Here is a 228332-nt window from a genome sequence, read left to right as displayed (position 1 = left end):
CGACATCGCGCGGATGAACCACGACGCGGTGGTCTTCGCCCTGGCCAACCCCGATCCGGAGGTCGACCCGTCGGCCGCCCTCGAGCACGCCGCCGTCGTGGCCACCGGGCGCAGCGACTACCCCAACCAGATCAACAACGTCCTCGCGTTCCCCGGTGTGTTCCGGGGCCTGCTCGACGCGCACAGCCACAACGTCACCGAGAGCATGCTGCTGGCCGCCGCCCGCGCGATCGCGAGCGTGGTGGCCGACGAGGAGCTCAACCCCAACTACGTCATCCCCAGCGTCTTCCACCCCGAGGTCCACCAGGTGGTCGCCTCGGCCGTCCGGGAAGCAGTCGGGGAGCGGACGGTGTTGCCCTGACGGGTCCATGTTCTACGGCTGACGACGGTCTCGCGCGAATCAGGAGATTATTGGGGCATGAGTGGGGTCGACTACACGGGACGGCTGCTGGTGGCGACACCTTCGCTGCGCGACCCCAACTTCGTCCGCACCGTGGTCCTGATCCTCGACCACGACGGCGACGGCACGCTCGGTGTGGTGATCAACCGGCCCACCGAGATGCCGGTGACCTCGGTGCTCGCATCGTGGAACGACTTCGTGTGCGAGCCGGACGTGCTGTTCCAGGGTGGGCCGGTGTCGACCAACTCCGCGCTGGGGCTGGCCGAGGTCGCCGTGGGCGTACCCGGCGAGCCGGTGGGGTGGCGGCGGCTGTACGGCCGGATCGGGCTGGTCGACCTCGACGCGCCGCCGGAGCTGCTCGAAGGCGGCGTCGGCTCGATGCGAGTGTTCGCCGGCTACTCCGGGTGGTCACCGGGACAGTTGCAGCGCGAGATCGACGACGGAGGGTGGTATGTCGTCGACTCCGAGCCCGGTGACGCGTTCGACATCGATCCGAAGCAGCTGTGGCGGCGGATCCTGCGGCGGCAGACGGGGCGGCTCGCACTGGTCGCCACGTTCCCCGAGGACCCGGGAATGAACTGAGGCCCCGCCCGTAGACTGGGCTCATGGCCACTCAGCTGAGTCCCGGTGCGAAGACAGTCGAGGAAACCCGCACGCAGCCGTCGCACGACGACGGTGGCCACGAGCGGTTCTCGCACTTCGTACCCAAGGAGAAGCTCACCGACGCGATGATCAACGGCACGCCGGTCATCGCGCTGTGCGGCAAGGTCTGGGTGCCCAGCCGCGACCCTCAGAAGTACCCCGTCTGCCCTGAGTGCAAGGACATCTGGGAAGGCTTCGACAAGGGCGGCGACAAGGACGAGTAGATCCCTCAGCTCGCGGGGTCGTCGAGCCGATAGGACTGCTGCCACTCCTCCCTGCGGCGCTGCTCTTCGTGCATGGCTTCCCGGGCGTTGCGGGTGGCATCTCCAAGGTCCAGGCCGGGCAGATGACCGGCGATGCTCGCGATCAGATCGCGAGCTGCCGGGATCATGCCGGACACCGGCTCGGGGGCTCCGGCGGTCATGACGACCTCCCTTGCGTCACTTGTGGTCATCAGTCTGCGTGGCCTTCGTTGCCGCTACGTTACGACCCCATCACAGGTCGGCTCTGGCCGACCACGGTCCTAGGACATACGTCCGATGGCCTTCTGGACGTGATCCCCATAACGTCGGCAAAGTGACGACAAGCGCACCAGCCTCGCAGGCCAACGACATCGGAGGGCTGTTCGGCCCGTCCTACCGGCGACCTTCGATCGGGATCGTGGCGCTGGTGTTCCTGGTGGCGTTCGAGGCGATGGCGGTCGCGACGGCCATGCCGCTGGCGGTGCGGGCGCTTTCCGGGATCGAGTTGTACGCCTGGGCGTTCTCGGGGATCACTACTGCCAGCATGTTCGCGACGGTGGTCGCGGGCGTGCTGGCCGATCGGTTCGGCGCGCTGCCGCCGTTGCTCGCCGGCGTGGCGTCGTTCGCCGTCGGGCTGGTGGTGGCAGGCACAGCGGTGAACATGATCGTATTCATCGCCGGGCGGATGGTCCAGGGCCTCGGCGCGGGGGCGATCATCGTCTCGGTCTACGTCACGGTGGCGCAGGCCTACTCCGAACGGGTCCGGCCGCGGGCGTTCGCCGCGCTGGCCGGGGCGTGGGTGCTGCCGGCGCTGGTGGGGCCGTTCGCGGCGGGAGCGATCGCCGAGCACGTCGGGTGGCGGTGGGTGTTCCTGGGGCTGCTGCCGCTGGTCGTACTGCCGCTGGTGCTGGTGGTGCCGACCGTACGATCGCTGCCGCGGCCGGCTGCGGGGGCGGCTGCCGGCGCTCGGTCTCGGCGTGGCGTGGTGCTGTCGGCGCTGGCGGCGGCGGTGGGGATCGCGCTGCTGCAGTACGCCGGGCAGCACCTCTACTGGGCGGGGCTGCTTGCGCTGGTCCTCGGGCTGGCGTTGCTGGTGCCCAGCCTGCCGCGGCTGCTGCCGGCGGGGACGCTGCGGTTGAGGCGGGGGCTGCCGTCGATCGTCCTGATGCGCGGGGTGCTGGCGGGTGCGTTCATGGGGGCGGAGGCGTTCGTACCCCTGATGCTCGTGGAGTACCGCCACCTGTCGGCGACCCAGGCGGGCCTGGCGCTCACGCTGTCGGCGATCGGCTGGTTCGGCGGCTCGTGGTTGCAGGGCCGCCCTGGCCTGCGGGCGGACCGCCGGCGGCTGGTGCAGCTGGGCGCCATCAGCGTGGCGACGGGGATCACGGTGGTGCTGCTGGCGCTGTCACCGGCGGTGACCCCATGGGTGGCGACGCTGGCGTGGGCGGTGGCGGGGTTCGGCATGGGCTTGTCGCTGGCGAGCCTGTCGGTGCTGCTGTTCGAGCTGTCACCGAAGGAGGAGCAGGGCGCCAACTCCGCGGCCCTCCAGATGTCCGACGCGTTCGGAACGATCGTCATGCTCGGCCTGGCCGGCGCCTTCTTCGCCGCGATCCACGAACGCGCGACGCCGCCCTGGATCTTCGGCCCGATCTACGTCGTGATGGCCAGTGTGGCGCTGGCCGGCCTGGTCGTGGCCGCTCGGGTGAAGCCGCGTGGAGCAGACGGCTGAGGGCGGCCACCAGCCGATGAGTTTTCGGCGTCGTAGCGGTCTGTAGGGCGACCTGCTCGACCACGACGAAGGAGCACCAAGCATGTCACTCGCCCGAGTCCACAACTTCGCCATCTCGCTCGACGGCTTCGGCACCGGCGAAGGCCAAAGCGCGGACCTGCACTTCGGCCACGCAGGCGACCGGCTGCACCGGTGGATGTTCGCCACACAGTCCTGGGACCAGACCACCGGCAGCCGTGGCGTCGACAACGTCTACGCCAGGGAGCACGACTGGGGAATCGGCGCCGAGATCATGGGTGCCGGGAAATGGGGCCACCCGGGCTGGCACGAGGATCCGGACTGGAAGGGGGCCTGGGGCCCGAACCCGCCGTTCCACACGCCGGTCTTCGTCCTCACCCACCACCCGCGTCCCTCGATCGAGATGGAGGGCGGCACGACCTACCACTTCCTCGACACCTCGCCCGCCGAGGCACTCAAGATCGCCGGCGAGGCCGCCGGCGGCCGGGATGTGCGCATCGGCGGCGGCGCCACCATCATCCGCGAGTTCCTCGCTGCCCGGCTCATCGACCACATGCACGTCGTCGTGGTCCCGATCCTGCTCGGCCGTGGTGTACGGCTCTGGGACGGACTCGAAGGTGTCGAGCAGGACTACCAGGTGGAGGCCGTCTCCTCGCCCAGCGGAGTCACTCATCTGACCTTCACCCGGGCGAACACCTGAGCAGGACCGTTACGCGGGCAGCGTCTTCAGCGCACGCAGCGGCGACCACGCCGCCACTCCGACCGACGCCAGCATGCCGACGCTGCTGACCACGATCGCCGTGCGGAGGCCGGCGACGTCGGCGATCGTGCCGCCGAGGAGGGCCCCGATCGGTTGGGTGCCGAAGACCAGAAAGCGCCAGGTCGCGTTGATGCGTGCGAGCATCTCCGGCGCCGCGAGCGACTGGCGTACGGTCTGCTGGTTGATGCTGAAGATCGGCGGCCCGGCACCGGCCAGCAGCCCACTCGCGACGACCACCGCCATCACGACGAGCAGCGGACCGGCCGCGAGCACCAGGACCAGGCCGGCCAGTGCGGTGACCAGGCAGCCCACCATGTAGGTGGTCCCGTGGCCCAGGCGTTCGGTCAGCGGCGCCGCCAGCATCGCGGCCAGCACGGACGCCACGCCGCTGACCGCGATCGACACGCCGACCAGGGCTGGTGGCAGGCCGAGCTCGCGGGCAAGGAAGAGCACGACGATCGCGGCCTGGATCTGCCCGGACAGCGCGCCGATCGTCGCCGAGACGAACAGAGGGCGCAGGACTGGCTGCCGCGCGATCGCCCGGAAGCCTTCGGCCAGCGCCGAGCGCAGGGGCTGCCGCCTGGCAGGCTCGACGGTCGCAGGTCCTGGCGTACGGATAAAGAGCTTGCAGGCCGCGGACGCGACGTACGACACCGCGTCGACGACGATGGCGACTGGCGCGGTGAGCACCTGGACGAGCGCGCCGCCCAGCGCCTTTCCGGTCACACTCACGATCGCGTTGCTCTGGGCCAGTGCGCTGTTGGCCTGCAGCAGGTGCGCCCGCCCGACCAGGCTCGGCGTGAACGACATCGACGCCACCGAGTCGAACAGCGTGCCGACGCCGGTGAGCAGCGCGATGACGTACAGCTGCCACATCTCGAGCCAGCCGAGCAGGCCGAGCACGGGCACCAGTCCGAGCAGCAGCGCCCGCAAAACGTCGGCGACGACCAGCACCGTGCGATAGGGCATCCGGTCGACCCACACGCCGGCCGGCAGGCCGATCAGGAGGTACGGCAGGAAGCCGGCCGCGCCCAGCAGCCCCATCTCGAACGGCGACGCGGACAGCACGAAGACCGCTGTCAACGGCAGCGCGACGGCCGTGATGCTCGAGCCGAACAACGAGATCGTGCTGCCGGTGAACAGCTTGAGGAAGTCCGGATGGCGCGCGAGCACCGACCACTGACGCAGCATGAGCTCATCCCTACTGCGGCAGCCGGGGAATCGCCCTATTTTTCGCTTTCGGCGAAAGCGCGGGCGATCTCACCTGCGAGTGCTACGTTCCCGCGAACGGCGGCGAGGTTGGCCTCCAGCGCCATGCCGCCCGTCGCGCGGACCAGATAGTCAAGCAGGTAAGGCGTTACGGCCTGGCCGGTGATGTTCTCCCGGTCGGCCGCCTCCAGCGCGGCGGCCAGCACCTCGTCGTGCAGCGCGGGGTCCAGCTGTTCGGACTCGGCCACGGGGTTCGCGACGATCAGGGCCGACTCCGGCCCGCCGAGCTCGTCCTGCGCCCGCATCACGTCGACGACCGCGGACGGCGCGTGCAGGGTCCAGTCGACGGGCTCGCCGGAGCCGCGCAGATAGAAGCCGGGGAACTCCGCCGTCCGGTAGCCGACGACGGTCACGTTGAGTGTCTCCAGCCGCTGCAGCGTCGCGGGTACGTCGAGGATCGACTTGACGCCGGCGCAGACGACCGCGATCCGGGTACGTGCCAGCAGCCGCAGGTCGGCCGACTCGTCCTGCGCGGCGGTCCAGCCGCGGTGTACGCCGCCGAGCCCGCCGGTCGCGAACACGCGCAGGCCGGCGCGGGCAGCCAGGAACGCGGTGGCCGAGACCGTCGTCGCCCCGCAGACGCGCTCGGCGGCGGCCGGGGCCAGGTCGCGGTAGCCGAACTTGCGTACACCGTCGTCGAACGCGACCCGCTGCAGCTGGCCGGGGTCCAGCCCGATGTACGGCTCGCCGTCGAGCACGGCGATGGTCGCGGGTACGACACCCTGCGCACGCAAAATCTCTTCCAAGTCGCGGGCCACCTCGAGATTGCGCGGCCGTGGCAGTCCGTGAGCGATGATCGTCGATTCGAGCGCGACGACCGGGGCGCCGCGGTCCAGCGCTTCGCGTACCTGCGGTGACAGCTGCATGGCTGAGACCCTAGATCGTCGAGGTCGGTGATGGCGGGCACAGCGCCGGAACCGGGGAGTGGCGAGTCGTTCCGGACGGTTGGGGGCGGCTGCGGTTAGGCTCTCGTGCTGGCCCTAAATGTGCACCGCCGTACGACCTTGATGCCAGGGAGACAACGGGTTTGACCACGCCTGCCTTGCCCAGCACCGCCAGCTCCGCCAGCTCCGCCAGCACTGCCAACACCACGATCCGCCCGACCAAGACCCCATGGGGCACCCCGCGCCTGTGGCAGCAACAGGCCTACAACGACTACACCAAGCGATCGCCGCGCGACTTCCTCGCGGTCGCGACGCCTGGCGCCGGGAAGACCTCGTTCGCGCTCTGGGTCGCGCACGACCTGCTCAGCAAGCGGATCATCCAGCGGATCATCGTCGTCGCGCCCACCGAGCACCTGAAGAAGCAGTGGGCCGACGCGGCCGAGCGCGGCGGGATCGCGCTCGACCCCAACTTCGGTGGCAAGAAGGGCAAGACCAGCAAGGACTTCGACGGGGTCGTGGTCACCTACGCCGGTGTCGGTGCCGCGACGCTCGCGTTACGGGTGCGGTGTGAACGGTTCAAGACGCTGGTGATCCTCGACGAGCTCCACCACGCGGGCGACTCCAAGTCGTGGGGCGAGGCGGTGCGCGAGGCGTTCGAGCCGGCGACCCGGCGGCTGGCGCTGACCGGCACGCCGTTCCGCAGCGACACCAACCCCATCCCGTTCGTCACCTACGCGCCCGATGTCGACGGCGTGCTGCGTTCGGTGGCCGACTACACCTACGGCTACGGCCAAGCGCTGGCCGACGGCGTGGTGCGGCCGGTGCTGTTCATGGCCTACTCCGGCGACATGGCCTGGCGCACCAGCGCCGGCGACGAGGTGGCGGCGCGGCTCGGCGAGCCACTGACCAAGGACATGCAGGCGCAGGCCTGGCGTACCGCCCTCGACCCGGCCGGCGACTGGATCCACACGGTGCTGGTCGCGGCCGACCGGCGGCTGGGCGAGGTCCGCCGCGACGTGCCCGACGCCGGCGGCCTGGTGATCGCGACCGACCAGGATGTGGCGAGGGAGTACGCCAAGCTGCTGACGGCGATCTCAGGGGTCCGGCCCACCGTCGTCCTGTCTGATGATCCGAAGGCCAGCAAGAAGATCGCGGAGTTCGCCGAGAGCGACTCGCGCTGGATGGTCGCGGTGCGCATGGTGTCGGAAGGCGTCGACGTGCCACGGCTCGCGGTCGGCGTCTACGCCACGTCCACGCAGACGCCGCTGTTCTTCGCGCAGGCGGTCGGGCGCTTCGTCCGGGTCCGTAAGCGCGGCGAGACGGCCTCGGTGTTCCTGCCGACCGTGCCGGTGCTGCTCGAGTACGCCGCCGACATGGAAGTCGAACGCGACCACGCCCTGGCCAAGCCGATCCGCGACGAGGACGACATCTTCGGCCCCGAGGACGACCTGCTGGCGCTGGCCGAGCAGGAGCAGAACACCGGCGACGCGCTCGAGGACGGGCCGGGCTACGCCGCACTCAACTCCCAGGCCGACTTCCACAGCGTGCTCTACGACGGCAACGAGTTCGGTGGCGAGCTCGGCGCCGACGAGACGGAGTTCCTGGGGATTCCCGGGCTGCTGGAGCCCGACCAGGTGAAGGAGCTCCTGCGCCGCCGCAAGACGCAGAAGCCGACGGGCGCCGCCGCAGCCGATGCGGAAGAGCCCGAGCCGGCCGCCGCGGCGAGGCCCGACCGCGACGAGTCGACCTACCAGCGCCTGGCCGTGCTGCGACGCGAGCTCAACGGCCTGGTCGGCGCATGGAACCACCGCACCAACATCCCCCACGGCCAGATCCACGGCGAGCTCCGCCGCAAGTGCGGCGGCCCACCGGCCGCGGCGGCGTCGGAGGAACAACTTCAGCAACGCATCGACCTGATCCGCGAGTGGGCGACCCAGCGCAGCCGCTAGGCCTGCCTAGGGTTGTGGACCATGGACCCTGTCACGTTGATCGTGGCCGCACTGACCGCCGGCGTCGTCGCAGCAGAGCACCGCGAGCGAAGCGGTGAAGGACGCCTACACGGCCTTGAAGGACCTGGCACGGCGACGGCTGGCCGGGCACCGGTCCGGCGAGAAGGCGCTGGCCGAGCTCGAGGCAGATCCTGAGCGCGGGGGAAGCGTCCTGGAGGCGGAACTGATGGCGGTCGGCGCCAGGGATGACCAGGCGATGGTCGACTCAGCGCAGCGGCTGCTCGGATTGCTGGACGCGGCCGGGTCTCGCTCCGGGAAGTACGCGGTCGACGTTCGCGGGGCGCAGGGTGTCCAGGTCGGTGACCACAACATTCAGGCCAACACGTTCTCCACGCCACCACCGTCCTCAGACTGACCGATGAGCCAGGAGCCTGCAAGACGTAACCCTGGACTTGGATCTGTTGCCCGCAGAGCTCCGGCTCGTCGACCCACACAACTCCGCGGATCGCGTTGGTCAGTTCACCGGGCGTCGATGGCTCATCGAGGAGATCGACGATTTCATCGCTGCTTGTGTGAGAGACCGCGTCGGCGGCTACCTGTTCATCGAGGCCGAAGCCGGCATGGGAAAGACGGCGCTGGCCACCTATCTCGCGTTCACCCGGGACTACCCGACCCATGTGACCCGGCTGCCCGGCGGTGCCTCCCCGGAAACGGCGCGAACCAACCTGGTCGCGCAACTCATCGCCCGCTGGGAGCTCACGGAGGCGGCGCCCGGCGGCGTACTGCCAGACGGCCACGACTCCGCCGGCTGGCTGGCCAAACAGCTCCTGCACGCTTCGCGTCGCCGGGACCAGGTCGCCGAGGACACAGCCGTCGTGCTGCTCGTCGACGGGCTCGACGAAGCACCCACGCCCAGACCTGGCGAGCTCCCTCTCGGCCTACCCAGACAACTGCCCCCGGCGACAGTCCTGATCGCGACCACTTGCCCCGGAACACCGCGACCCGTCGGGCTGGGCCGGGTCCGCCGGATCGAGGTGGAGAGTCAGCCCAACCGCCGCGATCTCCTCGACTACCTCGAACGGGTCGCCCGGCAGGAGGCGCAGCTGGCGCAGGCGATCACCGCGGCGGGCATGACGAGTGTTCAGTTCCGTAACCTGCTGGCCGAACGCTCGGGTGGGGTTTGGATCTACGCCACCTCCGTCCTCGATCAGGTCCGCGACGGGCGCCCTGCCACCGAGATCGAGAGCCTGCCCGCCAGCTTGGCCGGCTACTACGCCGACAACATCGCCCGCTGGCGCTCGGATCCCAGCCTGGACTGGCGGACGACGTGCCTGCCCCTGCTCGCGATGCTCGCCGCGGCGCGGCGGCCGCTACCCGCGCGAGACCTCGCGGCCTGGGGCGGCCTCGACGTGGGCCGGGTGGCGGCCTTACTACGTGGGCCGGGTGGCGGCCTTACTACGTGGGCCGTTCCGGCCCTTCCTGGTTGCTCGCCCGGACGAGGAGGGCGATCCGGAAACCTACGCGCTGCGCCATCAGAGCCTGAAAGACCTCTGCACCGGTGTCCTCCCCAGGACCCCGCCGGACGAACACCTTCGCGAGCTCGTGCACGATCTCGCAGCCGCCACCCGCGACGCACACGGCCGGTTCGCCGACGCCCTCGCGCGACAGCTGCCGGGTGAGCCGGGTGCCCCGTCCGACCGGACGAGGGTGCCGCGTTATGCCCGGGAACACCTCGCCGAGCACGCAGCCCTCGCCGGCCGGCTCGACGGTCTGCTCGAGCGACCAGGATTCCTGCTGGTCACGTCCGTGTCCGCCGTGCTGCGCCAACGCCGGCAGGCGAAGAGCCCTGACTCGCAAGCAGTTCTCGCGGCGTTCGAACTGGCGGCCAGCGCCTGGCGATCCGATGGCGACCGGGAACTGTCTACCCACACGCCTTGGCAGTGGTGTCGATGCCCGACGGAACCACTTTGCTCGCCATCGCCGAGGCGGACTGTATCCGGTTGTGGGACCCCAGCACTGGCAGATCCCACAGTCAACTCGCCCACGCCCCCAACGTGCGCAATGTGCACCCGGTGTACGCGTTGGCGGCCGTGCCGACGCTCGACGGCGGCGTCCTGCTCGCCTGCGCCGGGCCTGACTATGTGGTCCGGCTCTGGGAGCCGGCCACCGGCGCACTCCGGGGCGAGCTCGAAGGCCACACCAACACGATCCGGGCGTTGGCGGTGGTGCCGCTGCCCGACGGCACCACCGCGCTGGCCAGCGGCGGGGACGACAGTGTGCGGCTGTGGAACCCCAGTACCGGATCGGCCTACAGCTACTTCACGATCCAGCTGCCGGGCTGGAGCCGCGCGTACGCGCTGGCGGCGGTGGCGATGCCGGACGGAACCACCCTGCTCGCCACCGCCGGCCAGGACGACAGCGACAACGTCATGGTCACCATGAGAGAGCCAGCCGCAGTGCGGCTGTGGGACGTCGCCGGCGGTGCCCTCCGGCACGAGCTCCACGATCACGTGGGCCCCGTCAACGCTCTGGCAGCAGTCCTGCCGCCCTCCGGGGCCGCGTTGCTGGCCAGCGGCGGAGAGGACGGGATCGTACGACTGTGGGACCCCACCACCGGTGCGATCCAAGGCCGGCTCGAAGGCAGTTCGGGCAGGCTGCACACGCTCGCGGCGGTACCGATGTCCGACGGAAGCACCGTGCTCGCCAGCGACGGCGAGGAAAGCAGCGTCCTACGCGGTGCGGTGCGGATCTGGGACCTGACGGCCGGCGCCACACGAGGCGATGCGGCGTGCCACGTCGGTGCGGTACACGCGCTGGCGGCGGTCCCGACACCGGCCGGCACTACGTTGCTCGCCAGCGCCGGAGCCGACCACGTGGTGCGGCTGTGGGATCCCGCCACGGGCGTACTACGCCGTGAGCTCCCCGGCCACAGCGATGCGGTCATCGACCTGGCCACCGTGCCGATGAGCGATGGCACGTTCCTCCTCGCCAGCTCCTGCGAGGAGACCTTGCGGCTGTGGAGTCCGGACGGGGCACCGGCCAAACTCTGGTGGGGGTCTACCGGAGGGATCGCGGCCCCACGGCAATGGCGGTCATCCCGCTGCCGGATGGCACCCATCTCCTGGCCCGTAGCGCATGCCAGGTCAGAGACGGTTATGACTACCACGACTCCGCGCCTCCGTACGAGAAGTACGAGAACTTCGTCGACCTTCTGAGCTTTGGCTCTCCGTTTCCGTATGACGAGCCCGCCCACGCTGTTCATGCTGACGAGTGCAACGGCCACAACGTCTGGACCATCGCCGCCCTGGCAACCGTGCCGATGCCGGAGGGGCCACCCTTGCTCGCCAGCACCGAGGACGACTGCGTACGACTGTGGAACCCCGTCACCGGCGCAGTCCAGATGCGACTCGGCGGCCCTGTGGCACACGCCCTGGCAACGGTGCCAACGCCCGACGGCACCATCCTGCTCGCCGGCGCCGGAACGGACCACACGGTGCGGATCTGGAACCCTGCGACCGGCGACGTTCTCCATGAGCTCGAAGGCCACACCGACAACATCCACGCGTTGGCCGCCCTGCCACCGTCGGACGGTGTGGCCCTGCTGGCAAGTGGTAGCGGCCACGGCGAGATCATCATCTGGGAACTGCCATCGCAGGCGCCGCCGGCCCGAGCCGGCTCGACCTCGCGCTAGCTCAGGACGCCCACGAGCTTGGCCCGGTCCTCCGGCCCGAGCTCGATGCCGAAGCTTTCGGCCAGCACCTGCGGAACGTCAGCAGGGTCGAGCTCACGCTGCTCCTGATTGCCGTCAGTGCGGAGGGTGGTCAGCGTGGTGTTGTTCAGCACGTGGTTGACGCCAGGCGCCATCTTCTGCGTGAACAGCCGCCCCACGAACGGCGAGCGCGGGTTGGTCGAGGTGTAGTAGTTGTTGACGGCGTAGTCCGGCGGGTAGCGCGGATCGGTCGTGAAGCTGTGCAGGTCGATCTCCCCGCCGTTCAACCGGTACGTCACCCACTCCGCCACCTCGCTCCCCGGCAGCGGCACCGGCCGCCGCTCGAGGCGGAACGACCAGCCGCCCGCCGACAGCACAGCACCGTCGGCCAGTTCGACCGGCTCCAACGGCCCGCTGCCGAACCCCGTGTCGCAGATCCACGTACGTGAGTCGTCCGCCGCCTGGACGAGCAGCAGCGCGTGCGTCGCCGGCCGGAGCGCATCGGCTCCCATCCGGATCCGCGCCGCCACGCCCGTCACCGACGCGAAGCCCAGGTGCGAGAGCACCGCCGCGAACAGCAACGTGTGCTCGAAGCAGTAACCACCGCGCGCCGAACGAACCAGCTTGTCCTGCACCGACTCCAGCTCCAGCAACACCGGCCGCCCGAGCACGATCTCCAGGTTCTCGAACGGAATCGACGACACGTGCGCCCACTGCAGCCCGCGCAACGTGGCCAGCGTAGGCGTGAGCGGTCCGTCGTACCCCGTCCGCGCGAGGTAGGCGTCGACGTCGACCTGCGAGCTGTTCCAACCGTTCACAAACGACCCCAAGTTTCTCGCTCAACCGATGACTCACCCGACGATATTCCAGCCCCGGCAAAGGATCCGTGGTCCGGCGTCGACGCCCAGATCGCCGCCACCTCCTTCCGGGCGATGGCCGAGCGCCTGCACGGCATCACCTACCCAGTGGCCGTCCACGGCCCGCCGCAACACCCTGCAGGCCGATGCCTACCAGTCCGCTCAGCCCAGCGAGCCGAAGACGTGGGCCGACCACAGGTCGCGTACGTCGGCGACCGGGTCGGCCGTGTCGCGGCTGGGTGCGTCGAACGCGTGGGCCTCCCGTCGACCGATGGTGTAGCGGGCCCAGCCCGGATCCCCCTTGCCGGCAAAGGCGATCCAGCGCGAACGGAGCTCCTCCGACAACGCGACCGCCGCGTCCGGCGCCGGCGCGCCGACCAGCAGCGGCACCAGCCCGGCGTCCAGCGTGCCGAACACCAGCGGCACGTCGAGCGCGTGGCAGGCGCCGAAGATCCCGTCGCCGCCGGGAGCGGGCCAGGTGAGCTCGTACGCGTAGGCCATCCCGCCGGCCGAGGCGTGCGCGTCGGCGAGGAGGGCGCTCGGCATCCGGAACAACCAGTCCGACATCAGGCGTACGTAGGCCGCGTCAGCGTCGTCGAGGTCGTAGCTGCCGGCCAGGTCCGGCAGCCCGAGCACCCGCGCCGTCAACGCCAGCTCATCCGCGTCGACCAGCCCGAGCCGCCCGCCGACGACGTGGAACAGGCGGTACTCGTCGTGGTTGAAGCCCGCGATCAGCTCGACGTCGCCCCCCGAGCCCGCGGCCAGCGCCTGCCACGGCGCGGACGGCAGCACCAGGCCATCGACGACAGGGGAGTACGGCGTCGTCGTGAGCGCGAGCTGTCCCCACGTGTCGAAGTCGCCTGTCATCCGCGCGGTGAACTCCCGTGCCGCCGACAGCAGCGTGACCGGATCGCTCTCGCGCAGGTCGTCGAGCGTCGCGGAATGCCCTGCCGTGTGGGCGATCGCGGCGCCGACCCGGCCGGCGAGCTCGGGGGAGAAGTACGTGCCCGGCACGCTCTGGGCGATCGCCCGGTGGAACAGCCCGCGTGCGTCCGGCATCACCAGCAATGCCGCGACCGAGCCCGCACCTGCCGACTCGCCGAACACCGTGACGTTGCCCGGGTCGCCGCCGAAGCCCGCGATGTTGTCCCGCACCCAGCGCAGTGCCGCCACCTGGTCGAGCAGGCCGCGGTTGTCGGGTGCGCCCTCGACATGGGCGAACCCCTCGAAACCCACGCGGTAGTTGACGGTCACGACGACCGCACCGCCGGCCGCCAGCCGCGCGCCGTCGTATTCCGGCAGGTCGGCCGAGCCCTCGCGGTAGGCGCCGCCGTAGATCCACACCAGCACAGGGAGTCCGGCCCCGGAGCCGGCATCCGGCGTCCAGACGTTGACGCTCAGGCAGTCGAGCCCTTCGTCGGTCGTCCAGTCGGACGTCCCGGAGATCGCCGTGGCCGGCTGCGGTGGCCGCGGGCCGAACTCGAAGGCGTCCCGCGTGCCGTCCCAGCCGGCCGGTACGCCGGGCTCTCGCAGCCGGTCGGCTCCGAACGGCGGGCGGGCGTACGGGATGCCCTTGAACACGGCCGGCCCGTCCGCCCGGGCCCGGCCACGGACCGCGCCTGTCGTCAGTCGCACCACAGGTTCGCTCGACGTCATGCGCCCAGTCTGCCAACTCCGGCGGCCCAACTCATCAGATGGCCAGCTCCTCCTTGAACACCTGCAGGCAGCCCGGGGCACAGAACCCGTACGTCATGCCGTCCCGCTCGTACGTGATCGCGGCCGGCCCGAGCTGGACGGTCATGCCGCAGACCGGATCGACGGCGGTTCCGGGTGCGGCCGCGGCGATCACGGCGTCCCGGTCCGGCGACTCGCGGAACGGCTTGGTGATCATCCGCACGACATCCGCCGACGTCAGGGCCCGGCCGAAGGAGCCGAGGCTGCCCTCGGGTACGCCCACCACGTGGATCCACGCGTCCGGCTGCTCGTACAGCCGCGTGGGGTCCAGGCCCAGCTCTGCGTCCAGGTCGGCCAGCACCTTGGTGATCCGCGCGATCGTGTGGCCGCTCATCTCCTTGCGCCAGGCGCTCGGCACGCTGACCCGCACGACATAACGCGGCGGCTCGCCGCCCTCGAGCGCACGTCTGCCGGCGATCCAGGCGTCCGGCTCGTACACCACGACCTGCTGGATCGCCTGGGCGCTGTCCAGCACGTCCGCCGGCGCACCGGCGGACTCCTCTACTGACACCAGCTCGCTGAGGATCCGCTCGCCCAGCCGCTTGCGCTGGTCCGCGCTCAACGCGCCCTTCGGCACGAACACCTCGAAGAACATCATGCTGTGGCCTCCGCGACACCCTTGACCAGCCAGACCGAGCCGGGCAGCCGTACGCCGGCCGGCGTCTCCCACTCGGCGAGCGCGGCGCGGATGTCGGCGCGCGTACGCTCCAGTGCGGCCGGACGGGCGGCGGCCAGGTCGAGCCGGAGCGCCGCGCTGGACAGGAAGAACTCCGTGGCCTCGGCGGCGTCCCGGCCCCAGCCGATCCGGCCCTCTCTCCGCTCGACCGACACCGAGCCGAAGCCGCCGGCTCCGAGCACCTCGCGGATCCGGTCCGGATCGGCGAACGACGTCATCGCCTGACCGGCGACCGCACCGGCCGACTCGGCTCGCGGCAGCGCGCCCAGCAACGCGTACAGCCGTGCACTCGGGCTCTGCGGATCGGGCGGCGTGGGCGCGACGAACGCCAGCCGGCCGCCGGGCCGCAGTGCGTGCCGGATGTTGGTGAACGCCTCCGTGTGGTCGGCGAAGAACATCACGCCGCCACGGCTGATCGCGACGTCGAACGCCGCCACGGAAAACGGATGCACCTGCGCGTCACCCTGGACGAAACGGACGTTGGTCGCGGCCTCCGCCACAGCGGCAGCCCGGGCGCACTCCAGCATCGGCCGGGACAGGTCGATGCCGAGGACCTGTCCCCAGCCGGCCTGCCGGGCGGCGTGCAGGGTGGTGCCGCCCGTGCCGCAGCCGATGTCGAGTACGTCGTCCTCGGGACCGATCGCGGCGGCCTCGAACAGCGCAGCGTCGAAGTCGCGGACCAGCCCGTCGTAGTTGCCGGCGTGGTCGGCCCAGTGCTGCCCGATCCGGCCGTTCCACGCCTGTTCCTGAACGATGTTGGCGATCGTTTGCATGCCTCGATGCTGGCCGCCGGACGGGGGCGCTGTCGTCGCACGTCAGGAGGCAGTTCGTGATACGCCGCCACCGGCAGCGCAGGCCCGGCGTACCCCGTAGGGAGTAGCCCGAAGCCGGTATCAGCGGAGGATGCCCGCAGCTGGCAGCCGGTTTAGGGTGCATCGCATGGGCAAGGAACTCGGGCCGCGCGGGACCATCCTGGAGGCGGCGTTCGCGACGGCGATCGCGGTGGTAGTCGTGACGTGGGCGACGCTGTCGGACGACCACCTGACGTGGCCCGACTACGGCCTGCTGGTCGTGGGCTCGCTGGTGCTGATCGGGTACCGCCGGGCGCTGTGGGCCGTCGTGTTGATCACTTCCGCCTGCGTTCTCGTCTACTTCGTCAGGAACGGGCCGGACCTCGTGATCGTCGGCCCGGTGCTGATCGGCGTCTACGCCGCGGTCGCGGGCAAGCAGCGCTTGCTCGGACTCCTCGCGGCGGCACCGTTCCTGATCCGCAGCTTCGTCTACAACCCAGTCCAGCAAGGGCTTCTGCAGATCGGCTGGTTCGTGGCCGCGGGCGTGATGGGCGAGATGGCCCAGGCCCGGCGGGCGTACCTCGACGAGGTGGAGCAGCGCGCGATCGAGGCCGAACGTACCCGGGAGGAGACCGCGCTACGCCGGGCAGCCGACGAACGGTTGCGGATCGCGCGGGAGCTGCACGACTCGCTGACGCACAGTATCTCGGTGATCAAGGTGCAGGCCGGGGTCGCGGTTCACCTGGCCCGCAAGCGCGGCGAGGAGGCGCCGGCCGCCTTGCTGGCGATCCAGGAGGCGAGCGCCGACGCGATGCGCGAGCTGCGGGCGACGCTGGAGGTGCTGCGGGCCGAGGACGCGCCTTCGGCCTCCGGGCTGGACCGGCTCGACGAGTTGGTGGCGCGGGCAGGTTCGACGGGCCTGCCGGTCTCGCTCGAGGTCGACGGCAGGCCGCCTGCCGCGGTGTCCGCCGACGTCGACCGGGCGGCGTACCGGATCGTGCAGGAGGCGCTCACCAACATCACTCGGCACGCGGGCCCGGCGACGGCGACCGTACGTCTTCGTTACGGCGAGGAGGACCTGCTCGTCCAGGTCGAGGACGACGGGCAGGCCGTGCCGGGGAGCGAGCCGGTGCCGGGCAGGGGCCTGCTCGGCATGCGCGAGCGGGCGGTGGCCCTGGGCGGCGCGCTGACCGCGGGGCCGCGAGCCGAGGGCGGGTTCCGGGTGCGGGCGGAGCTGCCGTTGGCGCGGGGATCGGAGGAGCCGGCATCGCTGGAACAGCCGTCGGAGCCGCTGGCCGGTGCGTCGTGATGCGCGTCCTGCTGGCCGACGACCAGGCGCTGATCCGGGCGGGGTTCCGTTCGCTGCTGACCGCGGAGGACGACATCTCGGTGGTCGGTGAGGCGGCCGACGGGGCGCAGTGCGTCGAGCTGGCGCGGCAGCATCGACCGGACGTCGCGCTGGTCGACGTACAGATGCCGGTGATGGACGGCATCGAGGCCACCCGCCGGATCGCCGCGGATCCGGAGCTGTCGGGCGTACGGGTGGTGATCCTGACGAACTACGGCCTGGACGAGTACGTCTTCAACGCGTTGCGGGCCGGTGCGAGTGGCTTCCTGCTGAAGGACACCGAGCCGTCCGACCTCCTGCAGGCGATCCGGGTCGCGGCGAGGGGCGACGCACTGCTGTCGCCGGCGGTGACGCGCAGGCTGATCAGCGAGTTCGTGTCGCGGCCGCCCGACAACTATCCCGACGGGGCGCTGCTGGACGTGCTGACCAACCGCGAGCGTGAGGTGGTGGGCCTGGTCGCGCGCGGGTTGTCCAACGACGAGATCGCCGCCCAGATGGTCATCAGCCCCGCGACCGCCAAGACCCACGTCAGCCGGGCGATGGTGAAGCTCGGAGCGCGGGACCGGGCGCAGGTCGTGGTGTTCGCGTACGAGTCAGGTCTGGTGACGCCGAAGCGCACCTGACTGGGCGCGGGGCCTGTCAGAAGACGCGCGTACCCGTTCGTCGGCTCAATGGAGGTCTTCGGCGGGCTCCGCGACGGCCTTCGCCAGCAACGGCAGGGCCCGCTGGTGCACCTGTGTCGCCAGCGCGATCACCGTCGACGTGCGCACGATGCCGTCGAACCTCAGCACCTCGTCGATCACGCGCTGCAGGTCGGCGTTCGAGCGGGCCACCAGGCGTACGTAGAGGTCCGACGGCCCGGTGATGGTGTAGGCCTCGAGCACCTCCGGGATCGCCGCGAGGTGGCGCGCGGCGGTCTCATGGCCCACGCCCTGCCGTAGCTCCAGCGTCGCGAACGCGGTGACGCCGAAGCCCAGGGCGGCCGCCGACAGGTCCGGCCCCCAGCCCTCGATCACGCCGGAACGCTCGAGCCGGTCGAGCCTGGCCTGCACCGTCCCGCGCGCGACGCCGAGGCGCCGCGACGCCTCCAGCACACCGACGCGCGGTTCCCGGGCGAACAGCTCGATGACGCGGGCATCCAGTTCGTCGACCATATGGGTCACAATGCGCTCCCGAAGTCAGCTCAACCCGGCATGGACTGGTCAATCTGCTCAGCAGATTACGCGACAGTTGCGCAACCTGGCCAGTCCGTTCGATGCTCGCGGACATGACGACCGACACGGAAATCACCCAGCTGAAGCAGTTGATCGGGCTCGTCGACTACGACGAGTCGCACGATCCGTTCCCCGTCAGCGCGCTGGACGCCGTGGTCTTCTGGGTCGGGAACGCCACCCAGACCGCGCAGTTCTACCAGCTCGCGTTCGGCATGGAGCTGGTCGCGTACGCGGGACCGGAGACCGGCCTGCGCGACCGCAAGTCGTACGTGCTGAAGTCCGGCAGCGCGCGGTTCGTGATCGAGGGTGGCGTGTCGCCGGACAGCCGGCTGTTCGACCACCACCGTAAGCATGGTGACGGTGTTGTCGACCTCGCGCTCGAGGTGACCGACGTCGACAAGTGCGTCGAGCACGCCCGCAGGCAGGGCGCGACCGTGCTGCTTGAGCCGTACGACGAGTCGGATGAGCACGGCGGCGTCCGCCGCGCCGCGATCGCGACGTACGGCGAGACCCGGCACAGCCTGATCGACCGCTCGAAGTACAGCGGGCCGTACCTCCCGGGCTACGTCGCCCGTACCACCTCCGTGATCCGGCCGGAGGGCCATCCCAGAAGGCTTTTCCAGGCGATCGACCACTGCGTCGGCAACGTCGAGCTCGGCCGGATGGACTACTGGGTCGACTTCTACAAGCGGGTCATGGGCTTCGCGAACATGGCCGAGTTCATCGGCGACGACATCGCGACGGAGTACTCCGCGTTGATGAGCAAGGTCGTCGCCAACGGCAACCACCGGGTGAAGTTCCCGTTGAACGAGCCGGCGGTTGCGGCGAAGAAGAGCCAGATCGACGAATATCTCGAGTTCTACGGCGGGCCGGGGTGCCAGCACATCGCGCTCGCGACCGGCGACATCCTGCGGACGGTGGATCGCCTGCGCGCGAACGGCGTGGAGTTCCTCGCCACGCCGGACTCTTACTACGAGGACCCGGAGCTGCGGGCCCGGATCGGCGTCGTACGCGTGCCGATCGACGAACTGCAGAAGCGCGGCGTCCTCGTCGACCGCGACGAGGACGGCTATCTCCTGCAGATCTTCACCAAACCGATCGGCGACCGGCCCACGGTTTTCTACGAGCTGATCGAACGGCACGGCTCGCTGGGCTTCGGCAAGGGCAACTTCAAGGCCCTGTTCGAAGCCATCGAACGCGAGCAGGAACGTCGCGGAAACCTCTGACGCTACGCTGGCTCGCATGCGAGCCGTACAAGTACGCGAGACCGGTGGACCCGAAGTGCTCCAGGTGGCCGACGTGCCGGAGCCGACCGCGGGCAAGGGCGAGGTCGTCGTCGATGTCGCGGCGGCGGGCGTCAACTACATCGACACCTATCACCGCGGTGGGATGTACCCCATGCAGCTGCCGTTCGTGCCCGGCATGGAAGGTGCGGGCCGGATCAGCGAGGTCGGCGAGGGCGTGACCGGCCTGGCGGTCGGCGACGCCGTGGGATGGAGCAGCACGCTCGGCTCGTACGCCGAGCGGGTCGCCGTGCCCGCGGCGAAACTCGTGCCGCTGCCTTCGGGTGTTGACCTCGAGGCCGGCGCGGCGGTGCTGTTACAGGGGCTGACCGCGCACTATCTCGCGACGTCCACCTACGCCGTCCAGCCAGGCGACTGGACGGTCGTGCACGCCGCGGCCGGTGGCGTCGGCCTGCTGCTGACCCAGATCGTGAAGCTGCGTGGCGGAAACGTCCTCGCGACGGTGTCGACGAAGGAGAAGGCGGCGCTCGCTCGCGAAGCCGGCGCCGACGAGATCGCCTCGTACGACGACTTCGCGGCCGTCGCGCGCTCGCTGACCGACGGCGTTGGCGTCCCGGTCGTCTACGACGGCGTGGGCGCGACGACGTTCGACCAGAGCCTGGACGCGCTGCGGCCGCGCGGTTTCATGGTGCTGTACGGCGCCTCCAGCGGCGCGGTCCCACCCGTCGACCCGCAGACGCTCAACAGCAAGGGCAGTCTCTACCTCACACGCCCGACGCTGGCGCACTACACCAGCGACCCGGCCGAGGTGCGGTCGCGCGTCGAGGAACTGTTCGGCTGGATCGGTTCCGGGCAGCTGTCCGTCCGCATCGGCGGCCGCTACTCCCTGGCCGATGCCGGTCGCGCACACGAGGACCTGCAGGCCAGGCGTACGACGGGGAAGCTCCTGCTGTTGCCGTCCTGAGCCGGGGCAGCCCCGGCCACGTACCGTTGAGGGCATGGCCGAGGCATTTCTCCAGGACCTCCAGAGCGGGCTTCCCGCCGACGCGATTGTCACCGACTCCGATCGGATGGCGACGTATCGGCACGACATGGCGACGTTCTGCCCGTCCGGCCTGCCGGCGGTCGTCGTGCTGGCGCAGGAGACCGCACACGTGCAGCACGTGCTCCGCGTCGCGTCGGAGCATCGGGTGCCCGTCGTGCCGCAGGGCGCGCGGACGGGCCTGTCCGGCGGCGCCAACGCCATCGAGGGCTGCATCGTGCTGTCGGTCGAGAAGATGGACCGCATCCTCGAGATCGACCCCGCCAACCGGATGGCCGTGGTCGAGCCCGGTGTCGTCAACGCCGTCTTGTCGCGGGCGGTCGCTGAGCAGGGGCTGTTCTATCCGCCCGACCCGTCCAGCTGGGAGATCTCCACGATCGGTGGCAACCTCGCCACCAACGCCGGCGGGTTGTGCTGCGTGAAGTACGGCGTCACCACCGACTTCGTACGCGGCCTGGAGGTCGTGCTCGCGAGCGGCGAGATCCTCAACACCGGACGCCGTACGGTCAAGGGCGTCGCCGGCTACGACCTGACACGGTTGTTCGTCGGCTCGGAGGGGACGCTCGGCGTCATCACCAAAGCCACGTTGGGATTGCGGCCGCCGGGGCAGGAGCCGCGTACGGTCGCGGCGCTGTTCCCGTCGCTCGTCGCAGCCGGTGAGGCGGTCGCGGCCGTGGTGGCCGCGGGGCACACGCCTAGCCTGCTGGAGTTCATGGACCAGCCGTCGTTGCGTGCCGCCAACGCCTACCGGCCGATGGGGCTGCCCGAGCACGCAGCCGCGATGCTCATCGCCCAGTCCGACGCGGCACCCGAGCAGGCCGAGGCCGATGTGCGTGCGTACGCCGAGATCTTCACCGGCGTTGGCGGTTTCGACGTCGTGGTGGCCGAGGACGTGGCCGAGGGCGACATGCTGCTGGACGCCCGGCGGCAGATCCACTTCGCGCTCGAGGCGCTGGGAAGCCGGCTGATCGACGACGTGTCGGTTCCGCTGACCAGGCTGGCGGAGTTCGTCGGCCGGGCGGAGAAGATCGCGGTGGCGTCCGGCCTGACCTGCACCGTGGTCGGCCACGCGGGCGACGGCAACCTCCACCCGAACGTCTTCTTCGACCCCGACGACGAGGATGAAGTACGCCGGGCGCAGGCCGTGTTCGACGACGTGATGGCCGTCGGGCTGGAGCTCGGCGGCACGATCACCGGCGAACACGGCGTGGGCTGGCTGAAGCGCGAGTGGCTGGCCCGCGAGCTGGGCGAGGTGTCCGAACGCATCCACCGCGACCTCAAGCGGATGCTCGACCCACGCGGAATCCTCAACCCCGGCAAGGTTCTGGCCTAGAGCGGGTATGAGGCGTGGACCTTCGGGCTTTTGGGCGGCTCGAGGTCCGCGACGACGCGGGCAGGCCTTGCCGGACAAGCAGCAGCGCATCCTCGCGGCGGATCCCGGGCCGGATGGCGATGCGCGGCTCGCTGCCGAGGGCTCCGAGGAGACAGGCGCGGCCGCGATTCGTGGGCGGCTGGCCGAAATTGGCCAGGATGCCTGATCTGCCTGGTTGAGTAGGGGGACGGTGACCACATGTTGCCGTTCCGCTTCCACCGTCCAGCCGAGCCTGGCAGAGTACGTGCTTGGCTCTGCGAACGAGCCCGTTTTGGCGTCAACCAGTAGGTCGAACAACGCATCGAATCGTAAATCTGCGTTCAGGTCTTGAAGGGTCTGAGCTTCACACGTTGAAGGCAACGCGGCATCGGAAGCGATACCGGTTACACTGAGATTGCATCCATGTACAAGATGAAGACAGACATCTCAGAATGTGATACCTGCTTATCTGATCCGAATGAAACGCTGATCTCGATTTGGTGAACCTCTAGTGTCGGCATCCCGCTGAGTCGTAGTCTGTCGCCAATCGTGCCGGCCGGGTGCGCGGTTCGCTGACAAGTCCAGCGCGGATCACCGTTGCTGTGGAGGGAAAGCGTAGAAAATGTCCGATTTCGCCAAGGCGGAGCAGCCTCGTAGGACACGCCGCCAGTTCCTCATCAATTCGTCGCTGCTTGGCGTCGCCGCCGGGCTCGGCAGCGCCGGACTCGCCGCCTGTGGCGGCGGCACCGGCACAACACCCAAGTCAGGGAGTAAGGGCGCCGGTCGGCAGGGTAAGTCCGGCGAGACGTTATTCATCGCAGGCTTCCAGTGGGGGCCCGTGACGACGTTCAACCCGTTCGCCCAGAGCCCTGGCTGGCCCAGCGGTGGCAACAACATGCAGCTGATCTACGAGACGCTGCTGCGCTACAACCTGCTCTCCGGCGAACTGGAGCCCGGGCTCGCCACCGAAGTGCAGACGCCCGACGAGACAACGTTCGTCCTGCCCATCCAGCCGGACGCCAAGTGGTCCGACGGCAAGCCGGTCACGGCCAAGGACGTCGCCTACTCGTTCGAGCTGCCCAAGCGGCATGCCGAGCTCGACAAGTCGATGTGGGACTACGTCGACAGCGTGACGGCCACCGACGAGAAGACCGTCACCGTGAAGCTCAAGGCCGCGAAGCTCAACCCGGGCATCGTCAAGAACAGCCTGGCGACCAGCTGGATCCTGCCGGAGCACATCTGGTCGAAGTACGAGGCGGACAAGTCCAAGAAGATCGCCGAGCACCCCAACAACGAGCCCGTGGGTTCCGGGTCGTTCAAGGTCGAGGCCTTCAACAACCAGCAGATCTCCCTGGTCCGGAACGACAGCTACTGGGGCAACACGGTGTTCGGCAAGCCGGCGCCGAAGTACATCGTCCACCCGATCTTCAAGGACAACGCTGCCGGCAACCTCGCGCTCGAGCAGGGCAAGATCGACGTGATGCAGCAGTTCACGTCCGAGATCTGGAAGATGTGGGAGGACAAGAAGCGCCCCGTCGCGACCTGGTTCGCCAAGGAGCCCTACTACGTTCCGGGCAGCATTCCGATGCTGGTCGTCAACTGCCAGGAGAAGGGCCTCAACGACCCGCGCGTGCGCCGGGCGATCGCGTTCGCCATCGACTACAAGGACATCGCCAGCAAGGCCATGTCGCGCTACTCGATCCCGGCCAACTCCAGCATCGTCATCCCTGGCGGTGGCGAGGACAAGTTCTTCGACCAGGCCAACGTCGACAAGAACGGCTGGAAGTACGACCCCGCCGAGTCCGAGCGGATCATGAAGGAGGAGGTCAAGGCCACCAAGGGCAAGGACGGCATCTGGGTGCTGCAGGACGGCACGCGGTGTGGCCCGTGGAAGGCACAGACACCGACCGGATGGTCCGACTGGCAGGCCGCGATCAACATCGTCGGCACCAACGCCAAGGCGGCCGGCTTCGACATCCAGCCGAACTTCCCCGACCAGGCGGCCGTCACCGACTCGGTCAACAGCGGCAACTTCCACTTCACGCTGTGGTACGTCACCGGTGTGGGTGCGGCGACGCCGTGGCAGCGGTTCCGTGACGTGCTCGAAGACCGCGGCGTGCCCAAGCGCGGTCAGCAGGCGTTCTGGAACTACGGCCGGTTCAAGGACGCGAAGGTCGGTCCGCTGATCGACAAGCTGGCGAACGCGAAGAGCGACGACGAGGCCAAGGGCTACATCACCGAGCTCGATACGATCTTCATGAAGAACGCGCCGATGATCCCGCTGATGTACCGTCCGCTGGAGTTCTACGAGTTCAACACCATGACCTGGACGAACTTCCCGACGGAGAAGAACGACTACGCGCCGCCGATGTTCCAAGGTGCCGGAGTCAACTGGCTCTCGAAGATTAAGAGGGCATAGCACAAATGGGTCTGGGCAAGTACATCACCCGCAAGGCGCTCTGGTACCTCGGCGCGATGGTCGTGGCCGTGATCCTCAACTTCCTGCTGCCGCGTCTGATGCCCGGCAACCCGGTCGACACGATCGTGTCGAACCTGGGCCGGGGCGGCACACAAGGTGAGGCGCTGACCAAGATTTACGAGGCTTACGTCCACGAGTTCGGTCTGGACAAGCCCATGTGGCAGCAGTTCTTCACGTACTTGGGGAACCTGTTCCAGGGCGACCTCGGGACGTCCTTCTCCCAGTACCCCGCTTCGGTGGAGGGCCTGATCTCTCAGGCCCTCCCGTGGAGCATCGCGCTGCAGTTGCCGGCCGTCCTCATCGGATGGCTGGTCGGCAACATCATCGGTGCGGTGGCCGCGTACAAGGGCGGCTTCTTCGACCGGGGCGCGTTCCTGGCCTCGCTGTTCTTCTCGCAGATGCCGCAGTTCTGCCTGGCGATCCTGCTGCTCTACCTGTTCGCGGTCTACATCCCGTACCTTCCGGCCAGCGGCGCCTACTCGTTCGGCGTCGCGCCGGAGTTGTCAGCCGCGTTCATGGTCGACGTGCTGCAGCATTACTGGCTGCCGTTCCTGTCACTGGTGATCATCTTCGTCGGCGGGCAGGCGGTCGGTATGCGATCGATGGCGATCTACGAGCTCGGCTCGGACTACGTCAACTACAGCCGAGGGCTCGGCCTGCCGGACTCCCGGATCGTCCGGTACATCTTCCGGAACGCTTCATTGCCGCAGGTCAGTGGCCTGGGCGTGGCGATCGGAGCGGTTGTCGGCGGCGCACTGATCACGGAGATCGTGTTCTCCTATCCGGGGATCGGCAGCCTGTTGTTCGGCGCGATCAGCCAGAAGGACTATCCGGTGGTTCAAGCCATCACGTTGCTGATCCTGGTCTTCGTGCTCGTGGCCAACTTCCTGATCGATGTGACATACGGATTCGTCGATCCCCGGATCCGGGCCGCACAGGAAGGTGAACGCTGATGAAGCAGCTCCACTTCACCCCGCGTTTCTATGTGGCCGGGGTGTTCACCATCGTGATCCTCGCGTTCGCGATCCTCGGGCCGTTCGTGTTCGGTGGCCAGCACGATGCCGTCGTCGGCGGGCTGTACGACAAGCCGTCCGGTGCGGCCTGGCTGGGCACGGACAACTTCGGGCACAGCGTCTTCACCAACCTGATGTTCGGCACGCGGACGTCGCTGTTCGTCGGGTTGATGGCGGGTACGTTCGCCACCATCGTCGGCAGCGTGATCGGCCTGGTCGCCGGCTACAAGGGCGGCTGGCTCGAGAACCTCCTGATGGGGCTCACGAACGTCGTCATCGCGATCCCGGCGATCGTCATCCTGATCCTGCTCTCGGTCGCGCTGAACTCCCGTTCGATCTTCGTGATGGCGATTGTCATCGCGGTCACGAGCTGGACCTGGGTGGCCCGGGCGGTCGCCGCGCAGGCGAGCAGCCTCCGAGCGCGAGAACACCTGGATGTGGCCAGGCTCTCGGGCGCGGGCACGTTCAGCATCGTGCTGGTCGACGTACTTCCGTACGTCTTCTCCTACATCGCGATGGCGTTCGTGCTGCAGGTTTCGGGTGCCATCCTGGCCGAGGCCGGGCTGGCGCTGATCGGTCTCGGGCCGAGCAACTCGGTGTCGCTGGGCATCATGCTCAACTGGGCGATCGTCGGCGAGTCGGTACGCACTGGCGCGTGGTGGGCGTTCGTTCCGCCGACGTTGCTGCTCACCTTCGTCGCGTTCTCCCTGCTGATGCTGCAGTCCAGCCTGGACGAGGTCTTCAACCCGCGGCTGCGCCGAGGCACGACCAAGGTGCGCCCGGCGGCCGCCATCACTCCGACCGGGGCGACCGTGGCTCCGACCGCGGAGGCCGAGGCAGGGCTCGAACAACCGGGCAATCTCCAAGGGCAAGGGGCTGACCGATGACCTGGACGGCAATCAGCACGCAGTCGTTGCTACGGGCGACGGGTCTGCGCGCGGCGTACAGCACGGGCGGTCCCAAGGACGTGGTCGCCGTCGACGACGTTTCGCTCAACATCCGTGACGGTGAAGTCCTCGGCATCGCGGGCGAGTCCGGCTGCGGGAAGACGACGCTCGGTTCCATCTTGTCGCTCAACGTCCGTTCGCCGCTGTACGTACAAAGCGGTGAGCTCGAGGTCGACGGCGACGTCATCGACCTCGGGCCGCAGAGCAGGCCGCCGCGGGCCTGGCGTGGCAAGGTCGTCTCGCTGCTGCCGCAGGGCGCGATGAACTCGCTGAATCCGACGCTGCGGATCCGCGACTTCGCCTACGACGTGATCCGCGCGCACGAGCCGGGCATCAAGCGGCTGGAGGCGGAGCAGCGCACTCGCGAACGGCTCGAACAGCTCGACCTGCCGTCGCGCGTGATGGATCAGTATCCGCACCAGTTGAGCGGTGGCATGAAGCAGCGCGTGGTCGCGGTGATCTCGACGCTGCTCGACCCGCGGCTGCTGATCGCCGACGAGCCCACGTCGGCGCTCGACGTCTCCTCGCAACGAGTGCTGATCGAGATGTTGCGCGAGATGCTGTCCCAGAAGATCATCTCGGGCATCATCTTCATCACGCACGACCTGCCGGTGCTCAACACGATCGCCGACCGCGTGGCGATCATGTACGCCGGAAAGATCGCCGAGGTGGGCGACACCAAGGACGTCATCAACAAGTCCCGGCACCCCTACAGCGCCTCGCTGCTGTCGGCCGTGCTGGTGCCTGAACGTCGCATGCGCGGCGTACGCGTGCAAGGGATTCCCGGCTCGCCGCCGAACCTGATGAATCCGCCGCAGGGTTGCCGGTTCCACCCGCGGTGCCCGTTGGTCATGGATGTCTGCCGTACGGAGGAGCCACCGCAGGTCGGCGACGACTACCGGTTCTCCGCCTGCTGGTGGGCCGACAAGCACCCGGATGAGCCGGTGGAGGTAAAGCAGTGAGCGAACAGGGCTGGGCGTTCCTCCAAGCCCGTAACGTGACTCGCGTCTTCGGGCACGGTGAGAACGCCGTCCGCGCTGTCGATGACGTCTCGTTCACCTTGCACCACAAGGAGATCGTGACGATCGTGGGTGAGAGCGGCAGCGGCAAGTCGACGCTGGCGCGGCTCGTGCTGCGGCTGCTGGACCCCACGTCCGGCAGCATCACGCTCGACGGCAAGGACGTCACGAAGCTCAAGGGCGGCGCGCTGCGGCCGTACTGGCGCGACGTGCAGGCGGTGTTCCAGGACCCGTTCAGCGCGTTCAACCAGTTCTTCACGGTCGAGCGGGTGCTGAGCCGTTCGTTGAAGCTGCTCTCGAACGGTATGGGGCAGCGGACGGACTCGTTGATGCGCGAGTCGCTGGAGCATGTCGGACTCACGCCGGACGAGGTGCTGTCGAAGTGGCCGCACCAGCTGTCGGGTGGTCAGCGGCAGCGCGTGATGATCGCGCGCGCGTTGATGATGCGGCCGCGCATCCTGGTCGCTGACGAGGCGACCTCGATGCTCGACGCGTCGTTGCGCGCCAACATCCTGAACGTGCTGGCCGACCTTCGCCGGGACATGGACATGACGATTCTGTTCATCACGCACGACATCGGGCAGGCGTGCTACATCAGCGACCGCGTGCTGGTGATGTCGCAGGGCGAGATGGTCGAGCAGGGTCCGACAGACGACGTGATCTTCAATCCGAAGCACGAGTACACCCAGCGCCTGCTGGCCGACGTGCCGAGGTTGCACGGCGTCTAGCGGGTTGGCTTTCTGACGGCCGGGGTCCGCGTTTCGCGGGCTCCGGCCGTCGCGTTTGTCGTGCAGAATGACCGGCGTGAACGCTACGAGTTGGGTGCCCGTCCCCGAGGGGTCGCCGTTTCCGCTGCAGAACCTGCCGTACGGCGTGTTCTCCCTGCCCGACGAGTCGCCGCGGGTGGGCGTGGCTCTCGGCGACTACGTCATCGACCTCGCCCCGCTCGCGGCGGGCGGTGAGTGGGCGCACTTCGCGAGCGTCTTCTCGGCGCCGACGCTGAACCCGTTCCTGGCGTACGGGCGGCCGGCCTGGACCGACACGCGGGCCTGGCTGATCGGACGGCTCACCGACGAGGGCGCTCGTTCACTGGTGGAGCCGTGGCTGATCCCGCGGTCCTCGGTGCGCATGCATCTGCCGTTCGATGTGGCGGACTTCGTCGACTTCTACGCCTCGGAGCAGCACGCGACCAACCTCGGCAGGATGTTCCGGCCTCACGAGGAGCCTTTGAATCCCAACTGGAAGCACCTGCCGGTCGGGTATCACGGCCGGGCCGGCACGGTGTCGGTGTCGGGCACGCCGGTCCACCGGCCCTGCGGCCAGCGGATCGCGCCCGGGGAGTCGCTGCCGTCGTACGGGCCGAGCCTGCGGCTGGACCTGGAGGCGGAGGTGGGGTTCGTCGTCGGCGCACCCTCGTCGCCGGGACGGCCGGTGAGCGTCTCGGCGTTCCGCGATCACGTCTTCGGCGTGGTGCTGGTCAACGACTGGACCGCCCGCGACATCCAGGGCTGGGAGTACCGGCCGCTCGGCCCGTTCCTCGGCAAGTCGTTCCTGACGTCGATCTCGCCGTGGGTCGTGCCGCTCGACGCCCTGTCGGCGGCGCTGCTGCCCGTCCCCGCGCAGGACCCGGAGCCGCTGCCGTACCTCCGCGGGGTCGGCAACTTCGGCCTGGACCTGTCGCTGGAGGTCTCGCTCAACGGCGAGGTGATCTCGCGGCCGCAGTACGGCGGCATGTACTGGACGCCGCCCCAGCTGCTCGCCCACCTCACGGCCAACGGCGCGGCCCTGCGCACCGGCGACCTGCTGGCCTCTGGCACCGTTTCGGGGGCTTCGCGGGAGGAGTACGGCAGCCTGATCGAGCTGTCGTGGAGCGGCAAGGACCCCCTGCCCCTGGCCGACGGCACCATGCGTTCATTTCTGGAAGACGGCGACGAGCTCGTGATCACCGCCACCGCCCCAGCCGACGCGGATGGCACCCGGCTGGGCTTCGGTGAGGTCGCCGGCAGCATCCGTCCCGCCTTCGACATCTAGCCGCCCTGCGAAGCGGGGTGTCGGCGTCCTCAGTACAGCGCCACCGCCGTAGCCACGAAGCCGACGGCCAGCGCACCGGCCACCACTCGCGAGCCGCGCGGGAGGCCGGTCCACGGGGCGTCGAAACGGCGGGTTGCCGCGATGATGCCGGCGAACACGACCGCCATGACCGGCAGCCAGACCAGGCGTTCCAGCACCCACCACGGGCCGGACGGGAGCTGGTTGAGGCCGGGCAGTCCACCCGCGACGCCGCCCACCATCGAGACCAGGACGAGGGGGATCTGGTGCCAGCAGAAGATCGTCATCGCCGACAGGTTGACGACGACCACGCCCGCCCACAGCCGGGGCCGGCGCAGCCACTGGTTGATCCGCCCGTGCAGGAGGATCGCCGCTCCTGACTGGGCGGCGGCCAGCGCGAGCACCAGGAGCGACGGCGGGTGCGAGTTGGTACGCCCCGCGCCCGGCACGCCCACCATGCTCGTCGGGTAGCCGAACTTCGTGATGAGCAACGCGAACAGCGCGACGCCGCCCACCAGCAGCACCCACCCGCCGGCCCGGCGCAGCCGCCCGGACGCCCACGAGACGCCAAGCTGGTAAGCGAACAACCAGCCCGGCAGCAGGTTGATCAGCCCGACCCACGACGGCATCGACGACTGCCAGGGCCCGTAGCGGAGTACGTCGACCACCGCCACGGTCGCGAGCAGCGGCGCCGCCGCCCACCCGCCCAGCTTGCGATCGGCGACGACGGCGTATTTCGTCAGCAGCGTGATCGCGCCATAGATGCCGATGAACCACAGCGGCTGAACGAGCAACACGATCCACGTACGCAGCGTTCCGGCAGGCACGCCCAGCACCCCGAGCGCCGCCAGCGCCGCGGCCGACAGCGCCACGACCGCGACGACCGGACGCCCGAGCCGGACGAACCGGCTGCGCAGCCAGTCGCCGTAAGGCACGCCCCGTTCCGACGAACGCCGCAGGCTGAGCGCCGCGGAGTATCCGCCGACCAGGAAGAACAATCCGAGCATCTGCAGGAACCAGCTCGCCGGAGCCAGCGCGGACAGCCGGTGCAGCGGGCTCGCGATCCGCAGGGCGCCCTCCGGCGCCAGGACGAGTACGCCGACCAGCCAGTGCCCGACGACAACGCCCAGCGTGGCAAGGGCGCGCAGCCCGTCGATCGCCCGGTCGCGGTTCGCCGGCGTCTGCGCGGCGACCTTCTCCACAAAGGTGACGGCACTCATTTCTTCGTTACCTCGTCGTCTCGGCCCAGCACGATGCGGGCGATATTGGCCAGTGATTCCGAGCCGGGCTCGTAATAGCTGTCGTGGGCGTGAATTTCGCCGGTACGGAATACCTCCGCGCCGAATCCCGGCTTGCTGGGATCCTCGCCGTGCCCGAATCCGCCGACCCGCACGTCGGGTACGAAACGGATCGGGTCGTCGGCCGTACGGGCGGCCCACACGTGCGCTTTCGTACGCAGGTCCGAAACCCGGCCGGCGTCCATTCCAGGCGAGCCGACCACGACGATGTTGTCGGCGCGGGCGGCCGGTGCGGCCCGCCCGCAGACGACGCTGCCGTAGCTGTGGCAGGTCAGCGTGATGGTCTCCGCCGCTGGCGCCAGTCGGGTGAGCAACTTGGTCAACCGGGCCAGGTCGCGCCCGCCGGGAATGGCGCGTTCTGAACGCGCGGCGTCGACGTTGACCCGTTCCGGCGTGTCGTACCCCGTCCAGATCACGACGGCGACACGCGGCGGAGCCGCATCATTCAGCTCAGTCGCCTGTGGTGCTTGACGTTCGAGCTCGGCCAGCAGAGCCTCGCCGTTCCGCCGGGGCGCCGCCCCTGAGCGGCTGGTGGTGAGGTTGCCGAGGCGGTGACCGGAGCCTGGCACGACGACGGCGACGCGTTGTGCCGTACGCAGGTCGCCGAGCACCTCGACGACGCGACCGTCGCCCTGGCGGTCGTACGCCAGGAACCGGCGGCCATGGTCGATGCGTTGCGTGTAAGCAAGAGGTTCGAGCGCCGGGTGGCCGGCACTCTCGTTCGTCGCCACCTGTGCAGCGGCACCCGGTGGTATCGCCAGGACTCCGGCGAGAATGAACGACTTCAGTCGCGTCTTCACGGCAATAAAGCTATGAATTTCGCGCGTGCGATCCCATCAGGTGCAGCCCCGGATTAACCCTCCGGCCAGCCCTACCCTTAATGGCTCATCCCTGAGCCCGAACGTAGGATCACCTATTCGTGAGTAAGGGAGTCCCGCTGATCGCCGTGCCGGCGGGTCACGTGACACTGTCCGACCGCCGGACGCGACGCAGGTGGCAGGTGTCGCTTGCGGCGTTCGAGCTCGGCGCGTTTCCGGTCACGCGCGAGGTCTACACGTCAGTCGCAGGCGATCGCACGCCGGCCGTCGACGTCTCGTGGCTGGACGCCGTGCGCTTCTGCAACTCACAGTCCGAACGCGACGGGCTGACTCCGGCCTACCGTCACGACGACGCCGCCGATGCTGCCGCCGCCGAGTCAGTCGTGTGGGACGCGAGCGCCGACGGCTACCGGCTGCCGACCGAGGCGGAGTGGGAGTACGCCTGCCGGGCCGGAACGATCGGACCACGCTACGGCCCGCTGGACGAGATCGCGTGGTACCGGGGCAATTCGGGGGAGCGCATCCACGAGGTGGGTGGTAGGCAGCCGAACCCCTGGGGGCTCTACGACCTGCTCGGCAACGTCTGGGAGTGGTGCTGGGACGTCTACGACGCCGAGGTCTACGGCACGTACCGCGTGCTACGCGGTGGTGGCTGGTTCGACGAGCACTGGAGCTGCCGCGCCTCCGTGCGGCGGCGCAGCCACCCCACCCTGCGCATCGAGGACGTGGGCTTCCGGCTGGCGCGTTCGCTCAGTGCCGCGGGCTGAGCAGCCCGAGCGCGGTGAGGTCGGCGAGCGGTTCGTCCACGCTGCACGAGCCGAACGAGGTGAACCACCGCCGCGTCGCTTCGGCGCGGGCCTCGTCGTCGGTGAGCTTGCGGGCGACGGCCTCGCCGTCGCGGTCGGCGAGCAGCGCGACGAGATCGTCCTCGCCGGCGCCGTCGAGGGCGGCGCGGGTGGCGAGCAGGATGTTGAGGAAGCCGTGGTGCTCGCAGCCGTCGTCGCCGGTGTGGCGGACGGCGTTGTGGAGGCCGGCGGTGCACTTGAACGGCACCTCGCGGTCGAGGCAGGCCAGGATGAAGCGCGCCACCTCCTGCTCGCTCGGATAGGCCGACGCGTCGGCGCCGCCCGTACGCAGCTTGGCGCGGTGGCCGTTCTCCGCGACCACGTCGAGTGCGGTCTCCCAGCGCTCAGCCCGCGGGATCTCGATGCAGACCACCATGCCGTCCGGCCGGTCGACGGCGTCGAAAGCGTAGGCGACCCGGCGCGCGTTCCGTCCGGGGTCGGGCTCGTCGCGCAGCGCGACCTCGACGGCGGCGAGCCGCAGCCGCGAGTCACGCGAAGCCCAGGTCAGCGCCGGTGCGATCGCGCCCGCTCCGCCGGTGACGATCAGGCCGATGGCGAACGGCTCGTCCGGCGCGGGCCGGCTGGACAACGCGGTGCCGAGCTCGGGCAGCCGCTGGTCAGGGCACAGGAACGGCCCGACCAAGCCGGCATGCGCGGCCGAACGGTGGCGTCCGTGCGCGGGCACGGCCCCGGCCATCGGCGCGTTCCCCGGCGGAAACAGCGCGGCATCGTCGACCAGACCGGCGAACCAGGGGCTGAACGATGGACCGGCCGACTCGAACGACTGCGTACTGCTCATTTGCCAGCACTGTACTCCGTCAATTGGGCAATATGCATAGTGGAAATCGATTCGGTTGACATCGAACGCGACCGGAATGGAGGGTCGGGACATGACGTACTACCGCAGGGTGGGCGAGGTTCCGCCCAAGCGACACACCCAGTTTCGCAAGCCCGACGGCGGCCTGTACTACGAAGAGGTGATGGGCGAGGAGGGCTTCTCCTCCGACGAGTCCCTGCTTTACCACACCGGCGTCCCCTCCGCGATCGTCGACTCGACGGTGTGGGAGCTGCCCGACCTGCGCACCGAGCCGAACCATCCGCTCAAGCCGCGGCATCTCAAGCTCCACGAGCTCTACGCCGACGCGGACTGGAAGGCACTCGACCCCGTCACCGGCCGCCGGCTGCTGCTCGGCAACGGCGATGTCCGGATCTCCTACGTGTGGGCCGGCGCGGAATCCCCCTTGTACCGCAACGGAATCGGCGACGAGTGCGTCTACGTCGAAGCCGGGGAGGCCCGCGTCGAAACGGTGTTCGGCGTCCTCGACGCCCGCACCGGCGACTACGTCATGATCCCGCGCGCGACGACCCACCGCTGGATCCCCACCGGCGACGGGCCCTTGCAGGCTTACGCGATCGAGGCGAACTCCCACATCGCGCCGCCGAAGAAGTACCTCTCGCGCTACGGCCAGTTTCTCGAGCACGCGCCCTACTGCGAGCGCGACCTGCACGGCCCGGCGGAGCCGTTCCTGGAGGAGGGCCGCGACGTCGAGGTGCTGCTGAAGCATCGCGGCAACGGCCCGGGCGGAATCGTCGGCACCCGCCTGGTCTACGACACGCACCCGTTCGACGTCGTCGGCTGGGACGGCTGCCTCTACCCGTACACCTTCAACGTCGCCGACTTCGAGCCGATCACCGGCCGGATCCACCAGCCGCCGCCGGTGCACCAGGTCTTCGAGGGCTACAACTTCGTGATCTGCAACTTCTGCCCACGCAAGGTCGACTACCACCCACTGGCGATCCCGGTGCCCTACTATCACTCCAACGTCGACAGCGACGAGGTCATGTTCTACTGCGGCGGCGACTACGAAGCGCGCAAGGGCTCGGGCATCGGACTGGGATCGATCTCGCTCCATCCGGGCGGATACGCCCACGGCCCGCAGCCGTCGGCGATCGAGGCAGCGCTCGGCGCCGAGCGCTTCGAGGAGCTGGCCGTCATGGTCGACACGTTCCGGCCGCTGGAGCTCGGCGAAGCCGGCCGCGAGAGCGACGACGGCGTCTACGCCTGGTCCTGGGCGGGCCGGCGTACGGGTGGTTAGCGGTGGTTGGCCGTTCCGAAGGAGTACGCCGGTAAGCTGAGCGAACGTCCATTCATGGCGTGCGACTCAAGTTACGGAGCGGTGATGTCGGAGTCTGCGCAGCCGTCCGGTGCCGAGCCTGGTCCTCGGCGGTGGCTCTTCTGGCTGTTGGTGCCCACACTGGTGGTTCTTGTCGCCTTCGGGTTGCGACGCCTGCAGAGTATGCGCGCGCCGTACGTACCGCAGCCGGCTCCGCCCGCACCACCTCGTGAACCCCGCGAGGCCCCAGAGGCTCGCGAGGCTCCAGAGGCGGCGCCCGAGCCCGCGGAGGAGTCCGAGCCGGAGGCCGCGGCCGAAACCGAGACCGACGCCGGCGCCGGCGTCGACACCGCCGCTGAGGCTGAGACCGTCGTCGCGGCCAAGCCGGAGCGGGCCGAGCGGATCAGCGCGCCGAAGTCGCAGGGGCCGGATCCGATCGAGCTGGTCGGCGTGCCCTGCCTGGTCGGCGAGCCCAGGCAGCTCCAGGAGGAGGCGCTCACCGACGCCGGCCTGCGGGTCGGGTTCACCTTGACCCGTCTGGTCAAGGGCGAGGGCGGGCTGGTCGTCGAGACACAGCCCGCGAAGGGCACCAAGGTTCCGCTCGGCAGCCGGGTCGACCTGGTGGTCTCGGTCGCCGGTAGTGAGATCGGCGACGTCATCGGACTCAGTGCGGGCGCGGCCCGCGGCCGGCTCGTCCGCGCCGGCTTCCAGGTCAAGCGCCGCCGGATCGCGGCACCGGACGGCGTGCCGTTCGGAACGGTCGTCGAACAAGATCCGCGGCCGGGCACGCTCGTACCCCTCGGCAGCGCGGTCACGTTGCGAGTCGCGGCCGAGCCCAAGGGCGACCAGCCCAAGCTCGACGACGACGGGTCCGACACCGAGTCCGACTCGGATTCCGGCTCCGACTCCGGGTCCGACGCCGGCGAAGCGGGTCCCGAATCGTGATCGCCATCCGCGCCAACGACGCGGCGGCCAAGGCGCTGGGGTTTGCCTTCGACCACGACGACGTCGACATCGAGCCACTGGCCACCCGCATCCGTACCTCCGGCCTGGCCCGTGACGACGCCGGCGGCCTGTACGTGCCGGGCGTTTCGTTCGACGCCTCCAACCAGGCGCCGGACCTCACCGGCCGCGAGGTCGAGCGCAACACCTGGCATCTGGAGGACCATCGGGACGTCTACGTCGAGATCGACGACGACAACGTGCCCCACATCGGCGCGAAGGACCAGGTGCTCATGCTGAAGCAGGGCATCGCACTGTCCCGGGTCGTACGCGAGCTGGCCGAGCAGCAGGCCGAGCAGCTGGGCGGCCAGCCAGCGATCTGCTGCATCACCGCGGTCAACGAGACGAACGGCACGTTCCGCTTCCACCAGCTCCGCGACGACGAGAACTGGCTCGACGCCAACCTCAACGCCTACCCGAACGAGCAGATCATCGCCGTCGAGTCGCGCCCCGCACAGCCGCTCGACTGAGCAACTGCCCTGAAGCTTGTCCGATCGGACCTGACACCGGAATCCGGCGAATCGTTGGATCGGTCGTGGACCGTCGCCGCTCCCTCGACCTGCTGAAGGGCGCGGGCCCCCGGAACGGCGTCCCACGCCAGGCGTGCGCCTGTTCGAATGAACCCTGGTTGGCGTGCTTGTTGGTTAGATGGTGCCGTGAACGCCCTGCACCGCCTCTACACGGTGGTCGTCTTCATCATCCTGGCCTCGGTCGACAACATCGCCGCGGTGCTCGTACCCCCGCTGTACGAGCCGATCGCCCGCGACCTGCGCGTCGGCGAAGGTGCCGTCGGCGTGATCACCGCGGCCAGTTTCCTGGTGTCCGCCGTCGCGGCCGTCGGCTGGGCCTACACCGGTGACCGCACCAATCGCAAGCCGGTACTGATGGCCGGCACGCTGATCTGGGCGGCGGGCACCGCGGGCACCGCGCTGGCCGCCAACTACGTCGCGTTCTTCGGCGCGCAGATGCTCGCCTCGATCGGCATCGGCGCGGTCGGGAGCGTCGGCTTCTCGGTCGTCAGCGACCTGATCTCGCCGAAGCGCCGCGGTCTGGTGATGAGCCTGTGGGGCCTGTCCCAGGGCGTCGGAACGCTGCTCGGCACCACGCTCTCGGCTCTGCTCGGCGCGGCCGACTGGCGCCGGCCGTTCTGGGTGCTGACGATCGTCGGTGTAGCGGCGACGTTCGCCTACGTGTTCACCGCGGACGTACGCCGCGGCGAGAGCGAGCCCGAGCTCAAGGCGATCTTCGAGTCCGGCGGCACGTACAAGCACCGGATCAGCCTCGCCGACCTGAAGGGGATCGCGAGCCGCTGGACCAACGTCTGGCTTGTCCTGCAAGGCGTTACGGCCCAGGTCGTGTTCGGCTCGCTGGTCTGGCTGCCCCGGCTGTTCCAGTCGAAGGCCGAGGCGCAGGGCTTCGACGAGCAGACCGCGATCCAGGTCGGAGGGCTGTTCGCCACGCTGTTCTCACTCGGCGGCGTGCTGTCGATCGTCGGCGGACTGATCGGCGACCGCCTGCAACGGCGTACGCCAAGGGGCCGCGCCCTGGTCGCCACCGTCGGCATCCTCGGCGGAATCCCGTTCTACGTCGGGCTGTTCTTCCTGCCACTGCCGCTGAACCCCATGCAGGAAGGCGATTCGGTCGTCGGGACCGTGCTGCTGAGCGTCTTCACCGTACCGATCGTCGGTGTCAGCTTCGTGCTGGCGTTCGTCGCGCAGGCGCTGACGGGCGCGAACTCCCCGAACTGGTTCGCGCTGATCTCCGACGTCAACCCGCCGGAACACCGTGGCACGATCTACAGCGCCGGAAACCTGGCGAACGGAATCGGGCGAGCCGCCGGCAACTCGCTGGTGTCGGTCGCGTTCCGCGGCCTGCAGGCCGCGTTCCCGCCACCGCTCAACTATGCGCTGGGGCTCGCCCTGTTCCAGTTGTTCTTCGTGCCGACCGGAATCATGTACTGGCTGGCGTCGCGTACGTCACCGAAGGACATCGACGACGTACGCGAGCTGCTGCAGCAACGGGCCGGCGCGGAGGCTATCGAGCCGCCTGCTCAGAACGAGGCCGGCGCAACGGCGCCCCGACCTCGTGGAGATAGCTGAGGATCTGCCCGTACGACTCGATCACGCTGGCGTCGGTGTACGACACGTCGATCGATGCGCAGTATTCCTTGACCAACGGCTGCGCCTTGCGCAGGTTGGGCATCGGCATGCTGGGGAACAGGTGGTGCTCGATCTGGTAGCCCAGTCCACCGAGCGCGTAGTCGACGATCACGTTTCCGCGTACGTTCCGCGACGTCAGGACCTGCTTGCGCAGGAAGTCCATCTTCTCGTCGACCATCGGCATGCCCTTGTGGTTGGGCGCGAACGAGCTGCCCATGTAGAGCCCGAAAATCCCTTGGTGCACGGCGATGAAGGCGATCGCCAGCGCGGGGGAGAGGACCAGGAAGAGCGCCGTGACGTAGGCGACGACGTGCAGGATGAGCAGTGCGGCCTCGAGCCGCTTACGCTTGACGTCCGGATCCGTGAGCGAACGGAAACTCTGGGCGTGCAGCTGGAGCCCTTCCAGCAGCAGGATCGGGAAGAACAGATACGCCTGCCGGGCGGCGAACCACTTGCCCACCGGATTGCGCGGGAGTTCGGCCTGGTCCTCCGACCACACGATCACGCCGACAGCCACATCGGGATCCTCGTCCTCGTGGTTGGGGTTCGCGTGGTGCCTGGTGTGCTTGCCGATCCACCAGCCGTACGACATGCAGAGTCCCAGGTTCCCGAGGAGGTACCCCGTCACCTCGGCGGCGCGCTTGGACGTGAACACCTGACGGTGACCGACGTCGTGACCGAGGAACGCCACTTGCGTGAACATGATCCCCATGAACGCGGCGACCAGGAGCTGCCACCACGAGTCGCCCAGCAACGCGAACGCGACCCAGCCGCCGGCGAAGAGGCCGAGCACGATCGTGAACCGCACCACGTAGTAGAACGGCCGGCGCTCCAACAACCCCGCGTCCTTGATCAGCTTGGACAGAGCGGTGTAGTCGCTTGCGCGACCGGCGACGGTGCCCGCTTTGGTCTCTGGCTTGCTCTCTGGCGGATCGAGCGTGGCTACACCTGGGGGAGGCGGCATATTGGGGATCCTCTCGGTAGTACGCCGGGAGTGCTGATGTCTTGAAAGGTACGTGCGGTGACGTGACCTGGACGATCCCGCTGTCCAGCGGATCCAACCGGGGGCTAGCCCTACCATCGCCGGATGTGGACACGGCCACTTTTCGACGCGTACTGTGATCCGTCGGCTTTGATCAGGTGAACAGCGTCGGGAGGGGTACGCGTGGCGGTCGGACGGCGAGTGGTCCTGGCAAGTGCTGCGAGCGTTCTGGCGACGGCGGGCCTCCGCCCGGATCCGGCGCAGGCGGAGACGGACAAGGCAGACTCCGAGACGTCGCTCGGTAACCGGTTCACACTGACCGTGCTGGGCACGACCGACCTGCACGGGAACGTCCTCAACTGGGACTACTTCGCCAACCGGGAGTACGACGACAGCGCGCACGACGACGTCGGCCTGGCCAAGATTTCGACGCTGGTGAAGGCGATGCGCGAGCAGCGCGGCCGGCGCACCACGTTGCTGCTCGACGCCGGCGACACGATCCAGGGCACGCCGCTGGCGTACTACTACGCCAAGGTCGAGCCGATCACCGCGAAACTGCCGCACCCGATGGCCGCCGCGATGAACGTGATCGGTTACGACGCGGCCGCGCTCGGCAACCACGAGTTCAACTACGGCGTTCCGTTGCTGCGTACGTTCCAGAAGCAGCTGGACTTCCCGTTGCTCGGTGCGAACGCCGTCGACTGGGACACCGGCGAGCCGGTCTTCCCGCCGTACGTCATCAAGACCGTCCGCCCGGCGGGCTCGCTGTTCCCCGTCAAGGTCGGCATCCTCGGGCTCACCAACCCGGGCATCGCGATCTGGGACAAGGCCAACGTCGACGGGAAGCTGAAGTTCCCCGGCCTGGTCGAGCAGGCGAAGCTGTGGGTGCCGAAGCTGCGCCGGGCCGGTGCCGACGTGGTGATCGTGGCGGCGCACTCCGGCGCCGACACCTCGTCGTCGTACGGTGACGCACTGCCGTGGCCGGAGAACGCCTCGACGCTGGTTGCGGAGGAGGTGCCCGGCATCGACGCGATCCTGGTGGGGCACGCGCACGTCGAGATCGCGCAGCGGTACGTCACCAACAAGACGACCGGCAGGCAGGTCCTGCTGACCGAGCCGCTGTACTGGGGCAAACGCCTGTCGGTGCAGGAGCTCGACCTGCGGTGGTCGCTGTTCCACGGCTGGCAGGTCGTGGGCACTCGCTCGCAGGTGCTGAAGTCGAACACCGCGCCGGAGGACCCCGCGATCGTCCGGCTGCTGACCGCCTCTCACCAGAAGGTCGTGACGTACGTCAACTCCGTCGTCGGCCAGTGCAAGGAGGCGATGTCGGCGGCGACCGCGCGCTACGAGGACTCCGCGGCGCTCGACTTCATCAACCATGTACAGGGCGACGCCGTGCGGCAGGCGCTGGCGGGCACGTCGAACGCCTCGCTTCCCGTGCTGTCGATCGCGGCGCCGTTCAACCGTGCGGCGGCGATCCCGGCCGGCGACGTCAGCGTCCGGGACGTGGCGGCGCTGTACATCTACGACAACACCCTGCTCGCGGTGCGGTTCACCGGCGCGCAGGTGAAGGCGTACCTCGAGAAGTCGGCGGAGTACTTCAAGCCGGCGACCTCGACCGGTCCGTACGCGCCCGACGACCTCACCAACGCGCCGACGCCCAACGCGCCGAACGGAACGCCCGACTACAACTACGACGTGATCGGCGGGCTGGCGGCACCGCTGACGTACGACATCGACCTCGGCAAGCCGGTGGGCTCGCGGATCGCCGCCCTGACCTACGACGGGGTGCCGGTCGCCGACGACCAGGTGTTCGCGCTGGCCGTGAACAACTACCGGCAGTCAGGCGGCGGCAACTTTCCGGGCATCAGTGCCGCTGAGGTGCTCTACAACCGGCAGGTCGAGATCCGGCAGCTGCTGATCGACTGGGTGAGCACCACGGGCACGATCGACCCGGCGACGTTCTTCCACACCGACTGGAAGCTGACCTACAACGGGTCACCAGTGGTTGTCCAGGGGTGAGTCAGGGGTCTACCTGAGGTTTTCCACAGGCTGGTGCTGGACTCTTGAGGCATGAGCAACCGTACGAAATATGTTCTCGGCGGCATCGGCGTGGCGCTGGTCGCCTGGTGGCTGCCGCTGCCGGGCTGGCTGACCGCGCTGATCTTCGTCGCGATCGTGGCAGCACCGGTAGTCGGCTACTTCATGCTGGACGAGACCCAGCGTCGCCGCCTCTCCCGGCTGCGTGACCGCCGTCAGCTCCGCTGAGCCTGCACCGGTCCGCGTACTGGTGCAGGGTGCGCCGGACAGCCGCATTACGTTCCCATTCCCTCGCTCGGACGGCCGCCGCAACCGCCCGAGCCCGACCGCGAATGACCACGTTAACCACGCAATTGGCTGGTTAACCACGCCCCGGAGCGTGGCGAAGCACCTAATGGCGTGGCGAAGGTCCTGATGACCACGTTAACCAGCCAAAGCCGTGGTTAACGTGGTCATTCGCAGCAAGTGGTCAGCCGAGGCCGCGGCGCTTCAGCAGGGGTGCGAGCTCCGGGTCGCGGCCGCGGAAGTTGCGGAACGCGTCCATCGGGTCGAGGCTTCCGCCGCGCGACAGCAGTTCCCGCCTGAACCGGTCGCCGTTCTCCCGCAGCAGCCCGCCGTTCTGCTTGAACCACTCGACGGTGTCGGCGTCGAGCACCTCGCTCCAGATGTAGGAGTAGTAGCCTGCGCTGTAGCCGCTGGCGAAGATGTGCGAGAAGTATGTCGTGCGGTAGCGCGGCGGCACCAGGTCGACCGCGATGCCCGCTCGTTCCAGCGCCGCGCGCTCGAACTCCTCGACCTCTTCCGGCGCCGGTACGTCGTCCGGGCCGAGGCGGTGCCAGGCGAGGTCCAGCAGTGAGGCCGCGAGGTATTCCGTCGTCCGGAAGCCCTCGCCCCACAGCTGCGACTCCACCAGCCGCTCCACCAGCTCGGCTGGGATCGGCTCGCCGGTCTGGTAGTGGACGGCGTAGTTCGCCAGCACCGACGGCCAGATCTGCCACATCTCGTTGACCTGCGAGGGGTACTCCACGAAGTCGCTCGGCACGCTCGTGCCCGAGAAACGGGGATACCGTACGTCGGAGAACAAGCCGTGCAGCGCGTGCCCGAACTCGTGGAACAGCGTGCGCACCTCGTCGAACGTCAGCAGCGTGGGCTCACCGGGCGGGGGCTTGGTGATGTTGAGCGTGTTGTGCACGACCGGCGGCTGGCCGAGCAGGCGCGACTGCCGCACGGAGCTGTTCATCCAGGCACCGCCGCGCTTGGACTCGCGGGCGTAGTAGTCGCCGAGGAACAGGCCGAGCTGCTGGCCGTCGGCGTTGAACACCTCGAAGACCCGGATGTCGGGGTGGTAGGTCGGCAGGTCGTGGCGTTCGGTGAAGGTCAGGCCGTAGAGCTGGCCGGCGGCGAAGAACACGCCGTCCTTGATCACCTTGTCGAGCTCGAAATAGGGGCGCAGGGCCGACTCGTCCAGCTCGTAGCGGTCGCGGCGGACCTGCTCGGAGTAGAACGCCCAGTCCCATGGCGCCAGCTCGACGGCACGGCCGGCGACCTCGTTCAGCGCGTCTGCCTCGGCCTTGGCGTTGGCGACGGCGGCCGGCGCGAGCCGCGCCAGCATGTCGTTGGCGGCGTCGACGGTGCGCGCGGTCTTGTCCTCGATGACGTACGACGCGTGGTCGGTGTAGCCGAGCAGCCGGGCGCGTTCCGCCCGCGCGGCGACGGCCTTGGTGATGACCTCGCGGGTGTCGAACTCGTTGCCGCGGCCGCCGCGTGCGACCGAGGCCTCGAAGATGCGTTGCCGCACGTCGCGGTTGGTGAGGAACGCCAGCGGGGGCTGGGCGGTCGGCAGGATCAGCGACAGGACGTACTTGCCGTCGAGGCCGCGGTCCTTGGCCGCTTCCGCCGCGGCGGCGATCGAGTCGTCGGGCATGCCGTCGAGCTCGGCCGCGTCGTCCACGACGACGGCGGAGGCGTTGGTGTCGGCGAGCAGGTTCTCCTTGAACTTCGTGGAGAGCGCCGACAGCTCCTCGTTCAGCTCGCGAAGCCGCTGCTGGCCGGCGTCGTCGAGCTGGGCGCCGGCGCGTACGAAGTCGGTGTGGTAGCGCTCGACCAGCCAGCTCGACTCCGCGTCCAGACCGTCGCGGTTGGCGTAGAGCGCGCTGATCCGCTCGAACAACCGGCGGTCGAGGTAGATCTGGTCGCGGTGGGCTGCCAGCCGGGGCGCGATCTCGGTCTCGACCTCCGAGATCGCGGGGTTGGTGTGGGCGCTGGCCCGCCCGAAGAACACCAGCGAGACCCGGCCGAGCAACTGGCCGGAACGCTCGAGCGCCTCCAGCGTGTTCTCGAACGTCGGCGGCTCGGGATCACTCGAGATCGCCTCGACCTCGGCGAGCTGCTCGGCCATGCCCTGCTCGAAGGCGGGCAGGTAGTGCGAGTCGTCGATCTGGTCGAACGGCGGCAGTTCGTACGGCAGGGTGCTCGGCTCGAGGAACGGGTTGCGCGCCGAGCCGGCGGTGTTCTCAGACGGCATGATCACAAGCATGCCCGGTGGGCGCCACCCTGGATGGGTGCCACCCCGGATTGGTGCTGGCCACCACGACGATGTCCTCGGTCCGTGCGCCGTACCGGATGCCACCCCGGATGGGTGCACCCCGGCGGCCGCTCACCGACCCGCGTGCGTGCCGTGCTGTGAGCGAGCGCGCTTCGCCCCTCCGCCCTGGGAATTAATTAATACGGGTCACCCATATTAATTAACTCGGGCCCTGCCGGCGGCTGGCAGCGGCCGGAATTAGTTTTACGGGTGACCCGTATTAATTAATTCGATGCGCGGCGGATCGGCGCGACGGTAGGCACCGGCTCGTTGGTCAGGAAGTCCAGCAGGAGCGCGTTGACCAGTGCGGGCTTCTCCTGCGTGGCGAAGTGCGATGTGCCGGGCACGATCGCCAGCTCGGCGTTCGGCAGCGCCTCGAACATCTCCCCCATGTGGTTCAGCGTCACCAGGTCGTCGTCGGCGAACATCACCAGCGTGCGGTGGGTGATCGCGGACAGGTCGCCGGCCTGCAGGTTCGGCTCCTTGGCGGCCATCTCGCCGATCTTGGTGGCGACCACCTTGAAGTGGTCGATGCCGTCGGGGGAGACCTCGGCGTACGACGGGCCGAGGAACTCGAAGATCGCGTCGACGTCCCACTCCGCGTCGGGTGCGGCCTCGCCGGACTTGTTGAAGCCGCCGCTCAGCAGCGCCAGCCGCTTCACCAGATCCGGCCGCTGGATGGCGACCAGGGTCGCGACCATCGAGCCGTCACTGTGCCCCACGAGGTCGACCGGCTCGCCGACGACGTTCTCGAGGAACGCGATCGTCTCGTCGGCCATCAGCTGGTACGTGATCGGACCCTCGACGTCAGGTGTGTGGCCGTGGCCACGGCGTTCCGGCGTGTAGACGTGGAACTTCTCGGCCAGCGGCTCGAGGTTCGGCGCGAACCAGCGCGAGTCCACCAGCCCTCCGTGCAGCAGCACGAGCGGATCGCCCGAGCCGTGCTCGTCGTACCAGGTCTTCACGTCGCCGAGCTGGACGTACGTCCCCATTGTGGTGCTCCCCTTTGGCGTCACTGGTTGATGTTCCGGACGGTAGACCAGGCGGCCCGCCAGAACTCATCGCGAGCGTCCGGAGATTGCTCTATGCGACGGGCCGCCGGGGCGTGGGGTGGGCCGCCTGGGCGACGGCGTCGGCGAGCCGTTCGATCTCGTCAGGGCCCTCGAGGGTGCTGACCGTGATCCGTACGCCGGGCGGGCTGGAGAGGCGGAACATCCGGCCGGGCGCGACCACCCAGCCTGCCTCGAGCAGGTGGGCACAGGCCGCGGTCTCGTCGGCGACGGGTACCCACACGTTCAGGCCGCTGCGTCCCGTGGCCGGCACGTTTCGGGCCGCCAGAGCTCGTAGGAGTGTCTCGCGGCGCGTGTCGTAGTGCCGGCTCGCCTTGTGGATCAGCGCGTCGACCGCGGGATCGGTCCACAGTCGTACGACCAGCGCCTGCAGGATGCTCGACACCCAGCGGGCGCCCAGCCACAGCCGGCCCTCGACCCGGGCGAGCGTCTCGTCGTCGGCCGTGAACGTGGCGCAGCGCAGGTCGGGGCCGTACGGCTTGGAGACCGAACGGACGAACGCCCAGGCGTCTGTCGCGCCGGCCAGGGAGTGCAGCGGCTGGTCGGACAGTTCGGCGGCGTGGTCGTCCTCGATGACCAGGACGTCCTGGTCGTGCAGGACCCGGCGCAGCTCGGCGGCGCGGCCCTTGGTGACGCTGGCGCCCGTGGGGTTGTGGGCGCGGCTGGTGACGACGAGCGCCTTCGCACCGCGGTTGATCGCGCGCCGGACGTCCTCGGGACGCGGGCCGGCGTCGTCGAGGGTGACGGGCTCGGTGCGGAGGTTCATGCCGGCGAGCAGGTCGAGCAGGCTGGACCAGCCGGGATCCTCGACGGCTACCACGTCGCCGGGGGCGAGCCGGGCGGCCAGTGCGCGTTCGATGCCGTCGAGTGCGCCGCTGGTGGCGGTGACGCGAGTGGCGGGTACGCCGTCCTGGCGGAGCCTGTCGAGGGCGATCTTCGTGAACTCCGGCAGCAGACCGGCCGCGCTGTAGGCGACGGGCTCGGGCGCGAGGCGGCGCAGCCTTGGGCCGAGCGCGGGGAGCAGCTTGACGTTGGGTTCTCCACCGGAGACGTCGCGAGCACCGGGTGGGACGGGGAGGCGGTGCAGGTAGCGGGGCACGACGGCGGGCTTGGCGAGCACCCGCGTACCCCGCCGGCCGTCGGTCGCGATCACGCCGCGCTGCCTGAGCGCCTTGTACGCGGCGGCGACCGTGCCGGGGCTGACGCCCAGGCGGTCGGCGAGCGTGCGTACGGGCGGGAGCTGTGCGTCTGGCGTGAGGTCGCCGGAACGGACGCCGGACTCCACGCTGGACGCGATCTGGTTGGACGACTCGCCGGTGATCGCATATTGTGTCACCACAATATAGAGACTGTACTAGTACAAAAGTGGGTGATGCAAGTGTCCGCTGACTGGCATCAGGCGGTGGTGCTGACCGGGACGCACGTACGGCTGGAGCCGCTGTCGCTCTCGCATGCCGGCGGTCTGCTGCAGGCCGCGGACGCCGACGAGGTGTTCGCGCACCTGAAGGACGAGCGGCCCGGCTCTTTGGCGGAGGCGGAGGAGCTGGTGCGCAAGATGCTGGCCATGTGCTCGTCCGGCGAACGCGTGACCTGGGCGCAGGTGGACGCTTCGGGCGTGGTGGCCGGCACGACGTCGTACCTCGGTCTCGATCCTTCGCTGCGCACGCTGGAGATCGGCGCCACGTGGATCGGGCAGGCGTGGTGGCGGACAGGCGTCAACACCGAGGCGAAGCTGTTGCTGCTGCGGCACGCGTTCGACACGCTCGGGGCCGTGCGGGTGACCTGGCAGACCGACATCCGCAACGAACGCTCGCAGGCGGCGATCGCGCGGCTGGGGGCGCAACGGGAGGGTGTGCTGCGCAAGAACCGGTTGCGCAAGGGTGGGGAGTACCGCGACAGCGTCCTGTTCTCCATGACCGACGACGACTGGCCTGCCGCCCGCGCCCGCCTCCTCGATCGACTCGCGGTGCCCGCTTGACGGCGGCGCCAGAGGTCGACGTTGCGATCCGCCCCGCCACCCTCACCGACGCGGCGGCGGTGACCGGGTTGCTGCACCAGTTGGGGTATCCGGCCAACACGGTGCCGGAAGTGCGTGAGCGCTTGGCCGTGTGGGCCGCATCCCCTTCCGACGCGTCCGTCCTGGTCGCGGTGGCTGGGGCAGACGGGTGCGGACGCGAGCGCGAGCGTGTGGTGGGCGTCGTCGCAGTGGCCGCCGTGCCGTACCTGGAAAAGCCCGGCCGCTGGGCCCGCATCGTCGCCCTGGTAGTGGCGGACGACGCCCGCAGCCAAGGCGTCGGCCGGCGCCTGGTGTCGGCGGCAGAAACCGCCGCCCGCGACCTCGGCTGCGTAGCGACGGAGCTCACCAGCGCCCGCCGCCGAGTACGCGCCCACGCCTTCTACCGCGCCAACGGCTACCAAGACTGGACTGGGGACGTGGCGCGCCTCTTCCACAAACACCTTCAACCCGACCCAGCCCCCGGCCCAGTCGGTCTGGATTAGGCGGCTCCGCCCAAGCACCCGTCGCTCGACCCCGCTGCCGGTCCTGCCGCCCGTGCTGGCGGCGGTGCGCACTGGCGGTGTGTGCAGAGGCCGTGCAGGTGCCTGCTGCGGGTGCGCGCTGGCGGCGCGTGCGGGCCGTGCTGGTGGCGGTTCCCTCCTACCGGTGCCTGCTGCGGGTGCGCGCTGGCCGTGCTGCTGACGGTGCGCGGTGGTGATACGCGGTGCCGGCGCTGGTCGTGGCCCTGGTCGTGGCCCTGGTGGCGGTGCTGCTGGCCGGATGCTCCCGACGCGCACTGTGCGTCCCTGCGGGCCGTGTGTGCTGGCGGTGCGCATGTCTGCTGGCGGTGTCTGCTGCCCGGGTGTTCGCAGCGCGTGTCCGCCGCCGCGCACGTTGAACGGCCGCGGTGTTTGGGCGCGTTGGCCCCGAGGCCGCGGACCGGCCGAGCCGGCGGGCCCGGCCGGTCAGCCCGCCGCATCGTTCGAGCCGCCGCTTGTGCCTCATGCTTAGGCCTGCCGACCGCTGGCTGCCGCAGCCGCCCGAGCGCGACGCTCGCCAAGTTGGTACTGAGTTCCATTTGGCACTCGGTTCCGATTGGTACCGAGTTCCGATTGGTACCGAGTTCCGATTGGTACCGAGTTCCGATTGGAACCGAGTCCCGGTTGGTACTCGGCTCCATTTGGTACTGAGTACCAACCGGCTTTCGGCCGCGTGGCGCGGTCGCTAGCCCTTACGGAGCAGCTTGGTCGCGAGTACGGCTGCCTGGGTGCGGCGTTCCATGCCCAGCTTCGCCAGCAGGCTGGAGACGTAGGTCTTCACAGTCTTCTCCGCGAGATACATCCGTGCCGCGATCTGCCGGTTGGTCAACCCCTCCGCGATATAGCCGAGGATCTCGCGTTCGCGCTCGTTGAGCCGGCGCAGTTCGTCAGGTTCCGGTTGACCGTGCCGGATCCGGTCCAGGACCCGAGCCGTCACCGATGGGTCGAGCAGGGACTGCCCCGCCGCGACCCGGCGTACGGTGTCGACGAGGTCGGTGCCGCGCACGTCCTTGAGCAGGTAGCCGGACGCGCCGGCCAGGATCGCGCTGAAGAGGGCCTCGTCATCGTCGTACGAGGTCAGGATCAGGCCGCGGATGTCGGGGTCCTTCGCGCGCACATCGCGGCAGACGTCGATGCCGCTGCCGTCGGGCAGGCGCGCGTCCAGGACGGCGACGTCCGGGCGTAGCGCGAGGATACGCGGCACGGCGTCGCCGGCCGTTCCGGCTTGGCCGACCACCTCGAAGCCTGCCGACTCGAAGACATCTGTCAAGCCGCGCAGGACGAGTTCGTGATCATCAAGCAGGAACACACGCACGGCGGTCATACCGCCTTTTTACCAACTTGCCCGGCTCACAACACTGTAATCGGGTGAAGTTGGACACCGACCTGCACCAAGCCGTCCGGACCGTGCGGTACGGCGATCCGTCCCAGCGCCGCTCTGTTGTACGCACCGTGATCGGAGGGTACGCCGCTGTGTGCCCCCAGCCCTCGGCATACCGCCTCCAGGCGGATCGCCTGCAGCGCCTGCCCGGTGGCCAGCCAGGCCCCCGGATCGTCCCGTCGGCTGACGATGACCAGCGAACGAAGGGCGCCGGTTCCGGACGGTATCCGCCAGCCCGAGCCAGCGCCGCCGGAGCCGCCACCGCCGTCGGCGTCATCAGCGCCGTTCCCCGCCAGCGCGGCGTCGATCGCGGTCGCGGCCGCGCCGTGCGGCTCCACGATCTCCAGGTCGGCAGCGGCCGCCCGTACCCCCGCATCGATCACGTGACCGAGGTCGTCGTCGTCCACCTCGGCGTCCCCCGCCTCCGCCGCCGGCTGGGGAGCGGCGCCTTCGGGCAGCCGAGCCAAACCGGCGAACAGGCGCTCCTCGTCGGGTACGGCCGGGCGCTGGCGTCCAGCGCTGACGCGGGCGAGCAGGCCGACTGGGCCGCCATGGTCGAGGTCGACCTGCGGTTCGTACCCCAGATGCCCGATCACCAGCCGTAGGTTGACGACCGCGGCGGCGGCGCTGATCACGGCGAGTCGCCAGGCCCGCTCGGCGCCCGGCCCGTCAACCGTGCTCGGCGCGAGCACGATGTCGATCTGGCCTCCGCGATACCGAAACCGCCAGCCCGGGCTCTCGCCCAGGACGGGCGCGCGGGCTACCAGCGTGCTCAGCTTGGCGAGCTCCGCGGAGTTGACGCCGGAGGTCCCCGGCATACCGGCAAACAGTTCGGTCACGACACCTTTCCCCTCGTACTGCCTCCATGTAACCGCGCCAGCCGAGCGGTGGGACCGGGACCTTCGGTCCGGCGAATGGGACGAAGGGCGCCATCCCGATTACTATCAGGTACATGGCCGGCACGGAATCGCAGCCTGAACGCCGGACTCCGACGGAGTCTGATCCGCTGGCGAGCGCACGTTTGGACGAGCTCCTGCTCCATCTGCAGACTCGGTTCACCGATGTGATCGCGACCCAGGAGCGCCTGCGGTCCCTGGTCGATGCCGTGATGGTGGTGGGGAGCGACCTCGACCTGCACAGCGTCCTCGGCCGGATCACGGAGTCGGCCTGCCGGCTGGTCGGCGCCCGCTACGGCGCGCTCGCGATCGTCGGCTCCGACGGGCGGATCACCGAGTTCATCACGCGCGGGATGAGTGACGCCGAGCGGGCGCTGATCGGCCCGTTGCCCGAGGGCAAGGGCGTGCTCGGGCTGCTCATCCAGGAGCCGCGACCGATGCGCCTGTCCGACCTGGGCGAGCACCCCACCTCGTACGGCTTCCCGCCGCATCATCCGCCGATGACGACGCTGCTGGGCGTTCCGATCCACCTGCGTGACGAGTTCTTCGGCAACCTCTACCTCACGGAGAAGCAAGGTGGTGCCGAGTTCACCGCCGAGGACGAGGAGGCCGTGGTCGCCCTGGCTACGGCGGCGGGGGTCGCCATCGAGAACGCCAGGCTGTACGAGAACGAACGCCGGCGGCAGCGGTGGCTGCAGGCGGCCGCCGAGATCACCGAGCTGACTCTCGGGGAGATCGACCGGACGGCGGCGATGCGGCTGGTGGCCCGGCGGGTCCGTGAAGTGGCCGGGGCCGACAGCGTGGGCATCATCCTGGCCGACAGCGACGACCCGAACGGCGATCCGGTGATCGAGGCGTTCGACGGGCTCGGGCTGGAGGAGGCCGCCGGGATGCGCGTGCCGGGAGCCCGGATGACCCGGCGGGTGATGGACACCGGCGAGCGGCTGCTCATCGAAGACCTCGGCAAGGACGACCGGATCGCGGCGTCGGACGACCCCGTGGCCCGCCGGTTCGCGGCGATCGGGCAGTGCATGGTGCTGCCGCTGCGCAGCTCGATCGGCGTACTCGGCGTCCTCGTCGTGGGCTGGCGGCGCGACACCGCGGTCAGCCGCAAGCTCGACGTCGAGGCTCAACTGCTGGAGGGCTTCGCCGCCCAGACGGCGCTGGTGCTGGGGCGCGTGCGCGCGCAGGAGGACCGGGAACGCCTGCTGCTACTCGAGGACCGCGACCGGATCGCCCGCGACCTGCACGACGTGGTGATCCAGCGGCTGTTCGCCACGGGGATGCGGCTGCAGATGGCCGTACCGCTTGCCGCACGCCCGGAGGTCCGGGACCGGCTGAACGAGGCGATCGACGCGCTCGACGCGACCAACCGCGACATCAGGTCGGCGATCTTCGGTCTGAACCGGGCGCAGCGCGCCGAGTCCATACGCGACCGGATCGATGACGAGCTTCGCGCCGCCGAGGACGCGCTCGGGTTCCGCCCACGCCTCGTCGTCCGCGGCGCGATCGAGCACGGGCTACCCGCGGACCTGCAGGACGACCTCCAGGCCGTACTACGCGAGGCGCTGTCGAACGTGGCCCGGCACGCGGGCGCGACAACCGTCGAGATCGGAATCCTGCTGACCGACGAGCTCGTCCTCACCGTGGCCGATGACGGCATCGGGATAGGGGAGCCGGAACGTCACAGCGGCCTGGCCAACCTCGAAGACCGCGCCCGCCGCCGCGACGGCCACTGCGCAGTCACGGCGGCCCCGACCGGCGGAACGTTGCTCGTGTGGCGGGTCCCGGTAGCCGGCTCCGGCTGACTCCGGCTCCCGGTCCGCTGCCTCGAGCCGCTTGAGGCTGCCACAGCCGCCTTGCCGGTGAGCGCCTGCGGGTCGCTCGCGGCTGAACCGCCGTCTGCACCACGCCAGCGCCCGGCTGCTTCACTTCTTCTGGCCGCGTCCGTGCGGCCAGCGTCCGGCAGTTGATGGCGGTTGGCCGCCCAGTCCGGTCCGCCGCATCGGACTCGGTTCCGCGTGCCGATAGGCGCCCCCGCTTTCGTCGGCCGGGGCACCTTGTGGTCCAAGGCCACCCGCGGCACGCAGCAGGCCGCAAGCTGCGCGGCGCCGCGTTCTGTGGCTCGGCCGTCCTTCTGCCCGGCCCGATGATCGTCCTGCCCGGTCCGATGATCGTCGTCGACGCGATCGCGGACCGCTCGCGCATGGCCCGATCCGCTCGTCCAGGGCCGGCGAGCTGCGGCCGACTCGCAGTGCGGTGAGGGTGCGGGCAGCCGGATAGTGCTGTCGCTGTGCGCGGGCGGCGGCTGCGCGGCTGGGCCGTGTTCTCAGCGCCGGCATCGACGCCTAATGTCCCAGGTCAGGGGTGGTTCAGGAAGGCGAGCCCGAGCCGGCGAGGAGCTCGGCGATCTGGACGGCGTTCAGCGCCGCCCCCTTGCGCAGGTTGTCGCCGCTGAGGAAGAGTGCGAGCCCGTTCGGCACGGTCGGGTCGCGGCGGAGGCGGCCGACCTCCGTCTTGTCGCCGCCTGTGACGCTGAGTGGCGTCGGTACGTCGGCCAGGACGACGCCTTCCGCGGAGCGCAGCAGGTCGTACGCCCGCTCCACGCTGATCGCCCGGTCGAACGCCGCGTTGATCGACAGCGAGTGCCCCGTGAACACCGGCACGCGCACGCAGGTGCCCGACACCAGCAGCTCCGGCAGCTCGAGGATCTTGCGGCTCTCGTTCCGGAGCTTCTGCTCCTCGTCGGTCTCGCCGCCGCCGTCGTCGACCACGCTGCCGGCCATCGGCAGGACGTTGTACGCGATCGGCGCGACGTACTTCGACGGCTCCGGAAACTCCACCGCCGCGCCGTCGTGCGTGAGCGCCGCAGCCCCTTCGGCGACCTTCCGTACCTGGTCGTCCAGCTCGGAAACCCCTGCCAGACCGGAGCCCGAAACCGCCTGATACGTCGCCACGACCATCGAACGCAGGCCCGCCTCGGCGTCGAGCACCTTCAGAACGGGCATCGCGACCATCGTCGTGCAGTTGGGGTTGGCGACGATTCCCTTCGGAATCGACGCGAGCGCGTGCGGGTTGACCTCCGACACCACGAGCGGCACCTGCGGGTCCATCCGCCACGCCGAGGAGTTGTCGATCACGATCGCGCCCGCCGCGGCGACCGTGGGCGCCAGCGCCCGCGACGTCGACCCGCCCGCCGAGAACAGCGCGACGTCCAGCCCGCGGTAGTCGGCCGTGGCCGCGTCCTCGACCGTGATCGACGTGCCGCCCCACTCCAGCTTGCTGCCGGCCGACCGAGCAGAGGCGAACAGCCGCAGCTCGTCGACCGGGAAGCTCCGCTCGGCGAGGATTCGACGCATGACCGTGCCGACCTGCCCGGTGGCACCTACGATTCCGACGCGCATGGGCACCAGGTTACGAGACAACGGCAAGCGATTTGACCAAGCTTTGACGGAGAATAGAACCGGCGTCGTACGTTGCATAGGTACGAGCTCGCAGCGAAAGGGATGAGATGGCGAAACGCGGATGGTACATCGCCGGCGGCGTAGGTGCGTTCCTGCTCCTCGGCATCATTTTCAACTGGGCGGTCCCGCTGCTTATCCTCGCCGCCGTCATCGGCATTCCCGTGGCGGCCTACTTCATGCTCGACCCGTCCCAGCGCCGGCGGCTGAAGCGGATTCGGGAGCGTAGGCAGCTCGGCCGTTGAGCCGGTTCCTCTCGGACTATCCCGCGGATCTCGCCGACTGGGAACGTGACGAACGGCTGGTGAGCCGTGGGTTCACGCACCCATGGCGGTCGGACGTCGCGGCGGCCAACGGTGAGGCGTTCTTCGACGCGCTCGTACGTGACTCCCTGCGCCCGGGCGCCGTCGTACTCGACGTCGGCTGCGGTCACGGTGCGTACGCGATGTCGCTCGCCGCCGCATGCCCGGACGGACGCGTGATCGGCGTCGACCGGGACGCCCGCGTACTCGACCTGGCCCGCGAGCTGGCCGCCGAACGCGAAGTGTCGAACGTCGAGTTCCTGGTCGGCGAGCCGTCGGCGGAGCTCGAGATCGCCGACCGTTCGGTAGATCTGTTCGTCTGCCGGCGCGGCCCGGTGATCGGAAAGTGGTTGCCGCTTGCCCAGCGGGTGGCCAAACCCGGCGCGTACGCGATCGGCATGCACCCCACCGGAGCCGCCGGCGCTGTACCCGGCTGGCAGGACGAGCTACCCGAGCAGCTGCGGCGAATCGAGCGCGTCTTCGGTTACGAGGAGGTACGCGAGTGGGTCACCGGCGGCCTCGCCGGAAGCCGCGCCACGCTGCAGAGTTGCTGGTGGTTCGACGTACCCGAGACGTTCGACGATCCCGGGCAGCTGGCGTCCAAGCTCGGATTAGTTTTTACGGGTGACCCAAACGAATTAATTCAAGGCGAGCTCACCGCGCTCCTCGACCGCCACGCGGGGAAGGTGGAGCTGCGGCACACCCGGCTTGTCTGGCGAGTTGATCTCGGTATCGAATAGGGCCATGGTCCGCCTGCACGTGAACGGCGAGGACGCCGAGCTCACCACCGTCGATCCGGAAACACCCCTCGTCTACGCGCTGCGCAACGATCTGGGCCTGCGCGGCGTCCGTCCCGGATGCGCGATCGGTGAGTGCGGCGCGTGCGTCGTCCTGGCCGACGGCCGGCCGATCCGCAGCTGCCAGACACCGCTTTCCGCCGTCGCCGAAGCTCGCATCACCACTCCCGAAGGGCTCGGCACGTCGGAACACCCGCATCCCGTGCAGCAGGCGTTCCTCGGCGAGCAGGCCGCCCAGTGCGGTTACTGCATCAACGGCATGATCATGACCACCGCGAGCCTCGTCGGCTCCGACGCCGCTGCCGCTCCAGGCGAGGACGACATCCAGCGCGCGCTCGCCGAGCACATCTGCCGCTGCGGCACGCAGCACCGGGTACTCCGCGCGATCCGCCGGCTCTGCGGCAAGGACGAGCCGCCGTGTACGACTGTCGTACAGGCGCCGCCGCTGGGAGAGCAGCAGGCCGAGGCGACCAGCGCCAACGACTCGATCCCGCGCGCGATCGAGTCGTTCCCGAACGTCGAGCAGTGGCTGCGACCCACCCACGACGGGCGGATCGAGGTACTGAGCGGACGCGTCGAGCTCGGCCAGGGCATCCGTACCGCTCTCGCGCAGGTCGTCGCGACCGAGCTCGGCCTGCCGGTGGAGCAGGTGGTCGTGCGCTCCGCCGCCACCGACGAGACACCGGACGAGGGCTACACCGCCGGCTCGATGTCGATGGAGCTGGGCGGCGCCGCACTGGCCCGCGCCGCCGCCGCGTACCGCCGGCTGCTCGAGGCGGGCGAGACCTACCCGTCCGGCCCGATCCTTCCGAGCGACCGGCCGAGCTGGGCCGGCCCGCCCGCGGCTGTGCCGCGATCCGACCTCGCCGACAAGCTGACCGGCTCGGGTGCGTACCTCCACGACCTCTCGTTGCCCGGCATGCTGCACGCCCGCACGCTGCTGCCACCTACGTACGACGCGCGTCCGGCTTCGCTCGACCTCGAGGCGGGCCGCGCGCTGCCGGGAGTCGTCGACATCGTCCACGAGGACGGGCTGGTGCTCGTACTCGCCGAGCGCGAGGAGCAGGCGGTCCGAGCGGTCGCGAGCCTGCGGCGCTCCGCGACCTGGAACGACCCGGGCCTGCCACCGACCGTCACCAGAACCGGGCTGCGCGATCTGGAGAGCGTGCCGCAGCCGGTGGCGTCGGAGGGGGATGTCGACACCGCGTTGGCCCAGGGGCGGCAGCTGTCCGCGGCGTACTCCAAGCCGTACGAGGCGCACGCCTCGATGGCGCCGTCGGCGGCGGTCGCGCAGTACGGCCCGGACGGCATCACGGTATGGACGCACAACCAGGGCGTGTTCCCGTTGCGCCGCGAGCTCGCTGCGCTGTTGGGCGAGCCGGAGAAGAAGCTGATCGTGCGGCACATCGACGGGCCCGGTTGCTACGGGCACAACGGCGCCGACGACGCGGCCGGGTTCGCGGTGCTGGCGGCGCGCGCTGCCGGCGGACGGCCGGTGCGGTTCCAGTTCTCGTTGCAGGACGAGTTCGGCTGGGAGCCGTACGGTGCGCCGATGCTCGCCGACATGTCAGCTGCTCTGTCGTCCGATGGCCGGATCACCGGCTGGCGGCACGTCGTACGTACCGGGCCGCACGGGTCGCGTCCGAACGGCTCCGGCGACCGGCTGATCGTGTCGTGGCTTCGCGGTGCGGTGGAGCGGACGTGGCCGGCGGGCGGCGGGGAGGGTGGTGTGCGCAGCGCGAACCCGATCTACGACCTGCCGGCGCGCGAGGTCCGGGGCGAGTACGTCCGCGGCGCGTTGCGTACGTCGTCGCTGCGGTCGCTCGGCGCGTACCTGAACCAGTTCGCGATCGAGTCGTTCATGGACGAGCTCGCGGAGGCGGCGGGCGCCGATCCGGTGGAGTTCCGGCGTGCTCACCTGCGCGACGAGCGAGCGCTGGCCGTACTCGATGCCGTTGTGCGCGCTGCGAACTGGCGCCCGCGGGTCGGACCGGGCGGGGCGGGTGGGGCGAGTGGCGTGGGGCAGGGCGTGGCGGTCGCGCGGTACAAGGGGGCGAAGGCGTACGTGGCGCAGGTCGCCGAGGTCGAGGTCGACACCGAGACGGGCGTGATCGCCGTCCGTCGCGTCGTCACCGCCTGCGACGCCGGTGGGGTGGTCAACCCGGACGGCCTGGCCAACCAGCTGGAGGGCGGAACGCTGCAGGGCCTGAGCCGGGCGCTGCACGAGGAGGTACGCGCGTCGGCGAGCGGTATCGAGACCGTCGACTGGACCAGCTACCCCGTGCTGCGGTTCGCGGAAGTACCGCGCCTGGAAACGATCGTGCTGGACCGGCCGGGCTTCCCGCCGCTGGGAGCAGGCGAGGTGACCACACCGGCGATCCCGGCCGCTCTCGCCAACGCCGTCGACGACGCGATCGGCGTGCGGTTCCGGGATCTGCCGCTGACGCCGGAACGCCTCCGCGCCAGGCTGGAAGCACTGACGGAGGACGAGCTCTCCCGCGTACGCCTCTGATCAGCGAACGCCGGACAGAGCGAGCCGATCTGCGTTGGTACTGGGTTCCGTTTGGTACTGGGTTCCAGGTGGTACTCGGTCCCGTTTGGTACTCGGTCCCGTTTGGTACTCGGTCCCGTTTGGTACTCGGTCCCGACTGGTACTCAGTTCCAAGTGGTACTCGGTTCCAAGTGGTACTCGGTACCAGCCGGGATCCGGTGTCGGCTGAGCGCGGATGAGCTTCAGTGCAGGACGGTTGCCCGGAGCAGATGCGTCCGCGATGGCCGACTCTGGCTGCGCGGGCGTTGAGCGAGGCGTCGCCGGCGCGCGCTTGGCGCGGTCAGCGGACCGTCGGCACTCCGTTGAGTTCGCAGCCTGCCTCGCGCATGTCGGCGAGGGCTCGCTCGGTCGTCTCCACCGAGACGCCGGCCGTGAGGTCGAGCAGTACACGAGTCTGGAATCCCGCCTGCGCAGCGTCAACCGCAGTCGCGCGGACGCAGTGGTCGGTCGCGATGCCCACCACGTCGATCTGTTCCACGCCGTGTTCGCGCAGCCAGTCCGTCAGCGGCTTGCCCTCGATCGACTTGCCGTCGAAGCCGGAGTAGCCGTGGTCGTACTCGCCCTTGGAGAACACCGCGTGAAACGGCTGCGGGTCGAGGTTGGGGTGGAAGCCGGCCCCATCCGTTCCCGCCACGCAGTGCCGCGGCCACGACTTCACGTAGTCGGGCGAGTCGGAGAAGTGGGGTCCGGGGTCGATGTGGTGGTCCCTGGTCGCGACGATGAAGTCGTAGTCGCGGTCGCGTTCCTCGGCCTCCTGCCACGCGTGCAGCACGTTGCCGATCTTGAACGCGGTCTCCGCACCACCCCTGACCGCGAGGCTCCCGCCTTCACAGAAGTCGTTCTGTACGTCCACCACGATCAATGCCCGTGTCATGTATCCAGCCTAGGCGCCTCACTGCCCGTAAGCGGTGACCAAGGCCGGTTCACCGCGGGAAAGCTTCAGGGCCGTCTGTGGCAGCTCCGCCCGCGAACGTTCGTGCCGCGAACGCGCTGCCGTGAGCGGCTCGGCGCCCACGATCTCGCCCGAACGCACCAGCGGTACGAGCAGCGCCCGCCCCTCCGAGTCGGAGGCAGGCGGCTCGGTCGAGATCACCTCCGCCTCCGCCACGCCGCGCTCGTCGTAGCGTCGGACGGCCCACTTGCGTCCCTTGTGTGTCGGCTTGCCAGTCGACCGCTTCGCCACCCCGACCAGCGGCGCGTCCAGACCATCAGACTCCGAACGTGCCACCAGCTTGTAGACCAGCTCAGCCGTCGGCGCCCCGCTCCCCGTCACCAGCGACGTGCCGACGCCGTACGAGTCGACCGGTGTCGCCCCGAGTCCGGCGATCGAGTACTCGTCCAGATCGCCGCTCACCACGATCTTGGTGCCGAACGCGCCGTAGGAGTCGAGCTGCGACCGCACCTCGTGCGCCAGCACGGTCAGGTCGCCGGAGTCGATCCGGATCGCGCCGAGGTCGCGGCCGGCGACCTCGATCGCGAGGCGTACCGCCTCGCGGACGTCGTACGTGTCGACCAGCAGCGTCGTCGACGCGCCCAGCGCCTTCACCTGCGCCACGAACGCGTCGCTCTCGCTGTCGTGCAGAAGCGTGAACGCGTGCGCGCTGGTCCCGCGCGTCGGGATGTCGTAGCGCCGCCCGGCCTCGAGGTTGGACGTCGAGTCGAAGCCGGCGAGGTAGGCCGCCCGCGCGCTGGCCAGCGCCGACATCTCGTGCGTACGCCGCGAGCCCATCTCGATGATCGGACGATTGCCCGCCGCGACGGTCATCCGGGACGCGGCGGAAGCGATCGCCGTGTCGTGGTTGAGGATCGACAGCGCGAGGGTCTCCAGCAGCACAGCCTCGGCGAACGTCGACTCCACGACGAGGATCGGCGAGCCGGGGAAGTAGCACTCGCCCTCGCCGTAGCCCCAGATGTCGCCCCGGAAGCGGTAGTCGGCGAGCCACCCGGCCGTTCGCTCGTCGACGATGCCGCGCTCGGTGAGGAACGCCAGCTCGTCGTCGCCGAAGCGGAACGCGGACAGCGCCTCCAGCAGCCGGCCCGTGCCCGCGACCACGCCGTACCGCCGTCCGTCCGGCAGCCGGCGCGCGAACACCTCGAACACCGAACGCCGGTCGGCGACGCCGCTGCTCAGCGCGGAGCGCAGCATGGTCAGTTCGTACTGGTCGGTGAGCAGCGCCGTGGACTGTGTGCTCATGTCCAACGAGCCTATGCCGAGGCCGGCCCCGACCCGTGCCACCACTCGCCGAACCGCTCGACGGCGACGATCGCGCGGTCGAGCTGGTCGGACAGGTACGCGGAGAACGTCGGCCAGCCCGCTGCCGGGAACGGCTGCTGCTCGCCGTACTCCACGACGGGCGGGTCGTCCTCGCGCCAGGTCGTCAGCCAGGACGCGTGGTAGCCCTGATGCAGCGCGATCGTGACCGCGTCCGGGGGCAGCAGTTCGGCGACGTGGTTCTCCTCCAGCAGCTCCCGCGTCCAGGCCGGGATCTCGAGGAGTACGGGGTAGAAGGCGTCGGTTCCGACCAGCAGCGCGTGCCCGGACCGCCCGGCCGTACGCAGGAAGCGTTCGTACGCCGCCGGCAGCCGCTCGACGCCCTGAGCAGCCCGAACCTGCTCGACCTCGGCGCCGGTGAGCCCGATCAGCCGGTCGCCGTACTGTGCCCGCAGCCGCTCGACCGGATCGCTCACGCTGCCGCGGGCGGCTTGTGGTGCCCGAACTCGTGCAGCTGCGCCGACTTGACCAGCTCCTCCACGATCGGGTCGAGGTCGAGCCGGCGTTCGATCTTCTCCAGCGCGCTGGTCTGCGCTCTGGTCTCGGCCAGCGGCGACGCGAACAGCGTGCAGCAGTCTTCGTCGGGCAGGGTGGAGATCTCGGCGGTGCCGATCCGTTCGGCCTCAGCGATGATCTCGGTCTTGTCCCAGCCGAGCAGCGGACGCAGCAACGGCAGCTCGGCCGCCGCCTCGACCGCGACGAGGTTGGACAGCGTCTGGCTGGAGACCTGGCCGAGCGAGTCGCCGGTGACCAGCGCCTGCGCGCCGATCTCCTCGGCGAGGCGCGACGCCACCTTGACCATCAGACGACGCTGCGAGAGGACCTGCAGCCGGCCGGCGCCGGCCGTGGCCAGCGAGCGCTGGGCGTTGCCGAACGAGACGACCCACAGCCGCGAGCCGCCGCCGCGGTAGGCGTCGAGCTTGGAGACCAGGGCGTAGGCCTTGTAGACCGACTGCGGGCCGGTGAACGGCATGCCGGAGAAGTGGATGTAGTCGGCGGCCAGCCCGCGGCGCATGATGCGGTAGCCGGCGACGGGGGAGTCGAAGCCGCCGGACAGGAGCGCGAGCGCGCGGCCGTTCACGCCGACCGGGAGGCCGCCCTGACCAGGCAGTTTCTCGGTGTAGAGCAGCGTCTCGTGGCGGTCGACCTCGATGCCCAGCTCGATGTCGGGCTTCGACAGGTTGACGCTCAGGCCGAGCTCGGTGCGGATCTTGTCGCCGACTGAGACGGCGAGGTCGTGGGAGCTGCCGGGGTAGCCCTTCCAGCGTCGCCGCGGCCGGATGCCGAACGTGGTGCCGGGGCGCTCGGCGTACGGACGGAGCAGGTCGAGCGCGGCCCGCTCGATGCGCCCGGGCTCCGAGACGACCATGACGGCGGGATGGACGACGGCGATGCCGAGAACGCTGCGGGCACGTTCGATCAGGACGTCGAGGGGCGCGCCGCTGCGTACGACGAGGAAGCCGTGCCGCCGGCGGATGTGCACGTCCGGGAGGTCGGCCACGGTCGACTCGAGGTTGCGCAGGAGGACCTGCTCGAACCGCCAGCGGTTCTTGCCCTTGAGTGCCAGCTCGCCGTACTTGAGCACGACACACGAGCGCATGCCTATCCGGTCCTTTCGTCCATGTGTTTTGGGGAGGAAGAGCAACGACCATGGTCGCACCTGGCGATGCGATCGCGCCAGTTCCCGGCGGCCGAGGATACTTGCCGGGTGCGGTTGACGGACTTCTGGCAGCGAATGGAACACAACCTCGGCCCGGCCTACGCCCGGACGTGGGCGCGCGATCATGTCCTCGCGGCGCTGAACGATCGTACGGTCGTGCAGGCGCTGGAAGCCGGTCACGACGCCAAGGAAGTGTGGCGGGCGGTCTGGAGCGAGCTCGAGCTGCCCTTCACAGAGCGCTGAGCCGCCGCGGTGGGAACGGCCGGCAAGCTCCTGCGGATCGCGCTCGGCTGCGCCGGCTGGGGGCCGCGCGCGCATCGGCTGCGCGCGGCAGTGGCCGGCCGGAAAGTGCTGGTCACGGGCGCTTCGGAAGGCATCGGAGAGGCGACGGCGTACCGGCTGGCCGCGGCTGGGGCGCACGTGGTGCTGGTCGCGCGTACAGCCGAACGACTGTCGGTGGTGCGTGACAGGATCGTCGCTATGGGTGGCGTCACGGATGCACACCCTGCCGACCTCGATCTGTTTCCGCAGGTGGTGGAGGGACTGCCTGGCCGGGCACCCCGCGGTGACCGAGGTAGCGGTGTTCGGCGTACCCGGCGCGGAGTTCGGGCAGCGGCTGGCGGCCTACGTCGTGCTGGGAGCCGGCAGCGCGGTCACAGCGGAGGAGCTGCTGGCGTACGTGCGCGGGCGAGCGGCGAGGTACGAGGTGCCGCGCGAGGTGATCTTCGTCGGCGAGCTGCCTCGGACAGTGACCGGAAAGGTCTTGCGGAGCGCGCTTCCGGGTCTGATGTCTGACTGACGGCGGTGTTCTCCGGCGTACGGCGTGTCGGGTTTGGTTCGAACGGGTGTTCGTACTACGGTTGCCCCGTTGACCCGGGATGCAGCCGCTTCCAGCGACCCGGTTTTGTCCACAGGTCGGCGAAAAAAGGGGTTCTCCACATCCCCGAGGCGCCTCCTCGCCTATGTCGGTGGTTGCGTCTAGCGTCTGTGATGTGACGACTCCGCAGAAGAAAACCCGAGGCCCGAAGAAGGCCCCCAATCCCACCGGGACGGCTCCAATGGCAGCTCCAAGTAGCGATCGTGAGAAGGCGCTCGACACTGCGCTTGCCCAGATCGAACGCGCCCATGGCAAGGGTGCGGTGATGCGCCTCGGGGAGCAGACCCGTGCGCCCATGGAGGTCATCCCGACCGGCGCGATCTCGCTCGACATCGCACTCGGCATCGGTGGGTTGCCACGCGGCCGGGTTGTCGAGGTCTATGGCCCGGAGGGCAGCGGTAAGACCACGGTTGCCCTGCACGCGGTGGCCAACGCCCAGCGTGGCGGCGGCACGGCGGCCTTCGTCGACGCGGAGCACGCGCTCGACCCGGAATACGCCAAGAAGCTCGGAGTCGACACCGACTCGTTGCTGGTCTCGCAGCCCGACAACGGTGAGCAGGCGCTGGAGATCGTCGACATGCTGGTCCGTTCCGGCGCGATCGACGTCATCGTGATCGACTCGGTGGCCGCACTGGTGCCACGCGCCGAGATCGAGGGCGAGATGGGCGACAGCCACGTCGGTCTGCAGGCCCGGTTGATGAGCCAGGCGCTGCGCAAGCTGACCGGTGCGATCAGCAACTCCAAGACCACCGCGATCTTCATCAACCAGCTGCGTGAGAAGGTCGGCGTCATGTTCGGTTCGCCGGAGACCACGACTGGTGGCCGTGCGTTGAAGTTCTACTCCTCGGTCCGGCTGGACGTGCGCCGGATCGAAACGCTGAAGGACGGGCAGGACGCGGTTGGCAACCGGGTCCGGATCAAGGTCGTGAAGAACAAGATGGCGCCGCCGTTCCGCCAGGCGGAGTTCGACATCCTGTTCGGCGAGGGCATCTCTCGCGAGGGCAACCTGATCGACCTCGCGGTGGAGAACGGCATCGCCCGCAAGGCGGGTGCTTGGTACACCTACGAAGGCGACCAGCTGGGGCAGGGCAAGGAGAACGCCCGCAAGCATCTCAAGGACAACCCCGACCTGGCCGACGAGATCGAGAAGAAGATCAAGGAGAAGCTCGGTATCGGGCCGCAGCTCAACGTTCCCGCCGAGGAAGCCGCAGCAACCGAGCCGCCGGTCGACTTCTAGGACGTAATCGATGGCGGGTCGTCGCAACAGACGTAGCGGGGGACGGAAGAGCTCTGATCACGTTTCTGGCAGGGCGAACGCTCGGGATCCAGCGGACCCGGCCGATGAGGCCGGTCCGGACGCGGATCCCGAGCAGGTCGCGCGCTCGATCGTGCTGAAGCAGCTCGCGCTGCAGCCGCGTACCAAGATGGAGCTGGCTCGCACGTTGAGCCGCAGGGGAGTGCCCGACGAAGTGGCCGGCCACGTGTTGGGCCGCTTCTCCGAGGTCGGGCTGATCGACGACGCGGCGTTCGCCGCGGCCTGGGTCGAGTCCCGGCACGCGGGCCGCGGCCTGGCACGCCGCGCTCTCGCCCACGAGCTCCGCCGCCGCGGCGTCGACGACCGCGATGTCGACGCCGCCGTCGAACAACTCTCGCCCGACACCGAACGCGAGACCGCCCGTGCCCTGGTGGCCCGCAAGCTCGCCTCGACGCGCAAGCTCGAGCCGCAGGTCCGGCTTCGCCGGCTGGCGGGAATGCTGGCGCGCAAGGGCTACCCCAGCACCGTCGCCCTCACTGTCGTCCGCGAAGCTCTCGCCGCCGAAGGCACCGACGCCCAGCTCGACGGCTACCTCGACGCCTTCGACACCGAAGACCCAGACGACCTGCCCTAGCCGCCGCCTCTGCCGCGCACAGCATCGAACGCGGCGACGGCCCACGAGTGTGACGCAGGCCGGCCCGCCATGCCACCGGCTCCGCGCCGGCCTGGCGGTGGCGACCTGGCGGTGGCGACCTGGCGGTGGCGACCTGGCAGTGGCGAGCGGCGGCCTGGCAGTGGCGACGCGGCGGCCTGCCGCTGCTCTGAAATCTCGCCTGGCGTCGATGGCACGCTGCTCGTGCAAGCCAGCCTGTCTCGACGTCTGATGCCGACGGCGGGCCGGGTCGGCGGACCTTTCGTCGTCGGCGTGCCGGGACCACGAGCTGCCCCGCGCCCGGGCGGCTCGCGTGCCTGCACAGCGGAGCGGCTTGGCGCCGGCCCTTGCGGCTGCCTCGATGCCTTCGGCGCCGGACACGCGGCGGCTCGCATGCTGGCGCAGCTCTCGGCGGTGGGAGGGGTGGCCATCGTCGCGGGGTGGTTGCGGGGCGGGATCTTCGTGGACTGGCTGGGCCTATACTGATCGGCCGTACGGACGGCGCCTGCCAAGGTTTGCCTGACAGGCTGCTCGTCCGCACAGGGGTGTGGCGCAACTGGAAGCGCAGCGGTCTCCAAAACCGCAGGTTGCAGGTTCGAGCCCTGTCACCCCTGCTTCTTCCTCGGCGTCAACAGGCTCAGGGCGAGGCCGGTGCAGGAGTACACCGAGCACGACCAGCCCGATTCCGGCCAGCTCGACCGGCTTGGGCACCTGCCCGAGTACGAGCCAGCCGATCGTCGTCGCTGTCGCGGGTAGGAGGGCCAGCAGCAACGCGAACGTCGCCCGCGGCAGGCGGGCCATCGCGAGCTGGTCGCAGACGTACGGGATCACCGACGAGCACACGCCGACGCCGAGTCCGGCCAGCAGCAGCACGGGCGAGCCGAACGCCGGCAGTGCGCCCGCGAGCCCGGCCGGCGTCACGACCAGGAGCGCTACCGCCATCGCCGCGCCGAGGCGTTCGACGCCCGCGCCGCCGCCGTCGGCCGCGATGCGGTGCCCGAGTACGACGTACAGCACGAACAGCAAGCAGTTCGCGAACGCCAGCGCCACCCCGAGCGGCGAGCCCGCCAGCCGTACGTCGGTCAGCAGGACGACGCCGGACACCGCCAGTACCAACGCTCCGAGGTTGCGCGGCGTCCGCACCCCGATCGCCGCCAGCAGGACCGGTCCGAGGAACTCGATCGCGCCGACCGTCGCCAGCGGCAAGCGGTCGATGGCCCAGTAGAAGCAGAGGTTCATCGTGCCGAGTACGCCGCCGAGCGAGGCGAGCAGCAGCCGTTGCCGCCGGCCCGCCGCCCGGAACGTCCGCCACGGCCGCCGCCATGCGCCGAAGACCACGGCCGCGCCGGCGATCCGCAGCCACGCGACGCCCGCGGCCGGGATCTGCCCGAACAGCAGCACGGCGAACGCCGGCCCGAGGTAGTGGAAGATCGCGCTGGTCAGGAAGTACGCATAGGGGATCACGAGATGCCAGAGTGCGGCGAAACCGGGCGAGTTTCCATACGCTGATGGACAGGAAACGGACTCGAATCCATCGAATCGGCAACGGATCGCGGCATGAACTTACCGAATGGCAAAGCCCAGCTCGACGACACCGATCTGCGCCTGCTGGAGGCGCTGCGCGACGACCCGAGGCTGGCGGTTTCGGAGCTGGCGCGCCGCACCGGCCTGTCCGCGCCGACCGCGCGCGAACGGGTCCGGCGGATGGAACGCCGCGGCGTGATCCGCGGCTACCGCCTCGACCTCGACCCGGCGGCGCTCGGCCGGCCGGTCGCCGCGTACGTACGCGTCCGGCCGGGCCCTGGCCAGCTGCTGAAGATCGCGGAGCTGGCGCAAGAGCTCCCGGAGGTCGTCGAGTGCCACCGGATCACGGGAGAGGACTGCTTCCTGCTGAAGGTGTACGTCGCGGAGGTGTCGGCGCTGGAGGAAGTGCTGGACCGCTTCCTGCTGTTCGGCCAGACGACGAGCTCGGTGGTCCAGTCGTCGCCGGTACCGCCACGCGGGCTGCCGATTCCGAAGCGTCCGGCCGACTGACCCACGCCTACGCCTGCGCCTGCGTCTCGGCGCCGAGCGCCCGGACCGCTTCGACGACCTGTTCGCCGGTCGGCAACGAGTCCGGGTCGAGGAACGCCTGCAGCGCCAGGCCGGCGATCAGCGCGTGAATCACCGACCCCGTACCCCGCGCCACCGACGGGTCCAGGTCGGCCACGGACCGGTCCAGCAGCAGGCCCGCCAGCGACGCCCGCGCGTCCCGCGTCCCTTCGACCAGCGCCGAGCGGATTCCGTCCTCGAACTCGGCTTGGGCGTAGGTCTGCACGCTGGCCACCAGCACCTCCCGCTGGCCAGCCATCGCCACGAGCAACTGGTCGACGCAGATGCGCAGGCGTTCGGCCGGGCCGGCCGAGCCGCCCGCGGCCTCCACCGCCGTGTCGACGGCGTGGCCCCACTCGCCCTGCGCCTGCAGGGCCGCGGTGCTCATCAGGGCGTCCTTCGAGCCGAAGTGATAGCCGATCGACGCCAGATGTGAGCCGGATGCCGCCGCGATGTCGCGTGCTGTCGTGCGGTGATAGCCCTTCTCGACCAGCAGTCGCCTGGCCGCGGCCAGCAGGTCCTCGCGTTGGCTCATGCCACCGAACGCTACCAGATTTGTACGTACGTACGTATTGACGCCATGATTTGTACGTACGTACGATCAGCCAATGCCACAAGCCACCGCCCGCACCTGGTGCGGCCTCGGCGTACTGCTACTCGCCGCGCTGCTGACCGCGACCGACATTTCGGTGCTGTTCGTCGCAGGCCCCGCGATCGCCGATGCGCTGCGGCCGACGGCCACCCAGTGGCTGTGGGCGATGGACATCTACAGCTTCCTGATGGCCGGCCTGCTGATCACGATGGGCAGCCTGGGCGACCGCATCGGCCGCCGGAAGGTCCTGCTCGCCGGCGCCGCGCTGTTCGGCGTGGGATCGGTCGTCCTGGCGTACGCGCCAACTACCACCGCGCTGATCCTGACCCGCGGGGTCCTCGCGGTCGGCGGTGCGACGGTCGCGCCATCCACGCTGTCGCTGATCCGCGGCATGTTCGCCGACGAACGCGAACGACGGGCCGCCGTCGGTGCGTGGACGGTCGCGTTCGCGGGCGGCGCCGTCGCCGGGCCCATCCTCGGTGGCGTGCTCCTCGAGCGGTTCTGGTGGGGATCGGTCTTCCTGATCAACGTTCCGGTGATGGCGCTGCTCCTTCTCACCGCGCCGTTCCTCGTGCCGGAGTCGAAGCCGACCGGACAACGCGGATTCGACCTACCGGGCGCGGCCCTCTCGCTCGCGGCCATCCTCTGCGTGGTCTTCGCGCTGAAGGAGCTCGCGCGGAACGGGCCGACCTGGCCCGCCGTCGTCGCGGCCCTGCCCGGCTGTGCCGCCGCCGCGTGGTTCGTACGGCACGAGCGCCGGACCGGGGACCCGCTGGTCGACCTCCGCCTCTTCCGAGCCAGGTCGTTCTCGGTGGCCGTCGCCGTCAACGCTGTGATAGCGATCGTGACCGCGGGGTTGGGCGTGCTGGCGTTTCCGTACCTGCAGTACGTCCATCACCTCACGCCGCTGCAGTCGGCATTGTGGGCGACGCCGATGCTTGCCGGCTCGTTCGTGGGCGCGGTGGCCGCGACCCAACTCGCGCGGCGGTTCTCCGAAGCCGCGCTGCTCACGTCCGGACTCCTGCTCGCCGCAACCGGCCTGACGATCGTGGCGAGCCTGGCGACTGCCCAGCCCGATGACGGCCTGGGCCGGTTCCTGCTCGGGTACGCGATCCTGATCCTCGGCACCGGGCTCACCGGAACGATCGCGGGCGGGCTGGTGCTCTCCGGCGTACCGTCCGAGCGGGCGGGCGCGGCCGCCGGCATCGCCGAGACCAGCGCGCACCTCGGCTCGGCACTCGGCATCGCCGGCTTCGGAACGCTGGCCGCCGCGATCTACACCGCCAGGATGCTCGCCACCGCACCGCCCGGCACCGACCCGGCCGCCCTCGAAACCATCGCCGGCGCCCAGCCGGCGCCAGCGCTGCATGAGTCAGCCTTCGCCGCCTACGCCGACGGCGTGGCAGCCACCGCCCTCGGCGGCGCGATCCTCACTGCCGCGCTCGCCGGGACGACCTGGTTCGTACTCAGACGGGTGCGAGGTCCTCGATCGCCTGCTGGATCTGGGCGACGGCCACCGGGCTCGGGGCGGCCAGCGCCATCCGCGCCGACGGGTCGATGCCGTACCGCAGATGCACCGCCAGCTTGAGTGCCGCGATGTTCGGCCCCACCAGGCGTATCACCCGCGTGATCGTCGAGCGGTGGCGTTGGGCACCCACTTGGTCGGACGACGCGACCGTGCGCGCCTGGGCCAGGAACGGCTCCGGGAACGCCGCCGACACGCCCGACACGATCCCGTGTCCGCCGGCGGCTACCACCTCCGGCAGTTCGGTGTCGTTGCCGGAGTACAACACGAAGTCGTCCGGAACGGCGCTGACGTAGAACGCGAAGTCGGTCGCCGCGCGGCCCGACAGCTTGGCGCCGACGATGTGCGGCAGCTCGGCGAGCTCAGCCAGCTGGTCCGGCAGCACGGTGAGCCCGGTGCGGTCCGGAAAGAGGTAGGCGTAGGTGTCGACGCCGCCGGCCGCCTCGAGGACTTGCTCGTAGTAGTCCTGTACGGCCGACGGCGGCGCCGGCAGGAAGTACGGCGTGATCGCCGCGATCCGAGTCGAGCCCGCGGCGACCGCACGGGAGGCCAGCCCGGCCGCCTGGCGCGCGCTCGCCGCGCCGACGTGGGCGATCACGCGTTCCGGGCCGGCAGCCTCCAGGACCGTTTCGATCAGCCTGATCCGTTCGTCGTCGGTGAGCGCCGGGAACTCGCCCGTGGTGCCCGCCACCAGGAACGCGTCGATCTCGGCCGGAAGCGCCTTCACCAGCTTGGCGGCGCCGGCGTAGTCGACCTCGCCGTCGGAAAGGAACGGCGTGGGGATCGGCGTGATCACCTCAACATCGGACGGCACGGAAGTTCCTCTCACCCCTCGTCGCCGATCAGTTCGGCACCCGGCACGATCGCGAACGCGATGCCGCGCCGTTGCCAGGTATACGTCATCGCGATCCCGTCTGCGTAAGGCACAACGGCAGGATAGGAGAGCTCGGCGCGCCCGGTTCGCGCATCGGGCTGGTCGTCGACGTCATCGATGACCGGCCCGGGCGTCCAGGTCTCACCGTACGCATCGGTGGAGACGGCGAGCACGAGCGGCGTGCGCGCACCCCAGTTCGCGCTGACGGGGTTGTACGCGCAGACCACATGCGCGCCGCCCGCGATCGGCGTGGCGTCGATGCCGCTGTTGTTGTTCGGGAGCGTCGTCGGCCGGGCCGGTTCCCAGCTGGCACCGCCGTCGGTGGACGTACTGGTGTAGACCCAGCCCTCCGTACTCCGGGCCAGCATCCGCAGCGTTCCGGGCGCCGGCTCCCACAGCGCCGGCTGGATCAGCCCGCGCCGGCCGGCGGGCGTGGGCAGGTCCATCGGTACGAGTTCGGACGCGGTCCAGGTGGCGCCCTGGTCGGTCGACAGGTCGGCGAACGCGTCCCAGCGGTCGCCCTCGAGCGACGCAGGCGCGGCGATCGTGCCGTCGTGGAGGCGGATCGGCTTGTTCTTGACGGGCCCGCGGCCGCCGGAGTCGCCGGGCACCAGCTCCGACGGCGGCGACCAGGTCTCACCGCCGTCGGCCGAACGGATCACGCGGGTACGCCACGCCGGGATCTGTGTGCCGACCTTGTAGAACAGCGCGATCTCGTCGGGTCCGGTCGCGAACAGTACGGGGTTCCAGTGCGGCAGCTCCGGCTCGGCGGCGACCTGGCGCGGCTGCGTCCAGCCGTCGCTCGTCCGGCGGCCGAGCCAGATGCCGACGTCTCCGGCGCCCTCCTCGGTACCGCCGAACCACGCGGCCAGGAAGTCGCCGCCGGGCAACGGAAGCAGCGTGGAGGCATGGCACTGGGCGAAGCGCGGGTCGTCCAGCGCGGCGAACTCTCGTTTCGGCATCGACAGCAAGCCAACCAGATCCGGCCGGCTGTCAACCCTGACGATCGTCAATGCCGGGTGGTGTCGTTCGAGGCATGGCGGTGCGTTGCCGCGTGCCTACGTTCGGGCGGCATGACATCTCAACGGCCGCCGGGCGGGCAAGGTGGCCGTTGTCTGACGGATCGGCTCCTGGTGGCGGAGCTGGGGTGGCCGGCAGGCCGAGTGCTAGCGCTGCCGCCCGCCCGGCCAACGGCCCGGCGCCTGACGGGTCAGCCGCCGATGGCGGACATGGGGCGGGTGGGCTGGAGGAACGACGGATCGTCGATGCCGTGCCCGGGCCGCTTCCCGATCACGGCCAGCCGCCACCGGTCCGCGAGTTCCTCGTCGGATGCGCCCGACCGCAACGCGGTCCGCAGATCCGACTCCTCGCGCGCGAACAGGCAGTTGCGCACCTGTCCATCCGCCGTCAGCCGGACCCGATCGCAGTCGCCGCAGAACGGGCGGGTCACTGACGCGATGACGCCGACCTTCGCGGGGCCGCCGTCGACCAGGAAGATCTCGGCCGGTGCCGAGCCTCGCCGCGACGGGTCGTCCGGCGTCAAGGTGAAGGCGGCTCGCAGCCGCTCCAGGATCTCCTCCGCCGTGACCATCGTGTCGCGGCGCCAGCCGTGCTGGGCGTCCAACGGCATCTGCTCGATGAACCGCAGCTCGTATCCCCGCTCCAGGCACCACGCCAGCAACGATGGGGCCTCGTCGTCGTTGACGTCGCGCATCAGGACGGCGTTGACCTTCACCGGCGTCAGCCCGGCAGCCGCGGCCGCCTCCAGCCCCTCGAACACGTCCGAAAGCCGGTTTCGCCGCGCCAACGTGACGAACGTCTCCGGTCGCAGCGTGTCGAGCGACACGTTGATCCGGTCGAGTCCGGCCGCCTGCAACGACCCGGCGAGCCGCGTCAGCCCGAGCCCGTTGGTGGTCAGCGAGATCTCCGGCCGCGGCTCCAACCTGGCCGTCTGCTCCACGATCGACACCAGCCCGCGCCGGATCAGCGGCTCACCACCGGTGAACCGCACCTCCCGGACGCCGAGCTGCCGCACCGCCACCGAGACCAACCGCGCCACCTCGTCGTCGGTGAGCAGCGTGGGCGAAGGCAGCCAGGGCAGGCCCTCGGCGGGCATGCAGTAGGTGCACCGCAGGTTGCACCGATCGGTCAGCGAGACACGGAGGTCGGTCGCCGTACGCCCGTACCTGTCGACAAGACCGCCCATCCCGCCAGCCTAGGCACACCGCACAACCGAAGGCATGCCGCCTGGCCCCCCAGGCACGTCGGGTAACGTCACCAGGCGTGTACCGCTTCCTGTTGCGGCCACGATGGATCGCCCTGATTCTCGCCGTCATCGTCCTGGTCACGGTGTTCGTCCAGCTGGCCGGCTGGCAGTTCCGGCGCAACTCCGAGCGCTCTGCCGCCAACCAGCTGATCGAACGCAACCTCACCGCGCCCGCACGCCCGGCCGGCGAGGTGCTCCAGGTCGGCAAGGACCTCGAGCCCGGTCAGCAGTGGTCGCCACTCACCGCGACGGGACGCTACGACGAGGAGCACCAGCTGCTCGTCCGCTACCGCCATCTCGGCGGCGAGCCCGGCTTCGAGGTGCTCACCCCGCTGGTCACCGACCACGGCGCCGCGCTGCTGGTCGACCGCGGCTGGGTCTCGGCCCCCGGCGGCACCGCCGAGCTGCCCGACCTCCCACCACCGCCGAGCGGCCAGGTCACGGTCACCGGCCGGGTGTTGCCCAGCGAGAGCGGCCCCGCCGACCAGGTACGTCCGGAGACCGGCCAGGTCCGCTTCATCGACGTCGGCACAATCGCCAAGGCCCTGCCGTACCCCGTCTACGGCTCGTACGTCCAACTCACCACCAGCACCCCACAACCGGACCGGCACCTCACGCTGCTGCCGCCTCCCGAGCAGGACGCCGGGCCGTTCCTGTCGTACGGCATCCAGTGGTGGCTGTTCTCGCTCATGGCGGTCGGCGGGCTGATCTTCCTGGCCTACGACGAGGCTCACGACGGTGCCCTGCGCGAACGCCTCCGGCGCAGCGGCCGGGCCGCCGACAAGGAGGACGAGGAAGACGAGGCTCGCCGGGCGGCGGAGGAGAGACAGGCCGCGGAGAGGGCACACTGATCGCATGGCTGGACGCATCGAGGACTACGCACTGATCGGCGACCTGCACACGGTCGGCTTGGTGGACCGGTCCGGTTCCATCGACTGGCTCTGCTTCCCCCGCTTCGACTCGCCCGCGTGCTTCGCGGCGCTGCTGGGCGATGAGGAGAACGGCCACTGGCGGATCGCGCCGGTCGGAGCCGATCGCGCGAGCAGCCGGCGCTACCGCGGCGACACGATGATCCTCGAGACCACCTGGGAGACGCCCGACGGCGCGGTCCGGGTGATCGACTTCATGCCTCCACGCGACGAACAGCCCGACGTCGTACGCATCGTCGAAGGGCTCAGTGGTCGCGTCGAGATGCGCGGCGAGCTGCGGTTCCGCTTCGACTACGGCTCGGCGATCCCCTGGGTGCGCAAGGCCGACGGCCAGCTCGGCGCGGTCGCCGGGCCCGACGCGGTCTGGTTGCGGTCCGACGTGCCGACCCGGGGCAAGAACTTCGCGACGTACTCCGAGTTCGAGGTCCGCGCCGGCGAGCGCGTCGACTTCGTGCTGACCTGGCATCCCTCCCACCTGGAGCCGCCGATGCCGGTCGAGCCGGAGGTGGCGCTGGTCACCACCGAGACGTTCTGGACCGACTGGGCCGAGCGCTGCACCTACGAAGGCGAGTGGCGCGACGCCGTGATGCGCTCGCTGCTCACGCTGAAGGCACTCACCTACGCTCCGACCGGTGGCATCGTCGCGGCCGCCACCACCTCGCTGCCGGAGGACATCGGCGGCGAACGCAACTGGGACTACCGCTACTGCTGGCTGCGCGACGCCACGATGACGCTGATCGCGCTGATCAAGAGCGGCTACACCGAAGAGGCCACGGCGTGGCGGCAGTGGCTGCTGCGTGCGATCGCGGGCGCACCGGAGAACCTCCAGATCATGTACGGCCTGGGCGGCGAGCGCCGGCTGCTGGAGTACGAACTGCCGTGGCTCGGCGGCTACGAGGGCTCCAAGCCGGTGCGGGTCGGGAACGACGCGGCCGGGCAGCTGCAGCTCGACGTCTACGGCGAGGTGATGGACGCACTCGACGTCGCCCGGCACGCCGGCGTCCACGCCGACCTCAATGCCTGGGATCTCCAGCGCAACCTGGTCGGGCATCTCTGCGAGATCTGGGACCAGCCCGACAGCGGCATCTGGGAGGTTCGCGGCGGGGCGCGCCATTTCACGTACTCCAAGGTGATGGCCTGGGTCGCGCTGGACCGGGCCGTGCGCGGGATCGAGGAGTTCGGCCGGCGCGGTGACGCCGACCTGTGGCGGTCGATCCGCGACAAGATCCACGCCGACGTCTGCGCGCAGGGGTTCGACGCCAAGCGCAACACGTTCACCCAGTCGTACAACTCGCCCGAGCTCGACGCCTCGTTGCTGCTGATGCCGCAGGTCGGTTTCCTGCCACCGACAGATCCTCGGATCATCGGCACGGTCGAGGCGATCCAGCGCGAGCTCGCCCACGACGGGTTCGTGCTGCGGTACGAACTGCCGCCGCACGACCAGGCCGTCCACGAGGTCGACGGGCTGCGCGGCGGCGAGGGCACGTTCCTGGCCTGCAGCTTCTGGCTGGCCGACGACCTGCACCTGATCGGGCGGCAGGACGAGGCGCGCGAGCTGTTCGAGGAACTGCTCAAGCTGCGCAACGACGTCGGGCTGCTGGCCGAGGAGTACGACCCGCGGTACGGCCGGCAGGTAGGCAACTTCCCGCAGGCCTACAGCCACATCGCGCTGATCAACTCCGCCCTGCACCTGAGCGGCAAGGCCCCGATCGTTCACACCCAGCACCGCTGAGTTGGACTTTCGGCAGATCCGCTCGGACGGGCGGTTACGTACGGTCCTCGCTAGGAAAAGCCTGCTGTGGCCGCTGGCCTGCCTCGCGGCCATGTCGCTGAGCCTGCTCAACACCTGGGCGATGGTGCTCGCCGCCGTCGCGGGCCTGCTGGCGGGGCGACTTGCCGTGCGCGCGGCTCCTGCACTGGTTTCGTTCGGCGTGGTGCTGGTCACGGCCGGCGTGCTTCTCGCGGTGCCCGACTGGAGTGGGTGGGGCGACGAGTTACTGGACGTCGCGCTGCTGGCGACCTTGCTGCCCTGGCTGATCGGCCGGGTCTGGCGGCAGTCGCGCGAGCTGGTGTGGGCCGGTGCGCCTGTGGTCGGTGAGGCAGGGGATGGGCGGGCCGCTGTCGAGCTCGTGCAGCGGCATCGGCCCGATGTCGCCTTGCTGGACGTACGGATGCCCGGTACCGACGGGCTGCAGGCGACTGCTGAGATCCGGCGGACAATGCCTTCGACCGCGGTGATCGTGCTGACGACGTTCGGGCAGGACGACTACATCCTGGCGGCGCTCGGAGGTGGGGCGAGTGGGTTCCTGGTCAAGTCGGGGGAGCCGGAGGAACTGCCGGCCGCGGTGCGGGCTGTGGCGGACGGGGCTGCGTATCTGTCGCTACGGGTTGCCGCCAAGGTGATTGCCACCTGGCCGCGACGGGGGTGGATCGGCGGGCGGTGGCGCGGCAGAGGGTGGCGGCGTTGACCGGGCGCGAGCGGGAGGTGCTGCGGTTGGTGGCTGGGGGATTGTCGAATGCGCAGATCGCGCGGTTGTTGCATGTTGTGGAGGGGACGGTGAAGGCGCACGTGAGCTCGATACTGGCGGGGCTCGACGTGCCGAATCGGGCGGCGGCTGTGGTGGCGCAGGAGGCGGGGCTGACTGGTTCGGGGTGAGGGGTGGCGCGGCCGGCTCGCGGTCGTACTGCTCGGGGTTTGGGTTGCGCGCGGGTCGGTTGCCCGCGGGTCGGTTGTGCGGTTTTGGTCGCTCGCGGATCGGGTTGCTTTTGGCGAGTTGCCTTGGTGGGTTGGCTCTTCGCTGCTTTGGGCTCGGCTTTGTTCGCGGCGAGTCGTCGTTGTCGGTGGCCTCCGGCGGGCCGGACACTCGGGTTCGGAACCGGGGCTTTCCGGCCCCTCGCCCGTCGGACACGTCACCAGAGGTTTAGCCGACGCTGCCCAGGGATGCAAGGCTGCCCGGCCTCGGTCTGCTTTGGCTTTGGCCTTGCATCCCTGGGCATCGCCGGCCAAATGCAAGCATGCCGCGTCCGACAGGCGAGGAACCGGAAAGCGGGACTTGGATTGTGCTGGTGCGCACAGCACTCAGGGGCGCCTTTGTGGAGCGTGGAACTGTCCGATGGCCGGTCCACTCGGCACGACGTTGGTCAGCTGTCGGTTGTGGGATCGGTTGCAGGGGTGTCTTCGGAGGGAGCTTCGAAGGCTACGACTTCTCGCAGGAATGTTCGCCTGTTCAGGAAGTCTGAAAGATATTCGCGGTGCTGGTCGCAGGCCAGCCACACCTTTCGACGCTCGGGTGGGTGCAGCTTTGGGTTGTTCCAGCGCAGCTCCCAGGTTGCTGTGGCTCGGCAGCCTTTGGCTGAACACTGCAAACTGTCCGAATGATGAGATGTCATATCCGCTGACCGGTCGGTGTGCATCTAGCTGAAGGACTGACCCTACATCGCTTGGTCGGTCGCGGGGCTTGGTCACGCACAGGCAGGAATTGCAATGCGTAACGGATTCGACCGAGATCAGGTCGTGATTTAACACTGTGTAATGCAAAGCGGGAGTAGTCAAGGCAAAAAGAAGCGACGCCGGGCAGCCACGGGGGAAGCCGCCCGGCGTCGCATCACGTCGCACTCCGACGGGGGAAGCGGAGCGCGCAGGAAGAGTGTGGCACGAACCGCGCCTCTGCGTCTAGTGGGGCGACGAAAGATCTTCGCCAGAACTTCGCCCCTGGTTCGACGCCCGATTCGACGCCTGATCGGCCTTCTGGGAGGCGGTTCGGTGGTAATCGTTACCAGGCCCGTGAACTGCGGCGGAACCCCCTGACGGGAGCTCGAGCCGGCCTTCCGGAACGTATGGCGCCGGACCGCTCTTGGTGCGCTCTCGGCCCGCGTTCGCGATGACTACGGCGATGTACGGGAGGAGTACGGCGGCCACGATGAGTACCCACCTGAAAACACCGTGCGTGACAAATGCGCCGATAAAGCACGCAGTGCGGATGGCCATCGAGATCAGGTAACGGACCTCACGGGACCGCACGTCCGCAGTGCGGCTTTTGGGCGCACCGGTGATCGAGTAAGCGACCGGTTTGCGCGACATCCAGGGTCCTCCCTCATCCAACCTACGCCCGGCCATGACGGATGTCATTGCCGAGTCGGGATCGACGACACCTAAACCGAGAGTCGTCCGACGCCAAAGTTGACGGTATGACCACCTCAACTGTGACAACGCAAGGGATGGCCGTACGGCTCACCGGACTGGCCAAGAGTTATGGCTCCGTACATGCGGTCCGTGGCGTCGATCTCGATATCGCACCGGGCGAAGTCGTCGCCCTGCTCGGCCCGAACGGTGCGGGCAAGTCCACCACGGTCGACATGTTGCTCGGGCTGGCCAAGCCGGATCGCGGGGAGGCGAAGGTGTTCGGCCGCGATCCCAGGAAGGCCGTCGCGGACGGGGATGTCGGGGCGCTGCTGCAGTCCGGCAGCCTGCTGCCCGACATCAAGGTCGGCGAGCTGGTCGAAACCTTCGCAGCCCTGCACAAGAAGCCCGTTCCGGTCGCCGAGGCGTTGCGCCGCGCGGGCATCGAGGACCTCGCGAAGCGTGCGACCACCAAGCTGTCCGGCGGCCAGTCGCAGCGGGTCCGCTTCGCGCTGGCGATCGTGCCCGACCCCGACCTGCTCGTCCTCGACGAGCCGACGGTCGGCATGGACGTGGAGTCGCGCCGGGCGTTCTGGCAGACGATGCGCGAGCTCACCAACGCCGGCAAGACCGTGTTGTTCGCCACGCACTACCTCGACGAGGCCGACGAGTACGCCGACCGGGTCGTGCTGATGCGGGAGGGCCTGATCGTCGCCGACGGTACGGCTGCGTCGATCAAGGGCATGGTCTCCGGCCGGACCATCCAGGCGACCGTCCCCGGCGCCGACCTGCGAACGATCGAGACCCTGCCCGGTGTCTCGTCCGTCACCACCAAGGCCGACCGGATGCAGCTCTCCTGCACCGACTCCGACCGAGCCCTCCGCGCCCTGCTCACCGCCTGCCCGCAGGCAATCGACATCGAGGTCGCGGGTGCCGACCTCGAAGACGCCTTCCTCGCCCTGACCGCCACTTCCTCGCAGGAGACGAACCGATGACCGCCAAGTACCTCTTGCTCGAGACCCGCCGTGCCTACCGCAACCGGCGATTCCTGATCATGACGCTGGTCACGCCGCTGATCCTCTTCCTGATCAACTCGAGCCTGTGGGGCAACGCGAAGGATGGCACGACCGCCTACCTGATGGCCAGCATGGCGGCGTTCGGCGCGATGACCTCCGCGATCTCGGTGGGCATGCGCGTCGCGACCGAACGCCAGGTGGGCTGGAACCGGCAGCTCCGGCTGACGCCGCTGCGCCCCTCGGCCTACCTCGTCAGCAAGGGCCTGCTGGCCATGCTGATCGCGATCCCCTCGATCCTGCTGGTGTTCGCAGCCGGCGCGTTCATCGAGCACGTCCAGTTGGGAGCGATGCAGTGGATCGAGTCCGGCATCGGGCTGTGGATCGCGCTGATCCCGTTCGCGGTGCTCGGCCTGATGATCGGGTACGCCGGCAACCCCGACAGCACCGGTCCGATCTTCTCGCTGGTGTTCATGGGCATGTCGTTGTTCGGCGGACTGTGGTTCCCGGTCGAGACGCTGCCCGACGTGATGGCGACGATCGCCAAGCTGCTGCCGTCGTACTGGCTCGGCCTGATCGCCCGCGGTCCGCTGCTGGACCAGAGCTTCGACTGGCTGTCGGTCCCGGTCCTGCTGGGCTGGACGGTGGTGCTCGGCCTGATCGTGATCAACCGGTACCGGGTCGATACCGCCCGGGCGTGAACCACAGGACTAACGTCGATGACCATGAACACCGATGCCGCGGCGGCCGGCCAACAGGAGTGCCCCGAGGAGCGGGACACGACGACAGCCGCCAGCGTCTGGAGACGGAACCGCCCCCGCCGCGGGCTGATCTTCGGCGGGGCGTGGCTCGTGTTCCTGTTCGTGCCGGTCACCAGCGCGTTCGAACGGCACGAGGGCACGGCGGCCCGGATCGCGATCGTGGCGCTCGCGGTGGTGTTCGGTGCGGCCTACGTACCGGTCTTCTTCATCGGCTGGAATCCGCGCTACCGCCGTTGGGCGCACGCGGATCTGGCGGTGCTGGTCGTGCTGACCGGCTTGTTCTGCCTGGCCGCCGGCGAGATCGGACTGTTCCCCGCGGTATTCATCGCCGCCGCGGGGGTGACCGTGCTGGAACCGCGGGCGGCCCTGGTCTTCGCGCTCACGTTGATCGCCGCCTGTCTGGTCCTGCCGTTGCTCATGCCGGGCTGGGAGAGCGACTTCTCTTCCGCGTTCTCCGTGGCCATGAGCTCGTTGGCGTCGTTCGGGTTCGCCCAGCTGCTCCGTAGTAACCGGGAGCTGTCCGAAGCGCAGAGCCGGATCGCGGAGCTCGCGGTCAACGAGGAACGCGTCCGGTTCTCACGGGACCTGCACGACATCCTCGGCCACAGCCTTACTGTGATCACCGTGAAGGCCGAACTGGCCGGCAAGCTGGTCGAACGCGACCCGGGCCGAGCCGTCACCGAGATCACCGACATCGAGCGGCTGGGCCGTGAGGCGCTGGCCGACGTACGTTCGACCGCGGCCGGCTATCGCGGGGTCGGGCTGGCGGCGGAGCTCAGCCGGGCCAGGGGAACACTCGCCGCGGCCGGCGTCGGCGCCGACCTGCCCAACTCCATCGACCAGGTGCCGGGCGACTACCGCGAGCTGTTCGGCTGGGTGGCGAGAGAAGGAGTCACCAACGTCGTGCGGCACAGCAAGGCACGTACCTGCACGGTCCGGTTGACGCCGAACAGCGTCGAGGTGGTCGACGACGGGGTGGGACCCTCCGACAGCACGTCCGACGGCACGGGCAGTGGCCTGGCCGGCCTGCGCGAGCGGGTCCAGAGCGCGGACGGTACGTTCGAGATCGGCCGCGCGCCCGAGGGTGGTTTCCGCCTGTACGTACGGGTGGGGCGATGATCCGTCTGCTGCTGGCTGACGACCAGCACCTCGTCCGTGGGGCGCTGGCCGCCCTGCTGTCGTTGGAGTCCGACCTCGAAGTGGTCGCCGAAGTGGGGCGAGGCGACGAGGTCGTGGCCGCTGCCCGGCAGGTCGCACCCGACGTCGCGCTGGTCGATGTCGAGATGCCCGGCATGGACGGCATCGAGGTGACCGAGCAACTGCGTAAGGCACTGCCGAAGTGCCGCGTGCTGATCGTGACGACGTTCGGCCGGCCCGGCTACGTGCGGCGGGCACTGGAGGCGGGCGCGAGCGGATTCGTCGTGAAGGACACCCCGGCCGACAAGCTGGCCGACAGCATCCGCCGGGTCAACTCCGGCTTGCGCGTGGTGGATCCGACGCTGGCGGTGGAGTCGCTGGCCTCCGGGCAGAGCCCGCTGACGGCCCGCGAGCAGGACGTGCTCCGGTCGGCGCAGGGCGGCGGCACGGTGGCCGACATCGCACGCGGCCTGATGCTGTCGGAAGGCACCGTACGCAACCACCTCTCCAGCGCGATCGGCAAGACCGGCGCGCGTACGCGTGCGGAGGCGGTCCGGATCGCGTTGGACAACGGCTGGCTCTAGAGACACCACCTGGCCGACCCAGCCGCAACCGGCCGCGAGTTCCCGAACTCCCGCTGCCCTGGGGGTGGTCGGCATTACTGTCGATCCCGCCAAGCTCACGGGAGGTGGCCAGTGCTGCTCATGCTCCGCTTCGCGTTCCGGGTCGCGCCGGGAAGCGCGGTTTTCGCCATCCTGGCGACGGTGGCGTCGTCTGTCGCCACGGTCGGGCTGACCTATCTCGTCGGACAGGTCGTCGGCGCGTTGCCTGCTTACGTCCAGGGTGAGCAGACCGTGCTCTGGCCGGGGCTGGCAGCACTCCTCGCGACGCTGGTCGCCGGTGGGTTGCTGCCGATGGTCACCGACGTGACCGTGCGAAACGTCGCCAACGAGGCCGATCGAGACCTCGGGCTCCAGGTCGCCGGCGCGGTGTTGCGTCCCCGGCGGATCGGCCACCTGGAAGACCCCGCGATCCAGGACGAGCTCGAGCGCGCTCGCGGCAAGTACGGCTTCTCACCGACCGCCGGCATCTGGGGGCTGTCCCACCTGATCTCCGCCCGCCTGACCATGCTCGGCTCGGCCGCACTGGTCGGCTGGCTCTACTCCTGGTGGGTCGCGCTCGTGCTGGCGGTCACCACCGCTCTGGTCGAGGCCTACGGCAGCCGGCTGGCCGGCAGCGAGCAGGGCACCTGGTTCGGCCGCACGGAGGGCCAGCGGCATGCGTCGTACGCGTTCGAGCTCGGCATGGCCGCGGCGCCGAAGGAGATCCGGGTCTTCGGGCTCGCCGACTGGCTGGGCACGCGTTACCTCGCGCAGCTGACCGCTGTCTTCCAGCCACTGTGGCGGTTGCGCAATCGCAACACGTTGCGCAGCTCCGCGGTCTATGCCGTCCACGTCGGTGTCCTGGTCGGTGCGGTCGTGCTGGCCGGCCGGGCCGGCGCAGATGGGCAGCTGTCGCTCGCCGCGCTGGTGTCGGTGGTTCCGGCGGTGTTGCGGGTCGGCATGTCCGAGGCCACCGCCCAGGCGACCTGGGTGCGGCGGGCGCAGGCCGCGCTCCGGACCGCTCGGAGTCTGCCGGCGGCCATTGCCGATCGCCACCCGGATCCGTTGACGGGCAGCGAATCCACCGCCCCGCCGGAAAGCGCGGCGATCCGGTTCGACAACGTCGGCTTCCGCTATCCCGGACAAGACCATGACGTCCTGCACGAGCTCGACCTCGAGCTCGCGCCCGGCGAGGCGGTCGCGCTGGTCGGAGCCAACGGGGCGGGGAAGTCGACGTTGGTGAAGCTGCTGGCCGGCTGCTACCAACCCACCTCCGGCCGGATCCTGGTCGGTGACGTCGACCTCGCGACGCTCGATCCCGAACGATTACAGGCCTGGCAGCACAGGATCGCCGCGATCGTGCAGGACTTCGTGCGCTTTCCGCTGTCCGCGGGCGACAACGTGGCCCTGGGTGCGCCTTCGGCCGATCGCGGTGGTCTGACGCGGGTGTCCGAGCGGGCGAGCATCGAGGACCTGGTCGACCGGCTCGGCTCGGGCTGGGAAACCGTTCTGGACAAGACGTTCGAGGGTGGCACCGACCTGTCGGGCGGGGAGTGGCAGCGGATCGCCCTGGCGCGTGCGTTGTTCGCGGTCGAGGCCGGCGCCGAGGTTCTCGTACTCGACGAGCCCGCCGCCGCCCTCGACGTCAGGGCGGAGGCGACGCTCGTGGACCGCTACCTCGAGCTCACCGCGGGCGTCACGTCGCTGATCATCTCGCACCGGTTCTCGGTGGTCCGGGACGCGCACCGGATCTGCGTACTGGAAGCCGGGCGGATCGTCGAGCAGGGCAGCCACGTGGAGCTGCTCGCGGCGGGTGGCCGGTACGCCACGATGTTCCGGCTGCAGGCCGAGCGATATGTGGGTGCCGCCGATGCGTGAAACCGTTCGTGCACTGGCGTTGTGGCTGTCCACGACGTTTCGCGCCGCCCCGCTGGTCGCGACGCTCAACGTGGCGCTGACCGTCCTCACGGGCGCGGCCGGGCCGCTGTCCGCGTACGCCGTCAAGCTGTTCGTCGACGGGCTGACCGGTGGTGGCGGCGACTCGTTCACGGCGGGCCTGGTCGTGCTCGTCGGCTCGCTCGTGCTGACGTTCGGCGGCAACCTCGTCACCCGCAACCTCATGCTCACGCTCAACGACCGGCTCGAGCTCGAGGTGCACCACCAGCTGCTCACGCTCACCACGTCGATCCCGGGCGTGGCCCATCACGAGCAGCCGGAGGTCGCCGACAAGGTGGCGGTCGTGCGGCAGCAGGCCCGGCAGATGGCCGGCAGCACCGGCCAGCTGATGTTCGGAATCGCCACGATCGCCAACACCTGCGCGGTTCTGACGCTGCTCGTCTCGGTCCACCCGGTGCTGCTCCTGCTGCCGGTGATCGGCCTCGCGCGAGTGTGGGCGCGGCTGGTCAACCTCCGGATGTTCTTCGAGGTGCACGACCGGACGGCACCCTACTGGCGGCTCGGGCTGAAGCTCGTCAACATCGCCGAGTCGCCACGGCACGGGATGGAGGTGCGCGTCTTCGGGCTCGGTCCGCTGCTGCTGAGGCGGATCGGCGAGCTGTTCGGGCGCCGGTTCGCACAACAGCGCACGGTGATACGGCGAGGAGCGCTGCTCGAAGCGTCCGTTCGCCTGCTCTACTACCTCTGCTACGCCGGCGCGACCGTCTGGATGGTCCTGCTGGCTCGCGCGGGCCGGGTCTCCGTTGGCGAGGTGGGCATGCTCGTCCTGCTCGCGCCGCAGCTCGACGCCGCCATCGCCGGCATCAGCGGCAACGCCCACGGTTTCGGCACACTGGCGAAGACGTTCGGCAACGTCGTCTGGCTGCGCGACTACGCCCGGGAGCACGCCTGGGCCGGGAGCACAGGGGCGGTGCCGGACCGGCTGCGCGATGGCATCTCGTTGCGTGGCGTGTCGTTCGCCTACCCGGGTTCGGAGTCGCCGAGCCTGCGCGACCTCGACCTGACGTTGCCGGCCGGGGCGACGGTCGCGCTGGTAGGCGAGAACGGTGCAGGGAAGACGACATTGGTGAAGCTGCTGCTGCGGCTCTACGACCCGACCGCCGGCGAGGTGCTGGTCGACGGGCAGGAGCTGCGTGAGCTTTCCGTGGCGGGGTGGCGGTCACGGGTGTCGGCGGGCTTCCAGGACTTCACGAAGTTCGAGTTCGTGGCGCGGCAGTCCGTCGGCGTCGGTGACCTGCCGCGGGTGGACGAACGGCCGGCGGTGCTCGCGGCGCTCGACCGAGCAGCCGGCGGTGCGGTCGTCGCCGGGTTTCCGAACGGGCTCGACTCCCAGCTGGGCAAGCGATTCACCGATGGTGTCGAGCCCTCTGGCGGGCAGTGGCAGCGGCTGGCGCTCGCGCGTGCGTTCATGCGAGACCAGCCGCTGCTGCTCGTCCTCGACGAGCCCACGGCCGCGCTCGACCCGGAAGCCGAGCACACACTGTTCGAGGGCTTCGCCGCCGCGTCCCGAGCCGCAGCGGCGGAGACCGGCGGGATCACGGTGCTCGTGTCCCACCGGTTCTCCACCGTGCGGATGGCCGAGCTCATCGTCGTCCTGCACGAGGGCACGATCGACGAGGTCGGAACCCACGACGAGCTGCTGGCGGCCGGCGGGCGCTACGCCGAGCTGTTCACGCTGCAGGCCCGGGCCTACCGCTGATCGGCTCAGTCACCGCTGAACAGGATCAGGTTGCCGTCCGGGTCGCGAACGACGAACTGCAGTGCGCCCCACGGCTGCCTGCGCAACGGCTGCTGGAACTCCACGCCCGCGGGGTTGTACTCCGAGTACAGCGCCTTGACGTCAGCCACGGTGATGGCGGCCGCCAGCAGCTGCTCGCGCTCGCGCACGTCGCCTACGTACACCGGTTCGCACACGAGGCGGAGGTTCAGGTGTACGCCGTCGCGGCCCACCTGGCCGTAGAACGGCGGCTGGCCATAGGTGAAGACGACCGAGAAGCCGAGCCGGTGCTCGAAGTACGCGCAGGACGCGCTGACGTCGGAGACGAACAGTTGCGGCTCCGCCTGCCGGAACATCGGCGCCTCCGCATCGGAGGCCGGGTTGGTGTTCGTGGTCATGGTCTCTGCTCCTGACACTCGCGATGTGAGCTCGGCCCAGCTCTCGTAACCCGCCTCGCGGGCGAGCAGCAGCTGCGCCTCGGCCAGCGTGAACGGTCCGCCGAGGATCTCGGCGTCACTGGCCGCGCCGTAGCGCGGCAGGCCGGTCCGGATCCGGGCGGCCACGGAGTAGTTCTGCAGGCGATGCCAGCGCACCAGCTGCTTGGCCTGCTTCTTGAGGTTCTCGAGATTGGGCATCTGCTCACACCTATGGATGGCTTCAGGTGGGCGTAGCCCTTCCGGCGATCGCCGTCGCGCCCGTCAGGAGCGAACGCCATTTTCCGTCCATGCCGGGCAGGCTGTCAATGAGTGTCTTGACGTCCGAGCAAGATGACGTCATAGTGATGTCATGATGGTGGCTAGGCTGATGCCAAAGTCAGTGGCGGGGTTGGTCGCGGTGATCCGCCTCTTGCCCAAGGTGGACCGGCGCAAGTCGGTCCTTTTCGCGGTCGGGGTCGTCGTGACCTCGGCATTGCCGATCATGATCGCCGTGCTGACCGGTGCGCTGATCGGCTCGATTCCGGCGGCGGTACGCGGCGGGTTCGACTCCGAAGCCGGCCGCGACGCGCTGCTGAGGCTCGCCGCGATTGGCGGGTTGATCCTGGCGCAGCGCATCGTCGATCCGCTCGTCCGTACGCTCGCCGCCGTCCTCGGCCGGCGGCTGGAGCTGTACCTGCAGGAACGCGTGCTGACCGCGGTCGGCCGCCCGAGTGGCATCGAGCACCTGGAGGACAGCGAAGTCCTCGACCGGCTGCGAATCGTGCGCGGACTCGGCATGGACAGCAACAAACCAAGCCTGGCGATCGAGGCGCTCGCCGCCGTTCTCCCGTCCTGGCTGCGAGCGCTCGGCTCGGCCGCCGTGCTGACCGCGTTCCACTGGTGGCTCGGCCTGCTCTGGCTGGTGACCTGGCCGCTCGTGGTGTTCGTCATGCAGCGCGAGTACATCCGCGTCGGCAAGGTCGTGTACGGGCAGAGCAGCCTGCTGCGGCGGGCGGAGTACCTCCGCGACCTCGCGATCACCGCGCCCGCCGGCAAGGAGGTCCGGATCTGGGGCATGCTCGGCTGGCTGATCGACCGGTTCGAGACGGCGTGGCGGAACGCGCTCGGCCCGGTCTGGAAGGAGCGCCGCCCGCGCGCCCGCGTGCTGTTCGGTTCGAGCGGCACGGTGCTCGCGATCAACGTGCTGACGCTGGGCCTGCTCGCCTACGGCGGCATCAGCGGCGACCTCGCGCTCACCGCGATCGCGGTCTACGTGCAGGCGCTAGCCGGCGCGAACTCCTACACCGCGTTCGACGACTCCAACGCCTACCTCTCGTTCGCCGCCGTCGCCGTGCCCAAGATCCTCGAGCTGGACGCGCAACTGGATGCCGGCACGCCCAGACCACCCACGCTCACGGCGAGCCCCGCGCCACCGCCGGACACCCCGAAACAGGAGATCCGCTACGACGGCGTGCGGTTCCGCTATCCCGGCGCCGACCGCGACGCGCTCGGCGGTGTCGACGGGCTGGACCTGACGATCGCCGCGCACAGGTCGCTCGCGATCGTCGGAGAGAACGGTGCCGGCAAGACGTCGCTGGTGAAGCTGCTGTGCGGCCTCTACCTCCCCACCCAGGGCAAGATCAGCGTCGACGGCGAGCATCTCGGCGCGCTCGACCCGGCAGCCTGGCGCAGCCGCGTCGCCGTGCTGTTCCAGGACTTCGCCCGCTACCAGCTACCGGTACGCGACAACATCGGCCTCGGCGCACCCGCGTACGCCCACGACCTCGACCGGCTGCGTTCGGCAGCCGGCAAGGCCGGGGTGCTGGAGCTGATCGAAGGCCTGCCGGGCGGCTGGGACACCGTGCTGAGCAGGGAGTACACCGGCGGCGTCGACCTGTCCGGCGGCCAGTGGCAGCGGGTCGCGCTGGCCCGCGCGATGTTCGCGGTCGAGGCCGGCGCGAAGGTGCTGATCCTCGACGAGCCGACCGCGGCGCTGGACGTACGAGCCGAGGCCGAGCTGTACGACCGGTTCCTCGAGCTCACCGAAGGGCTCACCACCGTCCTGATCTCGCACCGGTTCTCGACCGTGCGAAGGGCCGACCGGATCGTCGTCCTGGCCGACGGGGTGATCCAGGAGGACGGCGACCACGACGACCTGATGGCGATTTCCGGCCGGTACGCCGAGATGTTCACGCTGCAGGCAAAGCGGTTCCTGGGAGTTGACCATGCGTGAGGCGTTCCGTGCGTACCGTGTGCTGTTCGGGCTCGGCTTCCGGGCCGCGCCCTGGCACGCGACGTTCCAGCTGATCACCGGTGTGCTGATGGCGTTGGCCGGCCCGGTCGGCGCGTACTCCGCCAAACTGCTGGTCGACGCGATCGTGCAGCGCGACGTCGGCCTGGCCGGCTGGGCCATCGCGCTCGGCGCGGCGGCGGCCGGGGTCGTGCTGACCGTGGTGTTCTACTACGTCGACTGCGTGTTCGCCGTGATCGAGCGAACCAGCGCCTACGCCGACCGCCGGCTGATGGAGCTGATGGGCGGCGCGGAGGGCTTGGCGCACCACGAGCATCCGCAGTATCTCGACGAGGTGCAGCGGATCCGCGAGGACCGGCACGCGCTGTCGCAGATGGTGAACGCGACCGCCGGTGTGGTGCGGGCGCTCACGATGCTCACCGCCACCGCGATCCTGCTCGCCCAGTTGCATCCGCTCCTGCTGGCGCTGCCACTGCTCGGCGCGGTGTCGTTCTTCCTCGGCAAGCGCAGCCGCGACCTGGACGTCGCCGCGCAGGAGGCGACCAGTGAGCCCGAACGCCTGCGCCGGCACCTGTTCGAGGTGGGAACGTCCGCACCGGCCGGCAAGGAGCTGCGTATGTTCGGGCTGACCGGCGTCCTGCTCGACCGGCACCACCGCGCGGGCGATGAGGTGCTGAGTGCCCGGGACCAGGCGAGCTGGCAGGCGGCAGGGCTGCAGGCGATCGACGGCGTGGTGGTCGCGGTTGGGTACGTGGCCGCGATCGCGCTCGTTCTCGTCCGTGCGATCCGCGGGGAGGCGACGCCGGGCGACGTCGTCCTCGCCGTCGGGCTGACCGCCCAGGTCAGCAACCTGGTGGCGACGGCCGTGGGGTACGGCACGCACTTCCTGCGGACGGTGAAGGTCGCCAAGCGGTTCGTGTGGCTCGAGGACTACACGCGCCGGTCGACCCGGGTGATCTCCTCGCCCGCGCAGGTGCCGGCGCGGCTGGAGCGGGGGATCTCGCTGCGCGATGTCTCGTTCGGGTATCCGGAGACGTCGCGTTCGGTGCTCGCCGGACTGTCCGTCGAGCTGCCGGCGGGCAAGGTGATCGCGCTGGTCGGGGAGAACGGCGCCGGCAAGACCACGCTGATCAAGCTGCTGTGCGGCTTCTACCAGCCGACCGGCGGCGAGATCCGGCTCGACGGGCTCGACCTGGCGCGCGTACCGGCACAGGAGTGGCGGACGCGGGTGAGCGCGGCGTTCCAGGACTTCTCCGCGTTCGAGTTCCTGGCCCACGAGACGGTCGGCGTCTCCGACCTGCCGCGGATCGACGATCGTCCCGCTGTTGAGGCGGCGCTGGAACGGGCCGGGGCGACCGGTGTGCTCGACGTCCTGCCGGCCGGGCTGGACACACAGCTCGGCAAGGGATGGGACGGCGGCGTCGACCTGTCCGGCGGGCAGTGGCAGAAACTGGCGCTCGGCCGGGGCCTGATGCGCGACGACCCGCTGCTCGTGGTGTTCGACGAGCCGACCGCGGCACTGGACGCCCAGACCGAGCATGCGCTGTTCGAACGCTTCGCGGAGGCGGCCCGTTCGGGCAGTGAACGCGGAATGGTCACGCTGCTGGTGTCGCACCGGTTCTCGACGGTCGCGATGGCCGACCTGATCCTCGTACTCGACGGTGGTCTGATCCGTGAGTACGGCAGCCACGCGGAGCTGATGGCGCAGGGGAGTTTGTACGCGGAGCTCTACGACCTGCAATCGAAAGCCTATCGGTGACGCAACGCGGTAGCGTTCTGACTCGTGGACGCAGAAGTGGCGGTCGTCGGTGTTGGCTCGATGGGCTCGATGGTGCTGTGGCAGCTGGCGCGGGCGGGCATCAAGGCGATCGGCTTCGAGCAGTGGAGTCCGGGGCACGACCAGTCGGCCGCGGGTGGGGAGTCGCGGATCTTCCGGACGGCTTATCAGGAGGGCGCGGAGTACGTGCCCTTGCTGCTGCGTGCCTTCGATCTGTGGGGTGAGCTGGAGGCGGAGTCCGGCTTCGATCTGCTCACGCAGACCGGGTGTCTGATGATCGGGCCGCTGGAGCACGAGAGCTTGCAGCGGGTGCTGCGGTCGGCGGAGACGTACGGCGTGCCGCACAAGGTGCTCGACGACGGGCAGCTGGCGCGGCGGTATCCGCAGCTGCGGTTCCTGCCCGGCGACTCGGCCGTGCTGGACGAACGGGCCGGGGTGGTGCGGCCGGAGTTCGCCGTGGTGGCGGCGGCCCGGGCGGCGCAGGCGCTCGGCGCGACGGTGGTGTCGGGGTCGCGCGTGCAGGCGGTCGAGCCTTCCGGCTCAGGCGTCGTCGTACGGACTGACGAGCGCGCCTACGAGGCCGGGCAGGTGATTCTGGCTCCGGGGCCGTGGCTCGGGTCGTGGCTCTCGAAGCTGGCACCGGCTCTGGCATCGCACGTGCAGCCGAAGAAAGAGGTGCTGAGCTGGTACCTCGCGCATCAGCCCGCCGACTACGTGCCGTCGCGTTTCCCGGTGTTCGTGCGGTACGGCCGCGACCCGCACGTGTTCGGGATGCCCACGCTCGACGGCGGCTCGGTGAAGGTGGGGCTGTGGCCGCAGGAGGGCGCGTTCGACGATCCCGATGCGCTGGACCGCAACGTACCGCAGTCCGCGCTGGCGGCGACCAATGCGGCGGTGGCTCGGTATCTCCCCGGTCTGACGCCGACGCCGGTGCGGGTGTCGGCGTACATGGACGCCTATACGAGCGACGACCACGGGCTGGTGGGACGGCTGCCCGGCGTCGACAACGTGTGGGTGCTGGGTGGGTTCTCGGGGCATGGCTTCAAGCTGGCGCCCATGGTCGGCGAGCTCGCCGCGCAACTCATCCGCGACGGCCGCACCGAGTTGTCGATCGCGCATCTGGCGCCCGACCGCTTCGCTGCTTAGCGGGCGAGCAAGTCGGAGGTGGCGTCGGCGATGGTGGGAGAGCCGGACAGGGCGAGCGCTTCGGTGACCTCGTTGGTGAGGTTGGTCAGCAGGTCACGTACGCCGTCGGAGCCTCCTGCCGCCAGCGCCCACAGCACCGGCCGGCCCAGGAACGCCGCGCGGGCGCCCATCGCCAGCGCGCGCAGGACGTCGCGGCCGTTACGCAGCCCGCCGTCGACGTAGACCTCGACCTCCGAGCCCACTGCGGCAACCACCTCGGGCAGCGCGACGGCCGTCGGGATCGCGCCGTCCAGCTGGCGGCCGCCGTGGTTGGAGACCCAGATCGCGGCGGCGCCGGCGTCGATGCTTGCCCGGGCGTCGTCGGCGCGGAGGATGCCCTTTACGACTACTGGGAGGCCGCCGGAGATGTCGTGGAGCCAGGCGATCTCGGCCAGGCCCACCGTCGGGTCCTGGTAGGTGCCGTCGTCGTCGCGGTTCAGCATGTCGGGGACGAGGGCGCGGCCTGGCGCGGGGTATGGCGTCGGGCGGGCTTTGGTGCCGACGTACGGGGTGTCGCCCGTCAGTACGAGGGCACGTGCACCGGCGCGCACCGCGCCCTGCACCATGCGTTCGGTCAGGTCACGGTCGCGGAGGACGTAGACCTGGAACCACCAGGGTCCGGCGACCGCGCTGAACTCGTCGTACTCGCAGGACGCCCGGTTCGACAGGACGAACAGCCCGCCCGCCTCGGCTGTGCCCTTGCCGCTCGCTACCTCGCCGTCCGGATGTGCCAGCCGTTGGAAGCCCGTCGGCGCGACGCCGATCGGTGTGCTGAGCGGGACGCCGAGCACCGTGGTGGACGTGTCGACGGAGGCGACGTTTCGCAGCGCGCGCGGCCGCAGCCCGATCGTGCGCCACGCGGCCTCGTTGGCGACCAGCGTCTCCTCGATGCCGGTGCCGGTGGCGAAGTAGTTGTACGAGCCGGCCGGCAGCGCGGCCTGGGCCTGTGCGTGCAGTTCGTCGTAGGTGCCCACACCAGCCATTCTTTCGGACGGATCAACCGGTTTGGCCGACTCGCTGGGCCGGAACCGGCTCCCGCTGCGCCTGACCCTGGCCCATGCCGGACGTCTCCCGGATGATGCGCTCGGCCTGCCTGTCGAGCGCGGCCACCAGGTCGACCTGTTCCTGCGGCTGCCAGTCGGCCAGTTGCTCGGCGAGCCAGTCGCGCCAGGCGTGGACGAGCCGGGTGAAGTCGGCCCGGCCACGTTCACTGAGGACGAACTCGGCCGCGGTGCCTGCCATCGTTCCGGCGCCGGCGACCTCGTCGAGGTAGCCACGGGCCACCAGCTGCCGGCAGGACGGCGCGAAGATGCCCGCAGGGATCTGCGTCGCCTGCGCGATCTCCTCCATCGTCGCGGTGCCATCGTCCTTGCTGTGCAGGTAGATCTGCCAGAGCATCCACGCGTCGGCGGCGTCCAGCATGGGTATGTCGGCCCGCGCGAGGATCTCCGGGCCCACGTCGCGCGGTTGCTTGCGCCACAGCACCGAGATCGCCCGCTCCAGCTCGCGTTCGGCGGTGCCGGCCTCGGGCATGGCGAAGCCCTCGCCGAGGTCGGCCGCCGACGCCTTGGCGCTGTCGCGCAGCGGTCGCTCGGGCAGGAACAGCGCGCAGATCAGCGCGACGACGGCGATCGGTGTCACGGAGAGGAACACTGTCTGGATGGTGTCGGCGTACGCGTCGATCACGTTGGCACGGATCGCCTCCGGCAGCCGCCACAGCAGCTCCGGGCTCTGCACCGCCTGCGGCGGCGTGCCGGCCGGCAGCGGGGTCTCGGCCAGGGCGCTCGTCAGGTGGTCGGAGAGGTTGTTGGCGTAGATCGTCCCGAAGACGGCGACGCCGAACGAGCTCCCGATCGTACGCAGGAACGTCACGCCCGACGTGGCCACGCCGAGGTCGGCGTACGACACCGTGCTCTGCACCACGATGATCAGCACCTGCATCATCAGGCCGATGCCCGCGCCGAGCACGAGCATGGCGAGCGAGGCGCCGAGGAAGCTGGTGCCGGCGTCCAGCCGCGACAGCAGGTAGAAGCCGGCGACCATCACGGCCGCGCCGAGGATCGGGAAGATCTTGTACCGGCCGGTCCGGCTCACCAGCGCGCCACTGGCCAGCGACGTCGTGAGCAGGCCGATCACCATCGGCAGCAGGCGCAGGCCGGACTCGGTCGCCGAGACGCCCTGGACGTACTGCATGTAGGTCGGCAGGTACGTCATGCCGCCGAGCATCGCGAACCCGACCAGGAAGCTCAGCACGCCGCACATCGTGAACACCGGGTTGGCGAACAGCCGCAGCGGCAGCATCGGCTCCCTCGCCCTGCTCTCGGCGAAGACGAACAGCGCGAGTGCGACGACCGAACCGACCGACATCCAGATGATCGTGGGTGACGTCCATTCGTACGTCGTGCCGCCCCAGCTCGTCACCAGCGTCAACCCGGCCGCGCCGAGCGCGATGAGCAGGATGCCCCACCAGTCGATGAGCGGCCTGGCGACGCTGCGCACGCTCGGCATCGTCGCCAGCCCGACGACGAAGACCAGGATGCCGACGGGCACGTTGATGTAGAACACCCAGTGCCACGACAGGTGGTCGGTGAACAGCCCTCCGAGCAGCGGCCCGATCACGGTGACGACGCCGAACACCGAGCCGAGCGCACCTTGGTACTTGCCGCGGTCGCGCAACGGGATCACGTCGCCGATCACCGCGGCGGCGGTGACCATCAGCCCGCCGGCGGCGAAGCCCTGGACCGCCCGCCAGGCGATCAGCCAGGTCATGCTCTCGGCGAGACCGCAGAACGCCGAGCCGCCGACGAACACCACGACGCTGAGCTGGAAGACCAGCTTGCGGCCGAACAGGTCGCCGAACTTGCCGGCGAGGGCGGTGCTGATCGTCTGGGCCAGGAGGTACGACGTCACGACCCAGGACAGATGCTCGGCACCACCCAGGTCACCGACGATCGTCGGCAGCGCCGTCGCGACGATCGTCTGGTCGAGCGCGGCGAGCAACATCCCCAGCGCGACGGTGACGAAGACTGTGTTGCGCCGGGAAGCACTGATCAGCACCGGCGAATCCGCCCGTGGAGGGACGGCCACGCTTTCACTCATGGCGTGGTGTTTACCCCGGCGAAGCCGCCGGCAATGCCTCCGCGATGGCGCGTTGCGGTGGACGGAGAAGCCGGGCATCGTCGACCGGAGCGATGCCGAACCCAGTCATGCCGGGCGCTCCTTGCCACCGATCCGGGGGAATGGTGTGGTGGAGAAGATGACCTCCACCGGTACCTCGAAGTATTCCGCGATCCGCAACGCGAGATAGAGGCTCGGGCTGTATTCACCGCGTTCCAGATAGCCGATCGTCTGGTAGTGCACGCCGACGGCTTCGGACAGCGCCCGGCGCGAGATGCCCCGCTCGGCACGGAGCATCGCGATCCGGTTGTAGATGGTCTCGCTCATGATCTCCTTGTCTCAGTTCACCGCTGCAGAGCCTGCTGACGACGTGCCACCAGCAGCGAGCCCGACTCCCGGCGCGCGTACGTCGAGCACGATAGCGTCGTCGGCCATAGGTCTCTGACTTTCCGTCTAAGGTCTCTCACGATCGATAGTATAAGTACTACACTCAACTTGGCCAGATGACGGGAGACCACAACGTCGTACGCCGGATTCTTGGGAGATCTCACGGTCGGTACGCGCCGCCGTGACTGCTAGCGTGCGGTTCGCTGGCTGGTGTCGACAGAGCGTGTAGAAGGAGTACGGCGTGGGGCGATCGGTTTTGGTGACCGGCGGGAGCCGGGGAATCGGACTCGCGGTGGCGAAGGCGTTCGCCGAGAACGGCGACGACGTGGCGATCACGTACAACGGCAGCGCGCCGCCCGAGGGCTTCCTCGCGGTGAAGTGCGACGTCACCGAACCGGTGATGGTCGAGTCCGCGTTCGCCGAGATCGAGCAGAAGCAGGGGCCGGTCGAGATCCTGATCGCCAACGCCGGCATCACACGCGACACGCTCCTGCTGCGGATGTCGGAGGAGGACTGGTCCAGCGTCATCGAGACCAACCTCACCGGCGCGTTCCGCGTGGTGAAGCGTGCCTCCAAGGGCATGCTGCGGCAGCGCAAGGGCCGGATCGTCTTCGTCTCCTCCGTGAACGGCATGCGCGGCGCGCCCGGCCAGGTCAACTACGCGGCCAGCAAGACCGGCATGATCGGCATGGCCCGTTCGATCGCGCGCGAGCTCGGCTCCCGCGGCATCACCGCGAACGTCGTCACACCGGGGTTCGTCGAGACCGACATCACCGGTGAGCTGTCTGAGGACATGAAGAAGGAGTACATCGCCGCGACGCCACTCGGGCGTACGACGACCGGTGATGAGGTGGCTCGGGTGATCCGGTGGCTCGCCAGCGACGAGGCTGCGTACATCACCGGTGCGGTGATCCCGATCGACGGCGGATTCGGAATGGGGTACTGATTCTCATGGGTGGAATTCTTGCTGGGAAGCGGATCCTGGTCGCGGGCGTGACCATGGAGTCGTCGCTGGGCTTCCAGGTCGCGAAGACCGCGCAGGAGCAGGGCGCGGAAGTGCTGATCACCAACTTCGGGCGGGCGCTGAACATCACCCGCCGGATCGCCGGGCGGCTGCCAGTGGCGCCTCCGGTGCTGGAGTTGGACGTCACCGACGAGGCGCACCTGGCCGGGTTGGAAGGCGCGGTCCGCGAGCACGTCGACGGGTTGGACGGGATCGTGCACTCGATCGCGTTCGCACCGCAGGAGGCCCTTGGCGGCAACTTCCTGAACACCTCCTGGCCGGACGTCGCGACGGCGCTGCAGGTGTCGACGTACTCCCTGAAGGCGCTGGCCGTCGCCGTGCTGCCGCTGATGAAGGACGGCGGCTCGATCGTCGGCCTGACGTTCGACGGGTCGCAGGCGTGGCCGGTCTACGACTGGATGGGTGTGGCGAAGGCCGGGCTGGAGGCTTGCGCGCGCTACCTCGCACGTGACCTGGGCCCGAAGGGGATCCGGGTCAACCTGATCTCGGCGGGACCGACGGACACGCTGGCGGCGAAGGGGATTCCGGGGTTCGAGCAGCTCGGTGCGTCGTGGGACCAGCGGGCGCCGCTGGGCTGGAACACCAAGGACCACGAGGCAACGGCCCGTACGTCCGTGGCGATGCTCTCGGACTTCTTCCCGAAGACCACCGGCGAGATCATCCATGTCGACGGCGGGTACCACGCCCTCGGCGCCTGAGCTGACTCGAAGCAGATGGCCGGATTCCGTCCGGCCATCTGCTTTGTCGCCGGCGGCGGCCTGACCGCATGGTCCGCCAGGCTCGGACCGTTGGTCTCGCGGCGTCGGCCGTTTGCCCGATTCGCCGGGATAGCGCGGACTGGCGTAATGGAGGTGCTCTTCCACCCCCAACCTCTGGGAGCACCACCGATGTCCGTTCTCGCGCGTTCCAAGCGATCTCGTCCTGCCGCCGACCGCCCGTGGCGCTCGACTCGTTCCGCCGCCCTGCGCTGGGCACCGGTCCCGGTCGGGCTGCTGGCCTCGGCCGCCCTGGTGTGGGGCGCCTCGTATGCCGCGTTCAACTCGACCACCCAGAACCCCGGCGACAACTGGTCGGCGGGAACGGTGGCGATCAGCGATGACGACTCCAACACCGCGATGTTCTCCGCGTCCAACCTCAAGCCAGGCTCCACCGGCTCCAAGTGCGTGGAGGTGACCTCGACCGGCAGCCTGGCTTCCACGGTGAAGCTGTACGGCACCAGCGCCTCGACCACCAACGCCCTGAGCAGCTACCTCAGCTTGACGGTCGAGGAAGGCTCCGGCGGCAGCTTCGCCGGCGGCTGCAGCGGCTTCACCGCCACCGGCACTTCCTACACCGGCACGCTGTCGGCGTTCGCGTCCGGCAAGACGGACTTCGCCACCGGCGTCGGTACGTGGGCTCCGTCGGGCTCCGCGTCGGAGACCCGCACCTACAAGCTCACCTACACGCTGGACCCGGCCACGCCGAACTCCGCGCAGGGCGGCACCGCCGCCATCGGCTTCACCTGGGAAGCCCAGAACAGCTAGCCACGCAGCGGGTCTGGGGGCTCGCACCTGTCCTGCTCTTGCCGGTGTCTACGAAAGATCGTGATCATGCTGCCCGAGCCAACCCGCGAAGCCGTACCGCTCGGGCCCGCCCGTGCAGTCCGCGCGGGTGGGTCGGGGCCGGGCCGGATCGCCTCGACGGTGCGGACGGCGCATGCGGTGCTGGCGGTGCTCGCCCGTGGACTGCTGATCTGCGCGGGTGGGCTGGTCCTGTGGTCGACGGCTCCGGCCGCGTTCGGTTGGCAGCCCACGGTCGTGATGTCCGGCTCGATGCGACCCGCGCTCGCGCCGGGGGACGTGGTGCTGACCCGGCCGGTCGCCGTCGACCAACTGCGGCCCGGGCGGGTGGTGCTGGCCGACGACCCGGACCACCCCGGCCGGCTCCGGCTGCACCGGCTCTCCCGCATCGAGCCGGACGGGGCGCTGCGGTTGCGCGGTGATGCGAACCAGGCGGCCGACTCCACCCCGGTCCGGCAGGCGGCGGTCCACGGCGTCGGGGCGCTGCGCGTCCCGCGCATCGCGTCGCCGGTGGTCTGGGTACGGGAACACCGCTACGGCACGTTGGCCGGCACCATGCTCGGCCTGGTCGTCGTCGCCTGGCTGGCCCGGACGCCAAGGCCGGGCCGCCACCACCTGCCGAGCCGGCCGTCGAACCGGCACGACCGGGGCAACGCGGACCGTCCCCCTGGGCGTTCGCGCCGGCGGCTCGCGCTTGCCACGAGCACGCTCGGCACCGCCCTGCTGGCCGCCGCCGTTGTCGCCGGCTCTCACCTGGCCTGGCCGCAGGCCGATGCACGGTTCACCCGCCAGACCGCCAACGCGGGCAGCAGCTTCGGCGCCGCCGCGGTGTTCTCCGCCTACCGCGCCGCCGTGCTGGCCTCCAGCCCGTACCTGTACTGGCGACTGGCCGAAACCACCGGCGGCACCGCCGCCGACGAGTCCGGCAACGGCAAGACGGGCACCTACGCCGCCAACGTCACCCGCGGTGCGACCTCCGCGCTACCCAACGACCCGAACCCTGCCGTCACGCTGACCGGCAGCAACCAGAGTTACGTCGCCGCCACCGGCGCCAGCACACCGCAAGGCGACTTCAGCGTCGAGATCTGGTTCAAGACCGGCACATCCGCCGGCGGGCGGCTGATCGGCTTCGGCAACGCCGCCACCGGATCCTCCTTCCAGACCAGCCGGCAGCTCTACCTCGGTGACGACGGCCGGCTCAGCCTCGGCTACGTCGACCAGTTCGGCGGCAAGACGGTCGTCACCAGTCCGTTCGGTACCGCCTACAACGACCGGCAGTGGCACTACGCGGTCGGCACGGTGACCGGCACCACCCCGAGCCTCTACGTCGACGGGCACCAAGTCGCCAGCGGCTACGGCGGCTTCGGCGTCCAGAACTACACGGGCTACTGGCGGGTCGGCTACGACGCCCTACCCGGCGGCTTCGGCGGCTGGCCGGCAGCACCCTTCAACCCCGCCTTCAACGGATCCGTCGACGAAGCCGCGACGTATCCCAGCGCGCTCTCCTCGACTCAGGTCACCGCCCACTGGAACGCCCGCTGAGCGCGCCGGCGCCTTACTGGCCCGTGACGACCGACAGCCAGGTGCCCGCGATCAGCGCATGGCCTTCCGGCGTTGGGTGAACGCCGTCATGGGCGAGCGCGGCCGGGCCGGACTTGGTGGCCGCCTCCGTGAGGACGGCATCCAGGGGTACGAGCGTCGCGCTGTGCTTGACGGCCTGGTGGCGTACGGCTGCGAGCTTCGGGTCGAAGTCTTCGCGCCACAAGGCCTGCGCGTCGCTCACCGGCAGGAGGAACGGCTCGAGCACGACCAGACGAGTGTCCGGGAGCTCGGCGTGGACCTGCGCCAGGATCGCGTCCAGGTCGGCCTCGAAGGCATCGGCGGTCGTCGGGTCGTTCTTGTCGTAGCGGCGCCAGGTGTCGTTGACACCGATCATGATCGACAGCAGGTCCGGCTCGAGGTCGAGGCAGTCGGACTGCCAGCGCGCCTTGAGGTCGCGCACCCGGTTGCCGCTGATTCCCCGGTTGAGGAACCGCACGCCGTCCGATCCGGAGTAGGACCGCGCGACGTCTGCCACATAGCCGTCGCCGAGGGAGTCCGGATCGGCGCGGTCGCGGCCGGCGTCGGTGATGCTGTCGCCGATGAAGAGCACGCGTGCGTCGGGCTTGATCGCTGGCATGCTCTTCAGCGTACGGCTACCGCAGTGGGCGCGGCAGCCGGATCGTGACCAGCTTGGACTCGACGCCGCTGTCGACCAGGCGGCCGTTCTCGTCGAACGCCTCCGGGCCGTCGGTCATGCCGAAGTCGTTGTCGGAGGCCACCGCGATCGTCCACGGGTTCGGCATCGCGACGCCTTCGACCTTGCCCGGCACGCCCTCGATCGTCGACAGGTCGAGTGCCGGCGACTTGCGTACGGCCGTCAGGTCGCCGTCCGACGGGGAGGCCAGCTGTTCCAGGCTGGGTGCGGTGTCCTGGTCGTCCCAGGTGCTGCCGAGGATGTTCGTCGCGTGGTGGAGGTCGGCGACGTAGAGCTTGGCCACGTCGTCGGTACGTTCGTCGACCAGCAGGCGGTCGCGGCCGAGCGCCACCAGGCCGGACACCTTCATCTCGTTCTGGTCGCCGTCGGCGCCCGGGTCGAACGTGGTGACGTCCTCCATGCGGTAGACGTACTCCGCCTTCGGCCTGCCGTCGCGCGCGTCGATCGCCAGGATGCGCAGCTGGCGCGAGCTCTCGCCGGTGTCCTCGTCCGGATTCTCCAGCGGGCTTTGGTTCATGGTGTACAGCGTCCGGCCATCAGGCGCCAGCGCCATGCTCTCGAAGCCGCGGTTGCCCTGCCGGGTAAGGAGAATCTCCGGCAGTGTCTCGTGGACCGGGTAGCCCGTGTCCTCGAGCCCGAGTCCCTTCGGTACGAACCGGGCCAACACCCGGCCGTCCCGCGCGACGTGGACGACGGAGGGGGAGTACTCCTCGCTCAGCCAGAACGACCCGTCCCGCGCGACGATCAGGCCTTCGGTGTCGAGGCCGTCCGGGTTGTAGGCGAGTGCGGTCGTCGCGTTGTAGTTGTAGGGCTTCTCGTCGTAGTCCTCGAGGTTCGACAGGCCGGTCACCGGCTCGCCCGAGCGGGTGAGGATCGGGACCGAGCGCAGCACGCGCATCCGGGAGCCGTCGACCCGCACGCGGACGATCGTGGGGTCGAACGCCGGCACCGGGAACGTCCGCCGGTTCTTGCCGTCGACCTTGATCTGGCCGTTCGGGCCGCGGTCGGTGACCATCCAGTACTCACCGGAACGCCCGGCGGGGTAGAGGTCGCTGCCGATGCCGCCGAGGTCGACGCCCCGGTCGTCGGCGATGCTGCCTGGCAGCGTGGCGTTCTGGAACGAAGCCAGCCCGATGCCGGGAAGCGTGGCTACGGAGACTCGTGCGTCATGGTTGGCCGGCCTGGCTGCGAAGGCGGCCGGTGTGAACAGCAGGCTGGCGGCGAGAACGCCCGCGATCGTACGGAGTCGGTGCACAGCGTCAAGACGCTACCCGCGACCACCACCCCTACGGGCGGCGACAGGTGAACGTCCCGGGAAGCCGGCATGAATTCACGGCTTCCGGCGAACTCGGGACGGCCCGGCGATGGTCGCCGGGCCGTCCGTTGGCGTTCGACGTGTCAGCAGGTTGGGCGCGCGGTGCCGGCGACCATCCAGAGGCCGAGCCGGACCAGGCCGACGCCGAGCGCGCGGCGCGGCGATGCCTTCGGCGTGCGCTTGTGGCCGGCGCTACCGGACCGGCGGAGCCGGCGCGACTGCTGGCGGAACTGGCGGTACTGCAGCCGGAGCTGGGCGTCGCGTAGGTGCTGCTGATGGATCAACTTCGGTACTTCGGTTGGAACCCACATCTGTGGGATGACCTCCATCGTTGGTTTCGTACGGGTTCCAGGTTAGGAGCGATGCGGTGCGGAAGCCCGGGCCGTTTCCAGCTCAGAATTCCGAGCCAATTGCTCGAGTTGCTCATCGCGTACGTCACGACCGCCGCCGACGAGGATCCACAGGCCGGCTTGGTCCAGGGCGAAGCCGAGCGCCCGGCGGGCGCTTGCCCCGCGGTGCGAGTTCAGGGTGGGCTCGAGGTCCGCACGCTGCCGGGCGGCGGCAGCGGAAGCGGCCTTGGCGCGTCGCGCCAACTGGCGCTGCGCGGAGCGGCGAAGCAGGTCGTTGTGTCGCCCTGTCGCGATGACGTCTATGTCCCACATGGTGTGGGACCACCTCCGTGATGATGTGTGTTTTCGTTGTATGGGCAGGCGAAAGTGACCGCCGATGCAGCATGCGGCGGCCTTGCTTGGGGTGGGGAAACCACTGGGCGGACGTGGGCTCGGTCACACCATGGCGTCCACGTTAATAGACCGGGACGCGTGTACGCCAATGGTTTTCGCCAGGGCCACCAACGCGAAGCACAACGGAAACACCGGCAGGGCAGGCTTTTCTCCGTCGTACAAAGGAAAAGCCGTAGCGCCGACGCTCACGGTGTGCCAGGGACCCGAGGGGGAACCCAGAATGTGGCCAGTCACCTTGAACGTCATCGACGAGCACAAGGACAGCGTGCCGGACGACGGGTCGGTGCGTTACCGCCCGTTCGTGGCGCGGGAGCGCCGTAAGCGGGGCGAGCAGGTTTCGCTCGTGGTGCGGTCGCTGCGTTTCACCGGGCGTCGGCTGGTCCGTCTCGCCGATCGGCTGGAGACGGCGTAGCCGAGCCGAGACCCTGCTCCTGAACCGCTCCGGGTGCCCCAGCGTCGTGGCCCCGGAGCCTTTTCGTCAGCCGGAGTGGTCGGCGATCTGCTCCTCCCAGGACTGGAGGAACGCGGGGTAGTGCCCGGCGAACTCGTCCAGCCGCTGCTGTCCTTCGTCGGTGAGCGCGGTCAGCTCGTACGTGACGGTGACCTCGCTGCGCTGTTCGCCTTCGGCTGCCGGCGCGAGGGTGACGGTGATCGTTCCGGCGTTGAGGTGTGGAATCACCCGGGCGTACCGGATCCGCCGCCCCCGCTCCCGTTCGACGACGATCCAGGTGGCCGTCTGGCCGTGTGCGTCGGTCTCGAACACCGCCCCGGGTTCGGTGTCGTCGAACGTGGTGTCGGTCCCCGCCGGAAACCGCGGCTTCCAGCCCCGCACCCAGACCTGCTCGCCCAGCGGCGTGAACAACCCGAACGCCCGCTCCGGCGGCAGGGCGACGGTGAACCGCCCGGTCAGCCGCCGGTGGATTCCGTCAGCACTCGTCATCGACGCAGCTCAGGCCGGCGCGAGCCAGATCGTGCCCAGGGGCGGGATGGTCAGCAGGGCGGACGCCGGACGGCCGTGCCACGGGGTGTCGTCCGCGGCGACGGAGCCGAGGTTGCCGACGCCTGAGCCGGAGTAGTTCTCGGCGTCGGTGTTGAGGACTTCGCGCCAGGTTCCGCCCGACGGCAGGCCCAGGCGGTAGTCGCCGTGGGGGATGGCGGAGAAGTTGGTGACGCACGCCAGCACGCTGCCGTCCGCTCCCCAGCGCAGGAAGCTGAAGACGTTGTTGCCCGCGTCGTTGGAGTCGATCCAGCCGAAGCCTTCCGGACCGGTGTCCTGCGTCCACAGCGCGGGCGTCGAACGGTAGACGGCGTTCAGGTCGCCCACCAGACGGGAGAGCCCGGCGTGGTCGGGCAGGTCCTGCAGCCACCACTCCAGCTCGCGCGACTCGGCCCACTCGGCCTCCTGGCCCAGCTCGCCGCCCATGAACAGCAGCTGCTTGCCCGGATGCGCCCACATGAACGCGAGATACGCCCGCAGGTTCGCCAGCTGCTGCCAGCGGTCTCCGGGCATCTTGCGCAGCAGCGAGCCCTTGCCGTGGACGACCTCGTCGTGCGACAGCGGCAGGACGAAGTTCTCAGACCACGCGTAGACCAGGGAGAACGTCAGCTCGTGATGGTGGTACTGCCGGTGGATCGGGTCGTGCCGCACGTACTCCAGCGAGTCGTGCATCCAGCCCATGTTCCACTTCATGCCGAAGCCCAGCCCGCCAAGGTGCGTGGGCCGCGTGACGCCCGGCCACGACGTCGACTCCTCGGCGATGGTGACGATTCCGGGCATCCGGCGGTAGCAGGTGGCGTTCATCTCCTGCAGGAACGAGACGGCGTCGAGGTTCTCGCGCCCGCCGTACTGGTTCGGCGTCCACTCGCCGGCCCGCCGGGAGTAGTCGAGGTAGAGCATCGACGCGACCGCATCGACCCGCAGCCCGTCGATGTGGAACTCCTCGAGCCAGTACAACGCGTTGGCCACCAGGAAGTTGCGCACCTCGTGCCGCCCGAAGTCGAACACCAGCGTGCCCCAGTCGGGATGCTCGCCGCGGCGAGGATCCGCGTGCTCGTACAACGGCGTGCCGTCGAACCGCGACAGAGCCCAGGAGTCCTTGGGGAAGTGCGCCGGCACCCAGTCGAGCAGCACACCGATCCCGGCCTGGTGGAACGCGTCGACGAGGTACCGGAAGTCGTCCGGCGAGCCGTAGCGGGAGGTCGGCGCGTAGTAGGACGTCACCTGATAGCCCCACGAAGGCCCGAACGGATGCTCCATCACCGGCATCAGCTCGACGTGCGTGAAGCCCGCAGCGCGGACGTACGGCACGAGCTCGTCCGCCAGATCGCGATACGAGCGCCCCTGCCGCCACGAGCCGAGATGGACTTCGTAGACGCTCATCGGCTCCGCGTGCGGCTGCCGCCCGGGCCGGGCCTCCATCCACTCCGAGTCGTTCCACTCGTGAGCGGACGTGAACACCACCGAGCCCGTCGCCGGTGGTGTCTCGGCGCGGAACGCCATCGGGTCGGCCTTGTCGCGCCAGACCCCGTCCCTGCCGAGGATCTGGAAGCGGTAGCACGCGCCGTCGCCCACGTCGGGTACGAACAGCTCCCACACCCCGCTGCCACCCATCGAGCGCATCGGGTGACCCTGGCCGTTCCAGTAGTTGAAGTCGCCGGCCACCCGCACGCCGCGCGCGTTCGGTGCCCACACCGCGAACGACGTGCCGGTCACCTCGCCGGATGCCGTCGAATAGCGCCGGGTGTGCGCGCCGAGCGCCGCCCACAGCTGCTCGTGCCGGCCCTCACCGATCAGGTGGAGGTCGATCTCGCCGAGCGTCGGCAGGAAGCGGTACGGGTCATCGGTCGAGAGCACGACGCCGTTGGAGTAGGCGATCTCCAGGCGGTAGTCGGGTACGTCCGAGCCGTCGAGCACACCGACCCAGATGCCGCCGTGCTCGTGTGTCAGGTCGGTACGTGACGCGCCGTCCAGCACGGTGACCCGCTCGGCCATGGGCCGCAGCACCCGGACGGTCACACCGTCGGACCCCCGGTGCGGGCCGAGCACCTGATGTGGGTCGTGGTGCTCCCCGTCGACGATTCGCTGCAGTTCCTCCGCGGCAATCTCTACGGTCCGCATCCTGAAAGACCCCTATCCGGCAAGGCGTTCGATGGCGCTGAGCGGCACACCAATCCAGTCCGGGCGAGTACGGAACTCGTAGACGACTTCGTAGACCGCCTTGTCCGTCTCGTACGCTCGCAGCAGCGCGCCCTGCTCGCGTGGGTCTATACCCGAAACTCGGGCGTACCCACGGCAGAACGCGTCGCGGTTTCGCTCCGACCACTCTTCGGCCCGGTACGCGAGCTGGTTCGTCTCGCCGCCGCCGGCCGAGCCCGGCATCGGCACCTCGTCGAGGTGGTCGCTCTGCATCAGCAGGTGCTGCGCGGCGTAGTCGTACGACCGCAGCATGCCCGCGACATCGCGCAACGGCGAGTCGAGCGCGCGCCGGTCCGGGAGCGGCTTGGCCGGCTCACCCTCGAAGTCGATGATCCGCCAGCCGCCGATCGTCCGCATGGTTTGGCCGAGGTGCAGGTCGCCGTGGACGCGATGCACCTGCACGCGTTCTTCGATCGCGGCCAGGTCGTCGAACGCCGACCGCAGTCCCTTCACGAACGGCTGCAGCGCGGGCACGATGCCCGCCGCGGCGGTGAGCCGTTCGCGCATCGCCGCGGCCAGCGCGCCGAGCTCCTCCCGTCCCCAGGTGTCGACGGTCAGCACGCGGGCCAGGTCACCGTGGATCTCCGCGGTCGTCGCACCGAGCCGGAACGACTCGGCCGCGAAGTCACCGCCCACCTCGTCAGGATGCAGGTCGGCCTCGGCGTACAGGTCGCGCACCGAGGTGATCGCCAGCTCCCAGCCGCTGGAGGCGGTACGGAAGAAGTCGCTGAACATGCCGAGGTCGCCGCGCGCCTCCTGCCCCGACTCGTCGGGCCAGGTCGCGTCGACCCAGCCGTGCAGCTTGGCGATGTTGTCGCCGTCGCCCTTGGTCAGCGCCTCGTGGATCTCGATGTCGGGGTTGTGGCCGTGGTGCACGCGGCGGAACACCTTCAGCAGCGTCGCTTCGGCGAACACCAGCGACGTGTTGGACTGCTCGGCGGTCAGCACCAGCGACTGGGCCGCCGGATCGATGTCGAGCTGCCCCAGCCGGTGGAACACCAGGCCAGGCAGGCTGCGACCCTCGAGAAGACCGGCCAGCCACAGCGACGTCGACTCCTTGTCGTGCAGAGCGTCGTACGCCATCACTGGCCGGTTCAGCAGCTCGGAGAACGTCCAGGCGCCGATGTAGGCGTGCGCCATGTTGTCGGACGGCTCAGCGCGATAGCCGATGGGGAGCTGGTAGGTCTCGGTGCTCCCGTCGTCGGCGTACCGGACGGTGATCAGTTCGATCCTTACGGCAGGCCAGGCCTTGGGCCGGGACAGCCACGGAAGCGGGTGAATCCGCTCGACCTGGAAGTCCCTGCCCTTGCCCGCGAACCATCTCTGCCGTTCGAGATAGTCGTGGACGTTTTCAGCCTGTCGGGAACCCACAACGTTCCTTTCTGTGCCTGCTTCTGGAGCGGTGCCCCGAGCCGGTCCGGTTGCCGGGCCGGCTCAGGTAAGTTCGGGTTGCGGTTGCGGCAGCCGGAACCAGTAGAAGCCGTGCCCGCCGAGCGTCAGCAGGTAAGGCAGCTCACCGACGCGTGGGAATCGCACGCCACCAAGCAGTTCGATCGGTTCGACTCCCTCCCAGCGTCGTAGGTCGAGCTCCACCGGCTGTGGGAACCGCGAGAGGTTGTTGACGCAGAGCACAATGTCATCACCGAGCTCGCGGACGAACGACAGCACGCTCGGGTTGCTGCCACCCATGTCGGTGAACGCCCCCGCACCGAAGGCTGGGTTCTGCTTGCGAACCCAGATCATCCGGCGGACCCAGTGCAGCAGCGATGAGCTGTTCTGCAGCTGAGCCTCGACGTTCACTGCCTGATAACCGTAGATCGAGTCCATAATCACAGGCAAGGAAAGTCGCCCAGGATCGGCCTTGGAGAATCCCGCGTTGCGGTCAGGCGTCCATTGCATCGGCGTACGAACCGCGTCGCGGTCTCCGAGCCAGATGTTGTCGCCCATGCCGATCTCGTCGCCGTAGTAGAGGATCGGCGAGCCCGGCAGCGACAGCAGTAGCGCGGTGAACAGCTCCATCTGGTTCTGGTCGTTGTCGAGCAGCGGCGCCAGCCGGCGGCGGATGCCGATATTGGCCTTCATCCGCGGGTCGCGGGCGTACTCCGACCACATGTAGTCGCGGTCCTCGTCGGTGACCATCTCGAGCGTGAGCTCGTCGTGGTTGCGCAGGAAGATGCCCCACTGGCAGGTGTCGGGAATCTTCGGGGTCTGCGCCAGGATCTCCGAGATCGGGTAACGCGACTCCCGGCGGACCGCCATGAAGATGCGCGGCATGACCGGGAAGTGGAACGCCATCTGGCACTCGTCGCCACCGATGCCGATGTCGCCGAAGTACTCGACCACGTCGGCCGGCCACTGGTTGGCCTCGCACAGCAGCAGCGTGTTGGGGTAGTCCTTGTCGACCTCTTTGCGGATCCGCTTGAGGAACTCGTGCGTCTCCGGGAGGTTCTCGCAGTTGGTGCCCTCCCTCTCGAAGAGGTAGGGCACGGCATCCAGCCGGAAGCCGTCGATGCCGAGGTCAAGCCAGAACCGCAGCGCCTCGAGGATGGCCTCCTGGACGTGGAGGTTCTCGAAGTTGAGGTCGGGCTGGTGCGAGAAGAACCGGTGCCAGAAATACTGCTTGCGTACGGGGTCGTACGTCCAGTTGCTGGTCTCGGTGTCGACGAAGATGATCCGCGCGTCGGAGTAGGCCTCGTCGGTGTCCGCCCACACGTAGAAGTCGCCGAACGGACCCTCCGGGTCGCTCCGCGAAGCCTGGAACCAGGGATGCTGGTCCGAGGTGTGGTTCATGACGAAGTCGATGATGACGCGAAGGCCCCTGGCGTGCGCGGCCTCGACGAACGCTTTGAAGTCGTCGATGTCGCCGATGTCAGGAGCGACCTCGGTGTAGTCGGCCACGTCGTAGCCACCGTCGCGCAACGGCGAGACGAAGAACGGCGGCAGCCATACGCAGTCGATGCCGAGCCACTCGAGATAGTCGAGCTTGTCCTGCAGGCCCTTGAGGTCGCCGACGCCGTCGTTGCTGGAGTCGGCGAAGGAGCGAACCAGGACTTCGTAGAAGACGGCGTGCTTGTACCACTCTGGTTGGTCGAGCAGAGTGGAGAGCCGGCCGGTGCCGTCAGGAGGTTCGTCGGTCATGGTGTCCGTCTGATGGTGAGGATGTGGGCGGGTTCGACCGAGGGGTCGAGCCGTACGAAGTTGTGCTGTCCCCAGCTCCAGGTGGCGCCGGAGAGCTCGTCCTGGACGACGAACGTGTCGTGCCAGTCCATCCCCAGGTCGGGCATGGTGAGAGAAACGACCGACTCACGGGTCCCGTGGGGGTCAAGGTTTATGACGACGATGACTGTATCCGGGTTACCTTCAGGTTTCGCGCCGGTTACGGGCTCGTGTTTCGAGAAAACGAGCAACTGGTCATCGGGTACGTGGTGAAAGCGGAGGTTGCGCAACCGCTGGAGCGCCGGGTGACGGCGCCGGATCTCGTTCAGCCTGCGCAGATAGGGACCAAGCGACTCGCCGGCATGGGTGCCGCCGGGTTCGTATGCCGCCCAGTCTCGTGGCCGGTACTGATATTTCTCGGAATCGAGATACTCCTCGCTGCCGGGGCGAAGCGCCACGTGCTCGAAGAGCTCGTATCCGGAGTAGACCCCCCACGTAGGTGAGCTCATGGCAGCCACCACCGCACGAATCTTGAACGCGGCCGGACCGCCGTACTGGAGGTAGGCCGTGAGGATGTCCTGCGTGTTGACGAAGAAGTTCGGACGCAGGAACGCCGGTGTCTCGTTGGCGAGCTCGGTGAGGTAGGTCTCGAGCTCGTACTTGGTGTTGCGCCACGTGAAGTAGGTGTACGACTGGTGGAAGCCGACCTTCGCCAGCGTCCGCATCATCGCCGGCCGGGTGAACGCCTCCGACAGGAACAGCACGTCCGGGTCGGTCTCGCGGATCTCGGCGAGCAGCCACTGCCAGAACCGCACCGGCTTGGTGTGCGGGTTGTCGACCCGGAAGATCCGCACGCCCTGGGCGATCCAGTGCCGCATCACGCGCAGCACTTCGGCGTAGATCCCCTCGGGATCGTTGTCGAAGTTGAGGGGGTAGATGTCCTGGTACTTCTTCGGCGGGTTCTCGGCGTACGCGATCGTGCCGTCGGCCAGCGTCCTGAACCACTCCGGGTGCTCCTTGACCCACGGGTGGTCGGGCGAGGCCTGCAGCGCGATGTCCAGCGCGATCTCCAGCCCGAGGTCGCGGGCCTGGGCGACGAAGTCCCGGAAGTCCTCCAGCGTGCCGAGGTCGGGATGCACCGCGTCGTGACCGCCCTCGGGCGAGCCGATTCCCCACGGCGTGCCGGGGTCGTTCGGGCCGGCGTCCAGCGTGTTGTTCGGGCCCTTGCGGTTGGTGCGGCCGATCGGGTGGATCGGCGGGATGTAGACCACATCGAAGGCCATGTCCCGGATCGCCGGCAGGCGCTGCGCGGCGGTCTTGAACGTGCCGGAGACCCAGCGCTGCTCGGCCTCGTCGTAGTAGGCGCCTTCCGAGCGGGGGAAGAACTCGTACCAGCTGCCGTAGAGCGCCCGCTCGCGTTCGACTCGCAGCGGGTACGCCGGGGAGGTGCTGACCAGCTCACGCAGTGGATGCCGGGCGAGCAGCTCGCGTACGTCGGCGGCGGTCGCGGCGGCCAGCCGGACCTCGGCCGGACGCCGGGTGTCGCGCAGCGCGCGGAGCGTGTCGGCGATCAGCTCGCGACCGTGTGTGTGGTCGGCGGGCAGGTTGGCGGCGGCGCGTTCGAACAGCTGCTCGCCTTCGGTGAGCATCAGGTCGACGTCGACACCGGCCGGGATCTTGAGCTCGGCGGCGTGCCACCAGGTGCCGACCGGATCGCTCCAGGCCTCGACCTGGTACGTCCAGTCACCGGTCGCGGTCGGGCGGACGTCGGCCATCCAGCGGTCGGTGCCAGGGACCGGCATGTGCATCGGGATCCAGCCGAGGTCCTCGCCGTCGGGTCCTTTGACGACGACGTTGGCGCCGAGGGCGTCGTGGCCCTCGCGGAAGATCGTGGCCGAAACGGTGAAGTCCTCACCCGGCACGGCCTTGGCCGGGAACGTGCCGCAGTCGACAAGGGGCGCGACATCGAGGATCGGGATCCGGCCGAGGGCGTCCTTGGCGTGGAGGTCCTTGGGGCGACCCGCGGGCGTTGCGGCCGGTTGTTTCCTGCGTGCGTTCTTGGCGTCAGACATAGGCGTGGCGGTCCGAGCTTTCTGGGCTGGTTGTCGGCGGCGCTGCTGCACAGACGTGGAACCTATCCAGTGTGTTCCATCGATGTTTCCTCGGGGATACGCGGCGCGCAAAACTTCTTGCCTGGTTAGTTACGCCGAGGCGCCGGGACGAAACATTCGGGGCTGAAACATCCGGCCTGGTCCGGACCAGTGCCCCTGTTCGGGTGGGTAGATCCGGTACGGCGTTGAAAGACCTTGCTGGCGTTGCAAAGCTGTGACAGACCCCCGGCGTGTCCCGTTATCTGAGTCCAATAGCGTTTCTCTCCGTGCGTGCCATTCGTCGATTCACCGTCAGGCCGGTCCTGCCACCGCCGCTTGCTCCCTTGGGCGAGCTCGCGCTGAACTTGCGCTGGTCGTGGCATCCGCCGACCCAGGACCTCTTCGCCGCCGTCGACCCCGGGCTGTGGGAGCGGGTCGATCACGACCCGATCCGCCTGCTCGGCGCTGTCTCGGCCCGCCGGCTCAACGAGCTGGCCGACGACCCGGGTTTCGGTGAGCGGCTGCGGGCCGCCGCCGACGACCTGTCGGACTACCTCACCGCCGACCGGTGGTACCAAAGCCTCGGAGCGGACGTTCCGCGCCGGATCGCGTACTTCTCACCGGAGTACGGCCTGTCGAAGGTGCTGCCGCAGTACTCCGGTGGCCTCGGCATCCTCGCCGGTGACCACCTGAAGGCGGCCAGTGACCTCGGCGCGCCGCTGGTCGCGGTCGGGCTGCTCTACCGCCACGGCTACTTCATGCAGTCGCTGTCGCACGAGGCCTGGCAGCAGGAGCGCTACCCCCTGGTCGACCCCGACGCGATGCCGCTCACGCTGCTCCGTGAGAACGACGGCTCGCCGGCCAAGATCGTGGTCGGCCTGCCCGGCTCGCGCCGGCTGGTCGCGCAGATCTGGGTGGCGCAGGTCGGCCGGGTTCCGCTGCTGCTGCTCGACTCCGGCATCGAGGACAACGAGGGCGCCGAGCGCGACGTCACCGACCGTCTCTACGGCGGCGGCACCGAGCACCGGCTGCTGCAGGAGATGCTGCTCGGCATCGGCGGCGTCCGCGCGCTGCGGGTCTACAGCCGGCTGACCGGCGTGAGCGCACCCGAGGTGTTCCACACCAACGAGGGCCACGCCGGCTTCCTCGGTCTGGAGCGGATCCGCGAGTACGTCGAGGAGCACGGGCTCGACTTCGAGGCGGCGCAGGAGACCGCGCGGGCCGGCACGGTGTTCACCACCCACACGCCGGTGCCCGCCGGCATCGACCGGTTCGAGCGGGAGCTGATCGAGCAGTACTTCGGAGGCGACAACGCCTGCCCGGGCGTTCCGGTCGACCGGATCCTCGCGCTCGGCGCCGAAGACTACGAAGGCGGCGACCCGGCCGTGTTCAACATGGCCGTGATGGGTTTCCGGCTGGCGCAGCGCGCCAACGGTGTGTCGTCATTGCACGGCGCGGTGTCACGGGAGATGTTCGCCGGGCTGTGGCCGGGCTTCGACGTCTCCGAGGTGCCGATCGGCTCGATCACCAACGGTGTGCACGCGGCCACCTGGGTGGGCCGGGAGTTCCTGGAGCTGGAGGCGCGCGCCTCGGGCAACGACATCCCGGGCGACTGGGACGTCGCGGACCAGGTCGACGAGGCCGAGCTGTGGCGGATCAAGGCCGGGCTGCGCTCGCGGCTGGTCCAGGACGCCCGGCGCCGGCTGCGGGAGTCGTGCCGGACGCGTGGTGCGTCCGAGGCCGAGCTCGGGTGGATCGACGACGCGCTCGACCCCAACATCCTGACGATCGGCTTCGCGCGCCGGGTTCCGTCGTACAAGCGGCTGACGCTGATGCTCGCCGACCGTGACCGGCTGAAGGCGCTGCTGCTCGACGAGGAGCGGCCGATCCAGCTGGTGATCGCCGGCAAGTCGCACCCCGCCGACGACGGTGGCAAGAAGCTGATCCAGGAGATCGTCTGGTTCGCCGACGATCCCGAGGTGCGGCACCGCATCGTCTTCCTGCCCGACTACGACATGGGGCTGGCGCACCCGATGGTGACCGGCGTCGACGTCTGGCTCAACAACCCGCTGCGGCCGTACGAAGCGTGCGGCACGTCCGGGATGAAGGCCGCGCTGAACGGCGGGCTCAACCTCTCGATCCGCGACGGCTGGTGGGACGAGTGGTTCGACGGCGAGAACGGCTGGGCGATCCCGTCGGCCGAAGGCTCCGGCAACGCCGACCACCGCGACTGGCTCGAGGCCAACGCCCTCTACGACCTGCTCGAGGGCCAGGTCGTGCCGCGGTTCTACGACCGCGACGCCGACGGCCTGCCGCGCCGGTGGATGGAGATGGTGCGGCACACGCTGAAGTCGCTCGGGCCGAAGGTGCTGGCTTCGCGGATGTTCGCCGACTACGTCAACGAGCTGTACGGCCCGTCGTCGGTGTCGTCGCGGGCGCTCAACGACTCCTTCGACGGCGCCCGGGAACTGGCGGCGTGGAAGCAGCGCGTGCGTTCCGGATGGGAGGCCGTGCGGGTCGACCACCTGGAGTCGGCGGGCCTGTTCGACGGTGCCGAGCTCGGGAGCACGGTGTCGTTGCGGGTGTTCGTGAGCCTCGGCTCGCTGTCGCCCGACGACGTGACGGTGCAGGTTCTGCACGGCCGGGTCGACGAGTCCGACACCCTGCGCGAGCCGTCGGGCGTCGCCTTGCAGCCGGCGGAAGCGTACGAGGCGGGGCGGCACCGGTACGAGGGTGAGATCAAGCTCGACCGCACCGGACCGTTCGGCTACACCGTGCGCATCCTGCCCAACCACCCGGCTCTGGTCTCCGCGGCCGAGATGGGCCTGGTGGCCTGGCCACCCGACCACGAGGGCATGACCAACGGCGACCTGCGCTGAGGCCGTCGCGCCTGGAGATGGCAGCACCCTGCCATCTCCAGGGACGGCCCTGCGTCCCTCCTAGCCTGGACCGATGATCATCGGAGTCTGGGCGGGCGCCATCCTCGGTGTGATCATCGGCGGGTCGGTGGGCGCCTCGATCGGTTCCTGGAGCTGGGGACTGGTCGGCGCCTACGGCGGCCTGGCGTGCGGGGCGACCGTGATCGGTGGCGTGGTCGCCATGGCCACGGCGGGAAACGATCGCGAGCAGCGTGCCGAAGGTAGGGCAGGGCTGGTCTTCGGCAGCTTCGGCACCGTGGGCGCGTTCGTGGGCTACCGGGTGGGCACGGAGATCGAGCGCATGTCTCCCGTAGTGGGCTGCCTCCTTGGTCTGGCGCTCATGGGCGCCCTGGCCGCCATCTTCGTGGACCATCTTTTTCGTGAGCGTGACAAGCACGCCAGCGGTGGTGTCGCCCTTGCCCTCCTGCTGCTCCTCGCGGTTTCCGGCGCGGGTGGCGGTGCATGGATTGGCATGCTGGCCCACCACGCGATCTGGGTCGCGGTTGGTCTGGTGGCCGGCAGCCTGTTCGGAACGCTGATCGCACATGCCCTGAACGAGGGAGTCGAAGAGGCCGTCCGGGGCGGTCCGTACCGCGGTGGTCCGCCTTGCGGCTCCTAGATCGTCTAGGACATCGAAACCCGCCGTCGATGCGGGAAGCACGGGCTATGCGTCGACAGGACCGGGGGAGCGGTCGCCGGAGCCGATGGGGGCGGCTTCGAGGTGCGTGCGGGCGCCCGTGATCGGGCAGCCGATCGTTCCGGCGGCGTCGTAGCCCGGCCGCGGCCGGCTTCGTAGTCCGACCAGGCCGATCGCTCCCGCCGCGAAGGCCAGGCCCGAGGTGACGCCCATGCCGGAACGGAAGGCGTCCACCGCCGCGGTCGACAGGATCGGCGAGAGCTCCGCCCGTTCGGCCCCGCTGAGCTGACCTCGCGGAGTGCCGGAGAACGGGTGCTCGTGCGCCTGCTCGACGGCACCGGCCATGGCCGGGCCCAGATCCTTGCCCTCCAACGCACGGTCGAGTGACGCCGAGAACTGCAGTGAGATCAGCACGCCGATCACGGCGATCGCCGCCATGCTGCCCGTACGGGCGACCGCGTTGTTGATGCCCGAGGCGATGCCTGCCCGTGAGCCCGGCACCGCCGACATCACGCCAGCAGTGAGCGGCGCCACCAGCATCGCCAGGCCCAGGCCGTGGATCAGCGTCGACGGCAGGACCAGCGTGAACAGGTCGTCCGCGGAGTCGACGCGAAGCAGCAGGAGCATCCCCAGCCCGGCGACCAGCGAGCCGCCCGCGACGAACACCGTGCCGCCGAACCGGTCGGAGAGCGCGCCGAACCGCCCGGACAGCGCGAACAGCACGATGATCGGCACCGCGCTGACCACACCGGCGACGGCCGGGTGGTAGCCGAGGCCGTCCTGCAGGAACATCACGGTGTACGTGCCACACGCGATCAGCCCGCCGTACAGCACGAACGTCACGACGTTCAGCATCGTGAACCGGCGGATCCGGAACAGCGACAGCGGCAGCAACGGGCTGGCGGCCCGCCGTTCCCACCACCCGAACAGCACCAAGGCCGCGAGCCCGGCCACGAGCGCCGCGACCACCGGCGGGGAGCTCCAGCCGGCGTTCGAACCCTGGATCACGTAGAACACCGGTCCGCCGATCGCCACCACGGCGAGCAGCGCACCGCCGATGTCGACCCGGCCGGCGGACGCGCGTTCCTCCTGCCGCGGCGACGCGCGGTAGATCAGGAAGACCACGAGCGCGGCGAACGGCACCTGCACCCAGTAGATCGCCCGCCAGGACAGCGCGTCGATGAGCAACCCGCCCACCAGCGGTCCGGCGATCACCGACAGCCCGCTCCACGCCGACCACGACGCGATCGCCTTCGAGCGCTGCTCGCCCTCGTACGCCCGCGTCAACACGGCCAGGACGCTGGGCAGCAGCAGGGCCGCGGCCATCCCTTGCAGCAGGCGCCCGACCAGCAGCAGCGCGGGGTTGGGTGCGAGCGCGCACACGGTCACGGCCACCCCGGACGCCACGGCGCCCAGGCGGAAGACCCGCCACCGGCCGTAGAGATCGCCGAGCGCGCCGCCGACCAGCAGCAGACTCCCCAGCGCCAGCAGGAACCCGGCGACGATCCACTGCTGTACGGCCAGCCCGACCTCGAAGTCGTCGGCGATGGCCGGCAGCGCGGTGGTGGTCATCAGCCCGTCCATCCCCGTGAGCGAGGACGCCAGGACGCAGGCTATGAGTACGAGTCGGTGGCGCACCCAGCCATTGTCAGGTGGGCGGGCACGCCGGACAACGGGTTCGGCCGGCTTCGTCGCATCCGGCCAACGACTGCTTGCTAGACCGCGACGCCGATGGTCAGGAGCAGGTTGGCGTAGACCCGCTGCTCCCCGGTCGCGATCACGAGCGCGACGTCCTCGGTCTTGGCGGCGTCGTAGAAGCCGAACCGGTCGAGCGGCTCGATCGGAGTGCCGTCGGGCAGGAGGCGCTCGAACTCCGCGAAGATCTCCGGTGTGCCCAGCTCCTGCGGCGGCTGCATGACGGCCGCGGCCTCGATCGGGATCGCTTCGACCAGGGTCTCGAGCACCTCGGTCACGGTCAGCTTGCCGGGGGCGAGGTTCAGGAACACGTGCACCGCGTTCGGCCCGGCCGCGGTGGTGAACGGATAGTGCCCGTCCGCGATCAGGACCCGCGAGCCATGGCCGGCCGACGCCAGCGCGGCCAGGATCTCTGGGTGTATGAGCCCGTAGCGCAACATGTGCTTGCCCTTTCCAGCCGGTTCGGACCGAAACTATACGGGCGCCGAGCCGGAACACCTACCCGACCACGGCGTCGACGTCCCGCTGCAAACGGTCGAAGTTCAGCTCCGAGACCTTCGCGAGGGCGGGGTAGAGGTGGCTTCGCAACACCCTGCTGTACGCCGAGTACCACCGCGACCTGGGCCTTGACTCGGATCTCGCAAGGGACTTCCTGAGCTCGGCCGCGACCTGGTTGAGCTGCTCGCACGCTGGCGTCGAGACCTGGTTCGACGCAACGGGAGCTTGCGTACAGTCTCTCGGGCGGTACGACGACTCCCGCACCGGTGGGTTGCCGCCGAAGGTGAGCAGGTCGTCCTGGCTGCCGGTGCGTCGTACAACTGGTGATAGGCGAACGGCCAGTTGCGCAGGAAGACGGCTTTGCCTTCGCGGAACGCGAGTCGAGTTCGTTCCCACCGGCCGACCAGATGGCTTCGAGTGCGTTGACCAGACGCAGGAGCGCCACCGTGATGACGCCGACGGCCTTCCACCATTCGACGCCGGGCTGGGTTGCCCGCTCGTAAGCCGCCTCGAGCCCCGCCCAGGCGTCCGCGATCCGCCCGCCGCTCCTGATCGCCTCGCCACCCGTTTCGGCCATCGGCGCATCCTCCCCTGGCCGTAGCCTTCTCTGGCTGGGCCTCATGATAGGCCGGTATCGGACCCACTGGCAGGTCAATGCGGAATCGGCGCTATAGCGTGTGTACGACGTTGTAATCGCACAGCCACGGGAGATCCAGATGACAGGTGCCGACGCGTTCGAGTGGCCGGTGCTTCGAACTCACGACCAGGCGCACTCGCTGCGCGTCGCGATGCCGCTCGGTGGCATCGGGACGGGAACGATCAGTCTCGGTGGACGTGGTGACCTGCGCGACTGGGAGCCGGTCAACCGGCCGGCCAAGGGCTGGAACCCGAGGTGGAGCTGTTTCGCGATTCGCACGGCCACCCCGGACGGCGAGAGCGCGGCCCGGGCGCTCGAGGGCCCGATCGACCTCGTGCTGTACGAAGGCGCGCACGGCTCCGGCGTGCCCAACCACGGGTTGCCGCGCTTCCAGCGGTCGGAGTTCAGCGCCGCCTATCCGTTCGGCCAGGTCCACCTGGACGACGACGCCATGCCGGTCTCGGTGCGCCTGCAGGCGTTCAACCCACTCGTGCCCGCCGACGCGGACGCCAGCGGGATCCCGATCGCGATCCTGCGCTACGTCGTCACCAACCACAGCGACAGCGATCTCGACGTGTCGCTGGTCGGCAGCCTGCAGAACTTCGTCGGCACGGACGGCTCCGAGGGCAAACCGAACCGGAACCGCAACACCGCAAGGCGATCCGACGGCCTGACCGGCGTGTTCCTCGACTCCGAAGGCGTCGAGAGCACCGCCGAGCAGTGGGGCTCGCTGGCGCTGGCTGTGGTCGGCGAGAACGACGTCAGCATCCGGACGGCCTGGGCGGACGCCAGCTGGGGCGGTGAATTGCTCGACTTCTGGGACGACTTCACCGCCGACGGTCACGTCGACGAGCGGACGAGCGACGTCGACGCGCCGATGGCCTCCGTCGCCGCCAAGCGAACCTTGACAGCGGGAGAGACGACCGCGTTCACGTTCCTCATCGGCTGGCACTTCCCGAACCGGCAGAACTGGAACCGCGACGCCCTGGTCGGCAACTACTACACCACCCGTTACGACGACGCGTGGGACGTCCTGGCCGGCACCGCGCCGCGGCTGGCCGAGCTGGAGCACCGGACGCTGGCGTTCGTCAACGCCGTCGCGGGCAGCGATCTCCCCGTCGTGGTGAAGGAGTCCGCGCTCGCCAACCTCTCCACGCTGCGCACGCAGACCTGCTTCCGTACGCCCGACGGCCGCTTCTACGGCTGGGAAGGCTGCAGCGACGACGTGGGCTGCTGCCTCGGAAACTGCACCCACGTGTGGAACTACGAGCAGGCCACACCGTTCCTGTTCGGCGCGCTGGCTCGTTCGCTCCGCGAGGTGGAGTTCGCGCACGGCACGGCCGGCAACGGGCACATGAGCTTCCGTATCCAGCTGCCGCTCGACCGCGCCCTGTCCGAAGGCGTCGCCGCAGCCGACGGGCAGATGGGGTGTTTGGTCAAGCTGTACAGGGAATGGCGGCTGTCCGGCGACGACGAGATGGTGCGTTCGCTGTGGCCGAAGGCGAAACGGGCGATGGAGTTCGCCTGGATCCCCGGTGGCTGGGACGCCGACCAGGACGGCGTGATGGAGGGCTCGCAGCACAACACGATGGACGTGGAGTACTTCGGCCCCAACCCCGAGATCGGCGCCTGGTATCTCGCCGCGCTGCGAGCATGTGAGGAGATGGCGCGCTATCTCGGCGAGGACGACTTCGCCGGCAAGTGTGCCGATCTGTTCCGTCGAGGTAGCGAGTGGCTCGACGCGAACCTCTTCGACGGCGAGTACTACCGGCACGAGATCCGCCCGCCGGGCAGCGAGGACGCGATCGCGCCGGGGCTACGGCTGCCGGGCATCGGCGCGCGCGACCTGGTCAACCCGGAGCTGCAGATCGGCGACGGCTGCCTCGCCGACCAGCTCGTCGGGCAGAACCTCGCCCACCTGTCCGGCCTCGGGTACCTGCTGGACAAGGAGAAAGTCACCACGACGCTGCGCAGCATCCTGCGCCACAACCGGCGGGCCGGCATGGCCGGCCACTTCAACCCGATGCGCAGCTACGCGCTCGGCGACGAGACCGGACTGGTCGTCGCGGCCTACCCGCACGGCAACCGGCCCGAGCGCCCGTTCCCGTACTTCGACGAGGTGTGGACCGGGCTGGAGTACACCGCGGCGGTCGGCATGTTCTACGAAGGCCTGCTGGAGGAGGGCGAGAGCGTCTTCGCGGCGGCCCGGGACCGCTTCGACGGCCGGCGGCGCAACCCGTTCGACGAGGCCGAGTGCGGGCACCACTACGTCCGCGCGATGGCCAGCTGGGGCGCGATTCCCGCGCTGACGGGGTTCTCCTACGACGGCGTGACGGGCACGCTGACGTTCGCCGCGTCGGCCGAGCCGGTGACGTGGTTCTGGTCGAACGGTGACGCCTGGGGCACCTTCACACAGGGCGAGGACGGCGGCCGGATCGAGCTGACCGTGATCGAGGGCGAGTTGCGGGTCGATACGCTGAGCCTGCGGGGCGGCGGGACGCTCCGTGGTCAGAACCGGACGCTCGCGGCCGGCGAGTCCCTGACCGCGACCCTCGACTGAGGAAGCAGATGCTCAACCGCTGGCTGCTGGCCGTTCCGCTGGCGCTGGCCGGCTTCGTCGTGGTGCCGTTGGGCCGCGCTTGGTTGTGGGCGGGCGGCAGGGGTGAACCCTGGTCGTTGTCCGAGCTGGTGCTCAGGTCCCTGCCGCTGTACGCGATCGTCGCCGGGCTGCTGTTCGTGGTGCGCCGGAGTCCGCGCTACTGGGCACGGCTCACGTTCCTGGTCAGTGTGCTGTGGGCGGTCGTCGGCCTGGCGGCCGGACTGCCGTTGGTGTGGAGCGTCGCGTCCGTCGTGCTCGCGTGGTGGCTCGTGCACCTGGCCGCGAGGGTGCTCACCCGGCAGCTGGACGAGGAGCTCGCGGCCAGCGGGCTCACCGTACACGTGAAGTCGCGGACCTCCAGGCTGCGCGTGGAGATCGGCAGAGACCGGGTACGGCTGGTCGGCATGGCCGGACCGGCCGAGCCACCGGCGGCGCTGCGGCTCGCGATTCCCTTCACCCGGTTGGCATTCGTCGAGGCGGGGACGCTGGCCTCGCAGCGCACCGGCGCGACCTGGAAGCTGCCGAACCACGCGAACGTCAAGCTGGCCAACGGTCCGGCGATCCGGATCGCCGGACCCGGACAGGAATGGCTGGTGCCGGTCGACGAACCGGGCGAGCTGGCCGCGTTCATCCGCGAGCGGGCAAGCCGGGCACGGATGGCGAGTCCTGGCACGGATCCCGGCCTGCCGGACCCTTCCGTCGACGAACGCCGGCGTGCCCGCGTCCTGCTCGAACGGCAGAACGACCGGGTCAGCAAGAACATCCGGGCCTATGCCGGCGGATCCCACCACTCGTACCTCGTCGCCGCGTTCCTGGTCAGCCCCGCGGCCGTCGCGGCGGCACTGCACTCCGGCATCGCGCCGTCCGGGCGGGTGCTGGGGTTCCTGCTGTTCGGCGCGTTGGCAGCCGGCGCGGGCTGGTACTGGTGGCGGCTGGAACGCGCGGTGCGGTTGTTCGAGGAGTGGCCGCGCTCGAGCGACGAGCCGTCGCAGACGATCCCGGACGAGGCGGCCACGCCGGTCAGTGGCTGGTCGTCCGCTTATCCCAGCGGCATGGCGTAGCGGATCTCGCGCAGCTCGACCGTGCCGTTGTGGTCGGTCTTGGCCTGGCCGTCGGGCTTCCAGCCGTGCTTCTCGTAGAACCGCCGGGCGCGGGTGTTGGTCTCCAGCACCCACAGCACCGCGTCGTGGTAGCCCATCGCCCGCAGGCCGTCGATGCCGGCCTGGAACAGCGACGCCGCGATGCCCTTTCCCCACGCGTCGGGACGCAGGTTGATGACGTAGAGCTCGCCGGTGGTCTCGGGCACGGTGTCGCCGTCGCCGCCGGAACGGTACGCGCCGAACTCCGTGAAGCCATACAGCTCGCCGGCCTCGTCGTCGACCGCTATCAGGCAGGGATTGGCGGCCAGCTCCAGCCGCTCCCGCCGGCGTTCGGCTCTCGCCTCCATGTCGTCGGACAGGCCGGCCAGGAAGTCCGCGGGCAGCTGGCCCGCGTAACCCGCTTGCCAGGCAGCGATGTGCACCTCGGCAACCCGGCGGGCGTCCCCGACCCGCGCCTCACGAACTCGCAGCACCATGGGGCTCATCATGTCCCGGCACGCGTTCGGCCCGCAACAGCACAACCGATCGCGCCGGAAGCACGATCCGGTCCAGTGCGCGGAAGCGGTCACCCTCGACTTCGAAGCTGGTGTCGAGCACGCGGCTGTAGGCGAGCGCCCACGGCGGCCCGGGCAACGTGGCGGTGATGGGTTCGGGGTCGGCGTTCAGCCAGAGCAGGAACGAGTCGTCGCTGAGCTCCTGGTTCCCCCCGGCCTCGATGCTGTACTCGCCGGTGTGCTCGCCGACCAGGAACATGCCGAGCGTACGACGCCACGGGTCGTGCCACGCCTCCGCGTCGAGCGGAGTGCCCGCCGCGGTGAACCAGCCGACGTCGATGTGCCGCCCGCTGTCGAACGCGCCGGTGAAGAAGTGGCCCCGGCGCAGCACGGGGTGCTCGCGGCGCAGCCGCAACAACTCCTTGACGAAGTCGCGCAGCTCGAGCCAGTCGCGGCCGCCCTCCCAGTCGGTCCACGAGATCTCGTTGTCCTGGCAGAAGGCGTTGTTGTTGCCGCCCTGCGTCCGGCCACGCTCGTCGCCGGCCAGCAGCATCGGTACGCCGATCGAGAGCAGGAGCGTCGCCAGCAGGTTGCGGGCCTGCCGCCGGCGCAGGGCCAGCACCAGGGGATCGTCGGTTTCGCCTTCCTCACCGCAGTTCCACGAGCGGTTGTCGTCGGTGCCGTCGCGGTTCTGCTCGCGGTTGGCCTCGTTGTGCTTGTGGTCGTACGACACGAGGTCGCGCAGGGTGAAGCCGTCGTGGCAGGTGACGAAGTTGACCGACGAGAACGGCCGCCGCCCGCCGCGGCCGAACAGGTCGCTGGAGCCCGACAACCGGAACCCCAGGTCGGCCAGGCCGCTGCTCATGCCGCGCCAGAAGTCGCGTACGTCGTCGCGGTATTTGCCGTTCCACTCCGACCACGGTGCCGGGAAGGCGCCGGCCTGGTAGCCGTCGAGTCCGATGTCCCACGGCTCGGCGATCAGTTTCACCTTCGACAGCACGGGATCCTGGCCGATCGCCACCAGAACCGGCGTGACCATGTCGATCTGGAGCTCGCGGTCGCGTGCGAACGTCGTCGCGAGGTCGAACCGGAAGCCGTCGACGCCCATCTCCTCGACCCAGTAACGCAGCGAGTCGAGCGTCAGCCGGACGGCCTGGGGGTGGGAGAGGTTGACGGTGTTGCCTGTTCCGGTGGTGTTGACGTAGCGCCGGCCGCCGTCGAGCAGGCGGTAGTAGGCCGCGTTGTGGATGCCGCGGTACGACACGGTCGGGCCGAACTCGTTGTGCTCGCAGGTGTGGTTGTAGACCACGTCGAGCACGACCTCGACTCCGGCGGCGTGGAACGCGCGCACCATCGCCTGGAACTCGCGTACCTGCTCGCCGTGGCTGCCACTGGCGGAGTAGGCCGCGTGCGGTGCGAAGAAGCCGAGCGTGTTGTAGCCCCAGTAGTTGGTCAGGCCGTTGCCGCGCAACCAGGTCTCGGACAGGAAGTGGTGGATCGGCAGCAGCTCGATCGTCGTGACGCCGAGGTCGGCCAGGTCGTCGACGACCGCCGGATGCGCCAGGCCGGCGTAGGTCCCGCGCAGCTCGGGCGGCACCTTCGGATGGCGCATGGTGTGACCGCGCGGGTGCAGTTCGTACAGGACCGTGTGGTCCCACGGCACGCGCGGGCGCGGATGGTCGCCGATCGGCTCCGGCGCGACGACGACCGACTTCGGAACGTACCCGGCGGAGTCGCGATAGTCGGGCATCGTGTCGTTGCCGGTCGACAGGGCGTACCCGAAGATCGCCTCGTTGTCGACGAGATCTCCGGTGATCGCCCGGGCGTAGGGGTCGACCAGCAGCTTCGACGGGTTGAACCGGTGTCCGGTCTGCGGGTCCCAGGAGCCGAACGCGCGGAAGCCGTACTCCTGTCCGGGACCGACGCCGGGGAGGTAGCCGTGCCAGACGCCGTGCAGCCGGTCCGGCAGGTCGTGCCGGGTCTGGTTGCCGGCCTGGTCGAACAGGCATACCTCGACACGGTCGGCCGCGGGCGCCCACAGCGCGAACGTGGTGCCCGAGCCGTCGTACGTCGCACCCTGCGGCGGGACACCGGCCGGGCTGGTCGGGGTATGCATCGGGCCATCCTTTCGTACGGGCGTGCTTCGAGCCAAAGGACCGGCCGTGGACCGTCTTCGGATCATGTTGACCGGCCGGTCAATCAGAGCAATACTGGAGTGGTTCGGCCACACTGACCGAGCACGTCAGAGGAGGTGCAATGGAACCCCGCAAATGGGTCCGCTGGCAGGACTGGGTGGCTCTCGTCGTTGGTCTGGTCATCGCGCTGACCCCGCTGTGGTTCGACCCGGGCGACGCCCTCCAGATCTGGACGATGGTCATCGTCGGCGGGCTGCTCGCGCTGTCCGGGCTCTGGTCGCTGGCCATGCCCGGCGCCGTTCTCAGCGAATGGACCCACGCGATCCTCGGCATCCTGGCGTTCGTCGCACCGTGGGTCGTGTCGTACTACGACCAGGCCGGCGCAGCGTGGACCTCGTGGGCCGGTGGTCTGATCGCGGTCGTGGTCGGCCTGTGGGCCGTCAGGATGATGCCCTCGACATCTGGAACGGCGACACCGACGACGCCGTGACCCGGGCCGCTTCGCGGCCCTAGGCCGCGCCTGGCAAATATCGCCTGACTCGCGACGCCCCGCATCCACGCTGACGGCACCGCGAACCTTGCGAGTATGCCCAACACGAGCTTCGGCCCGCGGCACCGCCAGCGCGGCGCGGATACGCCGCGAGCTTTACCACCGCTATTTGCCAGACACGACCTAGACTCAGCAGTCATGAAGAGCACCAAGCAGCCGTCTGGACCCGGCCGGCGTCCCGGCCGGGTACGGGCGGCTGCTGGTCGCGCGGCCGACGCCGTCGCCCGCACCCGGCGCACACCCGACCCGGTCGACTCCCGGCGGCGCATCCTCGACGCGGCGGAGGAGCTGATCGCCGAGAACGGCCTCGACGCGACGCCGACCGCCCGGATCGCGAAGCAGGCCGGCGTGCCGAAAGGGCTCGTCTTCCACTACTTCCCGACCAAGATCGACTTGCTGACGGCGCTGGTGTCCGAGCGTACGAACGCCGCCGCCCTGTCGGAGGGTGAGCTGGAGGTCGTCGACGGCGACGTCGCGGCGACACTGGTGCGGCTGGCGGAGCGGGTGCGGCAGGGGGAGCACGCGTCGGAGCGGATGCGGCGGATCGTGTTCCGGGAGGCGGAGACGCATCCCGAGGTGCGCGCGTTCGTCAACGGTGTCTTCACCGAGGCGGTGCGGTTGACCCGGCTGGCGCTGGACCTCGCGTTGAGCAAGCAGCCGGAAGTCGACGAGGCGCGGAAGAACACCGTGGCGGAGGCGTTCGCGGCGCTGCTGCTGCACGAGGCGAACATGACGCCGCTGACAGGTGCGGCACTCGACCTGGAAGCGATCACCCGCATCTTCGCCGACGGCATCCGCGCCGTTGTGCCGCGGATGGGACCTGCTGTTCTGACGTAGCTGACGTAACACGTCGGCAACATCGCGTGGGGAAAATGGGGCCGTGCCTGTTTCCCCAGCGATCAGACCCGCGACACTCTCCGACCTGACAGTGGTCGAGCAGATCTACGCGCACCACGTGCGCACCGGCACAGCGACGTTCGAGCTGAAGCCTCCGTCGCTGCCGGAGCTGGAGAAGCGGTACCAGACCGTCGTCGACCGCGGGCTGCCGTATCTGGTGGCCGAGGTCTCCGGTGCGGTGGTCGGCTATGCGTACTGCGGTGCCTACCGGCCGCGACCTGCGTACCGGCACACCGTCGAGGACTCGGTCTATCTTTCGCCTGCCGCTCAGGGGCGCGGTCTGGGCGGCGCGCTGCTGCGGGCGCTGATCGACGAGTGCGTACGTGGTGGTGAGGTGCGGCAGATCATCGGCGTGATCGCGGAGCCTGGGGGCACGGCGTCGCTGGCGTTGCATCGTAAGTGCGGCTTCACCGAGGTGGGGCGGCTGTCGGCGGTGGGCTTCAAGTTCGGGCAGTGGCTCGACACGGTCTTCACACAGCGCTCGCTGTAAATCGCTTGCCTCGTGTGTTGCCTTCCGGCGAGGATTCCGCGCAACCCTTCCGTCGGAGTCAAGGAGCTGCATGAGCCTTCGCCACCACGAGATCGCCGAAGCCAACCACCGCATCCTCAACCCGTTCACCGAAGACAAGTTGATGCTGGTCGGCGAGGTCAGCCGGCTCTCGGAGGGGCAGCAGGTGCTGGATCTCGCGTGTGGCAAGGGCGAACTGCTCTGCCGGTACGCCGAGCGGTTCGGCACCGGCGGGCTCGGTGTCGACCTCAGCGAGGTGTTCCTGGCGGCGGCTGCTTCGCGGGCGTCCGAGCTGGGCGTGGCCGATCGCGTGCGGTTCCAGCAGGGCGACGCGGCCGAGCCGGTCGAGGGCACGTTCGATGTCGTCTCCTGCATCGGCGCGACCTGGATCGGTGGCGGGCTGGTGGGAACACTCGACCTGATGCTTCGGTCGTTGCGTCCGGGCGGGTTGTTGCTCGTGGGTGAGCCGTACTGGCTCTCGCCGCCGCCCGCCGAAGCCGAGGAGACGATGGGCTTTCCCGAGGACTCGTTTGTCTCGCTCGCCGGCACCCTTGATCGTTTCGAGACCGCGGGCGTCGAACTGGTCGAGATGGTGCTCGCCACGCCGGACAGCTGGGATCGGTACGTTGCCGCGCAGTGGTGGACGATCCACGAGTGGCTACGCGACAACGCCGGCGACCCGGAGGCGCCGGCGATGCGCGAGTTCCTCGTCCAGGCGCGGCGGTCACACCTGGCGTACCGGCGTGACTACCTCGGCTGGGGTGTGTTCGTGCTGCGCGCGGGCTAGAGCACGACGACCGAGCGGAGCACCTCGCCCTTGTGCATCTTCTCGAACGCGGCCTCGACGTCGCCGATGCCGATCTCCTCGCTCACGAAGGCGTCGAGCGGCAGCCGGCCCTGCCGGAACAGGTCGGTGTAGATCGGGAAGTCACGGCTTGGCAGGCAGTCGCCGTACCACGACGACTTCAGCGCGCCCCCGCGTCCGAACACGTCGAGCAGGGGAAGCTCGAGCTTCATCTCGGGCGTGGGCACGCCGACGAGTACGACCGTGCCGGCCAGATCCCTTCCGTAGAAGGCCTGCTTGTACGTCTCGGGCAACCCGATCGCCTCGATCGCGACGTCGACGCCGAAGCCACCGGTGAGCTCCTGGATCGTTTCGACCGCGTCCTTCTCGCGGGAGTTGACGACGTGGGTGGCACCGAACTGCTTGGCCCACTCGAGCTTCCGGTCGTCGATATCGACGCCGATGATGGTGGTCGCTCCGCCGAGCTTCGCGCCCGCGATCGCCGCGTTGCCGACGCCGCCACAGCCCCAGACCGCTACGGAGTCGCCGCGCTGGACGTTGCCGGTGTTGAGCGCCGCACCGAGGCCGGCCATCACTCCGCACCCGAGCAGCCCGGCCACTGTCGCCGGCGTACCGGCGTCGACCTTGGTGCACTGCCCGGCCGCGACCAGCGTCTTGTCCGCGAACGCGCCGATGCCGAGCGCGGGGGAGAGCTCTGTGCCGTCCTGGAGTGTCATCTTCTGGGTGGCGTTGTGGGTGGCGAAGCAGTACCACGGCTTGCCCTTCTGGCAGGCCCGGCACTGACCGCAGACCGCGCGCCAGTTGAGGATCACGAAGTCACCGGCCTCGACCTCGGTCACACCGTCGCCCACCGCCTCGACGATGCCGGCGGCCTCATGCCCGAGGAGGTACGGATAGTCGTCGCCGATGCCGCCCTGCTTGTAGTGCAGGTCGGTGTGGCAGACGCCGCACGCCTGGACGCGTACCAGCGCCTCGCCAGGGCCAGGGTCCGGCACCAGAATCGTGGTCAGCTCGACCGGCTCGCCCTTGGCTCGCGAAACGACCGCCTGTACTTCGTGCACCATCGCGCTCCCTCTCGCTGCTTCCCACCGCGTGAGTTTCCTACCCAGATCCAAGCAGCACACGGCCTGGCTGTGAAGGTTTTGGCCTACTTGGACGCGGCTCTAGCTGTGCTTGCGGAGCGGCACCTCGCGGACGATGAGCATGGCGACGAAGCCGAGCAGGATCATCGGGACGAGGACCAGGAAAACACGGTCCAGGCCCAGCGTGAAGCCGTCGCGGATGATGGAGCGGATCGGCTCCGGCAGCATCGCGATCTCGTCCGGGGTGCCGAGCTGCGACTTCAGCCCTTCCGTCGACGGGATCCTGATGCCGCGTTCGGCCAGCATGCGCGGGATCTCCGTCGTCAGCCGGGAGGCGATGATGGCTCCGAACAGGGCCACGCCTACCGCGCCGCCCATGGAGCGGAAGAACATCGACGACGACGTAGCGATCCCCAGGTCGCGACGCTCTACGTCGTTCTGTACGGCCAGGATCAGCACCTGCATCGTCAGGCCGAGGCCGGCGCCGAAGATCATCGTGTAGCCGCAGATCGCGCCCAGGCTCGTCGACGACGACATCGTCGACAGGAGGAACGCGCCCGTGCCCACCATCAGCATTCCGACGAGCGGGAAGACCTTCCACCGTCCCCACTTCGTGATCGCCTTGCCGGAGACGATCGAGATCAGCAGCATCGAGAAGACGAGCGGCAGCGTCAGCATCCCCGAGATCGTCGGGCTCTTGTCACGGACGACCTGGAGATACTGCGGGAAGTAGATCATGCCGCCGAACATCGCCGCGCCCATCGCGAGAGACGCGATTCCACTCAGGCAGAACGTACGGCTCCGGAACAGCCGGGGCGGGAGGATCGGGTCGGCCGCGCGGCGCTCGACCAGGACCGCGACCACCAAGCTCACAACGGTGAGGGTCACCAGCAGCACCGTCCACCACGAGGCCCAGGCGAACTCCTGGCCCGCCAGCGACAGCTGCAGCAGCAACGCGGACGCCGCCAGCGAGATGAACGTCGCGCCCAGCCAGTCGATCCGCGTACGGCGGTGGATGGCCGGCAGTTTCAGCGTCTTCTGCAGGACGACGAGCGCGATCACCGACACCGGTACGCCCACGTAGAAGCACCAGCGCCACCCCGGCCCGTCGACCAGGAAGCCGCCGATCAGCGGCCCGGCGACCGTCGCGGTGCCGAAGGAGGCGCCGAGGTAGCCGCCGTAACGGCCCCGCTCGCGCGGGCTCACGACGTCGCCGAGGATGGCCTGGGAGAGCGAGACGATGCCGCCGATGCCGATGCCCTGCAACGCGCGGGCCGAGATCAGCTGGCCCATGTTCTGCGACAACCCGGCGATGACGGACGCGACGACGAACGTCGTGACGCCGAGCTGCAACAACGGCTTGCGGCCGAAGATGTCGGAGAGCTTGCCCCACAACGGTGTCGAGACCGTCGTGGTCAGCAGCGTCGCGCTGGCGATCCAGGACAGCTGGTCCTGCCCGCCGAGGTCGCCGACGATGGTGGGCAGCGCCGTGCCGACGACGGTCTGGCCGAGCGCCGAGACGAAGAGGCAGAGTACGAGCGCGAGGACGATTTCGAGGATCTGCCGGTGGGTGAAGCGAGGCGAGGCGTCAATCAGGGGTTGCGAGACATCCGAGAGGGGTTCAGCTGATGAGCTCGTGTCCGTCTGCTGGGACATTCGGGGTCGAGACCTCCTTCTGGTCTGGGGTCTTCTGCTGGGTTGTGCCGGCCTCGCTGTCGGCAACGTTGAACGCGGCGAGCAGCCGCGCGAAGGTTTCCTGGTCTTCCGCGGGCCAGGCCGCCAGGAGTGCCTGGAGTTCCGCCCGCCGTTTCGTACGGACCGCGTCGACTCGATCGCGTCCGGTGGCGGTGAGCCGGATGAGCGACGCCCGGCCGTCGGACGGGTCGGGGATCCGGTCGATCAGGCCGAGCTCGGTCAGCGTGGTCAGCATCCGGCTGACCGTCGACTTGTCCAGGCCGAGTTGGCACGCGAGCGACTTCGCGCGCAGCGGGCCACCGTCGGCGACCCGGGCAAGCGCGGCGTAGGCGGAACCGTCGAGGCGGGCGTCCAGCTCACGGGCGGCTCGGTTGCCGCGGGTACGGGCTCTGCGTACGAGTGCGATGAGCTCCCGCTCCACCGCCTCGGCAGCCGCGTCCACGACACACCCTCCTGTCCACTCAGCAGTCGATCGCGCGCAAGCAGCCGCCGATAGCGGACAGCAACGACAGCGGGCCGCGGCGAAACTGAGCGCGATCGAATGCGGCATCGGCACTGCCCTGTCAGGCTGCCACGCCTAGTTGTGCGATGCAACTATCTGTCTCGGTTACTGGCCCGTAACCGATCCCGTTAGGCTCGCCCGTGCCGGTACTGGTCAGATCGCATCGTTCGGAAGGGGTGTTGCGCGGATGGAGTTCGTACGGCTCGAGGTCGAGGCCGGCGTGGGTACGATTCGCCTGGATCGACCGCCGATGAACGCGCTCAACGTGCAGGTGCAGGAGGAGTTCCGGGCGGCCGCGCAGGAGGCCACCGAACGGGACGACATCTCCGCGGTCGTCCTCTACGGCGGCGAGAAGGTGTTCGCGGCCGGCGCCGACATCAAGGAGATGGCCGGCATGTCCTATTCCGACATGGCGGTCCGCTCGCACGGCCTCACTTCCGCCTGGACGGCCGTCGCCACGATTCCGAAACCGGTCGTCGCCGCCGTCACGGGATACGCCCTTGGCGGCGGGTGTGAGCTCGCGCTCACTGCCGACCGGAGAATCGCCGCTTCGACGGCCAAATTCGGTCAACCTGAAATCAAGCTCGGTGTCATTCCGGGCGCCGGTGGAACCCAGCGGCTGGCCCGTTTGGTCGGCCCGTCGAGGGCCAAGGAACTGATATTCACCGGCCGCATGGTCGACGCGGAAGAAGCGCTGGCGATCGGTTTGGCCGACGAGATCGTTCCTGTCGAACCGGGCCAGGAAGGCGCTGTTTATGAACGCGCTGTTGCCTGGGCTGCACAATTCGCCGGTGGTCCGGCACAGGCCTTGCGCGCAGCGAAGGGCGCGATTGACAGTGGCCTCGAGACCGATATCGGCACCGGGCTGGAAATCGAACGGCAGGCCTTTTCCGCGCTGTTCGCGACCGAGGACCGAACGATCGGAATGACCGCGTTCGTGGAAAAGACAAAACCGGAATTCAAAGGGCGCTGACATGGCTGACACCGACGACCGTCCCAACCCGCACGCCAGCGCCGAAGAAGTGGAACAGGCGTGGAACGACACCAAGCTCGCGCAGGTGCTCTATCACGACTGGGAAGCCGGCACGTACGACGAGAAGTGGTCGATCTCGTACGACGAGCGGTGCATCGCCTACGCCAGGGACCGGTTCGTCGCCGTCGCCGGTGCCAGCGGATGGCCCCACGCTCGCAGTCTGGAAATCGGTTGTGGTACAGGCTTTTTCAGCCTGAACCTCAAGCTGGCGGGCGTCCTTTCTGAGGTGCACGTCACAGACCTGTCGCCGGGCATGGTCGAACAGGCCAAGCGCAACGGTCGCGAACTCGGCTTCGATGTAGAAGGACGAGTCGCGGACGCCGAAAGGTTGCCATACGACGACCAGACCTTCGACGTTGTGATAGGGCACGCCGTCATCCACCACATACCTGACGTCGAGGCCGCCTTCCGCGAGATGCTTCGGGTCCTGAAGCCAGGTGGCCGCTTCGTCATCTGTGGTGAGCCGACCAGATACGGAGACTTCGTGGCGCGCCGGTTGTCGCGTGCTACGTGGTGGTTGGCGACCCGTGCGTCGAAGCTTCCCGTATTGCGTGAAAGCTGGGCCAGGTCGGCGGAGGAACTCGGCGAATCGTCGCGTGCGGCCGCCCTCGAATCCGTTGTGGACCTGCACACTTTCGATCCGGACACGTTGCGCCGGATGGCGGTCCGAGCGGGGGCGAAGGACGTCAGAACCGTTACGGAGGAGTTGACCGCGGCCTGGTTCGGCTGGCCGGTCCGCACGTTCGAATGCGCGGTCAACCCCGAACGCCTCGGGTGGAACTGGGCGATGTTCGCGTACAGGGGCTGGCTGGCGCTGTCGGCGTTCGATCGGGTGCTGAAGCCCTTCGTCCCGGACGAGCTCTACTACAACGTCTCCATCACCGGGCAGGCAGTGCACTAACAGCGACTAAGGGCAAAGAAGTTGTTAACGGGCCATGGTCAAACGCGCCGTGCCATGGTAAGTTCACCCGCGGTCGTTCGTCGTTTCGACAAGGCGCGCGCGTGCACGCCCGCGGAGGACTCGACACGCGGGGGTGGCCCGGCGCCCGTCAGGTTACCCCGTAGCGACTCGGTGCTCGTGAGGTTCGAGCACTGCAACACCGCTCCTACCGAGGGGAACTGGAAAATATGGCGCAGGGAACCGTAAAGTGGTTCAACGCCGACAAGGGTTACGGCTTCATTTCCGTTGATGGCGGACAGGACGTCTTCGTCCACTACTCGGCTATCCAGTCCGACGGTTACCGGACGCTCGACGAGGCCCAGCGGGTCGAGTTCGAGGTCGTGCAGGGACCGAAGGGCCCACAGGCTGAGAACGTTCGCAAGGTCTGACAACAGTCTTTAGACGGTTGAAGAGTTATCCGGCAGCCCCGTAGCCGGCTAGCTCTTCGACGCAAGGGTCGCACCTTAATACGTACGCCGAACAAACAAGGACCCGCGGGCATTGCCCGCGGGTCCTTGCGTTTCCTCAAACCCCTCCGACAGGCCCGTCATGCGGGACGCTCTAGGGTTCTTGTCCATGGTGCGCTGGATGCGTTGGGTAATCAAACACCGAGCTTGGACGCCTTACTACATCGTTCGATTGTGGCGTTATTGCTGGTTCCGTGTTCGATATCCGAACGTCATTACGGAGGGTTTCGTATTTCTGGGTAAGCACGTGCGGGCGAGCGTCCGTAGCGGTTACGGACGGTTGATCATCGGGCGCTGGGTTCACCTCGGTGACGGAACTCGGTTGTTCGCGCACGAGGGCACGCTCCGTATCGGAGACAAGGCCGTGTTCGGGTCGGAGGTGACGGTCACGTGCTACCTGGATGTGGAGATCGGCGGGTCGACGTTGGTCGCCGACTGGGTCTACATCTCGGACTTCGACCATGTGACGACGGACCTGAAGCAGCCGATCAAGGATCAGGGTCTGGTGAAGTCGCCGGTGCGGGTCGGGCGGGACTGCTGGCTCGGCATCCGGTCGACGGTGCTGCGTGGGGCAAGGGTCGGCACGGGGGTGGTGGTGGGGGCGCACTCGGTGGTTCGGGGGGAGGTGCCCGACGAGGTGATCGTGGCTGGCGTGCCCGCGAAGCCGGTGAAGGATCGGCGGGAGGCGTATGAGGCCGATGGGGATCGGCGGGCGTATCTCGAGGGGTTGGCGCGGGGTGCGGAGGCGGACGCCCAGCGGGCGCGGCGGGCGGGCGGGTCTGGTGGGTCTGTTGGGTCTGTTGGGTCTGTTGGGTCTGGTGGCTTCGATGGGCCTGGTCGGGCTGATGCGGCAACCCGCCGTGAGACAGCATCTTGACTTTGGAGCCTCTGCCGCCCAAGGACAGGCCTTGTGGACAGGCTGGCGCCTGTCCATTGACCGCCGCTGCCACCAACCCACACCGGACGCCGTCGATGCGGGTGGCCCTGGCTGAGGGCCTCCGCCACCGGCTTGGGCTGAGGGCCTCCGCCACCGGCTTGGGCTGAGGGCCTCCGCCACCGGCTTGGGCTGAGGGCCTCCGCCACCGGCTTGCGCTTCGCTCTTCCGCCGTCGTGGGCGGGCGGGGATGGTCAGCCGGCCGGTTCTGGGGGCATGACGCGGAGGGCTGCTCTCAGCGCCTCCAGTTGATCCTCGGTCATGCCCTCGATGAAGTAGACCAGGGCCGCGCCGGGATTCTCGGCCACCGACCAGGCCTCGTGCATCAGGGAGGCGGTGTAGGCCTCGCGCGACATCACCGGTTCGTAGCGGTATGCCCGTTTGTGGGCCTCTCGCCGGAGCCAGCCCTTTCGGTAGAGCTTGTCCAAAACGGTCATGACAGTCGTGTACGCAAGCGGTCGATCGGGTAACAGGGCTTCCCGTACCTCGCGGACCTGGCTGGGTCCTTCAGAGGCCCAGAGCCGGAGCATCACCTGCTCCTCCAGCTCGCCGAACCTCGGCATTGTTGGTCCAACTCCCTTCCTGTGGCATCCCGTTTCACCCTGCTTGCGTGTGATCTGTGTCACTACGTTTGCGCTGAGTCCTATGCGCCATAGTAGCTACCCGAATCCAGAAAACGGACAAAGTGCCCATCGTGCTTCAAATGGAGCGATCACGGATTGTTCGCATCGTCACGATGTGTGCAAAAGTGCCAGGTCAAGGCAGTGGCAGGGCTGGGCGCACAACTCGCCGGTAGCTCGAGAACGGCCGGGAAACGCCCTGCGCCAGCTCGTCATCTGACGTCCGTGACTACGACTCGGCATCGTAGTAATCAAGCGATCACGGCCTAGTCAGGGGGCGGAAATGTCTGTTAGGAAAGTCCAGCGCTCGATACGAATAGCGGAACTACGCATGCCCCAAGATCCGCTTATTTGGCCGGGCGGCTTTTTAGAGCACGTTCCAGAACCATGGCCCCGCAGCAGGGCACAGCCCTCCATATTCATGCGGTTGACACCGTGTGCACGGAGTGTGCTGTCGACTGACCGAGGTTGTTGTGACATCAAGAAAAACATCGGAAAGGGGCGGCCGGCATAGGTCCGTCCGTCGCTTCCGATTGGGACTTGTTCCCTTGTTCACCGTTGGGCTGGTCGTTTCGAGTTCGACCTTGGCCGGCGGCAGTGCAATGATCAAGAACGACGCGCAGCCGAAACTGCTCAACGCTGACGCTTCGCACCGCGTCGATCTCTCCGACCGAAATCGGTCTCGGGCGGATCGGTCCGCTCGGGCCGTTCCGACGGCGACCGCGAGTCTGAGCCCCGACCTCACCACTTTGGCGCAGCGCAGCGCGGTGCAGGGCCGGACGGCTTACGCGGATCGCATCGCGCGCGAGAAGGCGGCCGCGAAGGCCAGGGCCGAAGCTGAGCGCAGGCAGGCCGAGGCTCGCAAGGCCGCGGCTGCGAAGGCGGCGCGCGACCTGGCTCGCAAGCGGGCGGCGGCGAAGGCGGCGCTGGCACGCGCCTGGCGACTCCCGGTGAGTGACTATCACCTGACGGCCACGTTCGGTCAGAGTGGCGGCAACTGGTCGTCCGGTTACCACACGGGACTGGACTTCGCGGCCTCCACCGGCACTCCGGTTCACGCCGTGCACTCCGGCACGATCATCGAGGCGGCCTACTCCGGCGCGTACGGAAACCGCATCAAGATGGAGCTGGACGACGGCACGGTGTTGTACTACTGCCACATGTCCGGCTTCGAGCGCACCAGCGGATCGGTGAGTGCGGGGGAGACGATCGGTTACGTCGGCGCGACCGGCAACGTGACCGGCCCGCACCTGCACTTCGAGGTTCGCCCCGGTGGTGGCGACCCGATCGACCCGTACGACTGGCTGCGGGACAAGGGCCTCAACCCCTAGTCGTCCTCGAGTAGAAGCTGCCCGGCCCTCCCTGCTTGGGCCGGGCAGCTTCTGCTTGCTTACTTAGCTTGTCTAACTTAGACTGGCTAAGTAATGACGAGAACTGTGCTGACCCAGGATCCTCGAGCGATCGAGCTCGCCGCGCAGATGCGGCCGCTGGTCTTCCGGCTCTACGACCTCGTACGCCGCCACTCGCCGCAGCTCAGCACCACCACACTCACGCAGAACTCCGTGCTCAGCGTGCTCGTCACCGACGGGCCGCAGCGGATGAGCGTGCTGGCCGAACGCGAAGGCGTCCGGCTGCCGACGATGACCAACGTGGTGGGCCGGCTGGAGCGGGCGGGCTACGTCCGCCGGGCGAGCGACCCCGACGACCGCCGGGTCGTGATGGTGTCCGCGACGCCACAGGCGCGGCGCGACGTCGCCCGCGTCCGGAAGGCTCGGGAGGCGTTCCTGCAGGAGCGGCTTGCGCGGTTGTCCGCCCGAGATCAGGAGTCGATCTCGCGGGCCTTGCCGGCGTTGGAGCGATTGCTGGATCAGTGAGGATTCGACGAGGGAAACAAAAGAGATGTCACAAGCACGATTGCTTGATGTCATAAAAGGACAGCCGAAATCGGTCTGGGTGGTGGCCTTCGCCGCCGTTATCGCGTTCATGGGTATCGGCCTGGTCGACCCGATCCTGCTTTCCATCGCGAAGGCATTTCACGCCGAGCCGTCGCAGGTGCCGTTGCTGTTCGCGTCATATCTGATCGTTCAGGTGCTGGCGATGCTGATCACCGGAATGCTGACCGCGCGGTTCGGTGCGAAACGCACCATGCTCGCCGGGCTCGCGTTCATCGTGGTGTTCGCCGGGGCGTGTGCGCTGGCCACTTCGATCACCGGGCTGGTCACACTGCGGGCCTTCTGGGGTCTCGGCAACGCGTTGTTCATCGCGACCGCGCTGACCGCGATCGTCGGTGCGGCGTCGGGCGGGCAGACCGCAGCGATCCTGCTGTACGAGGCCGCGCTCGGCCTCGGCATCTCGGCCGGCCCGCTGGTGGGCGCGGCGCTCGGCGGGATCTCCTGGCGCGGTCCGTTCCTCGGCACGTCGGTGTTGATGCTGGTCGCGTTCGTCTTCACGTTCTTCCTGCTGCCTGCCGACCACGAAGCCCATACGGCAAGACCGTCGATCGCCGCACCGTTCAGGGCGCTGCGCTCGCGCCGGCTGCTGGCGGTCTCGCTGTCGGCGATGCTCTACACGTACGCGTTCTTCACGGTGCTGGCCTGGACGCCGTTCGTCCTGGAGTACGGCCCGTACGCCGTCGGCGCGATCTTCTTCGGCTGGGGTGTCCTGGTCGCGATCTCGGGTGTGCTGGTCGGCCCCCGGCTGGCGGCGAAGCTCGGCGAGCGGAACGCCACTATGGCCGTGCTCGGCCTGTACGTCGTGCTGCTGCTCGGGTTCATCTGGGGCCCGAAGTGGATGGTCGCGGCCGCCGCGATCGCCTCGGGTATCGCGTCCGGCTGCCTGAACACGCTGCTCACCGGCATGGCGATGTCGGTCTCGAGCGCACCGAGGCCGATCGCGAGCGCCGGGTACAACTTCCTGCGCTGGCTCGGCGGTGCCGGAGCCGCACTGCTCGTGGGTCACGTCGCCGAGTGGGCGGGGTCGCAGCGGGCTCCGTTCACGATCGCCGCGGTGCTCGGTGTGGCCGCGATCGGGCTGATGGCGATGGGCCGCGAACCCAACCCGTCGACCGTTCCGGCGGAAGCCGTCGTGGTGGGCGAAGAGGTGTAACCGGGCGGCCACTCTTCCCGCTCGGGCGGTTCTGGTCCAGACTTGGGCGTATCGTCAGGCAACGGGCTTGGCGGCAGGGGATCGGACCGAGACTGGGCGAGGGGGCCTGTCGTGGCACAAGACGACCACGGGCCGGGTACCGAACGCGAGCCCGCGCACGTCGGCGCGCCGGCGGAGCCGGAGAACGGCAAGCGGGCCGACAACGGCGGCAATGGTGGCAACGGCAACGGTGGTAACGGCAACGGCGACAAGAGCGCGGCGGCCGAGCGGCCGGCGCTGAGCTCGCGGGTCGGCCCGCGGGCGCGGGTGCGCGAGAGCAGCTCCTCGCCGGCGCCGGGTTCGGGTGCCGTTCGTAAGGTGCGCGACCTGCTGGCGACAGCGGTGCTGACGGTTGCCGTGCTGGCCGCGCTGGTGCTCGCTCTCGGCGCGGTGCTGGCCGGCCTGAAGGCGAACGTCAACAACCCGATCGTCTCGGGTGTGCTCGACCTGGCCAACCGTCTGGACGGCCCGTTCGCCGACGTCTTCACGTTCACCAGCGTGATCAAGCAGACGCTGGTCAACTGGGGGATCGCGGCCGCGGTCTACCTCATCGCCGGTCGCATCATCGAACGCGTCATCCGGCCGTAGCGGGCGTAGCGATCGCCAGCAGGTCGAGGCTGGTGTCGAGCTCGCCGGGGCGGAGCACGAAGTCTTCCGCGGTCAGCGAGGCGACGAAGGCCGTGAGTGCGGGCGCCCAGTGTTCCGGGGGCTCGGCGAGCTGGGCGTCGACGAGGGAGCCGTTGTCGCGTTCCCAGTCGTCGATGCGCTCGCCGTGCCAGAGCCCGAGCAGCTCGACCGTCCCGAACTCCGCCCGCAGCACCTCCAGCAGTTCGGCGGCTACGAACTCCCTGGTGTGGCAGATGTTGCCGGGCGGGAACGTCAGCCGGTTCGGCGTCGCGAGCAGTATGCGCCCGCCGGGGCGCACGACCCGCGCGCACTCGGCGACGAACGCCTCCTGGTCCCACAGGTGCTCGATGGTCTGCAGACTGACCAGAACATCGAACGCGTCGGAGGCGTACGGCAGCTGGACGAGGTTGCCGCGGACGACCGGCACGCCGGGATAGCGTTGCCGGACGTGCGCGACCGTCGTCTCGTCGTAGTCGAGCGCGGTGAGCGTGCGAACGTGCGGGCGCAGCAGCTCGGCGCCGTAGCCCTCGCCGCAGCCCGCGTCGAGCACGCGAGCCCCTGGCGTGGCGGTCAGCTGCCGGCGTACCCACTGGTAGACGACCTCGTGACGGCGGAACCAGTAGTTCTCGTGGCCGATGCCTGGCAACGTCCGCTCACCGGTCAACCGCATCACGCCGGAAGCGTACTGGACGATATGCGGCTACCATGCCCTTTCTGCGCCACCCCACCCACGCCGCCAACGCCGACGAGAGGGTGAACGACATAGCACTCAGCGACATCAAGACCGTGTGGAAACCGGTCAAACCCTGGGTCGAACCAGTCGTCGCGGAGATCTGCACCACCCGCCGCATCTACTTCGTCTGGGGAAAGAGCAGCGGCACGTCCGGGGAGCATCCGCTCGGCCGTGCGCTCGACTTCTCCGTGCTCGAATACGGCAACGGTGTACCGGATCCGGGCCCGGCACGACCGGCGCTCGGCGACGAGATCGCCAACTACCTCTGGGCCAACCGGGTCCGGCTGAACATCTGGTACATCATCTGGAGTCGCCGGATCATCTCGACGAACCCGGACAGCTACGCCTACAACCGCTGGACCACCTATCGCGGTGACAACCCGCACACCGACCACGTGCACGTCTCGTTCGAGGCGTCGGGAACGTACACACCTCCGGAGGACGACATGCCGATCAGCGACGCCGACGCCCGCAAGATCGCCACGGCGGTCTGGGGCCACCGGCTCGACCCAGGACCGTTCGCCGAACGGGTAGGTGGCTACCCGCCCGAGACGACGTACCCCGCGGGCGGGCTGCTCGTGGGGTCCGACGCCTACGGGCGAGAAGACCACCGCATGTGGCCGCAGGTCCTGCAGGCACTGGCCGACCTGGCCAAGCCGATGACGGACGAGGAGCGGTCGCAGCTGGCGCTCAAGCTCGCCGAGCAGGTACGCGAGATGACCAACGCCTCCGACTCCGTCGAATCCGGCGACGAGTCCGGGCCCGCGAATACCTGAGAGCGCCGAGATCAGCGAAGACAACGACGGCGGCGACATCAGCGAGCGCCTGGTCGGCACCGATGACGGCGTATCGCTGTGGACTGTGCGCACGGGCGCCGGCCGGCCGTTCGTGCTGTGCCACGGCGGGCCGGGCTTGTGGGACGAGCTCGGCCCGCTCGCCTCGATGGTCGAGGACCAGGCCACGGTGCTGCGCTGGGACCAGCGCGGCGCCGGCCGGTCCGACCACGCGGGGCCGTACAAGATCGACCGCTTCGTCGCCGACCTGGAGTGCATACGCGAACAGTCCGGCTGGGAGTCGTGGATCGTCGGCGGACACAGCTGGGGCGCGGGGCTGGCACTGCGGTACGCCCTGGCGCATCCCGGCCGGACCGACGCGCTGGTCTGTGTTTCCGGCACCGACCTGCGCTGGAACGAGCACCGGATCGCCTACCGCCGCGAGCAGGTCGCCCGGCTCGGCCCTCACCTGCGGCGCTGGGAGGACCTGGTCGCCAACGAGCTGCGCACGCCGGCCGAGACCCACGAGATGAACCTGCTGTCGTGGAGCACGGACTTCGGGGACCGGTCTGCCGCGCTGGAGCTCGCGAAGCGATGGGCCTACGACCGGTTCGAGATCTCGCTGGAGGCCAACTTCGGGCTCGGCAGCGAGTTCGCGCGTACCGACCAGGACGCGCTGGCCAAGGCGTGCGGTGACCTGGACGTACCCGCGCTCGTCGTGCACGGCGAGGCGGATCCGCGGCCGGTCGACGGGCCGGCCGAGCTGGCCGGAGTTCTGCCACGTGGCCGGCTGGCGCGACTGCCTGGCGTCGGGCACGTTCCGTGGGCCGAGCGGCCGGAGCTGTGCCGCGAGGCGCTGCGCGGGTTTCTCGCCGAGCTGGACGGCGGGTCCTGACGACGGTGTTTGCGCCGAAAGCTACTCGCCAGTAACCTCCGAGTTCTGGGGATGTCCAGGCCTGCGTCCCGGCCCTGTCTGCTGTCCTGGCAGGCTGGAGCGCGGGCTTACGTTCTTGCGACACAAGGAGGCGGCTGCCGACCATGAAGATCGTTGTGTGCGTGAAGTACGTGCCGGACGCTGCCGGCGAACGCGGCTTCGACAGCGCCGACAACACCGTTGACCGTTCCAGCAACCCGGGCATCCTGTCCGAGCTCGACGAGCACGCGATCGAGGCCGCGCTGCAGCTCGCCGAGGCGAAGGGTGACACCCAGGTCGTCGCGCTGACGGTGGGGCCCGACGGTGCCACCGATGCGATCAAGAAGGCACTGCAGCTCGGCGCCGACGCCGGAGTCCACCTGGTCGACGACGCGGTGCACGGCTCCGACGCGGTTGGCACCTCGCTGGTGCTGGCCAGGGCGCTGGAGAAGTACACCGCGGACGAGGGCCCGGTCGACCTCGTGCTGTGCGGCATGGCGTCCACCGACGGTGGCATGTCGGTCGTACCCACGATGCTGGCCGAGCGGCTCGGGCTGCCGGCCGTGACGTTCGCTGCCGAGGTCGAAGTCGGTGACGGCACCGTCCGCGTCCGCCGCGACGGCGAGGCCGCCACCGAGACCATCGAGGCGAGCCTGCCGGCGCTGGTGTCGGTCACCGACCAGGCCAACGAGCCGCGCTACGCCGCGTTCAAGAACATCCTCGCCGCCAAGAAGAAGCCCGTGACGACCTGGGCGCTCGCCGACGTCGGCGTGGAGCCGTCAGAGGTCGGGCTCGGCGCCGCGTGGACCGCCGTCGAGTCGTTCGAGCAGCGCCCACCGCGGCAGAAGGGCACGATCGTCACCGACGAAGGCGACGCCGGCGCGCAGCTGGTCGCCTTCCTCGCCGAAAGGAAGTTCGTCTGATGGCTGAGGTTCTCGTTCTCGTCGATCACGCAGACGGCAAGGTACGCAAGACCACCACCGAGCTGCTCACGATCGCCCGCCGGCTCGGCGAGCCGTCCGCGGTCTTCGTCGGATCCGGGTACGACGCCGCCCGCGCGACGCTGGCGGAGTACGGCGCCGCGAAGGTCTACGTACTGGAGCAGCCGGAGCTGTCGGACTACCTCGTCGTGCCCAAGGCCGAGGCGCTGGCCGAGCTGGTCTCGCGTACTCAACCGGCCGCGGTCCTGGTCTCTGCGAGCCCGGAGGGCAAGGAGATCGCCGGACGGCTGGCGATCAAGACCTCGTCCGGGCTGATCACCGACGCGGTCGACGTACAGGCCGGCGCGGATGGTGCGCCGGTGACCGTGCAGTCGGTGTTCGCCGGCAACTACACCGTGAACGCCAAGGTCACCCACGGCACCCCGATCATCGCGGTCAAACCGAACGCGGCGACGCCAGAGCCTTCGGAGGGCGCGGCGGTCGAAGAGAAGGTCGAGGTCGAGATCTCCGACCTGGCCAAGACCGCCCGCGTGGTCTCGCGAGAGGAACGGGCAGCCGCCGCGCGCCCTGACCTGGCAGAGGCCGGCATCGTGATCTCCGGCGGCCGCGGGGTCGGGTCGGCGGAGAACTTCGCGCTGATCGAGCAACTGGCGGATGCGCTCGGTGCCGCGGTCGGCGCCTCCCGAGCAGTGGTCGACGCTGGGTGGTACCCCCACGCCTACCAGGTGGGGCAGACCGGCAAGACCGTCTCGCCGCAGCTCTACATCGCGGCCGGCATCTCGGGCGCGATCCAGCACCGAGCCGGCATGCAGACCGCCGAGACGGTCGTCGTGATCAACAAGGACCCGGAGGCGCCGCTGTTCGAACTGGCGGACTTCGGCATCGTCGGCGACCTGCACAAAGTCGTGCCGCAAGCGCTGGAGGAGATCCAGAAGCGCAAGGGCTGAGGGTCACTGCCCGCCGGCCGGCGTCAGGCCGACAGCAAGTCGCCGCGCCGGTGGATTGGTGGCGGCGGCGGGTTAGTGGCGGTCAAGCTTGCTTGACCGCCAAGGGCTTCTCGATTTGGCGGCAGAGGCGCCGAAACAAGCTCCGCCGCCGCCATCAATCCACCGGCGCCCCTTCGACCTCAGCCCCGGCCACCACTTCTGCCCAGCCCGCCACCGACGTCCACAGCAAGCTCACAGGTTCGGCTCAGGCCCGCCCCAGGGTTCGGGCGCACAGTTGGGTACATGAGCAGTGTGCGTACTCCTCCCCAGCCAGGCGCCGGAGCGGGCCTGACCACGCCGGACGGCCGCCCGGTGCGCCTCCTGGTGGTCGACGACGAGCCGACCCTGGCCGACCTGCTGTCGATGGCACTTCGCTACGAAGGCGGCGAGGTCGAGAAGGCCGGCGACGGGCGAACGGCGATCCGCCTGGCCCGGGAGTTCCGGCCGGACGCAGTGGTGCTCGACATCATGCTGCCTGACATCGACGGCCTCGAGGTGATGCAGCGCCTGCGCGCCGACGCCCCGAACGTCCCCGTCCTGTTCCTGACGGCAAGGGACGCGGTCGAGGACCGGATCGCCGGCCTCACAGCAGGCGGCGACGACTACGTGACCAAGCCGTTCTCGCTCGAAGAGGTCGTCGCGCGGCTGCGTGGCCTGCTCCGCCGTACGCTCGGCAGCCCTCAGCGCCAGGAGGCCCAGCTCGTCGTCGGCGATCTCGTGATGGACGAGGACAGCCGCGAAGTACGCCGCGGCAACGACGAGATCCGCCTCACCGCCACCGAGTTCGAGTTGCTGCGCTACCTCATGCGCAACCCCCGGCGCGTGCTGAGCAAGGCGCAGATTCTCGACCACGTGTGGAACTACGACTTCGGCGGCCAGGCCAACGTCGTCGAGCTCTACATCTCCTACCTCCGCAAGAAGATCGACAACGGCCGCCCGCCGATGATCCACACCATGCGTGGCGCAGGCTACGTCCTGCGCCCCGCCAGCCAGAACTAGCATCACGGTCATGACCAAGCGAGCGGACTGGCCGGCCCACCTGCGTACGCACTCGGGCCTGCCCGGTCCACGGGGGAACCTCACGCTGGCACAGTCGTTCGCCGACGAGGGGACCGCTTCGGACTTCGACGAGGTGATCGCGACCGACGAGGAGTACCTCGTGCTGTGCGGCGTGATCGGCCTCGGCCGGCTGGTCGCAGAGCAGCCCGATCGATTGCTTGAAACGCGCCTGCACCAGCACGCCTCCGACCAGCGCTGGCGGGTACGCGAGGGCGTCGCCATGGCGCTGCAACGCCTCGGCGACGCCGACCCGGAACGCCTGGTCGCGCTGGCGAAAGCGTGGGCCGCCGACACCGACCCGCTGGTCCAGCGCGCCGCGATCGCCGGAATCTGCGAGCCTCGGCTGCTCAAGCGCCAGGAAACCGCCGCGGCCGCGCTGCGGATCTGCGCCGACGTCACGAGCTCTCTCGCCCGCCGTCCCGCTGACGAGCGCCGCTCGGATCCGGTACGCGCGTTGCGCAAGGCACTGGGCTACTGCTGGAGCGTCGCCGTCGCGGCCGACCCGGCCACCGGCCTGCTGGCGTTCAAAGCGCTGAAGGCGTCCGAAGCCGATGCCGACGTCGCGTGGATCGTACGGGAGAACAGCAAGAAGGTCCGCCTCGCCAAACTGCTGCCGGCGCCAGGGCCATGAACCGCCTGCGAACGAGACCGTTACGCACCTGGACGTTGCGTACGAAGCTGGTCGCCGCGATGATCGGGCTGCTCACGGTCGTCAGTGTCGTGATCGGGGTGCTGACGATGCTCTCGCTGAACCGCGTCCTGATCGGGCAGGTCGACGACGAGCTCGATCGGACCGCCGGCCCAGTCGCGCATGACATCCAGGAGGGACGCACCCCGCTGGACATGACCCAGGGACCGCTCGTGCCGGACACGCTGGTCGCGTACGTCAAGGACGGCGAGGTCGTCACAGCCGGTGTCAGCCAGTTCCGCGCCGGCCCGAAGGCTCTGAGCGCCGGCCAGCGGCAGGCGCTCCTCGAGCTCGACCTCGACGACTACGGACCGGGCGGGGCCGGCCGCACCAACGCCGCGGTGGGCGACCTTGGTCGCTTCCGGCTCACCGAGATCGCGACCGGCCCCGGTGACCGGATCATCGTCGGGCGGTCGCTGGCGCGGGTCGACAACACCATCGTGCAGCTGTCGGTAAGCGTTTCCATGCTGGGCCTGGCCGGGCTGATCGCCGCCGGGCTGGTCGGCACCTGGATCGTCCGGCACTCGTTGCAGCCGTTGCGCCGCGTCGCCCGGACGGCGGGGCGGGTGGCCGAGCTGCCGCTCGACAGGGGAGAGGTCGCGCTCGCCGAACGGGTGCCCGCACCAGACACCGACCCGAACACCGAGGTCGGCCAGGTCGGCAACGCGCTCAACAGCATGCTCGACCACATCGACGCGGCGCTCGCCGCGAGACAGGCCAGCGAGACGCGCGTCCGCCAGTTCGTCGCCGACGCGAGCCACGAGCTGCGCACGCCGCTCTCGGCGATCCGCGGCTACTCCGAAGTGACCCGGCGCGGGGGGCAGGAAGTACCCCCCGACGTCGCGCACGCGATGCGCCGTGTCGAGTCGGAGACCGAACGGATGACGACGCTCGTCGACGACCTGTTGCTCCTCGCCCGGCTGGACTCCGGCCGGCCCCTGGATCGCGAGCCCGTCGACCTGACCCACCTCGTCATCGACGCCGTGAGCGACGCGCACGTCGCCGGCCCCGACCATCAGTGGACGCTGGAGCTGCCGGACGAGCCCGTCGAGGTGTCCGGTGATCCCAACCGCCTGCACCAGGTGCTCGCGAACCTGCTCGCCAACGCACGCACGCACACGCCGCCAGGTACGAAAGTCACCGTCGGCCTGGCGAACGAGAGCAGTGGCAACGTCCACTTGACAGTGGCCGACAACGGTCCGGGCGTTCCCGAAGAGCTGCGGCCGGACATCTTCGAACGCTTCGCCCGCGGCGACTCCTCCCGCTCGCGAGCCGCCGGCAGCACCGGGCTGGGCCTGGCGATCGTGGCTGCCGTGGTCGAGGCACACCACGGCACCGTGAGCGTCGACAGCGAACCCGGCCGCACTGTCTTCACGGTCACGCTGCCCGCCGCCGCGTAAGTTCACGAGCGCGAAATCTACTCACAGCCGCTCCAAAGGTTGGCCACAAAGGGCTAACAGCGTCCGCCGGAATTGTCGTAGGCATGACGACGACTATGCCGCGAGACCTGGAAACTCCACAGGTACAGAAAAAACAGGCGACGCGCCCGCGCTGGGAGCGGCCGGCGCTGATCGCCCTCCTGGTCGTCACCGGCGTCCTCTACATCTGGGGACTCGGTGCGTCCGGCTGGGCCAACTCGTTCTACTCCGCCGCAGTGCAAGCCGGATCGGAGAGCTGGAAGGCGTTCTTCTACGGCTCGTCTGATGCCGCGAACGCCATCACGGTCGACAAGCCGCCGGCGGCGCTGTGGATCATGGCGTTGTCGGTACGGATCTTCGGGCTCAGCGGCTGGAGCATCCTGGTTCCGCAGGCGCTGATGGGAGTCGCGTCCGTCGGAGTGCTGTACGCCACCGTCCGCCGGTGGTTCTCGCCGTCGGCCGCGTTGCTGTCCGGGCTCGCGCTGGCGCTCACACCCGTCGCCACGTTGATGTTCCGGTTCAACAACCCGGACGCGCTGCTCACGCTGCTGATGACGATCGGCGCCTACGCGACCGTACGTGCGGTGGAGAAGGGCAGCACGAGGTGGCTCGTGCTGGTCGGCGTCCTGGTCGGATTCGGCTTCCTCACCAAGATGCTGCAGGCGCTGCTGGTGGTGCCGGTGTTCGCGCTGGTCTACCTGATCGCCGGGCAGCCGCGGCTGCGCCGCCGGATCGGGCAACTCCTGCTCGCCGGGCTGGCGATGGTGCTGTCGGCCGGCTGGTGGATCGCGATCGTCGAGCTGGTGCCGGCGCAGTACCGGCCGTACATCGGCGGCTCGCAGAACAACAGCATCCTCGAGCTCACGCTCGGGTACAACGGCCTCGGCCGGCTGACCGGCGACGAGACCGGCAGCGTCGGCGGTGGCGATGGGCAGGGCAACGGGATGTGGGGCGAGACCGGCCTCACCCGGCTGTTCGACGCCGAGATCGGCGGCCAGATCTCCTGGCTGATACCCGCGGTGCTGCTGTTCTTCGCCGTCATGCTGTGGCTGACCCGGCGGCTGCCGCGTACCGACAAGACCCGCGCGGCGTTCGTGCTGTGGGGCGGCTGGCTGCTGGTCACCGGACTGGTGTTCAGCCTGATGCAGGGCATCTTCCACGCGTACTACACCGTCGCGCTGGCACCCGCCGTCGCGGCTCTGGCGGGCCTGGGTGCGGCGCTGCTGTGGCGGCAGCGGGAGCACCTGGTCGCTTCGGTGACGCTGGCGGTCGGACTGGCGCTCACGTCGGTCTGGTCGTACGTGCTGCTGACCCGAAGCTCGGACTTCCTGCCGTGGCTGCGGTACGTCGTGCTGGTCGCCGGGCTCGGTGCCGCGGTCGGGCTGCTGGTGATGACGTTCCTGCCGGCGCCGGCGAAGGCGGTCGCGGGGAAGCTGGTCGCGACGGTCGCGGTGCTGGCCGCGCTGGCCGGGCCGGCGGCGTACTCGATCGACACCGCGAGCACGGCCGAAGCGGGCTCGATCGTGTCGGCGGGTCCGGCGGTGGCGGGCGCCATGGGCGGACCTGGTGGCGGGTTCCGCGGCGGTCCGCCGCCCGGCATGACCGGCCAGAACGGCCAGACCAACCAAAACAGTCAGACCCAGAACGGTCAGACCCAGAACGGCTTCCCGCAGGTCCCGGGTCAGGCGCAGGGTCAGCAGAACCAGGGCCAACAGAACCAGAGCCAGCAAGGGCCCGGCCAGGACGGCGGGATGGGTGGGCTGCTCGGTGGCAGCCAGGTCAGCGACGAGATGGTCGCGCTCCTGCAGGAGAACGCGAGCTCCTACACCTGGGTCGCGGCCGCGGTCGGCTCGAACAACGCCTCTTCCTACCAGCTGGAGAGCGGCTACCCGGTGATGGCGATCGGCGGCTTCAACGGCAGCGATCCAGCACCGACGCTGGCGCAGTTCAAGCAGTACGTCGCCGCGGGCAAGATCCACTACTTCATCGGCGGTGGCGGCTTCGGCGGCCAGAGCATGGGCGGCAGCAGCGAGTCGTCGGAGATCGCGTCCTGGGTCCAGGCGAACTTCGAGTCGACGACGGTCGGCAACGTCACGGTGTACGACCTGAGCGGCGGTGCCACCGATGCCTAGGCTCGAGACCACCACGGCCCGCACACTCGCCGGTACGGCCGAGGTCGAGACCCGGCCCGTCCTCGACGTCGTGATCCCCGTCTACAACGAGGAGATCGACCTCGGGCCCAGCGTGCGCCGGCTGCACGACCACCTGGCGGCGACGTTCCCGTACCCCTTCCGGATCACGATCGCCGACAACGCCAGCACCGACGGCACGTACCCGCTCGCGCAGGAGCTCGCGCGGGACCTGCCCGAGGTCGCCGCGGTCCACCTGGACGCGAAGGGCCGCGGCCGCGCACTCCGGCACGTCTGGTCGGCCTCCGACGCGGCGGTGCTGGCGTACATGGACGTCGACCTGTCGACCGACCTCGCGGCGCTGCTGCCGCTGGTCGCGCCGCTGATCTCCGGGCACTCCGACCTGGCGATCGGTACGCGGCTGGCCAAGGCGTCCAGGGTCGTACGGGGAGCCAAGCGCGAGTTCATCTCGCGCTGCTACAACCTGATCCTGCGCGGGACGCTGGCGGCGAGGTTCTCCGACGCCCAGTGCGGCTTCAAGGCGATCCGGCGTGAGGTGGCCGAGCGGCTGCTGCCGCTGGTCGAGGACACCGGCTGGTTCTTCGACACCGAGCTGCTGGTGCTCGCCGAACGGGCCGGCCTGCGGATCCACGAGGTGCCGGTCGACTGGGTGGACGACCCCGACAGCCGGGTCGACATCGTGTCGACCGCGCTCGCCGACCTGAAGGGCGTCGTACGGCTGGTTCGTGCGTTCACCACCGGCCGGCTGCCGCTGGCGGAGGTACGCGGCGCGCTCGGCCGGGCGCCGCTCGGCCCACCTCCGTCCGGCGTGCCCGGTGGCATGCTGCGGCAGCTGGTCCGGTTCGGCGCGGTGGGCGTCGCGAGCACGATCGCGTACCTCGTGCTGTTCTCTCTGCTGCGGCTCGGCACCGGCGCGCAGGTGGCGAACCTGCTGGCGCTGCTGACCACGGCGCTGCTGAACACCGCCGCGAACCGGCGCCTGACGTTCGGTGTCAGGGGCCGGGAGGCGGTCGGGCGGCATCACCTCCAGGGGCTGGTCGTCTTCGGGATCGGGCTGGCGCTCACCAGCGGCTCGCTCGCCGGACTACACGCGGTCACGGCCACGCCGCACCGGGCGGTCGAGCTGGTCGTTCTGGTGGCCGCGAACCTGGCCGCGACGGTTGTCCGGTTCGTGCTACTGCGTGCCTGGGTCTTTCGACCCTTTGACCGGCGCGCCGGGGGACGTGAGCTGCGCTGAGTCACGAAGGGCCGCTACCATCACGTGCCATGTCGTCGAATCCGCCTGAATCGTCCGATCCCTACGGCCAGCAGCCCTCGAGCGGCTCGGAGCAGTCCGGGGCGCAGTCGTGGCAGTCGCATGGCCAGCAAGACCAGCAGCCGTGGCAGTCGCACGGCCAGCAGGAACAGCAGCCATGGCAGTCCCACGGCCAGCAAGACCCGTCGGCCTACGGCCAGCCGGGCCAGCAGGCTTACGGCCAACCGCAGGACCAGGGCTACGGTCAGCAGTCGTCCGCCTACGGTCAGCAGGCCGGCTACGGTCAGCAGGGCCAGCAGGGCTACGGCCAGCAGCAGGGCTACGGCTACGGCCAGCAGGGCCAGCAGGCCGGCTACGGCCAGGCAGCTGGTGGCTACGGCGCCGCCGGAGGCCAGCCCGCGGGCTATGACCCGAACGCTCCGTACGGCTACGACCCGCGTACGGGCCTGCCCTACTCCGACAAGCAGAAGATGGTCGCCGGTCTGCTGGGGATCTTCCTCGGTGGCTTCGGTGCCGGCCGGTTCTACATGGGTGACACCAAGATCGGTGTGATCCAGCTGGTCGTCAGCCTCGTGACCTGTGGCGCCGGTGCGCTCTGGGGTCTGATCGACGGGATCATGATCCTGGCCAACGGCGGCGTCGACGGTCAGGGCCGTCCGTTGCGCGACTGAGGCTCTCAGGGCTCATAACCGAACAGTTTGTGGCACGGTGTTGTGTTCCGGGGTACCTTCGGGACACAACAGTGACGCGGGGTGCCCGCTCCCATGCGAGCGGGCTGAGATCACACCCGTCGAACCTGATCCAGGTCGTACTGGCGAAGGGATCGTCGCACCGTGACAGCACCACCTATTGCGCTGACCATCGCGACCAGTGACCCGTCTGGTGGAGCCGGCATCCAAGCCGATCTGAAGACGTTCTCGGCTCTGGGCGCCTACGGCACCGCCGTCCTGGTCGCACTGACCGCGCAGAACACCCATGGCGTGACAGGCATCCACGTGGTGCCGTCCGCCTTCATCGAGCAACAGCTCGACACTCTGTTCGCCGACGTCCGCATCGACTCCGTCAAGATCGGCATGCTGGCCAACGCCGACGTCGTGCGTACCGTCGTGGCCGCGATCGAGCGGCACCGGCCGCCGTTCGTCGTTCTCGACCCCGTGATGGTCGCCGCGAGCGGTGACCGCCTGCTGGAGCCGGATGCGGTCGCTGTGATGCGCGACCAGCTCCTGCCGCTGGTCGATCTCGTCACCCCCAACCTCCCCGAAGCCGGCGACCTGCTGGAGCGGGCGCCCGCACGTACGGTCGAGGAGGCGCAGGTCCACGCCGCCGAGCTCTACAACCGCGGCGCCGGCCGGGTGCTGGTCAAGGGCGGTCACCTCACCGAGTCGCCGGAGTCGACCGACGTCTACCTCGACGGGTCCGGCACCACGTTGCTTTCCGCGCCCCGGGTCGTCACCAAGCACTCGCACGGCACCGGCTGCACCCTCTCGTCGGCGATCGCGGCGCTGCGGCCACGGCGGTCGTCGTGGCTCACTGCCGTGCGCGAGGCGAAGGCGTACCTCAGTCGTTCGCTGGAGCTGGCCGACGGGCTCGACGTCGGCACGGGCAACGGGCCGGTCCATCACTTCCATGCGTGGTGGCGATGAGCTTCACCGCTGAGGCCTGGGCCGCGGTGGCGTCGATTCGGGCCGAGATCGACGCACTGCCGTTCGTGAAGGAGCTGGGTGCCGGGACGTTGTCGCGCTCGCGGTTCGTCTACTACCTCGCGCAGGACGCGCTCTACCTCGGCGAGTACGCCCGGGCGCTGGCCGCCACGGCGGTGAAGGCGCCCCGGGCCGAGGAGCTGGCGTTCTTCGCCTCGTCGGCGCACACGGCGGTGGTGGTGGAGCGCGAGCTGCACGCCAAGTACGTCGCCGACCTGGACGGCGGTGGCTCCCGGCGGGCGTCGCCGACCTGCGCGGCGTACACCTCACACCTGCTGTCGGTGGCGCAGACGAAGGGATACGCGGAGCTCGTCGGCGCGGTGCTGCCCTGCTTCTGGATCTACGCCGACGTGGGCGCCCGGTTGCTGGGGATCGCGGGCGATCTGGGCGAGCATCCGTACGGCGACTGGATCGCGACCTACTCCGACGAGGCGTTCGCCGCGTCGACGGAGACGATCCGGGGGATCGCCGACCGGGCGGCGGCGGAGTCCGATCCGGAGACAGTGGCGCGCATGCGGGCGGCGTTCGTCACGTCCTCCCGCTACGAATGGATGTTCTGGGACGCCGCGTACCGCCAGGAGGACTGGCCGGTCTAGGTCGTGTCCTGTGAATAGGGCCGGTCAAGCGCGCGACGCCGCCGCGCGTCAGGCGATATTCACAGGACACGGCCTAGCTGCTCGCCCGTGCCAGCCTCTGGTGGTGGAGGAGCAGCAGGCCGGCGACCGCCTCGGCGGCGCGGACCTCGCCGGCGGCGACGAGGCCGGGTACGTCGGCCAGCGGGATCCAGTCCCGCCGGGTCGACTCCATCGGGTCGGCTGGGTCGCCGACGTGTTCGACCTGGTCGGTCCAGTACAGGTGGTACGTCGCGTCCGAGATGCCGTTCGCGGGCTCGACCGACAGCAGGTGGTACAGCGGGCCGGCGGCCTTCCAGCCGGTCTCCTCCAGCAGCTCGCGTGCGGCAGCCTGCTCCGCGCTCTCACCGGCCTCCACGCCACCGCCCGGCAGCTCCCAGCCCCAGGTGTCCGGGATGAAGCGATGCCGGTGGAGCAGCAGGACCTCGTTACGTGCGTTGAGGGCGGCGCAGACGGCGGAGGGCCGCTCCCGGATCACGGTGTGCTCGAAGCGCCGCCCGTTCGGCAGTTCGACGTCCGCGAGCCTGACGGTCAGCCAGCGGCTGGCGTAGACCGTCCGCTCGCCGTGGTTGGTCCAGCGCATCAGACCGAGGCGGCGGCCGGCTCGGTCGCGGTGATGGTGGCCGAGCCCACGACCCTGGTGCCGTCGTACAGCACGGCGGCCTGGCCCGGCGCGACACCCATCGCCGGCTCGAGCAGGTCGACGCGTACGGTGTCGCCGTCGAGGCGGGCGCGGGCCGGCAGTGGTGTGCCGTGGGCGCGTACCTGCACCCGGCCCTCCAGTTCGCCGGTCAGCGCGGGACCGCACCACTTCGGGTCGAGGCCGGTCAGGGCGCCGATCGCCAGCCGTTCCTTCGGCCCGACCGTGACCGTGCGGCTCACCGGCTCGATCGACAGGACGTAGCGCGGCTTGCCGTCGTCGGCCGGGCGCCCGATCCGCAGGCCCTTGCGCTGCCCGACGGTGAAGCCATGGGTCGCCTGGTGCTCACCGAGGACCTCGCCGGTCTCGTCGACGATCGTGCCGGGCGCCTCGCCGAGTTGCCGGGACAGGAAGCCACCGGTGTCGCCGTCGGCGATGAAGCAGATGTCGTGGCTGTCGGGCTTGTCCGCGACCGCGAGCCCGCGGCGTTCGGCCTCCGCACGGACCGCGGTCTTCAGGCTGTCGCCGAGCGGGAACATCGCGTGCGCCAACTGCTGCTCGGTGAGCACGCCGAGGACGTACGACTGGTCCTTCTCGGGGTCGACGGCCCGGTGCAGCTCGCGCCCGCCGCCGCCGTCGACCAGCCGGGCGTAGTGGCCCGTGCACACCGCGTCGAAGTCGAGTGCGAGCGCACGGTCGAGTACGGCCGCGAACTTGATCTTCTCGTTGCAGCGCAGGCACGGGTTTGGCGTGCGCCCGGCGGCGTACTCGCTGACGAAGTCCTCGACCACATCGGCGTGGAAGCGCTCGGCCAGATCCCATACGTAGAAGGGGATGCCGAGTACGTCGGCGGCCCGGCGCGCGTCGCGGGCGTCTTCGAGCGTGCAGCAGCCTCGCGCGCCCGTCCGATAGGAGGAGGGGTTGCGCGACAGGGCGAGATGGACGCCGGTGACGTCGTGTCCGGCCTCGACCGCGCGGGCTGCCGCGACCGCGGAGTCGACACCGCCCGACATGGCGGCGAGTACACGTAAGGTCATGTCAACGTACGAGGGTACGCGGTCGACGGCGCCGGGCGCGAAGCCGCCATACTTGCGCGCATGCCGGAGCAACCTGACCGCGCGGCCGCCGTCGCGGCGATCGCCGACTTCTGGACGTGGTGGCGTGGGTTCGCGCCGCAGGCTGCGACGCTGATCGAGACCGGCGAGTTCGACCGGCTCGGCGAGGAGCTCGAGCCGCGGCTGGCCGCCATCCACCCCGACCTCGGCTGGGACCTCGCCAAGCCGGAGACGGCGATGTACGCGATCGCCGTCTCGGGCGCCGGCGTGCCGGAGCTGCGTTCGCTCGCCGAGCGCTGGCTGCGGGCCGGCCCCGGCCCGGACGCGACGTTCGAGTACTACTCCGCTCAGCAGCCCAACCCCGGCGTGCTCGAGACGACCGTCGACCTCGACGGCCACGAGGTCGACCTGTCGCACGTGGCGTTCGGCGTACGGTTCGACCAGCAGCGGGCCCGCTTCGACGCCTCGATCTACCACCCGGACTTCCTCTTCATCGACGAGCCGACCCAACTGGAGATCGCGACGCTGGCGCTCGGCTGGGCCCTCGGCGAGGACGACGTGACTCGCTGGATCGGGCAGCTGCACCTGGCCCCGGAACGTCCGGTCGACGCGCTGGAGGCGCCCGCGCTGCGGTACGTCGTGCAGGACACCGCGAGCCGCTACCCCGGCACGCACTGGGCGCAGGTGACCGGCCAGGGTCCGAGTGCGCAGCCGGTCGTGGGCCTGACCCGGTTCCCGCTGCGCCGAGTCGACTACCCGCTGTTCGACCAGCATCTGGCGCTCGCGCTGCCGTACAAGCAGCACACCAAGGAAGGCCTGCCGGCGCCGAAGGCCGAGGGCGCGCTGGAGTCCTTCCAGGCGGGGCTGGAGGAGATCCTCGGCTCGGACGGCGTACTGGTCGCACACCTCAGCGGCGCCGGCAACCGCGTCCTCCACATCCGCGCCGACTCCGCGACCAACGCGGCCGAGCGGGTACGCGCGTACTCCGGCGACTGGACTCAGGGCAAGGCGCACCTCGAAGTCTCGGACGACCCGAGCTGGCAGTCGGTGGGGCCGTTCCTCACCTGAGGCCGGCGCGGCGGGCGGGTTCGACCACGCCGCCGATCGCCGCGCCGAGTGGGGTCGCGCTTCTCGTCGTCGGCTTGGCCAGCGGGACGTGGTTCTGCTCCGGCCTGATCGGCCGATGCTGTCCAGTGCGCGAGACCTTCGTCGCTGTTGGGCTCCGCGTCGGCTTGGAGTCGATCAGCTCCGACCAGCTCCTCGCGCGCGGATCGATCGGCGGGTGGCCGGGGGATGGTCGCTGGCTCAGGCGAGGCCGGCGCGGCGGGCGCGTTCGACCACGCCGCCGATCACCGCGCCGAGGGCGTCGATGTCGGTTGGGGTGGTGGTGTGGCCGAGGCTGAAGCGCAGCGACCCCCGGGCGCGTTTCTCGTCGTGGCCCATGGCGAGCAGGACGTGGCTCGGCTCCGCCACGCCTGCCGAGCAGGCCGATCCGGTCGAGCAGGCGATGCCCCGGGCGTCCAGCAGCAACAGGAGCGAGTCGCCTTCGCAGCCGGGGAACGAGAAGTGGGCGTTGCCCGGCAGTCGTCGTTCCGGCTCGGGCCCGGGATCGCCGTTGAGCTCGGCGTCGGGGACGGCCTCCAGCACCTGCCGGATCAGCTCGTCGCGCAGCTTGGTGAGGGCCGACGCGTGCGCCTCCCGCTCGGCCACGGCCGCGACGAGCGCCGCCGCGAAGCCGGCGATTCCCGCCACATCGAGGGTGCCCGAGCGGACGTCGCGTTCCTGGCCGCCACCGTGGAGAAGCGGCACCAGAGAGACCTCCCGGCGTACGACCAGCGCGCCCACGCCCACCGGACCGCCGACCTTGTGCCCGGTCACCGTCATCGCGTCGACGCCGGAGGCGGCGAAGTCGACCGGCAGCTGGCCGACTGCCTGCACGGCGTCGGTGTGTACGGGGACGCCGTACTCCCGGGCCAGCTCCGCGACAGCCGTGACCGGCTGCACGGTGCCCACCTCGTTGTTGACCCACATCACCGAGACCAGCCCCACCGATCCGGGATCGCGGCGGAGGGAGCCGTCGAGCGCGTCGAGGTCCAGCCGCCCGTAGCCGTCGACCGGCAGCCACTCCAACTCCGCCCCGGCGTCCGACCCCAGCCAGGTGGCCGAGTCGAGGACGGCGTGGTGCTCGACCGAGCTGACCAGGACCCGCCGTCGCTCCGGGTCGGCCTTGCGTCGCGCCCAGTACAAGCCCTTCAGCGCGAGGTTGTCGGCCTCGGTGCCGCCCGAGGTGAAGACGACCTCGGACGGACGCGCGTCCAGCGCCTGCGCGATCGCCTCACGCGACTCCTCGACGACCCGGCGCGCGTCCCGTCCCGGCGCGTGCAGGGACGAGGCGTTGCCGAGCTCGGCCAGACGCTCGGTCATGGCCGCGATCGCCTCCGGCCGCATCGGCGTGGTCGCCGCGTGGTCGAGGTAGACGTGGCCGGTCTGGGCCGTACGGTCAGCGGTTTCGCTCATCGCCTCCCAGCCTAGGCGGCCCCGCCAGCCCCCGGCCCGGCTCGGCCGCAAGGCCCGGCGAACCAACCCCAACTTCTGGCTGAAACTGGCCGCCCGCGGAGCTACTGTTGATCCGAGGGGATCACATCCCCCGGCGAGGTGGCGGAACGATGCCGGCCTGGTTGATCTGGTTGACGATCGCGATGGCTCTCGGCGCCGCCGAGCTGCTCACCGCGACCCTGGATCTCATCCTGCTGGCCATCGCGGCGGCAGCTGCGGCAGCGGTGGCGGGAGCCGGCCTCGGTGTGGGGTTCCAGTTCGCCGCCTTCGCCGTCACAGCCGTGCTGATGCTCGCCGTCGTACGCCCGTTCGCGCGCCGGCAGCTCACCAAAGCGCCGCCCGTACGCGACAACGTACGTGCACTGATCGGCCGGGAAGCGTTCGTCCTGACTCAGGTGACGAAGGATTCCGGCCTGGTACGAATCGGCGGCGAGGAGTGGACCGCACGACCGTACGACTCGAATCTCGTTATTCCACAGGGCGCCACCGTCGACGTTTTCGCCATCGAAGGGGCGACCGCGCTCGTGCACCCGCGGGAGGAACCATGGGTGAGCTGATCGTTGGTCTGGTCGCGGCACTGGTCGCGATCATTCTCGTCCTGCGGACCGTACGCATCGTGCCGCAGGCCCGGGCCGGCAACGTCGAACGGCTCGGCAGGTACCTCAGAACGCTCGAGCCCGGGCTCAACTTCGTGATCCCGTTCGTCGACAGGGTGCGGCCGCTGATCGACCTGCGCGAGCAGGTGGTCTCGTTCCAGCCGCAGCCGGTCATCACCGAGGACAACCTCGTCGTCCACATCGACACCGTGCTGTATTTCCAGGTGACCGATCCGCGAGCCGCGGCGTACGAGATCGCCAACTACATCCAGGCGATTGAACAGCTCACCGTTACCACGTTGCGGAATGTCATTGGCAGCATGGACCTGGAAATGACGCTGACCTCGCGTGAACATATCAACAGTCAGTTGCGCGGCGTTCTCGACGAGGCCTCCGGTAAATGGGGTATCCGCGTCAACCGCGTCGAGCTGAAGGCGATCGACCCGCCGGCCTCGATCAAGGACTCGATGGAAAAGCAGATGCGCGCCGACCGCGAAAAGCGGGCCCAGATCCTCAGCGCCGAAGGCGTCCGGCAGGCCAAGATCCTGACCGCCGAAGGCGAGAAGCAGGGCGCGATCCTCACCGCTGAAGGGGAACGGCAGGCAGCGATTCTGCGGGCCGAGGGCCAGGCGAAGGCGATCGACACCGTCTTCAGTGCCGTGCACCGCAACGACCCGGATCCGAAGTTGCTCGCCTATCAGTACCTCCAGATGCTTCCGCAGTTGGCGCACGGTGAGGGCAATACGTTCTGGGTGATACCGAGCGAAGTCACCTCGGCGCTGAAGGAAGTGACGAAGGCTTTCGGCAACAGCGACGCGAAACAGGAAGTCGAACCCAAACCACTCAGCAACGAATAGGCCGGTATTCCTACTACAGTGGTGCCGTGCCCACTCCCATCTTCGAGTTGTGCGACGAGTACGTCACCAAGGCCGCCGGGCTGGATCCGGTCGCGGCGACCATGCGCGGTGTGGTCGGACCCGACCTCGCGCCCGGCACCGACTACGGACCCGACGGGCAGGCGGCCCGCGCCGGCCTGATCCGCGACACGCTGCACCGGCTGGCGCGGCTGGAGCCGTCCGGACCCGCAGATGTCGCCGCGGCGGCGCACCTGCGCGAGCGGCTCGGTGCCGAGCTGGCGTGGTACGACTCCGGCGAGGCGTTGCGCAACGTCCGTACCCCCTTCGGCCAGCTGTCGACGATCCGCGACAGCGTCGACCTGCTGCCGCGGCGGTCGACGGAGGACTGGCAGGCGGTCGCGGCGCGGCTGGCGGCGATCCCCAGCATGCTCACCAGCTGGCGCACCGGCCTGCGGCTCGGCATGCGGCGCGGGCTGGTCGCCGCGGTCCGGCAGGCGGTCGAGACGGCCAACCAGGCGGAGAAGTACGCCGGCCGCGACGGTGCGAGCCCGACGCACGAGGCGCTGCTGCGGGCCTACGGCGACGGGCCACTGCGTTCGTCGCTGGAGACCGCGATCCGGTCGGCCTACGCCGCCTATGTCGAGATCGCGCGGTTCCTGCGTGAGGAGTACGCCCCCAAGGCGGCGACCTCCGACGGGGTGGGCGCCGAACGCTACGCGCTGGCCAGCCGGCTGTCGCTGGGCGCCGACATCGATCCGCTCGACGCCTACGACTGGGGCTGGGCCGAGCTGCACCGGATCGAGGCCGAGATCGAGGCCGAGGCCGCGGCGGTACGTCCGGGCGCGAGCGCCGAGGAGGCGACGGCGATCCTCGACGCGGAGCACTTCGTCGAGGGCGTCGAGGCCTACCAGACCTGGCTGCAGGAGAAGCACGACCGCGCGCTGGCCGAGCTCAACGGCAAGCACTTCGACATCGCCGAGTCGATCAGCAAGATCGAGTGCACGATCCCGGTCGGGTCGACCGCCGGGGCGCCCTACTACACGCCGCCCAGCGAGGACTTCACCCGCCCGGGCCGCACCTGGTGGCCGCTGGGCGACCGCGACCGGTTCGAGATCTGGCGCGAGCTCACCACGGTCTTCCACGAGGGCGTGCCGGGCCACCACCTGCAGCTCGGCACCGCGCGGGTGATGGGGGAGCGGCTGTCGCGCTACTCCCGGATCTCCGGCGTGAGCGGTCACGGCGAGGGCTGGGCGCTGTACGCCGAGCGGCTGGCCGACGAGCTCGGCTGGTTCGAGGCACTTCCCGGCAGCCGGCTCGGCATGCTGAAGGGCTCGGCGGTCCGGGCCGCGCGGGTCGTGATCGACATCGGCTTGCATCTCGACCTCCCGCTGCCGGCTGACGAGGTGGGGCGGCACGGCACGCGGTGGACGTTCGAGGTGGCGACGGAAGTACTGCGCGACCGTGGTGGGCTGGCGTCGCATCGGGTACACCCGGAGATCGTGCGCTACTGCGGCTGGCCCGGGCAGGCGCCGTCGTACAAGCTGGGCGAGCGGGCCTGGCTGGCCGCGCGTGAGGAGGCGCGGCAGCGGCTGGGCTCGGCGTTCGATCTCAAGCAGTGGCACACCGACGCCCTCTCCCTCGGCCCGATCGGCCTCGAGGGTCTCGCCGCCGCACTCCGCGCCCTACCCGCCAAGCCCAGCGCCCGCGAATGACCACGTTAACCACGCAATCAGCGGGTTAACCACGCCCCGGGACGTGGCGAACCACCTGATGGCGTGGCGCGGTGCCGATGCGCGGCTCTGCCGCGTGGGCCGAACGCGTGGCGCAGTGCCGATGTGCGGCTCTGCCGCGTGGGCCGAACGCGTGGCGAAGCGCCAATGACCACGTTAACCAGCCAAACACGTGGTTAACGTGGTCATTCGCGGCCGGTGGCGGCTCGTCGTCCGGTACGGGGACGCCCTCGCACACATCGGCGCCGAGCCGGGCGGTGAGGAAGTACGCCGCGATCTGCGGCGCGCAGTCGGACTCCGGCGAGTCCGTCGAGCCGTGCACGTCGTCGACGGTGAGCACAGCGCCGCCGATGTGATGCCGCAGGAAGTAGCTGCTGCCACCCGGGTGGCCCGAATTCAGCGCGAGGCTGCCGATCCGGTGCGCCTGGTCAGTCGCCCGCTACCGCTCCACGGCGACCGTGATGACCGTGATCAGCCGCCCGTCTGGCGCGCGATGGTCCAGCGGCGCCTGGAGCGTCCCGCAGCCGGTACGCGCCGGCGTAGAACCGCGGTCGCGGCGCCGGACTGAACGATCAGCGCGGCGCCGGCGACCAGACCGGTCAGGATGCCGGCGATCGTTCTCGTTCTGGTACGAGTGCGAGTTCGAGTTCGCGTCATGCCGGCAGGTTCGGGTGTGACCGGTTTCCGGACGGTTTCGTCAGGCGGCGACCTCGCGATAGAGCCGTTCGTACGCCTGCGCCATCACCGGCAGGTCGAACCGTTCCTCGGCGCTCTTGCGGCAGGCCGCCGGGTCCAGTGTCTTGGCGTCGCGGATCGCGACGGCGAGTTCGCTGGGATCCCTGCAGACGAAGCCGGTCACGCCATGTTCGATGACCTCTGGCACCGAGCCGCGGCCGAGCGCGACGACCGGCGTCCCGCACGCGAGTGCCTCGGCCATGACCAGCCCGAACGGCTCCTCCCAGCAGATCGGGAACACCAGGCACCGAGCGTTGACGAGCAGGTCCGTCTTCGCCGCGAAGCCGAGCTGACCGAGGTGCACGACATCCGGCCCGTCGCGCGGCTCGACCTCTTCCGCGTAATAGGCCAGCTCGGGCGGATCGGAGCACTTGCCCGCCAGGCGGATCGGCAACCCGGCCTCGCGGGCGGCATCGATCGCCAGGTGAGGCGCCTTCTCCGGCCCGTACCGTCCGAGGAATGCGACGTAGTCGAGCTTGTCGTCGCTGTAGGGGAATCTGGTGACCTCGACGCCGTTGTGGATGGTTCCGGCCCATGGCAGCGTCGGAGCCAGTTTGCGCTGGGAGTCGCTGATCGCCACCAGCTGGATGGTGTCGCCGATCTCCTCGAAGTACCTCGCCAGATCACCAACCGTCGGCCAGTGCATGGTCACGATCGTCGGGATGTCTCTGCCGCGTGCGAGCAGGGCTCCGGCCAGACTGTGGTCGTGGACCAGGTCGAGCCGGACGTTGCGCCCGAGCTCGGTCAGCAGCCGGGCGGCCGCAGCGGCCTGGACGACCTCCGGAAGGGTTCCGCTGCCGTCCGGCGGAGGTGGTTCGGCATAGATCTGCGAGAAGCGGGCGCGGGTTCCGTCCCTTCCGGTCCCGAACAGGTGAACGTCATGTCCGCGGTCTGCGAGCCGATCAGTAAGACCTGCGACCACCTGCTCGATTCCGCCGTATTTGCGCGGCGGTATTTCATACCAAGGTGGCGCGATCATCGCGACACAGAGCGGTCCCACTTTTGAATTGGCCATATTGTGAAAAAGACCTCCCTCCCCATCTGGCAGGGCGAGGGAGGGCTTTTCAAGGGGCGAAGGTCACGACGTCGGGCCTTTTAGCGGCGATGGCACGGGCCGGACGCGAACGACCTCGATCCGCTCGGGCAGGCCGGACAGCGAGGCGGTGCCGTCCTCGGCGGTCAGCTGGACACGGTTGCCGGCCAGCGGGAGGTTCGACACCTCGATCCGGCCGAAGTCGCGCGGCAGGTCCGGCACCAGGTGAACCTTGCCACGCGGGATGTCCGGCTCGAAGCCGAGCAGGGTACGCAGCAGCATCACCGGCGTCGCGGCCGCCCAGGCCTGCGGCGAGCACGAGGTGGGGTACGGCACGGGGTACGGGAAGTCGGCGCGTGGGAAGCCGCAGAACAGCTCCGGCAGCCGCCCACCGAACGCCACGGCCGCCTCCAGCATGCCCTCGGCGACCTGGTGCGCCTCCTTCGTGAAGCCGTACCGCGCCAGGCCGGCGACACACAACGCGGTGTCGTGCGGCCAGACCGACCCGCGCTGGTACGAAGCCGGGTCGTAGGTCGGCATCGAGGACGCGAGTGTACGGATGCCCCAGCCGCTGAACATCTCCGGCGAGACGAGGTGCGCGGCCACCTGGCCGGCCAGCGCCGGGTCGACGATGCCGGTCCACAGGCAGTGGCCCATATTCGACGCGAGCGAGTCCATCGGCCGCTTCTCGGCGTCCAGACCGAGCGCGAAGTAGCCCCTGTCGGGCAGCCAGAACGCCTCGTGGAAGCGCTGCCGGAGCCGTTCGGCGCGGGCGGACCACCGCTTGGCGGTCTCCTCGTCGTCGAACGTACGGGCCAGCTCGGCGCGCGCGTTGTAGGCGGCGTAGGCGTAGCCCTGCACCTCGGCGAGCGCGATCGGCGGCTCGGCTTGGCGCCCGTCGGCGAACACCATCGAGTCGCCGGAGTCCTTCCAGCCCTGGTTCAGCAGGCCGCGGTCGGTGAACCGCTTGTACTCCACGAAGTCGTCGCCGTCGCGGTCGCCGTAGTTGACGATCCACTCCAGCGCGCGGTCGACGTGCGGCAGCAGCGGGCGCAGCGCCTCGTCGGGGATGCCCCAGCGGTGGAGCTCGCCGACCAGCATGCAGAACAGTGGAGTGGCGTCGATCGTGCCGTAATAGACCGACTTGCCCGGGCTCAGCGGGAAGTAGCCGTGGCGTACCTCGTGGAGGATGCGGCCGGGCTGCTCCTCGTTCAGCGGGTTCGCCTCGGTGCCCTGCAGGCGGGCCAGCACGCGTAACGTCGACAGCGCGAGGTCGGGGTCGACCGGCAGCGCCATCCACGCGGTGAGCAGTGAGTCGCGGCCGAACAGCGTCATGAACCACGGAGCTCCGGCCGCCACGGCGTCGGCCGGCAGGCCGTTCTCGTCCTTCAGCTGGATGCGCAGGGCGCCGAGGTCCTCGACGCTGCGGTCGAGCACCGCGTCGAGCCGGTCGCCGGGCAGGTCGATGGTGGGGGAGCCGTGGCGCCAGGCGCGGAGCCGGGCCGCGGGCTGCGTCTCGGTCAGCGGCTCCGCGTGCGGGAACGCCGGCTGCACCATCTCGTGGTCGACGACCGGGTGGATCTGCAGCGTGGCCTTCCACTCACCGTGCGCGGGCACGATCGGGCTGATCGTCAGAACACCCTGCGAGGGGAACGAGGCACCGTCGAGGTCGAGATGGATGCGGACGCCACGGTGCTGCTCGCTGTCCTCGGCGTCGGCGGCCAGCGTGTCGTCGTCGGATGACCAGGTGACCTCACCGAGGCGCTTCGGCCGGCCGTCCTTGACCGAGAACATGTCGGCGAAGTCGGTCTCGAACTCGAACTGCAGCTGGCAGACGGTGTCCTCGCCGCCGAGGTTGCGCAAGGTGATGTCCTCGCGCATGCCCTCACCGACCAGGCGGTGCCGGCTGACCAGCAGCGGCGCGCTGTTGACGTCGGGCCGCCTGGCCAGGAACGTGGTTTCGTACGGCGCCTGCGGCTGCGCCGACAGCGGCTCGGGCTCACGCCCGTCGAGCAGCAGGCGCAGCCCGGAGACGAAACGGGTGTCCCGGTAGAACAGGCCGTGCGCGTGCTCCGGCTCCATCTCACCGCTGGTGGTGGAGATCGCGAAGCAGGCGCCCTCGACCAGGGTGATGGTGGGTGTGCCTACCGGGGGCAAGGGCCCGAGTGTGGTCATGGATGTGTAGTCCTCCTGACCGGCTGTGCCGGCCTCGCGTTCTGGTTCAGACCCTCCCCTTTGTCCGTCAACCTTGACGCATCTGACGCATTGGTGCGTTCCCGGGGCATGTCCGGTCGGATGGCGGTTAGTCTTCCTAGCCGTGTCGGACCATGCGAAGCAAGCGTTACAGCCGGGAACAGCCACCGGGATCGGCTCCCTTCCGTACGAGTCGGCAGCGGAGGCGTGCAAGGTCGTGTTCGGGGAGTTACCGGGCTTCCCGTATCTGCCGGAGCTGCCGGCGCGAGGACCGGGCGCGGGCCTGACCGGGCGGGCGTGCGGCCTGCTCGTGGAGCTCGGCGCCGACCTGCAGCCCGCAGGCTGGCGGCTGACGTTCGGCGAGGGCATCGACCAGCAGCGGGCGCGCTCGACGCTGGCGCACGACCTCGACGCTCTGGAGGTGGCGGCGGACGGCCACACCGGCCAGCTGAAGCTGCAGGTCTGCGGCCCGTGGACGCTCGCGGCGACCGTAGAGCAGCCGAAGGGCGGGCGCGTGCTGGGCGACCGGGGCGCCAGGCGCGACCTGGCGCAGTCGCTCGCCGAGGGGGTACGAACGCACGTCGCTGACGTACGCCGGCGGGTGCCGGGCGCACGGATCGTGCTGCAGCTCGACGAGCCGTCGCTCCCGGCGGTGCTGGCCGGCCGGGTGCCGACGCCGTCCGGGTACTCCCGGTACCGCACGGTCGAGGACTTCGAAGCGGTCGAGCTGCTGTCGGCCGTGGTCGACGCGGCGTCCGACGAGACGGCGTTGCCGATCGTGCACTGCTGCGCACCGGACGTACCGGTGGCACTGCTGGCCCGGGCGGGCGCCCGAGGGCTGGCGTTCGACCTCTCGCTGGTCCAGCCGTCCGACGAGCTGTCGGCGGCGGTGGAGGACGGGGTCGCGCTGTTCCTGGGCGCGGTGCCCTCGCTGCCGCCGGAGACGAACGTACGGCCGCCGACCGACGTCCAGGTGGCGCAGCGGGTGCTCGAGTGGTGGCACCGGCTCGGCTTCGAGGCCGGCGCAGCGACCGCCTCGGTGGTCGTGACGCCGTCCTGCGGGCTCGCCGGCGCCGACCCCGGCTGGGCCCGGACGGCGATGACCCTGGCCCGTTCGGCCGCGGAGAACGTCGCCAAGCCCTGACGCCGCTCCGGCGCTTCTGGCCGGTCCCGCGGTTCGGGCCGCCTGTGTCGGTGCGGATGGGTACCGTTTGCGGTTATGAGCAGCACCGATGTCGCGGGTGTACCCGCCAGTGAGCGTGAACGACACGCCGAGCTCGCCCAGGAGCTCACCGAGCACAACTACCGCTATCACGTCCTCGACCGTCCGACCGTCTCGGACGCCGAATACGACAAGTTGATGCGGGAGCTGCGCGCGCTGGAGGAGCGCTACCCCGAGCTCGTCACGCCCGACTCGCCGACGCAGAAGGTCGGTGGCGCGTGGTCGACCGACTTCAAGCCGGTCGACCATCCCGAGCGGATGATGTCGCTCGACAACGCGTTCACGGCCGAGGAGCTGGCGGCGTGGGGCGACCGGGTGCTGCGCGAGGTCGGTGAGGGCGCCGACTACCTCTGCGAGCAGAAGATGGACGGGCTCGCGGTCTCGCTGGTCTACGAACACGGGTCGCTCGTCCGGGCGGCCACCCGCGGTGACGGGCGTACGGGCGAGGACATCACGCTCAACGTCCGCACGATCGACTCCGTGCCGACCAGGCTCACCGGCAACCGCGACGAGCTACCGGGGTTCCTCGAGGTGCGCGGCGAGGTCTATTTCCACACCGAAGACTTCCAGGCGCTGAACGCCTCGCTGGTCGAGGCCGGCAAGGCGCCGTTCGCCAACCCGCGCAACTCCGCGGCCGGCTCGCTGCGGCAGAAGGACCCGCGCGTCACGGCCAGCCGCAAGCTGCGCTTTCGGGCACACGGGCTCGGCAAGGTGACGGGCTGGCAGTCGTCGCGGCAGTCCGAGGCCTACGCCGTGCTGGCGGACTGGGGCATCCCGGTCGGCGACCAGTACAAGCTGGTCCACAGCCTGAAAGAGGTCGAGGCCTACATCCAGGAGTGCGGCGAGAAGCGGCACAGCCTGCCGTACGAGATCGACGGTGCCGTGGTGAAGGTCGACCAGATCACGCTGCAGCGGCAGCTCGGCTCCACCTCGCGGGCGCCGCGCTGGGCGATCGCCTACAAGTTCCCGCCCGAAGAGGTGATGACCAAGCTGCTGGCGATCCACGTCGGCGTCGGGCGAACCGGGCGGGTTACCCCGTTCGGCGTGATGCAGCCGGTGGTGGTGGCCGGGTCGACCGTCGAGCGGGCGACGCTGCACAACGCGCAGGAGGTCAAGCGCAAGGGCGTGCTGGTCGGTGACACCGTCGTGTTGCGCAAGGCCGGCGACGTGATCCCCGAGATCGTCGGGCCGGTGGTCGACCTGCGTACGGGCTCCGAGGAGGAGTTCGTGATGCCGACGCTGTGCCCGGCGTGCGACACGGCTTTGCGTCCGGAGAAGGAGAGCGACGTCGACCTGCGCTGCCCCAACTCCCGGTCGTGCCCGGCGCAGCTGAGCGAGCGGCTGTTCTACCTCGGGAGCCGCAGCGCGCTCGACATCGAGGTGCTCGGCTACAAGTCCGCGACCGCCTTGCTCGACAGCGGTCTGATCCACGACGAGGGCGACCTGTTCGCGCTGACGGCAGAGGATCTGAAGCAGTCGGAATACTTCCGCAAGAAGGACGGCGAGCTGTCGGCCAACGCGCACGGGCTGCTGATCAACCTGGAGGCGGCCAAGCAGCGGCCGCTGTGGCGGATCCTGGTCGCGCTGTCGATCCGGCACGTGGGGCCGACTGCCGCGCAGGACCTCGCGCGTACGTTCGGCGACCTCGACCGGATCGCGGCGGCCTCGGAAGAGGAGCTCGCCGCCGTCGACGGTGTGGGCCCGACGATCGCGGCCGCCGTCGTCGAGTGGTTCGGCGTCGACTGGCACCGCGAGATCGTCGAGAAGTGGCGCGCGGCGGGCGTCCGGATGCGCGAAGAGGTCACCGACACCGGGCCGAAGCCACTGGAGGGCCTGACCATCGTGGTGACCGGCAGCCTGGAGGAATGGTCCCGCGACCAAGCCACCGAGGCCATCCAGGCCCGCGGCGGCAAGGCCTCCGGCTCGGTCTCGAAGAAGACCGCGTTCGTGGTGGCGGGCGACAACGCCGGCTCGAAATACGACAAAGCCCTCCAACTCGGCGTACCCATCCTCGACGAAGCCGGCTTCCGCACCCTCCTCGACGACGGCCCGGACGCCGCACGCGAGGTCGCCACCGTGCCGGAGGAGCCGGAGAAGGCGGACAAGACGGAGAAGACAGACAGCAAGGCGGCAGACGAGAAGGCCGACTAGCCGAGCCCGGTCGCGATCCGCGCGGCGAGCTCGTCCAGCTCGTCTCCGCCGAACCGCGCGACCACGTGGATGTGCACGTGTGGCACCTCCTGGCCGGCTACGTCCCCGGCGGGCGGGCAGTGCGGTCGCGAGAGGCGTGGCGGCGTGGTTGGTGGCGCCCGGGGCTTCGGTGATGTGACCGGCGATGCCTGGGGTGTGGGCATGGGTGGCGGTGGGCTTCAGCTCGCCGGTGACTCGGCCGTCGCCGGGGATGCGGGCAGGTGGGCGCGGGAGGCCTCGCCGTGTGGTTGGTGGCGCCCGGAATTCGGTGATGTCATCGGCGATGCCGGGTGTGGGCACGGGTGCCGGCAGGTGCGGCGGTGGGCTTCAGCTCGCCAGGGACTCGGCCACGTCGGCGACGACGTCGGCGGCCCGGGTCAGGGCGTCGAGGTAGGCAGGCTTGCCGAAGCCTGGCTCCCACTGCCCGACCAGCGTGTCGGACACCGTGACGATCAGCCCGGCTCGGGCGCCGCGCAGGCGGGCCACGGCGAACAGTGCCGCCGCCTCCATCTCGACGACCAGGGTCCCGGCCTCGACCTGCTGTCGCAAGCCGTCGGTGGCGGTCCGGTACGGCGCGTCGGTGGTCCACGCCCGTCCACGCCGCGGGGTTACGCCGCGCGCGGCCGACGCATCCTCCAGCGCTGCCGTCAGCTCCGGATCGGCCAGCGCGGCCTCGCCCGCCGGCAGGTAGTGGTGCGACGTGCCGTCCTGCCGTCCGATCGGGTCCACCCCGTCCACCACGACCGTGCTGCCGAGCGGCAGGTCCGGCTGCAGCCCTCCGGACGAGCCCACGACCAGGATGTCGCGTACGCCACGAGCGATCGCCAGCTCCAGCGTGATCCCCACCATCGGCCCGCCGACGCTGAACCGCACCACCCGGACCGGACGCCCGCCCAGCGAGCCGGTCGCATGCATGGTCCGGGAGGCGATGCCGCCCGGCGGCTTGCCCGGCTCGTGCGCGGGATCGACCCCGGCCCGGGACAGCAGGCGCTCGTACGCCGCGCCCTGGAACGTTCCGATCATCAGCGGTGGCAGGGTGTCGGCCTCCGCGATCAGCCCGCGCCGGTCACGGTTGGCGAGGACTGCGCGTTCCGCCGTCACGAAGGGTTCGGATGCGTCGAACGGCCAGCTCATGATCAGGAAATCTGCCGGATCTCCGCCGAACACACCGGCGGCCGGCCGGGCGGGTCTCTCGGACCGCCGGCCGGCCGCTCGAAGTTCACCAGCTCCGCCCCGTCGGAGTCTTGTGCTGCGCTTCGCGGAGTGGTGAACCCGGCTGAGGCCTCTCCAACGTGGGGCGACCCGTGGAAGACCTCGTTCGGAAAGCTCCTGACAACGAGCTTTCCTGATTCGGGAATGCCCGCGCCTCGGGTCTCTTACTCAGATTTCCCCTATTCGGCCGCGCCGATCCCTGAGTACGCGTGAGAACGCTCAGTGACGACCGGCGGAAAGCCCGGGCAAAAGAGCGGGCAAATGATCAGCGGCCGGGTGACAGCCCCCTTGTCCTGTCACCCGGCCGCTGAGGGTTCTTCGGTACCGCCCCGTCGGAGATTTGTGTTGCGCTCGCGGACCGTCGAACCTTGTGGAGGTTTCCCTGCTTCGGCGCGACCCGCCGGGAAACCTCATCCGTAAAGCTCTTGGGCACAAGCTTGGCCGAATCCGGGGTCGTACCGAATCCGGGCGCGTACTCAAGTCCGCCTGAGCACAACGGGAGTGGGTACTCAGGGCGGCTACCTAAGTAGACGTACTCAGACGCCTCTTGTCGAGCGTTTGATCGTGCGAGCCAGTGACGCCAGGTGACCCAGCCGGGCCAGCTCCGACTCCAGAATCGGCGGCCCGCCGGTGCGGCCCAGCACCAGGACCTGCTTGCCGCCCGCCGGCACGGCGGCCGCCGCCACGTGCCGCCAGCCGTGCTCCTCCCACTCCGTGGGCACCTCCAGCCGGGTGGGTTTGGCGACCGGAACCCACGGCGCGTCCCCGCCTGGCAGGTCGGGAGCGGCGGAGGTGGCGTAGCGCACCTCGACCGGACCTTCGTGCCCGGACTCGCTGGGACGGCGCAGCAGCATCGCCCAGTTGCCCCGGAACACGCCCGGCGCGAGGTCGACCAGGACCCGCTCGGCCTGGCCGGGGTCGGCGGTCATCGCCTCGACCGCCTCGAGGTCGCGGCGCAGGTCGGAGCCGGCGCCGTAGCGGGACAGCCACACGACGCGTACGTCCGGAACGGACTGGCATGCCGAGACCAGCTCGTCGGCCCGGCCGCCGAGCGGCAGCTCGACCAGGAAGTCGTCGACGGCGTGTCCGTTACCTTGCCGCTCCACCACGTCGACGGCGACGATGTCGCCGTTGACCTTGCCGAGCGCGGAAGCGACCGCGCCCAGCATGCCGGGCTGGTCGGGCAGGACGATGCGTAGCAGGTGCACGCTTTGATTGTGCCGCCTGCGGCGGCCATCTGTTCACTGGCACGCGAGACAGCTTGCGGTTTCGGCCCGATTCGCCCCCCGAGGCCCCGCCGGAGGCGTTCGCCGGGCGCGCGCTCCACGGTGGGCGGCGGCTCGCGGGGCGGACGCCATAGGATTGCGGGACGCCGATCAACAGCAAAGGAAACCTCTCCAAGTGCCCGCGATTACCCGCGACGAGGTAGCGCACCTGGCCCGCTTGGCCCGGATCGACTTGACCGACGCCGAGCTGGACCACCTGGCGCCTCAGCTCGCCCAGATCCTGGATGCGGTTGCCAAGGTGAGCGATGTGGCCGCGGCCGACATTCCGCCCACTTCGCACGCGCTGCCGCTGACCAACGTCTTCCGCCCGGACGAGACCCGCCCGGGCCTCACGCCGGAGCAGGCGCTCGCGGCCGCGCCGGCGGTGGAGAGCCAGCGGTTCCGGGTCCCGCGGATTCTCGACGAGGAGGCGTAGGCAGATCATGACCGACCTCATCAGGAAGTCCGCCAGTGAGCTCGCCGGCCTGATCCGTGACGGCGAGGTCTCCGCCGTCGAGGCCGCCCAGGCCCACCTCGACCGGATCGCGAAGGTCGACGACAAGGTCCACGCGTTCCTCCACCTCGACACCGAGGGCGCGCTCGCCGCCGCGGCCGTCGTCGACGAGAAGCGCAAGGCCGGCGAGCAGCTCGGCCCGCTGGCCGGTGTGCCGCTCGCGCTGAAGGACGTCCTCGCCATGGAGGGCGTACCGACCACCTGCGGCTCGAAGGTCCTTGAGGGCTGGAAGCCGCCCTACGACTCGACCGTCGTCAAGCGCCTGCGCGCGGCCGACCTGGTGATCCTCGGCAAGACCAACATGGACGAGTTCGCCATGGGCAGCTCGACCGAGAACTCCGCGTACGGCCCGACCGGCAACCCGTGGGACACCACGCGCATCCCCGGCGGGTCGGGCGGCGGCTCGGCGGCGTCGCTGGCGGCGTACGAAGCTCCGCTCGCGATCGGCACCGACACCGGCGGCTCGATCCGGCAACCCGCCGCGGTCACCGGGACGGTCGGCGTGAAGCCGACCTACGGCGGCACCTCGCGGTACGGCCTGGTCGCGCTGGCGTCCAGCCTGGACCAGCCCGGCCCGTGCGCGCGTACCGTCCTCGACGCGGCCTACCTCCACGAGGCGATCGCCGGCCACGACCCGATGGACTCCACCTCGATCAACCAGCCGGTGCCGGCGATCGTCGCGGCGGCCCGGCACGGCGATGTCAGGGGCATGCGGATCGGCGTGGTGAAGGAGCTCGGCGGCGAGGGCTACCAGCCCGGCGTCGAGCAGCGCTTCCGCGAGACCGTCGAGCTGCTCACCGAGCTCGGTGCCGAGGTCGTGGAGGTGTCGTGCCCGCACTTCGAGTACGGCCTGTCGGCCTACTACCTGATCCTGCCGAGCGAGTGCTCGTCCAACCTCGCGAAGTTCGACGGCATGCGTTACGGCCTCCGCGTCAGCGACGACGGCAGCCGCAGCGCCGAGGAAGTGATGGCGCTGACCCGTGAGGCCGGCTTCGGCCCGGAGGTGAAGCGCCGGATCATCATCGGCACGTACGCCCTCTCGAGTGGCTACTACGACGCCTACTACGGCCAGGCGCAGAAGGTCCGCACGCTGATCCAGCGCGACTTCGAGCAGGCGTTCACCAAGTGCGACGTGCTGGTGTCGCCGACCACGCCGACCACGGCGTTCAAGCTGGGAGAGCGGGTCGACGACCCGCTGGCGATGTACAAGAACGACCTGTGCACGATCCCGTCCAACCTCGCCGGCAACGCCTCGGCGTCGTTCCCGTGCGGGCTGGCACCCGAGGACGGGCTGCCGGTCGGACTGCACGTGATGGCGCCTCCGCTGGCCGACGACCGGCTCTATCGCGTCGGCGCCGCGGTCGAGACCGCGCTGGTCGGGCGCTGGGGGCACCCACTGCTGGAGGAGGCACCGGAGCTGTGAGCAAGGATCTGATGAAGAACAAGGACCTGTTCGTCGTTCTCGCCCGCATCGTCGCGCTGGTCGTCGCGTTGCGGACGCTCAACAAGACGCGCAAGGAAGGCGACCGGCTCGAGCAGGTCGACGGCGTCATCCTGCTGGCGGGTGCCGTGACCAGCCTGCTGATCGGGATCCGCAAGCTGCGCGCCGTCGCCGCCGACGACAAGCTGATCGACATCGACCTGCCTGGCAAGGGGGCCGGCGAATGACGGTGATCGCCGACCTGATGTCCTACGACGAGGCGCTGGAGCGCTTCGATCCGGTCCTCGGGCTCGAGGTTCACGTCGAGCTGTCGACGCTTTCGAAGATGTTCTGCGGCTGCCCGACGGAGTTCGGCGCGCCGCCCAACACGCAGGTGTGCCCGGTCTGCCTCGGCCTGCCCGGCGCGCTGCCCGCGGTCAACGGCAAGGCCGTGGAGTCCGCGATCCGGATCGGCCTCGCGCTCGGCTGCGACATCGCCGAGTGGTGCCGCTTCGCGCGGAAGAACTACTTCTACCCCGACATGCCGAAGAACTTCCAGACCAGCCAGTACGACGAGCCGATCGCGTTCAACGGGTCGATCGACGTCGAGGTCGAGGGCAAGGTCTACACCATCGGGATCGAGCGGGCCCACATGGAGGAGGACACCGGAAAGTCCACCCACGTGGGGCTTTCCGGCCGGATCCAAGGTGCGGACTACTCCCTGGTCGACTACAACCGCGCCGGCATCCCGCTGATCGAGATCGTCACCAAGCCGATCGAGGGGACGGGTGCGCTGGCGCCGCAGGTGGCCCGGGCCTACGTCGGTCAGCTGCGCGACCTCGTGCGGGCGCTCGGCGTTTCCGACGTACGCATGGAGCAGGGCTCGTTGCGCTGCGACGCCAACGTGTCGCTGCGGCCGCACGGGCAGGTGGAGTACGGCCTGCGCACCGAGACCAAGAACGTCAACTCGCTGCGGTCGGTCGAGCGGGCGGTGCGGTACGAGATCCAGCGGCAGGCGGCGCTGCTGGCCTCCGGCGACCGCGTGATCCAGGAGACGCGGCACTGGCACGAGGACACCGGCATCACGACGTCGGGACGCTCGAAGGAGCAGGCGGAGGACTACCGCTACTTCCCCGAGCCCGACCTGGTGCCGATCGCGCCGGCGCGCGAGTGGGTCGACGAGCTGCGCATGACGCTGCCCGAGCCGCCGGCCGCCCACCGCAAGCGGCTGTTCGAGGCGTGGGGCTTCTCCGAGAAGGAGTTCGCCGACATCGTGAACGCCGGCGCCCTCCACCTCGTCGAGGCGACGGTCTCCGTGGGCACCACGGCGGCTGCCGCGCGCAAGTGGTGGCTCGGTGAGCTGGCCCGCAAGGCCAACGAGACCGGCGTCGAGCTCGACGAGCTGCCGATCACCCCGGCGGTCGTCGCGGAGATCCAGGCCCTGGTCGACTCCGGACGGGTCAACGACAAGCTGGCGCGCCAGGTGTTCGACGGTGTACTGGCCGGCGAGGGTTCCCCGGAGGAGGTCGTCACCAAGCGCGGCCTCGAAGTCGTCTCCGACGACTCCGCGCTCGGCGCGGCAGTCGACCGCGCGATCGAAGCCAACCCCGACGTCGCCGACAAGATCCGCGGCGGCAAGGTGGCGGCGGCCGGCGCCCTGATCGGCGCGGTGATGAAGGAGATGCGCGGCCAAGCCGACGCCGGCAAGGTCCGCGAGCTGATTCTCAGCAAGCTCGGCTGAGCACGCGCAAGCTGCACGGTCCGGTCACATTCGCGTGGCCGGACCGTTCTTTCTTGCCGGAGCTCTTCGAACGCTGCCGCCGGGCAGCTGTTCAGCTCAGCGTGAGCCTGAGGATGCGGTCGTCTCCGGAGCGTGGCTCGATGCGTCCGTCGGTGTTGTTGGTGAACAGCCACAGAGATCCGTCTGGGGCGTTGGCGATGGTGCGGAGGCGGCCGTACTTCTTGGTGAAGTAGGCCTTCGGCTCGCCCACAGCGCGGGTGCCGGAGACGCGGATTCGCCACAGGCGTTGCCCGCGCAGGGCCGCCATCCAGATCGCGCCGTCGGTCATGGCGATCCCCGATGGTGAGCAGTCCTCGATGTCCCACGTCTCCACGGGGTCGACGAAGCCGCGCGACGTGCCGCCCTTGCCCTCGATGGCGGGCCAGCCGTAGTTGCCGCCGCGCTTGATGAGGTTGAGCTCGTCGGCTCCCTTGTCGCCGAACTCGCTTGCCCACAAGCGGCCCGCGGCGTCGAACAGGAGGCCTTCGACGTTGCGGTGGCCGAAGCTCCAGACCTCGTTGCCGAACGGGTTGCCGGGCGCGGGTTTCCCGCCCACAGTGATCCGCAGGATCTTCCCGCCCAGCGACTGCTTGTCCTGCGCGCGGCTGGAGGTCTGCCCGTCGCCGGTGCTGACGTAGAGGTAGCCGTCGCGGCCGAAGCGCAGGCGGCCGCCGTTGTGGCGGCCTTCCGAGCTGCGCGGGATCCCCGACAGCACGACCTTCGGCGCGCCCAGCCCCGAGCCGTCGTAGCGCATCCGGATCACGCGGTTGTCGGACGCTGTGGAGATGTAGGCGTAGAGCAGCCGATCCTTTTCGTACGAAGGCGAAAGTGACAGCCCGAGGAACCCGGCCTCGTTGCGGTGGCTGACGCCCGGGACCGTTCCGGCGCGGCTCACCCTGCCGTCGGTGCCGATGCGGTTGAGCCGTCCGGAGTCGCGGTCGGACACCAGTGCGGTGCCGTCGGGCAGGAAGACGACGTCCCACGGCGTCTGCAGCCCGGTCGCGATCGTTCCCGCGACGCGCGGCGTCAACTTCGGCTTGGCGACGGCTGTGGGCGTGGGTGTGGGTATGGGTGTGGAAGAGGGAGTGGCCGTGCGAGTGGCCGACGGGCTCGGCGTGCGCGTCGGAGTCTCCGTCTCCGACGCGCTCGGACTCGCCGTGGGCTGATCGCCTTCGTCGCTGCACGCGACACCGCCCGCGCCGACCAGCGCGGCGAGCAGGAGTGTGATCACGGGCCTCATACCTCTCATGACGCACTGCCTCCTACCCCGGATCCTCGCTGGACAACGCTCACGACAGCGCGACGCGGAGAATCCTGTCGTCGTCGGGCCGGCGGTACTCCTCACCCCGGCCGTCGGTGTTGCTGGTCGTCAGCCACAGCGAGCCGTCCGGCGCGGGCACGACCGTACGCAGCCGGCCGTAGTCGCCCTCGAAGTACGCCTTCGGCTCGCCCACGACCTGCTCACCGTCGACCTCGATCCGCCACAGCCGGGCGCCGCGCAGCGAGGCCATCCAGATCGCGCCGCCGGCGTACGCGATGCCGGACGGCGACGCGTCGGACGTCGGCCACACCGCCAGCGGGTCGACGTACTTGCCGCCCGCGGTGCCGGCCTTGCCCTCGACCTCCGGCCAGCCGTAGTTCTTGCCGGGTTCGATCAGGTTGATCTCGTCCCAGGTGTCCTGGCCGAACTCCGCGGCCCACAGCCGGCCCTGCGGGTCGAACGCCAGTCCCTGCGGGTTGCGGTGCCCGTAGCTCCACACCGGCGAGTTGTCGAACGGGTTACCAGGAGCGGGGTCACCCGAGGTCGTGATCCGCAGGATCTTCCCGCCCAGCGAGTCGAGGTCCTGTGCGAGCGGCGGGTTACCGGCCTCGCCGGCGGTGACGTACAGGTAGCCGTCCGGGCCGAAGACCATCCGGCCGCCGTTGTGGTTCCCCGCGCTCGGCAGGCCGTCGAGGATCACCTCGGGCTCGCCGAGCCCACCGCCTCCACCGGACGACGGCGTGTACCCCATCTTCACGATCCGGTTGTCGTCGGACGCGGTGAAGTAGGCGTACAGCACGTTGTCCTTGAACGCGAGCCCCAGCAGCCCGCCCTCACCGCCGGGCTCCACATCCGGCACGGTGCCGACCTCCGAGACCTGACCGGAAGCGGTTACCCGCTTGACCTTCCCGGTGTCGCGCTCGGACAGCAGCGCGGTCCCGTCAGGCAGGAACAGCAGTCCCCACGGCGTGGTCAACCGGGACGCGATCGTGCCCGCCACCGCCGGCTCCGGCGCGGCCGACGACCCTGGTGAACGGGAGAACGTCGGCGACGGCTCCGGCGTCGTCCGTGGTCCGGGCGGCGGCTGATCGGTCGTCTGCCCGGAGCATCCGGCGAGCAGGACGACCACTGTGAAGAGCATCGACGCCAGTCTCACGGTGTCTCCTTCGGCACAGCGGGGCGAAGTGACCAGACTAGAGTCGAAACATGAAAACCGATCGAAAACCAGAGTCTCGTAACGCCGATCTGGTTCTCGAGGGCGGCGGGGTGAAGGGCCTCGGCCTGGTCGGCGCGGTGACGGCGCTGGCGGAGGCCGGCTATCGCTTCCAGCGAACGGCGGGCACCTCGGCAGGTGCGATCGTGGCGTGCCTGATCGCCGCGCTCAACCATGCCGGCGAATCGTACGACCGGCTGGAAGACATCGCTCGCACCATCGACTACCGCAAGTTCCGCGACCGCGGCCGGATCGGCTCGGTGATGGCCGGCGTCGGGCTCGGCCCGCTGGTCGACGGCTTGTCGGTGCTGCTCGACGACGGCGTCTACGAGGGGGAATACCTCCGGCGGTGGCTGGAGAACGTGCTCGGCGAGTTCGGCGTACGCAGGTTCGGCGACCTGCGGCTGCCCGACGATCCCGGCTCCGACCTGCCTGCGGAGAAACGGTACGGCCTGGTCGTCATCGTCAGCGACCTGTCCCGGCAGCGGATGATCCGGTTCCCCTGGGACTGCGGCGACTACGGCCTCGAGCCCGACGAGCTGCCGGTCGCGCTCGCCGTCCGCGCGTCGGCGTCCATTCCGTTCTTCTTCGAGCCGGTGACGCTGCAGGCAGGTGCCGAGCACGGCCGGAGCACGCTGGTCGACGGTGGGCTGCTGTCGAACTACCCCATCACGATCTTCGACCGGCAGGACAGGACACCGCCGCGCTGGCCGACGTTCGGCGTGCGGCTGTCGCCGGCCGACCTCCCGATCTCGTCCGAGCCGATCAAGGGCGCCTTGTCGCTTGGCAAGTCGGTGTTCGAGACGATGGTGCAGGCGCACGACGCGCTGGCGTTGGAAAATCCCGCGATCCGGGCGCGGACGATCTTCGTCGACACCGATGCCATCTCGGCCGTCGATTTCGGCATCTCCGACGAGGAGCAGGACATGCTGATGTCGACCGGGTGCCACGCCGGCGAGGAGTTCTTGCAGAATTGGGACTTCGGGGCCTACATCAAGCGATATCGAGGAGAAGATCCGGCCGATGGTTGACGCACGCGTATGGCTGCCCGAGTCACCTGCCGTCTACGACGGGCTGCCCGGCGGCATCGCCGTCGACGTCTACGACGGTGACTCCGAGCCGCCGGCGTCGATCTCCGAGGTCGAGTTCTACGTCCCTCCGTACATGGCCGGTGTGCACACGCTCGAGGTGATCCGGCAGATGTCGAAGCTGCGGGTCGTGCAGACGTTGACGGCCGGCGTCGAGAACGTCAAGCCGTACCTGCCCGACGGCGTGCTGCTCTGCAACGCCCGCGGCGTGCACGACGCCAGCACGGCCGAGCTCGGCGTGGGTCTGATCCTGGCGGCGCTGCGAGGGTTTCCCGACTTCGTACGATCGCAGGATCGCGGTGAGTGGAGGCTGAACGACCGCCGGCAGTCGCTTGCCGACAAGCAGGTGCTGATCGTGGGCTACGGCTCGATCGGTGAGGCGCTGGAGCGGCGGCTGCTGCCGAACGAGTGCTCGGTCGTACGAGTGGCCCGGCGCGCGCGGCCGGACGCCGGCGTGCACGGAGTCGACGAGCTCCCGGCGCTGCTGCCGCAGGCCGACGTCGTGGTGATGCTGCTGCCCAACACCACCGAGACCAAGGGCATGGTCGACGCGAAGTTCCTCGCGTCGATGAAGGAAGGCGCGCTGTTCGTCAACATCGCCCGCGGCCCGATCGTCGACACCGACGCGCTGGTGGCCGAGCTCGGCAGGCGGCGCATCCTGGCCGCCCTCGACGTGACCGATCCGGAGCCGCTGCCGGCCGGCCATCCGCTGTGGACCGCGCCCGGCGTCCTGATCAGCCCGCACGTCGGTGGCAACACCTCGGCGTTCGTCCCCCGCGGCCGGCGGCTGGTGGCGGAGCAGCTCGGCCGCTACGTCGCAGGCGAGCCGCTGACCAACATCGTCACCGGCGCCTACTGAAGCGCCGTCATACCGGCACCCTGGCGGGCGCCGAACGCGACTCCTCGAACAACCGGCGGTTGTCGAAGAGGACCGTGTCGTGGCGGTTGAGCGCGGCCAGGTGCAGCTCCCTCAGAGACTCGCCGGGTTCCACGCCGAGCTCCTCGATCAGGCGGGTTCGCGCGATGCCGTACGTGGCCAGCGCCTCCGAGATCTGGCCGGTGCGGTACTGGCTGACCAGCAGGAGGCGGAACGCCCGTTCGCGGGTGGGAAACACCCCGACGTGCGCGCTCAGCTGGTCGGCCAGGCCCACGGTGTCCCCGACGGCGAGCCGGGTCGCCAGCAGGTCCTCCTTGGCCGCGACGTACTCCTGGTTGAGCCCGTAGAGGCGGACGGCGAGCTGCCCGCCGGTGGGTGCGCCGACCCCGGCCGGTCCGCGCCAGAGCCCGATCGCGGCATTGAGCTGGACGAGAGCGTCGTGGAACCGGCCGGCGACGAGCTCGACCCGGCCGTTCGTCCACGCCTCCCGGAACCGGAACAGGTCGAGCTCCTCGGCCGCCAGCTGGATGGAGTAGCCACCTCCCCGGAACGTGACGAGCCGTCCCGGGAGCCGGCTGTCGACCGACGTCAGCTGCCTGCGCAGGCGCATGGCGAACTTGCGCAGGTTGTCGGTCGCCGAGACGGGAGCACCGGACCAGAGGTCGACGATCAGGTCCGGCTGCGGAACGACGAGGTTGGCCCTGAGCAGCAGCGCGGCCAGCAGCCCGCGGACATGTGACCCGCTGACCTGGTGGAAGCCACCGCCCAGCCGTACACCGATGGGGCCGAGCAGCCCGAAGCTCGCGTCCACCGATCGCCTCCTCTCGCCTCTGAAGAAACCTGGCGAGCTCAGCGTGCTCCAGGCGGCTTGACAAGCGGCCACACACGGACGTGTAGGTGGTGCGGATCGGAATTGTCCGACCGAGCTGTCCGGTCCGCCGCCGGTGTTAGAGTCGGCGAGTTGTCCAGTTACGAGCTGTGGGGCGGCTTGGCGTGGACTTTCGCATCCTGGGGCCGCTGGAAGTGCGGTCCGAACGTGGGCAGGCGCGCCCACTGGTCCGGCGTAAGCAGAGGTTGCTGCTCGCTGGTTTGCTCGTCAACGCCAACCGGTCCGTCACCACCGAGCGGATCGTCGACTGGCTGTGGGGCGCGCGTCCACCGGCGTCCGCGGTGCAGAACCTCTACAGCTACGTCTCCGACCTGCGCCGGCAACTTCACGACGGCACCCGCGAACGCACCCGGATCGAGACCCAGCCCGGCCGGTATCTCTTGCGCGTCGAGCCGGGCGAGCTCGACGCCGCGGTGTTCGAGGACACCGTCGTCCGCGCGGCCCGGGCGGCTGACGATGGCGAGCCCGCGGTCGCCGCGGAACGGTTCGGCCGAGCGCTGGGGCTGTGGCACGGCGACCTCGTACTGGAAGGGCTGTCGCTGCCGGCGTCGCTGCGCACGGAGGCACTGCGGCTGGAGGAGCTTCGGACGACCGCGTTCGAGGGATCCCTGACCGCCCGGCTCGCGCTCGGCCGGCCCGAGGACCTGGTGCCCGAGCTCGAGACCGCCACCCATCGGTTTCCGCTGCGGGAGCCGTTGTGGGCGCTCCTCGTCCAGGCCCTGCACCAGGCCGGCCGGCAGGCCGAGGCGCTGGCCGCGTTCCAGCGCGCCTCCCAGGTGATCGAGGAGGAGCTGCAGGCCGAGCCTGGCGAGCAGCTGCAGCTGCTTTACCAGCACGTCCGGTCCGGCGCCGCGAGTCAGGGCACGACGGGAACGCGGGCATCGAACGCCGTGACCGCCGTACCCGCCGGGACGACGTTCGTACGACCGGCCGAGCTCCCGCGTACGGCCGCGTGGTTCGCCGGACGGCACGCCGAGCTGGCCGGCCTGCGCCGGTTGTCCGGTGAGGTGGCCGGCCGCTCGCGGGAGACCGTCACGATCACGACGATCAGCGGCATGGCCGGCATCGGGAAGACGGCGCTCGCCGTCCAGGCGGCGCACCTCCTGGCGCCGGACTATCCCGACGGGCAGATCTTCCTGGACCTCCATGGGCATACCGAGGGCGTGCCGCCGTTCGGTCCGGGAAGGGCGCTCGGCAGCCTGCTCCGTTCGGCGGGCGTACCCAGCGAGCGCGTGCCCGCGGAGCTCGACGAGCGGGCGGCGCTGTGGCGGACCACGCTGGCCGGCAAGCGGATGCTGATCGTGCTCGACAACGCGGCTTCCGAGGCGCAGGTTCGCCAGCTGCTGCCCGGGACACCCGGTTGCCTGACCCTGATCACCAGCCGCCGGCAGCTGGCCGGGCTGGACGACGCCCAGGCGGTGTTCCTGGCCGAGCTGCCACTGCCCGACGCGGTCGACCTGTTCGCCGACGCTGTGGGCAGCGGCAGGCAGGTCACTCCGGCGGACCGCTCGCTGGTCGCGGAGGTCGTCGAGCTCTGTGGCCGGCTACCGCTGGCGATCCAGCTCGCCGCCGCGCGGCTGCGACATCGGCCAGGCTGGACCGTGGCGCAGCTCGGCGATCGGCTGCGGCAGCAGCAGGGCCGGCTGGCCGAGCTGGAAGCCGGGGAACGTTCGGTGGCGGCCTCGTTCCGCCTGTCGTACGAGCAACTCGACGAGGAGCAGCGGCGGGCCTTCCGCCTGCTCGGGCTGTTTCCGAGCGCGGACATCGACGTCGGTGCCCTCGCTGCACTGGCCGGGATATCAGAACAGCGAGCAGACCGTCTGCTCGGCCATCTGCTCGACACCACCTGCTCCAGCAGGGCACGCCTGACCGCTACCGCTTCCACGACCTGATTCGTGCTTATGCGGTGCGGTTGTGCGCCGAGCAGGAGCCGGAGCCCGAGCAGTCCGAAGCTTTGGCGAGGCTGTTCGACCACTACGTCCGCACGTCGTCGGCGGCGGTGGCCACGATCTACCCGTACCGCGCGGAGCGCCTGCCTCGGATCGAGCCGCCCGCACCCGTCCCGGCCTTCTCCGGTGCGAGGGATGCCACCGCCTGGCTGGAGTCGCAGCTGGGGAACCTGCTCGCGGCGGCCGCGGAAGCCTCCGACCGCGACCGGCCGGCGGACGCCATCCGGCTGGCGTCGGCGCTGTTCTGGCATCTCCGGGTCCGCGGGTACTACTCGGAGTCCGAGCCCTTGCACACAAGGGCAGTGCGGCATGCTCACCGACTCGGCGACCGCCAGGCGGAGGCCGAGGCGCTGATCGCGCTCGGACACGCCCACCGCGGGCTCGGCCACTACGCCTCGGCGACCGAATGCTTCGAGCGGGCGCTGGCGTTCGCCGACGAGCTCGGCTTCGGTGTGGGGGAGCGGGATGCGACGGACGCGCTCGGCAACCTGCACGCGCTTCGTGGCCGGTACGAAGCGGCAGCCGGCTGCTTCGAGCACGCGCTCGCGGTCGCGCGGCGGATCCGCGACCGCGGCGGCGAGCTCGGCGCGCTGCTGGGGCTGGGCAGTGCTTGTCGCTGGCGCGGGATGCCCGACTCCGCCGCTGACTGCTACGAGCAGGCCCTGGTCATCGCGCGGGAGATCGCGGACCACGGCGGCGTGTTGCGGGCACTGCTCGGGCTGGCCCGCATCCGGCTGACTCAGCATTCGTACGACCAGGCGACTCCGCTGTTCGAGTCGGCACTGGACACCGCGGCGGCATGCGGTGACCGGCCCGGCGAGCTCGGAGCCCTGTGCGGCCTGGGCGACGTCCAGCTCACGGTCGACCAGCCTGGCCGGGCGCTGGAGCACTTCGAACAGGTCCTGAAGCGCGCTCTCGAGATCGGCGACCGCAACTACCAGATCGAAGGGCTGCTCGGCTGCGGCAAGGCGAAGCAGGCGCTCGGGCGCTGCACGGAGGCGCTCGCGGATCACGAGGAGGCCAGGCGAGCCGCTGAGGAGGTCGACCAGCCGGAGGATCGTGCTCGCGCGCACGACGGGATCGCCCGGGCCCAACGTGCGCTCGGCCGGATCGATGCGGCCAGGGCGCACTGGGAGCGAAGCCTGGCGATCCTGGAGGATCTCGACCTCCCGCTGCTTTCGGAGCTCGTCGACGTCGAGGCGGCCCGTAGGTTCCTGGCCGAGTCCGCGGTCTGAGACCCTACTGTCCGGTCGGCCGGTGGAGGACGACGAAGCCTTCGTTCTCGTAGACGATCCGATAGCCCATGGCGACGAGCTCGGGGACGCGTTTGGCCTGGTCCTCGACGGAGTTCCAGGGGTAGTGGATCCGCTCGGTGTTGGCGACCACCCACGGCACGTCATGGAACTTCGGCTCCCACAACAGCACCGTCGTGCGTCCGGTCAGAGCAGGGCCGACTGTGTTGTAGGCGTCGACCGTGACTCCGTCAGGAACGTGGTCGGCTGCTTCCCTCGCGGCGGCGACCTCCGGACCACCCCGGTAGAAGTCCGGACTGAACAGCTTTCCGAGGTAGTTGTCCTTGACGAGGAACAACGAGATGACGCAGACGATCGCCGCCCATCCGAACGCGATCGGACGTAAGGCGCGCCGCGGCTCGCGCCGCCGGTCCCACCACCGCTGGATGCGTGCGACCGCGTCGACTGCCGCGCAGATCAGGATGACGATGACGAACGCGTCGTACTGGAAGTCGGCCGCCCACCAGTACGGCCGGTCGGACAGCATGCGTTCGAGGATCATCGGCAGCGCGGGCAGGATCAGCGGCGACAGCAGGCAGAGGAACAGCAGCGGCTTCACCATGCCGAGCATGGTGTCAAGTTTCTCTTGCGGCGTGACGAGATTGCTGAGCACGCGGCCAGGGTCGGTGACCATGGTGTGCAGCACTTCGGGCACGTTCCTGCCGAGGTGGTTGTAGGCCCAGAACGTCGCGGGATCACCGCCGAACGCGGGAATCAGGACGCCCCGCGTCACCCCGATGGCAACGATGCCGCCCAGCACGAAGCCCACACCGTAACGGAACCGGCGGGTCAACAGCAGGTAGCAGCCGAATCCGATGATCAGCAGGCCGAGATCTTCCTTCACGAGCAGCAGCCCGAAGCCGGCGAGTGAGCCGGCGAGCGGTTTGCCGGCGTCGAAGCGTTCGACCAGCACCGCCGTCAGGACGGGGACGAACGCCACCTCGTGGAAGTCGAACCCGGCCGCCTGCGCGACCGCCGCCGACGTGGCGTACATGATGACGACGAGGTACGCGGGCGCGGTGCCCAGCTTGCGCTGGGTATAGATCCACAGCGGCGGTATCGCGAGCGCGAACAGCACCGACTGCGCGACGATCAGCGTCGACGGACTGTCATGGATCCAGTACAACGGCGCCAGTACGGCCAGAATCGGCGAGAAGTGGTCGGCGAGCTGCAGGAAGTCCGGCCCCTGGCCGAGGAAGGCGCCGCGCGCCGGAGTCGTCGGCGCGCCGAAGTGCGCATAGCCGCGTACCGCCTGATCGAAGATCACCAGGTCGAACGTCGAAGCCCGGAAGTTGCGGAGGTTGACCAGGCCCAGCAGGGAGTAGGCCACGGCAGAGACGAGCGTGATCAGGCCGACACCGATCCGGTTCGGCGTGATCCTGATCCCTCGCCGCGCGGCGGACGGCAAAGCGTGGAGCCGTTCCCGCCAGGCGGTTGCCTCTGCGTTCGACCGAGCCATCCCGGAAGCATAGGGCGATAGCCTCAAAAGACCACGCCGTGTCCACTCGCCGAGGATCTCGGCCTTCCCCACAACAAGGTTCGTTCGGACGTAGGCACCCGGGCGCGGAGTGGACGTGACCGAACTCCGGACGCGGCGTCCGGAGTTCGAGCGGCAGTCGTACAGTGAGCCTTCGGCAGACGTACACACCTGGACGAGGACGCGAGAACGATGGCAGATCTGAAGCCGCGCAGCCGTGAGGTGACCGATGGACTGGAGAAGACCGCGGCACGCGGCATGCTCCGCGCCGTCGGCATGGGTGACGAGGACTGGGAGAAGCCGCAGATCGGCGTAGCGTCCTCGTGGAACGAGATCACGCCCTGCAACCTCTCGCTCGACCGGCTCGCCAAGGCCGCCAAGGACGGCGTGCACGCCGCCGGCGGCTACCCCCTGGAGTTCGGCACGATCTCGGTGTCCGACGGCATCTCGATGGGGCACGTCGGCATGCACTTCTCGCTGGTGTCGCGCGAGATCATCGCCGACTCGGTCGAGACGGTGATGGAGGCCGAGCGCCTGGACGGTTCGGTGCTGCTGGCCGGCTGCGACAAGAGCCTGCCCGGCATGCTGATGGCCGCCGCGCGGCTCGATCTGGCGTCGGTGTTCGTCTACGCCGGCTCGATCCTGCCCGGCAAGGTCGACGGCCGCGACGTCACGATCATCGACGCGTTCGAGGCCGTGGGTGCCTGCGCGCGCGGGCTGATCTCCCGCGAGAAGGTCGACGAGATCGAACGCGCGATCTGCCCAGGTGAGGGCGCGTGCGGCGGCATGTACACCGCGAACACCATGGCGACGGCGGCCGAGGCGCTCGGGATGGCGCTGCCGGGCTCGTCGGCGCCGCCGGCGGTCGACCGTCGCCGGGACGGGATCGCGCGGCGTTCCGGTGAGGCGGTCGTCGAGATGCTGCGGCTGGGACTCACGGCACGGCAGATCATGACCAAGCCGGCGTTCGAGAACGCCATCGCCGCGGTGATGGCGCTCGGCGGCTCGACCAACGCGGTGTTGCACCTGCTGGCGATCGCGCGCGAGGCCGAGGTCGACCTGACCCTGGACGATTTCACGCGGATCGGCGCGAAGGTGCCGCACCTGGGCGACCTGAAGCCGTTCGGCCAGTACGTCATGGCCGACGTCGACCGGGTCGGTGGCATCCCGGTGGTGCTGAAGGCACTGCTAGAGGCCGGGCTGCTGAACGGCGACTGCATGACGGTGACCGGCAAGACGATGGCCGAGAACCTCGCCGACATCGACCCGCCGGACGTCGACGGCGTGATCATCCGCGCGATGAAGGAGCCGATCCACAAGACGGGCGGCCTCACGATCCTGTCCGGCTCGCTGGCGCCGGACGGCGCGGTGGTGAAGAGCGCCGGCTTCGACGAGGCGGTGTTCGAGGGCACCGCGCGGGTCTTCGAGCGCGAGCGGGCGGCGCTGGACGCGCTGGAGAACGGCACGATCCAGTCCGGCGACGTCGTGGTGATCCGTTACGAGGGCCCGAAGGGCGGGCCGGGCATGCGCGAGATGCTCGCGATCACCGGCGCGATCAAGGGCGCCGGGCTGGGCAAGGACGTCCTGTTGCTGACCGACGGGCGCTTCTCCGGTGGTACGACGGGCCTGTGCGTCGGACACGTCGCGCCGGAGGCGGTCGACGGTGGCCCGATCGCCTTCATCCGTGACGGCGACCGGATCCGGCTCGACGTCGACAGCCGCACGCTGGACCTGCTGGTGGACGACTCGGAGCTGGACAAGCGCCGGGCCGACTGGCAGCCGCTGCCGCCGCAGTACAGCCGTGGCGTGCTCGGCAAGTACACCAAGCTCGTGGGGTCGGCGTCTCAGGGCGCGGTCTGCGGTTGAGCATTTGCCCGGAACCGGCTGTACGGTCGGCTCACTGTGGGCAAGTTACATGAACGGATAGATGGACGGCTGCGGTCGTTCATCGAGGCACAGCAGGTCTTCTTCGTCGCCACGGCGCCCCTGTCGGGTTCCGGGCGGGTGAACGTCTCGCCGAAAGGAATCGGCGGGACGTTCGCCATTTTGGGGGAGCACCGGGTCGCGTATCTCGACATCACCGCGTCGGGCGCGGAGACGATCGCGCACCTCCGGGAGCCGGGGAACGGGCGGATCACGCTGATGTTCTGCGCCTTCACCGGGCCGCCGAACGTCGTGCGCCTGCACGGCCGTGGTCGCGTGGTGTCGATGTACGAGCCGGAGTACGAATCGCTGCTCGGGCACTTCACGGAGCACCGCGGCGCCCGCGCCGTCATCGTGGTCGACGTCGAGCGGGTGTCGGATTCCTGCGGCTACGGCGTACCGCTCATGTCCTACGAGGGCGAGCGCGACCTGCTGCCGCCGCACATGGACCGCAAGGGCGTCGAGGGCCGCGTGGACTACCGCCGGAAGAAGAACCGCACCAGCATCGACGGCCTCCCCGCCTTCGACGACGACCCGGCGCCGGCACCCACGGACGACACGCCCGAGCTGGTCTGACGAAAGTGACGCGGGGTCGGGCGCGCTGCTACAAATCTCCTTGTTCATAAGGGATTCCGGCCGTTCTGGCCATCCCGTTCGATGGGGAGAAATGGGGAAGTCGCATGACCATGCCTGCCGATCTCGAGTCGCGGTGCGATGCGCTGGAGGAGCGGCTGCACAAGCTGGAGGAGCTGCAGGACGGCGACCGGGCGACGCTGCGGCTGCACGGGCTGCTGCACGAGCAGAGCGTCGAGGTGCAGCGGGAGCACGAGCTGCGGTTCCAGGACCAGCGCAACCAGCTCGCCGAGTTCGGCGGGCGGCTGCGGAAGCTCCTCACGTTCATCGCACCAAGGTCAAGTTATGACAAACCGTGATCGCGCAGGAGCACTCCGTCGAAACCGGGTGGTAGAAACTCTCCTGTTCGATCGCACCATCCTCGCGACCGCGGGGGAGGGAGGAAGGAGCCTACGATGGCGATCACCATGGCAAAGCTCGACAAGCGTGTGACGAAGCTCGAGGAAGACCTCGATGCGCACAGCGAGACGCTCGTGGACGTCCGCGAGCGGCTGGGACGCGTGGAGCGAAGGCTGAACCAGCACTCCGTCGCGCTCGAGCGCATCGAACGAACGCAGGACGAGCACACGTCCACGCTCGAGAAGCACACGTCCACGCTCGACGAGCATGGCCGGAAACTGGACGAGATCCTCGAGCTACTTCGGGCAGCGTGAGGTCGCGCCATTGGTTCAGATGGTGAGATGGGCGTCTCGCGGGCTTGACTCATGGGCGCCCATCCGGGACCGTAGCCTCGTGCGTTCGCAGATTCTCGTACTTCGAAAGCGCGCCGGCTGAGTCCCTCGCGGACGAACCAATGCCAGCGCGCTCCCCTCGCTGCCCACCTCGGGCCGAGGGGTTTTTGCTTGTAAGAGACGATGCACGTACGCCCAACGATCCGGCGAGCAGATCCGGCGAAGAAGGACGACAAAGGCGATGAGTGAGCAGATCACCGGGGCCCAGAGCTTGATCAGGTCCCTGGAGGCGGCGGGTGTCGACACCGTGTTCGGGATTCCCGGCGGTGCGGTACTTCCCGCGTACGACCCGTTGATGGACTCCAAGCAGATCCGCCACATCCTTGTACGCCACGAGCAGGGAGCGGGTCACGCCGCTGAGGGCTACGCGCTCGCCACCGGCAAGGTCGGCGTCTGCATGGCCACGAGTGGCCCCGGCGCCACCAACCTCGTCACCCCGATCGCCGACGCCTACATGGACTCCGTTCCTATGGTCGCGGTGACCGGGCAGGTGGCGAGCACGTCGATCGGTACGGACGCGTTCCAAGAGGCCGACATCCGCGGCATCACGTTCCCGATCACCAAGCACAACTTCCTGGTCACCGACCCCGCGGAGATCCCGGAGGCGATCGCGCAGGCGTTCCACATCGCGGGTACGGGACGGCCGGGTCCGGTCCTGGTCGACGTCGCCAAGGACGCGATGCAGGCGATGACCACGTTCAACTGGCCGACGACCCTCGACCTCCCCGGCTACCGCCCGGTGAGCCGGCCGCACGCCAAGCAGGTCCGCGAGGCGGCGAGGCTCATCACCGAGTCCCAGCGTCCCGTCCTGTACGTCGGCGGTGGCGTGCTGAAGGCCCACGCCGCCAAGGAGCTACGTGTGCTGGCCGAGATGACCGGCATCCCGGTCGTCACCACGCTGATGGCCCGCGGCGCGTTCCCCGACAGCCACCAGCTGCATCTCGGCATGCCCGGCATGCACGGCACGGTGGCCGCCGTCGGCGCGCTGCAGAAGTCCGACCTGATGATCTGCCTGGGCGCCCGGTTCGACGACCGCGTGACCGGCAAGCTGTCGACATTCGCTCCCCAGGCGAAGGTCGTGCACGCCGACATCGACCCGGCGGAGATCTCCAAGAACCGCGTCGCCGACGTGCCGATCGTGGGCGACGCCCGCGAGGTGATCGCCGACCTCGTGGTCGCCGTCCAGGCCGAGCACGAAGCCGGCCGCCGCGGCGACTACACCGCCTGGTGGCGCCTGCTCGACGACTGGCGCGATCGCTACCCGCTGGGTTACGAGAAGCCCGACGACGGCACGCTGGCACCCCAGTACGTCATCGAACGGATCGGCCAGATCGCCGGTCCCGAGGCGCTCTACGTCCCCGGCGTCGGCCAGCACCAGATGTGGGCCGCGCAGTTCATCCAGTACGAAAACCCCGGCACGTTCCTCAACTCCGGGGGTCTCGGCACGATGGGCTTCTCCGTCCCCGCGGCGATGGGCGCCAAGGTCGGGCGCCCGCAGAACACCGTCTGGGCGATCGACGGCGACGGCTGCTTCCAGATGACCAACCAGGAGCTCGCGACCTGCGCGCTGGAGGGCATCCCGATCAAGGTCGCGGTGATCAACAACTCCAGCCTGGGCATGGTCCGGCAGTGGCAGACGCTGTTCTACAACGAGCGCTACTCCAACACCGACCTGCACTCCAGCCGGATCCCCGACTTCGCGAAGCTCGCCGAGGCGTACGGCTGCGTCGGCATGCGCTGCGAGAAGACCGAGGACGTCGACGCCACGATCGAGAAGGCGATGGAGATCGACAACCAGCCGGTCGTCATCGACTTCGTGGTGCACCGCGACGCCATGGTCTGGCCGATGGTCGCGGCGGGCACCAGCAACGACGACATCAAGATCGCCCGGGACATGGCTCCCGCCTTCGAGCACGACGACCTCTAGACCGGCACGAGACAGTAAGGAGAGAGCAGAGCAATGTCCCGTCACACGCTGTCCGTGCTGGTCGAGAACAAGCCTGGTGTCCTGGCCAGGATCGCCAGCTTGTTCGCCCGCAGGGGCTTCAACATCGACTCGCTCGCGGTCGGACCGACCGAGCACGCGGACGTCTCCCGGATGACCATAGTCGTCAACGTGGAGGAGTTGCCGCTGGAACAGGTGACGAAACAGCTCAACAAGCTGATCAACGTCATCAAGATCGTCGAGCTCGACCCGTCGACCGCCGTGCAGCGCGAGCTGCTGCTGGTGAAGATCAAGGCCGACGCGTCGACGCGCGGTGCCGTACTGGAAACCGTCCAGTTGTTCCGCGCCAAGGCCGTCGACGTCGCCCCCGACTCGGTGACGATCGAGGCCACCGGCAGTCCCGACAAGCTGGAAGCCATGCTGCGGGTGCTGGAGCCGTTCGGCGTCCGCGAGCTGGTGCAGTCCGGCATGGTCGCGATCGGCCGCGGCGGCCGCTCGATCACCGACCGCACGCTCCGGTCCGTCGAGCGCACCGCCTAGAGTCGGCTACGTACATCGATAGAGAAAGAAAGCGCTGAAGGAGAACTTGTGGCAGCTGAGCTGTTCTACGACGACGACGCCGACATGTCGATCATTTCCGGCAGAACCGTCGCCGTCCTCGGATACGGGAGCCAGGGGCACGCCCACGCGCTGTCGCTTCGTGACTCCGGCGTCGATGTACGCGTAGGCCTGCCGGAGGGGTCGAAGAGCCGCGCCAAGGCCGAGGCCGAGGGCCTGCGTGTGCTGACGCCCGCCGAGGCCGTCGAGGAGTCCGACCTGATCGTGATCCTCGCGCCCGACCCCGCACAGCGCAAGCTGTACACCGAGTCGGTCGAGCCCAACCTGGTCGAGGGCGACGCGCTGGTCTTCGGGCACGGCTTCAACATCCGCTACGGCTACATCAAGCCCCCGCCCGGCGTCGACGTGTTCATGGTCGCGCCGAAGGGCCCGGGCCACCTGGTGCGCCGTGAATACAACGAAGGCCGGGGCGTACCCGTGCTCGTCGCGGTCGAGCAGGACGCGAGCGGCAACGCCTGGCCGCTGGCCCTGTCGTACGCCAAGGGCATCGGCGGGCTGCGGGCCGGCGGCATCAAGACCACGTTCAAGGAAGAGACCGAGACCGACCTGTTCGGCGAGCAGACCGTGCTGTGCGGCGGTGTCTCGGCGCTCATCCAGGCAGGCTTCGAGACGCTGACCGAGGCGGGCTACCAGCCCGAGGTCGCCTACTTCGAGTGCCTGCACGAGCTGAAGCTGATCGTCGACCTGATGTACGAGGGCGGCATCGCCAAGCAGCGCTGGTCGGTGTCCGACACCGCGGAGTACGGCGACTACGTCTCCGGTCCGCGCGTGATCGACGCGAGTGTGAAGGCGCGGATGCAGGAAGTGCTGTCCGACATCCAGGACGGCACGTTCGCGCAGCGGTTCATCGACGACCAGGACGCCGGCGGCCCGGAGTTCAAGAAGTTCCGCGAGGAGGGCGAGCGGCACCCGATCGAGGGCGTCGGCCGCCAGCTCCGCGAGATGATGAGCTGGGTCAAGAGCCACGACGACGACTACGTCGAGGGCACCGCGGCTCGCTGAGCCCCGCGCGCCAGAACCAAACGGCCGCCGCCCGCTCCCAGGCACCTGGGGGTGGGCGGCGGTGCCGTTTCGGGACCCTCAGGCGGTGCCGGTGAGGTCGTCGGAGCGGCCGGCCTCGATCCGCGACCACTGCGGGATCGGACGGCCATTGAGCCGGACGTAGCCCTCCATCGGCTGCGGCCAGCCCGCAGGCGAGTCCTCCCACGGCTCCTGTCGCCCATAGACCGTCAGATCCATCAGCGAGTACGCGCAGTCGACCGCCTCCACGCCGCGCCGGGTGGTCCAGTACGTCTCGAAGACGCGATCGCCTTCGCGGACGTAGCAGACCAGGTGCATCATGCCGATCGTGCGCCCGACGAGGAGCGTGTCGAGCGAGTCCTGCGCGGAGTACCACGGCATGGTCCAGCCCATGAAGTCGCGGTAGCGGCGGCTCTCGGCGTACGGGCCCTGGCAGAAGATCGCGTATGTGATGTCGCGTGAGTGCAGGTACGACAGCTCGGCGACCTGCGTGGCGTTCCAGGTGCAGCCCTCGCACTGGTCGGCGGCGGCGCGGCCCGGGTACCACATGAAGTAGTACGTCATCAGCTGCTTGCGTCCCTCGAACGCCTCGAGCAGCGTGACCGGCCCGTTGGGCCCGACCACCGGGGTCGTGCCGGACACCTCGACCATCGGCAGGCGCCGCCGGGCGGCGGAGACCTGGTCGTACTCGCGGGTGAGCGCCTTCTCCCGCAGCCGCAGCTCGTCCAGCTCGGCCTGGAACGTCGCCCGGTCGACGACCGGGGGCAGGGGCGCCGCGTCGAGCGCGCCGGCCGGCACCAGCTTCGTGTCGGTCCCGTTCGTGCAGCAGCTGTGGTGCGTCGGTTCGGTGGTCATGACGTCTCCTTCTTTTCCGTTTGGTTGCCCCACCGACGAAGGGCCGGAGCAGGGATCGACATCGTGCGCGAAGAAGTTCGAAAATCGTCCGGATCGTGCGCAGGGGAGCGGTCCGGATGCCATACGTAACGACCGATACCGGTTGATGTGGCCCGCGTCACTAAAGCTGTGTGCAGCCCGCCGTTATCCTGGCCGTAACAAGGCCGGGCCCAGAGATGTGCTCGGGGGCAGTCGTCGACCACGTCGGAAGGTCCACCAGTGTCCCCAACTTCGCCCAGCACCCGGCCGTCGCCGGGTATGGCCAAGCCCGTCGTTCTCATCGCTGAGGAGCTGTCCGCCGCCACGGTCGACGCCCTCGGACCCGACTTCGACATCCGCCACTGCAACGGCGCCGACCGCGCCGAGTTGCTGGCCGAGATCGTCGACGCCGACGCGGTCCTGATCCGCAGCGCGACCCGGATCGACGAGGAAGCCCTGGCCGCCGCGCCGCGGCTGAAGGTCGTCGCGCGAGCGGGTGTGGGCCTCGACAACGTAGACGTCCGGTCCGCCACGCTCGCCGGCGTGATGGTCGTCAACGCACCCCAGTCCAACATCATCTCCGCGGCCGAGCACGCGATCGCGCTGCTGCTCTCGGTCGCTCGCCGGGTGTCGGTCGCGCACGCGTCGCTGCGCAAAGGTGAGTGGAAGCGCAGCAAGTTCGCCGGTGTGGAACTCTACGAGAAGACCGTCGGCGTCCTCGGCCTCGGCCGGATCGGCGTGCTGGTCGCCCAGCGGCTGGCCGCGTTCGGCATGAACGTGCTGGCCTACGACCCCTACGTACAGCCCGGCCGGGCCGCGCAGATGGGCGTACGGCTGGTCACGCTCGACGACCTGCTGGCCGAGAGTGACGCGATCACCGTCCATCTCCCGAAGACGCCCGAAACCATCGGCGTGATCGGTGAGGCGGAGCTCGCCAAGCTGCGTCCCGGCGCGATCGTGGTCAATGCCGCACGCGGGGGGATCATCGACGAGCACGCGCTCTATGTCGCCCTCAAGGAAGGCAAGCTCCGGGGGGCGGGAATCGACGTCTTCTCGACCGAGCCGTGCACCGACTCGCCGCTGCTCGAGCTCGACAACGTGGTCGCGACACCCCATCTCGGCGCCAGCACGCAAGAGGCGCAGGAGAAGGCCGGCGTCTCGGTCGCGAAGTCCGTTCGGCTCGCCCTGGCAGGCGAACTCGTACCGGACGCGGTCAACGTCCAGGGTGGTGTGATCGCCGAGGACGTCCGCCCGGGCATTCCGCTGGCCGAGAAGCTGGGCCGGATCTTCACCGCGCTGGCGGGCGAAGTGCCCGAGACGCTCGACGTCGAGGTCCGCGGCGAAATCGTGGAATACGACGTGAAGGTGCTCGAGCTGGCCGCGCTCAAGGGCATCTTCTCCGACATCGTCGAGGCACAGGTCTCGTACGTCAACGTGCCGTTGCTCGCGGCCGAGCGCGGCATCGAGGTCCGGCTGATCACGTCGTCCGACAGTCCCGACTTCCGCAACTTCGTCATGGTCAGCGGCATGCTCCGCGACGGCCGGCGCGCGTCGGTCGCGGGCACGCTGGTCGGCCCGAAGTACGCCGAGCGCATCATCGGGATCGACGGGTTCGACCTCGAGGTCGAACTCACCGACCACATGGTCGTGCTGCGCTACGTCGACCGGCCCGGCATCATCGGCACCGTCGGCCGGATCCTCGGTGAGGCGGACGTCAACATCGCCGGCATGCAGGTGAGCCGGAACCGGCGAGGCGGCATGGCGCTCGCGCTGATGTCGGTCGACTCCAGCGTCCCGCAGCCCGTGCTGGACGAGATGGCGCGCGCGATCTCCGCGGAGTCCGCGCGTTCGATCGACCTCGTGGCATGACTGGCGAGAAGTCGCGAAGCGGCGGCGAAGTCGATCTTGCCGACTTACCATCACTCGCATGCCTATCCTCCGGAAGTTGCGAACGATCGTGGCCGTCGCCGCGGTCGTTCCGCTCGCCCTCGTCGCCGTGACGAACGGGGCCGCGAGCCCGGCGCACGCCGAGACCGGCCAGCGTCAGTTGCTGTTCTTCAACCACGCGTACGGCGTGCTCGACCGGGCGACCGCCGACGCGATCGAGCACTCGGAGTACTTGAAGGAGTTCGCCAACTTCCAGGTCCGCACCACCACCGGTGAGCAGGGCTCGTGGACGGGCCGCTACCTGATGGGGCGCGAAACCTATGTCGAGCTGTTCGGCATCGGCGACCTGCCGGACCCGGACGGCACCTTCGGCTCCGCCGGCCTGGGCGTCTCGGTGGAGCGCGCCGGTGACCTCGAGACCGTGACCGATCGGCTGGTGGACGAGGGCGTCCCGAACCCGATCGAGTTCCACCAGACCCGCGACTTCGGCGACGGTGTACGGGTGCCGTGGTTCGACGCGATCCTCACCACCGCCGAGTACGACAAGTTCGGCGCCTGGGCGATGGAGTACCGGCCGGAGTACCTCGCCGACCCGCGGGCCAACATCGAGCCGGCCAGCTATCCCGGCGACGTGGGCCGCGAGCGCTACCTGAGCGACGCCTACCGCGACCACCTGATGCGCGACGTGTCCGGCATCGAGATCGCGATGACCGCCGGCGACCTCGCCGACACGCTGCCACTCCTGCGTGCCGGCGGCTTCGTCGTCCGAACCCTCCCGGCCGGCGGAGCGATCGCCGTCCGCGGCGGCACCACGATCCGGTTCGACGTTGTCCCGCTCGCCGAGGTGGGTCTCAAGCAGATCGACTTCGTGCTGAACCACCCGGTGGCGCGGCACGTGGAGCAGCTCGGCCAGTCGACGCTCACGATCAACGGCGGGTATGCCAGCTGGCGGTTCTACGGCACAGCCTGAGCAGCGCCCAGCACGTCGATCCCGTCCAGCCATGCGGAGCAGGCCGAGGTTGGCCTGCTCCGCTTCGGGTTCTGGGTTGGCAGCGCGGTCGGGTTGGGGGCGCGCGCCGGCTCGGTGTTCTATGGCGGGGTTTGAGCGCGGATCAGCGCGTCGATCCCGTCCAGCACGCGGAGCAGGCCGAAGTCGACCTGCTCCGCTTCGTCTCCCGAGCCGTAGGTGCCGCCGGCCAGCATCTCCGCCAGGACGGGGAGGCCCTGTTCCCGCAGGCGGGGGAGCAGGAACTCCAGGCCGGCCGCGGACTGAGCCGGCTCGGCCGCCGCTGCCTGGACCTTGCGGATCAGGCTGGCCGTGCTGACCGCGTAGCCGTCCAGGAGTAGCGCACAGCGCAGGCAGTCCTCGTCGTTCAGGCCGGTGTCACGCATCGCGGCGAGCAGGGTCTCGAGCCAGCGCAGCAGGTTCGGTGTCATCGGGGCACCGGGGACGGGAACGTCGAGCAGCCACGGTCTGGCGCGGTAGCGAGCGAGCGCCGCGTGTGTCCAGGCCGTGGCGGCAGACCGCCAGTTCGCCGCGCGCCGGATCGTGCCGGGCGGCGGGCCCCAGCCGGCGTCGCGGACCAACACGACGAGCTCGTCCTTGGAGTCGACGTAGCGGTAGATCGCGTTGGTACTGAGCCCGACCCTGGTTGCGAGCTTCGGCAGCGAGAGCGCGCCGATCCCGTCCGCGTCGGCCAGTTCGACGCCCGCCTGGACGATCTGACCGACGCTGTGGGCGGGCTTGGGCCCACGCCGCCCGGGCGAGCTGACCCCCCAGGCCAGCGCCAGTCCGGGCGGCAGCGGCTTCTCGTCGGTCATGGAAGGGATTCTCTCGTGTCGGAATCATGTCGCAAAAAACTGTGTAAGGCTTGCACTGTATCGTGTTAGCGTCACGCGCATGACGACACACACACGACGGAACCTGATCCGCGCGGCCGCGGTCTCGGCGGGCGCGGTCGCGTTGACGACCGGCCCGGCCGCACCGGCCGGCGCGGACCACGGCGCTGCCGGACGTAGGGCAGGCCGCGACGGCCCGCCGACGTTCGTACTCCTGCACGGGACCTGCGCGTCCTCGCTGTGGTGGGCCGGCCTCACGCCCGAGCTCACCATGCGCGGCTACCGGACGATCGCCGTCGACCTGCCGGGCCACGGCGTGGAGGCCAACTACCCGCTGGCCTACCAGGCGCCGCAGGACCTCGCGGCGCTCGCGGTCGAGCCGTCCCCGCTGGCCGGCATCACGTTCCAGGACTACATCGACCGGGTGGCCGGGATCGTGCGCCGGGCCGGCCGCAACGGCCCGGTGATCCTGGTCGGGCACAGCCAGGGCGGCGCGACCATCAACCCGGTCTGCGACCTCGTACCCCAGCTGATCGATCGGATCGTCTACATCGCCGCGATGTGCTGCGTCGACCTGCCCAGCGTCGACGACTACCTGGCGACACCCGAGGGGAGCACGAGCCTGTCCACGGAGATCGGCCGCTGGGGCGCGGTCGGCGACGCCGAGGCACTTGGTGTGCTGCGGATCAACTGGCGGTCGGCCGATCCGAGGTTCCTGGCAGCGGTACGGGCGGCCACCGCCGGCGACTACTCCGACAGTCAGGTGCGCGCGATGCTCAACCTGCTCGAGCCCGACGAGACGCTGAGCAACTTCGCCGCCGACGCCCGCGGCCACGCGGACGGGTGGGGGAGGATCCCGCGCACGTACGTCCGGTTCACGTTGGACCGCGAGCTGCCGATCGCCTTGCAGGACAGGATGATCAGGGAGGCGGACGCGCTGACGCCGCGCAACCGGACCGACGTGCGAAGCGTCGCCGCTCCGCACTCCGGCCCGATGCACCGCCCCGAGGTGGTCGCGATCCTGGACGAGCTCGGCCGCCGCGCGTTGAATTAATTAGTTTGGGTGACCCGTATTAACTAATTCACGGTCAGTCAGGGGATGGCCGTCACGCGGATGTCGTCGAAGTCGTGCTGCATCCCCGACTGGACCGGCGTGTTGGGGATGTCGGTGTCGAACGTGGCGCCTGTGAACGCCACCGCCGCCACCGCCCGCCACGTCGTCGCCGGCAGCGTCTCGCCGCCGATCGTCACCGTCGCCTGGTCGGCCGTGGTGTCGACGCGTACGGTCGTCCAGACCTGGTTGGCGGGCCGGGTCTTCGTGGTGCCGACGTCCTGCCACGTGGAGCCGTCGAACGCCGACAGCTTCAGCCCCGTACCCGAGGGCACCAGCCGGAACTGCCACGGGTCGATGTCGTGCCCGGAAGCATCCTTGCCACGCACGAGAATCCGCATGCCGGAGGCGTACTGCGTCGCCGCGTACGCGTAGTCCAGCCGCTGCGCCGCGACCGCCGGCCTGGGCAGGGTCGCCGTCGCGAAGCTGTCGCCGTCGGCGTCGACCAGGCTCAGCCGTCGCCGGCTGTCGCCCGCACCCTGCATGATCGTGTCGTTGACGTACGCATAACGCGTGCCGGTGAAGCCGCGCGGTGCCGAGTCCACCGCGTCGTTCTCGAACGTCAGCGTGTCGGCGGAGTACAGCTCGAGCTCGGTCACCGCCTCCAGCGCGCGCGGCCCGCTGATCTTGACGAAGCGCGCCGTCGCCGGCTCGATCGAGTGGTACCGCAGCGCGTAGTCGACGCTCTGCCGCAGCTTCAGCACCGGCTGCCCCCACGACCGCCCGTCGGCCGACAGCTGGACGTCGGCGTCCTGCGGCGTGCCGTAGCCGAGCATCAGCCCGATCCGGTCGAGCCGGTACGCCTGGTCCAGCTCCACGACCAGCGAGTGCGACCCGTCCGGGGCGAAGCGAGCCGCCGCGTAACGCTCCGAGCTCCCGTCGACCGCACCGGCCAGCCGCGTCTCGGGAAACGCCGCTGAGCTCACCACATCCCCGTTCAGCCGCACCGTGCCCGCGTGCACCTTGCCGGCCAGGTCGAGCTTGCCGGTCCCCGGCGTGACGGCATCGATCCGGCGCACCCAGATGCGGTAGTGCTGGCCCTTCTCCCGGCACATCCACTGGTGCCCGCAGGTGTCGCCGAACACCAGCGACTGGTTGCTGGCGACGTTCGCCAGCGCGGGGTTGCCGCTGGAGCCGTGGGTGCTGCCCGGCCACGTGGTGCGCGGCGTGTTGCCGAAGACGTTCTCGTAGTCGTCCCAGGTCCGCCCGGTGCCGTCGCGGCTGACCAGGACCGTGTTGTCGGGCCGGCCGTACGCCAGCACGAGCATGCCGTTGGGCTGCAGCACGGCCGCCGGGTCGGCGAGGCCGGTCGGCGCGCCCTTCGGCGGGACGATCACGGCCGGCCTGGTCCAGGTGCGTCCCTGGTCGGAGGAGTACGCCTGCATCAGGTCGACCTCGTTGACGTTGCGCAGGAACGCGACCAGCCGTCCGTCCGACGTCGGCGTGACGAAGGCTTCGTTCGTACCCGGCCGCTCGGCGTCGCTGATCCGCGACCGGATCTTCCAGTGCGCGCCGCGATCGGTGCTTTCCAGCAGGAAGCTGCTGCTCTGGCTCCCGTCGCGGACGTCGACGCCGTAGATCGGCAGCAGCAGCGTGCCGTCGGCCAGTTGCACGATGCCGCGGTGGACGCGGATCCAGCCCAGCTGGTACGTGCCGGCGTCGAGCGGAGCCTTGCCCCTGGTCCATGTCGCGCCCAGGTCGGTGGACCGCGCGATGTTCAGCTGGTAGCCCGTCTGCTGTGTGCCGTCGGCCAGGAAGTCCACGGTAAGCAGCGACCCGTCGTCCAGCCGGATGCCGGAGGTGACGGTGCCGGCCCCGTCCGACATCGACGGATATGTCTCACCGCCGTCGGTCGAGAACGCGCGGGCGCCCGTCGTCGCGTACGACTCGTTGTCGGGCGTGTTCTGCCAGAACGCGAAGACCTTCTTGCGCGTGAAACCGTCCACCACGTTGTCGGTGGTGAACGCCTGCGGATAGTTCGCGATATGGCCGGGCGCCGGGCTCCACACGTTCCAGGCCGCTCCCGCCGACACCACGTGGGCGTCACCAGGAGCGCCGTCGACCAGCGCTGGTGGACTCGCCTGCACGGGAATGCTCGCGGCCGTACTCAGCACCAGCAACCCCGCCAAGCCGAGCACACCGTAGACGCGACGTTTCATGTCCTGCCTCCCAATCGTTGAAGGCAGGGTTTGTGAAACGAGGTTTCATGTCAACGGAAGAGTCCTATGACGGACGACGCCGGGTTGTTCGAGACGTCAGCGCCGGGCCGCGAGCAGCACGGCGGTGTCCTCGGCGACCATGATCTCCACGGTCACGAAGCCGGGATGCGAGAGCCAGAGCTGGCGCATCGTGTCGACGCGCCCGTGGTACATCGGAGGCCAGCCCGGATAGGGCGTGAAGTCGTCCAGTACGACCAGGCCACCCGGCTCGACGATCTCCAGTGTGCTCTCCGGACCGGCGTGCTTGGCCTCCCGGACGTCGAGGAAGAGCAGGGAGAACGGCGCGTAGTGCGAGAGCTCCTTCCAGTCGGCCTCCAGTACGGTCACGAGCGGATCGCCGGCGAAGATGTCGCGTACGTCCTCGACGAGCTTGCCGTCGTGTTCGGCCGTGACCAGCCGGGCGTCGGCGTGCATGCCGCTGCGCAGCCAGGCCGAGCCCACGCCACATCCCGTGCCGGTCTCCGCCAGCGTCCCCGTACGTGTGGCCGCCAGCGTGGCCAGCAGGCGGCCGGTCTCGTTCCGGCAGGACGACACGAAGCCGCGGCGGTGGGAGAGCCGGCGCGCGCGATCCACGACGTCGGGGAGGTCAGGGCGTGCGCTCATGGCGCGTCACTATCGCACAACCTGGGGAAAAGCAACGAGTCCGAGTGATCGTTCGTCTCGGCATGCGAGAACCTTCGACAATTCCCGAGACAGATAGTTGGATGTCCTACTAATCTCGAACCCGTTATGTTCCACCGAGTACGCCTCCTTCGCAGCCGCGACGGGTCCCTGCTGATTACGGGTCAGCCGCCCGCCGCGGTGATCGACTCGTGCTGACCCAGCTCTCGTAGAGCAGCCGAAAGTCCAATCAGCGAAGGAGAAACTCCGATGAACGAAGCTCGCCGCGCGATGCAGCAGGCGCTGCAGGAATCCCTGGACCGCCGCGACAACGGCGGCCCGGCCGGCATGGTCTCCGAGTCCGCCCACCCGGCCGCCCAGGCCGAGCCGGAGCGGGCCGAGCAGCACCCGGAGCCGCCGGTCTCCGAGTGGGCGCACGACCAGCTGCAGCACGCGTTCAACTGAGCCCGGCCGTGACTCATCCCGACCGGTCCACATGTCGAGACGTGAATGCCGACATGTGGACACGCGGAGTACGGTGATCGCCATGTCGCGGAGCATCCGGCTGGCTGTGATCGGCGGAGATTTCATCGGCCCCGAAGTCACGGCTGAAGCCCTCAAGGTCCTTGGCGCGGTCGTGCCGGAGTACGACACCAAGCTCGAGCTCACCGAGTACGACCTGGGCGCCAACCGTTACCTCGCCACGGGGGAGGTCCTGCCCGACTCGGTTCTCGCCGAGATTCGCGAGCACGACGCGATCCTGCTCGGCGCGGTCGGTGGCCGTCCCGGAGACACCAGCCTCCCGCCCGGCATCCTCGAGCGCGGCCTGCTGCTCAAGCTCCGCTTCGAGCTCGACCACTACATCAACCTCCGCCCGGCTCGTACGTACGCCGGAGTGCCCACCCCGCTGGCCGCGCAGCCCGACATCGACTTCGTGGTCGTCCGCGAGGGCACCGAGGGCCTGTACGTCGGCAACGGCGGCGCGATGCGCAAGGGCACGCCGCAGGAGATCGCGACCGAGGTCAGCATCAACACCGCATTCGGTGTCGAGCGGGTCGTCCGCGACGCGTTCCGCCGCGCGCAGGCCCGCCGCAAGCACCTCACGCTCGTGCACAAGACCAACGTGCTGGTCAACGCCGGCAACGTGTGGAGCCGCGTGACCGGAGAGGTCGCCAAGGAGTTCCCCGAGGTCGAGGTCGACTACCTCCACGTCGACGCCGTGACGATCTTCCTGGTGAGCGACCCGGGCCGGTTCGACGTGATCGTCACCGACAACCTCTTCGGCGACATCATCACCGACCTGGCAGGCGCCGTGACCGGTGGCTTCATCCCCGGCGTCCGCGGCATCACGCCGAGCGCCAACATCAACCCCGACCGCACCGCGCCGAGCATGTTCGAGCCCGTGCACGGTTCCGCGCCCGACATCGCCGGCACCGGCAAGGCCGACCCGACCGGCGCGATCCTGTCGGCGGTCCTGCTGCTCGAACACCTCGGCCTCGACGAGGCCGGCGCCCGCGTCGAGCAGGCCGTCGCCGACGACCTGGCCGCCCGGGCCGGAGAGTCCACGCAGCGCACCACGTCCGAGATCGGCGACGCCATCGCCAATCGAGTAGCCGGCCCCTAGCGGGCACCCACGAGCTTCCCCGGAAACGCCGCCCGCGCAGTCTCGCGGGCGGCGTTTTCCGTGTACCCAAAGGTTTCATTCAGGGCATGAGAGAGATGAGACGACGATGCAGTTCGGAACACAGTTCTCCAGGCACATGGTCACCATGGCCTGGACGCCCGGCAGGGGCTGGGAACCGCCGGAGCTGAAGGCCTACGGCCCGCTCGACCTCGAGCCGGCGTCGGCGGTCTTCCACTACGGGCAGGAGATTCTCGAAGGCCTGAAGGCCTACCGGCACCCCGACGGCTCGATCTGGACGTTCCGGCCGTTCGCCAACGCCGAGCGCTTCCGGCGTTCCGCGGACCGGATGGCGATGCCCGACCTGCCGGCTTCGGACTTCGTACAGGCGATCGGCCTGCTCGTCGACGCCGACCGCGACGACGTGCCGTCGGGTGCCGAGGAGAGCCTGTACCTCAGGCCGTTCATGTACGGCTCGGAGGCGTTCCTCGGCGTCCGTCCGGCGCAGCGCTACACGTTCTGCCTGATCGGCTCGCCCGCCGGTGCGTACTTCCGGGGCGGGCTGAAGCCCGTCTCGATCTGGCTGTCGCTGGACTACTCGCGGGCCGGGCGGTTCGGCACCGGCGACGCCAAGGCCGGCGCGAACTACGCCGCCAGCCTGCTGCCGCAGCAGGAGGCCCTGCGTAACGGCTGCGACCAGGTGTGCTTCGTGGACGACCGGGAGCAGAAGTACGTGCAGGAGTTCGGCGCGTCGAACGTCTTCTTCTCCTACGCCGACGGCCGGCTGGTCACGCCGGAGCTGGACGGCGCGATCCTGGAGGGCATCACGCGCGACGCCGTGATCACGCTGGCGCGTGAGTACGGGCTGGCCGTCGAGGAGCGGCCCATCTCGGTCGACGAGTGGAGATCCGGCGTGTCGTCGGGGGAGATCACGGAGGTCTTCGCCTGCGGCACCGCGGCCGCGATCACACCGGTCGGCCGGCTGAAATGGAACGGCGGTGAGGTGGCTTGGGGCACGGAGCGTCCCGGTCCGATCACCGAACGACTGCGCGGACGGCTGCTCGACATCCAGTACGGCCGCGCCGCCGACAACCACGGCTGGATGCACCGCATCGAGCCCAACAGCGTCAACTACACGAGTCAACGATTGGGTACGGTTCTGCCATGAGCGCGCTCGAATACTCCCGCCAACTCAAGCAGGACCCGGTGCCTGCGGAACGCCGAAACGAGATCCTCGCCAACCCCGGCTTCGGCAAGTACTTCACCGATCACATGGTCACGGTGAGCTGGACGCCCGAGGCGGGCTGGCACGACGCGGTGGTCAAGCCATACGGTCCGTTCCTGCTCGACCCGGCGACTGCCGTGCTGCACTACGCCCAGGAGATCTTCGAAGGGCTGAAGGCCTACCGCCACGACGACGGATCGATCTGGACGTTCCGCCCGCGTTCCAACGCCGAACGCTTCCAGCGCTCGGCCTACCGCATGGCGCTGCCGGAGCTGCCGGTCGACGAGTTCGTCGAGGCGATCGACCTGCTGGTCCAGACCGATCACGCGTGGGTGCCGGGCGGCGGCGAGACGAGCCTCTACGTTCGTCCGTTCATGTTCGCCTCCGACGTCTTCCTCGGCGTGCGGCCGGCCAAGCACGTGACGTTCTCCGTGATCGCGTCGCCGGCCGGCGCCTACTTCTCGCAGGGCGTCAAGCCGGTCTCGATCTGGCTGTCGGAGGAATACAGCCGCGCCGCGGCGGGCGGCACGGGTGCGGCCAAGTGCGGCGGCAACTACGCCGCGAGCCTGCGTCCGCAGCAGGAGGCGCTGGAGAACGGCTGCGAGCAGGTCGCGTTCCTGGACGCGATCGAGCGCCGCTGGATCGAAGAGCTCGGCGGCATGAACCTCTACTTCGTCTACGACGACGGGCAGATCGTCACGCCGGAGCTCACCGGCACGATCCTCGAAGGCGTCACCCGCGACTCGATCATCACACTGGCCGGGCAACTGGGCCACAAGGTCGAGGAACGCCGCGTGTCGATCGACGAGTGGCGTTCGGGTGTGGAGTCCGGGCAGATCGTCGAGGTCTTCGCCTGCGGCACGGCCGCGGTGATGACGCCGGTGGGGTCGTTGAAGTCCAAGGACGGTGAGCTGGTCTGCTCACGGGACGGCAACGCGGGCCCGGTGACCTCGCAGATCCGCCAGCAGCTGCTCGACATCCAGTACGGCCGCGCCGAGGATCCGCACGGCTGGATGCACAAGATCCTCTGAGCCTCACGCCTCCACCCGCCGCCGTCTTCGAGCGCCGGCGGCGGGCAGAGGCTGTGCCGCACTCCGGCCGCTGCAACGTCTTCGACATGGTTTGCGGCAGTCGTCGACCGGTTCCTGTCCCGCCGGGCCAGGACGCCACAGCGGCTGTCGGCACGTCCGTGCCGCGGCTGCGGCAGTGGTTCGAGCCGACCTCGCGCTGCTCGACGAAGGTCGCCATGCGGAAACAGCTGCCGGGCCGGCTTCGGGCGAGGGGATCGGAAGGGTCGGGATCTGGGCGGGCGGCGGTCTACTCGCCCTCCTGCAGCTCCTCGGCCTGCTGGGCCGCCCGGGCCCGCTCACCGGCAAGCTCGGCTTCCTGCCGCCGCAAGTCCTCTTCGAACGCCTCGGGGTCGAACTCGCCGTCCTTGGCGCCCAGTACGAACGCCTCCCACTCGGCCTCGGTGAAGACCAGGATCGGGCCATCGGGCTGACGGCCGTCACGCATACCGATCAGATCGTCGACGAACGCGATCTCGACGTTGCTGTCGGGCGCCGAGCGCCACTCGGCGCGCGTTTGGTCGAACATTCCCTTGGTCGGGTGCTCCGTCACCGGTTATTCCTCGCTCTCGTCAGCCAGTGTTTCGCCCCAGGCCCCGGCTGAAGCTATCACCTGGCATCAGCGCTGGAACCGTGCCGTCTGGGTGACGCCATACGTACCCGCGACGCCGACGGTGAACCTGATCGCCGGACGGGTCGCCGTCACCTCGATCGTCGAGTCGGAGCCGGCTTCCCGGTAGCCGAAGCGTTCTGCCACGACCACGTTGACAGCCGTCTGGAGGTGCGTGGGGTCGGCGACGGCGACGGTCAACCGGCGGTGACGCTCCCGCAGGACGAGCGAACACGGCGCGTCGACGACGATGTCGCCGATCCGCCCCGCCTGCCAGAAGTTCACGGCGACCACGCCGAGCCGCGGCACCCAGATCGCCTGTGCCTGCTCGGTGTTGGCCAGGATCTTCACCTCGCCCGACTGTGCGATCTCACGGGTGCGGCGCGCGGACGCGTTCGGCGCGACGATGTACGCGTAGCCGGCATCCACCGGATCCACGCCGTGGTCGATCCACAGCGTCAGCCAGCGCCGCGTGATCGGCGCGGTCGGGCCGCCGGTGTTGATGTCCCGCCAGCTGCCCGTACGTTCCTCCCGTACGGCCGACAGGTTCACCTTGCCCGGGAAGACGTAGCCGGCCACACCGTCGAGATGCGCCCAGCGAGTTCCCCGGCCGGCGACCGACCAGCCCTGCTCGGCCGGCTGCGGTATGCCGTCGAGCAGCAGGCGGTTCTCACCGGCGGCGTGCAGATTACGGCTCTCGACGGTCGTCACGGCGGCGAATCCGCTGGTGTCGTTGATGCCCGCGCCGAGCGCGACCACGTAGTCGTCCAGGCAGAACCACGACTTGCGGCCGGTGAGCGGCGCCAGGATCCCCTCCAGGTCCTGGCCGACGGCGCCGAACTCACCGTCGAGCGACGCGCCGCCGACCCAGGTCACGACCTGCGGCCGGGCCGCACCGAACGTGCCGCCGGCCTGCGGAGGCAGCGGTTTGGTGTCGATCGTGGTGCCGGGCATGCGGTAGTAGTCGGTGGTCGGCCAGTACGAGTCGGCCCACTGGCCGTTGTCTGCGGCGAGGTAGAGGTAGGTCATGCCCTCGCCACCGTGGAAGCCGATGTTGTTCTCGCCGTTGCCACACTCGTAGTAGGAGATCCGCTTGCTGGACATGCTGATCCCGTACGCCCAGCCCGGCCGGCGGTGGATCACCCGGTCCATGCTCGGGAAGATCGTGAAGCCGCTGGGCTCCGGTGCGGGCTCGACCGCCTTGTCGTCGACCACGCCCGCGTACGCCGAGACGCGTGGCACGCGGGCGCCTGTGAACGGGTCGTCGTAGGTGTCCCGCGTCAACCAGCCCTTGCAGATGGTGCGCCAGCGGGCCGCCCGTCCGGCGTCCTCGACCGCGACACCTTCGGCCAGCTTGAGGATGTGCTCGACGGCGGAGTGGCCGTCGTGGTGGTCCCGGCGGCTGGTGCGTGAGATCGCCCGGCCGCGTACGAAGTCGAGCATCTGGTTGTCGTAGATCACCGGCGCGAACGTGATCTCGATGGCCTTGAAGAGCACCTCGCGGTTGGGGTCGTCGACCTCCCAGGCCGATCCGGCCAGCAGCGCGATCAGCTTCGACATGCCGTCGATCAGCTCGATGCCGTACGTGCCGGTGTAGGCGACCGTGCCGTGCTGGACGAACGAACCGTCGCGGTAGAAGCCGTCGCCGCTCGTGACGTAGGCGAAGATGTCGGAGAGGCCGTCGCGCGCGCGGCCGATCCGCTCGTCGGTCTGGCCGATGATCCCTCGCACCGCGACGGCCCGGCACAGGTCGACCCGGTTGGCGCCGGTCGACAGCGTGCGGCGCTGGTCGAGGAACATGTAGAACGGATCGGGCACGAAGTGGTCGATCGTGCCGAGGTAGAGCGCGAGGTCCGCCGGATCCACGTGGTCGTAGAGCAGGATGAGCGTGTCGGTGAGGTTGCGCGGCGAGCCGATCTCCCACTCCCACCAGTTGCCGTACTCCGTCTGGCGTTCGTTGTAGACCAGGTCGTACGTCGTGCGCATGGCGGCGACGAGCTCGGCGAGCACGCCGGCGTTCTGGTGGAGCGCGGACCCTTGCGTCGCCCACGCGGTCGCGATCCGCGCCGTGCGGACGAAGGTCTGCGTGATGCCGCTCGGCGGATCGAACGGCTGGTCGGTGAACACGCGGTCGCGATCGACGCGCCTGTCCAGCAGAGCGCGGTAGCCGGCGGCCTCGGTGTCGAGCGCCGCGATCGCGGCCGCGAACCGCTGGTCGGCCGGGTCGACGTCCCTGCCGATCAGCATCTGCCGCCAGGAGGCACGCAGTCCGGCGTAGTCGGCCGCGGTGGGCCGCACCCCAGTGCTGGTGAAGACTCTGCCCTCCCCTGGACTCGGCTCCGGCTGCGGCTCGGCGTACGCAGGCCGCCAAGTGGCCGAAGCAAGCATGACACCGGCAGAACCGGCCAACAGCCCGCGCCTGCCCATACGGAAAGAATTTGCCGCCACGGTGACCCCTCCCTGCACATAAGCTGCGCGTGCAGGCTAGGGCTGACCGTGTGGCCCGTCCAGATCACTGACCGTTTCTCGCCACCGGCGATCCCGGCACCACTGGTGCGGTCGGCAGCACGCCATGAAGGAGTCCCACTCAACGCCGGCGACCGCGCGCAGGTACGCCAGCCGCCCGGGCCGGTCTGCCGCCAACCAGACCTCTCGCATCGCCGTTACCAGGCTTTCGCCAGGCCCGGGGATTCGGTCCGGCGAAGGCGAGCAGCCCGTCCGCCGCGTACAGCCGATGGCCTGCGCCCGGCCTGCGCCCGGCCGGCGCCAGGCCGGCCACCGGCGCACGCTTTGGTTCTGCACCCAGAACACAAGCCTTCCGGCTTCGGTCCAGGGTCAGCTCAGCACCTGGATCTGGGTGGCGACTGGCGTCGACCATCGCGACGTCAGCTCGAACCAGCCCCGCAGCGGCCGGAGTGTGGCGTGAAGCTCAGAGGATCTTGTGCATCCAGCCGCTGCGACAGCGACGAGTCGCTACACGTCACTGACCTTTGGCCGGACCTCAGCGCGGGGACGATTGAGACAGTGGTCGAGATCGAGGAGGATGGCCGCAGGCCCGGCCAGGCCCTACGGCCAGACCTCGGCGCGGTCGATCGAGATCGCGGTCCAGGACGAGGCGGCGTTCTTCTCTCCGGTGACGCGTACGGTCAGTTTGTGCTGTCCTGCCGGGAGTTTCGGGCTGAGATAGTTCAGCTGCTGCCCCACCCGCGGCGTGCCGTAGTAGTCGACGCGTTGTTCCGGCCCGCCGTCGATGGAGATCGCGGCGATGCCGTTGCCGGTGTCGCGCACTGACAGCAGGCCGATCTGCGTTCCGGTGAACGTGAACGTCGCCGTCTCACCGGCCACACCCGACCAGTGGTCGTCGCCGCGGAAGCACTGGTTGCCGCAGCCTGTTCCGGAGTTCCAGTTGCCGGCGTAGGACACCTGGAAGTCGCCGGTGCCGATGTCGAAGTCGTTGATCACGCGCGGCGCGGGCCCGGGGTCGCCCGCGGGCAGCGGCACGTCCGCGCCCAAGGCCACCGGCGTACCGAAGTTCGGCGTCCCGTCGGCGTTCCAGGTGAACTTCTGCGCCCGCGTCGTGCGCCAGCCGTAGTCGTAGGCCGACGTGTTCTTCCCGTGGTAGGCGATCCAGTCCTCGGTGCCGTCCGGCGACTTGAAGAAGAAGTGGTGCCCCGGTCCCCACACCCCGTTGGCGTCGTTGCGCGCGAACACCGGCCCGTTGTGCTGCGTCCAGTTGCCCGGCACCAGCGGATCGGCGCCGTCCGCGATCGAGGTCATCCACAGCTGGTAGTCGGGCTTGCCGGTGTCACAGGTGGAGTACGTCAGGAACGTCCGGCCGTTCCGGGACAGGAACGTCGGCCCTTCCCTGACCTCGGAGCACCCGCCGGCGACCGGCACCGCGACCGGCTGGCCGGACACCGTCCACGGGTTCACCATCGGCGCGACGTAGGTCTGCGCCGGACCACCCTGGCCGCGGCCGGGGCTCGCCCACGCGAAGTACAGCAGGCCGTTGTGCCGGAACGGCTCACCGTCGATGGCGTACTGCCCGAAGTCGAAGACCTTGTTCTTGAACGTGTACGGCCCCATCGGGTCGTCGCCCGCGGACTCGATGACGTACATCCGGTGGTTGGCGTCGACGCCGTCCGAAGCGGTGTAGTAGATGTACCAGCGCGGTCCCGCGTCGGTCTCGAAGCGGTACATCGCCGGCGCCCACACCTGCTTGTTGCGGCTGGCGTCGGGATCGATCCAGACGTCGGCGGCGGGAGCGTTCAGCAGCGTCGCGATGCTGGGGGAGCGCCAGATCCGGATCCGGTCGCCCTGTGTGGTCGCCAGGTAGTACGAGTTGCCGAAGTAGACCATCGTCGGGTCGGCGCTGGTGTTGATCGGGTTGCGGAACACACCCGCGGCCGTCGGCTTCGCCGGTGTCTGCTTGGTCGCCGTAGTGGATTCCAGATTCATCGTGATCGTGGAAAGGCTCGGACCGGGTACGCCGAACAGCCCGAGCACGGACATCACGACGGCGACGACTGGCGACAGCACACCCATGAACACCGGCTCCCTCGACGTGGGGTTTCGCCTATCCGACGTCCCTTCTACCATCGGGGGTTCCAACGTTGAAGTCCTAACGGCACCAACCTGCCAGGATCAGACGTGTTCTTCCAGATGGCCGTTCTGCCTGAGGTGATCGGCTATCCGTTTGAGGCCGATCCGGATCCTCGACTTGGCCGTGCCCTCGGGGATCTCGAGCGTCGCGGCGACCTGCCGGTGCGTCATTCCCTCGAAGTAGGCGAGCGCGATCACCGTGCGCTGCTCGACCGGGAGACCGTTCACCGCGTCGCGGACGGCTTTGGACGACGCGTCGTTCAGTACGCCTTCCTCGACCTCGATGAACTGCATGGGCTCCCTGGCCAGGACCTCGGTCGCCCGCCGCCGGGACTCGTTGCGGCGGACCCAGTCGACCGCGCGGCGGTGTGCGAGGGTGCACAGCCACGACCGCAACGGCGCCCGCGTCGGGTCGAACGTCTCGGGGCGCTCCCAGATGTAGAGGAACACCTCCTGCGTGACGTCCTCGGCCGCCATCTTGTCGGCCGTCACCCGCGCGGCGAGTCCGAAGACCGCCGCGGCGAACAGATCGTAGGTCTCAGCCAGGGCCGATTCGTCCCCCGCGATGAGACGTTGCTTCAGCTCGAAGTCTCGCCCCGCTCGTGTCACGATCAGTCACAACCCAGCGTTACCGCGGCTCGTAGCAGATCGAGGGCGAGCGTCTGGTCGCCCTCGTATTGGTAGGCGAACTCCTCGACCGTACGCCGGTTTCCGCACAGCCGGCCGAACTCGGCGGCGTCGGCGATCAGCGTGACGGCGGGCTCGCCGGGTGGTTCGGACGGTGCCAGCGGCACCAGCCAGACACCTTCGCCCGGCCCGGTCAGCATCAGCCGGGCGGTCCGTCCGGGGTGCTGGAGTCCGAGCGCGCGCATCGCGTCGGGCAGGAAGTGGACAACGAGTTCGACGATGACCCGGATCCGGTTCGGACTGGGAGCGTCGAGCGGACGGCCGAGTGCGACCTCGATGTCGCCGGTGTGGATCCAGGTCTCGAACACACGCTGGGCGACGGCGTCGCGCAGGCGGCCACGGACGGGACCGTTACGGCCAGCGAGCCGCGTGGGGCGGTCGAGCTGGTCGGAGCCGGTGTGTGACAGGCGGCGAAGCAGGAGCTGGCTTTGTGCCTGCCAGGTTTGGTGTACGGCTGTGCCGGTCGCGTGCTGGCCGGCCCGGCGTTCGGTGACGCCGAGGCCCGTCGCGACCAGGGCGTCGTTGGAGGTCAGGTGGGCGACCAGGCCTTTGACCGTTCCGTGCTTCGGCACTGGCGTTTCCCATTGTTCGGTTGACAGTTCGGCCAGCAGGCCGTCGAGAGCCGCCACCTTGTAGGCATACGACCCGATCAGCGCCTTCATGCCGGCGGAGCCTGGCCGGCGGCGCATCCGGGCGGCGGTGAGCACGCTCTCGCGGAGGCCGGGTGCTGGCGTGATCGGCGCGACGTGCGCATGGCCGAGTCCAGCCGAAACGAGTTGTAGCTTTCTTGCCTCCACGGTGCATTCGTCGCAGTCGGCCAGGTGATTCTCAACAGCTCGAGCCTCGTCGTCCTCGCAGCCGTCTACTGCCCAGGACCCCAGAGTCTCGGCCACCCAGGTGTGTCCGTGTTCGCTCATCATCAGCTCCTGGCACGTACCGTACTAGCCGATCACCACAACAAACCAGAGTCCTGAAACCCCTTGTTCAGAAGGCGATTCGTTATTACGTGTTCGTGCCGAACTGCCCGTTTTCGAAGGCTCCGACCTTCGATTCTGGTCAGGAGCGCAGTGCGACACGTTCGCCGATTTCCCACGCACCGGACGACAGGTGCCAGTGCTGGCTGGGTCGCAGGCCCTCGCCGAACCGTACGTCGTGGCTGACCGCGACCACCGTTCCGCGAAAGGCCGCGAGCGCCTGCTCCAGAACCTCGAGCGACTCGAAGTCGAGGTAGTTGGTCGGCTCGTCCAGCAGCAGCAAACCCGCACCGCTGTTGACCAGGGCCGCGATCAGCAGCCGGCGGATCTCGCCTGCGGACAGCGTGCCGAGCGGACGGTGGTACTGCTCCGGATCGAAGAGGTACGACTCGAGCAGGCGCTCGGCGTCCTCCTCGTACAGCCGGACCAGCCGGCGCAGATAGTCGATCACGCGGATCCGCCGGGGCAGCCGGTCGTGCGTCTGCGGAAGCAAGCCGAACTTGGCAGTGCGTTCGACGGTTCCGCTCGACGGCTCGAGCCGCCCGCGTACGACGTCCAGCAGCGTGCTCTTCCCGGTGCCGTTCTGCCCGGTCACCAGGATGCGCTCGCCGCCGTGCACCTGGGCCGAGAACGGCTGCCACAGCGCGCCTGCGCCGCGGTCCGCGACGAGGGCGTCGAGACGCAGCACGTCCTCCTCCGGTGGCGTCACGGCGGCGAACCGGAACGTCAGCGGCGGGCGTTCCTCCGGGCGTTCGATCCAGCGCGCGGACAGCATTTCCCTGCGCAGGCGGCGTTCCCGGGCCTTGGCCTTCTTCGCGACCTTCTTGGAGTAGCGCCGCATCTTGCTGTCCTTGGTGCCCTCCTCGGTCCGCATTGCCTGCTCCGCGGTGCGTTCGACGTCGTCGGCGAGCCTCTGCCTGTGCTTCTCCTGCGCCTCCCAGTCGCGCAGCAGCCGGACGCGGCGACGGTGCTTCTCGGCGCGATAGTCGGAGTAGCCGCCTTCGTAGGTCTCCGCGCGATCCGTCACGACGTCGAGCTCGACGATCCGTTGCACCGTGCGGTCGAGGAATGCCCGGTCGTGCGTCGCGACGACGACTGCGCCGCGGTACGCCGACAGGAAGTCGCCGAGCCAGGCCAGCCCGTCGCCGTCGAGGTGGTTGGTCGGCTCGTCGAGCAACAGGGTGGCCGGTGCTTCCAGCAGCAGGCGCGCGAGCATCACGCGGGCCTGCTCGCCACCGCTGAGCCGAAGCAGCGGCGTGGCCGGGTCGATGCCGGATACGCCGAGCCGGTGGCGTACCTCCTCCGAACGGGCCCGGGCCTCCCAGCCGCCGAGCAGCCGCCAGCGTTCCTGCAGGTCGGAGTACTCGGAGCTGGGCTCGCCGGACGTGGCCATCGCCGCCTCGAGCTGCGTCAGCCGTTCGGCCAGGGCCGGCAGCTCGCCGAGCCCTTCATCGAGGAAGCCGCCGACGTTCTGGTCGCGGTGGGGCACCTGGTGGTCGAGATAACCGACGCGCTCGCCCGAGCCGTACGTCACCGAGCCTCGGTCGGCGCGGTCGCGGCCGGCCAGCAGGCGGAGCAGGGAGGTCTTGCCGGCACCGTTCGGGCCGACCAGGCCGACCCGCTCACCGGCGTTGACGGTCAGGTGGACATCGGCGAACACGGGTTCGCCGGCATAGGACTTGGTGAGGCCGGCAGCCTTGAGCATGGACGCGCCTTCAGGGGTCGGAGGAACCGAGATCTGCGGAGGAAGGTCGCGTCAGCTGCACATGCGGACGAGGGTACCGGGCGAGGCTTGGTGTCGACCACCTGTCCACTATCCGAGACCGGTGTTCAAGCCGGGAGACGTGTGTGGTTAACTGCCGACCGTGACCTCTTACGTCGTCATTATTAGTTAGGCGCGCCGGACAGCTGCTCGACAGTCCGCCGCGCCACACCTCCTGCACCCATGCGGGAGGTTTTTTGTTTGTCGGCGCGAAGCTTTCCGCAACCCAAACCCTCGTAAGGATCCAGCGCGATGAGCGACTTCCACGTGTACGACACCACCTTGCGCGACGGTGCGCAGCAAGAAGGGCTCAACCTCTCAGTCGAGAACAAGCTCACGATTGCGCGGCACCTGGACGAGCTGGGGGTGGGCTACATCGAGGGCGGCTGGCCGGGCGCCAACCCCAAGGACACCGAGTTCTTCCGCAGGGCTCAGACCGAGCTCTCGCTGCGGAATGCGACGCTCGCCGCGTTCGGCGCGACCCGCCGGGCCGGTGTGAAGGCGGCTGACGACCCCCTGGTCGCCGCGTTGCGCGACTCGCGTGCCCCTGTGGTGACGCTGGTGGCGAAGAGCCACGACAAGCATGTCGAAATGGCTCTTCGCACCACGCTCGACGAGAACCTCGCGATGATCCGCGAGACGGTCGAGCACCTGCGCGCGGGCGGGCAGCGGGTGTTCGTCGACATGGAGCACTTCTTCAACGGCTACCGCGACAATCCGGCGTACGCGCTGGAGTGCGTGCGCGCCTGTGCCGAGGCGGGCGCCGAGGTCGTCGCGCTCTGCGACACCAACGGCGGCATGCTTCCGGCCGAAGTGGGCGATGTGGTCGGCACCGTGCTCGACGGTACGCGGGCCCGGCTCGGCATCCACTGCCACAACGACACCGGCTGCGCGGTCGCCAACACGCTGGCGGCGGTCGACGCGGGCGCGACCCACGTACAGGGGACGCTGAACGGCTACGGCGAGCGCACCGGCAACGCCGACCTGATCACGGTCGTCGCCAACCTCGAGCTCAAGCGCAACCAGGTGGTGATGCCGGAGGGCGCGCTGCGCGAGGCCACGCGGATCGCGCACGCGGTGTCGGAGGTCACCAACGTGCCGCCGTACTCCCGCCAGCCGTACGTCGGTGCGTCGGCGTTCGCGCACAAGGCCGGCCTGCACGCCAGCGCGATCAAGGTCGACCCGAACCTCTACCAGCACATGGACCCCGAGGGCGTCGGCAACGACATGCGGCTGCTGGTGTCCGACATGGCCGGGCGGGCCTCGATCGAGCTGAAGGGACGCGAGCTCGGCTACGAACTGGCGCACGACCGGGAGCTGGTCACGCGGATCACCGACCGCGTGAAGTCGATGGAGGCGCGCGGGTACACCTTCGAGGCGGCCGACGCGTCGTTCGAGCTGCTGCTGCTCGAGGAGGTCGAGGGGCAGCGGCCGGCGTTCTTCGAGGTCGAGTCGTGGCGAGTGCTGACCGACTCGCGGCCGGGGGAGGAAGCGCTGTCGGAGGCGACGGTGAAGCTGCGGGCCGGTGGCGAGCGGCTGATCCTGACGGCCGAGGGGAACGGCCCGGTGAACGCGCTGGACGGCGCCCTGCGTTCGGCGATCGGCAAGGTCTACCCGGCCGTCGAGAAGCTCGACCTGATCGACTACCGAGTACGCATCCTCGACTCCGGACACGGGACGGACGCGGTGATCAGAGTTCTGATCGAGCTGTCCGACGGCAAGGAGTCGTGGGAGACCGTCGGCGTGGGGACCAACATCATCGAGGCGTCCTGGGAGGCGCTGGTCGACGGTGTGACGTACGGCCTGGTCCGCGCGGACGTCAAGCCGCTGGGCTGAGCGTCCTGCCCGTTCCCGCTTGGCCGCGACGTCAGGCGGGGGCGGGCGGCGCGGGCGGGTGATGGGCGGCGTCCTCGACCGCGGTCTCGAAGCGCTTGGCGTCGTGCCGGATGTAGAGCCCGAGGGCGATCAGCACGACGCCCTCGATGATCGCCAGCACGCCGATCGCCCAGATCAGGCCGAGCGCGCCTCGTCCCGGCATGAACGCGATCACCACACCGAGCGCGACCGAGAGTAGTCCGGACAGGAACATCAGCCACGGGAACGCGCCGGTGGCGCCGCGCAGCCGGAAGCTGGCCGAGACCTCGAGGATGCCGGTGAACAGCGCCCAGAACGCGATCAGCCACGCCAGCGCGATCGCAGTGATGTGGGGCCAGAACAGCGCCACCAGTCCGGCCGCGACGCCGAATACGCCCATGACTCCGAGCATGATGCGGCTGCTGCCGTCGGCCCGGCGTCCCGTCACGGCGCTGCCGATCGCGGTGATGCCGTCGATGAGGGAGTACGCACCGAACAGGACCACCAGCGCGAGCAGCGTGATCCCCGGCCAGATGACGGCGAGCACGCCGAACAGGATGGCGAAAGCGCCGCGGATCACCGGCGGCCACCAGAGCAACTGAGGATTGACGGGCACGGCGGGACCTCCTGGCATGCGAGTGCTGCTAGGAGGCCTATATCCGCCGCGGCCCGGCCTTACACGCCGATCAGCCTTTCGAGGCGGTCGTCGTACCGCCAGCTCGTGGTGCCAGGGGTCAGGGGCCTCAGCTGGATCCCACCTATCCAGCGGTCGACACCTTCGAACGGAACCGCTCCGTTGGCGATCAGCCGGCCGCGCTCGGTGAGCGTGACCGGTTGCGTTCGGAACGCCGGATCGGAGGGGTCGGCGTCCCCTTCGATCTCGAGCAGCGGGCGTACGCCGGTTGTTGCCAGCTCGCGCATGATGGCGTACGCGGACCAGTCGCCGAGGAAGGGCCGGCGCTCCCGGCGGCTGGCCTCCTGGAACGCCTCGGCGGCAGTCTGCGCGCCGCCCTCGATCGCGAGCAGGATCCTGCGCTGGGTGAGCGAGAGGCCGTCAGCCTCCCAGGGATACTCCTGCATCAGGCGCCCGAACGCCTCGCCGAGGAAGCGCAGCGCGGGCGAGCTGACCCGGGTGATCTCGTGCAGGCCGCTGGGGTCGTCGGCCGTGAACGCCTGCCAGGCCTTCGTGGCGGTGTCCAGGTCGCCTTGCTCCAGCGGCACGGCGTCCCGGAGCAGGCGCATCAGCCCGCCGTGATCGAGCTGGCCGAGGCCGCCGAACCTCGCCACGCCGGGGAACTCGCCGGCCGAGACGAGGTGGATTCGCCCGGGACTCACCTCGAGTCCGCGCAACCGGTCGAGGATCTGGATGATCTGCAGCTGGTCGTAGAGATCGGCCTCGAACCACAGGACGTACGAGCGGTCCTTGAAGGCCTCGAGGGTGCGGTCGCGTTCGTCGAGGTCGCGGAGAACCTCGTCGTGCGGGTGGTTCGGGCCGGAGAGGAACCGTGCGCGAACCTCGCGGAGCCGGTCATCCGGCAGCGCCGGCACCGGCCCGTCGTGGAGGACGTCGCGCCAGGGCAGGACCTGTACGCCCGGCGTTTGGAGGACCTCGACGACGGCGTCGCCGTTGGTGACGTTCAGTACGTTGTCCTCGAGCCGGATGGAGATCTCGGTGCCTTCGGCGGACTCTCGCCTGGTGAGGACGGGCGCCGGATCGGCTTCCGCCGGTGGCTGGAACCGGTCGAGCTGAGCGCGGGCGGCGGCATAGCTCTCGCCGGTCTTCGCCATCCGGGCACGCACGCGCTGCTTGAAGGATGCGTCCTTGGTCATTGCGTCGAACCTGTCTTCCGTATGCGATTCGCCCGCGCAGCAACGCGTCCCCCAGCAACGCCGCACGCAGGCGACGGAAATGACAGGTCGTGCAGCCGCCGAGGTCGGTTCCCCTTTGCCTCCATCTACCGATCCGGCTGGGGCGGATCGAACGGAGGTTGGGCGTGGTGGCTCGCCACGGCCAGGATAGCGGAAAATCCGAGTGCCGGACCGTCGCGTTTTTCGGCCGCCGGTCAACGTCCGACGGCGTAGCCCTGCATGCCGCGCGGGTTGGCGCCCGCCGAGAGCAGGCCGGTCTCCGGGTCGCGCGCCACAGCGCAGAGCCGGCCGAGGCTCCAGTCGCCCGTCCGCCGGACCAGGTGGCCGCGCCGCTCCAGGCCCGCGATCACCTTGTCCCCAAGGCGATCCTCGACGCTCAGGCTGCGCGGCTCCATCTGGCGCGGCCAGAACGAGCCCGGGAAGCTGGACGTGTGGAACGAGGGCGCGTCGATCGCCTCCTGCAGCGACGCACCGCCCACGAGATGGCGCAGCAGGAACAGCAGCTGCCACTGCTCCTGCTGATCCCCGCCGGGCGAGCCGCACGCCAGCACGGGCGACCCCTCGCGCAACACCAGCGTCGGCGTCAGTGTGGTCCGCGGCCGCCGGCCCGGCGCCAGCGAGGACGGCAGCCCGTCGTCCAGCCAGAACATCTGGGCCCGGCTGCCGAGGCAGAAGCCCAGCGACGGGATCGTCGGCGAGCTCTGCAGCCACCCACCGCTCGGCGTGGCCGAGATCAGGTTGCCCCAGCGGTCGACGACATCGACGTGGCAGGTGTCGCCGCGGGTCACGCCGTCGCGCGAGACGGTCGGTTCGCCGGTGGACGAGCCGAACTCCCACGCGGGCTGCTTGCGCCCGGTGAACGCCGACGGCAGCACCGGCGACCCACCGTCCGGCGATCCCGGCCGCAGCTCGCCGGAAGCCAACGCCCCAACGAGATTCGAACGCTTGGCGAGGTAGTCCGACGACAGCAGCGACGTGATCGGCGTCATCCCCGAGTCGCCGTACCACGCCTCGCGGTCGGCCATCGCCAGCTTGACGACCTCCGCCACGAAGTGCACGCCCCGCTCGCTGCCGACGTCGAGATCGGCGAGATCGCCCAGTGCGTCGAGCATTCCGAGCGCCTGCAGGAGTACGGGACCCTGGCCCCACGGCCCGGTCTTGGCGACGGTGTAGCCCTGCCAGTCGAGCGTGAGCGCCGGCTCCCAGGTCGCAGACCAGCCCGCGATGTCGTGCGCGGTGATGAGCCCGGCGTGGTTCTTGCCCGAGGAGTCACGGAACGCGCGCCGCCCGAACTCGTCGATCGCCTCGGCGACGAAGCCCTGCTTCCACGTCGAACGCGCGTTGTCCAGCTGGGCTTCGCGATCCGAGCCCGCCGACTCGGCCTCCTTGACCAGCCGCTCGAGCGTGTCGGCGTACGCCGGGAGCTTGAACAGCGAGTGCGGCGACGGGATCGAACCATCCGGCAGCCAGGTCTCGGCCGAGGTCTGCCAGTGCTCGGTGAACAGCTCCTGAACGGCCCGGATCGTGTCGGGAACCCTCGGCACCAGCGGATGGCCGTTGCGGGCATAGCCGATCGCCGCCTCGAGGACGTCGCGCAGCGGCCAGGTCCCGTGGTCGCGCAGCAGCAACAGCCAGGCGTCGACCGCGCCGGGAATGGTCGCGGCCAACGGCCCGGCACCGGGTACGAGGTCCAGCCCGAGGTCGCGGTAGTGCGCGATCGTCGCGCCACCGGGCGCCGTGCCCTGTCCGCACAGCACCATCGGCGACGGGTCGGCCGCCGTCGTGACGATCGCGGGCACCTCGCCGCCGGGACCGTTCAGGTGAGGCTCGACCACGTGCAGCACGAAGCCGGCGCACGCGGCGGCGTCGAACGCGTTGCCGCCGCGCTCGAGCACGCTCATCGCCGACTGCGAAGCCAGCCAGTGGGTGGAGGAGACCATGCCGAAGGTGCCCCGCAGCGTGGGGCGGGTAGTGAAGGCCACCCCACGGTCCTAGCCCGGTTTCGCCTGATTGGCAAGCGTTCGTTCGCGAAGTTAACCCAGTAGAGACCCGGCTGCCGCGAGCAGGTTGGGCCGGGCGCCGCCGTGTGTGCCCAGGTAGTGACCGGGAGCCAGCCGTGCGTCGCCCGTCGTACCGATCCCGACGACGAGAGCGTCCGGACGCTGGCCAAGAGCGGACGCGACCGCCTCAGCCTGCCGCTCGTCGCGATGGGCGTCCCGGACGACGAGTACGAGCGGTCGCCCTGCAGCGTTCGAGACGGCCGCCGACAGCCCGGAGGCGTCGCCGTGCAGCCGTTCCCCGGTCACGGACGCGTTGCGCTGTTGGAGGATCGCGAGCAGGCTGCCGGCCGTCAGGTCGATGCCGCGCCGCGGAGCGGTGAGCTCGACGACGTACGGCGCGGCCGCGAGCGGCAGCGACGCGTCGACGTGCAGCAGCCGCCGCGCCAGGTCACCGTCGAACGGCACGCTCTGCGCCAGCCCGCCACCCGGAGCCGCGTGCGCCTTCGCCAGCGCCGTCACCCGCGAGGCCGCGTCGGCCAGCCGCGACTCCGGCAGCCGCCCGTCGACGACCGCCGCGATCACGGCGTCGCGGACCGCACGCTGCTCGTCGTACGGGGAGTTCATGCACAGCAGGTCGCAGCCGGCGGCCAGCGCCTGCACAGCGCCCTCGGCCGCACCGCCGGCCTGGGCCGAGATCGCCGCCATCGTGAGCGAATCGGTCACGACAACGCCGTCGAAGCCGAGCGAGCCGCGCAGCAGGTCGCCGAGGATCGTCGGGCTCAACGTCGCAGGCCGGTCGTCCAGCTCGGGGAAGATGATATGTGCCGTCAGGATCGTCTTGACGCCGGCCGCGATCGCGGCCCGGAACGGCACCAGGTGCGGCTCGAGATCACCTTCGACGACAGGCAGCGCGAGGTGGGAGTCCAGCCGCGTGTCGCCGTGCCCCGGAAAGTGCTTCGCCGACCCGGCCACGCCCGTGCTCTGCAGGCCTTCGATGTACGCCACGACGTGCCGGGCGACCAGTTCGGGATCCGCGCCGAACGATCGCGTGCCGATGATGGGGTTGTCGGGGTTGGTGTTGACGTCGGCGTCCGGTGCCAGGTCGAGGTTGACGCCGAGCCGGGCCAGCTGGTTGCCGATGTCGGCCGCGACCTGCTTGGTGAGATGGACGTCGTCGACCGCGCCGAGCGCGAGGTTGCCGGGATGCGGTGAGCCGGTACGCGCGTACAGGCGGGTGACGTCGCCGCCCTCCTCGTCGGCCGCGATCAGCAGGTCGGCCGTAGCCGTCGCGTGCAGCTCGGAGCAGAGCTCGCCGAGCTGCTCGAGGTCGAGGATGTTGTCCCGGAACAGCACGATGCCGCCGAGCCCTTCCTCAAGCCACCGGCGAAACTCCGGAGCCGGCGAGGAGCCGGCCATCCCGATCAGCAGACAACGGTCCACCAGCGCGGCGATTTCTGCGGTCCCAGAGGTCATGGGAACTCTTTCTACCAGCCGCCCGCGCTGCCGCGAATGACCACGTTAACCACGCAAACAGGTGCCTCGCCACGCCCCGGGGCGTGGTTAACCAGCTAATTGCGTGGTTAACGTGGTCATTCGCGACCGGGGCGGGCGGGTGTCAGGCGAGGTGGCAGGCCACCCTCCGACCCTCGACAACCCGCAGCTCCGGTACGTCTGTCCGGCACCGGTCGACGGCGATCGGGCAGCGCGTGTGGAACCGGCAGCCGGAGGGCGGGTCGATGGCCGACGGGATGTCGCCGCCGAGCACCACCTTGTCCCGCGACCGCTGCCGTACGGGATCGGGCACCGGCGCCGCCGAGAGCAGCGCCTGCGTATAAGGATGCTTGGGCGAGGCGAAGATCGCCTGGCTCGGGCCGTACTCCGCCAGCACGCCGAGGTACATCACCGCCACCTCGTCGGCGAGGTACTCCACCGCCGACAGGTCGTGCGTGATGAACAGGCACGCGAAACCCAGGTCCCGTTGCAGGTCGCCCAGCAGGTTGAGCACCGCGGCCTGCACCGAGACGTCCAGCGCGCTGGTCGGCTCGTCCGCGACCAGCAGCGAAGGCGACGACACCAGCGCCCGCGCCAGGCTGACCCGCTGCCGTTGACCACCGGACAGCTCGTGGGGATACCGTTCGGCCAGTTCGGCTCGCAACCCGACCTTTCCGAGCGCCTCGGCCACGACCCGCGTGCGCTCGGCCTTGCCTCGGGCCAGGCGGAGCAGCCGCAACGGTTCACCGACGATCGAGCCGACGGTCAGCCTCGGGTCCAGCGAGCCGGCCGGGTCCTGGAAGACGATCGAGACGTTCCGCCGGTGCGGACGCAACGCCCGCCGGCCGAGATGCGTGATGTCCGAGCCGTGCAGGCGAACCGACCCGCCGGTGGGCTCGAGCAGCCGGACGACCAGCCGCCCGACGGTCGACTTCCCGGATCCGCTCTCGCCGACGAGGGCCACCACAGTGCCCCGCTCGATCGACAGCGACACCCCGTCGACGGCCTGGACCGGCCCGAAGTGCATCACGAGATCCTCGAGCTCCAGCACGTTCTCGCTCATCGCGCCGCCTCCTGTGCAGGGTGCCAGCAGGCCGTCGCGTGGCCGCTTCCCAGCAGCACCGGCTGTTGGGTACGGCAGGTCTCGTCGGCTGCCGGACAGCGGTCGGCGAATGTACAGCTGTCGGGCTGTTCGGCCAGCGTCGGCACCAGCCCGGGTATCTCGAGCAGCCGCCCGCCCTCGTCCCGGCGGGCGGTCGGGATCGCCTCCAGCAGGGCCGCTGTGTAGTGGTGCCGGGGCGACGCGAACAGCTCCCCGACCGGGGCCTGCTCGACGACCCGCCCGGCGTACATCACGACGACCCGGTCGGCGACGTCGGCCACCACGCCCAGGTCGTGCGTGATCAGCAGGATCGACGTACCGAGCCGTGAGCGCAGGTCACGCAGCACGCCGAGAATCCCTGCCTGCACGGTGACATCGAGTGCGGTGGTCGGCTCGTCGGCGACCAGCACGGTCGGGTCGCACGCGACGGCCATCGCGATCATCACGCGTTGCCGCATGCCGCCCGACAGCTGGTGCGGGTATTCGTCGACCCGCCTGTCCGGAGACGGGATCCGTACCAGCGTGAGCAGCTCGATCGTCCGTTCCCGCGCCTGCGCCTTGCTGAGGCCGCGATGCGTACGCAACACCTCGCCGATCTGCCGCCCGACGGTCAGCACCGGGTTCAGCGAGGTCATCGGCTCCTGGAAGATGTACGCGAGGTCGCGGCCGCGCAACGGGCGCAGCATCTGCTCCGAAGCACCCACCAGCTCGGTCTCGCGTAGCAGGACGGAGCCTTCGATCGTCGCGGTCGGCGGCAGCAGGCCGGCGAGGCTCATCGCCGTGACGCTCTTGCCGCAGCCGGACTCGCCCACGAGGGCGACGATCTCGCCCTCGCCGACGTCCAGGTCCACGTTGTCGACCGCCGACACCGTGCCGTCTTCCGTACGGAACCGCACGCTCAGCCCGCGGACCGTGAGCACCTCTTTCACCGGCGGCTCGCCTTCGGGTCGAGGGCGTCGCGCAGGCCGTCGCCGAACACGTTGAACGCCAGCGCCACCAGCATGATGGCCACGCCGGGGATGACCGCCGTCCAGGGCGCCTGCGCGGAGTACTGCTGGGCGTCGGACAGCATCGTGCCGAGGCTCGGCTGTGGCGGCCGGATCCCCAGGCCCAGGAACGACAGCACCGCCTCGCCGAGGATCGCCACCGGGATCGCGATCGTCGCCTGGACGATGACGGCGGACGTGGCGTTCGGCAGGATGTGCCGGAACAGCACCCACGCGCTGCTGGCCGACGATGCGACCGCAGCCGCCACGAAGTCGAGCGCCGACAACCGCAGCGTCTCCGAGCGAACGACCCGGATCATGCCGGGCACCTGGGCGATCCCGATCGCGAGCGCCGCGTTGATCAGGCTCGGCCCGCGGATCGCGGCCAGCCCGACGGCGAGGATCAGGAACGGGAACGCCAGCACGAGGTCGGTGACCCGTGAGATGACGGCGTCGAGGACAGGGGAGTAGCCGGCCATGAGGCCGAGCGGCACGCCGATCACCAGCGCGGCAACGACGGCCAGAACGCTTGCCTGCAAGGACGACTGCAGGCCGAACAGGATCCGTGAGAACACGTCCCGCCCGAGGTCGTCGGTGCCGAGCAGGAAGCCTGCCGTTCCCGGCGGAGCGAACGGCGTGTCGAAGTGCGTCTGGTCGTAGGCGTACGGAGCGATCAGCGGGGCCAGCAGCGCGCCCAGCACGGCGATAGCCAGCACGGTGAATCCGGCCACGGCCATGGGGTTGCGGGCGAGCCGGCGCAGCACCCTGCCGCCGCGCAGCGGTCGTGGCGCGGCCGGAGTGGCGTTCGGTACGAGCGTCGAGGTCTCGCTCATGCCGCCCGCCCCTTGATCCGGATCCGCGGGTCGATCACGGAGTAGAGCAGGTCGACCAGCAGGTTGATGACGATGTAGGCGGTCGCGGTCACCAGCACGACGGCCTGGATGACGGGATAGTCGCGCTGGAAGACGGAGTCGATCGTGAGCTTCCCGAACCCTGGCAGGCCGAAGATGCGCTCGGTGACCACCGCGCCGGAGATCAGCGCACCCAGCTGCAACCCGACGATCGTCACCACGACGATCAGGCTGTTGCGCAGGGCGTGCTGCACGATCACCGCGCGGATCGGCAGGCCCTTGGCCCTGGCCGTACGGATGTAGTCGGCCTCGAGCGCCTCCAGCATGGCTGACCGGGTCTGCCGCATCACGACCGCCGCGAGCCCGGTGCCGATGACCAGCGAGGGCAGCACCAGGTGGTGCAGGTTGGCAATGGGATTCTCGGTGAACGGCACGAAACCCGAAGCGGGGAAGAGGTTCGCGGCGACCGAGAGGTACAGGATCAGGATCAGGCCGAGCCAGAAGTGCGGGATCGACAGCCCGCCGAGCGCCACTGCGTTCGCGATCCACTCGGTGAGCTTGCCGCGCTTCACCGCCGCTGCGACGCCGGCCGAGACCCCGATCAGGATCGCGATCGTCAACGCCAGCAGGGACAGCTCCAGCGTCACCGGCAGCGCCGAGCCCAGGAGTTGGGTCACGGGCGTGTCCGTACGAATCGACGTGCCGAGGTCGCCGCGCACGCTGTTGGAGACGAACTGCCAGTACTGCACGGGCAGCGACTGGTCCAGGCCGTACTTCGCCCGGATCGCTGCCAGCGAAGCCGGGTCGCGCTCCTCACCTGCGAGTGCGAGCGCCGGATCCCCTGGCAGCGCACGCATCCCGGCGAACACCACCAGCGTGGCGAGCACCAGCGTGACCAGCGAGTGCCACAACCGGTGCAGCAGGTACGACAGCACTATTTCTGGTACCCCGCGAACGCGACCCGGATCACGCCGTCGGGGAAGACCTGGACACCGTCCAGGTCACCGGCGACGCCGGTCAGGTTGCGCTGCCGGTACAGGTAGATCAGCGGCTCGGTCTCCCGGAGCTTCGTCGCGACCTGGCCGTACAGCGTGGCCCGCTCGGCCTGGTCGGTCGACTCCCTGGCCTTGGTCAGCAGGCCGTCGAGCGCCTTGTCGGAGAAGCCCGAGACGTTCTGGCTGGCTTCCGTACTGACGAAGTTCGTGATGTTGGCGTCCGGGTCGACCCGGCCCGACCAGCCGAGCTGCAGCAACTGGAAGTCGCCGCGGTCCTGCTGGTCCAGCAGCGCGGAGAACTCCACCGGCGTGATCTCGATCTCGAACCCGCCCTCCTTCACCATCGCCTGCAGGGCCTGGGCGATCCGCAACGTGTCGGGCGTGTTCGACGTGATCATCTCGATCTTGTACGGCGTCTGGACACCGGCCTGCTTCAGCAGCGCCAGCGACTTCTTCGGGTCGTGCGGCGTGCACTTCTGTGCCTCGGCGGAGTTGAACGGGCTGGCCGGTGAGACCGGCGAGCACGCGACCGAGTTGATGTTGTTGAACACCGTCCGCACCAGGCCCTCGCGGTCGACGGCGTAGTCGAACGCCTGCCGCACTCGTACGTCCTTGGCGTAGGGCTTGTCGATGGTCTTGCCCGGCTTGCCGACGCCGTCGACGTTGCCGATGTTGAACGTCAGCCCTTGGTAGCCGAGGCTCTCCGACTCCAGCAGCGCGACCCGGTTGTCCTTCTCGATGGTCGGGACGTCCTGTGTGGAAAGGGCATCGGCGACCTGCGCGTCACCGGAGCGAAGGTTCGCAGCGCGGATGCTGGCATCGGTGATGATGCGGTAGACGATGCGGTCGAGATGGACCTTGTCGGCGTTGTAGTAGTTGGGATCCTTGACCAGCTCGATGGAGTTCTGCGGCACGCGCTTGGCGACCTTGAACGGGCCGACGCAGATCGGCGCGGTCGAGAACTTGTCGCCGAGCTTGGTGAGCTGTGCCGGGCTCATGATCATGCCGGCCCGGTCGGCGAGCGCCGCGGTCAGCGGCGCGAACGACGCGGACAGCTTGATGACGACCGTGGTCGGGTCGGGCGCTTCGATGCCGGTGATCGGCCCGAGTTCGGTCTTGCGGGCGGAGCCGGGGAAGTTGAGGTGGCGTTCCAGCGACGTCTTCACGGCCGCGGCGTTGAACGCGGTGCCGTCGCCGAACTTGACGCCGGTACGGACCTTGATGGTCACCGTCTTGCCGTCGTCGCTGATCTGCGGCAGCTCGGAGGCCAACTGGGGAACGACTTTCGCCTCGGCGTCGACGTCGTACAGCTTCTCGCAGGTCGCGTTGTAGACGTACCGCGAGACCAGCGAGCGCGACTGGGTGGGGTCGAGCAGGTCCGGGTCGGAGGCCATCGCGAGGACGAGCTCGCCGCCCTGCTTGACCGCGGCGGGATCGGCCGGCTTGCCGACGTTGACCTTACGAGCGGCCGGGGACGACTTGGTGCCCTGCCCGTTTCCGTTGTTGGCGTTGGTCTCGTTGCCGGACTGGCCGACCGGTGAGCAGGCGGCCGCGACCACGATCCCGGCGAGGAGCAGACCGATCCCTCGCATGGCCCTGTGGTGTGGGCGGTGCGGGCGGTGATGGCGCGACATTGGTTGCCTTCCCTTCGCACGGCACGTCCCCCGGCGTCATTTTTGTCTTCCGACGCGGGAAACTACAAGTCTTCTGTTCTGTAGAAGTCACGGATCTGTTAACGAAGGTGGTTCAAAGTGGTGGATGTCGAACTCCGGCCGATGGCGGACGCCGATCTGGAGGCCGTGGAGGCATTGTGTGTCAACGCGTTGGAGCTCGACGCGCCTGAGAACGCCACTGCTTACCTCGTGACGCTGGCTCGTCGGGATCACCTCCACTTGGTCGCTAGCCAAAACGGTGCGATCGTGGGCACGGTTATCGGCTCGGTGCGGCCGAATCCGGACACGGCCGATGCCGGACACGTCGACCTGATCGCGGTCCGGCGTTCCTCGCAAGGACAGGGGATCGGGCGCGCACTGCTGTCGGCGCTGGAGGACCGGTTCCGTTCTGCCGGTTGCGGCCGGGTGGTGATCGCGGGCAACCCGCCGTCGTACGCGTTCCCGGGCATCGACACCCGCTACACGCGGGCGATCACGCTGGCCGAGCGGATGGGCTACACGAAGTTCAACGACGCGCTGAACATGTCGGTCGCGCTGGACGACCTGGGCTCGCGGATCGACACGGCTGCCGACGAGCAGCGACTGGCCGCGGCGGGCGTCACCGTACGGCGGCTGTCGCCTGCGGACGAGGCGTCGATCCGGCCGTGGCTCGACACCTGGGGCGGCTCGTGGACGGCGGAAGCCCTTGCGGGGTTGCGCTATGAGCCCGTCCGTTGCCACGTTGCGCGGGCTTCGTCCGGTGAGTGGCTGGGCTTCGCGGCGTGGGGGATCAACGCGCCGACGTGGTTCGGGCCGATGGGGACGGAGCAGGCGGAGCGCCGGCTCGGCATCGGCTCGGTGCTGTTGAAGCGCTGCCTCGCCGACCAGCGCGCCGCCGGGTTCGCGCGGGCGGAGATCGGCTGGGCGGGTCCGTACACCTTCTACGCGCGGTCCGTCGACGCCTGGATCAGCCGGATCTTCTGGCTCTACCGCAAGGACCTGTAGCCGTCCGGTGCCTGGTCACTTCGTCCGGCACCAGTCCTGGTAGAGCAGCAGGTCGATGACCTGCCTGCTCGGATCGTTCGAGATACCGACCTCTCGGTTGGCGTCGTACTTGCGTGTCTCGACGACGAACTCCCACACCCCGGGACTCTTCAGTTTGGCGCGACCCGTGTTGTCGGAGGTGGAGCAGTCTCCGAACCCAGGGCTCGGAGACTCGACCGCGGGAACTCCACGCGCTCGAAGGTCTCGGCGGAGTCCTTCGAGATCCCCCACGCGAGAAATCGTGACGCGGTAGTTGTCGCCTTCGCGCTTGATCGTGTACCTGGCCGGCGGGAAGCTGCGCACCTGCAGGCTGGGTGGAGGCTCCATCCAGAACGTCGCTTCGCCCTGGTTGTGGGTTGCCGAGGGGCTGCCCACAGCTGTCAGGCCGTCGGTGTCGTTTCCCGGGAAGCGGCCGGCGACCGTGGGCGCCGCGAGTGCCACGACGGCGGCCGCGGCAGTCGCGGCGGCGATCCCGGTCGCGGCCCGCGCGACCTTGCGACGACGGATCCGGCGGTGAACCTCGTCGAGCCGGCTCGGGCGGGTCGCCTGCACGGCGCCGCGTTCGGCCAGCATGTCCCTCAGGTCGTCCTCGGCGAGATCGTGGTCACGGGTGAGCAGGTACGCCGTCCGGGCCAGCGTGGGTGAGCGTCGTTCGACGAAGCTGTCGAAGTCGATGTCGTCGGCCACACTAATTACTACCGCTCGGGCCCCCGGCGAAGTTGCCGGTCTGTCGGTGGTTGTTGGCACTATCAGACGTATGAGTATCGACGCGGTGATCTTCGACTGGGGCGGCACGCTCACGCCATGGCACACGGTCGACCTGGCCGAGCAGTGGCGGGTCTACGCCCGGGCCTACGACCCGGCGCACGGCGAGGAGGTCGCGGCGGCGCTGCTTGCGGCCGAGGACGCGGCCTGGCGGCTCGCCCGCGACGAGCACCGCAGCTCGACGTTCGAGATGATCGTGCGTTCGGCAGGGCTCGAGCCCAGCGGGGCGGCGCACGAGCGGGCGCTGGCGGCCTACCAGGCGTTCTGGGAGCCGCACACGTTCACCGACCCGGAGGTGCCGCCGCTGTTCTCGGCGCTGGCAGACCGCGGGATCGCGGTCGGCGTGCTCTCCAACACCGTCTGGTCGCGCGACTATCACGAGTCGGTCTTCCGCCGCGACGCCGTGGACCACCTGATCCACGGCTCGGTCTACACCAGCGAGATCGACTGGACCAAACCCCACCGCGAAGCCTTCCTCGCCGCGATGACCGCGGTCTCGGCGTCCGCCCCCGAACGCTGCGTCTTCGTCGGCGACCGCCTCTTCGACGACGTTTACGGCGCGCAGGCGGCCGGCATGCGCGCGGTCCACGTACCCCACAGCGACATCCCGGCCAGCCAACTCGGCCACACCACCGGCACCCCCGACGCGGTAGTCCAGCGCCTCTCCGACCTCGTCGCCGTCATCGACACCTGGCACCGAGCCGCCTGACCACCAGCGCGACCCCGCCAGGACCACCGCAGCCGACAGCCGGCGCTCGCCGACGAGCTCAGCCCGGCCAACGATCGCGCCCCGCCCGCGCGCCATCGCGGCAGCCAGGGGTCGCGGTGCTGGCGAGCTGGCCGGCAGTGCGATCGCGTCCGGCACAGGTGGCGGGCAGGTTCTGCTGGCTCTTGGCTTGTCCCGCAGGGCAACAGCGACACAGCCCGCCGCACCCCGCGAGCTGTGAGCGAACGCCCGGAGCGCGTGACGAGCGCAGCTCCTAACTCTGGCTGCGTCCCGGACAGCGCGACGCGGACCCGGCGGCTCCGCTAGGCCATCGCGGCCAGGGTGTCGGCGATGATGGCGAGCGCTTCGTCGATCTCCTCGGTGGTGACGGTGAGCGGGGGCGCGATGCGCAGCACGTTGCCGTACAGCCCGCCCTTGCCCACCAGCAGGCCGCGGGAGCGGGCCAGCTCCTGGAAGCGCGCCGCAGCCGTCGCGGCCGGGTCGCGGGTGCCCGGGGCGACCAGCTCGACCCCGACCATCAGGCCCTTGCCGCGCACCTCGCCGATCATGTCCCGTGCGTCGGCCAGGTGCCGCAGGCCGCTCAGGAGGCGCGTGCCCTGCTGCTCCGCGTTCGCCTGCAGGTCGTGGTCGCGGATGTAGTCGAGCACGGCGAGCGCACCCGACGTCGCGACCGGGTTGCCGCCGAACGTCGACAGCGAGTTGGCCGTGAAGCAGTCCATCAGCGAGGCCTGAGCCACCACCCCGCCGATCGCGAGACCGTTGCCGAGGCCCTTGGCGAACGTCAGCGCGTGCGGCCGCGCACCATGCGCCTGGTAACCCCAGAAGTGCGAGCCCGTCCGCCCCCACCCGGTCTGCACCTCGTCGGACACAAACAGGATCCCGTACTCGTCGAGCACTGCCTGCAGCGCGCCGAACAACCCGTCCGGCGGTGTCGCGAAGCCGCCGACGCCCTGGATCGGCTCGGCGATCAGGCACGCCACGTCGCCAGCTGTGCTGGTCGCGATCACGTCGCGCAGGTCCTCGACGCAGGCGTCGATGAACGCGGCGTCGGACAGCGAACGGAACGGGCTGCGATAGCGGTAGCCGCCGTGCAGGAACGCGGTCTGCAACGGCGACAGCGACGACGCCGACCAGCCGCGGTTGGCGGTGATCGCGACGGTCGCGAACGCCCGGCCGTGGTAGGAGTTGCGCATCGCCAGCACCTGGTTGCTACGGCGGTACTGCGCGGCCAGCATCAGCGCGGTCTCGTTGGCCTCGGTGCCGGAGTTGGTGAAGAACACCTTGGCGTCGTCGATGCCCGACAGGGCCGCGATCCGCTCGGCGAGCTCGACCTGCCGCCGGATGAGGTAGACCGTCGACGTGTGCATGACACCCGTCGCCAGCTGCGAGGCGATCGCCTCCCGCACCTCGGCGACGTCGTAGCCGAGTGAGTTGGTGAGGATCCCGGCGAAGAAGTCGAGGTACGTACGCCCCTCGCCGTCGACGACCCGGCGTCCCGACCCGCTGACGATCTCGATCGGCTGTTCGTAATACAGCGCGAGCCAGCTCGGCATGACCGCCTGGTGCCGGGCCAGCAACTCCTTGTGCGACCGCTCTTCCGTCATGGGTGCGAGCCTATGCGCTCTACTCCCGCTCGGGCAGCCCCGGAAACGCCACCTGCCGGTCGCTCCACGACATGCCGCGCCGCGCACAGGCGGTCAGCTGCGACGCCGCGAACGTACGCAGCTCAGCGGTCACCGCGGCCGCCACCAGGTCGCCGAACAGCGCGGCACAGCCGTCCTCCAGGTGCCGCGCCAGCTTCCGCGCCGACGTCCCGTCGGTCACCGGAAACGGCAGCTGGTACCCCGCCCGCGCGGCGACCGGATCGCCCTTCCGCGCGATGACGAGGTCCTCCAGCTCGTCCCGCAACGTGCGGTACGAGTCGTACGCCTTGTGCGACCCCTTCAGCGCCGCGCCGGTGAGCCGCGGTCCCAGCACGCCGTACCCCCACAGCGCCGCGTGCGTTCCGGCCAGCGCGGCCTGCAACGCCTTCAGTTCGCCGGCCTTCCGGTCAGCCATTCGAGACCTCCGGCAACGTGAGGGCGTGTACGGTCTCGCAGGCACCGATCGACGCCAGCAGCCGCGCCAGCTCCGGGTTGCGTGCCCTGACCAGGCCTTTCGCGCGCTCGGCCGCGGCCGCGGTCTCCAGCGAGATCAGCTCCTCGACGGCCGCCCCAGGCGTACCGGGCACCGCGGCGCCAGTGGCCGTCGGCGTCGGCGAGCCGGTAGGACTCGGCGTCGGAGCCGGCTTCGGCCCGGCAGAGCCGTCGGACAGTGCCTTCAGGTGAGCGCGATGCCGCGCGACGTACGCGTCGAGCCGGAGCCCGGTATGCCGCGCGGCCGTCGCGGTGTAGCGCTCGATGAGCTTCCGGGTCCGGGTCACCGCCGCGGTCACGACCGGCAGGTCGGGATCGGGCTTGGGCGTCGGCGTCGGTGACTCACTGCTACCCGGATCAGGTCCGTCACACGCGGTGATCATCCCCGTTCCGGCGACGAACGCGCCGGTCCACAGGGCGCCACGCACGACTGTCCGGCGCGGCATCCGGACCGGATCCAATGCGATGTCGCGATCCGGTGTCACGGGCAGTACCTTACGAGGCCCAACCCGCGCCTGTGGTGCCTATGTCGCGTTCGGCGGCGATCAGTTTCACGCGTGCCGGCACGTGCCGGACCGTGCCGTCAGGGGACGCTACGGCGCGGCTTCTTGCACGCGTCCGCCCGCGAGTGTTTGATCAGGATTTCCGCCTGCGGGTACGCTGACACCGCACTGCAGCCCCGGGTGGGTCACAACTACACAGTAAGGAGGAGGCGCCGTGGTAAACGCTTCCGCGACCAGAGACCGCATTGCCGACCTCCTGGCTCCGGTCCTGGCATCCGACGGGCTCGATCTGGACGCCGTGGAGCTCGCGTCCGCGGGCCGCCGCTCGGTCGTCCGGGTGGTCGTCGACGCGGACGGTGGCGTCAACCTCGACCGGATCGCCGATGCTTCTCGCCAGCTCGGCAAGGTTCTCGACGACGCTGACTTCATGGGCTCGGGCTCCTACACGCTCGAGGTGACCTCGCGTGGCGTCGACCGCCCACTCACCCAGCCACGGCACTGGCATCGCAACGCCGGCCGGCTGGTCAAGGTCACCACCGTCGACGGCGCCAAGCTGGTGGGACGGATCGTCGGATCCGACGACACCGGCGCCGACCTCGAGGTGGAGGGCGAGACGGACGCCCAGCGGGTCGCCTACGACCAGGTGGCCAAGGCGCGGATCCAGGTGGAGTTCAGCAAGCACACCGACGACGAAACAGACGAGCTCGACGACCTGGATGAGGCAGACACGGTCGACCTCGACGAGGAGGCATGAGCCGATGCACATCGACATGGCCGTTCTGCGCGCCCTCGAACGCGAGAAGGACATCCCGCTCGAAGCCGTCGCCGAGGCGATCGAGCAGGCGCTGCTGATCGCCTACCAGCGCACCGACGGCGCCCAGCCGAACGCCCGGGTCGAGCTCGACCGCAAGTCCGGCAACGTCATCGTCTGGGCCGCCGAGGTCGACGAGGAGGGCACGCCGACCCGCGAGTGGGACGACACGCCCAACGACTTCGGCCGGATCGCGACGACCACCGCCAAGCAGGTCATCCTCCAACGCTTACGCGACGCCGAGGACGACCTCACGTTCGGTGAGTTCGCGGGCCGCGAGGGCGACATCGTGTCCGGCGTGATCCAGCAGGGGAAGGATCCGCGGCTCGTCTACGTTCACCTCGGCAAGATCGAAGGTGTGCTGCCCCCGCAGGAGCAGGTGCCCGGCGAGCCGTACCAACACGGCAACCGCATCAAGTGCTACGTCGTGGCCGTACGCAAGGGCTTCCGCGGCCCGCAGATCACGCTGTCCCGCACGCATCCCAACCTCGTGAAGAAGCTGTTCGCGCTCGAGGTTCCGGAGATCGCCGACGGCACGGTCGAGATCAGCGGCATCGCCCGGGAGGCCGGCCACCGCACCAAGATCGCGGTGCACTCCAACAACAACTCGGTCAACGCCAAGGGGTCGTGCATCGGGCCGCAGGGCTCGCGCGTACGCAACGTGATGAACGAGTTGCACGGCGAGAAGATCGACATCGTCGACTGGTCGGAAGACCCTGCGGAGTACGTCGCGCAGGCGCTGTCGCCGGCCCGGGTCAGCCAGGTCGAGATCGTCGATGCCACGGCCAAGGCGGCGCGGGTGATCGTTCCGGAGTTCCAGCTCTCGCTGGCGATCGGACGAGAAGGGCAAAACGCCCGGCTCGCCGCGAGACTGACCGGCTGGCGCATCGACATCCGGCCCGACACCGACCCGGCGCCCACGGCAGGTTCCACCTCGCCGGCCGAACCGCCGGTAACCGGCTGACCTTCGTCAGCGGCCCCAGGTACACTTGCGCAAGGTGGGTCGTACGGGTCGGGTGCCTATGTCACGTCCGCAGGTCATGCGGACGTGTGTCGGGTGCCGGCAACGCACGGCCAAACCCGAACTGCTCAGAGTCGTCCTGAGCCGAAGCGGCATCTCCTTGCTCGCCGCCCCGGATCCAGACGGCCGGGCGGAGGGCCGTGGAGCGCACCTGCATCCCACGGCAAAGTGTTTGGCGCTGGCCGAGCGCCGTCGGGCCTTTGCCCGGGCGCTGCGCGCGGAAGGCTCGGTTGACGTGTCGCCGGTACGGCGGTATGTCGAGCGGCTCTCCGCCGCGTCGGACTAGGCAGAACACACGTCAACACACGTACGTCGCACGTACACACGTACCAAGCAAGGCAGCGCGGGACCTAACGCGCTACCGAACGACAGGAAGAGGGTCGAGCGGCTCATGAACTCTCGATGAGAACCGAGCGATGAGCACGCGCAGGAACTAGCGGCCTGGACCCAAGCGAGGGGCCCGGGCCAGGCAAAGGAGAGCAGTGGCAAAGGTCCGGGTCTACGAACTCGCCAAGGAGTTCGGTATCGAAAGCAAGGCCGTCATGGCCAAGCTTCAGGAAATGGGGGAGTTCGTTCGTTCGGCGTCTTCGACAGTCGAGGCGCCCGTGGTGCGCCGGCTGAAGGAGTCGTACGCTTCCTCACCGCCGGCGGGAGGCAAGGCCAAGAAGAAGGCCTCGCCGAAGCCGGCCGCACCGGCCGAAACGCCGTCCGAGGTGACGGCGAAGTCGGCCACGTCGGACAACAAAACTTCGGAGAAGGCTCCTACGCCAGCCAGGCCAAAGCCGGCTGAGAAGGCCGAGGATGCCTCCGAGAAGGTTGCAGAGAAGGTCACAGAGAGCATTTCTGGGCAGATTACTGGCCAGCCGCCGGCACAACCCGCCGAGCGCGCCACTGCTCCCGAGGTCAAGGAGGCGTCGCGTCCGAACGCGCCGAAGCCTGGGCCCCGGCCGGCACCGGCGCAGCCGACATTCGTGAGCCCGTCCGAGACAGCGGCGGCACCGAGTCAGCCCCAGCGGCAGGCTCAGGGCCAAGGTTCGGGCCAGTCCCAGGCGCCAGGCCAGCGTGACGGCCATGGCGCGGTAGCCGACCGGCCCGCGGCCGATGCCGGCACTTCCGGTGACACCGGCAGCGCCGACGTCGCCCGTCCGGCAGCCCGCGGCGGTCCGAGGCCGGGTCCGCCCGCCCCGCGCCCGCAGCCGGGCAGCGACCGTGGTGACCGCGGCCCCCGTGGTGACCGTGGTCCGAGGCCTGGTGGCGAGCGGTCCGACCGTCCTGGTGGCGGTCAGGGCGGCGAGCGTCGTCCGCGTACCGACCGTGACGGCGCATCGCGCCCTCCGCGGCCGGGTGGTGGCGACCGGCGCTCTGGTCCGGGCGCACCGCGTCCGGGCAACAACCCGTTCACCTCGACTCAGGGCATGCAGGGTTCGCGTTCCGGCCGGCCCGACCGTGGCGACCGTCCCGACCGGGGCGACCGTCCGCGTAGCGACCGTCCGAGCGGTGACCGTCCTGGTGGCCCGCGGCCGAGCCCGTCGTCGATGCCTTCGCGTCCCGAAGGTGGCGACCGTCCCGGTGGCCCGCGGCCGAGCCCGGCCTCGATGCCGGCCCGGCAGCGTCCGGGCGGCGGTCCCGGCGGTGGCGGCGGCGGTGGCCGTGGCGGACCCGGTGGTGGCCGTGGCGGACCTGGCGGTGGCGGCGGTGGCCGTGGCGGACCCGGTGGTGGCCGTGGCGGACCCGGCGGCGGCGGCTTCAACCGCGGTGGTCCCGGCGGAGCGACGACCGGTGCGCCGCAACGCGGCTTCAGTGGTCCTCCCGGCGGTGGCCGTCCCGGTGGGGGCGGTCGTGGTCGCGGCGGTACGGCCGGTGCGTTCGGTCGTCCCGGTGGCCCGGCCCGCCGAGGCCGCAAGTCCAAGCGGCAGAAGCGCCAAGAGTTCGACAACATGCAGGCGCCCGCAATTGGTGGCGTCCGCGTACCCCACGGCGACGGCGGGATCGTCCGGCTGGCGCGCGGCGCGAGCCTGACCGACTTCGCTGAGAAGATCGGCGCGGATCCGGCGGCGCTGGTGACGGTCATGTTCCACCTCGGTGAGATGGTGACCGCCACGCAGTCGGTGAGCGACGACACGTTGCAGGCGCTGGGTACCGAGCTCAACTACGACATCCAGGTGGTCTCGCCCGAGGACGAGGACCGCGAGCTGCTCGAGTCGTTCTCGATCGAGTTCGGCGAGGACGAGGGCGAACAGCTGCCCAGGCCTCCGGTGGTCTCGGTCATGGGCCACGTCGACCACGGTAAGACCAAGCTGCTCGACGCGATCCGTAACGAGAACGTCGTCGAGGGCGAGGCCGGCGGTATCACCCAGCACATCGGTGCGTACCAGGTGGCGACGGAGGTCGACGGCAACGAACGCCGGATCACCTTCATCGACACCCCGGGTCACGAGGCGTTCACCGCCATGCGTGCCCGTGGTGCGCAGGCCACCGACCTCGCGGTCTTGGTGGTCGCGGCCAACGACGGTGTGATGCCGCAGACGATCGAGGCGCTCAACCACCTCAAGGCGGCGGGCGTTCCGATCGTGGTCGCGGTCAACAAGATCGACGTCCCCGACGCCGATCCGGCCAAGGTGCGCGGCCAGCTCACCGAATACGGCCTGGTCCCAGAGGAGTACGGCGGCGACACCATGTTCGTCGACATCTCCGCCAAGGCCAGGATCAACATCGACGGGCTGCTCGAGGCGATCGTGCTGACCGCCGACGCCACGCTCGACCTGTCGGCGAACCCGAAGCAGGACGCTCAGGGTCT

At 69.5% G+C, this 228332-nt stretch carries 205 protein-coding genes, 1 tRNA gene, 4 pseudogenes and 1 riboswitch (2 of these 211 cut by a window edge); of the genes and pseudogenes, 125 read left to right on the top strand and 85 right to left on the bottom strand.

Annotation, left to right across the window (positions count from 1 at the left end; all coding sequences use genetic code 11):
* The 3 genes in view from ACYVF6_RS30730 to ACYVF6_RS30720 are tightly spaced (at most 57 nt apart) and all read left to right on the top strand, a layout consistent with a single transcriptional unit that may run on beyond the window.
* Nucleotides 1-361 carry the 3' portion of an NAD-dependent malic enzyme gene (locus ACYVF6_RS30730; RefSeq protein ID WP_460526119.1) on the top strand. The gene continues 1040 nt to the left of window position 1, outside the view, so 361 of the gene's 1401 nt are visible here — the last part of the coding sequence; its start codon lies off the left edge, out of view; the stop codon is at nt 359-361.
* Between the two features lie 57 nt (nt 362-418).
* Nucleotides 419-982 (top strand): YqgE/AlgH family protein, encoded by a 564-nt coding sequence (locus ACYVF6_RS30725; protein WP_460526118.1) that lies wholly within the window; start codon nt 419-421, stop codon nt 980-982.
* Nucleotides 983-1005: 23 nt separating this feature from the next.
* A complete protein-coding gene (locus ACYVF6_RS30720; protein ID WP_460526117.1) occupies nt 1006-1266 on the top strand; it encodes a DUF3039 domain-containing protein in 261 nt (86 codons plus the stop codon).
* 5 nt (nt 1267-1271) lie between these two features.
* Here the strand turns inward: ACYVF6_RS30720 and ACYVF6_RS30715 are convergent, their stop codons facing one another.
* Nucleotides 1272-1466, bottom strand: a complete 195-nt coding sequence (locus tag ACYVF6_RS30715; protein ID WP_460526116.1) for a hypothetical protein — start codon at nt 1464-1466, stop codon at nt 1272-1274.
* A gap of 152 nt (nt 1467-1618) precedes the next feature.
* Between ACYVF6_RS30715 and ACYVF6_RS30710 the strand changes: the two genes are divergently transcribed.
* Nucleotides 1619-3013, top strand: coding sequence for an MFS transporter (locus ACYVF6_RS30710; RefSeq protein ID WP_460526115.1), 1395 nt, complete (start codon nt 1619-1621; stop codon nt 3011-3013).
* An 82-nt stretch (nt 3014-3095) separates the two neighbouring features.
* Nucleotides 3096-3731 (top strand): dihydrofolate reductase family protein, encoded by a 636-nt coding sequence (locus ACYVF6_RS30705; RefSeq protein ID WP_460526114.1) that lies wholly within the window; start codon nt 3096-3098, stop codon nt 3729-3731.
* Between the two features lie 9 nt (nt 3732-3740).
* Here the strand turns inward: ACYVF6_RS30705 and ACYVF6_RS30700 are convergent, their stop codons facing one another.
* Entirely contained in the window at nt 3741-4982 is a 1242-nt protein-coding gene (locus ACYVF6_RS30700) for an MFS transporter (RefSeq protein WP_460526113.1), read from the bottom strand.
* Between the two features lie 35 nt (nt 4983-5017).
* The gene (locus tag ACYVF6_RS30695; RefSeq protein WP_460526112.1) at nt 5018-5926 is read right to left on the bottom strand and encodes a pseudouridine-5'-phosphate glycosidase; all 909 of its coding nucleotides are present in this window, start codon (nt 5924-5926) and stop codon (nt 5018-5020) included.
* 161 nt (nt 5927-6087) lie between these two features.
* Between ACYVF6_RS30695 and ACYVF6_RS30690 the strand changes: the two genes are divergently transcribed.
* The 5 genes from ACYVF6_RS30690 to ACYVF6_RS30670 all read left to right on the top strand — a co-directional run bounded on the left by ACYVF6_RS30690 (nt 6088) and on the right by ACYVF6_RS30670 (nt 11584).
* Nucleotides 6088-7893 carry a DEAD/DEAH box helicase gene (locus ACYVF6_RS30690; protein ID WP_460526111.1) on the top strand — a complete coding sequence of 602 codons (1806 nt, stop codon included), beginning with the start codon at nt 6088-6090 and terminating at the stop codon, nt 7891-7893.
* A gap of 94 nt (nt 7894-7987) precedes the next feature.
* Complete coding sequence (locus tag ACYVF6_RS30685) at nt 7988-8308, top strand: hypothetical protein (RefSeq protein ID WP_460526110.1); 321 nt, start codon at nt 7988-7990, stop codon at nt 8306-8308.
* A 157-nt stretch (nt 8309-8465) separates the two neighbouring features.
* Nucleotides 8466-9572, top strand: coding sequence for a P-loop NTPase family protein (locus ACYVF6_RS30680; protein WP_460526109.1), 1107 nt, complete (start codon nt 8466-8468; stop codon nt 9570-9572).
* Nucleotides 9573-9947: 375 nt separating this feature from the next.
* Entirely contained in the window at nt 9948-11108 is a 1161-nt protein-coding gene (locus tag ACYVF6_RS30675) for a WD40 repeat domain-containing protein (RefSeq protein WP_460526108.1), read from the top strand.
* A gap of 104 nt (nt 11109-11212) precedes the next feature.
* A complete protein-coding gene (locus ACYVF6_RS30670; RefSeq protein WP_460526602.1) occupies nt 11213-11584 on the top strand; it encodes a WD40 repeat domain-containing protein in 372 nt (123 codons plus the stop codon).
* On the opposite strand, the gene ACYVF6_RS30665 is transcribed toward ACYVF6_RS30670, so the two are convergent.
* The 4 genes from ACYVF6_RS30665 to ACYVF6_RS30650 all read right to left on the bottom strand — a co-directional run bounded on the left by ACYVF6_RS30665 (nt 11581) and on the right by ACYVF6_RS30650 (nt 15642).
* Nucleotides 11581-12420 (bottom strand): arylamine N-acetyltransferase family protein, encoded by an 840-nt coding sequence (locus ACYVF6_RS30665; protein ID WP_460526107.1) that lies wholly within the window; start codon nt 12418-12420, stop codon nt 11581-11583. The two genes, ACYVF6_RS30670 and ACYVF6_RS30665, sit on opposite strands and share 4 nt — an antisense overlap.
* Before the next feature lie 201 nt (nt 12421-12621).
* Nucleotides 12622-14115, bottom strand: coding sequence for a carboxylesterase/lipase family protein (locus ACYVF6_RS30660; protein WP_460526106.1), 1494 nt, complete (start codon nt 14113-14115; stop codon nt 12622-12624).
* Nucleotides 14116-14149: 34 nt separating this feature from the next.
* Nucleotides 14150-14791: a YHS domain-containing protein gene (locus ACYVF6_RS30655; protein WP_460526105.1), complete on the bottom strand. Its 642-nt coding sequence runs from the start codon at nt 14789-14791 to the stop codon at nt 14150-14152.
* Nucleotides 14788-15642, bottom strand: coding sequence for a class I SAM-dependent methyltransferase (locus tag ACYVF6_RS30650; protein ID WP_460526104.1), 855 nt, complete (start codon nt 15640-15642; stop codon nt 14788-14790). Before ACYVF6_RS30650 ends, ACYVF6_RS30655 begins: the two co-directional genes overlap by 4 nt.
* 166 nt (nt 15643-15808) lie before the next feature.
* Here ACYVF6_RS30650 and ACYVF6_RS30645 point away from each other — a divergent pair, with 166 nt between their 5' ends.
* Both ACYVF6_RS30645 and ACYVF6_RS30640 read left to right on the top strand, forming a co-directional pair.
* A complete protein-coding gene (locus tag ACYVF6_RS30645) occupies nt 15809-16969 on the top strand; it encodes a sensor histidine kinase (protein ID WP_460526103.1) in 1161 nt (386 codons plus the stop codon).
* Nucleotides 16966-17631: a response regulator gene (locus tag ACYVF6_RS30640; protein WP_460526102.1), complete on the top strand. Its 666-nt coding sequence runs from the start codon at nt 16966-16968 to the stop codon at nt 17629-17631. Before ACYVF6_RS30645 ends, ACYVF6_RS30640 begins: the two co-directional genes overlap by 4 nt.
* 45 nt (nt 17632-17676) lie before the next feature.
* Here the strand turns inward: ACYVF6_RS30640 and ACYVF6_RS30635 are convergent, their stop codons facing one another.
* Nucleotides 17677-18162 carry an Lrp/AsnC family transcriptional regulator gene (locus tag ACYVF6_RS30635; protein WP_460526101.1) on the bottom strand — a complete coding sequence of 162 codons (486 nt, stop codon included), beginning with the start codon at nt 18160-18162 and terminating at the stop codon, nt 17677-17679.
* A 113-nt stretch (nt 18163-18275) separates the two neighbouring features.
* Between ACYVF6_RS30635 and hppD the strand changes: the two genes are divergently transcribed.
* The 10 genes from hppD to fahA all read left to right on the top strand — a co-directional run bounded on the left by hppD (nt 18276) and on the right by fahA (nt 29348).
* Nucleotides 18276-19448, top strand: a complete 1173-nt coding sequence (gene hppD / locus ACYVF6_RS30630) for a 4-hydroxyphenylpyruvate dioxygenase (RefSeq protein WP_460526100.1) — start codon at nt 18276-18278, stop codon at nt 19446-19448.
* Nucleotides 19449-19464: 16 nt separating this feature from the next.
* Entirely contained in the window at nt 19465-20430 is a 966-nt protein-coding gene (locus tag ACYVF6_RS30625; protein ID WP_460526099.1) for a quinone oxidoreductase family protein, read from the top strand.
* Nucleotides 20431-20464: 34 nt separating this feature from the next.
* Nucleotides 20465-21841: an FAD-binding oxidoreductase gene (locus ACYVF6_RS30620; RefSeq protein ID WP_460526098.1), complete on the top strand. Its 1377-nt coding sequence runs from the start codon at nt 20465-20467 to the stop codon at nt 21839-21841.
* Between the two features lie 67 nt (nt 21842-21908).
* Complete coding sequence (locus ACYVF6_RS30615) at nt 21909-22046, top strand: hypothetical protein (RefSeq protein WP_460526097.1); 138 nt, start codon at nt 21909-21911, stop codon at nt 22044-22046.
* Nucleotides 22047-22697: 651 nt separating this feature from the next.
* Nucleotides 22698-24278, top strand: coding sequence for an ABC transporter substrate-binding protein (locus tag ACYVF6_RS30610; protein ID WP_460526096.1), 1581 nt, complete (start codon nt 22698-22700; stop codon nt 24276-24278).
* Between the two features lie 5 nt (nt 24279-24283).
* Nucleotides 24284-25291 (top strand): ABC transporter permease, encoded by a 1008-nt coding sequence (locus ACYVF6_RS30605; protein ID WP_460526095.1) that lies wholly within the window; start codon nt 24284-24286, stop codon nt 25289-25291.
* On the top strand, nt 25291-26238 hold the full coding sequence (locus tag ACYVF6_RS30600; protein WP_460526094.1) for an ABC transporter permease: 948 nt from the start codon (nt 25291-25293) through the stop codon (nt 26236-26238). The genes ACYVF6_RS30605 and ACYVF6_RS30600 overlap by 1 nt, the downstream gene beginning before the upstream one ends.
* Nucleotides 26235-27260 carry an ABC transporter ATP-binding protein gene (locus tag ACYVF6_RS30595; RefSeq protein WP_460526093.1) on the top strand — a complete coding sequence of 342 codons (1026 nt, stop codon included), beginning with the start codon at nt 26235-26237 and terminating at the stop codon, nt 27258-27260. The genes ACYVF6_RS30600 and ACYVF6_RS30595 overlap by 4 nt, the downstream gene beginning before the upstream one ends.
* On the top strand, nt 27257-28045 hold the full coding sequence (locus ACYVF6_RS30590) for an ABC transporter ATP-binding protein (RefSeq protein WP_460526092.1): 789 nt from the start codon (nt 27257-27259) through the stop codon (nt 28043-28045). Before ACYVF6_RS30595 ends, ACYVF6_RS30590 begins: the two co-directional genes overlap by 4 nt.
* 76 nt (nt 28046-28121) lie before the next feature.
* Nucleotides 28122-29348 carry a fumarylacetoacetase gene (gene fahA, locus ACYVF6_RS30585; RefSeq protein WP_460526091.1) on the top strand — a complete coding sequence of 409 codons (1227 nt, stop codon included), beginning with the start codon at nt 28122-28124 and terminating at the stop codon, nt 29346-29348.
* Between the two features lie 29 nt (nt 29349-29377).
* Here the strand turns inward: fahA and ACYVF6_RS30580 are convergent, their stop codons facing one another.
* A complete protein-coding gene (locus ACYVF6_RS30580; protein ID WP_460526090.1) occupies nt 29378-30586 on the bottom strand; it encodes an acyltransferase family protein in 1209 nt (402 codons plus the stop codon).
* A complete protein-coding gene (locus tag ACYVF6_RS30575) occupies nt 30583-31464 on the bottom strand; it encodes an alpha/beta hydrolase family protein (RefSeq protein WP_460526089.1) in 882 nt (293 codons plus the stop codon). Before ACYVF6_RS30575 ends, ACYVF6_RS30580 begins: the two co-directional genes overlap by 4 nt.
* 119 nt (nt 31465-31583) lie before the next feature.
* Between ACYVF6_RS30575 and ACYVF6_RS30570 the strand changes: the two genes are divergently transcribed.
* The gene (locus ACYVF6_RS30570; RefSeq protein WP_460526088.1) at nt 31584-32249 is read left to right on the top strand and encodes a formylglycine-generating enzyme family protein; all 666 of its coding nucleotides are present in this window, start codon (nt 31584-31586) and stop codon (nt 32247-32249) included.
* On the opposite strand, the gene ACYVF6_RS30565 is transcribed toward ACYVF6_RS30570, so the two are convergent.
* Nucleotides 32233-33126: a hypothetical protein gene (locus ACYVF6_RS30565; protein WP_460526087.1), complete on the bottom strand. Its 894-nt coding sequence runs from the start codon at nt 33124-33126 to the stop codon at nt 32233-32235. The two genes, ACYVF6_RS30570 and ACYVF6_RS30565, sit on opposite strands and share 17 nt — an antisense overlap.
* 91 nt (nt 33127-33217) lie before the next feature.
* Here ACYVF6_RS30565 and ACYVF6_RS30560 point away from each other — a divergent pair, with 91 nt between their 5' ends.
* The 4 genes from ACYVF6_RS30560 to ACYVF6_RS30545 all read left to right on the top strand — a co-directional run bounded on the left by ACYVF6_RS30560 (nt 33218) and on the right by ACYVF6_RS30545 (nt 37542).
* The gene (locus ACYVF6_RS30560; protein WP_460526086.1) at nt 33218-34423 is read left to right on the top strand and encodes a homogentisate 1,2-dioxygenase; all 1206 of its coding nucleotides are present in this window, start codon (nt 33218-33220) and stop codon (nt 34421-34423) included.
* Nucleotides 34424-34507: 84 nt separating this feature from the next.
* The gene (locus tag ACYVF6_RS30555) at nt 34508-35386 is read left to right on the top strand and encodes a PASTA domain-containing protein (RefSeq protein ID WP_460526085.1); all 879 of its coding nucleotides are present in this window, start codon (nt 34508-34510) and stop codon (nt 35384-35386) included.
* Complete coding sequence (locus ACYVF6_RS30550) at nt 35383-35913, top strand: hypothetical protein (RefSeq protein ID WP_460526084.1); 531 nt, start codon at nt 35383-35385, stop codon at nt 35911-35913. The genes ACYVF6_RS30555 and ACYVF6_RS30550 overlap by 4 nt, the downstream gene beginning before the upstream one ends.
* Before the next feature lie 186 nt (nt 35914-36099).
* The gene (locus tag ACYVF6_RS30545) at nt 36100-37542 is read left to right on the top strand and encodes an MFS transporter (protein WP_460526083.1); all 1443 of its coding nucleotides are present in this window, start codon (nt 36100-36102) and stop codon (nt 37540-37542) included.
* Here ACYVF6_RS30545 and ACYVF6_RS30540 read toward each other — a convergent pair.
* Complete coding sequence (locus ACYVF6_RS30540) at nt 37478-38566, bottom strand: fatty acid desaturase family protein (protein ID WP_460526082.1); 1089 nt, start codon at nt 38564-38566, stop codon at nt 37478-37480. The two genes, ACYVF6_RS30545 and ACYVF6_RS30540, sit on opposite strands and share 65 nt — an antisense overlap.
* Before the next feature lie 201 nt (nt 38567-38767).
* Here ACYVF6_RS30540 and ACYVF6_RS30535 point away from each other — a divergent pair, with 201 nt between their 5' ends.
* Both ACYVF6_RS30535 and ACYVF6_RS30530 read left to right on the top strand, forming a co-directional pair.
* Nucleotides 38768-40606: a bifunctional metallophosphatase/5'-nucleotidase gene (locus ACYVF6_RS30535; protein WP_460526081.1), complete on the top strand. Its 1839-nt coding sequence runs from the start codon at nt 38768-38770 to the stop codon at nt 40604-40606.
* A gap of 51 nt (nt 40607-40657) precedes the next feature.
* The gene (locus ACYVF6_RS30530) at nt 40658-40852 is read left to right on the top strand and encodes a hypothetical protein (RefSeq protein WP_460526080.1); all 195 of its coding nucleotides are present in this window, start codon (nt 40658-40660) and stop codon (nt 40850-40852) included.
* Nucleotides 40853-41093: 241 nt separating this feature from the next.
* Here the strand turns inward: ACYVF6_RS30530 and ACYVF6_RS30525 are convergent, their stop codons facing one another.
* The 3 genes from ACYVF6_RS30525 to ACYVF6_RS30515 all read right to left on the bottom strand — a co-directional run bounded on the left by ACYVF6_RS30525 (nt 41094) and on the right by ACYVF6_RS30515 (nt 45617).
* Nucleotides 41094-43148 (bottom strand): M3 family metallopeptidase, encoded by a 2055-nt coding sequence (locus ACYVF6_RS30525; protein WP_460526079.1) that lies wholly within the window; start codon nt 43146-43148, stop codon nt 41094-41096.
* Between the two features lie 284 nt (nt 43149-43432).
* The gene (locus ACYVF6_RS30520; RefSeq protein ID WP_460526078.1) at nt 43433-44200 is read right to left on the bottom strand and encodes an alpha/beta fold hydrolase; all 768 of its coding nucleotides are present in this window, start codon (nt 44198-44200) and stop codon (nt 43433-43435) included.
* A gap of 91 nt (nt 44201-44291) precedes the next feature.
* A complete protein-coding gene (locus ACYVF6_RS30515; RefSeq protein WP_460526077.1) occupies nt 44292-45617 on the bottom strand; it encodes a transcriptional regulator domain-containing protein in 1326 nt (441 codons plus the stop codon).
* 39 nt (nt 45618-45656) lie between these two features.
* On the opposite strand from ACYVF6_RS30515, the gene ACYVF6_RS30510 reads away from it, so the two are divergent.
* Together ACYVF6_RS30510 and ACYVF6_RS30505 are read left to right on the top strand one after the other, a co-directional pair.
* Nucleotides 45657-46256, top strand: coding sequence for a GNAT family N-acetyltransferase (locus ACYVF6_RS30510; RefSeq protein WP_460526076.1), 600 nt, complete (start codon nt 45657-45659; stop codon nt 46254-46256).
* Nucleotides 46253-46777, top strand: coding sequence for a GNAT family N-acetyltransferase (locus ACYVF6_RS30505; RefSeq protein ID WP_460526075.1), 525 nt, complete (start codon nt 46253-46255; stop codon nt 46775-46777). Before ACYVF6_RS30510 ends, ACYVF6_RS30505 begins: the two co-directional genes overlap by 4 nt.
* A gap of 721 nt (nt 46778-47498) precedes the next feature.
* Here the strand turns inward: ACYVF6_RS30505 and ACYVF6_RS30500 are convergent.
* Together ACYVF6_RS30500 and ACYVF6_RS30495 are read right to left on the bottom strand one after the other, a co-directional pair.
* Entirely contained in the window at nt 47499-48137 is a 639-nt protein-coding gene (locus tag ACYVF6_RS30500) for a transcriptional regulator (protein WP_460526074.1), read from the bottom strand.
* Nucleotides 48138-48163: 26 nt separating this feature from the next.
* Complete coding sequence (locus ACYVF6_RS30495) at nt 48164-49033, bottom strand: hypothetical protein (RefSeq protein ID WP_460526073.1); 870 nt, start codon at nt 49031-49033, stop codon at nt 48164-48166.
* A 113-nt stretch (nt 49034-49146) separates the two neighbouring features.
* On the opposite strand from ACYVF6_RS30495, the gene ACYVF6_RS30490 reads away from it, so the two are divergent.
* A complete protein-coding gene (locus ACYVF6_RS30490) occupies nt 49147-50898 on the top strand; it encodes a GAF domain-containing sensor histidine kinase (protein ID WP_460526072.1) in 1752 nt (583 codons plus the stop codon).
* Nucleotides 50899-51462: 564 nt separating this feature from the next.
* Here the strand turns inward: ACYVF6_RS30490 and ACYVF6_RS30485 are convergent.
* The gene (locus tag ACYVF6_RS30485) at nt 51463-52494 is read right to left on the bottom strand and encodes an aspartate-semialdehyde dehydrogenase (protein ID WP_460526071.1); all 1032 of its coding nucleotides are present in this window, start codon (nt 52492-52494) and stop codon (nt 51463-51465) included.
* A 107-nt stretch (nt 52495-52601) separates the two neighbouring features.
* On the opposite strand from ACYVF6_RS30485, the gene ACYVF6_RS30480 reads away from it, so the two are divergent.
* Genes ACYVF6_RS30480 through ACYVF6_RS30470 form a run of 3 tightly spaced genes read left to right on the top strand, consistent with a single transcriptional unit; the run spans nt 52602 to nt 56162 of the window.
* Nucleotides 52602-52796 (top strand): hypothetical protein, encoded by a 195-nt coding sequence (locus ACYVF6_RS30480; RefSeq protein ID WP_460526070.1) that lies wholly within the window; start codon nt 52602-52604, stop codon nt 52794-52796.
* Complete coding sequence (locus tag ACYVF6_RS30475) at nt 52793-53593, top strand: class I SAM-dependent methyltransferase (protein ID WP_460526069.1); 801 nt, start codon at nt 52793-52795, stop codon at nt 53591-53593. Before ACYVF6_RS30480 ends, ACYVF6_RS30475 begins: the two co-directional genes overlap by 4 nt.
* Nucleotides 53594-53597: 4 nt before the next feature.
* Entirely contained in the window at nt 53598-56162 is a 2565-nt protein-coding gene (locus tag ACYVF6_RS30470) for a molybdopterin-dependent oxidoreductase (RefSeq protein ID WP_460526068.1), read from the top strand.
* A gap of 319 nt (nt 56163-56481) precedes the next feature.
* On the opposite strand, the gene ACYVF6_RS30465 is transcribed toward ACYVF6_RS30470, so the two are convergent.
* From ACYVF6_RS30465 to thiI, 4 genes are read right to left on the bottom strand one after another with little or no spacing between them, the layout of a single operon-like run.
* Nucleotides 56482-57075 (bottom strand): cysteine hydrolase family protein, encoded by a 594-nt coding sequence (locus ACYVF6_RS30465; RefSeq protein WP_460526067.1) that lies wholly within the window; start codon nt 57073-57075, stop codon nt 56482-56484.
* Nucleotides 57076-57093: 18 nt separating this feature from the next.
* Nucleotides 57094-58395, bottom strand: coding sequence for a nicotinate phosphoribosyltransferase (locus tag ACYVF6_RS30460; RefSeq protein WP_460526066.1), 1302 nt, complete (start codon nt 58393-58395; stop codon nt 57094-57096).
* A gap of 11 nt (nt 58396-58406) precedes the next feature.
* A complete protein-coding gene (locus tag ACYVF6_RS30455; protein WP_460526065.1) occupies nt 58407-58889 on the bottom strand; it encodes a hypothetical protein in 483 nt (160 codons plus the stop codon).
* Nucleotides 58886-60073 carry a tRNA sulfurtransferase gene (thiI, locus tag ACYVF6_RS30450; protein WP_460526064.1) on the bottom strand — a complete coding sequence of 396 codons (1188 nt, stop codon included), beginning with the start codon at nt 60071-60073 and terminating at the stop codon, nt 58886-58888. Before thiI ends, ACYVF6_RS30455 begins: the two co-directional genes overlap by 4 nt.
* Before the next feature lie 108 nt (nt 60074-60181).
* On the opposite strand from thiI, the gene ACYVF6_RS30445 reads away from it, so the two are divergent.
* From ACYVF6_RS30445 to ACYVF6_RS30420, 6 genes and pseudogenes are all read left to right on the top strand, one after another.
* Nucleotides 60182-60376 (top strand): DUF3046 domain-containing protein, encoded by a 195-nt coding sequence (locus tag ACYVF6_RS30445; protein ID WP_460526063.1) that lies wholly within the window; start codon nt 60182-60184, stop codon nt 60374-60376.
* Nucleotides 60377-60385: 9 nt separating this feature from the next.
* Nucleotides 60386-60589 (top strand): annotated as a pseudogene (locus ACYVF6_RS30440) (SDR family NAD(P)-dependent oxidoreductase); the annotation flags it as partial.
* A gap of 40 nt (nt 60590-60629) precedes the next feature.
* Nucleotides 60630-60932, top strand: a complete 303-nt coding sequence (locus tag ACYVF6_RS30435; protein ID WP_460526062.1) for an AMP-binding enzyme — start codon at nt 60630-60632, stop codon at nt 60930-60932.
* Between the two features lie 259 nt (nt 60933-61191).
* Complete coding sequence (gene recA, locus ACYVF6_RS30430; RefSeq protein ID WP_460526061.1) at nt 61192-62247, top strand: recombinase RecA; 1056 nt, start codon at nt 61192-61194, stop codon at nt 62245-62247.
* 151 nt (nt 62248-62398) lie between these two features.
* Nucleotides 62399-62899 (top strand): regulatory protein RecX, encoded by a 501-nt coding sequence (locus ACYVF6_RS30425; RefSeq protein ID WP_460526060.1) that lies wholly within the window; start codon nt 62399-62401, stop codon nt 62897-62899.
* A gap of 559 nt (nt 62900-63458) precedes the next feature.
* Nucleotides 63459-63531: transfer RNA gene (locus ACYVF6_RS30420), tRNA-Trp, on the top strand.
* 100 nt (nt 63532-63631) lie between these two features.
* Here ACYVF6_RS30420 and ACYVF6_RS30415 read toward each other — a convergent pair.
* A pseudogene (locus ACYVF6_RS30415) lies at nt 63632-64156 on the bottom strand (EamA family transporter); the annotation flags it as partial.
* Between the two features lies 1 nt (nt 64157).
* Between ACYVF6_RS30415 and ACYVF6_RS30410 the strand changes: the two are divergent.
* Both ACYVF6_RS30410 and ACYVF6_RS30405 read left to right on the top strand, forming a co-directional pair.
* Nucleotides 64158-64340 carry a hypothetical protein gene (locus ACYVF6_RS30410; RefSeq protein WP_460526059.1) on the top strand — a complete coding sequence of 61 codons (183 nt, stop codon included), beginning with the start codon at nt 64158-64160 and terminating at the stop codon, nt 64338-64340.
* Nucleotides 64341-64474: 134 nt separating this feature from the next.
* On the top strand, nt 64475-64951 hold the full coding sequence (locus ACYVF6_RS30405; RefSeq protein ID WP_460526058.1) for an Lrp/AsnC family transcriptional regulator: 477 nt from the start codon (nt 64475-64477) through the stop codon (nt 64949-64951).
* Between the two features lie 7 nt (nt 64952-64958).
* Here ACYVF6_RS30405 and ACYVF6_RS30400 read toward each other — a convergent pair whose 3' ends face one another.
* A complete protein-coding gene (locus ACYVF6_RS30400; RefSeq protein ID WP_460526057.1) occupies nt 64959-65543 on the bottom strand; it encodes a TetR/AcrR family transcriptional regulator in 585 nt (194 codons plus the stop codon).
* A 73-nt stretch (nt 65544-65616) separates the two neighbouring features.
* On the opposite strand from ACYVF6_RS30400, the gene ACYVF6_RS30395 reads away from it, so the two are divergent.
* Nucleotides 65617-67188, top strand: a complete 1572-nt coding sequence (locus ACYVF6_RS30395) for an MFS transporter (RefSeq protein WP_460526056.1) — start codon at nt 65617-65619, stop codon at nt 67186-67188.
* Between the two features lie 40 nt (nt 67189-67228).
* Here the strand turns inward: ACYVF6_RS30395 and ACYVF6_RS30390 are convergent.
* From ACYVF6_RS30390 to moaA, 3 genes and pseudogenes are all read right to left on the bottom strand, one after another.
* Nucleotides 67229-67921 (bottom strand): annotated as a pseudogene (locus ACYVF6_RS30390) (dihydrodipicolinate synthase family protein); the annotation flags it as partial.
* Between the two features lie 29 nt (nt 67922-67950).
* Nucleotides 67951-68961 carry a sialidase family protein gene (locus tag ACYVF6_RS30385; protein WP_460526055.1) on the bottom strand — a complete coding sequence of 337 codons (1011 nt, stop codon included), beginning with the start codon at nt 68959-68961 and terminating at the stop codon, nt 67951-67953.
* 248 nt (nt 68962-69209) lie between these two features.
* The gene (gene moaA / locus ACYVF6_RS30380) at nt 69210-70205 is read right to left on the bottom strand and encodes a GTP 3',8-cyclase MoaA (RefSeq protein WP_460526054.1); all 996 of its coding nucleotides are present in this window, start codon (nt 70203-70205) and stop codon (nt 69210-69212) included.
* Nucleotides 70206-70282: 77 nt separating this feature from the next.
* On the opposite strand from moaA, the gene ACYVF6_RS30375 reads away from it, so the two are divergent.
* From ACYVF6_RS30375 to ACYVF6_RS30360, 4 genes are all read left to right on the top strand, one after another.
* A complete protein-coding gene (locus tag ACYVF6_RS30375; RefSeq protein WP_460526053.1) occupies nt 70283-71116 on the top strand; it encodes an SURF1 family protein in 834 nt (277 codons plus the stop codon).
* A gap of 4 nt (nt 71117-71120) precedes the next feature.
* Complete coding sequence (locus ACYVF6_RS30370; RefSeq protein WP_460526052.1) at nt 71121-72926, top strand: glycoside hydrolase family 15 protein; 1806 nt, start codon at nt 71121-71123, stop codon at nt 72924-72926.
* 91 nt (nt 72927-73017) lie between these two features.
* Nucleotides 73018-73662: a response regulator gene (locus ACYVF6_RS30365; RefSeq protein WP_460526051.1), complete on the top strand. Its 645-nt coding sequence runs from the start codon at nt 73018-73020 to the stop codon at nt 73660-73662.
* Nucleotides 73659-73850: a response regulator transcription factor gene (locus ACYVF6_RS30360; RefSeq protein ID WP_460526050.1), complete on the top strand. Its 192-nt coding sequence runs from the start codon at nt 73659-73661 to the stop codon at nt 73848-73850. Before ACYVF6_RS30365 ends, ACYVF6_RS30360 begins: the two co-directional genes overlap by 4 nt.
* A gap of 1017 nt (nt 73851-74867) precedes the next feature.
* Here ACYVF6_RS30360 and ACYVF6_RS30355 read toward each other — a convergent pair.
* The gene (locus tag ACYVF6_RS30355; RefSeq protein ID WP_460526049.1) at nt 74868-75275 is read right to left on the bottom strand and encodes a DUF3099 domain-containing protein; all 408 of its coding nucleotides are present in this window, start codon (nt 75273-75275) and stop codon (nt 74868-74870) included.
* Between the two features lie 107 nt (nt 75276-75382).
* Here ACYVF6_RS30355 and ACYVF6_RS30350 point away from each other — a divergent pair, with 107 nt between their 5' ends.
* From ACYVF6_RS30350 to ACYVF6_RS30325, 6 genes are all read left to right on the top strand, one after another.
* Nucleotides 75383-76309 carry an ABC transporter ATP-binding protein gene (locus ACYVF6_RS30350; protein WP_460526048.1) on the top strand — a complete coding sequence of 309 codons (927 nt, stop codon included), beginning with the start codon at nt 75383-75385 and terminating at the stop codon, nt 76307-76309.
* Nucleotides 76306-77028 carry an ABC transporter permease gene (locus ACYVF6_RS30345; protein WP_460526047.1) on the top strand — a complete coding sequence of 241 codons (723 nt, stop codon included), beginning with the start codon at nt 76306-76308 and terminating at the stop codon, nt 77026-77028. The genes ACYVF6_RS30350 and ACYVF6_RS30345 overlap by 4 nt, the downstream gene beginning before the upstream one ends.
* Nucleotides 77029-77052: 24 nt before the next feature.
* Nucleotides 77053-78207 carry a sensor histidine kinase gene (locus ACYVF6_RS30340; RefSeq protein ID WP_460526046.1) on the top strand — a complete coding sequence of 385 codons (1155 nt, stop codon included), beginning with the start codon at nt 77053-77055 and terminating at the stop codon, nt 78205-78207.
* A complete protein-coding gene (locus tag ACYVF6_RS30335) occupies nt 78204-78809 on the top strand; it encodes a response regulator (protein ID WP_460526045.1) in 606 nt (201 codons plus the stop codon). The genes ACYVF6_RS30340 and ACYVF6_RS30335 overlap by 4 nt, the downstream gene beginning before the upstream one ends.
* Before the next feature lie 120 nt (nt 78810-78929).
* On the top strand, nt 78930-80705 hold the full coding sequence (locus ACYVF6_RS30330) for an ABC transporter ATP-binding protein (protein ID WP_460526600.1): 1776 nt from the start codon (nt 78930-78932) through the stop codon (nt 80703-80705).
* Nucleotides 80698-82482 carry an ABC transporter ATP-binding protein gene (locus ACYVF6_RS30325; RefSeq protein ID WP_460526044.1) on the top strand — a complete coding sequence of 595 codons (1785 nt, stop codon included), beginning with the start codon at nt 80698-80700 and terminating at the stop codon, nt 82480-82482. Before ACYVF6_RS30330 ends, ACYVF6_RS30325 begins: the two co-directional genes overlap by 8 nt.
* A gap of 5 nt (nt 82483-82487) precedes the next feature.
* Here the strand turns inward: ACYVF6_RS30325 and ACYVF6_RS30320 are convergent, their stop codons facing one another.
* Entirely contained in the window at nt 82488-83135 is a 648-nt protein-coding gene (locus ACYVF6_RS30320) for a bleomycin resistance protein (RefSeq protein ID WP_460526043.1), read from the bottom strand.
* A 169-nt stretch (nt 83136-83304) separates the two neighbouring features.
* On the opposite strand from ACYVF6_RS30320, the gene ACYVF6_RS30315 reads away from it, so the two are divergent.
* The 3 genes from ACYVF6_RS30315 to solA are packed head-to-tail and all read left to right on the top strand — an operon-like array spanning nt 83305 to nt 88090.
* Entirely contained in the window at nt 83305-85149 is a 1845-nt protein-coding gene (locus ACYVF6_RS30315; protein ID WP_460526042.1) for an ABC transporter ATP-binding protein, read from the top strand.
* Complete coding sequence (locus ACYVF6_RS30310) at nt 85142-86926, top strand: ABC transporter ATP-binding protein (RefSeq protein ID WP_460526041.1); 1785 nt, start codon at nt 85142-85144, stop codon at nt 86924-86926. Before ACYVF6_RS30315 ends, ACYVF6_RS30310 begins: the two co-directional genes overlap by 8 nt.
* Before the next feature lie 24 nt (nt 86927-86950).
* The gene (gene solA, locus ACYVF6_RS30305) at nt 86951-88090 is read left to right on the top strand and encodes an N-methyl-L-tryptophan oxidase (RefSeq protein ID WP_460526040.1); all 1140 of its coding nucleotides are present in this window, start codon (nt 86951-86953) and stop codon (nt 88088-88090) included.
* On the opposite strand, the gene ACYVF6_RS30300 is transcribed toward solA, so the two are convergent.
* The 3 genes from ACYVF6_RS30300 to ACYVF6_RS30290 all read right to left on the bottom strand — a co-directional run bounded on the left by ACYVF6_RS30300 (nt 88087) and on the right by ACYVF6_RS30290 (nt 91573).
* Nucleotides 88087-89112 carry an alpha-hydroxy acid oxidase gene (locus tag ACYVF6_RS30300; RefSeq protein WP_460526039.1) on the bottom strand — a complete coding sequence of 342 codons (1026 nt, stop codon included), beginning with the start codon at nt 89110-89112 and terminating at the stop codon, nt 88087-88089. The genes solA and ACYVF6_RS30300 overlap by 4 nt on opposite strands.
* A gap of 13 nt (nt 89113-89125) precedes the next feature.
* Nucleotides 89126-91228: an MDR family MFS transporter gene (locus ACYVF6_RS30295; RefSeq protein WP_460526038.1), complete on the bottom strand. Its 2103-nt coding sequence runs from the start codon at nt 91226-91228 to the stop codon at nt 89126-89128.
* Nucleotides 91229-91333: 105 nt separating this feature from the next.
* A complete protein-coding gene (locus ACYVF6_RS30290; protein ID WP_460526037.1) occupies nt 91334-91573 on the bottom strand; it encodes a helix-turn-helix transcriptional regulator in 240 nt (79 codons plus the stop codon).
* Nucleotides 91574-91874: 301 nt separating this feature from the next.
* On the opposite strand from ACYVF6_RS30290, the gene fabG reads away from it, so the two are divergent.
* From fabG to ACYVF6_RS30270, 4 genes are all read left to right on the top strand, one after another.
* Complete coding sequence (gene fabG / locus ACYVF6_RS30285) at nt 91875-92579, top strand: Rossmann-fold NAD(P)-binding domain-containing protein (protein WP_460526036.1); 705 nt, start codon at nt 91875-91877, stop codon at nt 92577-92579.
* Between the two features lie 5 nt (nt 92580-92584).
* Nucleotides 92585-93355, top strand: coding sequence for an enoyl-ACP reductase (gene fabI / locus ACYVF6_RS30280; RefSeq protein WP_460526035.1), 771 nt, complete (start codon nt 92585-92587; stop codon nt 93353-93355).
* 189 nt (nt 93356-93544) lie between these two features.
* Entirely contained in the window at nt 93545-94180 is a 636-nt protein-coding gene (locus ACYVF6_RS30275) for a TasA family protein (protein WP_460526034.1), read from the top strand.
* A gap of 66 nt (nt 94181-94246) precedes the next feature.
* Nucleotides 94247-95758 (top strand): LamG-like jellyroll fold domain-containing protein, encoded by a 1512-nt coding sequence (locus tag ACYVF6_RS30270; RefSeq protein WP_460526033.1) that lies wholly within the window; start codon nt 94247-94249, stop codon nt 95756-95758.
* A 13-nt stretch (nt 95759-95771) separates the two neighbouring features.
* Here ACYVF6_RS30270 and ACYVF6_RS30265 read toward each other — a convergent pair whose 3' ends face one another.
* The 3 genes from ACYVF6_RS30265 to ACYVF6_RS30255 form a co-directional block, all read right to left on the bottom strand.
* Entirely contained in the window at nt 95772-96395 is a 624-nt protein-coding gene (locus ACYVF6_RS30265; protein WP_460526032.1) for an SGNH/GDSL hydrolase family protein, read from the bottom strand.
* Between the two features lie 16 nt (nt 96396-96411).
* Nucleotides 96412-97728: an esterase-like activity of phytase family protein gene (locus ACYVF6_RS30260; RefSeq protein WP_460526031.1), complete on the bottom strand. Its 1317-nt coding sequence runs from the start codon at nt 97726-97728 to the stop codon at nt 96412-96414.
* A gap of 143 nt (nt 97729-97871) precedes the next feature.
* Complete coding sequence (locus ACYVF6_RS30255; RefSeq protein ID WP_460526030.1) at nt 97872-98117, bottom strand: hypothetical protein; 246 nt, start codon at nt 98115-98117, stop codon at nt 97872-97874.
* 634 nt (nt 98118-98751) lie between these two features.
* On the opposite strand from ACYVF6_RS30255, the gene ACYVF6_RS30250 reads away from it, so the two are divergent.
* A complete protein-coding gene (locus ACYVF6_RS30250) occupies nt 98752-98943 on the top strand; it encodes a hypothetical protein (protein ID WP_460526029.1) in 192 nt (63 codons plus the stop codon).
* A 66-nt stretch (nt 98944-99009) separates the two neighbouring features.
* On the opposite strand, the gene ACYVF6_RS30245 is transcribed toward ACYVF6_RS30250, so the two are convergent.
* From ACYVF6_RS30245 to ACYVF6_RS30225, 5 genes are all read right to left on the bottom strand, one after another.
* Nucleotides 99010-99471, bottom strand: a complete 462-nt coding sequence (locus tag ACYVF6_RS30245; RefSeq protein WP_460526028.1) for an SRPBCC family protein — start codon at nt 99469-99471, stop codon at nt 99010-99012.
* A 9-nt stretch (nt 99472-99480) separates the two neighbouring features.
* The gene (gene glgB, locus ACYVF6_RS30240; protein ID WP_460526027.1) at nt 99481-101649 is read right to left on the bottom strand and encodes a 1,4-alpha-glucan-branching protein; all 2169 of its coding nucleotides are present in this window, start codon (nt 101647-101649) and stop codon (nt 99481-99483) included.
* 12 nt (nt 101650-101661) lie between these two features.
* Entirely contained in the window at nt 101662-103098 is a 1437-nt protein-coding gene (locus tag ACYVF6_RS30235) for a maltokinase N-terminal cap-like domain-containing protein (RefSeq protein WP_460526026.1), read from the bottom strand.
* 63 nt (nt 103099-103161) lie between these two features.
* Complete coding sequence (gene treS / locus ACYVF6_RS30230) at nt 103162-104865, bottom strand: maltose alpha-D-glucosyltransferase (protein WP_460526025.1); 1704 nt, start codon at nt 104863-104865, stop codon at nt 103162-103164.
* Nucleotides 104862-106955: an alpha-1,4-glucan--maltose-1-phosphate maltosyltransferase gene (locus tag ACYVF6_RS30225; RefSeq protein WP_460526024.1), complete on the bottom strand. Its 2094-nt coding sequence runs from the start codon at nt 106953-106955 to the stop codon at nt 104862-104864. The genes treS and ACYVF6_RS30225 overlap by 4 nt, the downstream gene beginning before the upstream one ends.
* Before the next feature lie 305 nt (nt 106956-107260).
* Here ACYVF6_RS30225 and glgP point away from each other — a divergent pair, with 305 nt between their 5' ends.
* Complete coding sequence (gene glgP, locus ACYVF6_RS30220) at nt 107261-109852, top strand: alpha-glucan family phosphorylase (protein WP_460526023.1); 2592 nt, start codon at nt 107261-107263, stop codon at nt 109850-109852.
* 73 nt (nt 109853-109925) lie between these two features.
* Nucleotides 109926-110510: a hypothetical protein gene (locus ACYVF6_RS30215; protein ID WP_460526022.1), complete on the top strand. Its 585-nt coding sequence runs from the start codon at nt 109926-109928 to the stop codon at nt 110508-110510.
* A 45-nt stretch (nt 110511-110555) separates the two neighbouring features.
* On the opposite strand, the gene ACYVF6_RS30210 is transcribed toward ACYVF6_RS30215, so the two are convergent.
* A complete protein-coding gene (locus ACYVF6_RS30210) occupies nt 110556-112166 on the bottom strand; it encodes an MFS transporter (protein WP_460526021.1) in 1611 nt (536 codons plus the stop codon).
* A 77-nt stretch (nt 112167-112243) separates the two neighbouring features.
* Complete coding sequence (locus tag ACYVF6_RS30205) at nt 112244-112663, bottom strand: RbsD/FucU family protein (protein ID WP_460526020.1); 420 nt, start codon at nt 112661-112663, stop codon at nt 112244-112246.
* Between the two features lie 774 nt (nt 112664-113437).
* On the opposite strand from ACYVF6_RS30205, the gene ACYVF6_RS30200 reads away from it, so the two are divergent.
* Complete coding sequence (locus tag ACYVF6_RS30200; protein ID WP_460526019.1) at nt 113438-115918, top strand: GH116 family glycosyl-hydrolase; 2481 nt, start codon at nt 113438-113440, stop codon at nt 115916-115918.
* Nucleotides 115919-115926: 8 nt separating this feature from the next.
* A complete protein-coding gene (locus ACYVF6_RS30195; protein ID WP_460526018.1) occupies nt 115927-117018 on the top strand; it encodes a hypothetical protein in 1092 nt (363 codons plus the stop codon).
* Here the strand turns inward: ACYVF6_RS30195 and ACYVF6_RS30190 are convergent.
* Nucleotides 116997-117533, bottom strand: a complete 537-nt coding sequence (locus tag ACYVF6_RS30190; RefSeq protein WP_460526017.1) for a GNAT family N-acetyltransferase — start codon at nt 117531-117533, stop codon at nt 116997-116999. The genes ACYVF6_RS30195 and ACYVF6_RS30190 overlap by 22 nt on opposite strands.
* On the bottom strand, nt 117514-119667 hold the full coding sequence (glgX, locus tag ACYVF6_RS30185; RefSeq protein ID WP_460526016.1) for a glycogen debranching protein: 2154 nt from the start codon (nt 119665-119667) through the stop codon (nt 117514-117516). The genes ACYVF6_RS30190 and glgX overlap by 20 nt, the downstream gene beginning before the upstream one ends.
* 140 nt (nt 119668-119807) lie before the next feature.
* Between glgX and ACYVF6_RS30180 the strand changes: the two genes are divergently transcribed.
* The 4 genes from ACYVF6_RS30180 to ACYVF6_RS30165 all read left to right on the top strand — a co-directional run bounded on the left by ACYVF6_RS30180 (nt 119808) and on the right by ACYVF6_RS30165 (nt 122428).
* The gene (locus ACYVF6_RS30180; protein ID WP_460526015.1) at nt 119808-120176 is read left to right on the top strand and encodes an SPW repeat protein; all 369 of its coding nucleotides are present in this window, start codon (nt 119808-119810) and stop codon (nt 120174-120176) included.
* A gap of 198 nt (nt 120177-120374) precedes the next feature.
* Nucleotides 120375-121073 carry a TetR/AcrR family transcriptional regulator gene (locus ACYVF6_RS30175; RefSeq protein WP_460526014.1) on the top strand — a complete coding sequence of 233 codons (699 nt, stop codon included), beginning with the start codon at nt 120375-120377 and terminating at the stop codon, nt 121071-121073.
* A 43-nt stretch (nt 121074-121116) separates the two neighbouring features.
* Nucleotides 121117-121623: a GNAT family N-acetyltransferase gene (locus ACYVF6_RS30170; protein WP_460526013.1), complete on the top strand. Its 507-nt coding sequence runs from the start codon at nt 121117-121119 to the stop codon at nt 121621-121623.
* A gap of 70 nt (nt 121624-121693) precedes the next feature.
* Nucleotides 121694-122428: an SAM-dependent methyltransferase gene (locus tag ACYVF6_RS30165; protein WP_460526012.1), complete on the top strand. Its 735-nt coding sequence runs from the start codon at nt 121694-121696 to the stop codon at nt 122426-122428.
* Here the strand turns inward: ACYVF6_RS30165 and ACYVF6_RS30160 are convergent.
* The 3 genes from ACYVF6_RS30160 to ACYVF6_RS30150 form a co-directional block, all read right to left on the bottom strand.
* Nucleotides 122425-123510 carry an S-(hydroxymethyl)mycothiol dehydrogenase gene (locus ACYVF6_RS30160; RefSeq protein ID WP_460526011.1) on the bottom strand — a complete coding sequence of 362 codons (1086 nt, stop codon included), beginning with the start codon at nt 123508-123510 and terminating at the stop codon, nt 122425-122427. The two genes, ACYVF6_RS30165 and ACYVF6_RS30160, sit on opposite strands and share 4 nt — an antisense overlap.
* A 99-nt stretch (nt 123511-123609) precedes the next feature.
* Nucleotides 123610-125184: an MDR family MFS transporter gene (locus ACYVF6_RS30155; RefSeq protein ID WP_460526010.1), complete on the bottom strand. Its 1575-nt coding sequence runs from the start codon at nt 125182-125184 to the stop codon at nt 123610-123612.
* Nucleotides 125150-125665 carry a MarR family winged helix-turn-helix transcriptional regulator gene (locus ACYVF6_RS30150; protein WP_460526009.1) on the bottom strand — a complete coding sequence of 172 codons (516 nt, stop codon included), beginning with the start codon at nt 125663-125665 and terminating at the stop codon, nt 125150-125152. Before ACYVF6_RS30150 ends, ACYVF6_RS30155 begins: the two co-directional genes overlap by 35 nt.
* 247 nt (nt 125666-125912) lie before the next feature.
* On the opposite strand from ACYVF6_RS30150, the gene ACYVF6_RS30145 reads away from it, so the two are divergent.
* The 4 genes from ACYVF6_RS30145 to ACYVF6_RS30130 all read left to right on the top strand — a co-directional run bounded on the left by ACYVF6_RS30145 (nt 125913) and on the right by ACYVF6_RS30130 (nt 129042).
* On the top strand, nt 125913-126698 hold the full coding sequence (locus tag ACYVF6_RS30145) for an enoyl-CoA hydratase/isomerase family protein (protein ID WP_460526008.1): 786 nt from the start codon (nt 125913-125915) through the stop codon (nt 126696-126698).
* Nucleotide 126699: 1 nt separating this feature from the next.
* Nucleotides 126700-127659, top strand: a complete 960-nt coding sequence (locus ACYVF6_RS30140; protein ID WP_460526007.1) for a class I SAM-dependent methyltransferase — start codon at nt 126700-126702, stop codon at nt 127657-127659.
* 227 nt (nt 127660-127886) lie between these two features.
* Complete coding sequence (locus ACYVF6_RS30135) at nt 127887-128087, top strand: cold-shock protein (RefSeq protein ID WP_460526006.1); 201 nt, start codon at nt 127887-127889, stop codon at nt 128085-128087.
* 187 nt (nt 128088-128274) lie between these two features.
* The gene (locus ACYVF6_RS30130; protein WP_460526005.1) at nt 128275-129042 is read left to right on the top strand and encodes an acyltransferase; all 768 of its coding nucleotides are present in this window, start codon (nt 128275-128277) and stop codon (nt 129040-129042) included.
* Between the two features lie 251 nt (nt 129043-129293).
* Here the strand turns inward: ACYVF6_RS30130 and ACYVF6_RS30125 are convergent, their stop codons facing one another.
* Nucleotides 129294-129629 (bottom strand): BlaI/MecI/CopY family transcriptional regulator, encoded by a 336-nt coding sequence (locus ACYVF6_RS30125; protein ID WP_460526598.1) that lies wholly within the window; start codon nt 129627-129629, stop codon nt 129294-129296.
* Between the two features lie 839 nt (nt 129630-130468).
* On the opposite strand from ACYVF6_RS30125, the gene ACYVF6_RS30120 reads away from it, so the two are divergent.
* From ACYVF6_RS30120 to ACYVF6_RS30105, 4 genes are all read left to right on the top strand, one after another.
* Nucleotides 130469-131050, top strand: a complete 582-nt coding sequence (locus ACYVF6_RS30120; protein WP_460526004.1) for a M23 family metallopeptidase — start codon at nt 130469-130471, stop codon at nt 131048-131050.
* Nucleotides 131051-131143: 93 nt separating this feature from the next.
* Entirely contained in the window at nt 131144-131593 is a 450-nt protein-coding gene (locus ACYVF6_RS30115) for a MarR family winged helix-turn-helix transcriptional regulator (protein WP_460526003.1), read from the top strand.
* Nucleotides 131594-131618: 25 nt separating this feature from the next.
* Entirely contained in the window at nt 131619-132824 is a 1206-nt protein-coding gene (locus tag ACYVF6_RS30110) for an MFS transporter (RefSeq protein ID WP_460526002.1), read from the top strand.
* 111 nt (nt 132825-132935) lie between these two features.
* The gene (locus ACYVF6_RS30105) at nt 132936-133451 is read left to right on the top strand and encodes a hypothetical protein (protein ID WP_460526001.1); all 516 of its coding nucleotides are present in this window, start codon (nt 132936-132938) and stop codon (nt 133449-133451) included.
* On the opposite strand, the gene ACYVF6_RS30100 is transcribed toward ACYVF6_RS30105, so the two are convergent.
* Nucleotides 133438-134160: a class I SAM-dependent methyltransferase gene (locus tag ACYVF6_RS30100; protein ID WP_460526595.1), complete on the bottom strand. Its 723-nt coding sequence runs from the start codon at nt 134158-134160 to the stop codon at nt 133438-133440. The two genes, ACYVF6_RS30105 and ACYVF6_RS30100, sit on opposite strands and share 14 nt — an antisense overlap.
* Before the next feature lie 35 nt (nt 134161-134195).
* On the opposite strand from ACYVF6_RS30100, the gene ACYVF6_RS30095 reads away from it, so the two are divergent.
* From ACYVF6_RS30095 to tenA, 12 genes are all read left to right on the top strand, one after another.
* Nucleotides 134196-134999 carry a hypothetical protein gene (locus ACYVF6_RS30095; RefSeq protein WP_460526000.1) on the top strand — a complete coding sequence of 268 codons (804 nt, stop codon included), beginning with the start codon at nt 134196-134198 and terminating at the stop codon, nt 134997-134999.
* An 85-nt stretch (nt 135000-135084) separates the two neighbouring features.
* Nucleotides 135085-135891, top strand: a complete 807-nt coding sequence (locus tag ACYVF6_RS30090; protein ID WP_460525999.1) for an alpha/beta fold hydrolase — start codon at nt 135085-135087, stop codon at nt 135889-135891.
* Between the two features lie 143 nt (nt 135892-136034).
* Nucleotides 136035-136832, top strand: coding sequence for an electron transfer flavoprotein subunit beta/FixA family protein (locus tag ACYVF6_RS30085; RefSeq protein ID WP_460525998.1), 798 nt, complete (start codon nt 136035-136037; stop codon nt 136830-136832).
* A complete protein-coding gene (locus ACYVF6_RS30080) occupies nt 136832-137797 on the top strand; it encodes an electron transfer flavoprotein subunit alpha/FixB family protein (RefSeq protein WP_460525997.1) in 966 nt (321 codons plus the stop codon). Before ACYVF6_RS30085 ends, ACYVF6_RS30080 begins: the two co-directional genes overlap by 1 nt.
* Nucleotides 137798-138079: 282 nt before the next feature.
* A complete protein-coding gene (locus ACYVF6_RS30075; protein WP_460525996.1) occupies nt 138080-138835 on the top strand; it encodes a response regulator transcription factor in 756 nt (251 codons plus the stop codon).
* A gap of 10 nt (nt 138836-138845) precedes the next feature.
* Nucleotides 138846-139526, top strand: a complete 681-nt coding sequence (locus tag ACYVF6_RS30070) for a HEAT repeat domain-containing protein (RefSeq protein ID WP_460525995.1) — start codon at nt 138846-138848, stop codon at nt 139524-139526.
* Nucleotides 139523-140983 (top strand): sensor histidine kinase, encoded by a 1461-nt coding sequence (locus ACYVF6_RS30065; RefSeq protein WP_460525994.1) that lies wholly within the window; start codon nt 139523-139525, stop codon nt 140981-140983. Before ACYVF6_RS30070 ends, ACYVF6_RS30065 begins: the two co-directional genes overlap by 4 nt.
* Nucleotides 140984-141066: 83 nt before the next feature.
* Nucleotides 141067-143133, top strand: a complete 2067-nt coding sequence (locus ACYVF6_RS30060; RefSeq protein ID WP_460525993.1) for an ArnT family glycosyltransferase — start codon at nt 141067-141069, stop codon at nt 143131-143133.
* Entirely contained in the window at nt 143126-144388 is a 1263-nt protein-coding gene (locus tag ACYVF6_RS30055) for a bifunctional glycosyltransferase family 2/GtrA family protein (protein ID WP_460525992.1), read from the top strand. Before ACYVF6_RS30060 ends, ACYVF6_RS30055 begins: the two co-directional genes overlap by 8 nt.
* A 29-nt stretch (nt 144389-144417) precedes the next feature.
* Complete coding sequence (locus tag ACYVF6_RS30050; protein WP_460525991.1) at nt 144418-145077, top strand: TM2 domain-containing protein; 660 nt, start codon at nt 144418-144420, stop codon at nt 145075-145077.
* Nucleotides 145078-145144: 67 nt separating this feature from the next.
* Nucleotides 145145-145247: riboswitch (TPP riboswitch) on the top strand.
* Nucleotides 145240-146049 carry a hydroxymethylpyrimidine/phosphomethylpyrimidine kinase gene (thiD, locus tag ACYVF6_RS30045; RefSeq protein WP_460525990.1) on the top strand — a complete coding sequence of 270 codons (810 nt, stop codon included), beginning with the start codon at nt 145240-145242 and terminating at the stop codon, nt 146047-146049. It overlaps the preceding riboswitch by 8 nt.
* The gene (tenA, locus tag ACYVF6_RS30040; RefSeq protein WP_460525989.1) at nt 146046-146702 is read left to right on the top strand and encodes a TenA family protein; all 657 of its coding nucleotides are present in this window, start codon (nt 146046-146048) and stop codon (nt 146700-146702) included. Before thiD ends, tenA begins: the two co-directional genes overlap by 4 nt.
* Nucleotides 146703-146775: 73 nt before the next feature.
* On the opposite strand, the gene ACYVF6_RS30035 is transcribed toward tenA, so the two are convergent.
* Nucleotides 146776-147321, bottom strand: a complete 546-nt coding sequence (locus ACYVF6_RS30035) for an NUDIX hydrolase (RefSeq protein ID WP_460525988.1) — start codon at nt 147319-147321, stop codon at nt 146776-146778.
* Nucleotides 147321-148415 (bottom strand): tRNA 2-thiouridine(34) synthase MnmA, encoded by a 1095-nt coding sequence (gene mnmA / locus ACYVF6_RS30030; protein WP_460525987.1) that lies wholly within the window; start codon nt 148413-148415, stop codon nt 147321-147323. The genes ACYVF6_RS30035 and mnmA overlap by 1 nt, the downstream gene beginning before the upstream one ends.
* Nucleotides 148416-148475: 60 nt before the next feature.
* Between mnmA and ACYVF6_RS30025 the strand changes: the two genes are divergently transcribed.
* On the top strand, nt 148476-149501 hold the full coding sequence (locus tag ACYVF6_RS30025; protein WP_460525986.1) for a DUF695 domain-containing protein: 1026 nt from the start codon (nt 148476-148478) through the stop codon (nt 149499-149501).
* Nucleotides 149502-149738: 237 nt separating this feature from the next.
* On the opposite strand, the gene ACYVF6_RS30020 is transcribed toward ACYVF6_RS30025, so the two are convergent.
* On the bottom strand, nt 149739-150950 hold the full coding sequence (locus ACYVF6_RS30020; RefSeq protein ID WP_460525985.1) for a cysteine desulfurase family protein: 1212 nt from the start codon (nt 150948-150950) through the stop codon (nt 149739-149741).
* 149 nt (nt 150951-151099) lie between these two features.
* On the opposite strand from ACYVF6_RS30020, the gene ACYVF6_RS30015 reads away from it, so the two are divergent.
* From ACYVF6_RS30015 to ACYVF6_RS30005, 3 genes are read left to right on the top strand one after another with little or no spacing between them, the layout of a single operon-like run.
* On the top strand, nt 151100-151546 hold the full coding sequence (locus tag ACYVF6_RS30015) for an NfeD family protein (RefSeq protein WP_460525984.1): 447 nt from the start codon (nt 151100-151102) through the stop codon (nt 151544-151546).
* 59 nt (nt 151547-151605) lie between these two features.
* Nucleotides 151606-152442 (top strand): SPFH domain-containing protein, encoded by an 837-nt coding sequence (locus ACYVF6_RS30010; protein WP_460525983.1) that lies wholly within the window; start codon nt 151606-151608, stop codon nt 152440-152442.
* Between the two features lie 26 nt (nt 152443-152468).
* Nucleotides 152469-154154 carry a DUF885 domain-containing protein gene (locus ACYVF6_RS30005; RefSeq protein WP_460525982.1) on the top strand — a complete coding sequence of 562 codons (1686 nt, stop codon included), beginning with the start codon at nt 152469-152471 and terminating at the stop codon, nt 154152-154154.
* 489 nt (nt 154155-154643) lie between these two features.
* On the opposite strand, the gene ACYVF6_RS30000 is transcribed toward ACYVF6_RS30005, so the two are convergent.
* From ACYVF6_RS30000 to ACYVF6_RS29990, 3 genes are all read right to left on the bottom strand, one after another.
* A complete protein-coding gene (locus ACYVF6_RS30000; RefSeq protein ID WP_460525981.1) occupies nt 154644-154829 on the bottom strand; it encodes a hypothetical protein in 186 nt (61 codons plus the stop codon).
* A 40-nt stretch (nt 154830-154869) separates the two neighbouring features.
* Nucleotides 154870-155886 (bottom strand): glycosyltransferase family 4 protein, encoded by a 1017-nt coding sequence (locus ACYVF6_RS29995; RefSeq protein WP_460525979.1) that lies wholly within the window; start codon nt 155884-155886, stop codon nt 154870-154872.
* A 99-nt stretch (nt 155887-155985) separates the two neighbouring features.
* A complete protein-coding gene (locus ACYVF6_RS29990) occupies nt 155986-158115 on the bottom strand; it encodes an amylo-alpha-1,6-glucosidase (RefSeq protein WP_460525978.1) in 2130 nt (709 codons plus the stop codon).
* A 142-nt stretch (nt 158116-158257) separates the two neighbouring features.
* On the opposite strand from ACYVF6_RS29990, the gene ACYVF6_RS29985 reads away from it, so the two are divergent.
* Together ACYVF6_RS29985 and ligA are read left to right on the top strand one after the other, a co-directional pair.
* Nucleotides 158258-159277 carry a uroporphyrinogen decarboxylase/cobalamine-independent methonine synthase family protein gene (locus ACYVF6_RS29985; RefSeq protein ID WP_460525977.1) on the top strand — a complete coding sequence of 340 codons (1020 nt, stop codon included), beginning with the start codon at nt 158258-158260 and terminating at the stop codon, nt 159275-159277.
* Between the two features lie 75 nt (nt 159278-159352).
* On the top strand, nt 159353-161506 hold the full coding sequence (ligA, locus tag ACYVF6_RS29980) for an NAD-dependent DNA ligase LigA (RefSeq protein WP_460525976.1): 2154 nt from the start codon (nt 159353-159355) through the stop codon (nt 161504-161506).
* Here the strand turns inward: ligA and ACYVF6_RS29975 are convergent.
* The 3 genes from ACYVF6_RS29975 to ACYVF6_RS29965 all read right to left on the bottom strand — a co-directional run bounded on the left by ACYVF6_RS29975 (nt 161503) and on the right by ACYVF6_RS29965 (nt 163965).
* Nucleotides 161503-161709 carry an HIT domain-containing protein gene (locus tag ACYVF6_RS29975; protein WP_460525974.1) on the bottom strand — a complete coding sequence of 69 codons (207 nt, stop codon included), beginning with the start codon at nt 161707-161709 and terminating at the stop codon, nt 161503-161505. The genes ligA and ACYVF6_RS29975 overlap by 4 nt on opposite strands.
* Before the next feature lie 163 nt (nt 161710-161872).
* Nucleotides 161873-162679: a nucleoside phosphorylase-I family protein gene (locus ACYVF6_RS29970; protein WP_460525973.1), complete on the bottom strand. Its 807-nt coding sequence runs from the start codon at nt 162677-162679 to the stop codon at nt 161873-161875.
* A gap of 614 nt (nt 162680-163293) precedes the next feature.
* Nucleotides 163294-163965: an ACT domain-containing protein gene (locus tag ACYVF6_RS29965; protein WP_460525972.1), complete on the bottom strand. Its 672-nt coding sequence runs from the start codon at nt 163963-163965 to the stop codon at nt 163294-163296.
* 193 nt (nt 163966-164158) lie between these two features.
* On the opposite strand from ACYVF6_RS29965, the gene gatC reads away from it, so the two are divergent.
* From gatC to gatB, 4 genes are read left to right on the top strand one after another with little or no spacing between them, the layout of a single operon-like run.
* A complete protein-coding gene (gene gatC / locus ACYVF6_RS29960) occupies nt 164159-164458 on the top strand; it encodes an Asp-tRNA(Asn)/Glu-tRNA(Gln) amidotransferase subunit GatC (RefSeq protein WP_460525971.1) in 300 nt (99 codons plus the stop codon).
* A 7-nt stretch (nt 164459-164465) separates the two neighbouring features.
* Nucleotides 164466-165959, top strand: a complete 1494-nt coding sequence (gene gatA / locus ACYVF6_RS29955; protein WP_460525970.1) for an Asp-tRNA(Asn)/Glu-tRNA(Gln) amidotransferase subunit GatA — start codon at nt 164466-164468, stop codon at nt 165957-165959.
* Nucleotides 165956-166204 (top strand): hypothetical protein, encoded by a 249-nt coding sequence (locus ACYVF6_RS29950; protein ID WP_460525969.1) that lies wholly within the window; start codon nt 165956-165958, stop codon nt 166202-166204. The genes gatA and ACYVF6_RS29950 overlap by 4 nt, the downstream gene beginning before the upstream one ends.
* A complete protein-coding gene (gatB, locus tag ACYVF6_RS29945; RefSeq protein WP_460525967.1) occupies nt 166201-167697 on the top strand; it encodes an Asp-tRNA(Asn)/Glu-tRNA(Gln) amidotransferase subunit GatB in 1497 nt (498 codons plus the stop codon). The genes ACYVF6_RS29950 and gatB overlap by 4 nt, the downstream gene beginning before the upstream one ends.
* Before the next feature lie 91 nt (nt 167698-167788).
* Here the strand turns inward: gatB and ACYVF6_RS29940 are convergent, their stop codons facing one another.
* Nucleotides 167789-168985, bottom strand: a complete 1197-nt coding sequence (locus tag ACYVF6_RS29940) for a PQQ-dependent sugar dehydrogenase (RefSeq protein ID WP_460525966.1) — start codon at nt 168983-168985, stop codon at nt 167789-167791.
* A 40-nt stretch (nt 168986-169025) separates the two neighbouring features.
* Nucleotides 169026-170153 (bottom strand): PQQ-dependent sugar dehydrogenase, encoded by a 1128-nt coding sequence (locus ACYVF6_RS29935; protein WP_460525964.1) that lies wholly within the window; start codon nt 170151-170153, stop codon nt 169026-169028.
* A gap of 50 nt (nt 170154-170203) precedes the next feature.
* On the opposite strand from ACYVF6_RS29935, the gene ACYVF6_RS29930 reads away from it, so the two are divergent.
* Entirely contained in the window at nt 170204-171241 is a 1038-nt protein-coding gene (locus ACYVF6_RS29930; RefSeq protein WP_460525963.1) for a patatin-like phospholipase family protein, read from the top strand.
* The gene (locus ACYVF6_RS29925; RefSeq protein ID WP_460525962.1) at nt 171234-172157 is read left to right on the top strand and encodes a 2-hydroxyacid dehydrogenase; all 924 of its coding nucleotides are present in this window, start codon (nt 171234-171236) and stop codon (nt 172155-172157) included. Before ACYVF6_RS29930 ends, ACYVF6_RS29925 begins: the two co-directional genes overlap by 8 nt.
* A 7-nt stretch (nt 172158-172164) precedes the next feature.
* On the opposite strand, the gene ACYVF6_RS29920 is transcribed toward ACYVF6_RS29925, so the two are convergent.
* The gene (locus ACYVF6_RS29920) at nt 172165-172986 is read right to left on the bottom strand and encodes an AfsR/SARP family transcriptional regulator (protein ID WP_460525961.1); all 822 of its coding nucleotides are present in this window, start codon (nt 172984-172986) and stop codon (nt 172165-172167) included.
* Between the two features lie 182 nt (nt 172987-173168).
* On the opposite strand from ACYVF6_RS29920, the gene ACYVF6_RS29915 reads away from it, so the two are divergent.
* Entirely contained in the window at nt 173169-174956 is a 1788-nt protein-coding gene (locus ACYVF6_RS29915; RefSeq protein WP_460525959.1) for an AfsR/SARP family transcriptional regulator, read from the top strand.
* Between the two features lie 14 nt (nt 174957-174970).
* Nucleotides 174971-176248 carry a tetratricopeptide repeat protein gene (locus ACYVF6_RS29910; RefSeq protein WP_460525958.1) on the top strand — a complete coding sequence of 426 codons (1278 nt, stop codon included), beginning with the start codon at nt 174971-174973 and terminating at the stop codon, nt 176246-176248.
* A gap of 4 nt (nt 176249-176252) precedes the next feature.
* Here the strand turns inward: ACYVF6_RS29910 and ACYVF6_RS29905 are convergent, their stop codons facing one another.
* Nucleotides 176253-177764 (bottom strand): DUF2079 domain-containing protein, encoded by a 1512-nt coding sequence (locus ACYVF6_RS29905; protein WP_460525957.1) that lies wholly within the window; start codon nt 177762-177764, stop codon nt 176253-176255.
* A gap of 210 nt (nt 177765-177974) precedes the next feature.
* Between ACYVF6_RS29905 and ilvD the strand changes: the two genes are divergently transcribed.
* The 7 genes from ilvD (at nt 177975) to ilvC (ending at nt 184634) form a co-directional block, all read left to right on the top strand.
* Nucleotides 177975-179648, top strand: coding sequence for a dihydroxy-acid dehydratase (gene ilvD / locus ACYVF6_RS29900; protein ID WP_460525956.1), 1674 nt, complete (start codon nt 177975-177977; stop codon nt 179646-179648).
* 36 nt (nt 179649-179684) lie between these two features.
* Complete coding sequence (locus ACYVF6_RS29895; RefSeq protein WP_460525955.1) at nt 179685-180281, top strand: pyridoxamine 5'-phosphate oxidase family protein; 597 nt, start codon at nt 179685-179687, stop codon at nt 180279-180281.
* Between the two features lie 104 nt (nt 180282-180385).
* Nucleotides 180386-180637 (top strand): hypothetical protein, encoded by a 252-nt coding sequence (locus tag ACYVF6_RS29890; protein ID WP_460525954.1) that lies wholly within the window; start codon nt 180386-180388, stop codon nt 180635-180637.
* 96 nt (nt 180638-180733) lie between these two features.
* Nucleotides 180734-180991, top strand: coding sequence for a hypothetical protein (locus ACYVF6_RS29885; RefSeq protein WP_460525953.1), 258 nt, complete (start codon nt 180734-180736; stop codon nt 180989-180991).
* A gap of 259 nt (nt 180992-181250) precedes the next feature.
* A complete protein-coding gene (locus ACYVF6_RS29880) occupies nt 181251-182996 on the top strand; it encodes an acetolactate synthase large subunit (RefSeq protein WP_460525952.1) in 1746 nt (581 codons plus the stop codon).
* Nucleotides 182997-183029: 33 nt separating this feature from the next.
* Nucleotides 183030-183554, top strand: coding sequence for an acetolactate synthase small subunit (gene ilvN, locus ACYVF6_RS29875; RefSeq protein ID WP_460525951.1), 525 nt, complete (start codon nt 183030-183032; stop codon nt 183552-183554).
* A 48-nt stretch (nt 183555-183602) separates the two neighbouring features.
* On the top strand, nt 183603-184634 hold the full coding sequence (gene ilvC, locus ACYVF6_RS29870; RefSeq protein WP_460525950.1) for an NADP-dependent ketol-acid reductoisomerase: 1032 nt from the start codon (nt 183603-183605) through the stop codon (nt 184632-184634).
* A 78-nt stretch (nt 184635-184712) separates the two neighbouring features.
* Here the strand turns inward: ilvC and ACYVF6_RS29865 are convergent, their stop codons facing one another.
* Complete coding sequence (locus ACYVF6_RS29865) at nt 184713-185507, bottom strand: thioredoxin domain-containing protein (RefSeq protein ID WP_460525949.1); 795 nt, start codon at nt 185505-185507, stop codon at nt 184713-184715.
* A gap of 258 nt (nt 185508-185765) precedes the next feature.
* On the opposite strand from ACYVF6_RS29865, the gene serA reads away from it, so the two are divergent.
* Both serA and ACYVF6_RS29855 read left to right on the top strand, forming a co-directional pair.
* Entirely contained in the window at nt 185766-187394 is a 1629-nt protein-coding gene (serA, locus tag ACYVF6_RS29860; RefSeq protein WP_460525948.1) for a phosphoglycerate dehydrogenase, read from the top strand.
* Between the two features lie 58 nt (nt 187395-187452).
* Nucleotides 187453-188382, top strand: coding sequence for a DUF5829 family protein (locus tag ACYVF6_RS29855; RefSeq protein WP_460525947.1), 930 nt, complete (start codon nt 187453-187455; stop codon nt 188380-188382).
* A gap of 119 nt (nt 188383-188501) precedes the next feature.
* Here the strand turns inward: ACYVF6_RS29855 and ACYVF6_RS29850 are convergent, their stop codons facing one another.
* Nucleotides 188502-189233, bottom strand: coding sequence for a TetR/AcrR family transcriptional regulator (locus tag ACYVF6_RS29850; protein WP_460525946.1), 732 nt, complete (start codon nt 189231-189233; stop codon nt 188502-188504).
* Between the two features lie 79 nt (nt 189234-189312).
* Here ACYVF6_RS29850 and ACYVF6_RS29845 point away from each other — a divergent pair, with 79 nt between their 5' ends.
* Nucleotides 189313-190305 (top strand): alpha/beta fold hydrolase, encoded by a 993-nt coding sequence (locus ACYVF6_RS29845; RefSeq protein WP_460525945.1) that lies wholly within the window; start codon nt 189313-189315, stop codon nt 190303-190305.
* Between the two features lie 38 nt (nt 190306-190343).
* Here the strand turns inward: ACYVF6_RS29845 and ACYVF6_RS29840 are convergent, their stop codons facing one another.
* A complete protein-coding gene (locus ACYVF6_RS29840) occupies nt 190344-192521 on the bottom strand; it encodes an exo-alpha-sialidase (RefSeq protein WP_460525944.1) in 2178 nt (725 codons plus the stop codon).
* Nucleotides 192522-192617: 96 nt separating this feature from the next.
* A complete protein-coding gene (locus ACYVF6_RS29835) occupies nt 192618-193184 on the bottom strand; it encodes an O-methyltransferase (RefSeq protein ID WP_460525943.1) in 567 nt (188 codons plus the stop codon).
* 267 nt (nt 193185-193451) lie between these two features.
* Here ACYVF6_RS29835 and ACYVF6_RS29830 point away from each other — a divergent pair, with 267 nt between their 5' ends.
* The 4 genes and pseudogenes from ACYVF6_RS29830 (at nt 193452) to ACYVF6_RS29815 (ending at nt 197058) form a co-directional block, all read left to right on the top strand.
* Nucleotides 193452-193646 (top strand): hypothetical protein, encoded by a 195-nt coding sequence (locus ACYVF6_RS29830; protein WP_460525942.1) that lies wholly within the window; start codon nt 193452-193454, stop codon nt 193644-193646.
* Nucleotides 193647-193728: 82 nt separating this feature from the next.
* Entirely contained in the window at nt 193729-194805 is a 1077-nt protein-coding gene (locus ACYVF6_RS29825) for a 3-isopropylmalate dehydrogenase (protein WP_460525941.1), read from the top strand.
* 97 nt (nt 194806-194902) lie between these two features.
* A pseudogene (locus tag ACYVF6_RS29820) lies at nt 194903-195970 on the top strand (branched-chain amino acid aminotransferase); the annotation flags it as partial.
* Nucleotides 195967-197058 (top strand): branched-chain amino acid transaminase, encoded by a 1092-nt coding sequence (locus ACYVF6_RS29815; protein WP_460525940.1) that lies wholly within the window; start codon nt 195967-195969, stop codon nt 197056-197058. The pseudogene ACYVF6_RS29820 and the gene ACYVF6_RS29815, both read left to right, overlap by 4 nt.
* Nucleotides 197059-197344: 286 nt before the next feature.
* On the opposite strand, the gene ACYVF6_RS29810 is transcribed toward ACYVF6_RS29815, so the two are convergent.
* The 6 genes from ACYVF6_RS29810 to ACYVF6_RS29785 all read right to left on the bottom strand — a co-directional run bounded on the left by ACYVF6_RS29810 (nt 197345) and on the right by ACYVF6_RS29785 (nt 205672).
* On the bottom strand, nt 197345-197647 hold the full coding sequence (locus ACYVF6_RS29810) for a DUF397 domain-containing protein (RefSeq protein ID WP_460525939.1): 303 nt from the start codon (nt 197645-197647) through the stop codon (nt 197345-197347).
* 66 nt (nt 197648-197713) lie between these two features.
* Nucleotides 197714-200002 (bottom strand): polysaccharide lyase 8 family protein, encoded by a 2289-nt coding sequence (locus tag ACYVF6_RS29805; RefSeq protein ID WP_460525938.1) that lies wholly within the window; start codon nt 200000-200002, stop codon nt 197714-197716.
* 768 nt (nt 200003-200770) lie between these two features.
* Nucleotides 200771-202249 carry a family 43 glycosylhydrolase gene (locus ACYVF6_RS29800; RefSeq protein ID WP_460525937.1) on the bottom strand — a complete coding sequence of 493 codons (1479 nt, stop codon included), beginning with the start codon at nt 202247-202249 and terminating at the stop codon, nt 200771-200773.
* Between the two features lie 99 nt (nt 202250-202348).
* Nucleotides 202349-202915 (bottom strand): RNA polymerase sigma factor, encoded by a 567-nt coding sequence (locus ACYVF6_RS29795; RefSeq protein WP_460525936.1) that lies wholly within the window; start codon nt 202913-202915, stop codon nt 202349-202351.
* Between the two features lie 2 nt (nt 202916-202917).
* The gene (locus ACYVF6_RS29790) at nt 202918-203910 is read right to left on the bottom strand and encodes a maleylpyruvate isomerase family mycothiol-dependent enzyme (protein ID WP_460525935.1); all 993 of its coding nucleotides are present in this window, start codon (nt 203908-203910) and stop codon (nt 202918-202920) included.
* 139 nt (nt 203911-204049) lie between these two features.
* The gene (locus ACYVF6_RS29785) at nt 204050-205672 is read right to left on the bottom strand and encodes an ABC-F family ATP-binding cassette domain-containing protein (protein WP_460525934.1); all 1623 of its coding nucleotides are present in this window, start codon (nt 205670-205672) and stop codon (nt 204050-204052) included.
* Between the two features lie 309 nt (nt 205673-205981).
* On the opposite strand from ACYVF6_RS29785, the gene cimA reads away from it, so the two are divergent.
* Nucleotides 205982-207565 carry a (R)-citramalate synthase gene (gene cimA / locus ACYVF6_RS29780; RefSeq protein ID WP_460525933.1) on the top strand — a complete coding sequence of 528 codons (1584 nt, stop codon included), beginning with the start codon at nt 205982-205984 and terminating at the stop codon, nt 207563-207565.
* Between the two features lie 31 nt (nt 207566-207596).
* Here cimA and ACYVF6_RS29775 read toward each other — a convergent pair whose 3' ends face one another.
* The 9 genes from ACYVF6_RS29775 to ACYVF6_RS29735 form a co-directional block, all read right to left on the bottom strand.
* The gene (locus ACYVF6_RS29775) at nt 207597-208199 is read right to left on the bottom strand and encodes an HdeD family acid-resistance protein (RefSeq protein ID WP_460525932.1); all 603 of its coding nucleotides are present in this window, start codon (nt 208197-208199) and stop codon (nt 207597-207599) included.
* Between the two features lie 59 nt (nt 208200-208258).
* Nucleotides 208259-209413: a hypothetical protein gene (locus ACYVF6_RS29770; RefSeq protein ID WP_460525931.1), complete on the bottom strand. Its 1155-nt coding sequence runs from the start codon at nt 209411-209413 to the stop codon at nt 208259-208261.
* A gap of 233 nt (nt 209414-209646) precedes the next feature.
* Nucleotides 209647-211434, bottom strand: a complete 1788-nt coding sequence (locus ACYVF6_RS29765) for a gamma-glutamyltransferase family protein (RefSeq protein WP_460525930.1) — start codon at nt 211432-211434, stop codon at nt 209647-209649.
* Between the two features lie 51 nt (nt 211435-211485).
* Nucleotides 211486-212925 carry a glycoside hydrolase family 3 protein gene (locus ACYVF6_RS29760; RefSeq protein WP_460525929.1) on the bottom strand — a complete coding sequence of 480 codons (1440 nt, stop codon included), beginning with the start codon at nt 212923-212925 and terminating at the stop codon, nt 211486-211488.
* Nucleotides 212926-213067: 142 nt separating this feature from the next.
* Entirely contained in the window at nt 213068-214006 is a 939-nt protein-coding gene (locus ACYVF6_RS29755; protein ID WP_460525928.1) for an ABC transporter ATP-binding protein, read from the bottom strand.
* Nucleotides 214003-214974, bottom strand: a complete 972-nt coding sequence (locus ACYVF6_RS29750) for an ABC transporter ATP-binding protein (RefSeq protein WP_460525927.1) — start codon at nt 214972-214974, stop codon at nt 214003-214005. The genes ACYVF6_RS29755 and ACYVF6_RS29750 overlap by 4 nt, the downstream gene beginning before the upstream one ends.
* Nucleotides 214971-215864, bottom strand: coding sequence for an ABC transporter permease (locus ACYVF6_RS29745; RefSeq protein WP_460525926.1), 894 nt, complete (start codon nt 215862-215864; stop codon nt 214971-214973). Before ACYVF6_RS29745 ends, ACYVF6_RS29750 begins: the two co-directional genes overlap by 4 nt.
* Complete coding sequence (locus tag ACYVF6_RS29740) at nt 215861-216817, bottom strand: ABC transporter permease (RefSeq protein ID WP_460525925.1); 957 nt, start codon at nt 216815-216817, stop codon at nt 215861-215863. The genes ACYVF6_RS29745 and ACYVF6_RS29740 overlap by 4 nt, the downstream gene beginning before the upstream one ends.
* Nucleotides 216817-218469 carry a periplasmic substrate-binding domain-containing protein gene (locus tag ACYVF6_RS29735; RefSeq protein WP_460525924.1) on the bottom strand — a complete coding sequence of 551 codons (1653 nt, stop codon included), beginning with the start codon at nt 218467-218469 and terminating at the stop codon, nt 216817-216819. Before ACYVF6_RS29735 ends, ACYVF6_RS29740 begins: the two co-directional genes overlap by 1 nt.
* A gap of 162 nt (nt 218470-218631) precedes the next feature.
* Here ACYVF6_RS29735 and ACYVF6_RS29730 point away from each other — a divergent pair, with 162 nt between their 5' ends.
* A complete protein-coding gene (locus ACYVF6_RS29730) occupies nt 218632-219534 on the top strand; it encodes a GNAT family N-acetyltransferase (RefSeq protein WP_460525923.1) in 903 nt (300 codons plus the stop codon).
* Between the two features lie 15 nt (nt 219535-219549).
* Here the strand turns inward: ACYVF6_RS29730 and ACYVF6_RS29725 are convergent, their stop codons facing one another.
* Nucleotides 219550-220260, bottom strand: a complete 711-nt coding sequence (locus tag ACYVF6_RS29725; RefSeq protein WP_460525922.1) for a SigE family RNA polymerase sigma factor — start codon at nt 220258-220260, stop codon at nt 219550-219552.
* A gap of 70 nt (nt 220261-220330) precedes the next feature.
* Between ACYVF6_RS29725 and ACYVF6_RS29720 the strand changes: the two genes are divergently transcribed.
* Nucleotides 220331-221047: an HAD family hydrolase gene (locus ACYVF6_RS29720; protein WP_460525920.1), complete on the top strand. Its 717-nt coding sequence runs from the start codon at nt 220331-220333 to the stop codon at nt 221045-221047.
* A 320-nt stretch (nt 221048-221367) separates the two neighbouring features.
* Here the strand turns inward: ACYVF6_RS29720 and ACYVF6_RS29715 are convergent, their stop codons facing one another.
* The 3 genes from ACYVF6_RS29715 to ACYVF6_RS29705 are packed head-to-tail and all read right to left on the bottom strand — an operon-like array spanning nt 221368 to nt 223685.
* Nucleotides 221368-222669: an aspartate aminotransferase family protein gene (locus ACYVF6_RS29715; protein ID WP_460525919.1), complete on the bottom strand. Its 1302-nt coding sequence runs from the start codon at nt 222667-222669 to the stop codon at nt 221368-221370.
* Nucleotides 222670-222688: 19 nt separating this feature from the next.
* A complete protein-coding gene (locus tag ACYVF6_RS29710) occupies nt 222689-223123 on the bottom strand; it encodes a ferritin-like domain-containing protein (protein ID WP_460525918.1) in 435 nt (144 codons plus the stop codon).
* A complete protein-coding gene (locus tag ACYVF6_RS29705) occupies nt 223116-223685 on the bottom strand; it encodes a ferritin family protein (RefSeq protein ID WP_460525917.1) in 570 nt (189 codons plus the stop codon). The genes ACYVF6_RS29710 and ACYVF6_RS29705 overlap by 8 nt, the downstream gene beginning before the upstream one ends.
* 232 nt (nt 223686-223917) lie before the next feature.
* Between ACYVF6_RS29705 and rimP the strand changes: the two genes are divergently transcribed.
* The 4 genes from rimP to infB all read left to right on the top strand — a co-directional run.
* Complete coding sequence (gene rimP, locus ACYVF6_RS29700) at nt 223918-224457, top strand: ribosome maturation factor RimP (RefSeq protein WP_460525916.1); 540 nt, start codon at nt 223918-223920, stop codon at nt 224455-224457.
* A 4-nt stretch (nt 224458-224461) separates the two neighbouring features.
* The gene (gene nusA / locus ACYVF6_RS29695) at nt 224462-225478 is read left to right on the top strand and encodes a transcription termination/antitermination protein NusA (RefSeq protein ID WP_460525915.1); all 1017 of its coding nucleotides are present in this window, start codon (nt 224462-224464) and stop codon (nt 225476-225478) included.
* Nucleotides 225479-225536: 58 nt separating this feature from the next.
* Complete coding sequence (locus ACYVF6_RS29690; RefSeq protein WP_460526593.1) at nt 225537-225821, top strand: YlxR family protein; 285 nt, start codon at nt 225537-225539, stop codon at nt 225819-225821.
* A 256-nt stretch (nt 225822-226077) separates the two neighbouring features.
* Nucleotides 226078-228332 carry the 5' portion of a translation initiation factor IF-2 gene (gene infB, locus ACYVF6_RS29685; protein WP_460526591.1) on the top strand. It continues 970 nt past the right edge of the window, so the window shows 2255 of its 3225 coding nt (coding positions 1-2255); its start codon is at nt 226078-226080; its stop codon lies beyond the right edge, outside the window.

It is taken from the genome of Flindersiella endophytica (assembly GCF_054779015.1).
The sequence above is the reverse complement of the archived record's forward strand: the minus strand, read 5'-3'. Positions and strand labels throughout refer to the sequence as shown.

Bases quoted from the DNA above. Each gene is read 5' to 3' on its own strand.
- ACYVF6_RS30020 (WP_460525985.1), bottom strand. From the start codon at position 150,950: ATGAGCGAAACCGCTGACCGTACGGCCCAGACCGGCCACGTCTACCTC.
- ACYVF6_RS30470 (WP_460526068.1), top strand. From the start codon at position 53,598: ATGGTCCGCCTGCACGTGAACGGCGAGGACGCCGAGCTCACCACCGTC.
- fabI (WP_460526035.1), top strand. From the start codon at position 92,585: ATGGGTGGAATTCTTGCTGGGAAGCGGATCCTGGTCGCGGGCGTGACC.
- ACYVF6_RS30435 (WP_460526062.1), top strand. From the start codon at position 60,630: ATGCACACCCTGCCGACCTCGATCTGTTTCCGCAGGTGGTGGAGGGAC.
- ACYVF6_RS30255 (WP_460526030.1), bottom strand. From the start codon at position 98,117: ATGGAGGTCATCCCACAGATGTGGGTTCCAACCGAAGTACCGAAGTTG.
- ACYVF6_RS30190 (WP_460526017.1), bottom strand. From the start codon at position 117,533: ATGGTGCTGCGAGTTCGTGAGGCGCGGGTCGGGGACGCCCGCCGGGTT.
- ACYVF6_RS30595 (WP_460526093.1), top strand. From the start codon at position 26,235: ATGACCTGGACGGCAATCAGCACGCAGTCGTTGCTACGGGCGACGGGT.
- ACYVF6_RS30215 (WP_460526022.1), top strand. From the start codon at position 109,926: ATGATCATCGGAGTCTGGGCGGGCGCCATCCTCGGTGTGATCATCGGC.
- ACYVF6_RS30365 (WP_460526051.1), top strand. From the start codon at position 73,018: ATGTCGCTGAGCCTGCTCAACACCTGGGCGATGGTGCTCGCCGCCGTC.
- ACYVF6_RS30055 (WP_460525992.1), top strand. From the start codon at position 143,126: ATGCCTAGGCTCGAGACCACCACGGCCCGCACACTCGCCGGTACGGCC.
- ACYVF6_RS30725 (WP_460526118.1), top strand. From the start codon at position 419: ATGAGTGGGGTCGACTACACGGGACGGCTGCTGGTGGCGACACCTTCG.
- ACYVF6_RS30290 (WP_460526037.1), bottom strand. From the start codon at position 91,573: ATGAGCGAGACCATCTACAACCGGATCGCGATGCTCCGTGCCGAGCGG.
- ACYVF6_RS30400 (WP_460526057.1), bottom strand. From the start codon at position 65,543: ATGAGCCAACGCGAGGACCTGCTGGCCGCGGCCAGGCGACTGCTGGTC.
- ACYVF6_RS30645 (WP_460526103.1), top strand. From the start codon at position 15,809: ATGGGCAAGGAACTCGGGCCGCGCGGGACCATCCTGGAGGCGGCGTTC.
- ACYVF6_RS30205 (WP_460526020.1), bottom strand. From the start codon at position 112,663: ATGTTGCGCTACGGGCTCATACACCCAGAGATCCTGGCCGCGCTGGCG.
- ACYVF6_RS29970 (WP_460525973.1), bottom strand. From the start codon at position 162,679: ATGAGCTGGCCGTTCGACGCATCCGAACCCTTCGTGACGGCGGAACGC.
- ACYVF6_RS30695 (WP_460526112.1), bottom strand. From the start codon at position 5,926: ATGCAGCTGTCACCGCAGGTACGCGAAGCGCTGGACCGCGGCGCCCCG.
- mnmA (WP_460525987.1), bottom strand. From the start codon at position 148,415: ATGACCTTACGTGTACTCGCCGCCATGTCGGGCGGTGTCGACTCCGCG.
- ACYVF6_RS30465 (WP_460526067.1), bottom strand. From the start codon at position 57,075: ATGACACGGGCATTGATCGTGGTGGACGTACAGAACGACTTCTGTGAA.
- ACYVF6_RS30500 (WP_460526074.1), bottom strand. From the start codon at position 48,137: ATGACCGCCGTGCGTGTGTTCCTGCTTGATGATCACGAACTCGTCCTG.
- ACYVF6_RS30065 (WP_460525994.1), top strand. From the start codon at position 139,523: ATGAACCGCCTGCGAACGAGACCGTTACGCACCTGGACGTTGCGTACG.
- ACYVF6_RS29745 (WP_460525926.1), bottom strand. From the start codon at position 215,864: ATGAGCGAGACCTCGACGCTCGTACCGAACGCCACTCCGGCCGCGCCA.
- ACYVF6_RS30670 (WP_460526602.1), top strand. From the start codon at position 11,213: ATGCCGGAGGGGCCACCCTTGCTCGCCAGCACCGAGGACGACTGCGTA.
- ACYVF6_RS29990 (WP_460525978.1), bottom strand. From the start codon at position 158,115: ATGACCACACTCGGGCCCTTGCCCCCGGTAGGCACACCCACCATCACC.
- ACYVF6_RS30345 (WP_460526047.1), top strand. From the start codon at position 76,306: ATGACCGCCAAGTACCTCTTGCTCGAGACCCGCCGTGCCTACCGCAAC.
- ACYVF6_RS29855 (WP_460525947.1), top strand. From the start codon at position 187,453: ATGCCTATCCTCCGGAAGTTGCGAACGATCGTGGCCGTCGCCGCGGTC.
- ACYVF6_RS29890 (WP_460525954.1), top strand. From the start codon at position 180,386: ATGACCATGCCTGCCGATCTCGAGTCGCGGTGCGATGCGCTGGAGGAG.
- nusA (WP_460525915.1), top strand. From the start codon at position 224,462: ATGCACATCGACATGGCCGTTCTGCGCGCCCTCGAACGCGAGAAGGAC.
- ACYVF6_RS30035 (WP_460525988.1), bottom strand. From the start codon at position 147,321: ATGCGCTGGACCAACCACGGCGAGCGGACGGTCTACGCCAGCCGCTGG.
- ACYVF6_RS30125 (WP_460526598.1), bottom strand. From the start codon at position 129,629: ATGCTCCGGCTCTGGGCCTCTGAAGGACCCAGCCAGGTCCGCGAGGTA.
- gatA (WP_460525970.1), top strand. From the start codon at position 164,466: ATGACCGACCTCATCAGGAAGTCCGCCAGTGAGCTCGCCGGCCTGATC.
- ACYVF6_RS30300 (WP_460526039.1), bottom strand. From the start codon at position 89,112: ATGGCTGGTGTGGGCACCTACGACGAACTGCACGCACAGGCCCAGGCC.
- ACYVF6_RS29755 (WP_460525928.1), bottom strand. From the start codon at position 214,006: ATGAGCGAGAACGTGCTGGAGCTCGAGGATCTCGTGATGCACTTCGGG.
- ACYVF6_RS29885 (WP_460525953.1), top strand. From the start codon at position 180,734: ATGGCGATCACCATGGCAAAGCTCGACAAGCGTGTGACGAAGCTCGAG.
- ACYVF6_RS30490 (WP_460526072.1), top strand. From the start codon at position 49,147: ATGGCCGGCACGGAATCGCAGCCTGAACGCCGGACTCCGACGGAGTCT.
- ACYVF6_RS29975 (WP_460525974.1), bottom strand. From the start codon at position 161,709: ATGCCCACACCCCAGGCATCGCCGGTCACATCACCGAAGCCCCGGGCG.
- ACYVF6_RS30060 (WP_460525993.1), top strand. From the start codon at position 141,067: ATGACGACGACTATGCCGCGAGACCTGGAAACTCCACAGGTACAGAAA.
- ACYVF6_RS29995 (WP_460525979.1), bottom strand. From the start codon at position 155,886: ATGATCGCGCCACCTTGGTATGAAATACCGCCGCGCAAATACGGCGGA.
- ACYVF6_RS30625 (WP_460526099.1), top strand. From the start codon at position 19,465: ATGCGAGCCGTACAAGTACGCGAGACCGGTGGACCCGAAGTGCTCCAG.
- ACYVF6_RS30095 (WP_460526000.1), top strand. From the start codon at position 134,196: ATGCCCTTTCTGCGCCACCCCACCCACGCCGCCAACGCCGACGAGAGG.
- gatB (WP_460525967.1), top strand. From the start codon at position 166,201: ATGACGGTGATCGCCGACCTGATGTCCTACGACGAGGCGCTGGAGCGC.
- ACYVF6_RS30320 (WP_460526043.1), bottom strand. From the start codon at position 83,135: ATGCCCAATCTCGAGAACCTCAAGAAGCAGGCCAAGCAGCTGGTGCGC.
- ACYVF6_RS30310 (WP_460526041.1), top strand. From the start codon at position 85,142: ATGCGTGAGGCGTTCCGTGCGTACCGTGTGCTGTTCGGGCTCGGCTTC.
- ACYVF6_RS30135 (WP_460526006.1), top strand. From the start codon at position 127,887: ATGGCGCAGGGAACCGTAAAGTGGTTCAACGCCGACAAGGGTTACGGC.
- ACYVF6_RS29835 (WP_460525943.1), bottom strand. From the start codon at position 193,184: ATGAGCGCACGCCCTGACCTCCCCGACGTCGTGGATCGCGCGCGCCGG.
- treS (WP_460526025.1), bottom strand. From the start codon at position 104,865: ATGACCGACGAACCTCCTGACGGCACCGGCCGGCTCTCCACTCTGCTC.
- ACYVF6_RS29710 (WP_460525918.1), bottom strand. From the start codon at position 223,123: ATGGCTGACCGGAAGGCCGGCGAACTGAAGGCGTTGCAGGCCGCGCTG.
- ilvD (WP_460525956.1), top strand. From the start codon at position 177,975: ATGGCAGATCTGAAGCCGCGCAGCCGTGAGGTGACCGATGGACTGGAG.
- ACYVF6_RS30315 (WP_460526042.1), top strand. From the start codon at position 83,305: ATGCCAAAGTCAGTGGCGGGGTTGGTCGCGGTGATCCGCCTCTTGCCC.
- ACYVF6_RS30080 (WP_460525997.1), top strand. From the start codon at position 136,832: ATGGCTGAGGTTCTCGTTCTCGTCGATCACGCAGACGGCAAGGTACGC.
- cimA (WP_460525933.1), top strand. From the start codon at position 205,982: ATGAGCGACTTCCACGTGTACGACACCACCTTGCGCGACGGTGCGCAG.
- ACYVF6_RS30175 (WP_460526014.1), top strand. From the start codon at position 120,375: ATGAAGAGCACCAAGCAGCCGTCTGGACCCGGCCGGCGTCCCGGCCGG.
- ACYVF6_RS30580 (WP_460526090.1), bottom strand. From the start codon at position 30,586: ATGAGTGCCGTCACCTTTGTGGAGAAGGTCGCCGCGCAGACGCCGGCG.
- ACYVF6_RS30350 (WP_460526048.1), top strand. From the start codon at position 75,383: ATGACCACCTCAACTGTGACAACGCAAGGGATGGCCGTACGGCTCACC.
- ACYVF6_RS30330 (WP_460526600.1), top strand. From the start codon at position 78,930: ATGCTCCGCTTCGCGTTCCGGGTCGCGCCGGGAAGCGCGGTTTTCGCC.
- recA (WP_460526061.1), top strand. From the start codon at position 61,192: ATGGCAGCTCCAAGTAGCGATCGTGAGAAGGCGCTCGACACTGCGCTT.
- ACYVF6_RS30070 (WP_460525995.1), top strand. From the start codon at position 138,846: ATGACCAAGCGAGCGGACTGGCCGGCCCACCTGCGTACGCACTCGGGC.
- thiI (WP_460526064.1), bottom strand. From the start codon at position 60,073: ATGCGCTCGTGTGTCGTGCTCAAGTACGGCGAGCTGGCACTCAAGGGC.
- ACYVF6_RS30325 (WP_460526044.1), top strand. From the start codon at position 80,698: ATGCGTGAAACCGTTCGTGCACTGGCGTTGTGGCTGTCCACGACGTTT.
- ACYVF6_RS29790 (WP_460525935.1), bottom strand. From the start codon at position 203,910: ATGAGCGAACACGGACACACCTGGGTGGCCGAGACTCTGGGGTCCTGG.
- ACYVF6_RS30635 (WP_460526101.1), bottom strand. From the start codon at position 18,162: ATGGTCGACGAACTGGATGCCCGCGTCATCGAGCTGTTCGCCCGGGAA.
- ligA (WP_460525976.1), top strand. From the start codon at position 159,353: ATGAGCAGCACCGATGTCGCGGGTGTACCCGCCAGTGAGCGTGAACGA.
- ACYVF6_RS30560 (WP_460526086.1), top strand. From the start codon at position 33,218: ATGACGTACTACCGCAGGGTGGGCGAGGTTCCGCCCAAGCGACACACC.
- ACYVF6_RS30270 (WP_460526033.1), top strand. From the start codon at position 94,247: ATGCTGCCCGAGCCAACCCGCGAAGCCGTACCGCTCGGGCCCGCCCGT.
- ACYVF6_RS29760 (WP_460525929.1), bottom strand. From the start codon at position 212,925: ATGACCTCTGGGACCGCAGAAATCGCCGCGCTGGTGGACCGTTGTCTG.
- ACYVF6_RS30605 (WP_460526095.1), top strand. From the start codon at position 24,284: ATGGGTCTGGGCAAGTACATCACCCGCAAGGCGCTCTGGTACCTCGGC.
- ACYVF6_RS30250 (WP_460526029.1), top strand. From the start codon at position 98,752: ATGTGGCCAGTCACCTTGAACGTCATCGACGAGCACAAGGACAGCGTG.
- ACYVF6_RS30000 (WP_460525981.1), bottom strand. From the start codon at position 154,829: ATGACGCGAACTCGAACTCGCACTCGTACCAGAACGAGAACGATCGCC.
- ACYVF6_RS30460 (WP_460526066.1), bottom strand. From the start codon at position 58,395: ATGAGCACACAGTCCACGGCGCTGCTCACCGACCAGTACGAACTGACC.
- ACYVF6_RS30395 (WP_460526056.1), top strand. From the start codon at position 65,617: ATGCCACAAGCCACCGCCCGCACCTGGTGCGGCCTCGGCGTACTGCTA.
- ACYVF6_RS29770 (WP_460525931.1), bottom strand. From the start codon at position 209,413: ATGACCAAGGACGCATCCTTCAAGCAGCGCGTGCGTGCCCGGATGGCG.
- ACYVF6_RS30385 (WP_460526055.1), bottom strand. From the start codon at position 68,961: ATGCCGAAACGAGAGTTCGCCGCGCTGGACGACCCGCGCTTCGCCCAG.
- glgX (WP_460526016.1), bottom strand. From the start codon at position 119,667: ATGCATACCCCGACCAGCCCGGCCGGTGTCCCGCCGCAGGGTGCGACG.
- ACYVF6_RS30565 (WP_460526087.1), bottom strand. From the start codon at position 33,126: ATGAGCAGTACGCAGTCGTTCGAGTCGGCCGGTCCATCGTTCAGCCCC.
- ACYVF6_RS29845 (WP_460525945.1), top strand. From the start codon at position 189,313: ATGACGACACACACACGACGGAACCTGATCCGCGCGGCCGCGGTCTCG.
- ACYVF6_RS29735 (WP_460525924.1), bottom strand. From the start codon at position 218,469: ATGCGAGGGATCGGTCTGCTCCTCGCCGGGATCGTGGTCGCGGCCGCC.
- ACYVF6_RS30200 (WP_460526019.1), top strand. From the start codon at position 113,438: ATGACAGGTGCCGACGCGTTCGAGTGGCCGGTGCTTCGAACTCACGAC.
- ACYVF6_RS30485 (WP_460526071.1), bottom strand. From the start codon at position 52,494: ATGCGCGTCGGAATCGTAGGTGCCACCGGGCAGGTCGGCACGGTCATG.
- ACYVF6_RS29715 (WP_460525919.1), bottom strand. From the start codon at position 222,669: ATGACGGAAGAGCGGTCGCACAAGGAGTTGCTGGCCCGGCACCAGGCG.
- ACYVF6_RS30340 (WP_460526046.1), top strand. From the start codon at position 77,053: ATGAACACCGATGCCGCGGCGGCCGGCCAACAGGAGTGCCCCGAGGAG.
- ACYVF6_RS30245 (WP_460526028.1), bottom strand. From the start codon at position 99,471: ATGACGAGTGCTGACGGAATCCACCGGCGGCTGACCGGGCGGTTCACC.
- ACYVF6_RS30180 (WP_460526015.1), top strand. From the start codon at position 119,808: ATGGAACCCCGCAAATGGGTCCGCTGGCAGGACTGGGTGGCTCTCGTC.
- ACYVF6_RS30650 (WP_460526104.1), bottom strand. From the start codon at position 15,642: ATGCAAACGATCGCCAACATCGTTCAGGAACAGGCGTGGAACGGCCGG.
- ACYVF6_RS30050 (WP_460525991.1), top strand. From the start codon at position 144,418: ATGTCGTCGAATCCGCCTGAATCGTCCGATCCCTACGGCCAGCAGCCC.
- hppD (WP_460526100.1), top strand. From the start codon at position 18,276: ATGACGACCGACACGGAAATCACCCAGCTGAAGCAGTTGATCGGGCTC.
- ACYVF6_RS30540 (WP_460526082.1), bottom strand. From the start codon at position 38,566: ATGCCGCCTCCCCCAGGTGTAGCCACGCTCGATCCGCCAGAGAGCAAG.
- ACYVF6_RS29840 (WP_460525944.1), bottom strand. From the start codon at position 192,521: ATGAAACGTCGCGTCTACGGTGTGCTCGGCTTGGCGGGGTTGCTGGTG.
- ACYVF6_RS29800 (WP_460525937.1), bottom strand. From the start codon at position 202,249: ATGGGTGTGCTGTCGCCAGTCGTCGCCGTCGTGATGTCCGTGCTCGGG.
- ACYVF6_RS30195 (WP_460526018.1), top strand. From the start codon at position 115,927: ATGCTCAACCGCTGGCTGCTGGCCGTTCCGCTGGCGCTGGCCGGCTTC.
- ACYVF6_RS30530 (WP_460526080.1), top strand. From the start codon at position 40,658: ATGAGCAACCGTACGAAATATGTTCTCGGCGGCATCGGCGTGGCGCTG.
- ACYVF6_RS30660 (WP_460526106.1), bottom strand. From the start codon at position 14,115: ATGACGTCGAGCGAACCTGTGGTGCGACTGACGACAGGCGCGGTCCGT.
- moaA (WP_460526054.1), bottom strand. From the start codon at position 70,205: ATGGGCGGTCTTGTCGACAGGTACGGGCGTACGGCGACCGACCTCCGT.
- ACYVF6_RS30705 (WP_460526114.1), top strand. From the start codon at position 3,096: ATGTCACTCGCCCGAGTCCACAACTTCGCCATCTCGCTCGACGGCTTC.
- ACYVF6_RS30405 (WP_460526058.1), top strand. From the start codon at position 64,475: ATGAACTTACCGAATGGCAAAGCCCAGCTCGACGACACCGATCTGCGC.
- ACYVF6_RS29785 (WP_460525934.1), bottom strand. From the start codon at position 205,672: ATGCTCAAGGCTGCCGGCCTCACCAAGTCCTATGCCGGCGAACCCGTG.
- ACYVF6_RS30520 (WP_460526078.1), bottom strand. From the start codon at position 44,200: ATGGGGACGTACGTCCAGCTCGGCGACGTGAAGACCTGGTACGACGAG.
- ACYVF6_RS30555 (WP_460526085.1), top strand. From the start codon at position 34,508: ATGTCGGAGTCTGCGCAGCCGTCCGGTGCCGAGCCTGGTCCTCGGCGG.
- ACYVF6_RS29690 (WP_460526593.1), top strand. From the start codon at position 225,537: ATGTCACGTCCGCAGGTCATGCGGACGTGTGTCGGGTGCCGGCAACGC.
- ACYVF6_RS30015 (WP_460525984.1), top strand. From the start codon at position 151,100: ATGCCGGCCTGGTTGATCTGGTTGACGATCGCGATGGCTCTCGGCGCC.
- ACYVF6_RS29880 (WP_460525952.1), top strand. From the start codon at position 181,251: ATGAGTGAGCAGATCACCGGGGCCCAGAGCTTGATCAGGTCCCTGGAG.
- ACYVF6_RS30295 (WP_460526038.1), bottom strand. From the start codon at position 91,228: ATGAGTGAAAGCGTGGCCGTCCCTCCACGGGCGGATTCGCCGGTGCTG.
- ACYVF6_RS29720 (WP_460525920.1), top strand. From the start codon at position 220,331: ATGAGTATCGACGCGGTGATCTTCGACTGGGGCGGCACGCTCACGCCA.
- ACYVF6_RS30145 (WP_460526008.1), top strand. From the start codon at position 125,913: ATGGAGTTCGTACGGCTCGAGGTCGAGGCCGGCGTGGGTACGATTCGC.
- ACYVF6_RS30335 (WP_460526045.1), top strand. From the start codon at position 78,204: ATGATCCGTCTGCTGCTGGCTGACGACCAGCACCTCGTCCGTGGGGCG.
- ACYVF6_RS30700 (WP_460526113.1), bottom strand. From the start codon at position 4,982: ATGCTGCGTCAGTGGTCGGTGCTCGCGCGCCATCCGGACTTCCTCAAG.
- ACYVF6_RS30085 (WP_460525998.1), top strand. From the start codon at position 136,035: ATGAAGATCGTTGTGTGCGTGAAGTACGTGCCGGACGCTGCCGGCGAA.
- ACYVF6_RS30075 (WP_460525996.1), top strand. From the start codon at position 138,080: ATGAGCAGTGTGCGTACTCCTCCCCAGCCAGGCGCCGGAGCGGGCCTG.
- ACYVF6_RS30720 (WP_460526117.1), top strand. From the start codon at position 1,006: ATGGCCACTCAGCTGAGTCCCGGTGCGAAGACAGTCGAGGAAACCCGC.
- ACYVF6_RS30600 (WP_460526094.1), top strand. From the start codon at position 25,291: ATGAAGCAGCTCCACTTCACCCCGCGTTTCTATGTGGCCGGGGTGTTC.
- ACYVF6_RS29830 (WP_460525942.1), top strand. From the start codon at position 193,452: ATGAACGAAGCTCGCCGCGCGATGCAGCAGGCGCTGCAGGAATCCCTG.
- ACYVF6_RS30370 (WP_460526052.1), top strand. From the start codon at position 71,121: ATGGCTGGACGCATCGAGGACTACGCACTGATCGGCGACCTGCACACG.
- ACYVF6_RS30160 (WP_460526011.1), bottom strand. From the start codon at position 123,510: ATGGTGCACGAAGTACAGGCGGTCGTTTCGCGAGCCAAGGGCGAGCCG.
- glgB (WP_460526027.1), bottom strand. From the start codon at position 101,649: ATGCGGACCGTAGAGATTGCCGCGGAGGAACTGCAGCGAATCGTCGAC.
- ACYVF6_RS30525 (WP_460526079.1), bottom strand. From the start codon at position 43,148: ATGCCGTCTGAGAACACCGCCGGCTCGGCGCGCAACCCGTTCCTCGAG.
- ACYVF6_RS30115 (WP_460526003.1), top strand. From the start codon at position 131,144: ATGACGAGAACTGTGCTGACCCAGGATCCTCGAGCGATCGAGCTCGCC.
- ACYVF6_RS29905 (WP_460525957.1), bottom strand. From the start codon at position 177,764: ATGGCTCGGTCGAACGCAGAGGCAACCGCCTGGCGGGAACGGCTCCAC.
- ACYVF6_RS29925 (WP_460525962.1), top strand. From the start codon at position 171,234: ATGGTTGACGCACGCGTATGGCTGCCCGAGTCACCTGCCGTCTACGAC.
- ACYVF6_RS30130 (WP_460526005.1), top strand. From the start codon at position 128,275: ATGGTGCGCTGGATGCGTTGGGTAATCAAACACCGAGCTTGGACGCCT.
- ACYVF6_RS29850 (WP_460525946.1), bottom strand. From the start codon at position 189,233: ATGACCGACGAGAAGCCGCTGCCGCCCGGACTGGCGCTGGCCTGGGGG.
- tenA (WP_460525989.1), top strand. From the start codon at position 146,046: ATGAGCTTCACCGCTGAGGCCTGGGCCGCGGTGGCGTCGATTCGGGCC.
- ACYVF6_RS29940 (WP_460525966.1), bottom strand. From the start codon at position 168,985: ATGAGAGGTATGAGGCCCGTGATCACACTCCTGCTCGCCGCGCTGGTC.
- ACYVF6_RS30265 (WP_460526032.1), bottom strand. From the start codon at position 96,395: ATGCCAGCGATCAAGCCCGACGCACGCGTGCTCTTCATCGGCGACAGC.
- ACYVF6_RS29930 (WP_460525963.1), top strand. From the start codon at position 170,204: ATGAAAACCGATCGAAAACCAGAGTCTCGTAACGCCGATCTGGTTCTC.
- ACYVF6_RS30715 (WP_460526116.1), bottom strand. From the start codon at position 1,466: ATGACCGCCGGAGCCCCCGAGCCGGTGTCCGGCATGATCCCGGCAGCT.
- ACYVF6_RS30140 (WP_460526007.1), top strand. From the start codon at position 126,700: ATGGCTGACACCGACGACCGTCCCAACCCGCACGCCAGCGCCGAAGAA.
- ACYVF6_RS30355 (WP_460526049.1), bottom strand. From the start codon at position 75,275: ATGTCGCGCAAACCGGTCGCTTACTCGATCACCGGTGCGCCCAAAAGC.
- ACYVF6_RS30225 (WP_460526024.1), bottom strand. From the start codon at position 106,955: ATGTCTGACGCCAAGAACGCACGCAGGAAACAACCGGCCGCAACGCCC.
- ACYVF6_RS30275 (WP_460526034.1), top strand. From the start codon at position 93,545: ATGTCCGTTCTCGCGCGTTCCAAGCGATCTCGTCCTGCCGCCGACCGC.
- ACYVF6_RS30155 (WP_460526010.1), bottom strand. From the start codon at position 125,184: ATGTCCCAGCAGACGGACACGAGCTCATCAGCTGAACCCCTCTCGGAT.
- ACYVF6_RS29825 (WP_460525941.1), top strand. From the start codon at position 193,729: ATGTCGCGGAGCATCCGGCTGGCTGTGATCGGCGGAGATTTCATCGGC.
- ACYVF6_RS29865 (WP_460525949.1), bottom strand. From the start codon at position 185,507: ATGACCACCGAACCGACGCACCACAGCTGCTGCACGAACGGGACCGAC.
- ACYVF6_RS30480 (WP_460526070.1), top strand. From the start codon at position 52,602: ATGGCGAAACGCGGATGGTACATCGCCGGCGGCGTAGGTGCGTTCCTG.
- ACYVF6_RS30165 (WP_460526012.1), top strand. From the start codon at position 121,694: ATGAGCCTTCGCCACCACGAGATCGCCGAAGCCAACCACCGCATCCTC.
- ACYVF6_RS29815 (WP_460525940.1), top strand. From the start codon at position 195,967: ATGAGCGCGCTCGAATACTCCCGCCAACTCAAGCAGGACCCGGTGCCT.
- ACYVF6_RS30655 (WP_460526105.1), bottom strand. From the start codon at position 14,791: ATGATGTTCTTCGAGGTGTTCGTGCCGAAGGGCGCGTTGAGCGCGGAC.
- ACYVF6_RS30025 (WP_460525986.1), top strand. From the start codon at position 148,476: ATGCCGGAGCAACCTGACCGCGCGGCCGCCGTCGCGGCGATCGCCGAC.
- ACYVF6_RS30100 (WP_460526595.1), bottom strand. From the start codon at position 134,160: ATGCGGTTGACCGGTGAGCGGACGTTGCCAGGCATCGGCCACGAGAAC.
- ACYVF6_RS30620 (WP_460526098.1), top strand. From the start codon at position 20,465: ATGGCCGAGGCATTTCTCCAGGACCTCCAGAGCGGGCTTCCCGCCGAC.
- ACYVF6_RS30110 (WP_460526002.1), top strand. From the start codon at position 131,619: ATGTCACAAGCACGATTGCTTGATGTCATAAAAGGACAGCCGAAATCG.
- ilvN (WP_460525951.1), top strand. From the start codon at position 183,030: ATGTCCCGTCACACGCTGTCCGTGCTGGTCGAGAACAAGCCTGGTGTC.